This window comes from Verrucomicrobium sp. (assembly GCA_028283855.1).
GTDB lineage: Bacteria > Verrucomicrobiota > Verrucomicrobiia > Methylacidiphilales > GAS474 > GAS474.
This window is the reverse complement of sequence record JAPWJX010000003.1, coordinates 111,681-335,939: the sequence shown is the minus strand read 5'-3', so window position 1 is coordinate 335,939 and position 224,259 is coordinate 111,681. Positions and strand designations below refer to the sequence as shown.

198 protein-coding genes, 5 tRNA genes, 1 other RNA gene, 3 pseudogenes and 1 riboswitch (2 of these 208 running past the window's edge) are annotated in these 224,259 nt (G+C 68.2%); of the genes and pseudogenes, 101 read left to right on the top strand and 106 right to left on the bottom strand.

Annotation, left to right across the window (positions count from 1 at the left end; translation table 11 throughout):
- Positions 1 to 164: the end of a twin-arginine translocase subunit TatC gene (gene tatC / locus PW734_02930; protein MDE1170154.1), read on the top strand. 598 nt of this gene lie to the left of the window's left edge; only the last 164 of its 762 coding nucleotides appear in the window; the start codon falls outside the window, past its left edge; its stop codon occupies positions 162 to 164.
- On the opposite strand, the gene PW734_02925 is transcribed toward tatC, so the two are convergent.
- Entirely contained in the window at positions 161 to 544 is a 384-nt protein-coding gene (locus tag PW734_02925; GenBank protein ID MDE1170153.1) for a hypothetical protein, read from the bottom strand. The genes tatC and PW734_02925 overlap by 4 nt on opposite strands.
- Positions 545 to 561: 17 nt before the next feature.
- Positions 562 to 1,524: a cytidine deaminase gene (locus PW734_02920; GenBank protein MDE1170152.1), complete on the bottom strand. Its 963-nt coding sequence runs from the start codon at positions 1,522 to 1,524 to the stop codon at positions 562 to 564.
- An 83-nt stretch (positions 1,525 to 1,607) separates the two neighbouring features.
- On the opposite strand from PW734_02920, the gene xseB reads away from it, so the two are divergent.
- The 5 genes from xseB (at position 1,608) to PW734_02895 (ending at position 6,911) form a co-directional block, all read left to right on the top strand.
- Entirely contained in the window at positions 1,608 to 1,820 is a 213-nt protein-coding gene (gene xseB / locus PW734_02915; protein MDE1170151.1) for an exodeoxyribonuclease VII small subunit, read from the top strand.
- A 103-nt stretch (positions 1,821 to 1,923) separates the two neighbouring features.
- The gene (gene dxs / locus PW734_02910; protein MDE1170150.1) at positions 1,924 to 3,816 is read left to right on the top strand and encodes a 1-deoxy-D-xylulose-5-phosphate synthase; all 1,893 of its coding nucleotides are present in this window, start codon (positions 1,924 to 1,926) and stop codon (positions 3,814 to 3,816) included.
- A gap of 16 nt (positions 3,817 to 3,832) precedes the next feature.
- Entirely contained in the window at positions 3,833 to 4,663 is an 831-nt protein-coding gene (locus tag PW734_02905; protein MDE1170149.1) for a hypothetical protein, read from the top strand.
- Positions 4,660 to 5,862 (top strand): argininosuccinate synthase, encoded by a 1,203-nt coding sequence (locus PW734_02900; GenBank protein MDE1170148.1) that lies wholly within the window; start codon positions 4,660 to 4,662, stop codon positions 5,860 to 5,862. The genes PW734_02905 and PW734_02900 overlap by 4 nt, the downstream gene beginning before the upstream one ends.
- Positions 5,859 to 6,911: a M20/M25/M40 family metallo-hydrolase gene (locus tag PW734_02895; protein ID MDE1170147.1), complete on the top strand. Its 1,053-nt coding sequence runs from the start codon at positions 5,859 to 5,861 to the stop codon at positions 6,909 to 6,911. Before PW734_02900 ends, PW734_02895 begins: the two co-directional genes overlap by 4 nt.
- Here the strand turns inward: PW734_02895 and PW734_02890 are convergent.
- Genes PW734_02890 through PW734_02880 form a run of 3 tightly spaced genes read right to left on the bottom strand, consistent with a single transcriptional unit; the run spans position 6,903 to position 11,614 of the window.
- A complete protein-coding gene (locus PW734_02890) occupies positions 6,903 to 9,527 on the bottom strand; it encodes a tetratricopeptide repeat protein (protein ID MDE1170146.1) in 2,625 nt (874 codons plus the stop codon). The genes PW734_02895 and PW734_02890 overlap by 9 nt on opposite strands.
- Complete coding sequence (locus PW734_02885; protein MDE1170145.1) at positions 9,524 to 10,498, bottom strand: biotin--[acetyl-CoA-carboxylase] ligase; 975 nt, start codon at positions 10,496 to 10,498, stop codon at positions 9,524 to 9,526. Before PW734_02885 ends, PW734_02890 begins: the two co-directional genes overlap by 4 nt.
- Positions 10,499 to 10,507: 9 nt before the next feature.
- A complete protein-coding gene (locus PW734_02880) occupies positions 10,508 to 11,614 on the bottom strand; it encodes a hypothetical protein (protein MDE1170144.1) in 1,107 nt (368 codons plus the stop codon).
- A 65-nt stretch (positions 11,615 to 11,679) separates the two neighbouring features.
- Between PW734_02880 and PW734_02875 the strand changes: the two genes are divergently transcribed.
- Positions 11,680 to 12,360: a haloacid dehalogenase-like hydrolase gene (locus PW734_02875; GenBank protein MDE1170143.1), complete on the top strand. Its 681-nt coding sequence runs from the start codon at positions 11,680 to 11,682 to the stop codon at positions 12,358 to 12,360.
- Here the strand turns inward: PW734_02875 and PW734_02870 are convergent.
- Both PW734_02870 and rnpB read right to left on the bottom strand, forming a co-directional pair.
- Positions 12,357 to 13,139 carry a hypothetical protein gene (locus PW734_02870; GenBank protein MDE1170142.1) on the bottom strand — a complete coding sequence of 261 codons (783 nt, stop codon included), beginning with the start codon at positions 13,137 to 13,139 and terminating at the stop codon, positions 12,357 to 12,359. The genes PW734_02875 and PW734_02870 overlap by 4 nt on opposite strands.
- 56 nt (positions 13,140 to 13,195) lie before the next feature.
- Positions 13,196 to 13,611, bottom strand: an RNA gene (gene rnpB, locus PW734_02865) — RNase P RNA component class A.
- Between the two features lie 81 nt (positions 13,612 to 13,692).
- Here rnpB and PW734_02860 point away from each other — a divergent pair.
- The 5 genes from PW734_02860 to PW734_02840 all read left to right on the top strand — a co-directional run bounded on the left by PW734_02860 (position 13,693) and on the right by PW734_02840 (position 18,154).
- Complete coding sequence (locus PW734_02860; protein ID MDE1170141.1) at positions 13,693 to 15,582, top strand: O-antigen ligase family protein; 1,890 nt, start codon at positions 13,693 to 13,695, stop codon at positions 15,580 to 15,582.
- Between the two features lie 217 nt (positions 15,583 to 15,799).
- Positions 15,800 to 16,774: a deoxyhypusine synthase family protein gene (locus PW734_02855; protein MDE1170140.1), complete on the top strand. Its 975-nt coding sequence runs from the start codon at positions 15,800 to 15,802 to the stop codon at positions 16,772 to 16,774.
- A 156-nt stretch (positions 16,775 to 16,930) separates the two neighbouring features.
- Positions 16,931 to 17,323 (top strand): fluoride efflux transporter CrcB, encoded by a 393-nt coding sequence (gene crcB / locus PW734_02850; protein ID MDE1170139.1) that lies wholly within the window; start codon positions 16,931 to 16,933, stop codon positions 17,321 to 17,323.
- A gap of 9 nt (positions 17,324 to 17,332) precedes the next feature.
- On the top strand, positions 17,333 to 17,689 hold the full coding sequence (locus PW734_02845) for a DUF190 domain-containing protein (protein MDE1170138.1): 357 nt from the start codon (positions 17,333 to 17,335) through the stop codon (positions 17,687 to 17,689).
- A 309-nt stretch (positions 17,690 to 17,998) separates the two neighbouring features.
- On the top strand, positions 17,999 to 18,154 hold the full coding sequence (locus PW734_02840; GenBank protein ID MDE1170137.1) for a hypothetical protein: 156 nt from the start codon (positions 17,999 to 18,001) through the stop codon (positions 18,152 to 18,154).
- A 51-nt stretch (positions 18,155 to 18,205) separates the two neighbouring features.
- Here the strand turns inward: PW734_02840 and PW734_02835 are convergent, their stop codons facing one another.
- The 7 genes from PW734_02835 to PW734_02805 form a co-directional block, all read right to left on the bottom strand.
- The gene (locus PW734_02835; GenBank protein MDE1170136.1) at positions 18,206 to 19,039 is read right to left on the bottom strand and encodes an aquaporin family protein; all 834 of its coding nucleotides are present in this window, start codon (positions 19,037 to 19,039) and stop codon (positions 18,206 to 18,208) included.
- 71 nt (positions 19,040 to 19,110) lie between these two features.
- Complete coding sequence (locus PW734_02830) at positions 19,111 to 19,320, bottom strand: hypothetical protein (protein MDE1170135.1); 210 nt, start codon at positions 19,318 to 19,320, stop codon at positions 19,111 to 19,113.
- Complete coding sequence (gene eno / locus PW734_02825; GenBank protein ID MDE1170134.1) at positions 19,317 to 20,624, bottom strand: phosphopyruvate hydratase; 1,308 nt, start codon at positions 20,622 to 20,624, stop codon at positions 19,317 to 19,319. Before eno ends, PW734_02830 begins: the two co-directional genes overlap by 4 nt.
- Positions 20,625 to 20,801: 177 nt before the next feature.
- Positions 20,802 to 20,885, bottom strand: a riboswitch (Fluoride riboswitch).
- A 38-nt stretch (positions 20,886 to 20,923) separates the two neighbouring features.
- Positions 20,924 to 21,700 carry a hypothetical protein gene (locus PW734_02820; GenBank protein MDE1170133.1) on the bottom strand — a complete coding sequence of 259 codons (777 nt, stop codon included), beginning with the start codon at positions 21,698 to 21,700 and terminating at the stop codon, positions 20,924 to 20,926.
- Between the two features lie 34 nt (positions 21,701 to 21,734).
- Positions 21,735 to 22,796, bottom strand: a complete 1,062-nt coding sequence (ilvC, locus tag PW734_02815; protein ID MDE1170132.1) for a ketol-acid reductoisomerase — start codon at positions 22,794 to 22,796, stop codon at positions 21,735 to 21,737.
- Between the two features lie 9 nt (positions 22,797 to 22,805).
- Positions 22,806 to 23,282: an acetolactate synthase small subunit gene (gene ilvN, locus PW734_02810; GenBank protein ID MDE1170131.1), complete on the bottom strand. Its 477-nt coding sequence runs from the start codon at positions 23,280 to 23,282 to the stop codon at positions 22,806 to 22,808.
- Between the two features lie 347 nt (positions 23,283 to 23,629).
- Positions 23,630 to 23,971, bottom strand: coding sequence for a hypothetical protein (locus PW734_02805; protein ID MDE1170130.1), 342 nt, complete (start codon positions 23,969 to 23,971; stop codon positions 23,630 to 23,632).
- Here PW734_02805 and PW734_02800 point away from each other — a divergent pair.
- Both PW734_02800 and PW734_02795 read left to right on the top strand, forming a co-directional pair.
- A complete protein-coding gene (locus PW734_02800) occupies positions 23,937 to 44,450 on the top strand; it encodes a hypothetical protein (GenBank protein ID MDE1170129.1) in 20,514 nt (6,837 codons plus the stop codon). The two genes, PW734_02805 and PW734_02800, sit on opposite strands and share 35 nt — an antisense overlap.
- Positions 44,451 to 45,252: 802 nt before the next feature.
- On the top strand, positions 45,253 to 46,134 hold the full coding sequence (locus PW734_02795) for an autotransporter outer membrane beta-barrel domain-containing protein (protein MDE1170128.1): 882 nt from the start codon (positions 45,253 to 45,255) through the stop codon (positions 46,132 to 46,134).
- 7 nt (positions 46,135 to 46,141) lie between these two features.
- On the opposite strand, the gene nirD is transcribed toward PW734_02795, so the two are convergent.
- A complete protein-coding gene (gene nirD / locus PW734_02790; GenBank protein MDE1170127.1) occupies positions 46,142 to 46,444 on the bottom strand; it encodes a nitrite reductase small subunit NirD in 303 nt (100 codons plus the stop codon).
- An 18-nt stretch (positions 46,445 to 46,462) separates the two neighbouring features.
- On the opposite strand from nirD, the gene PW734_02785 reads away from it, so the two are divergent.
- The gene (locus PW734_02785) at positions 46,463 to 47,263 is read left to right on the top strand and encodes an HAD family hydrolase (protein ID MDE1170126.1); all 801 of its coding nucleotides are present in this window, start codon (positions 46,463 to 46,465) and stop codon (positions 47,261 to 47,263) included.
- A gap of 6 nt (positions 47,264 to 47,269) precedes the next feature.
- On the opposite strand, the gene PW734_02780 is transcribed toward PW734_02785, so the two are convergent.
- The 6 genes from PW734_02780 to PW734_02755 all read right to left on the bottom strand — a co-directional run bounded on the left by PW734_02780 (position 47,270) and on the right by PW734_02755 (position 52,189).
- Complete coding sequence (locus PW734_02780) at positions 47,270 to 49,138, bottom strand: 6-phosphogluconolactonase (GenBank protein MDE1170125.1); 1,869 nt, start codon at positions 49,136 to 49,138, stop codon at positions 47,270 to 47,272.
- Between the two features lie 14 nt (positions 49,139 to 49,152).
- Complete coding sequence (gene aat / locus PW734_02775; GenBank protein MDE1170124.1) at positions 49,153 to 49,812, bottom strand: leucyl/phenylalanyl-tRNA--protein transferase; 660 nt, start codon at positions 49,810 to 49,812, stop codon at positions 49,153 to 49,155.
- A 48-nt stretch (positions 49,813 to 49,860) separates the two neighbouring features.
- A complete protein-coding gene (locus PW734_02770) occupies positions 49,861 to 50,127 on the bottom strand; it encodes a hypothetical protein (protein MDE1170123.1) in 267 nt (88 codons plus the stop codon).
- 41 nt (positions 50,128 to 50,168) lie between these two features.
- Complete coding sequence (locus tag PW734_02765) at positions 50,169 to 50,561, bottom strand: hypothetical protein (GenBank protein MDE1170122.1); 393 nt, start codon at positions 50,559 to 50,561, stop codon at positions 50,169 to 50,171.
- 5 nt (positions 50,562 to 50,566) lie between these two features.
- The gene (hpnH, locus tag PW734_02760) at positions 50,567 to 51,553 is read right to left on the bottom strand and encodes an adenosyl-hopene transferase HpnH (GenBank protein ID MDE1170121.1); all 987 of its coding nucleotides are present in this window, start codon (positions 51,551 to 51,553) and stop codon (positions 50,567 to 50,569) included.
- A 90-nt stretch (positions 51,554 to 51,643) separates the two neighbouring features.
- A complete protein-coding gene (locus tag PW734_02755; GenBank protein MDE1170120.1) occupies positions 51,644 to 52,189 on the bottom strand; it encodes a DUF4337 domain-containing protein in 546 nt (181 codons plus the stop codon).
- 103 nt (positions 52,190 to 52,292) lie between these two features.
- On the opposite strand from PW734_02755, the gene PW734_02750 reads away from it, so the two are divergent.
- The 3 genes from PW734_02750 (at position 52,293) to PW734_02740 (ending at position 56,620) form a co-directional block, all read left to right on the top strand.
- Positions 52,293 to 53,648 (top strand): hemolysin family protein, encoded by a 1,356-nt coding sequence (locus PW734_02750; protein MDE1170119.1) that lies wholly within the window; start codon positions 52,293 to 52,295, stop codon positions 53,646 to 53,648.
- Between the two features lie 99 nt (positions 53,649 to 53,747).
- Positions 53,748 to 54,866, top strand: coding sequence for a Gfo/Idh/MocA family oxidoreductase (locus tag PW734_02745; GenBank protein ID MDE1170118.1), 1,119 nt, complete (start codon positions 53,748 to 53,750; stop codon positions 54,864 to 54,866).
- Entirely contained in the window at positions 54,863 to 56,620 is a 1,758-nt protein-coding gene (locus PW734_02740; protein ID MDE1170117.1) for a 4-alpha-glucanotransferase, read from the top strand. Before PW734_02745 ends, PW734_02740 begins: the two co-directional genes overlap by 4 nt.
- 54 nt (positions 56,621 to 56,674) lie before the next feature.
- Here the strand turns inward: PW734_02740 and PW734_02735 are convergent, their stop codons facing one another.
- From PW734_02735 to ligD, 4 genes are all read right to left on the bottom strand, one after another.
- Positions 56,675 to 57,718, bottom strand: coding sequence for an alpha/beta hydrolase (locus PW734_02735; GenBank protein MDE1170116.1), 1,044 nt, complete (start codon positions 57,716 to 57,718; stop codon positions 56,675 to 56,677).
- A 54-nt stretch (positions 57,719 to 57,772) separates the two neighbouring features.
- Entirely contained in the window at positions 57,773 to 58,369 is a 597-nt protein-coding gene (locus tag PW734_02730; protein ID MDE1170115.1) for a ferritin-like domain-containing protein, read from the bottom strand.
- 69 nt (positions 58,370 to 58,438) lie between these two features.
- The gene (locus tag PW734_02725; GenBank protein ID MDE1170114.1) at positions 58,439 to 59,071 is read right to left on the bottom strand and encodes a hypothetical protein; all 633 of its coding nucleotides are present in this window, start codon (positions 59,069 to 59,071) and stop codon (positions 58,439 to 58,441) included.
- A gap of 13 nt (positions 59,072 to 59,084) precedes the next feature.
- Positions 59,085 to 60,689, bottom strand: a complete 1,605-nt coding sequence (gene ligD / locus PW734_02720) for a non-homologous end-joining DNA ligase (GenBank protein ID MDE1170113.1) — start codon at positions 60,687 to 60,689, stop codon at positions 59,085 to 59,087.
- Between the two features lie 91 nt (positions 60,690 to 60,780).
- On the opposite strand from ligD, the gene PW734_02715 reads away from it, so the two are divergent.
- Positions 60,781 to 60,867: transfer RNA gene (locus PW734_02715), tRNA-Ser, on the top strand.
- A 38-nt stretch (positions 60,868 to 60,905) separates the two neighbouring features.
- Here the strand turns inward: PW734_02715 and PW734_02710 are convergent.
- The 3 genes from PW734_02710 to PW734_02700 all read right to left on the bottom strand — a co-directional run bounded on the left by PW734_02710 (position 60,906) and on the right by PW734_02700 (position 64,322).
- On the bottom strand, positions 60,906 to 62,924 hold the full coding sequence (locus tag PW734_02710) for an NAD+ synthetase (GenBank protein ID MDE1170112.1): 2,019 nt from the start codon (positions 62,922 to 62,924) through the stop codon (positions 60,906 to 60,908).
- A gap of 114 nt (positions 62,925 to 63,038) precedes the next feature.
- The gene (locus PW734_02705; protein MDE1170111.1) at positions 63,039 to 63,701 is read right to left on the bottom strand and encodes a rhodanese-like domain-containing protein; all 663 of its coding nucleotides are present in this window, start codon (positions 63,699 to 63,701) and stop codon (positions 63,039 to 63,041) included.
- 54 nt (positions 63,702 to 63,755) lie between these two features.
- Positions 63,756 to 64,322 carry a hypothetical protein gene (locus PW734_02700; protein MDE1170110.1) on the bottom strand — a complete coding sequence of 189 codons (567 nt, stop codon included), beginning with the start codon at positions 64,320 to 64,322 and terminating at the stop codon, positions 63,756 to 63,758.
- A gap of 135 nt (positions 64,323 to 64,457) precedes the next feature.
- On the opposite strand from PW734_02700, the gene PW734_02695 reads away from it, so the two are divergent.
- Positions 64,458 to 65,114, top strand: coding sequence for an SGNH/GDSL hydrolase family protein (locus PW734_02695; GenBank protein ID MDE1170109.1), 657 nt, complete (start codon positions 64,458 to 64,460; stop codon positions 65,112 to 65,114).
- Here the strand turns inward: PW734_02695 and PW734_02690 are convergent.
- On the bottom strand, positions 65,111 to 65,281 hold the full coding sequence (locus PW734_02690) for a hypothetical protein (GenBank protein ID MDE1170108.1): 171 nt from the start codon (positions 65,279 to 65,281) through the stop codon (positions 65,111 to 65,113). The genes PW734_02695 and PW734_02690 overlap by 4 nt on opposite strands.
- A 5-nt stretch (positions 65,282 to 65,286) precedes the next feature.
- Complete coding sequence (locus tag PW734_02685; protein MDE1170107.1) at positions 65,287 to 66,687, bottom strand: alpha-glucosidase/alpha-galactosidase; 1,401 nt, start codon at positions 66,685 to 66,687, stop codon at positions 65,287 to 65,289.
- 81 nt (positions 66,688 to 66,768) lie between these two features.
- Here PW734_02685 and PW734_02680 point away from each other — a divergent pair, with 81 nt between their 5' ends.
- On the top strand, positions 66,769 to 67,626 hold the full coding sequence (locus tag PW734_02680) for an AraC family transcriptional regulator (GenBank protein ID MDE1170106.1): 858 nt from the start codon (positions 66,769 to 66,771) through the stop codon (positions 67,624 to 67,626).
- Here PW734_02680 and PW734_02675 read toward each other — a convergent pair.
- Positions 67,535 to 68,263: a hypothetical protein gene (locus PW734_02675; protein ID MDE1170105.1), complete on the bottom strand. Its 729-nt coding sequence runs from the start codon at positions 68,261 to 68,263 to the stop codon at positions 67,535 to 67,537. The genes PW734_02680 and PW734_02675 overlap by 92 nt on opposite strands.
- Positions 68,264 to 68,340: 77 nt before the next feature.
- Positions 68,341 to 69,393 carry a LacI family DNA-binding transcriptional regulator gene (locus tag PW734_02670; GenBank protein MDE1170104.1) on the bottom strand — a complete coding sequence of 351 codons (1,053 nt, stop codon included), beginning with the start codon at positions 69,391 to 69,393 and terminating at the stop codon, positions 68,341 to 68,343.
- 96 nt (positions 69,394 to 69,489) lie between these two features.
- Between PW734_02670 and PW734_02665 the strand changes: the two genes are divergently transcribed.
- The 3 genes from PW734_02665 (at position 69,490) to PW734_02655 (ending at position 72,569) form a co-directional block, all read left to right on the top strand.
- The gene (locus tag PW734_02665) at positions 69,490 to 70,350 is read left to right on the top strand and encodes an AraC family transcriptional regulator (GenBank protein ID MDE1170103.1); all 861 of its coding nucleotides are present in this window, start codon (positions 69,490 to 69,492) and stop codon (positions 70,348 to 70,350) included.
- Positions 70,351 to 70,473: 123 nt separating this feature from the next.
- Entirely contained in the window at positions 70,474 to 71,277 is an 804-nt protein-coding gene (locus PW734_02660; GenBank protein MDE1170102.1) for a PEP-CTERM sorting domain-containing protein, read from the top strand.
- Positions 71,278 to 71,321: 44 nt separating this feature from the next.
- A complete protein-coding gene (locus PW734_02655) occupies positions 71,322 to 72,569 on the top strand; it encodes a glycosyl hydrolase (protein MDE1170101.1) in 1,248 nt (415 codons plus the stop codon).
- Between the two features lie 13 nt (positions 72,570 to 72,582).
- Here the strand turns inward: PW734_02655 and PW734_02650 are convergent, their stop codons facing one another.
- From PW734_02650 to PW734_02640, 3 genes are read right to left on the bottom strand one after another with little or no spacing between them, the layout of a single operon-like run.
- Positions 72,583 to 73,491, bottom strand: a complete 909-nt coding sequence (locus tag PW734_02650) for a hypothetical protein (GenBank protein ID MDE1170100.1) — start codon at positions 73,489 to 73,491, stop codon at positions 72,583 to 72,585.
- Between the two features lie 15 nt (positions 73,492 to 73,506).
- A complete protein-coding gene (locus PW734_02645) occupies positions 73,507 to 74,883 on the bottom strand; it encodes a GH1 family beta-glucosidase (GenBank protein MDE1170099.1) in 1,377 nt (458 codons plus the stop codon).
- Positions 74,884 to 74,933: 50 nt separating this feature from the next.
- Positions 74,934 to 77,132, bottom strand: a complete 2,199-nt coding sequence (locus PW734_02640; GenBank protein ID MDE1170098.1) for a sugar-binding protein — start codon at positions 77,130 to 77,132, stop codon at positions 74,934 to 74,936.
- A 130-nt stretch (positions 77,133 to 77,262) separates the two neighbouring features.
- On the opposite strand from PW734_02640, the gene vccB reads away from it, so the two are divergent.
- From vccB to PW734_02610, 6 genes are all read left to right on the top strand, one after another.
- A complete protein-coding gene (vccB, locus tag PW734_02635) occupies positions 77,263 to 77,715 on the top strand; it encodes a Verru_Chthon cassette protein B (protein ID MDE1170097.1) in 453 nt (150 codons plus the stop codon).
- A 6-nt stretch (positions 77,716 to 77,721) separates the two neighbouring features.
- Positions 77,722 to 78,726 (top strand): prepilin-type N-terminal cleavage/methylation domain-containing protein, encoded by a 1,005-nt coding sequence (locus PW734_02630; protein ID MDE1170096.1) that lies wholly within the window; start codon positions 77,722 to 77,724, stop codon positions 78,724 to 78,726.
- Positions 78,699 to 82,523 carry a Verru_Chthon cassette protein A gene (gene vccA / locus PW734_02625; GenBank protein ID MDE1170095.1) on the top strand — a complete coding sequence of 1,275 codons (3,825 nt, stop codon included), beginning with the start codon at positions 78,699 to 78,701 and terminating at the stop codon, positions 82,521 to 82,523. Before PW734_02630 ends, vccA begins: the two co-directional genes overlap by 28 nt.
- Positions 82,520 to 83,137 (top strand): Verru_Chthon cassette protein D, encoded by a 618-nt coding sequence (vccD, locus tag PW734_02620; GenBank protein MDE1170094.1) that lies wholly within the window; start codon positions 82,520 to 82,522, stop codon positions 83,135 to 83,137. The genes vccA and vccD overlap by 4 nt, the downstream gene beginning before the upstream one ends.
- A 78-nt stretch (positions 83,138 to 83,215) precedes the next feature.
- Entirely contained in the window at positions 83,216 to 84,586 is a 1,371-nt protein-coding gene (locus PW734_02615) for an FAD-dependent oxidoreductase (GenBank protein ID MDE1170093.1), read from the top strand.
- Complete coding sequence (locus tag PW734_02610; protein ID MDE1170092.1) at positions 84,587 to 86,572, top strand: hypothetical protein; 1,986 nt, start codon at positions 84,587 to 84,589, stop codon at positions 86,570 to 86,572.
- Positions 86,573 to 86,575: 3 nt separating this feature from the next.
- On the opposite strand, the gene PW734_02605 is transcribed toward PW734_02610, so the two are convergent.
- From PW734_02605 to PW734_02595, 3 genes are all read right to left on the bottom strand, one after another.
- Positions 86,576 to 89,041, bottom strand: coding sequence for a hypothetical protein (locus PW734_02605; protein ID MDE1170091.1), 2,466 nt, complete (start codon positions 89,039 to 89,041; stop codon positions 86,576 to 86,578).
- A 63-nt stretch (positions 89,042 to 89,104) separates the two neighbouring features.
- A complete protein-coding gene (locus PW734_02600) occupies positions 89,105 to 89,779 on the bottom strand; it encodes a MarC family protein (protein ID MDE1170090.1) in 675 nt (224 codons plus the stop codon).
- Between the two features lie 48 nt (positions 89,780 to 89,827).
- Positions 89,828 to 91,123 (bottom strand): iron-containing alcohol dehydrogenase, encoded by a 1,296-nt coding sequence (locus tag PW734_02595; GenBank protein MDE1170089.1) that lies wholly within the window; start codon positions 91,121 to 91,123, stop codon positions 89,828 to 89,830.
- Positions 91,124 to 91,169: 46 nt separating this feature from the next.
- Between PW734_02595 and PW734_02590 the strand changes: the two genes are divergently transcribed.
- Positions 91,170 to 91,748: a flavin reductase family protein gene (locus PW734_02590; GenBank protein ID MDE1170088.1), complete on the top strand. Its 579-nt coding sequence runs from the start codon at positions 91,170 to 91,172 to the stop codon at positions 91,746 to 91,748.
- 1 nt (position 91,749) lies between these two features.
- Here PW734_02590 and gpmA read toward each other — a convergent pair whose 3' ends face one another.
- The gene (gene gpmA, locus PW734_02585; GenBank protein ID MDE1170087.1) at positions 91,750 to 92,442 is read right to left on the bottom strand and encodes a 2,3-diphosphoglycerate-dependent phosphoglycerate mutase; all 693 of its coding nucleotides are present in this window, start codon (positions 92,440 to 92,442) and stop codon (positions 91,750 to 91,752) included.
- Positions 92,443 to 92,446: 4 nt separating this feature from the next.
- Complete coding sequence (locus PW734_02580) at positions 92,447 to 92,803, bottom strand: DUF6504 family protein (GenBank protein ID MDE1170086.1); 357 nt, start codon at positions 92,801 to 92,803, stop codon at positions 92,447 to 92,449.
- A gap of 73 nt (positions 92,804 to 92,876) precedes the next feature.
- On the opposite strand from PW734_02580, the gene PW734_02575 reads away from it, so the two are divergent.
- From PW734_02575 to PW734_02565, 3 genes are all read left to right on the top strand, one after another.
- Positions 92,877 to 92,947: transfer RNA gene (locus tag PW734_02575), tRNA-Gly, on the top strand.
- A 260-nt stretch (positions 92,948 to 93,207) separates the two neighbouring features.
- Positions 93,208 to 94,197, top strand: coding sequence for a trypsin-like peptidase domain-containing protein (locus tag PW734_02570; protein ID MDE1170085.1), 990 nt, complete (start codon positions 93,208 to 93,210; stop codon positions 94,195 to 94,197).
- Positions 94,198 to 94,240: 43 nt separating this feature from the next.
- Positions 94,241 to 95,089 (top strand): oxidoreductase, encoded by an 849-nt coding sequence (locus tag PW734_02565; protein ID MDE1170084.1) that lies wholly within the window; start codon positions 94,241 to 94,243, stop codon positions 95,087 to 95,089.
- On the opposite strand, the gene PW734_02560 is transcribed toward PW734_02565, so the two are convergent.
- Entirely contained in the window at positions 95,086 to 95,970 is an 885-nt protein-coding gene (locus tag PW734_02560) for a LysR substrate-binding domain-containing protein (GenBank protein ID MDE1170083.1), read from the bottom strand. The two genes, PW734_02565 and PW734_02560, sit on opposite strands and share 4 nt — an antisense overlap.
- Positions 95,971 to 96,057: 87 nt before the next feature.
- Between PW734_02560 and PW734_02555 the strand changes: the two genes are divergently transcribed.
- From PW734_02555 to PW734_02520, 8 genes are all read left to right on the top strand, one after another.
- Positions 96,058 to 96,753 (top strand): pirin family protein, encoded by a 696-nt coding sequence (locus tag PW734_02555; GenBank protein ID MDE1170082.1) that lies wholly within the window; start codon positions 96,058 to 96,060, stop codon positions 96,751 to 96,753.
- Between the two features lie 20 nt (positions 96,754 to 96,773).
- Positions 96,774 to 97,391 carry an NAD(P)H-dependent oxidoreductase gene (locus PW734_02550; GenBank protein ID MDE1170081.1) on the top strand — a complete coding sequence of 206 codons (618 nt, stop codon included), beginning with the start codon at positions 96,774 to 96,776 and terminating at the stop codon, positions 97,389 to 97,391.
- Positions 97,392 to 97,422: 31 nt separating this feature from the next.
- On the top strand, positions 97,423 to 97,881 hold the full coding sequence (locus tag PW734_02545; GenBank protein ID MDE1170080.1) for a DoxX family protein: 459 nt from the start codon (positions 97,423 to 97,425) through the stop codon (positions 97,879 to 97,881).
- Between the two features lie 49 nt (positions 97,882 to 97,930).
- Positions 97,931 to 98,548, top strand: coding sequence for a TetR/AcrR family transcriptional regulator (locus PW734_02540; GenBank protein MDE1170079.1), 618 nt, complete (start codon positions 97,931 to 97,933; stop codon positions 98,546 to 98,548).
- A gap of 94 nt (positions 98,549 to 98,642) precedes the next feature.
- Entirely contained in the window at positions 98,643 to 98,813 is a 171-nt protein-coding gene (locus PW734_02535) for a hypothetical protein (GenBank protein ID MDE1170078.1), read from the top strand.
- Positions 98,814 to 98,845: 32 nt separating this feature from the next.
- A complete protein-coding gene (locus PW734_02530; protein MDE1170077.1) occupies positions 98,846 to 100,126 on the top strand; it encodes an efflux RND transporter periplasmic adaptor subunit in 1,281 nt (426 codons plus the stop codon).
- Positions 100,126 to 103,314 (top strand): multidrug efflux RND transporter permease subunit, encoded by a 3,189-nt coding sequence (locus PW734_02525; protein MDE1170076.1) that lies wholly within the window; start codon positions 100,126 to 100,128, stop codon positions 103,312 to 103,314. The genes PW734_02530 and PW734_02525 overlap by 1 nt, the downstream gene beginning before the upstream one ends.
- Positions 103,315 to 103,366: 52 nt before the next feature.
- A complete protein-coding gene (locus PW734_02520; GenBank protein ID MDE1170075.1) occupies positions 103,367 to 103,789 on the top strand; it encodes an organic hydroperoxide resistance protein in 423 nt (140 codons plus the stop codon).
- A gap of 10 nt (positions 103,790 to 103,799) precedes the next feature.
- On the opposite strand, the gene PW734_02515 is transcribed toward PW734_02520, so the two are convergent.
- Positions 103,800 to 106,328, bottom strand: coding sequence for an ATP-dependent Clp protease ATP-binding subunit (locus PW734_02515; GenBank protein ID MDE1170074.1), 2,529 nt, complete (start codon positions 106,326 to 106,328; stop codon positions 103,800 to 103,802).
- 186 nt (positions 106,329 to 106,514) lie between these two features.
- On the opposite strand from PW734_02515, the gene PW734_02510 reads away from it, so the two are divergent.
- Positions 106,515 to 107,180: an alpha/beta hydrolase gene (locus tag PW734_02510; protein MDE1170073.1), complete on the top strand. Its 666-nt coding sequence runs from the start codon at positions 106,515 to 106,517 to the stop codon at positions 107,178 to 107,180.
- Positions 107,181 to 107,228: 48 nt separating this feature from the next.
- Here PW734_02510 and PW734_02505 read toward each other — a convergent pair whose 3' ends face one another.
- The gene (locus tag PW734_02505; GenBank protein ID MDE1170072.1) at positions 107,229 to 108,173 is read right to left on the bottom strand and encodes an ROK family protein; all 945 of its coding nucleotides are present in this window, start codon (positions 108,171 to 108,173) and stop codon (positions 107,229 to 107,231) included.
- Between the two features lie 28 nt (positions 108,174 to 108,201).
- On the bottom strand, positions 108,202 to 111,237 hold the full coding sequence (locus PW734_02500) for an autotransporter domain-containing protein (GenBank protein ID MDE1170071.1): 3,036 nt from the start codon (positions 111,235 to 111,237) through the stop codon (positions 108,202 to 108,204).
- 89 nt (positions 111,238 to 111,326) lie between these two features.
- Here PW734_02500 and PW734_02495 point away from each other — a divergent pair, with 89 nt between their 5' ends.
- A complete protein-coding gene (locus PW734_02495; GenBank protein ID MDE1170070.1) occupies positions 111,327 to 112,328 on the top strand; it encodes an aldo/keto reductase in 1,002 nt (333 codons plus the stop codon).
- 5 nt (positions 112,329 to 112,333) lie between these two features.
- Here PW734_02495 and PW734_02490 read toward each other — a convergent pair whose 3' ends face one another.
- From PW734_02490 to PW734_02470, 5 genes are read right to left on the bottom strand one after another with little or no spacing between them, the layout of a single operon-like run.
- Positions 112,334 to 112,501, bottom strand: a complete 168-nt coding sequence (locus PW734_02490) for a hypothetical protein (GenBank protein MDE1170069.1) — start codon at positions 112,499 to 112,501, stop codon at positions 112,334 to 112,336.
- A gap of 43 nt (positions 112,502 to 112,544) precedes the next feature.
- Complete coding sequence (locus PW734_02485) at positions 112,545 to 113,018, bottom strand: DUF4019 domain-containing protein (protein ID MDE1170068.1); 474 nt, start codon at positions 113,016 to 113,018, stop codon at positions 112,545 to 112,547.
- Between the two features lie 30 nt (positions 113,019 to 113,048).
- Positions 113,049 to 113,780, bottom strand: coding sequence for an AIM24 family protein (locus PW734_02480; GenBank protein ID MDE1170067.1), 732 nt, complete (start codon positions 113,778 to 113,780; stop codon positions 113,049 to 113,051).
- A 9-nt stretch (positions 113,781 to 113,789) separates the two neighbouring features.
- Entirely contained in the window at positions 113,790 to 114,959 is a 1,170-nt protein-coding gene (locus PW734_02475; protein ID MDE1170066.1) for a class I SAM-dependent rRNA methyltransferase, read from the bottom strand.
- Positions 114,960 to 114,965: 6 nt separating this feature from the next.
- Positions 114,966 to 116,177 (bottom strand): KamA family radical SAM protein, encoded by a 1,212-nt coding sequence (locus PW734_02470; GenBank protein MDE1170065.1) that lies wholly within the window; start codon positions 116,175 to 116,177, stop codon positions 114,966 to 114,968.
- Between the two features lie 182 nt (positions 116,178 to 116,359).
- Here PW734_02470 and PW734_02465 point away from each other — a divergent pair.
- Together PW734_02465 and PW734_02460 are read left to right on the top strand one after the other, a co-directional pair.
- Positions 116,360 to 116,442, top strand: a tRNA-Tyr gene (locus PW734_02465).
- A gap of 19 nt (positions 116,443 to 116,461) precedes the next feature.
- Positions 116,462 to 117,832 (top strand): DUF4236 domain-containing protein, encoded by a 1,371-nt coding sequence (locus tag PW734_02460; GenBank protein MDE1170064.1) that lies wholly within the window; start codon positions 116,462 to 116,464, stop codon positions 117,830 to 117,832.
- A gap of 17 nt (positions 117,833 to 117,849) precedes the next feature.
- Here the strand turns inward: PW734_02460 and PW734_02455 are convergent, their stop codons facing one another.
- Positions 117,850 to 118,122 carry a helix-turn-helix transcriptional regulator gene (locus PW734_02455; GenBank protein ID MDE1170063.1) on the bottom strand — a complete coding sequence of 91 codons (273 nt, stop codon included), beginning with the start codon at positions 118,120 to 118,122 and terminating at the stop codon, positions 117,850 to 117,852.
- A gap of 91 nt (positions 118,123 to 118,213) precedes the next feature.
- Between PW734_02455 and PW734_02450 the strand changes: the two genes are divergently transcribed.
- The gene (locus tag PW734_02450; GenBank protein MDE1170062.1) at positions 118,214 to 119,371 is read left to right on the top strand and encodes a glycosyltransferase; all 1,158 of its coding nucleotides are present in this window, start codon (positions 118,214 to 118,216) and stop codon (positions 119,369 to 119,371) included.
- 168 nt (positions 119,372 to 119,539) lie between these two features.
- Here the strand turns inward: PW734_02450 and PW734_02445 are convergent, their stop codons facing one another.
- On the bottom strand, positions 119,540 to 120,757 hold the full coding sequence (locus PW734_02445; protein MDE1170061.1) for a hypothetical protein: 1,218 nt from the start codon (positions 120,755 to 120,757) through the stop codon (positions 119,540 to 119,542).
- A 135-nt stretch (positions 120,758 to 120,892) separates the two neighbouring features.
- On the opposite strand from PW734_02445, the gene PW734_02440 reads away from it, so the two are divergent.
- Positions 120,893 to 121,789 (top strand): FkbM family methyltransferase, encoded by an 897-nt coding sequence (locus PW734_02440; GenBank protein ID MDE1170060.1) that lies wholly within the window; start codon positions 120,893 to 120,895, stop codon positions 121,787 to 121,789.
- 185 nt (positions 121,790 to 121,974) lie between these two features.
- On the opposite strand, the gene PW734_02435 is transcribed toward PW734_02440, so the two are convergent.
- Together PW734_02435 and PW734_02430 are read right to left on the bottom strand one after the other, a co-directional pair.
- Positions 121,975 to 122,172 carry a hypothetical protein gene (locus PW734_02435; GenBank protein ID MDE1170059.1) on the bottom strand — a complete coding sequence of 66 codons (198 nt, stop codon included), beginning with the start codon at positions 122,170 to 122,172 and terminating at the stop codon, positions 121,975 to 121,977.
- Positions 122,173 to 122,208: 36 nt separating this feature from the next.
- Positions 122,209 to 123,942, bottom strand: coding sequence for an ATP-binding protein (locus PW734_02430; protein ID MDE1170058.1), 1,734 nt, complete (start codon positions 123,940 to 123,942; stop codon positions 122,209 to 122,211).
- A 234-nt stretch (positions 123,943 to 124,176) separates the two neighbouring features.
- Here PW734_02430 and PW734_02425 point away from each other — a divergent pair, with 234 nt between their 5' ends.
- Entirely contained in the window at positions 124,177 to 124,440 is a 264-nt protein-coding gene (locus tag PW734_02425) for an RNA-binding protein (GenBank protein MDE1170057.1), read from the top strand.
- Positions 124,441 to 124,531: 91 nt separating this feature from the next.
- On the opposite strand, the gene galK is transcribed toward PW734_02425, so the two are convergent.
- The 8 genes from galK to PW734_02385 all read right to left on the bottom strand — a co-directional run bounded on the left by galK (position 124,532) and on the right by PW734_02385 (position 131,357).
- Positions 124,532 to 125,596, bottom strand: a complete 1,065-nt coding sequence (gene galK / locus PW734_02420; GenBank protein ID MDE1170056.1) for a galactokinase — start codon at positions 125,594 to 125,596, stop codon at positions 124,532 to 124,534.
- On the bottom strand, positions 125,593 to 126,606 hold the full coding sequence (locus PW734_02415; GenBank protein MDE1170055.1) for a UDP-glucose--hexose-1-phosphate uridylyltransferase: 1,014 nt from the start codon (positions 126,604 to 126,606) through the stop codon (positions 125,593 to 125,595). The genes galK and PW734_02415 overlap by 4 nt, the downstream gene beginning before the upstream one ends.
- 107 nt (positions 126,607 to 126,713) lie before the next feature.
- Positions 126,714 to 127,109, bottom strand: a complete 396-nt coding sequence (locus PW734_02410; protein ID MDE1170054.1) for a cupin domain-containing protein — start codon at positions 127,107 to 127,109, stop codon at positions 126,714 to 126,716.
- 6 nt (positions 127,110 to 127,115) lie between these two features.
- A complete protein-coding gene (locus PW734_02405) occupies positions 127,116 to 128,195 on the bottom strand; it encodes an NAD(P)-dependent alcohol dehydrogenase (GenBank protein MDE1170053.1) in 1,080 nt (359 codons plus the stop codon).
- A 22-nt stretch (positions 128,196 to 128,217) separates the two neighbouring features.
- Positions 128,218 to 129,201 carry an aldo/keto reductase gene (locus PW734_02400; protein ID MDE1170052.1) on the bottom strand — a complete coding sequence of 328 codons (984 nt, stop codon included), beginning with the start codon at positions 129,199 to 129,201 and terminating at the stop codon, positions 128,218 to 128,220.
- Between the two features lie 29 nt (positions 129,202 to 129,230).
- Positions 129,231 to 130,229 carry an AraC family transcriptional regulator gene (locus PW734_02395; GenBank protein MDE1170051.1) on the bottom strand — a complete coding sequence of 333 codons (999 nt, stop codon included), beginning with the start codon at positions 130,227 to 130,229 and terminating at the stop codon, positions 129,231 to 129,233.
- Between the two features lie 98 nt (positions 130,230 to 130,327).
- Positions 130,328 to 130,807 carry a nuclear transport factor 2 family protein gene (locus PW734_02390; GenBank protein ID MDE1170050.1) on the bottom strand — a complete coding sequence of 160 codons (480 nt, stop codon included), beginning with the start codon at positions 130,805 to 130,807 and terminating at the stop codon, positions 130,328 to 130,330.
- Positions 130,808 to 130,817: 10 nt separating this feature from the next.
- A complete protein-coding gene (locus PW734_02385) occupies positions 130,818 to 131,357 on the bottom strand; it encodes a carboxymuconolactone decarboxylase family protein (protein MDE1170049.1) in 540 nt (179 codons plus the stop codon).
- A gap of 146 nt (positions 131,358 to 131,503) precedes the next feature.
- On the opposite strand from PW734_02385, the gene PW734_02380 reads away from it, so the two are divergent.
- Both PW734_02380 and PW734_02375 read left to right on the top strand, forming a co-directional pair.
- Positions 131,504 to 132,067: a TetR/AcrR family transcriptional regulator gene (locus tag PW734_02380; protein ID MDE1170048.1), complete on the top strand. Its 564-nt coding sequence runs from the start codon at positions 131,504 to 131,506 to the stop codon at positions 132,065 to 132,067.
- A gap of 58 nt (positions 132,068 to 132,125) precedes the next feature.
- Positions 132,126 to 133,760, top strand: a complete 1,635-nt coding sequence (locus PW734_02375; protein ID MDE1170047.1) for an NADP-dependent glyceraldehyde-3-phosphate dehydrogenase — start codon at positions 132,126 to 132,128, stop codon at positions 133,758 to 133,760.
- Between the two features lie 2 nt (positions 133,761 to 133,762).
- Here PW734_02375 and PW734_02370 read toward each other — a convergent pair whose 3' ends face one another.
- Complete coding sequence (locus tag PW734_02370; protein ID MDE1170046.1) at positions 133,763 to 134,680, bottom strand: DUF72 domain-containing protein; 918 nt, start codon at positions 134,678 to 134,680, stop codon at positions 133,763 to 133,765.
- A 92-nt stretch (positions 134,681 to 134,772) separates the two neighbouring features.
- Here PW734_02370 and PW734_02365 point away from each other — a divergent pair, with 92 nt between their 5' ends.
- Positions 134,773 to 135,432 (top strand): nucleoside deaminase, encoded by a 660-nt coding sequence (locus PW734_02365; protein MDE1170045.1) that lies wholly within the window; start codon positions 134,773 to 134,775, stop codon positions 135,430 to 135,432.
- 7 nt (positions 135,433 to 135,439) lie between these two features.
- On the opposite strand, the gene PW734_02360 is transcribed toward PW734_02365, so the two are convergent.
- A complete protein-coding gene (locus PW734_02360) occupies positions 135,440 to 138,082 on the bottom strand; it encodes a response regulator (GenBank protein ID MDE1170044.1) in 2,643 nt (880 codons plus the stop codon).
- Positions 138,083 to 138,191: 109 nt separating this feature from the next.
- Here PW734_02360 and PW734_02355 point away from each other — a divergent pair, with 109 nt between their 5' ends.
- Positions 138,192 to 139,292, top strand: coding sequence for a paraquat-inducible protein A (locus PW734_02355; protein MDE1170043.1), 1,101 nt, complete (start codon positions 138,192 to 138,194; stop codon positions 139,290 to 139,292).
- A 201-nt stretch (positions 139,293 to 139,493) separates the two neighbouring features.
- Here the strand turns inward: PW734_02355 and PW734_02350 are convergent, their stop codons facing one another.
- Positions 139,494 to 140,360 (bottom strand): YihY/virulence factor BrkB family protein, encoded by an 867-nt coding sequence (locus PW734_02350; protein ID MDE1170042.1) that lies wholly within the window; start codon positions 140,358 to 140,360, stop codon positions 139,494 to 139,496.
- A 2-nt stretch (positions 140,361 to 140,362) separates the two neighbouring features.
- On the opposite strand from PW734_02350, the gene PW734_02345 reads away from it, so the two are divergent.
- Complete coding sequence (locus PW734_02345; GenBank protein MDE1170041.1) at positions 140,363 to 141,112, top strand: hypothetical protein; 750 nt, start codon at positions 140,363 to 140,365, stop codon at positions 141,110 to 141,112.
- Here the strand turns inward: PW734_02345 and PW734_02340 are convergent.
- On the bottom strand, positions 141,096 to 142,448 hold the full coding sequence (locus tag PW734_02340) for an AsmA family protein (protein ID MDE1170040.1): 1,353 nt from the start codon (positions 142,446 to 142,448) through the stop codon (positions 141,096 to 141,098). The two genes, PW734_02345 and PW734_02340, sit on opposite strands and share 17 nt — an antisense overlap.
- 20 nt (positions 142,449 to 142,468) lie before the next feature.
- Entirely contained in the window at positions 142,469 to 143,023 is a 555-nt protein-coding gene (locus tag PW734_02335; GenBank protein ID MDE1170039.1) for a YdcF family protein, read from the bottom strand.
- A gap of 72 nt (positions 143,024 to 143,095) precedes the next feature.
- Between PW734_02335 and PW734_02330 the strand changes: the two genes are divergently transcribed.
- Positions 143,096 to 144,250 (top strand): aminotransferase class I/II-fold pyridoxal phosphate-dependent enzyme, encoded by a 1,155-nt coding sequence (locus PW734_02330; protein ID MDE1170038.1) that lies wholly within the window; start codon positions 143,096 to 143,098, stop codon positions 144,248 to 144,250.
- On the opposite strand, the gene PW734_02325 is transcribed toward PW734_02330, so the two are convergent.
- From PW734_02325 to PW734_02290, 8 genes are all read right to left on the bottom strand, one after another.
- Positions 144,240 to 144,842 (bottom strand): hypothetical protein, encoded by a 603-nt coding sequence (locus PW734_02325; protein ID MDE1170037.1) that lies wholly within the window; start codon positions 144,840 to 144,842, stop codon positions 144,240 to 144,242. The two genes, PW734_02330 and PW734_02325, sit on opposite strands and share 11 nt — an antisense overlap.
- Positions 144,843 to 144,882: 40 nt before the next feature.
- Complete coding sequence (locus tag PW734_02320) at positions 144,883 to 145,488, bottom strand: hypothetical protein (GenBank protein MDE1170036.1); 606 nt, start codon at positions 145,486 to 145,488, stop codon at positions 144,883 to 144,885.
- Between the two features lie 25 nt (positions 145,489 to 145,513).
- Positions 145,514 to 146,095, bottom strand: a complete 582-nt coding sequence (locus tag PW734_02315; protein MDE1170035.1) for a MarC family protein — start codon at positions 146,093 to 146,095, stop codon at positions 145,514 to 145,516.
- A gap of 10 nt (positions 146,096 to 146,105) precedes the next feature.
- A complete protein-coding gene (locus PW734_02310) occupies positions 146,106 to 147,077 on the bottom strand; it encodes a CorA family divalent cation transporter (protein ID MDE1170034.1) in 972 nt (323 codons plus the stop codon).
- Complete coding sequence (locus tag PW734_02305; protein ID MDE1170033.1) at positions 147,074 to 147,232, bottom strand: hypothetical protein; 159 nt, start codon at positions 147,230 to 147,232, stop codon at positions 147,074 to 147,076. The genes PW734_02310 and PW734_02305 overlap by 4 nt, the downstream gene beginning before the upstream one ends.
- A 9-nt stretch (positions 147,233 to 147,241) precedes the next feature.
- The gene (locus PW734_02300) at positions 147,242 to 149,179 is read right to left on the bottom strand and encodes an ABC-F family ATP-binding cassette domain-containing protein (GenBank protein ID MDE1170032.1); all 1,938 of its coding nucleotides are present in this window, start codon (positions 149,177 to 149,179) and stop codon (positions 147,242 to 147,244) included.
- A gap of 64 nt (positions 149,180 to 149,243) precedes the next feature.
- Positions 149,244 to 149,897: an outer membrane beta-barrel protein gene (locus PW734_02295; protein ID MDE1170031.1), complete on the bottom strand. Its 654-nt coding sequence runs from the start codon at positions 149,895 to 149,897 to the stop codon at positions 149,244 to 149,246.
- Positions 149,898 to 149,970: 73 nt separating this feature from the next.
- Complete coding sequence (locus PW734_02290; GenBank protein ID MDE1170030.1) at positions 149,971 to 150,183, bottom strand: hypothetical protein; 213 nt, start codon at positions 150,181 to 150,183, stop codon at positions 149,971 to 149,973.
- 105 nt (positions 150,184 to 150,288) lie between these two features.
- Here PW734_02290 and PW734_02285 point away from each other — a divergent pair, with 105 nt between their 5' ends.
- Positions 150,289 to 151,554, top strand: a complete 1,266-nt coding sequence (locus PW734_02285) for a glycosyltransferase family 2 protein (protein MDE1170029.1) — start codon at positions 150,289 to 150,291, stop codon at positions 151,552 to 151,554.
- Here PW734_02285 and PW734_02280 read toward each other — a convergent pair.
- The 6 genes from PW734_02280 to PW734_02255 form a co-directional block, all read right to left on the bottom strand.
- The gene (locus PW734_02280) at positions 151,526 to 152,641 is read right to left on the bottom strand and encodes an ATP-binding protein (GenBank protein MDE1170028.1); all 1,116 of its coding nucleotides are present in this window, start codon (positions 152,639 to 152,641) and stop codon (positions 151,526 to 151,528) included. The two genes, PW734_02285 and PW734_02280, sit on opposite strands and share 29 nt — an antisense overlap.
- Before the next feature lie 98 nt (positions 152,642 to 152,739).
- Complete coding sequence (locus tag PW734_02275; protein MDE1170027.1) at positions 152,740 to 153,189, bottom strand: ferritin-like domain-containing protein; 450 nt, start codon at positions 153,187 to 153,189, stop codon at positions 152,740 to 152,742.
- Between the two features lie 64 nt (positions 153,190 to 153,253).
- Entirely contained in the window at positions 153,254 to 153,544 is a 291-nt protein-coding gene (locus tag PW734_02270) for a hypothetical protein (protein MDE1170026.1), read from the bottom strand.
- Positions 153,545 to 153,647: 103 nt separating this feature from the next.
- Complete coding sequence (ald, locus tag PW734_02265) at positions 153,648 to 154,739, bottom strand: alanine dehydrogenase (GenBank protein MDE1170025.1); 1,092 nt, start codon at positions 154,737 to 154,739, stop codon at positions 153,648 to 153,650.
- A gap of 59 nt (positions 154,740 to 154,798) precedes the next feature.
- Entirely contained in the window at positions 154,799 to 156,574 is a 1,776-nt protein-coding gene (locus tag PW734_02260; GenBank protein MDE1170024.1) for a M3 family oligoendopeptidase, read from the bottom strand.
- 88 nt (positions 156,575 to 156,662) lie between these two features.
- Entirely contained in the window at positions 156,663 to 158,555 is a 1,893-nt protein-coding gene (locus PW734_02255; protein MDE1170023.1) for a M3 family metallopeptidase, read from the bottom strand.
- A 148-nt stretch (positions 158,556 to 158,703) separates the two neighbouring features.
- Here PW734_02255 and PW734_02250 point away from each other — a divergent pair, with 148 nt between their 5' ends.
- Positions 158,704 to 159,258, top strand: a complete 555-nt coding sequence (locus tag PW734_02250; GenBank protein MDE1170022.1) for a hypothetical protein — start codon at positions 158,704 to 158,706, stop codon at positions 159,256 to 159,258.
- A gap of 8 nt (positions 159,259 to 159,266) precedes the next feature.
- Positions 159,267 to 160,151, top strand: coding sequence for a sugar phosphate isomerase/epimerase (locus PW734_02245; protein ID MDE1170021.1), 885 nt, complete (start codon positions 159,267 to 159,269; stop codon positions 160,149 to 160,151).
- 6 nt (positions 160,152 to 160,157) lie between these two features.
- Here the strand turns inward: PW734_02245 and PW734_02240 are convergent, their stop codons facing one another.
- Positions 160,158 to 161,729: an alkaline phosphatase family protein gene (locus tag PW734_02240; protein ID MDE1170020.1), complete on the bottom strand. Its 1,572-nt coding sequence runs from the start codon at positions 161,727 to 161,729 to the stop codon at positions 160,158 to 160,160.
- A gap of 11 nt (positions 161,730 to 161,740) precedes the next feature.
- The gene (locus tag PW734_02235) at positions 161,741 to 162,244 is read right to left on the bottom strand and encodes a 2-oxo-4-hydroxy-4-carboxy-5-ureidoimidazoline decarboxylase (protein ID MDE1170019.1); all 504 of its coding nucleotides are present in this window, start codon (positions 162,242 to 162,244) and stop codon (positions 161,741 to 161,743) included.
- Between the two features lie 89 nt (positions 162,245 to 162,333).
- Here PW734_02235 and clpB point away from each other — a divergent pair, with 89 nt between their 5' ends.
- The 6 genes from clpB to PW734_02205 are packed head-to-tail and all read left to right on the top strand — an operon-like array spanning position 162,334 to position 168,943.
- Positions 162,334 to 164,943: an ATP-dependent chaperone ClpB gene (gene clpB / locus PW734_02230; GenBank protein MDE1170018.1), complete on the top strand. Its 2,610-nt coding sequence runs from the start codon at positions 162,334 to 162,336 to the stop codon at positions 164,941 to 164,943.
- A 45-nt stretch (positions 164,944 to 164,988) separates the two neighbouring features.
- Positions 164,989 to 165,921, top strand: coding sequence for a Ppx/GppA phosphatase family protein (locus tag PW734_02225; GenBank protein ID MDE1170017.1), 933 nt, complete (start codon positions 164,989 to 164,991; stop codon positions 165,919 to 165,921).
- Entirely contained in the window at positions 165,918 to 166,496 is a 579-nt protein-coding gene (locus PW734_02220; protein MDE1170016.1) for an HD domain-containing protein, read from the top strand. The genes PW734_02225 and PW734_02220 overlap by 4 nt, the downstream gene beginning before the upstream one ends.
- Before the next feature lie 39 nt (positions 166,497 to 166,535).
- A complete protein-coding gene (locus tag PW734_02215) occupies positions 166,536 to 167,795 on the top strand; it encodes an alkaline phosphatase (GenBank protein MDE1170015.1) in 1,260 nt (419 codons plus the stop codon).
- The gene (gene rsmA, locus PW734_02210; protein MDE1170014.1) at positions 167,796 to 168,581 is read left to right on the top strand and encodes a 16S rRNA (adenine(1518)-N(6)/adenine(1519)-N(6))-dimethyltransferase RsmA; all 786 of its coding nucleotides are present in this window, start codon (positions 167,796 to 167,798) and stop codon (positions 168,579 to 168,581) included.
- 44 nt (positions 168,582 to 168,625) lie between these two features.
- Positions 168,626 to 168,943, top strand: coding sequence for a hypothetical protein (locus tag PW734_02205; GenBank protein MDE1170013.1), 318 nt, complete (start codon positions 168,626 to 168,628; stop codon positions 168,941 to 168,943).
- 10 nt (positions 168,944 to 168,953) lie between these two features.
- On the opposite strand, the gene PW734_02200 is transcribed toward PW734_02205, so the two are convergent.
- Genes PW734_02200 through PW734_02185 form a run of 4 tightly spaced genes read right to left on the bottom strand, consistent with a single transcriptional unit; the run spans position 168,954 to position 172,642 of the window.
- Positions 168,954 to 170,327 (bottom strand): CHASE2 domain-containing protein, encoded by a 1,374-nt coding sequence (locus PW734_02200; GenBank protein ID MDE1170012.1) that lies wholly within the window; start codon positions 170,325 to 170,327, stop codon positions 168,954 to 168,956.
- Positions 170,328 to 170,365: 38 nt separating this feature from the next.
- A complete protein-coding gene (gene dusB, locus PW734_02195; GenBank protein MDE1170011.1) occupies positions 170,366 to 171,493 on the bottom strand; it encodes a tRNA dihydrouridine synthase DusB in 1,128 nt (375 codons plus the stop codon).
- A gap of 21 nt (positions 171,494 to 171,514) precedes the next feature.
- Positions 171,515 to 171,703 (bottom strand): DUF2934 domain-containing protein, encoded by a 189-nt coding sequence (locus PW734_02190; protein ID MDE1170010.1) that lies wholly within the window; start codon positions 171,701 to 171,703, stop codon positions 171,515 to 171,517.
- Between the two features lie 51 nt (positions 171,704 to 171,754).
- Positions 171,755 to 172,642, bottom strand: coding sequence for a polysaccharide deacetylase family protein (locus PW734_02185; protein MDE1170009.1), 888 nt, complete (start codon positions 172,640 to 172,642; stop codon positions 171,755 to 171,757).
- Between the two features lie 46 nt (positions 172,643 to 172,688).
- On the opposite strand from PW734_02185, the gene PW734_02180 reads away from it, so the two are divergent.
- The 8 genes from PW734_02180 to PW734_02145 all read left to right on the top strand — a co-directional run bounded on the left by PW734_02180 (position 172,689) and on the right by PW734_02145 (position 179,105).
- Positions 172,689 to 172,964 carry an acylphosphatase gene (locus PW734_02180; protein ID MDE1170008.1) on the top strand — a complete coding sequence of 92 codons (276 nt, stop codon included), beginning with the start codon at positions 172,689 to 172,691 and terminating at the stop codon, positions 172,962 to 172,964.
- A 4-nt stretch (positions 172,965 to 172,968) separates the two neighbouring features.
- Positions 172,969 to 173,808 carry an ABC transporter ATP-binding protein gene (locus PW734_02175; protein MDE1170007.1) on the top strand — a complete coding sequence of 280 codons (840 nt, stop codon included), beginning with the start codon at positions 172,969 to 172,971 and terminating at the stop codon, positions 173,806 to 173,808.
- The gene (locus PW734_02170) at positions 173,805 to 174,644 is read left to right on the top strand and encodes an ABC transporter permease subunit (protein MDE1170006.1); all 840 of its coding nucleotides are present in this window, start codon (positions 173,805 to 173,807) and stop codon (positions 174,642 to 174,644) included. The genes PW734_02175 and PW734_02170 overlap by 4 nt, the downstream gene beginning before the upstream one ends.
- The gene (locus PW734_02165) at positions 174,641 to 175,426 is read left to right on the top strand and encodes a hypothetical protein (GenBank protein MDE1170005.1); all 786 of its coding nucleotides are present in this window, start codon (positions 174,641 to 174,643) and stop codon (positions 175,424 to 175,426) included. The genes PW734_02170 and PW734_02165 overlap by 4 nt, the downstream gene beginning before the upstream one ends.
- Complete coding sequence (locus PW734_02160) at positions 175,423 to 176,151, top strand: metallophosphoesterase family protein (GenBank protein MDE1170004.1); 729 nt, start codon at positions 175,423 to 175,425, stop codon at positions 176,149 to 176,151. The genes PW734_02165 and PW734_02160 overlap by 4 nt, the downstream gene beginning before the upstream one ends.
- A gap of 22 nt (positions 176,152 to 176,173) precedes the next feature.
- Complete coding sequence (locus PW734_02155; GenBank protein ID MDE1170003.1) at positions 176,174 to 177,073, top strand: hypothetical protein; 900 nt, start codon at positions 176,174 to 176,176, stop codon at positions 177,071 to 177,073.
- Between the two features lie 50 nt (positions 177,074 to 177,123).
- Positions 177,124 to 178,128 carry a glycosyltransferase family 9 protein gene (locus tag PW734_02150; GenBank protein MDE1170002.1) on the top strand — a complete coding sequence of 335 codons (1,005 nt, stop codon included), beginning with the start codon at positions 177,124 to 177,126 and terminating at the stop codon, positions 178,126 to 178,128.
- A gap of 188 nt (positions 178,129 to 178,316) precedes the next feature.
- Positions 178,317 to 179,105 (top strand): hypothetical protein, encoded by a 789-nt coding sequence (locus PW734_02145; protein MDE1170001.1) that lies wholly within the window; start codon positions 178,317 to 178,319, stop codon positions 179,103 to 179,105.
- Positions 179,106 to 179,176: 71 nt separating this feature from the next.
- Here PW734_02145 and PW734_02140 read toward each other — a convergent pair whose 3' ends face one another.
- The 4 genes and pseudogenes from PW734_02140 to PW734_02125 form a co-directional block, all read right to left on the bottom strand.
- Positions 179,177 to 179,677, bottom strand: coding sequence for a hypothetical protein (locus PW734_02140; protein MDE1170000.1), 501 nt, complete (start codon positions 179,675 to 179,677; stop codon positions 179,177 to 179,179).
- A 150-nt stretch (positions 179,678 to 179,827) separates the two neighbouring features.
- Positions 179,828 to 179,899, bottom strand: a tRNA-Val gene (locus tag PW734_02135).
- A gap of 31 nt (positions 179,900 to 179,930) precedes the next feature.
- Complete coding sequence (locus PW734_02130) at positions 179,931 to 180,383, bottom strand: aminotransferase class III-fold pyridoxal phosphate-dependent enzyme (protein ID MDE1169999.1); 453 nt, start codon at positions 180,381 to 180,383, stop codon at positions 179,931 to 179,933.
- 106 nt (positions 180,384 to 180,489) lie between these two features.
- Positions 180,490 to 181,209: pseudogene (locus PW734_02125) on the bottom strand (aminotransferase class III-fold pyridoxal phosphate-dependent enzyme).
- Between the two features lie 193 nt (positions 181,210 to 181,402).
- Between PW734_02125 and PW734_02120 the strand changes: the two are divergent.
- The 6 genes from PW734_02120 to PW734_02095 all read left to right on the top strand — a co-directional run bounded on the left by PW734_02120 (position 181,403) and on the right by PW734_02095 (position 184,590).
- Positions 181,403 to 181,927 carry a DUF4142 domain-containing protein gene (locus PW734_02120; protein MDE1169998.1) on the top strand — a complete coding sequence of 175 codons (525 nt, stop codon included), beginning with the start codon at positions 181,403 to 181,405 and terminating at the stop codon, positions 181,925 to 181,927.
- Positions 181,928 to 182,020: 93 nt separating this feature from the next.
- On the top strand, positions 182,021 to 182,554 hold the full coding sequence (locus PW734_02115; protein ID MDE1169997.1) for a DUF4142 domain-containing protein: 534 nt from the start codon (positions 182,021 to 182,023) through the stop codon (positions 182,552 to 182,554).
- Between the two features lie 23 nt (positions 182,555 to 182,577).
- Entirely contained in the window at positions 182,578 to 182,967 is a 390-nt protein-coding gene (locus PW734_02110; GenBank protein ID MDE1169996.1) for a hypothetical protein, read from the top strand.
- A gap of 50 nt (positions 182,968 to 183,017) precedes the next feature.
- Positions 183,018 to 183,734 (top strand): MotA/TolQ/ExbB proton channel family protein, encoded by a 717-nt coding sequence (locus PW734_02105; GenBank protein ID MDE1169995.1) that lies wholly within the window; start codon positions 183,018 to 183,020, stop codon positions 183,732 to 183,734.
- On the top strand, positions 183,731 to 184,174 hold the full coding sequence (locus tag PW734_02100) for a biopolymer transporter ExbD (protein ID MDE1169994.1): 444 nt from the start codon (positions 183,731 to 183,733) through the stop codon (positions 184,172 to 184,174). Before PW734_02105 ends, PW734_02100 begins: the two co-directional genes overlap by 4 nt.
- Complete coding sequence (locus tag PW734_02095; protein ID MDE1169993.1) at positions 184,171 to 184,590, top strand: biopolymer transporter ExbD; 420 nt, start codon at positions 184,171 to 184,173, stop codon at positions 184,588 to 184,590. Before PW734_02100 ends, PW734_02095 begins: the two co-directional genes overlap by 4 nt.
- Before the next feature lie 379 nt (positions 184,591 to 184,969).
- Here the strand turns inward: PW734_02095 and gyrB are convergent, their stop codons facing one another.
- Positions 184,970 to 187,474, bottom strand: coding sequence for a DNA topoisomerase (ATP-hydrolyzing) subunit B (gene gyrB, locus PW734_02090; GenBank protein MDE1169992.1), 2,505 nt, complete (start codon positions 187,472 to 187,474; stop codon positions 184,970 to 184,972).
- A gap of 131 nt (positions 187,475 to 187,605) precedes the next feature.
- Here gyrB and PW734_02085 point away from each other — a divergent pair, with 131 nt between their 5' ends.
- Genes PW734_02085 through PW734_02075 form a run of 3 tightly spaced genes read left to right on the top strand, consistent with a single transcriptional unit; the run spans position 187,606 to position 189,984 of the window.
- On the top strand, positions 187,606 to 188,325 hold the full coding sequence (locus PW734_02085; protein ID MDE1169991.1) for a response regulator transcription factor: 720 nt from the start codon (positions 187,606 to 187,608) through the stop codon (positions 188,323 to 188,325).
- A 16-nt stretch (positions 188,326 to 188,341) separates the two neighbouring features.
- A complete protein-coding gene (locus tag PW734_02080; GenBank protein ID MDE1169990.1) occupies positions 188,342 to 189,652 on the top strand; it encodes an ATP-binding protein in 1,311 nt (436 codons plus the stop codon).
- A gap of 23 nt (positions 189,653 to 189,675) precedes the next feature.
- Positions 189,676 to 189,984, top strand: coding sequence for a hypothetical protein (locus tag PW734_02075; GenBank protein MDE1169989.1), 309 nt, complete (start codon positions 189,676 to 189,678; stop codon positions 189,982 to 189,984).
- Here the strand turns inward: PW734_02075 and PW734_02070 are convergent.
- Positions 189,974 to 190,504 (bottom strand): DUF5069 domain-containing protein, encoded by a 531-nt coding sequence (locus tag PW734_02070; protein MDE1169988.1) that lies wholly within the window; start codon positions 190,502 to 190,504, stop codon positions 189,974 to 189,976. The two genes, PW734_02075 and PW734_02070, sit on opposite strands and share 11 nt — an antisense overlap.
- 29 nt (positions 190,505 to 190,533) lie before the next feature.
- Here PW734_02070 and PW734_02065 point away from each other — a divergent pair, with 29 nt between their 5' ends.
- From PW734_02065 to PW734_02055, 3 genes are read left to right on the top strand one after another with little or no spacing between them, the layout of a single operon-like run.
- Complete coding sequence (locus PW734_02065) at positions 190,534 to 191,280, top strand: 4'-phosphopantetheinyl transferase superfamily protein (GenBank protein ID MDE1169987.1); 747 nt, start codon at positions 190,534 to 190,536, stop codon at positions 191,278 to 191,280.
- A 47-nt stretch (positions 191,281 to 191,327) separates the two neighbouring features.
- Positions 191,328 to 191,987, top strand: coding sequence for a hypothetical protein (locus tag PW734_02060; GenBank protein ID MDE1169986.1), 660 nt, complete (start codon positions 191,328 to 191,330; stop codon positions 191,985 to 191,987).
- A 27-nt stretch (positions 191,988 to 192,014) separates the two neighbouring features.
- Complete coding sequence (locus tag PW734_02055) at positions 192,015 to 192,422, top strand: hypothetical protein (protein ID MDE1169985.1); 408 nt, start codon at positions 192,015 to 192,017, stop codon at positions 192,420 to 192,422.
- Between the two features lie 13 nt (positions 192,423 to 192,435).
- Here PW734_02055 and carB read toward each other — a convergent pair whose 3' ends face one another.
- The 10 genes from carB to PW734_02005 all read right to left on the bottom strand — a co-directional run bounded on the left by carB (position 192,436) and on the right by PW734_02005 (position 206,541).
- Positions 192,436 to 195,663 carry a carbamoyl-phosphate synthase large subunit gene (gene carB, locus PW734_02050; protein MDE1169984.1) on the bottom strand — a complete coding sequence of 1,076 codons (3,228 nt, stop codon included), beginning with the start codon at positions 195,661 to 195,663 and terminating at the stop codon, positions 192,436 to 192,438.
- An 83-nt stretch (positions 195,664 to 195,746) separates the two neighbouring features.
- A complete protein-coding gene (locus tag PW734_02045; GenBank protein ID MDE1169983.1) occupies positions 195,747 to 196,616 on the bottom strand; it encodes a hypothetical protein in 870 nt (289 codons plus the stop codon).
- Between the two features lie 27 nt (positions 196,617 to 196,643).
- Positions 196,644 to 197,558: an EamA family transporter gene (locus tag PW734_02040; protein MDE1169982.1), complete on the bottom strand. Its 915-nt coding sequence runs from the start codon at positions 197,556 to 197,558 to the stop codon at positions 196,644 to 196,646.
- Positions 197,555 to 198,646 (bottom strand): dehypoxanthine futalosine cyclase, encoded by a 1,092-nt coding sequence (gene mqnC, locus PW734_02035; GenBank protein ID MDE1169981.1) that lies wholly within the window; start codon positions 198,644 to 198,646, stop codon positions 197,555 to 197,557. The genes PW734_02040 and mqnC overlap by 4 nt, the downstream gene beginning before the upstream one ends.
- On the bottom strand, positions 198,643 to 199,383 hold the full coding sequence (locus PW734_02030; protein ID MDE1169980.1) for a menaquinone biosynthesis protein: 741 nt from the start codon (positions 199,381 to 199,383) through the stop codon (positions 198,643 to 198,645). The genes mqnC and PW734_02030 overlap by 4 nt, the downstream gene beginning before the upstream one ends.
- Positions 199,380 to 201,101, bottom strand: coding sequence for a single-stranded-DNA-specific exonuclease RecJ (recJ, locus tag PW734_02025; protein ID MDE1169979.1), 1,722 nt, complete (start codon positions 201,099 to 201,101; stop codon positions 199,380 to 199,382). The genes PW734_02030 and recJ overlap by 4 nt, the downstream gene beginning before the upstream one ends.
- Positions 201,102 to 201,108: 7 nt before the next feature.
- A complete protein-coding gene (secD, locus tag PW734_02020) occupies positions 201,109 to 203,454 on the bottom strand; it encodes a protein translocase subunit SecD (protein ID MDE1169978.1) in 2,346 nt (781 codons plus the stop codon).
- A 25-nt stretch (positions 203,455 to 203,479) separates the two neighbouring features.
- Positions 203,480 to 203,839, bottom strand: coding sequence for a preprotein translocase subunit YajC (gene yajC / locus PW734_02015; protein ID MDE1169977.1), 360 nt, complete (start codon positions 203,837 to 203,839; stop codon positions 203,480 to 203,482).
- The gene (tgt, locus tag PW734_02010) at positions 203,836 to 205,008 is read right to left on the bottom strand and encodes a tRNA guanosine(34) transglycosylase Tgt (GenBank protein ID MDE1169976.1); all 1,173 of its coding nucleotides are present in this window, start codon (positions 205,006 to 205,008) and stop codon (positions 203,836 to 203,838) included. The genes yajC and tgt overlap by 4 nt, the downstream gene beginning before the upstream one ends.
- Before the next feature lie 6 nt (positions 205,009 to 205,014).
- Entirely contained in the window at positions 205,015 to 206,541 is a 1,527-nt protein-coding gene (locus PW734_02005) for a glycosyltransferase family 39 protein (protein MDE1169975.1), read from the bottom strand.
- Between the two features lie 53 nt (positions 206,542 to 206,594).
- Here PW734_02005 and PW734_02000 point away from each other — a divergent pair, with 53 nt between their 5' ends.
- The 8 genes and pseudogenes from PW734_02000 to PW734_01965 all read left to right on the top strand — a co-directional run bounded on the left by PW734_02000 (position 206,595) and on the right by PW734_01965 (position 214,186).
- Positions 206,595 to 207,326: an outer membrane lipoprotein-sorting protein gene (locus tag PW734_02000; GenBank protein ID MDE1169974.1), complete on the top strand. Its 732-nt coding sequence runs from the start codon at positions 206,595 to 206,597 to the stop codon at positions 207,324 to 207,326.
- Between the two features lie 9 nt (positions 207,327 to 207,335).
- The gene (locus tag PW734_01995) at positions 207,336 to 208,652 is read left to right on the top strand and encodes a hypothetical protein (GenBank protein ID MDE1169973.1); all 1,317 of its coding nucleotides are present in this window, start codon (positions 207,336 to 207,338) and stop codon (positions 208,650 to 208,652) included.
- 48 nt (positions 208,653 to 208,700) lie between these two features.
- Positions 208,701 to 209,645, top strand: coding sequence for a hypothetical protein (locus tag PW734_01990; GenBank protein ID MDE1169972.1), 945 nt, complete (start codon positions 208,701 to 208,703; stop codon positions 209,643 to 209,645).
- Positions 209,642 to 210,826, top strand: coding sequence for a tetraacyldisaccharide 4'-kinase (gene lpxK, locus PW734_01985; protein ID MDE1169971.1), 1,185 nt, complete (start codon positions 209,642 to 209,644; stop codon positions 210,824 to 210,826). Before PW734_01990 ends, lpxK begins: the two co-directional genes overlap by 4 nt.
- Positions 210,823 to 211,788, top strand: a complete 966-nt coding sequence (gene waaF, locus PW734_01980) for a lipopolysaccharide heptosyltransferase II (protein ID MDE1169970.1) — start codon at positions 210,823 to 210,825, stop codon at positions 211,786 to 211,788. Before lpxK ends, waaF begins: the two co-directional genes overlap by 4 nt.
- A gap of 107 nt (positions 211,789 to 211,895) precedes the next feature.
- A pseudogene (locus tag PW734_01975) lies at positions 211,896 to 212,267 on the top strand (lipid II flippase MurJ).
- 202 nt (positions 212,268 to 212,469) lie between these two features.
- Complete coding sequence (locus PW734_01970) at positions 212,470 to 213,408, top strand: lipid II flippase MurJ (protein ID MDE1169969.1); 939 nt, start codon at positions 212,470 to 212,472, stop codon at positions 213,406 to 213,408.
- Between the two features lie 13 nt (positions 213,409 to 213,421).
- Complete coding sequence (locus PW734_01965) at positions 213,422 to 214,186, top strand: hypothetical protein (GenBank protein ID MDE1169968.1); 765 nt, start codon at positions 213,422 to 213,424, stop codon at positions 214,184 to 214,186.
- On the opposite strand, the gene PW734_01960 is transcribed toward PW734_01965, so the two are convergent.
- Positions 214,155 to 214,775 carry a thioredoxin family protein gene (locus tag PW734_01960; GenBank protein MDE1169967.1) on the bottom strand — a complete coding sequence of 207 codons (621 nt, stop codon included), beginning with the start codon at positions 214,773 to 214,775 and terminating at the stop codon, positions 214,155 to 214,157. The genes PW734_01965 and PW734_01960 overlap by 32 nt on opposite strands.
- An 81-nt stretch (positions 214,776 to 214,856) precedes the next feature.
- Here PW734_01960 and PW734_01955 point away from each other — a divergent pair, with 81 nt between their 5' ends.
- From PW734_01955 to PW734_01940, 4 genes are all read left to right on the top strand, one after another.
- Entirely contained in the window at positions 214,857 to 215,702 is an 846-nt protein-coding gene (locus PW734_01955) for a hypothetical protein (GenBank protein ID MDE1169966.1), read from the top strand.
- Complete coding sequence (locus PW734_01950) at positions 215,699 to 216,439, top strand: hypothetical protein (GenBank protein MDE1169965.1); 741 nt, start codon at positions 215,699 to 215,701, stop codon at positions 216,437 to 216,439. The genes PW734_01955 and PW734_01950 overlap by 4 nt, the downstream gene beginning before the upstream one ends.
- Positions 216,436 to 217,293, top strand: a complete 858-nt coding sequence (locus PW734_01945) for a hypothetical protein (protein MDE1169964.1) — start codon at positions 216,436 to 216,438, stop codon at positions 217,291 to 217,293. The genes PW734_01950 and PW734_01945 overlap by 4 nt, the downstream gene beginning before the upstream one ends.
- 49 nt (positions 217,294 to 217,342) lie before the next feature.
- Positions 217,343 to 217,416 (top strand) — tRNA-Arg (locus PW734_01940).
- A gap of 5 nt (positions 217,417 to 217,421) precedes the next feature.
- Here the strand turns inward: PW734_01940 and PW734_01935 are convergent.
- Positions 217,422 to 218,360 (bottom strand): oxidoreductase, encoded by a 939-nt coding sequence (locus PW734_01935; GenBank protein MDE1169963.1) that lies wholly within the window; start codon positions 218,358 to 218,360, stop codon positions 217,422 to 217,424.
- Positions 218,361 to 218,438: 78 nt separating this feature from the next.
- Here PW734_01935 and PW734_01930 point away from each other — a divergent pair, with 78 nt between their 5' ends.
- From PW734_01930 to PW734_01910, 5 genes and pseudogenes are all read left to right on the top strand, one after another.
- Positions 218,439 to 218,861, top strand: a complete 423-nt coding sequence (locus PW734_01930) for a helix-turn-helix domain-containing protein (GenBank protein MDE1169962.1) — start codon at positions 218,439 to 218,441, stop codon at positions 218,859 to 218,861.
- A gap of 47 nt (positions 218,862 to 218,908) precedes the next feature.
- Positions 218,909 to 220,330, top strand: coding sequence for an NAD(P)/FAD-dependent oxidoreductase (locus PW734_01925; protein MDE1169961.1), 1,422 nt, complete (start codon positions 218,909 to 218,911; stop codon positions 220,328 to 220,330).
- A gap of 13 nt (positions 220,331 to 220,343) precedes the next feature.
- Positions 220,344 to 221,870, top strand: a pseudogene (ppk1, locus tag PW734_01920) (polyphosphate kinase 1).
- Between the two features lie 97 nt (positions 221,871 to 221,967).
- A complete protein-coding gene (locus tag PW734_01915) occupies positions 221,968 to 222,501 on the top strand; it encodes a hypothetical protein (protein MDE1169960.1) in 534 nt (177 codons plus the stop codon).
- Positions 222,502 to 222,808: 307 nt separating this feature from the next.
- Entirely contained in the window at positions 222,809 to 223,267 is a 459-nt protein-coding gene (locus tag PW734_01910) for a hypothetical protein (protein ID MDE1169959.1), read from the top strand.
- Positions 223,268 to 223,269: 2 nt separating this feature from the next.
- Here the strand turns inward: PW734_01910 and PW734_01905 are convergent, their stop codons facing one another.
- A complete protein-coding gene (locus PW734_01905; protein MDE1169958.1) occupies positions 223,270 to 224,058 on the bottom strand; it encodes a TIGR00282 family metallophosphoesterase in 789 nt (262 codons plus the stop codon).
- Between the two features lie 60 nt (positions 224,059 to 224,118).
- Positions 224,119 to 224,259, bottom strand: partial view of an antibiotic biosynthesis monooxygenase gene (locus tag PW734_01900; GenBank protein ID MDE1169957.1) — the final stretch only. The gene runs 222 nt beyond the window's last position; the window shows 141 of its 363 coding nt (coding positions 223-363); its start codon lies beyond the right edge, outside the window — the gene reads right to left on this strand; it ends in the stop codon at positions 224,119 to 224,121.

Genomic DNA, 224,259 nt, shown 5'->3' with positions numbered 1-224,259 from the left:
CCCTGGTGGGCCTGGTCGTCTTCGCCTCCTGCGTCGTCCCCGCCACCGACCCCTTCTCCCTGGGCACGCTTATCCTGCCGATGTACTGCCTCTACGAGGCGACGATCTGGATCACCCGCATGCTGGAAAAGGGCCGGGAGCGGGATTCCCTCGACAGTTACTAAACTGCGCCCCGGAGGGACTTGATCAGCCAGCGGATCGGCTCTCCCCCCTCGGCCATGCTGACGACGACCGCTTCCGGGCCCGCCGCCGCGATCGCCTGGCGGCAGGCCCCGCAGGGGACGGCCGGTTCTGGACCGTCGGTGAAGAGGGCCAGCGCCGCCAGCGTCCGGTCCTCCGGCGTCGCCCCTTCCGCGAGCAGCTGGGCGAGGGTGACCTGTTCCGCGCACGCGTCGAGGGCGGGGTTCGCGTTTTCGATCGTCGCGCCGTGGACGACCTTTTGGCTGGCGGTCAACGCCGCCGCCCCGACGCCCCGAGCGGAGCGGACGAGGTGGGCGCGGGCCAGCGCCCGGCGGGCGTTTTCCAGGAGCAGCCGCTCCGTCACGGGGTCGAGGTTGGAATTTATGGGAGTGGGATCTCGAGGGTCGGCACCAGGGGGGACGGCGTTTCGGCGGCCGGGCCGGCCTTCTTGAACGGGGCCTGGAGCTGGTCGCCCTTCGGGCGCCGGGCGGCGTAGTGCGCGGGCAGGAGCTGGGCCATGGTCCAGGCTTCCGCCAGCGCCGCGTCCCGGCAGTGGCTTTCCAGCCGCATCTCCGGCCCGGCGAATTCCCGGAGGATTTCCAGGGAGCTGCCGGACGTCACGCCGGGGCGGGGGCCGTCCGTGTAGAGGGCGACGGCGACGATCCGCTTGTCCCCCTCGTCCTCGGCGTGGGAGATCGCCTTGAAAACCGCCACGTCCTCCGCGTGCCGCGCGGTGAAGGCGTTTCCCTCCACCTCGCCGCTGGCGAAGACCTTGCCGCTGGCCGTCAGGACCGCCGCGCCGCGCGGCGGGCTGCCCGCGCGGAGGTAGGCGTGCCCGGCGGCTTCCTGGGCGGCCTGGAGCAGGCGCCCGGCGTCGGCGGACTCCACGCGGAGGCCGGCCTGGGGCGCCACGGGGATCGAGCCCTTGCGGGTGAAGGCCTCGGGCAGCAGCTCCCCCATCGTCCACGACCGGGTTTTCGCCTCGTCCGCGCAGGTACTGACCACCGGCGTGTCGGCTTCGCAGAGGCCGGCCAGCGTCTGCCGGCAGGCGCCGCAGCAGGTGATCGGCTCGGGGGTTTCGGAGTAGATGGCGACCGCCCGGATCCGGCGCCCCTCCGGGGCCGCCGCCTCGGAGAGGGCGTTGTAGGCGGCCACCCGTTCCGAGCAGATGTTGAGGTGGGGGTCGGCCAGGTTCTGGATGTTGGCGCCCTGGTGGATCTTCCCGTCCTCCGTGAGGACCGCCGCCCCGACGCCGAACGGCACCACGGAGGTGTGGGCGTGGCGGTGCGCGTCGCGGGCTTGGGCCTTCAGCTCTTCGAGCAGGGCGGGGGCGAGGGGCTCCATGGCCTTTGAATCAGCATGAACGATGCCCGCGGCCCGTAAAAATTGGCTTTTTCCAACCTCTTGGGCCGCTCTAGGATAAGCCGATGCCCGCCCCCAAGACCCCCAAGTTCGAGGCCGCCCTCGAGTCCCTGGAGACGATCGTCGCCGACATGGAGAACGGGGACCTGCCCCTGGACGAGCTGATCGCCCGCTACGAGGAGGGAATCCGCCTGGTGAAGGTCTGCCAGGAAAAGCTGGCCGAGGCCGAGCAGAAGATCGACGTGGTGACGCAGGAAGCGGCGAAACCGTCTCTTTAGCCCCTTAACTTTTTAGCTTAAGCGGCACCGGAAGAAACCGCTTTCCTTTGCCCGGCCTCCGGTCCTAACCTGAACGACTCAAAACTTCCAGAGAGGTATATCCATGGCCCTTATCCTGAACACGATTAACAGCCCCGCCGACGTCAAAAAGCTCACCCAGGAGCAGCTCGTTACCCTTGCGGAGGAAATCCGGCAGGAACTGATCACCAGCCTGGCCAAGACCGGCGGCCACCTCGGGCCGAACCTCGGCGTGGTCGAGTTGACCCTGGCCATGCACTACGTCTTCGACACCCCGAACGACCACTTCGTCTTCGACGTCAGCCACCAGGCCTACGTCCACAAGCTGCTCACCGGCCGCCGGGACCGCTTCCACACCATCCGCCAGCCGGGCGGCCTCAACGGCTTCATGCTGCGCGAGGAGAGCGAGCACGATTCCTTCGGCGCGGGCCACGCCGGCACCGCCCTCTCCGCCGCCCTGGGCATGGCCACCGCGCGCGACCTGCGCGGGGGCAAGGAGCACGTCGTCGCCCTCTGTGGCGACGCGGCCTTCACCTGCGGCGTCACCTACGAGGCCCTGAACAACGCCCAGGCCCACACCAAGCGCCTCATCGCCGTCCTTAACGACAACGAGTGGTCGATCGACAAGAACGTCGGCGCCATCGCCAACTACTTCAACAAGATCGTCACCAGCGAGCGCTACGCCCACCTGCACGAGAAGGCGGAGAAGTTCATCCAGCGCCTCGGCGGCGAGAAGGCCCTCCACCTGGCCCGCAAGGCGGAAGAGGCCGTGAAGAGCCTGCTCCTGCCCAGCGTCATCTTCGAGGAGCTCGGCCTCCATTACTACGGCCCCATCGACGGCCACGACCTGCCGACCCTCATCAAGACCTTCGAGTTCCTCAAGCAGCAGGAAGGCCCCGTCCTCCTGCACGTGCTGACGAAGAAGGGCAAGGGCTTCGCCCCCGCCATGGAAAAGCAGAAGAAGTTCCACGGCCTCGGCGCCTACCATCCGGAAACCGGCGAGACCGCCGCCAACGCCCAGCGCACCTACTCCGAGGTCTTTGCCGACACCCTCTCCCACCTGGCCGACATCGACAAGAACGTCGTCGGCATCACCGCGGCGATGCCCAACGGGACCTGCCTGGACCGCTTCCAGCCGAAGCACCCGGACCGCTACTTCGACGTCGGCATCGCGGAGGAGCACGCCGTCCTCTTCGCCGCCGGACTGGCCACCAAGGGCTTCAAGCCCTTCTGCGCCATCTACTCCACCTTCCTGCAGCGCGCGTTCGACCAGATCGTCCATGACGTCTGCCTGCAGAACCTCAGCGTCACGTTCTGCATGGACCGCGGCAGCCTCTCCGGCGACGACGGCCCGACCCACCACGGCCTCTTCGACATCTCCTACCTGCGCGGCATCCCCAACATCGTCCTGCTCCACCCCTCCAACGAGGACGAGCTGGCCGACATGATGAAGACCGCCCAGGAACACAACGGCCCCATCGCCATCCGCTACCCGCGCGGCCTCGGCCCCGGCACGAAGGTGAAGGACAAGCCCGTCGCCCTCCCGATCGGCAAGGCCGAGGTGGTCCAGAAGGGCCGCGACGTCGTCCTCCTCTCCCTTGGCGCCATGCTGCCCACCGCCCAGGCCGCGGCCAAGGAACTGGAACGCCAAGGCCACTCCGTCGCCGTCATCAACGCCCGCTGCGTCAAGCCGCTCGACATCGAGACCATCGAGTCCTTCGCGCGCGGCGCGGAAGCCGTCGTCACCCTGGAAGACCACGTCCTGGCGGGCGGCTTCGGCTCCGCCGTCCTGGAAGCCTTCGCCGAGCGGGGCATCGACACCCCCGTCGTCCGCGTCGGCTGGCCCGACCAGTTCATCGAGCACGGCAAGGTCGACGCCCTCAAGGCCAAGTACGGCCTGACCGTCGAGGGGACCCTGGCCAAGGTGCAGCCCCTTCTCAAGGCCAAGGCCGGCTCCGGCGCGCCCGCGCTGGTCTAGCCTTGCGCGGTCCGCGATGAAGGAAACTCCGGCCTGGCTCGCTTCGCTGCGCCAGGCCGGCTTCCTTCCCTACGTCGCCACCTCCCGCCACCTGCTTCCCTCCCTGGAGCTGGAGCCCGGCGGCGTCCCCGCCCGCGTCTTCCTCCTGGAGGAGGAGGCCGACCAGCCGTTCCACGAGGCCTACCTCCTCTCCAACTCGCTCAGCTTCCACTCCCCCGACATCAAGATGCCCAACTGGGTCTTGATCGACTGCGCCCTCATGCAGACCGCCGTCGTCGGCTTCATGAAGGCCAGGGTGGAATTGCCCGAAGAATTCCTGGCCGCCTACCGCGCCGATCCGCGCGTCGACCTCGACCGGCTCGACTACCTCCCCATCTCCGGCCAGATCGCCTCGCCGGGGATCGACGGGAAGAGCCTCGTCGGCTTCTCCCTCTTCAGCCTGGCCCGGCAGGTCGGCGCGGCCGCCGCCAACCTGGGCCTCTACACGAAGGCCCTGGCCCTGGAAGTCTACCGCGCCGCACGGTTCGAGTGGTTCTACGGCATCACCCAATACGACAATCCCGCCCTGAAAATCCACGGCCGCTTCGGTGCGGAAATGGAGATCGCCAAGCCGATCCTGCCGCTCCACCCCCGCCGGGAAATGGCCTTCGTCTACCGGATGCGCCCCGCGCCCCTGGCGGAAAATCCTCCCGCCCGCGAGCCCTCCTTCTGGCTGGCGGCGGACGACGCCGCCGCCAAGCGCGCCATGCAGGACGGCATCGCCGCCGGAAAGCGCTACGTCATCCTCCCTCCCTTCGCCGTCGCGCGCGGGGGACGGACCGAACTCCCCATCCTGGAAATCCCATGAGCACCGCCCTGATCGCCTTCTCCGGAGGCCTCGACACCTCCTTCCTCGTCCCCTACTGCCGCGAAGCCTACGGCGTCACCCGCGTGGTGACCTGCACGGTGAATACCGGCGGCTTCAGCGCGGAGGAGGCGGAGAAGATCGCCGCCCGCAGCCGGGAGTTGGGGGCCGACCAGCACCTCTACCGGGACGCGGCGGAACTCTACTACCGCGACGTGCTCCGCTACATGGTCTACGGCAACGTCAGCCGGGACGGCTACCCCCTCTGCGTCGGCTCGGAGCGCCAGATCATCGCCCGGGAAGCCCTCAAGGCCTGCGCCGAGGTGGGGGCCGACTCCTTCGTCCACGGCTCCACCGGCGCGGGCAACGACCAATACCGCTTTGACGTCGCCGCGCAGGTCATCGGCCAGGGGAAGGTCGTCTGCCGCGCGCCGATCCGGGAATTCGGCATCACCCGCCCCGTCGCCGCGGAGACGCTGCGCCGCCACGGCTTCGAGGTGCCGGAAAAGACCGCCTCCTACTCCTACAACCCCGGCCTTTGGGGCGTCTCCATCGGCGGCAAGGAAACCCTCGTCGCCGACGGCCTCCTGCCGGACGACGCCTGGTACAGCCGGCCCGATCCCGCCGCGCGGGAAACGGCCCTCACCCTCGTCTTCGAAAAGGGGGAGGCCGTCTCCCTGGAAGAGGGCGGGGAAAAGACGACCGGCCCCGTGGCGATCCTCCGCCGCCTGGCGGAGATCGGCAGCCGCTTCGGCATCGGCCGCCACTACCACGTCGGCACCTCGATCCCGGGCAAGAAGGGGCGCCTGGCCTACGAGTCGCCCGCCGCCGACATCCTTTACGAGGCCCACCGCACGCTGGAAAAGAGCGTCCTGACCCAGGCGCAGATCACCGGCAAGAAGCCGGTCGCGGAGGCCTTCGCCCAGCTCGTCCACGAGGCGAAGAACTTCGACCCTTACCTCGACGACCTCAAGGCCTTCCTGGAAAGCACCCAGCGCCGCGTCACCGGCACCTGCCGCGTCCACCTCATTCCCGGCCGGATCAAGGCGGTCACCGTGCAGAGCCCCTACGACCTTCTGGGCATCCGGGGCAGCACCTACGGGGAAGCCTCCACCGCCTACACCGGCGCCGACGCGGCGGGCAGCGCCCTCCTCCATGGCTACGAGCAGCGGCTCTACCACTCCCTCGACTCCGCCGCATGAGCGCCTCCCCGGCCCTGGAGGCCGCCGCGCTTCTGGAGCGGCTCGTCGCCATTCCCTCCCTCTCCGGGGAGGAAGGCCCCGCCGCCGATTTCCTCCAATCCCGGCTGGAGGCGTGGTTCCCAGGCCAGGTCCGCCGGATGGGGCACAACCTTCTCGTCGATCTGTCCGGGCCCCAGCCCGGCCCCGCGCTGCTGCTGTGCAGCCACATCGACACCGTCTCCCCCGCCGCCGGGTGGACGCGCCCGCCTTACGCCGCCACCGTGGAGGGAGAGCGGATCTACGGCCTGGGAGCGAACGACGCGGGCGCCTCGGTCGTCAGCATGATCCTGGCCGCGCGGGAGTACGGCGCGCCCGCCGCCGGACGTCTCCTCGTCTGCCTGGCCGCGGAAGAGGAGGCGGGCAGCGGCGGCTTCCGCAAGGTGGAGCCGGAGCTGCCCCGCTACGACGCGGCGGTCTTCGGCGAGCCGACCGACCTGGGCGTCGCCGCCTCCATGCGCGGGGCGATGCAGGCGGTCCTGCGCTCGCGCGGCGTCGCCTGCCACGCCTCCCGCCCGTGGGAGGGGCGCAACGCGTTCGACAAGCTGGCCACCGACTTGGCCGCCCTCCGCTCCCTCGACCTGGCCGACGATTCCCCCTGGCGCGGCGCGACGGTGGAGCCGACCGTCGTCCGTGGCGGGGAAAGCGCCAACCAGATCCCGGCCCTCATCGAGACCAAGCTCGACATCCGCACCACGCCGCAAAAAGACAACGCGTGGATCCGCGCCGAGTTCGCGCGGCTGGGGCTGGAGGCGGAGATCACCGCCGACTGGCGCCGCCCGATGCACAATCCGCCCGGCGCGCCGCTCCCGGCGGCGATCCGCGCGGAAGGCGCGCCGGAAGCCGTCTTCAACGGAACGTGCGACATGGCCTTCGCCACCGCGCCCTCCGTCGTCTGGGGGCCGGGCCGCTCGGAACGCTCCCACGCCGCCGACGAGTTCGTCGAGCGGGGCGAGATCGCGCGCGCCGTCGCCGCCTACGGCGCGGTCCTGCGCCGCTATTTTTCAGCTTAAAGGCGCCAGCTCCTTGAGCCGCTGCCGGGCCAGGGCGGTTTCCGTGAAGGAGGCCAGGTCGCTCCGGCCGGCGAGTTCCTTGTACGTGGCCACCGCCTCCGGTTTCCGGTCGAGCTTCTCGAAGGCTTGGCCGCTTTCCCAGTAGGCGCGGGCCACGTAATCGGGCCAGCGGCCATACATGACGTAGATGCGCTGGTAGCAGGGGATCGCCTTTTCCGGATGGCCGGAGGCTAGATAAAGATCGCCCAGGTGGTTGAGGGCGGCCACCGCCGTCGCGGCGGGCAGTCCGGGGAGGGCCAGCAGCCGTTCCCAATCGCTCCGCGCCGCCTCGGCCCGGCCCGCCTTTTCGTCCAGCTCCGCCCAGGCTTTCCAGGCCGGGGCCAGCGCGGCGTCGGGCGCGCCCTGGGCCGCCGCTTGGAATTCGGTCCGGGCCCCTTCCGGGTCGGCGGGGAGGCGCAGAAGGCCCAGGCCCGCGTGGCCCCGGGCGGCCTGCGCCGTGGGCAGGAGCGCCTCGTAGGCGGCGCGGGCTTCCTCTTTCCTTCCGGCCTCGCGCAGGGCGTCGGCGAAGTCGGCGCGGAGGGCCGGGCCGACGTGCGGCGCGTCGAGCGCGGCGCCGCGCAGAAGGGCCGGCTTCGGATCGTTCGCCAGGCGGCTTTGGGTCCAGCAGGCGCGCGCGGCCAGGGACGGGCGGGCGGCGTCCCCGCTCCAGCCGTCGAGGGCCTTGTCCAGGCCGGGCCGCAGCGCGGGAATCCGGCCTAGCGCGGCGAGCTGGAGAAAAAGAGGGTCGGCGTTCGGCCCGTCGCCGGATTGTTCCGCCGCGCCGAGGAGAAGGGAGAGGGCGTCGGCTTCCCGCCCGGAGCGGAGGTCGATCCGCGCGGCGCGGGCCAAGAGCTCCGGGGCGGAGGGACTCTCCGGGACCGCCTTGAGGAAGGCGGCGTAGCCCGCCGCCGCGTCCGCCTCCCGGCCCAGGGCTTCCCGCGCCGCGCCCAGGCGGAGCGCCGCGTAGCCGGAGAGGGAGGTGCCGGAGGGCGTGGCCTGTTCCAGGAGGGCGATCCCTTCCGCGTAGCGGCCCACGGCCAGGCGGCAATCGGCCAGCAGGACGGCGGCCTCGTCCTTTTCCGGGCCGTCGGGAAACTCTTTGCGGAAGGCCTCCACGGCCTCTGCCGCGCCCGCGTAGTCCTTTGCCGCGCACCGCGCGCGGGCTTCCCAATAGAGGCACTCGGCACGGAGGGAGCCCGCGGGAAAGGCGGCGCGGCCTTGCTCCCATGCGGCGCGGGCCTCCTTGTATTTCCCCTCGTCGTAAAGGGAGCGGCCGGTCCAATAGACGGCGGCTTCGCGGAAGGAGGTCTTTGGATAATCGCGCAGGAGGGCGGCGAAGGCGGCCTCCGCCTCGGCCGGGCGTCCGGCTTGGAGCAGCGCGCGGCCCAGGAGGAATCCGGCCCGCTCGTTTTCCGGGGAGGGAGGCCCGGCGCGGAGCGCCTGGAGGGTGGCGATCGCCGCCGCCGGCTCGCCCAGATTCTGTTGCGCCTGGGCGCGGAGGAGGCGCAGGGCGGGCGTGGGCTCTCCCGCCGCGTCGACGGCGCGGAGCGTTTCCGGCCAGCGTTCCAGCGCGGCGTAGGCGGCGGCCAGCTGCGTCGCTGCGGCGGCCTTGGAGGAGGCGGGCCAGGACGGCAGCGCGTCGGCCAGGAGGAGCGCGGCCTCCCGCTGGCGGCCCGTCCGGGCGTAGGCGGAGGCGGCGCGCAGCCGCCAGGCGGCGTCGTAGTCGGGCACGGCGTCCAGGGAGGCGAGGTCCTTCGCCAGGGCGTCCTGGAGCGCGCCCAATTCGGCGGCCTCTTCGGGATGGGAAAGGGATTCCTCCTTCAGCGCGCTCCGGCGTTCCTGCTGCGCGGAGTCCAGCGCCGCGCGGGGCCGCAGAAAGCGGAGGAGGGAAAGCGCGCTTTCCGCGTCCCCGGCGTCCAGGAAGCCGGAGCCGAGCCGCAGCGCGCCCATCTCCAGCGCGGCGGGCTGGTCGCACGCGCCGTCGGCGGCCAGCGCGGGGAAGGCGGCGGCGGCTTCCGCCCGCAGGACGGGATCGGCCGCTTCCGCGCGGGCCAGGAAGGCGAGGAGCCGGGCCTCGGCCGCGCGGTGGGGCCGGTCGGCGGAGTCGGCGGCCAGGCGGTCGAAGAGTTTGGCCGCCTCGGCGGCTTTTCCTTCCCGCCGTTCCAGGAGGCCCAGGGTGCGGCGGGCCTCGAAGGCGCGCGGGCCCTGCGGATGGAGCTTAAGAAAGGCGCGCAGCTCGTCCTCCGCCTTGGGGTCCTTCATCCGGTAGGCGCAGAAGGCGCGCCAGAATGCCAGCTCCTCGGCGGAGGGGCCGTCCGGCGCCGCGGCCAGATAGCGGGCGATGATTTCCCGGGCCCCGGCGTCGTCGCCGCGGGCGGCCAGGGCTTCCGCCTGCGCGGCCAGGGCCTCCGGATCGGGAGCGGTCGGGGCGGCGCTTTGCAGGTAATCGTCGCCGTGATGGAGGTCGAAGGGGGAGGGGGCCGCGGCGGGCGCGGCCTTGGCGGAACGGGAGGGGGGCGCCGCGTGGGCGGAGGCCAGGCAGGCCAGGGAGAGCAGGAGCGCGCCCGCCCGCCTCATGCGATGTCGCCCGCGGTGATCGCCTCCACGCGGCCGTTCTCCCCGCGCAGGAGGAGGGCGCCGTTTTCGTCGAGGCCCAGGGCCTGGCCCTGGCGCGGGCCGGAGGCGGTCTCGACGGAGACGAGGCGGCCCAGGGAGAGGCAGCGGCGGGCCCAGGCCTCGCGCGCCTCCTCGAAGGGGGCGGCGATCCAGGCGTCGAGCCGGGTGAGGATGGCCAGGAGGAGGTCGGCGCGGCGGACGGAGCCGCCCGCGAGCTGGCACAGGGAGGTGGCCTTGGCGCGCAGTTCCTCCGGGAAGTCGGAAGGGAGCTGGCGGCAGTTGACGCCGAAGCCGACGACGGCGGCGCCGATGGTCTCCGCGTCGGCGGAGATCTCCGTGAGGATGCCGCCCAGCTTGCGCCCGTCGTGGAAGAGGTCGTTCGGCCACTTGATGTCGATCCGCGCGGGGACGAGCGACTCGGCCGCCTCCGCGATGGCCAGGCTGGCGACGATGGTGAGCCGCGCCACCTGGGTCAGCGGCCAGCCGGGCCGCAGGAGGACGGAGGCCAGCAGGCTGTCTCCCGCGCGGGCGTGCCAGGAGCGGCCCCGGCGGCCCCGTCCCTTGGTCTGGCGGTCGGCGGCGATGCAGAGGCCTTGCGGGTGGCCGATGTGGGCCTCGCGGTTCGCCAGGTCGTTGGTCGACTGGGTTTCGGCGAAGACGACGGGCCGCCACGGGATGCGGGTGGCGGGCAGGCGGGCGATGATCTCGTCCGCGCAGAGGATGTCGGGCAGGGCCTCGTCCAGCCGGTAGCCGGAGTGGGGCTGGGAGAGGATCGGGTAGCCGATTTCCTGGAGCGATTCCATCCGCTTCCAGACGGCGGCGCGGGTGACGCCGAGCTGCTCGGCCAGCGCGCTGCCGGAGACGTAGCTGTCCCGCGCGGCGAAGAGGGCGCGGAGGATGGCGGCGTCCGGGGGAAGCGCGGGGGCGTGCACCCCGCCTTTCTACCCCGCCCGGTCCGGCAGTTCCAGGATGAAGCGGGCGCTGTCCAGGGCGCTGCGGGGGCGGCTGATGGCGGCGATGTTCCGCCGCCAGAGGGACCAGAGCCGCCCCTCCTGGGCGAAGAGCCGGTCGAGCCAAGCGGCGATGTCGGCGGGCCGGGAGGCCAGGACTCCGGCCTGGTTGCGGCGGAGCAGCTCGTAGTTGCCCTCCTCCTGGCCGGGGACGACCTGGTTGACGATCATCGGGCAGCGGGCGGCGACCGCCTCCTGGACGGTGGCCCCGCCCGCCTTGGAGAGGAGGACGTGGTGGCTGAGGAGAAGCTGGGGCATCTCCTTCGTCCAGCCCAGGACGCGGACGCGGCCTTCCGCACCCGCCGCGGCGACTTGGGCGGAGATCCGCCGGTGGAGCGCCTCGTCCCGGCCCACGGTGACGGTCAGGTCCCACCCCGCGCGCTCCAGGAGGCGGGCGATGAGGAGAGGGGCCTTTTGCTTGCCGGAATTGATGACGTAGAGGATGCGGGGGCGTCCTCCGGCGGAGAGGTCGGGCAGGGGCGGGGCTTCCTCCGGACGGGCGAAGGCGGGCTGCACCGGGAAGCCGAAGACGCGGAGCTTTTCCGCCGGAACGCCCGCCTCCCGCAGGACGGCGGCGGTCTCCTCGTTGGGGACCAGGTACCAATCGCTCGGCACGCGGTACCAGAGGGAATTGATGCTGATCGAGTCGGTCACCACCGTGACGCGGCGGAACGCGCCGGGCAGCCCGCGCAGGAGGAAGGCGTAGACGGGGTAGACGGAGACGACGGCGTCGGGCCGGAAGGCGGCGATCTTTTCCGCCAGGGCCCGGCGGGCCTTGGCCAGGAAGGGAAGGTGCCATTCCATGAGCGGCGTCTTGTCCAAGAGGAAGTAGATCCCCTGCCAGGCCAGCGGCAGGCGGTTGATCGCCGTCAGGTAGGCGCGGCGGGACCATTCGTTGACCCGGCCATAGACCTGGAAGAGGTCGACGGTTTCCACTTCCGCGGCTCCTTCCAGGCGGAGGGCGGCTTCCAGGTTCCGCGCGGCGGTGTTGTGCCCCTCGCCGAAGCTGGCGGTGAGGATGAGGATGCGCTTGCTCACGCTGGGCGGAGGGTGGCCAAGCGTTTGCGGTGGTACAAGCCGTTTTTCTGGGTTACTTGTTTCCCATGAAGCTGATCCTCTGGGACATCGACGGCACGCTGCTGGACACCGGCCGGGCCGGGCAGAGCGCCTTTTACCGCGCCTGGAAGGAGATCACCGGCATCGACAGCCCGCCGGGCGTCGTCGATTTCCGGGGGCGGACCGACACCTTCATCGCCCGGCAGCTCCACGCCCATTTCAATGTCCCCTGGAGCGAGGAAAGCGTCCGCGTCCTCCATGAGCGCTATCTGGAAAACCTGGCCGCCGAGCTGCCCCGCGCGACCGGCACGCTCCACCCGGGCATCCTGGAAATCCTGGAGGCGGTCCGCCTCCGGTCCGACCTGGCCCAGGGCCTCCTCACCGGAAACCTCCAGCGCGGCGCGCGGCTGAAGCTGGAGCATTACAAGGTGTGGCACTACTTCGAGTTCGGCGCCTTTGCCGACGACAGCGCGGTGCGGAACGAGCTGGGCCCCTTCGCCCTTTCCCGGGCGCGGGACCGGCACGGCCGGGATTTCAAGCCGGAGGAGGTTTTCATCGTCGGTGACACGCCGCACGACGTGGCCTGCGCGCAGGCGATCGGGGCCCGGTCGATCGGCGTCGGCACGGGCCACTTTCCGGCGGCGGAGCTGGCCGCCTGCGGGGCCACCGCCGTCCTGGATGACCTCTCCGATCCGGCGGCGTTCTTCGCCGTGGTCGACAGAGTCTAGCGGACGCGCTGGCGGGGCAGGCTGCGGCGGGGCTTGGCCGCGCCGCTGCGCTCCATCGCCTCGTAGGCGTCGTAGTCGGGCAGCTGCGGGCGCTCGACGTGGCCCTTGGCCATTTCCACGCCGACGACGCTGCGGCCCGGCTTCAGGTCGGTGTCGACCAGGAGCGCCTCGCGGACGAGGGACTTCTTCCCCACCACGGAGTTGGCGACGACGGAGTTGTCGATCTCCGCGCCGGTCACGGACGAGTCGCTGATGTTCAGGGCGTCCACGCCGTGCGCGTGCGTGCCGGTCAGCGTGCTGTTTTGCACCCGCCCCTGGCGGACGCGGCTTTCGACGAGGGAGCTGTTTTGGACGAATGCGTAGGACACCTCGCTGCCGATCAGGTCGATCCCCTTGAGCCGGGCGCCGCCCAGGCCGGGCGTCTTCGTTTCCTCGGCGGTGACCAGGGAGCTGTCGATGCGGGTCTTGCCCGTCGCCCTCACCCCGGCGCCGACGACCGCGCGGCCTTCCACCTTCGTGTTCGGGCCCAGGGAGGTGCGCGGCCCGTGGACGGCGGACTGGGGGCCTAGGAACGCGCCGGCATCGACGCGGGCGTCGTCCCGGACCCAGCCGCCGCCGTTCTCGTGGCGGTGCCAGCGGGCCTTTTCCTTGGCCAGGAGGACGCCGGCCTGGCCGTAGGCTTCCTCCAGCACCTGCCGCAGCGGCAGCGGGACGTTCCGTTCCGCCTCCACCTGGCGGTGCACCGTTTCCAAGAGAGCGTCGACTTCCTTTTTCTTCATCGTTTCCTTTCTCAAATTGGAGCCGGGCCGTCCCGGTTTCCCGGAGCGGCCCGGCGTTTTATGGGCCTAAGCCGAATTCTGTTCCCGCCGCCTTACAACGGCGGGGGTCGCCATTACTCTACCTTCCCCCTCGCGGGGGATGGTCCCGGCCCTGCGGCCGTGGTGCGGCCTTACCCGAGGACGGCCCTTCTTCCGAAGGGCCGGGTCAGGCAACCCATCTCCTCTGTTTGGCCTTGCACCGCATGGGGTTTGTCCTGTCCCCGGCCGTCGCCGGCCGGGCGGTGGGCTCTTACCCCGCCTTTTCACCCTTGCCGGACGCGGTCACCCGCATCCGGCGGTTTCGTTTTCTGTGACACTTTCCATACCGCGCCGCTTACGCGGACGCGGCTCCGCCGTCTTCCAGCGGCATGCTGCCTGATGGTGTTCGGACTTTCCTCCCGGACGGCAAGCCGCCCGGGCGGCGACCGCCCATGGGGCAAAGCGTAGCCGGATCGCGGTCGCCCGCAAGGCCGCTCTTGCGCCCGGGCGGGGAGCCCGGGATAATCGGCCCCTCATGGAACGGGGGCTCCTCGCGCGCGTCGTCTCGGCCGTCAACGCCTTCCTTCTCTTTCTCCTCATCGCCTGGCCCGCCGTGGCCATGGGCGGGGCCCGCGTCTGGGTCCAGGCTCCCTTCTTCGTCGTGGCGGCTTTCCTGCTCCTCCTTCAGGTCCCCGTGGTGTGGAAGGAGCGCCGCGCGCCGCTGCGCCCGCCCGATTGGATCGACGGATTCGCCGCCGCCTTCCTCCTCTACGCCATCGCCCGCTATTTCACCGCGCCCGTCGAATACCTGGCGCGGCTGGAGGTGATGCAGGTGGCCTCCTACGCGGCGATTTTCTGGGTGGCCCGCTACCGGATCCTGCGCGCGTTCGACGGGGTGTGGGTGGTGGGCGGCCTTGTCGCCACGGCGCTGGGCGTCGTCCTTTTCTCCTTCTGGCTGCGCTGGCATCCGGGGTTCCTGCCGTGGGGAGAATCGGTCGCCCTCCACTATTTCCCGCGGCTGACCGGCACATTCGGCTGCCCGAACCATTACGGCGCGTTCCTCTACATGGCCGTGGCGGCCGCCCTTTCCCTGGCCCTTTTCGTTCCGGAGCGGCCCCTCCTGCGGCTGGCCTGCGCGGGCGCGGCCACGCTCTTCATGGCCGGCATCGCGCTTTCCCTTTCCCGGGGAAGCTGGGTCGGGCTTCTCTTCGTCCTTCTGACCGTCACCTTCTTCGCCCTGCGCCACGCGCGCATTCCGGCCTACTACCCGATCGGCTTCTTCGCCGCCGCGCTGGCCGTCGGCATGGCCGCCCTGACCGCCTCCCACGCGGCCCAGGACCGGCTGGCGGAGGTGAACTACCAGCTCCACCACGACGGGGCGCGCCACTACGTCCGCATCCAGATCGCGGCGGACGCGGTGCGGATCATCGGCGACTATTTCTGGTTCGGCAGCGGGCCCGCCACCTTCGTCCACATCCACCCGCGCTACCATGACGCGACGTACGACACGCTGGCCACCTACGCGCACGACGATTACCTCAATCTCTGGTGCGACTACGGCGCGGCCGGCTTCGCGCTGGGGCTCGGCTTCGTCGTGACGGCCACCGTGGGCCTGGCGCGGCGGCGCGCTTCCGGCGGCGTGCCGTGGACGCGGCGCGTCCTGGTCTGCGCGGGCCTGGGCGCCTGGGCGGGGATGGCCGTCCATTCCTTCCTCGACTTCGCCATGCATTTGCCCGCCTGTGCCGCGACGCTCTTTACCCTGGCCGGGCTGGGGCTGCGCCGCCGCCCCCTGGCGCTGGACGCCGCGCCGCCCCTGACGCGGCGGGGCCGTTTCCTCAAGCGGCTGATGGCGGCGGCGGCGGTCGTCGTGCCGGTCCTCTTGGCCGCCGGGCTTCTTTTCGGGGCGTGGCGGACGGCGCGGGGCTACTACCCGTGGCAGCAGGTGGAGGAGCGGCTCTCCTCGATCCCCTTCCGTCCCGCCGTGGCGCTGCTCAAGCAGGCGGCCCAGGGCGACCCGCTCTTTTCCGAGGCCCCCGCGCGCCTGGGCGATTTTTACCGCGCGGAGGCCTCCCTCCACGCCGATCCGGCGGAGCGCGACGTGCTGGGCCGTGAGGCGATCGAGTGGTACCAGCGGGCCCTGGATGCCGACCCGCTCGACGACGGCCTCTACCTGCGCCTGGGCATGGCGTACGAGCTGCTGGGCCGGAGCGGGGAGGCCTACCTCTGCTATGCGCGGATCGCGGGGCTCCAGCCGCACAACGGCTATTTCCAGGGCGCGCTGGCCCGCTACTACGCGCGGCGCGGGATGGCGCGGCAGGCGATCGAGGCTTACCGCCGCGCGGCGGCCTGCCCTTTCGGCGCGCCGCCGGAGGCCGCGGCGATGATCGAAAGGCTGGAGCAAAAAGAAAAGGCGCCGACCCCCTGAGGGATCGACGCCTTTTCGGGAACGCGTTCCCGCTTACTTGTCGCCCAGGGAGGAGGACGACTTGTGGCAACACTTGTCAGAAGCGCAGCCGATCAGGCCGAGGCCCAGGACGAGGGTGGCAGCGAGGCACAGCAGACGGATGGAGTTTTTCATTAGCCCGTACGCTAATCGCGCGCGAAGGATTGGCAAGCGGCGTAATTGGTCCTAAACCGGCTTCATGTCCGCCCCGATCACCGCCTTTATCGACCATCATTACCGCCATTTCAACGCCGCCGCCCTGCGGGACGCCGCGATCGGCTACCGGAAGCACCTGGACCAGGGCGGCCTGATGATGGTGACCCTGGCGGGAGCCATGAGCACGGCGGAGCTGGGCCTTTCCCTGGCGGAAATGATCCGGCAGGGGAAGGTGGGGGCGATCACCTGCACCGGGGCCAACCTGGAGGAGGACGTCTTCAACCTGGTGGCCCACGACCATTACGAGCGGGTGCCCAATTACCGGGACCTGACCCCCGCCGACGAGCAGGCCCTCCTGGAACGCCATATGAACCGGGTGACCGACACCTGCATCCCGGAGATGGAGGCGATGCGCCGGATCGAGGGCGCGATCCTGGAGGAGTGGATGGCCGCGGACAAGGCGGGCCAGCGCTTCTTCCCGCACGAGTTTTTCTGGAAGATCCTCCGCTCCGGCGCGCTGGAAAAGCACTACCAGATCGACCCCAAGAACAGCTGGCTCCTGGCCGCGGCGGAAAAGAACATCCCCATGATCGTGCCGGGCTGGGAGGACTCCACCCTGGGCAACATGTACGCCGGCCACGTCATCTCCGGCGACGTGAAGAACGTCCACACCGTCCGCAGCGGCATCGAATACATGACCTTCCTGGCCGATTGGTACGCGAAAACGGCGGCCCAGCAGTCGATCGGCTTTTTCCAGATCGGCGGCGGCATCGCGGGGGACTTCCCCATCTGCGTCGTGCCGATGCTCCACCAGGACCTGCAGCGGGACGACGTGCCGCTCTGGGGCTACTTCTGCCAGATCAGCGACTCGACGACGAGCTACGGCTCCTACTCCGGCGCCGTGCCGAACGAGAAGATCACCTGGGGCAAACTGGGCATCGACACGCCCAAATACATCGTCGAGTCGGACGCCTCCATCGTCGCCCCGCTCATCTTCGCCTACGTCCTGGGCTGGTAGCGCGCGCCTTGCTTCCGGGGGCGATTGCCCTTAAAGTAAGGGAGGCAATGGTGTCTGCCCTCCCGCCCGACGGGAAAACCGCCTGAACCGGCTTCAGCGCTGATGACTCCTACCGGCCGCGCCTCCCAAAAAGGGGGCGCGCCGATAGGAGTTGCTATGGCACTGAATTATCTGTGGGTCGCGCTGGGAGGGGCCTTGGGGACCCTTGGCCGCTTTTGGCTTTCCGGTTTTGTCGCGGAGCGGTTCGGGCCCTCCTTCCCGCTGGGGACGCTCGTCATCAACGTCACGGGCTCGTACGTCATCGGCCTCTTCGCGGCGCTCACCGCCGCCGACGGCCCCTACCTGGTCAGCCCGGCCTTCCGCACGTTCTTCATGATCGGCATTTGCGGGGGCTACACGACGTTCTCCTCCTTCAGCCTGCAGACGCTGAACCTGGCCCAGGACGGCGAGTGGTTCTACGCCGGGTTGAACTGCGTCCTTTCCCTCGTCCTTTGCCTCGCCGCGGTCTGGCTGGGCCATGTATCCGCCTCCCTCCTTAACCCCAAATAAAAGGAACCCATGGAAATCCCCGAAAACGCCCTCCTCCTCCGCGCCTTCATCGGCGAGGAGGACAAATGGCAGCACACCCCCCTTTACGAAGCGATCGTACTCAAGGCCCGCGAGGCGGGCCTGGCCGGGGCGACCATCCTCCGGGGCCCCATGGGCTTCGGCGCCAGCAGCCACATCCACACCGCCAAGATCCTGCGCCTTTCCATGGACCTCCCGCTGGTGGTGGAGATTGTCGACGCGGAGGAGAAGATCGAGGCGTTCCTGCCTCTCCTCAAGCCGATGATGGACGGCGGCCTCCTCACCCTGGAGAAGGTCCGCGTCCTCCACTACCGGCCGAAGGGCGGGGCGGAGGGCCGGACGTCATGACTGCGGACATTCCCGGCTTCGGGCCCCTGCGGCTGGATTATCTGGTCCTCGATTTCAACGGCACCCTGGCCGTGGGCGGAAAACTGCGCTTCGGCGTCCGGCGGCGGCTCAAGTCCCTCCGCCGTCTTTTCACCATCCACGTGGTGACGGGGGACACCCACGGGACGGCCGCAGCGCAGCTGCGGGGCTTGGGCGTTCTTCTGCACATCCTGCCCTCCGCCAACCCAGGCGGAGGCCAAGGCCGCCTACGTCGACCGCCTCGGCGCGGCGCGCTGCGCCTGCGTCGGCAACGGCCGGAACGACCGCCTGATGCTGGGCCGGGCGGCGCTGGGCGTCGCCGTCGTGGAGGGGGAGGGCGCCGCCGCGGAAAGCCTGGCGGCGGCCAAGGTCGTCTGCCCGGACATCTTCGCCGCGCTGGCGCTGGTCGGCGATCCCCGGAGGCTCACCGCCACCTTGCGCGCCTAAAAAAAAGGCCCCGGGGGGTTACCCCGGGGCCTTTGGAAGCGTCAGGCGGAATTAGCCCCGGTGAGAGGGGTCTTCGCCGTCGGCGCGCAGCCCGGGGGCGGCGCTGATCTTGTTCGCCTTGGCCAGGGCGCAGCCGATGGTCAGGTCATAGACAAAGGCGCCCAGGAGGCCGCCGACGATCGGGCCGAGGACGGGAACGAGCCAAACGCCGCTGCCGTCGGTCAGGCCGTTGTTCGTGAAGCCGGCCACCACGGCGAAGAGGCGGGGCCCCAGGTCGCGGGCGGGGTTGATCGCGTACCCGTGCATGCCGCCGAAGGCGATGCCGATGGCCACGACGATCAGGCCGATGACCAGCGGCGCCATGTTGGAGCCGGGGAGGGCGTTCCACTTGTCGACGACGGCCAGGATCAGGCCGACCAGCAGGGCGGTGCCCACGACCTGGTCAAAGAAGCCGGGCCAGAAGCCGGGGACCGCGGGGAAGGTGCAGAAAACGCCGGTGGTGTGGTCGAGGCTCGGGTCGACCTGGAGCCACTTGGCATGGTAGACGGCGAAGACGAGGCCCGCCGCCAGGAAGGCGCCGATGAATTGGCCCAGAATGTAGTGGAAGGCCTTCGACCACGGGAACCGCTTGGTGGCGGCCATGGCGATGGTCACCGCCGGATTGAGGTGGGCGCCGCTGATCGTGCCCGCGATGTAGACGCCAAAGGTCACCGCCAGACCCCAGCCCAGGACGATGTTGGTGTAGCCGCCTTTGACGACCTCGCCGGGAATCGGCGGGTTGCTGCCAAAAAGGACGACCATGGCAACGGAACCGACGCCGAAAAGAATCAGCACCAAGGTTCCCAATAACTCTGCAAGGAATTCCTGACCGGGGGTGAATTTCATAGAAATAAAAGGATAAGAGAGCGAAGCCAGGTGTCAAATGAGCTTAAACTACGAATAGTTATAACAATAACTTATCCGCCCCGTTGAAGCAGCCAGGCGCCGAGGCGCACGAGGAGCAGCAGGCAGTAGCCCGGAAAGGCGTAGCGGATCAGGAACCAAAAGAAGCGCTGGGAGAAGGGCTGGCACTGCGGCTGGAAATGGGGCAGCAGCGCCAGCGCCATCGCCGCGGCCAGCGGCACGAAGAGGCCTCTGAGGAAGGCCGTGGACCATTCCGGGCTCATGACGATCTCCCCAGGGTGGAGCGCCCGGCAAAGAGAGCCTGTTCGCCCAGTTCCCGCTCGATGGCCAGGAGCCGGTTGTATTTGGCGATCCGCTCGGAGCGGCTCAGGGAGCCGGTCTTGATCTGGCCCACGCCGGTCGCCACGGCCAGGTCGGCGATGAAGGTGTCCTCCGTCTCGCCGGAGCGGTGGGAGATCACCGCCGCGTAGCCCGCCTTCCGGGCCAGGGCCACCGTCTCCAGCGTCTCGCTGACGGTGCCGATTTGGTTGAGCTTGATCAGGATGGCGTTGGCGATGCCCTTGCGGATGCCTTCCTCGAAAATGGCGGGGTTGGTGACGAAGTTGTCGTCGCCCACCAACTGCAATTTCCGCCCCAGCCTCTGGGTGATTTCCAGCCAGCCGGGCTCGTCGTCTTCCGCCATGCCGTCTTCCAGGGAGAGGATGGGATGCCGGAGCAGCAGCTCCCGGTAGAACTCGAAGAGCGCCTGGGAGGTGAGATGGTCGCCGCCCGATTTTCCCAGGACGTATTGTCCCCGGACGTAGAACTCGCTGGCCGCCGGATCGAGGGCGAAGGCGATGTCCTGGCCGGGCTGGTATCCGGCGTGCGCGACCGCCTCGGCCATGAGGTCGAGGGCTTCGCCGTTCCCCCGTAGCTCGGGGGCGAAGCCGCCCTCGTCCCCCACGGCGGTGCCCAGGCCCCTTTTGTGCAGGAGTTCCTTGAGCGCGTGGAAGGTCTCCGCGCCGTAGCGGAGCGCCTCGGAAAAACGGGGCGCCCCCACGGGGAAGAGCATGTATTCCTGGAAGTCGATCGTGTTCTGCGCGTGGCGCCCGCCGTTGAGGACGTTCATCATCGGCGTGGGCAGCAGGTAGGGGGCGTCCTCCGGGCCGCCCGCCAGGCGGCGCAGGTGGGCGTAGAGGGGAAGGCCGGCCGCCGCCGCGGCCGCCCGCGCCGCCGCCATGGAGACGCCCAGGATCGCGTTGGCGCCCAGGCGGCCCTTGTTGGGCGTGCCGTCCAGCTCTCGCATTCGGGCGTCGAGCCGGGCCTGGTCGGCGGGATCGAATCCCCGCAGCGCCGGGGCCAGGGTCTCCCGCACGTGGCCGAGGGCGTGGAGGACGCCCTTGCCGCCGTAGCGCCGGGGATCGCCGTCCCGCAGTTCCAGCGCTTCCCGCTTGCCCGTGGAGGCGCCGGAGGGGACCGCCGCCGTGCCGGATGCCCCGTTTTGGAGCCGGACGGTGACGGAGAGGGTGGGGTTGCCCCGGGAGTCGAGGATTTCCAGGGCGTCGATCGATTGGATGGTGGCACTCATGGGTGGATGGGGTTGGGGTTGCGGCACGGAGTTTCCGGCTCGGGCCGGAAATCGAAAAAGGCATGGCGCGGCCCTTTGGGGACGAGAGAAAGAGGCCACGATCCCGCGTGGGAGATGGGGCGCGGCGGCAGGCTTTGCCGCCGGAGCTGATGTGTGTCAGGATGCATGACTCCTCCGTTTCCGGTAGGAGTCATCAGCCGGCGCAAAGCCGGCAGTTCGACCCGCGTAGCGGGTCAGGCAGATTCCATTGCCTGGGAAGCAAGGTAACCGACCCGCTTCAAAGAGTCAATGGGACGGCCTTACTGCAGGATCTTGTCCATCGCCCAGGTGCGGAAGTCGACGTAGGCGGGCGGGGCGGTGAGACGGCGGTAGAGGCTGAACTGTTTGATCGCGCCGCCTTCGATCACGTTCTCGCCGAAGAGGTAGGTCCGGGTGTCGGGATTGTAGGCCAGCAGGACGTCCCGCATGGGGTGGCCCTCCGCGTCCCGCTGCACGGCTTCCCAGACGATGTAGGGGTCCTGCGCGGGCTCGAAGAACTCGTCGATTTCCACGCGGCTTTGGAAGAAGCGCTCGCGCGGGTAGGCCTTCGCGTCGGTCAGGCCGTGGATGGTTTTGCCGCCGTTGCGGAGGGAGAGGAGGTCCTTGCGCGCGGCCTCGACGGACTCGGCGCGGCCCAGGGCCTGGTTGGCCTGGATGGTGAGGACGACGGGCTGGTAGGCCGCCGGGTCGAGTTTGCGCATCCGCGCCAGGTAGGGCAGCGCTTTCTCCGGCCGGCCCAGCTCCAGGTTGAGGAAGCCGGACCAGTAGAGGGAGCCTTTGGCCTTCGGCTCATCGGCCAGGATGGAGCGGAAGATGGCCAGGGCCTCTTCGCGCTGGCCCGCCTCGGCCAGTTTCACGGCTTCTTCATACCGCTGGTGGAGGGCGCCGCCCACGGGAGGGGCCGCGGCGTCGGCCGTTTGGGAGAAGCCGTCGGTGATCCAGGTGATGAGGGCCAGCATGGCCAGCAAGACCAGGAGGAACCCGATGGCCTGGAAGAGGACGCTGCGGAAGACCGATCCTGAGTTGCCGTAGCCCATGATCTGTTTCTCCGCAGCGTCCGCGTTTCCCGCCTTAGTAGGCGGCCTGGGCGCCGCGGGTGTTGCGGCGGCCCATCCACGGCATGAGGCCGCGGAGGCGGGTGCCGGTCACCTCGATCGGGTGCTCGGCGCCTTCGCGCAGGAGGCGGTTGTAATTCTTCCGGCCGGTCTTGGCTTCCTTGATCCAGGCCTTGGCGAAGGTGCCGTTCTGGATGTCCTTGAGGACCTGCTTCATCTCCTTCTTCACCGCCGTGTTGACGATGCGGGGGCCGACGGTGACGTCGCCGTACTTGGCCGTTTCCGAGATGGAGAAGCGCATGCCGCTGATGCCGGCCTCATGGATGAGGTCGACGAGGAGCTTCAGCTCGTGCAGGCACTCGAAGTAGGCCATCTCCGGCTGGTAGCCGGCGGCGACGAGGGTCTCGTAGCCCGCTTGGATGAGGGCGGCGGTGCCCCCGCAGAGGACGGCCTGCTCGCCGAAGAGGTCGGTCTCCGTCTCTTCCTTGAAGGTGGTTTCGATGACGCCGGCGCGGGTGCCGCCGATGCCCTGGGCCCAGGCCAGCGCGGTCTGCTTGGCCTTGCCGCTCTTGTTCTGGTAGACGGCGATGAGGGAGGGGACGCCCTTGCCCTCGACGTACTGGCGGCGGACCAGGTGGCCGGGCCCCTTCGGGGCGACCATGATCACGTCGACGTCCTTCGGGGGGACGATGGTCTTGAAGTGGATGGCGAAGCCGTGGCAGAAGACGAGGGTCTTGCCCTTGGCCAGGTGCGGGAGGACGTCCTTCGCGTAGACCTGGGGAATGGTCATGTCCGGCACGGCCAGCATGATGACGTCGGCCTTCTTCACCGCCTCGGCGACGGGCAGGACCTCGAAGCCGTGCTTCTGGGCGACGGCGATTGACTTGCTCCCCTTGTAGAGGCCGATGACGACCTTCACGCCGCTTTCCTTCAGGTTGAGGGCGTGGGCGTGGCCCTGGGAGCCGAAGCCGATGACCGCGGCGGTCTTGCCGCGGAGGTGGCGGAGGTCGGCGTCCTTGTCCTTGTAAACGCGGGCGGGGGCGGTCTTCTTCTTGGAGGTCTTGGTCTTGGTGGGCATGAGGGGGTCTTATTGTTTGCGCGGCAGGGCGATCTTCCCCGTGCGGGAAAGGCTCAGCACGCCGAAGTTGTTCATGAGGCCGATGAATTTGGTGATCTTGCTCTCGTTGCCGGTCAGCTCGATGGTGAGGTTGCGCGGCTGCACGTCGACGATCTTGGCCCGGAAGATGTCGCAGATCTGCATGATCTCGGCGCGGGATTGGGAGTCGACCTTCACCTTGACCATGATCAGCTCGCGGTCGATGTATTCGCCGTCGCGGAAGTCCTGGACCTCGATGACCTCCACCAGCTTGTTGAGCTGCTTGGTGACCTGGTCCAGGGTCTTGTCGTCGCCCTTGACCACCAGGGTCATGCGGGAGGTGGCTTCGTCGTGGGTCGGGCCGACGTTGAGGGTGTCGATGTTGTACCCCCGGCCGCTGAACATGCTGGTGATGCGGGTGAGGACGCCGAACTTGTTCTCGACCAACACGCTGATGGTGTGACGCATGGGGAGGGGGAGCCTATTCCCGCCCTTTCCCTAAAAAAAGCAAAAAAAAGGCGCCCCGGTCCACCCATCCGGGGCGGCCAGGGCGCCTTTTCAACCAACGAACCAAGGAGAATCAGGCTACCGGGGAATTGGACCCCCCGGCGGGAGGAAACGTTCAAAAGAATCGGTGCCGCCCCACCCGGGGCGGCACCTTCTTCTTCTTAACCAACCACAAACAACGAACAAACATGTAACGGTCCACACCAGGATCGTTACATAGGTTAGACCCCCGCCTTCTCCTTTCGTTCAAAGAGGCTCTATTAGATGGGGTGATCTGATTGGCCCCACTCCTGCTCTTTATGGAGGCCTTAAATGGAAAAAACGGAAATAAAATCAGTATACTCATTGTAATCATTGACTTGCGCTAGATGGAGCTGGCTCTCTCCGCCTTGGATCCGTGGCGGAATCGGGAAAGTTTGTACGCGGAAAATAGCACTATTTTCCTGCGTGGGGGTATTTTTTGCCTTTTTAGGTCTAACTCCTTCGTTTGCAGCGGATTGGCTCAATGCGGGCGGAACGAATCCTGAAACCGTCACGAATAACAACGGCATCACGACCAATACGACGGCTTCCGGGGTTATCGATGCTGTCCGGGGCGCCACCAACGGCAGCACGGTGACGATCTCCCTGGTGGGGACCGCCACGATCACCGCCACGCCCGCGTCCCCCTACAACGCGGGCATCTTCAACGCCAGCGATCTGAATACCACCATCACCACGGCGGCGGGGACGACGATCGACATGAGTGGCGCGGAGAGCGGCATCATCGCCACCGGCCTGACTTACGGCACGGGGAACATCGCCATTTCCAATGCGGGCACCATTTTTATTACGAACGGGACGGCCTCCGTCTTCGGCGTCGAGGGGACGACCCTCAACACCAACGGCGCTTACGGCGCGGGCGTGGTCACCCTTTCCAACACAGGATCGATCTACGTGGCGACCGCTGCGGGAACGGCCGTCGGCATGAGCGCCCGGGGCGGCGCGGGGACGCTCAATCTGGTCAACGGCGGGGCGATCGGCAGCCTCGGGCAAACGATCTCCGGCAACGGCTCGACCGGCATCGAGGCGATCGGCGCCGGGGCGATCAACATCAGCACCCTGGCGGGTTCCTCCGTCTATGTCCGGAACCGCACCGGGGCGACGAACGCCGCCTACGGCATCCACGCCGTCACGGCGGAAAGCGCGGCGGGCAGCGCCGTCCAGATCACCAACAACGGCATCGTCTCCGTGGTCGACAGCACCCCGGGCGGAACCGCCACCGCCATCTCCGTCCAGAACACGAACACGGCAGGCACCGGCGCGGTCACCATCGTCAATAACGGTGCGCTCCTTTCCCTGAGCACGACGCGCTACGCCTATGGCGTCGACGTACAGAGCAGCGGCACCGGCGCCCTCACCGTGCGCAACGGGGGCTCCATCGGGACGCTGGCCAATCCGATCCAGGGAGTGGGGGAGACGGCCATCAACCTCAGCGGCCACGGCGCGCTCACGGTGGAAAACCAGGCCGCCGGCAGCATTGTAGTCAGTAACGGCAGCAGCAGCACCGTCGCGTACGGCATCCAGGCGGTGACGACCGACACCTTGGGCGGCAGCGCCGTGCAGATTACCAACGCGGGGGCGCTTTCCGTCACCGGCACGGGCGCCGGCTACCAGGCCATCCGCGCGGTGAACAGCCACAGCGGCACCACCGGGCTCCTCTCCGTGACCAACGCGGGCACCATCACCGCCCTCGACACGAACAGCAACGGCAACGCCGGGATCGGCATCTACGGCGAAAATGACGGGAACGGCGGCGTCCGCCTCTTGAACACCGGCTCCCTCACCCTGACCGCCAGCCTGGCGGGCGCCACCGGCCTCTACGGCGTGGCGACGGGAGGCGGCGCGCTTCTGCTTTCCAATGCCGGCACCCTTTCCGTCACGGACACCAGCGGCTTTGGGACGGCCGTGGTCTACGGCCTGCGTGCGGTGCAGGGGGGGACTGGGACGCTGACGGCCTCCAACACCGGCAGCGTGACGGTGGTCGGCACCGCGGCCACCGGCATCTTGGCGCAGGACACCAACACCTCTTCCGGCACCCAGGTTCTGGCGGTCAACGGCGGCAGCCTTGTCGTGACGGCTTCCGGCGGCCAGGCGGCAGGCATCGCCGGTCAGGTTTCCGGAAACAATCCGCTCCTTCTTATCAACTCCAACTCGATCACCGCGCAAGCCGCCGGAGCGGGGAACATGGCGATCGGCGTCAAGGGGACCTCCACCGGCGTGACGGTCAGCGCGGGCACGGTGACGCTCTCCAACGTCGGCACCATCGCCGCCTATTCCACCAACGGCGCGGCCATCGGCCTCAACGCCATCAGCAGCGCGGGGAACATCCTCGTCACCAACGCGGGCGCGCTTGGCACCGCCACCAACGCGATCACGGGCACGAATAGTTACGGCATCCTGGCCACCGGGCCTTCCGCGATGACCATCGTCAACCGCGCCGCCGGCTCCATCTACGCGCAGAACCGCGCCGGCAGCAGTGGCACCGCCTACGGCATTTCCGCCGTGACCGCGGACACCTTGGTGGCGGGGCCGCTGCAGGTTTCCAACGCCGGGACGATCAGCGCCATCGGCCTGCAGGCCTACGGCATCTCCGCCCTGAACACGAACGCGGCGGGGGGCGACGCGGTCCTCCTTACCAATACCGGCACCGTATCCGCCACCGGCACCAACCAGGTGGAAGGCCTCCAGGCGGAAGTTTACGGCACCGGCACCGTCACTCTTTCCAACCGGGGCGCCGTTGCCGCCACGAGCAGCGCGGGCGCCGCCCTGGGCGTCGACGCCCAGGGATTGGGCAACGGGGCCGTCGTGCTCCTGAACACCAGCGGCGTGACGGTTTCCGGCGTGCAGGCGACGGGCCTCAAGGCCTATTCCGCCGCCAGCCTCAGCACGAACGCGGTTTCCGTCACCAACTCGGGCGCGATTGCCAGCACGGGCGGCACGGCCACCGGCATCCAGGCGGACAATGCCGGGGCGGGCGCGACGAGCGTGAGTAACTCCGGGACGATCACCGTCACCGGCACGCAATCCGGCACAGGCATCGGGGCGACGGCCACGACCGGCTCCGTCCAGGTCAGCAACACCGGATCGATCGCCGCCACGGGCGCCGGCAACGGGGCCTTCGGCATCACCGCCTCGGAATCGGGGGCGACGGGCTCGGTCCTCGTCACCAACGGCGGCTCGATCGAGGCCGTCGACGCGTCCGGCGGCCAGGCGATCGGCGTCGTGGCCACCAACCTGGCCAATGACATCGTGACGGTCATCAACGGCGGCCAGATCGGCACCTCCAGCAACGCCATTTCCGGCACGCGCAGCCTCGGCGTCCTGGCCTCCGGCCGGGTCGGCGTCACCGTCACCAACTTGGCGGGCGGCTCAATCAATGTTTCCAGCCAGTCCGGCGACACCAACACAACCTATGGCGTCCTGGCCCTGACCGCCGACGCGGCGACCGGCGGCGCCTCCCGCATTACCAACCAGGGCTCGGTCACCGTCCAGGGGGCCGCCTCCTCCAGCGCGGGCGCGGCGGGCCTTGTCGCCGCGAACACGAACGCCGCGGGGGCCGACGGGATCATCATCCTGAACACCGGCTCGGTGAACGGAAGCACCGCCGGCAGCGGCGCCACCCTGGGCATCGGCGGTTCCACCCTCGGCTCCGGCCTGGTCGACATCACCAACTCCGGCCAGGTCACCAACAGCGGCGCCGACGCCACGGTCGGCATCGCCGCCTACAATCTTTCCACCAACTCCGGCCCCGCCGCGTATCTGGCCACGGTGAGCAACTCCGGCTCGGTCTTCGTCACCGCCGTCACGAGCGGTTCCTCTTCCAATACGTGGGGCGGCCAAAGCACGGCGGCGGCGGCCATCGACGCGGAGACGCTGGCCCAGGGCGGCGTGCGGGTTCTCAACACCAACGGGGCCGCCCTGACGGTGAACGCCTCCGGCACGGGAATGGCGGCGGGCGTCGTGGCCCAGAGCGGCAACGCGTTGGGGCAGGTTTTTGTGACCAACTTCGGCACCATCGACGTGACCGGCAGCGGCAGCCGATTGACCGGCGTCGCCGCCTCCTCTTCCGGCGGCGCCTTGGTCGCCGTGCTCAATACGAACGCGATTTCCGTCACCAATTCGGCCAACGGCGGCGGCGCCGTCGGCGTCCTGGCGACCAATTCGGGCGGCACGACCAACGGGGTGACGGTGAGCAACCAGGGAACCATTAACGCGATCGAGACCGGCAGCGGTCCGGCCACGGGCATAGAGGGCGCTGGCGACGGCAGCGGGGATCTGGCCCTGAAGAACTTCAGCACCGTCACGGCCGCCTCGGCGGGCGGGCTGGCCACGGGCATTTCCGGTTTCCAGTCGGGGGCGGGAAACCTGATCGTCACCAACTTCGGGACGGTCAGCGCCGCGGGCACCTCCGGCGGCACCGCCCTGGGCATCTCCGCCGTTTCCGCGGGCACGGGCAACGTGACGGTGCAGTCTTACGGCACGGTCAACGCCAGCGGGACTGACGTGACCGGCATCCTGGCGGCGGTGACCAACGCGGCCTCGGCGGGGACGGTTATCCTGAGCAACGGAGCCACCTTGAATGTGAGCGGCAGCGGCGCCGTCGTCGGGGTCGCCGCGGAGACCGACGGCCTGGGCGCCATCTCCCTGCAAAACACCGGCGGCGGCACCATCCAGGGGGCCACGGCGACGGGCGCCTTGGCCACCATTTCCAATGCCAGCTCCACCAACGGCATCAACATGGGCTGGGGCGGCCTCAACGTGGTGGCCACCAGCGGCCGGGCGGTGATCTACGATGTGGAGAACGCGGGCCTCGGCAGCGTCACCCTCCAATTCACCAACGCGATGTCCGTCACCGGCGGCGACGGCACGCGCGGCGTCTTGATCAACAACACCTCCACCTCCACCGCCACCAACATGGGTGCGATCACCTACTCGGACAACAACGCGTTGACCGTCAACGCCGCGGGCGCCTCCGCCGTGGGGGTGGAGATCCAAAACGCCAGCAGCGGGTCGGTCAGCCTCATCACGACGAACGTGGTCACCGTCAACGCCCAGGACGGCGGCGGCATCCTCATCAACAGCCAGGGAAACATCTCCCTCATCAACCAGAACACCGGCTTTATCAACGTGCAGCTTTCCGGAACGGGAACGGAGACGGGGTACGGCATCGCCGTCTACTCCCCCAACGGCAACATCAGCGTGCAGGACGCGGGCCGGACCACCGTCGTCGGCGCCGGGGCCGGGGCCATCGGCATCCAGGCCTGGAACACCAACGCGGCGAGCACCAACACGGTCACCGTGACGCTCGGCACGGGCGCGCTGAACGTTTCCGACACCCACGGGGGCGACGCCGTCGGCATCGACGTCCAGTCCTGGGGCACGGGCGACGCCGCGGGCGGCGGCGGCGCCACCAGCATCACCGTCACGGGCGCCAACGCCACGGGCATCAACACGATCATCCACAACGCGCTCTCCACCGCCGTCGCCAGCATCACCAACGCGGACAGCTTCAACGTGACCGCGCTGAGCGGCGTGGCCTACGGCGTCAACCTGGAGACGGACGGCCTGGGCGCCCTCAACGGCAAGCTCTACGCGGGAATGAACGTCCAGGGCGGCGGCGGCGGTGCCTATGACATCCATCTGCTGGAAAACAACGCCGCCTCCTCCGCCGACATCGACCTGATCAACGCCTCCGGCCTGACCGCGCGGGACACCAACGGTGGCGCCGCCGCGGCCATCTGGGCGGAAAACCTCGGCTCGGGGGCGGTGAACGTGAACAACAGCGGCGGCGTCACGGTGGTGGGCAGCGGCTCGGGGAACAACTACGGCATCTACGCGGTGGGCAACTCGGACATCAGCATCACCTCCATCGCCCACGTCGGCGGCATGAGCATTTCCGGCGGGTCGGGCCAGAACTATGGCATCTACGCCAGCACGCCGACCGGCTCCATCACGATCAACGTCAGCGGGGACATCAACGTGGGCGGCAGCGGCTACGCCATCTACGTCGGCGGTTCTTCCAGCCTGGCGATCTCCGTCACGGTGGGCGGCTCCTCCCCGACGATCGGCGGGATGATCAACGGCAACTACTCCGCCGTGAACCCGGACGACTCCCATCTTTACCTGCGCCTCCTGGGCCTGAGCTACGCGGACACCGTCGCCGCGCAGGCCTACCTGGCCGCCAATCCGAACAACGGCAGCCTCATCGTCAACGGCAAGACCTACAACTACGAGAACTTCACCGACGCCAAGCTCCTCCAGCTCGACACCAACCAATGGTCGAACGCCGTCGGCTACGACCCGGAAATCGTCACCAACGGCGCGGGCGTGACGACCAACATCACCAATACCGGGGAGATCGACGCCGTGCGCGGCGCCGCCGACGGCAGCACGACCAACTTCGCCCTCGTCGGCACGGCCACCGTCGTCGAGGCGCCGCAGGGGACCGATTCCGGCGCGATCGCCAACGCGAGCGACCACAACACGACGATCACCGTGGCGGCCACGGCGGGCATCAACATCGACAACGCCAACGCGGACGGCATCCGGGCCTTCGGCCTTTCCACCGGCAACGGCGACATCTCCATCTCCAACGCGGGCACGATCAGCGCCCTCAACCAGGGCGCAGGGAAGAGCGCCATCCACGCATCGACCCTCTCGACCAACGGCACCTACGGCAGCGGCAACATCACGATCACCAACACGGGCTCCCTCTTCATCGACAGCCGCGTCGGCACCGCCTACGGCATCGGGGCGGAGGCCGGGACCGGTGCCATTTCCGTGGTCAACGCGGGCGTCATCGGAAGCAGCAACTCCGCCATCCAGGGGCAGGGAACCGGGGCCATCGTCGTCTCCGGCCAGGGCGCGGTCACCGTGGAGAACCAGGCGGCGGGCTCGATCTACGTCAGCCAGGACTTCGGCACCACGCTTACCAGCTATGGCATCTCCGCGACGACGGGCGACCTTTCCGGAACGGGCGACGTGCTCGTCCGCAACGACGGCCAGCTTTACGTCCGCGGCAACGGCGCCGGCGCCATCGGCCTGGCGGCCTACAACACGAACAACGCGAGCACGGCGACGGTGACGATCTCCAACAGCGCGAACTTCACCGCCACGGACAACCAGCAGGGCGGCCTCGCTTACGGCATCTACGCGGCCAGCGCGGCCACCGGCCTCATCACCATCCAAAACAGCGGCGCAATCACCGCGACCAACAGCGTCTCCGGCGGGACCAACGCGAATTATGACGCCGTGGCCCTGCGCGCCTACCATACCGACACCAATGGCGCCGGCGCGATCGACGTGGAAAACGGCGGTGCCCTGGTGGCGACCGCCACCGGCGTCTCCGGCCTGGGCACGCCGCTGACGGCCTTCGGCATCGACGCCAACGGGGCGGGCGAGGATTCCGTCCTCGTTCGCAACTCCGGCGGCATCACCGCGAGCGGCAATGCGGCCTCGGCGCAGGCCGTCGGCATCCGGGCGATTGTTTCCGGGACGAACACGAGCGGCGACGTCGCCGTCACCAATGCCGGCGTCGTTCTGGCTACGACGCTTGGCAACGCCTACGGAATCATCGCGGAGAACGACGGAACCGGCGGGGTCTCCATTTCCAATACGGCCTCCGTTTCGGCCAGGTCGTCCCAGGGCTCGGCGATCGTCCTCCAGGCAATCAACGCCAACACCAACGGGACGGGGGCGGTCACGGTCACCAATACCGGCGTGCTCGGCACCTCTTCCAGCCTGGGCGGCTTCTTTGCCGGCATCAACGCCACCAATCAAGGAGGGGGAGGAATCATCGTCCGCAATTCGAATACCATGAACATCGCCGGTCCCAACGGCGGCACCGCCACCGGCATCGTGGCCATCGAGGCGGGAACCAACGGCCTGGCTTCCGTCGACGTGGGCAACACCGGCGCGCTCAACGTGAGCGGCGGGAAAGGCGCGGCCGTCCTGGGCATCGACGCCCAGAATGACGGCTTGGGCGGCGTGAGCGTCGACACGACCGCCCCGATCACCCTGACCTCCGGCGGGACCGACGGCGGCATCGGCGGTTCCTCCATCGGCCTGAATCTGGCCCTCAACAACACGAACAACGCCAACGACCTGACCCTGACCAACCAGGGCGCGTTGACGATGAACCTCACCAACGCCTTCGCCGACAACTACGGCCTGCGCCTGAACAACCAGGGCACCGGCGCCATCGCGGTCGTCAACGGCGGGACGATCAACATCTCCGACGTGCTGGCCAGCGGCTCGGTCGGCACCGTCTACGGCATTTTTGCCTCCAACGGGGCAAACAGCGGCGGGGTGACGATCAGCAACACCGGCTCAATCGTCGCCACCTTGAACGGCACGGCCTATTTCAACACGCCGGGCGAGGCCCTGGGCCTGGGCGCTTCGAACAACGGCGTGGGCGACCTCCTCATCCAAAACAGCGGCACGGTGGAGACGCTGGTGGTGGGACCCGGGGCGGGCAGCTGGAATTACGAGACCGTCGGCATCCTGGCGGTGAACAGCTCCCAAACGGCCTCCAACTCGATCAGTGTGACCAACGGCGCGCAGCTGACCATCAGCGGCGGCGGCGTCGCCACCGGCATCCTGGCGGAGAACAACGGCCTGGGCGGGATCTCCATCCTCAATTCGGGCGCCATCACCAACACCGGCACCACCAACTCCTTCGGCATCTACTCCGGCGTCTGGGCCTTCGGCATCGACGCGGTGAACCGGAACACCAACGCCGTGGGCGCGGTCAGCGTGACCAATGACGGCGCCATCACGCTGGACGTCGCGGGCCTCGGCCTCGTCGCCAATCCGGCGGGCGGCAGCAATCCGGCCTCCACCGCGGGCATCGACGCGGAGAACGCCGGCTCCGGCGGCGTCACCGTCCTTAACCAGGCCGGACGGGACATCACGCTCACCGCCAGCGGCGGCACCTTCGATTACGGCACCAACCAGCTGGTCGGCATCTACGCGTTCAACGGCGGCACGGGCGCCATCGCCATCACCAACGGCGGCGCGATCACGATCAACGACAGCGCGGGCTTCGCCCAGGGCATCGATGCCGAGCAAAGCGGTAACGGCGGCATCACGGTGAGCAACGGCCCCCTGGCCAACATCGCGATCGCCGGGTCCGGCGGCGGCAGCAACATCGGCATCAAGGCCTACATCTCCTCCGCCACCAGCACCGGAGCCCTGAACATCACCAACGAAGGGAGCATCAGCGTCACCGACACCAACAGCGGCGCGGTCATCGGCATCGACGCGCGGCACGACGGCCTCGGCTCCCTGGGCCTGGCCTTCACGGGTCCCATTAACGTCACGGCCACCGTGAGCAACGCCACCAACAGCACTCCCGGGGCGATCGGCATCCGGGCCATCCTGAGCAATCCCTCCAACACCGGCACGCTCACCCTGACCACGGACGGCAGCATCACTCTGCTGGAGACCAACGGCACCACCGCCAGCTACGGCATCGAGGCCCTCAACGCGGGCGGAGCGGGCGTCTCCCTCACCAACACCGGATCGATCGACGCGACCAACGTCTCCTCCATCCTGAGCACCAACGGCTCCCTGGCCGGCCTCTACGCGACGAACGGCGCCGGGGCGGGCGGCGTCTCCGTCAGCAACACGGGCTCGGTCGTCGTCGCCGACCTGGCCACCACGAATAACCTGATCGGCGCGGGCTACGGCATCGACGCGGAGAATTCCGGCCTCGGCGGCGTGAGCGTCTGGAACAACGGCCTCATCGCCGTGAAGGGCCAGGGCGCCGTCGGCCTGCGGGCGCTCCTCCTCAACGCCAACTCGTCCGCGTTGGTCGACGTCACCAACTACGGCACCGTCACCGTCGACGATCCCGGCCTGGCCGCCTACGGCATCGACGCGGAGAACGCGGGCACCGGCGGCGTCGACGTCCTGAACACGAACGGAATCAGCGTCATGGGGGGCGGCGGCGGCGGCTTCGGCATCCTGGCCTTGGCCACCAACACAAACGGCACCGGTCCCGTCACCGTCACCAATAGCGGCAGCATCGTCGCGGGCGACACCAACGGCGGCGCGGCCTACGGCATCGACGCGGAGAACGCGGGCACCGGCCTCACCGCCGTCCTCAACACCAGCTCCATCAGCGTGGTCAGCGCCCCCACCCTCACCAACGACATCGCCCTGGGGGCCACGGGCGTCCGGATCGTGCAGAGCAACACGAACAATCTCAACCAGCTCACCTTCACCAATGGCAACTCCGTTGCCGTGATGGAGACCAATTCCGTCGGCCGCAGCTACGGCATCACGGCTGAGAATGGGGGATCCGCGGGCATTTCCCTCTCCAACAACGGCACCATTACCCTGACAAACTATCTGGAAATACCGGTCCCGAACACGGTCTCTCCCAGCAACAGCCTCATCGGCTTGGCGGCGACGAACAGCGGCGCCGCCGGCAACGTGCTGGTGGAGAACACGGGAGCCATCACCGTGGTCACCATCCCGGACCTTTATTTCTCCGGCACCATCGCCACGAACGTCGGCGTCGACGTGAAAAACGCGGGCACCGGCGCCGTCACGGTGAACAACACCGGCTCCATCGCCGTCTACGGATCGGGCGCCACCGAGTCCGACTGGAGCATCACCACCACCGCCATCCGGGCCATCAGCGCCGCGACGGGGGCGACCGGCCTCGTCCAGGTCAGCAACACGGGATCCATTCTGATCGGGGGCCACGCCCAGGGCTTGGCCGTCGGCATCGACGCGGAAAACGCCGGCACCGGCGGCGTGACGGTGGTCAATCTCAACTCGATCACCACCACCAACGGCACGCCGCAGTGGGCCATCGGCATCGAGGCGGTAAATACCGGCGCGGGTGCCACCGGCCTCGTCCTGGTCACCAACGGGGGGAACATCACCCTGACCGCCGGCGCCTCCTCCGACGCGAGCCAGCCCAATCCCAACCTCGATCCGGCCAACACTACCGGCATCGACGCGGAAAATTACGGCGACGGAGGCATCACCGTCGTCAACCTGGCGGGCCAGTCCATTCAGGTCTCTGGCATCACCAACTTCGGCGGCGCCTCCTCCCTCAACGGCATCTACGCAAACAGCCAGGGAGACGGAGCGGTGACGGTCTTTAACGCCGGCACGGTCAGCGTCCGCCACACCGCGGGCGGCGCGGTGGCGGCCATCGACGTGACGAACGCCGGCACGGGCGACATCAACGTGGTGAACAGCGCCACCGGCTCTATTATCGCCAGCGGTTCCGGCGGCGGCGCGGTCGGCATGCGGGCGCTGGGCGACGGAGCCGTGGGCGTCACCAACTACGGCACCCTTCAGGTCAAGGACACCAATGGCGGCGTGGCGGTGGGCATCGACGCCCAGACCACCGGCCTCGGCGCCGTCACCGTGGTCAATACCAACCCGCTTACCGTCACCAGCACGGCGGCGGGCGCGGGCAGCGTCGGCGGGGCCATCGGCATCCGGCTGGCGGAGAACAACGCGGCCAACACCAACAGCCTGAGCTTCACCAACAACAACCCGATCACCCTGATCCTGACCAATGCGATTTCCACCAGCTACGGCATCTCCGCCAGCACCCTGGGCAGCGGCAGCGTTTCGCTGGTGAACAACAGCGGCATCGTGGTCACCAACGTCCTTAACCAGCAGCAAAACGCGGGCGGCACGCTCTACGGCATCCACGCCCAGGGCGGCGGCGCCGGGGCGGTGGAGGTGCAGAACAACGACATCATCACCGTCACCAGCCAGGAGACGGCCTCCACCAACATCGCCGGGGCCGTCGGCATCGACGCGCAGAACACCGGCGCCGGGGCCGTGACGGTCACCAGCTCCACCACCATCACCGTGGCGGGCGTCGGCGCGTCCGGCTCCAGCGAGGTGGTTTCCGGCATCCGCGCCTATAACACGGACACCGCCGGCGTCGGCATGGTCGGCGTCAGCAATACCGGGACCATCACCGCCACCATAACCGCCCCCGTCGGCGCGGGCGGCACCACGGCCAATATCGACGCCCAGAACGCCGGCACCGGCGGCGTGAGCGTCTACAACACCGGCGCGCTGACCGCCACGCAGGGCGACACCAGCGTCAACATCCGGGCGTACGACACCGGCACGGGAACCACCGGCCTGGTCAGCGTGACGAACACCGGCGTCATCACCGGCAACCTGGGGAACACCACCCGCATCGGCATCGACGCCCGCAACGCGGGAACCGGCGGTGTCGCCGTCCTGAACCAAAACACGATCACCAACACGGCGGTGAACCACTTCGGCACCGGCATCCAGGCCTTCGACACCGGCACGGGCGCGACCGGCCTGGTCGACCTGACCAACACCGGAAACGTGGGCGGCTACAGCACCTCGCTAGACGCGGAAAACTCCGGCACCGGCGGCGTGAACGTCTACAACATCGGCGCTCTTTCCAGCGGCGCTTCCGGCGACGACCGCGGCGCGGCGGGCATCGTGGCCAAGAGCCAGGGCACCGGCGGCATCGTCGTCTACAACACCGGGGCCATCAGCGCGGTGGCCAGCGGGGGATCGGCCGTCGGCTCCCTGGGCATCCAGGCCATCCTCTACGGCAACGCCAGCACGAACGACGTCGTCGTCTCCAACACGGGCTCGATTCTCGCCAGCCACCTCAATGGGGGCTTGGCCATCGGCATCGACGCGGAGAACAACGGCCTGGGCCGGGTCGTGCTGGCCAACAGCAACAACGTCACCGCGGTGAGCAGCTCCAGCAGCTCCGGCGGCGCGCAAGGAGCCGTCGGCATCCGCCTCATCCAGGGAAACACAGCCAACGCCAACCTTCTCTCCCTCACCAACGGCTACGTGGTCACCGTCCTGGAGACCAACGCCGTCGGCACCGGCTACGGCCTCCAGCTGGAGAACGACGGGACGGGCGGCGTCAGCCTGGCCAACAACAACTCCGTCACAGCCACCAATACGGAGACCCTGCTTGCTTCCAGCGCGGGCTTGAACGGCATCTCCGTCCTCAGCGGCGGGGCGATCACCTTGGTCAACAACAGCACCGTCAGCGCCCTCAACCAAACCACGACCGGCATCACCGGCTACGCCATCGGCCTGGACGCCACCGGCACGGGGACCAGCGGCCTGATTGCCGTCACCAACGGGGTGGGCACTACGGTCACCGTCGTGGCGGGCGGCGGCGGGGCCACCGGCATCCGGGCGCGGCAAACCGCCGCGGCTTCCACCGGCAACGTGGTGGTGACCAACCTGGGCACCGTGAACGTGACGGAGACCCAGGGCGGCGCCGCCGTCGGCTACGACCTGGAGACGGCGGGCACCGGCAGCCTCTTCCTCTACCGGGATCCGGCCAGCGCCTTCTCCGTCACCTCCATCGGCGGCGGCGCCACCGGCATCAAGCTTGTCCAGTCGAACGCCGCCAACGCCAACGCCCTGGCCTACACGAATACCTTGGCCTATTCCGTCCTGGAAACCAACGCGACCCTGGCGGGCTACGGCCTCTATCTCTCCAACGCGGGCACGGGCGGCACGTCGGTCGTCAACGGCTCCACCATCGCCGCGACCAATGTCCAAACGGCCAACACCACCGGCACCAACGCCCTCACCGGCATCGCCGTTACCAACGGCGGGGGCTCCGCGGGCCTCTTCGTCAGCAATGGTGGGACGATCGACGTGCGGCAGCTTTCCCAGGCCGGCGTGACGACCAACTACGAGACGGCGTACGGCATCAGCGCCGCCGACTCCGGGCTCGGCGCCGTCTCCATCAGCAACACCGGCGTCATCAACGCCTGGGCCTTGGCTTCCGCCCAGGGAGCGGGCGGCTTCGGCATCTATCTTACGGAATCGAACACGAACAACGCCGCCGCGCTTTCAATCTACAATAGCGGCTCGATCAGCAATACCGGCATCTACTCCCTATCCATCACCGCCACCTCGGCAGGCACCGGCTCCCTCACCGTGCGGAATGACGGCACGCTTGCCGTCGCGGGCGGCGGCGGCGGCGAGGGGGCCATCCGCGCCTACAACACCAACACGAACGCCACGGGATTGGTCAGCGTCACCAACTACGGGACCATTTCCGTCCTCGGCGGCAATATCGCCTCGCCGGACATCGACGCGCAAAACGCCGGCAGCGGCGGGGTCGTGGTGCTCAATACCAATACCATTCAAACGATCGGGAGCCCCTACAGCACCATGGGTATCCGGGCCCTGGACACCCTGGCGGGGACCACGGGACTAGTGACGGTCACCAACCTGGGGGCCATCACGCTAAACCATGCCAACGGGGCGGGCACCACCTACGGCATCGACGCGGAGAATTATGGCAGCGGCGGCGTCTTGGTCACCAATGCGGCGGCCATCACCAGCGGCGTCGCCACCAGCGCTGGCAACGTCTTCGGCGTCTACGCCTCCAACCGCGGGGCGGGCGCGGAGAACGTCTTCAATGACGGCGGCATCACGGTGAGCGGCTCCCTGGCCTACGGCATCGACGCCGTCAGCCTGGGCTTGGGCGCCGTGACGGTGACGAACACCGCCGCGATCACCGCCGCCGGCAGCGGCGGGGGAGCGTGGGCCATCGCCGCCGTGCAGAGCAACACGATGGCCACGAGCGCCGTGACGATCCAAAACACCGGGGCCCTCTCCGCCCGCGACACCAACGGCGGCGCTGCCTACGGCATCTACGCCGCAAACCTCGGCACCGGCGCGATCAACATCACCAACAGCGGCGCCCTGGGCTCCGCCACCAACGCCATCGCGGGCAACGGCGGCGCGGCCATCTACGCCAGCGGCAACGGGGCGATCACCACGACCAACCTGGCGGACATCTACGTCCAGAACACCTCCACCGGCACGGCCATCGCCTACGGCATCTCCCTCACCACCGCGGACACCGCCGGCGGCGGCGCCATCTTCCTGACAAACGGGGCGAATATCAGCGCGAGCAGCACCGGCACTGCGGGAGCCGCCGGTATCCTGGCCCGCAACTCCAACACCAGCAGCACCGCCAGCATCACCGTCAGCAACAGCGGCGACATCACCGCGACGGCTTCCGGCACCGGCACGGCCGCGGGCATCACCGTCACCAATCTGGGCAGCGGCACCGTCACCATCCAGAACAGCGGGCACATCGTCGATACCGGCGTCAACGCCCGCGGCATCGCCGCTTACGTCAACGGCACCGTGGTCATCAGCAACACCGGAGACATCGACTCCACCGGCAACGGCGCCTACGGCATCTACGTCGCCAGCCCGCAGAGCGCCAACATCTACTCCACCGGGGATCTGACCATCAACGGCACGAACACCTATGGCATCTACGTGTCGGGGGTCAATCCGGTCACCGTCACCAATACCGGCGTCATCGTGGCCAAGGACCCCGGAGGCGTCGCCATGGGCATCGCCGCCACGACGACCGGCAACGGTCCCGTCAACGTCTACAACACCAACAGCATCACCGCCGAAGGCAGCGGCGGAGGCGCTTACGGCATCCTGGCCCAGAACGGATCGACGGCCGCGACCGGCGCCGCCGTCCTGACCAACTACGGCACGATCCTCTCCTACGACACCAACGGCGGCTACGCCTACGGCCTCGACGTGGAGAACAACGGCCTGGGCGGCGCCACCCTTATGAATTCCGCCGACGTTACCGTGCAGAGCCTCTCGGCTTCCGCGATCAGCACCAATGCGGCCACGGGCATCCGCATCGCCCTCAACAACGCGGCGAATACCAATTCGATCTCCTTCTCCAACACGAACAACGTTTCCATCCTGGAAACCAATTCCAGCGTGGGGGCCTACGGCATCGCCCTGGTCAATCTGGGGTCGGGCGGCGTGGCCATGACCAATACCGGCGCGGTCACCCTGACGAACGTCTCCACCCTGGCGGCCAATGGCGGCATGACAGGCATCTATGCGACGAATCGCGCAGGCGCGGGCGCCATCTCCATCAGCAACGGCGGGACGGTCAGCGTGATGAGCCAGAACACCGCGTTCACGAATGCGGAGTATGGCATCCAGGCGCTCAATAGCGGCACCGGCGGCGTTTCCGTGACCAACGCCGGCTCGGTGGCGGTCGGCTACCTGGCGGGCTACTCCGGATCGGGCTCCATCGGCATCGACGCGGAGACCGGATCCGGCCCCATCTCGGTTCTCAATTCCGGGACCCTGACGGTGAGCGCCACGAGCGATTACGGCATTTTGGCGCGCAGCACGGGCGGCACGTCCCTTCTCACCGTTTCCAACACCGGCACCATCACCGTGGGGGACAGCTACGGAATTTACGCGAACAACGGCGGAGGCGGCGGAGTCGTTCTCTATAACGGGAACACCATCAACCTCGTTCCCTTCGCCGGTGGCGGCGGATTCGGCATCGTCGGTGTCAACGGAGCCGGAACGGGATCGCTGCTCTTTACCAATGACGGGACGGTCTCCGTCACCTCGGGCGCGGCCGATGTCGTGAACCTGACCAACAACGCCTCAGGCGGCCTGGTGGTCCTTAACAACGGCTCGCTCATCGGCTCGGCGCAAAACACCAGCGTCTCCTACGGAATCCAGGCGATCAACTACGGCGCCGGGGCGGAAACCGTCACCAACCTCGGCTCGATTTCCGTCACCAACAACGCCGCCCAGACCTACGGCATCAACGCCCGCAGCGCCTCTTCCCTGGCCGTTCTGGGCGGGGGCGCTTCCAGCATCACCGCGCGCGGCCAATCGGCCACCGGCCTCCTGGCCCAGCTGGGGGCGGCGGGCGCCACCACCCTGACCGTCAGCAATCCCGGCTCCCTCACCGTCAGCGCCGCCAACGGCACGGCCATCGGCATCGACGCTTCCAGCCTGGGCACCGGCCTCATGAGCGTGACGACGACGAACATCTCCGTCTCCAGCAGCAACACGGCGTCGACCAACGCCAGCAGCGCCAGCGCGGTGCGCCTGGCGCAGACCAACGCGGCCAACGCCAATCAGCTGGCTTTCACCAATACCGCCGCGCTGAACGCCCTGGAGGTGAACGGGACGGCGGCGGGCTACGGCCTTTACGCGACCAACTCGGGCACGGGCGGCTCCTCCATCCTGAACACGGGCAGCATCAACGTCACCAACCAGAACGCGATCACCCCCACGGGGACCAACACGGGAGCCGTCTTCGGCATCTACCTGGAAGGGACCAACGCCGCGGGCGCCACCGGCGCGATCACGGTGAGCAACGCCGGAACCGTCTTCGCCCAGAGCACGGCGGCCGCCGGAGCCTCGGCCGTCGACGATGCGGCGATCGGAATTATCCACTCCGGCGGCGGCGCGATCACGGTGAGCAACACCGGCGCCATCACGCTGACGATAACCGGATCGAGCCCGGTCGGCACGCTCGGCATGGACGGCATCGGCATCCTTAATAACGGCACCGGCGCGATTTCCGTCTATAACGGGGCCTCCGGCACCATCCTCGCGGACGCGCAATACTCCCGCGGTATTTCGGCGGTCAATCTCTACAACGCGAACGGCGCTGGCCTCATTTCCGTAACCAACGCGGGCAGCGTCACCTCCCGTGACGGATGGGGCATGTATGCGAGCAACGCCAGCGACGGCGGCGTGACCCTTCTCAATAGCGGCAACCTCCTCACCAGCAATTTCGGCAGCGGCCAGGCCTCCGGCATGGTGGCCATCAATGCGCGCGGGACGGGCGCCGTCCAGGTGACCAACACGGGGACCAACACCGTCGCCTCGGCGGGGAGCGGCGTCGGCATCCAGGCGCTTAACGGGGGAACGGGCGGCGTGACCGTCTCCAACGGCGGCGTGCTTTCCGTCTACGGTTCCTACGGCATCCAGGCGGCGGAGCAGAACGGCGCGGCCACCGCCGACGTTTCCGTCAGCAACACCGGCACCATCCTGGCGGGGGTGACGAATCTGCCCAATATCGACTCGACCCAATACATGACCGCCCTCTCCGCCCAGCAAAGCGGCCTGGGCCGGGTCCTGGTGGCGAACACCCAGAACATCTCCATCCAGGCGATCGGCAGCGGCACCAACACCATCGGCGGCGGCACCGACATTCTCCTGGCTCTGAACAACGCCCTCAACACGAACCAGATTTCCTTCACCAACACGCAGACCCTGGGGGTCGACTCCGTCAACGCCGTCAGCCAAAGCTACGGCGTGAAGGCCGTCACGGCCGGAACGGGCGGGGTCCTTCTGACCAATCTGGGCACGATTTCCCTGACCAACAACGTCTCCGCCGTCACCGGCGGCGCGGGCGTCACAGGCCTTTATGCCACCAACAGCGGCGGCACCGACCTCATCAGCCTAAGCAATGCGGGCACGATCACGGCCGATGCCGGATTCCTTTCCGGCGCCATCGCCGCTTCTTACGGCATGCAGGCGATCAATAACGGCACCGGCGGAGTCTTCCTGACCAATGCCGGGACGGTGGTCGTCTCCAAGACCGCCGGCCTCTACGGCGGGAACTCCATCGGCCTCGACGCCGAGGGGACCGGCGCGGGCGCCGTGACGGTTGTCAATCGCGGGGCCCTCACCGCCAATGGCTACAGCGTCACCGGCATCAAGGCGCACAACAACAGCACTTCCGGCACCGGGCTGGTAAGCGTGACCAATGCGACCGGGGCCACGATCGACGTCGGCGATTATTTGGGCATCGACGCGGTCAACTCGGGCGGCGGCGGCGTCGACGTCGAGAACGGCGGCGCGCTAAGCGTGACCAACATCGGCCTGGGCGGCGGTGGCGGATTCGGCATCCAGGCCTTCAACGTCGGCGGCGCCGGCATGGTGGTGGTGAGCAATCGCGGCTCCATCAACATCAGCGGCGGTTACGGGCAGGCCATCAACGCCCAGAACAGCGGCAGCGGCGGCGTCGCGGTCTTCAACGGGGGGACCATCCAGGCCGTCTCCACCGGCGCCACCACCAACTTCGGCATCTTCGCCTACAACAACGGGGCGGGCGGCGATACCGTGACGAATACCGGCACCATCGGCGTGACAAACACCGGCGGCGGCACCTCCTCCGGCATCAACGCCTTCAACGCCGACACCTCCGGCGTGACGGTGAGCAACGCCGGGGCGGTCACCGCCATCGCCTCCGGCCAGGGCGCCTACGCCATCCAGGCCGTGGAGGCCAACGGAACCTCGACCGCCGCGGTCGTCGTCACGAACACGGCCACCTTGATCGCCCGGGACACCGGCGGCGGCGCCGCTTACGGCATCTACGCCGTCAATGCCGGCAGCGGCGAGATCGACATTCTCAACACCGGCTCCCTCGGCACCGCCGCCAGCGCCATCAGCGGCAACGGCGCCAACGGCATCTACGCCAGCGGCAACGGGGCGATCAACCTGACCAACAGCGGCGCCATGTATCTGGCGGGCACGGCGGGCGGCACCAATATCTCCCACGGCATCCTGGTCTCCACCTCCGACTTGTTCGGCGGGAGCAACCTGGCCGTGAGCAACTCCGGCAGCATCAACCTGACCGACAACGGCTCCGGCGGCGCCATCGGCATCCAGATCCAGAACACCAACGCCTCCAGCACGGCCAACATCGTCGTGACCAACAGCGGAAACATCAGCGCGGTGGAGAGCGGTTCCGGCACCGCCGCGGGCATCAGCGTCACGAACATGGGCGCGGGCGACGTGGCCATCGTCAACAGCGGCAACATCACCGACAGCGGCGCGGGCGCCGTCGGCATCGCGGCCTACGCCAACGGCGTCGTCACCCTGACCAACAGCGGCACCATCAACTCCACCGGCGACGGCGCCTACGGCATCTACGTGGCCAGCCCGGAAGACGCCCAGGTCCAGTCCAGCGGCTCCATCACCATCAACGGGACGAACACCTACGGCATCTATATCTCCGGCGTAAACCCTGTCGACGTGACGAACACCGGCGTCATCGTGGCCAACAACAGCAGCGGCAAGGCTATGGGCATCGACTCCGAAACGGCGGGGACGGGCATCCTCAACATCTTTAACACGAACAGCGTGACCGCCAACGGCGGCGGCGGCGGCGCCACCGGCATCCTGGCCGCGGTGACCAACGCGGCCAACACCAACACCGTCACCCTGACCAATTACGGGGCCGTCCGGGCCGTCGACGCGGCGGGCACCGCCACCGGCATCGACGCCAGCACCACCGGCACCGGCGGGGTGGTCGTCCTCAATACCAATTCCATCACCGTGGCGGGAGGCGGCGGGGGCAGCGCGGGCATCCGCGCCGTGGAGGCCAACGCCTCTTCTACGGCCGACGTCTCCGTCACCAACACCGCCAGCATCACCGTTTCCGACACCTTGGGCGCCAGCGTCGGCCTTTGGGTGGAGAACGACGGCACCGGCCTGCAGAACATCGTCAACTCCGGGACCGTCTCCGTCACCGGGACCAACGGCATCGGCATCCGCGACGTCCAGGCCAACACGAACAACCTGAACGTCCTGACCCTCACCAATGCCGGCGCGGTCTCCGCCGGGGGCCTCAACGGCATCGGCCTCGACGTGGAAAACGCCGGGGCGTCGGGCGTCGGGGTGACGAACCTCGCGGCGGTTTCCGGCGGCGGCACCGCCATCCGCGCCTACGAGCTGCGACGCCGCTTCCACCGCCGCCGTCACGGTGAGCAACACCGGCGCGCTCAGCTCCCTTTCCGGCACGAACACGGCCGTGCTCGACGCGGTCAACTCCGGCCAGGGCGGCGTCACGGTGAGCAACGCGGGCTCGGTGACCGGCATCGGTTCCTCCAACGCCTTCGGCATCCACGCGGTGGAAGGCAGCGCCTCCAGCGCCAGCGCGGCCTTCGTCTACAACACCGGCCAGGTGAACGTCCAAAGCACCGGCGCCCGGGCCACCGGCGTCGATGCGGAGAACGCCGGCACGGGCGGAGTGACCGTGACCAATCAGGGTTCCGTGACCGCCACCGGCGGCGGCGGGGGGGCGGCGGCCATCCGGACCTACCAGAGCCTGGGCAGCGCCCTGGTCAGCGTGGTCAACGCGGGCGACCTTTCCGCCGACGACACCAGCGCGGCCGCCGTTTCCCTCTACGGCCTCGACGCGCAGACCGCGGGTTCCGGGGACATCTCCGTGTCGAACGCGGGAGACGTCGCCGTGGGCCATAGCGGCGCTTCCGGCGGGGGCTCCGCCGTCGGCCTTTCCGCCCGGACGGTGGCGGGCAACATCGACCTGATCAACCAGGCGAACATCACCGTGGCCAGCCGCGGCTCATCCGCCTACGGCATCTACGCCTCCTCCTCCAGCGGCGGGTCGATCAGCATCAATAATTCCGGAAATATCGACGTCTCCGGCAGCGGCAGCCTCTACGGCATTTACGCCTCCTCCACCGGCTCGGTCACCATCACGAACAGCGGCAACATCAACGCCCCGGGCGGCATCGCCATCGGCGCGGGCGGCTCCAGCACCACGGTGGTGAACATCACCCTGAGCGGCTTCCCCACCATCAACGGCATCATCGACGGCAATACCTCCCTTGCTGTGGGCGAGACGGCGCAATATTCCTACCTGCACCTCAACCTAAGCATCTCCGCTTATGACGCCGCGGCGGCCAATGCCTACCTGGAAGCCCATCCGAACAGCGGCACCCTGGTCATTAACGGCGTCTCCTACACCTACGAGAACTTCAACGGCGCGGGCGGCGACTTCAACGCCGTTCCCTCTTCCGGAAACCTGGGGAACAATTCCCAGATCCAGACGATGGTCAACACCATCAACCATCAGGTCCTCAGCGACTTGGTCTTCGAGGGGGTCCTCCTCGACAACCGCCTGGAGGCGATCCGCAGCGGCCTGACCGGCGGCATGGACTGGAGCGGCATGAGCCTGGTCGACGCGGACAACCCCGGCCTCTCCCAGCTCTCCGGCCAGCTCTACGCCTTCAATCCCGCCATGCAATCCGACACGGCGACCATGACCGACACGCCCGACCAGGTGGGCGGGGACGACCCGCTCCTGCGCCGCTGGGGCACCTTCGTCACCGGCAACGCCATCCTGGCCAGCCAGTCGGCCACCGCCACCCAGAACGCGGTCGACACCACCACGGTCGACTTCACCGTGGGCACCGACTACCGCCTGAGCAAGGAATGGACGATCGGCTTCCTGGGCGGTTACGGCCGGACCACGGCCGATCTCGACTCCCTGGGCAGCCGCCTGGCGATGAACAACTACCGTTTCGGCCCCTACGGCAGCTACACCCGGGGCGATTGGTACATCAACGGCCGGGGCTACTACGGCTTCAACGTCGGTACCGTCACCCGCGCCGTGCCCATCACCAACGCCGTGGCCCAGGGCAAGCCGGACGGCGACCAATACGGTGTTGCCTTCGATACCGGCTACAAGTTCCACGCGGGCAACCTGACCTACGGCCCGGTCCTGGGCGGCCAATACACCCACATCAACATCGGCTCCTATATGGAAACCGGCGCCGGGGCCAGCAACCTCCTCATCGGCACCCAAAGCGTCGATTCCTTCGTCGCCAACCTGGGCGGCCGCGTCAGCTACGATTTCCACACCACCTGGCGCCGCCTGACCATCCGCCCGCAGCTCGACGCCTCCTGGCAGCACGAGTGCCTCGACACCTCCCACACCATCGGCGAGGCCTTCGTCGTCCCCGGCACGGGCGCCTTCACCGTCAACGCCAGCGGCCTGCCGCGCGACGCGGCGGTGCTCGGCGGCGGCGTCAGCATGATTCTCAACAGCGGCTCCCTGGTCTTCGTGCGCTACGACGCGCAGATCGGCCAGGAAAACTACTCCGCCCAGAGCATCACGGGCGGCATCCGCATCGTCTACTGATCGGAGCCTAAACCCCGATCCAGAGCGTCCCGTCCCGTTCCTCCACGGGGAAGGTGCGGACCTTCTGTCCCGGGATGTTCGTGCAGTGGCCGTCTTCCAGGCGGAAAACCCACTGGTGCCAGGGACAGGCCACCGTATCCCCCGTCAGCCAGCCCTGGTGGAGCGGCCCGCTGCGGTGGGGGCAAAAGTCGTCGATGGCGTAGACCCCGGTCGCGGTGCGGAAAAGGGCGATCCGCCCTCCCTCCGCCTCCACGCAGCGGGGCTGGCCGGCGGCCAGCTCGGACGCCTTGCACGCCTCGAGCCATTTCATGATAGGATCCTCTTCCGCATGGCCCCTTCTACCGCGCCCGCCCGTCCTTGGCGACTCCTGAGCACCGACCTGGACGGGACCTTGATCGACTTCGAGAAGGGCGTCCCCGCCAATCCCCTTTTCTTCCAGCGCCTGGCCGAATACCGGAAGAAGGGGGAGTTCATCTGGGTTCTCAACACCGGCCGCTGGTGGGACAGCCTGGCCCTGGCCATGGTCGAGCGCGGGTTCCCTTTCTCGCCCGACTGGCTGATTTTAACCGAGCGGGAGGTCTACAAAATCCATGACCACCGCCCCATCGGCGACTACGGCTGGAACCGCCGAGCCACCGCCGTCCACGCGGCGCTCTTCGAGCGGGTCGCCCCGTTCTGGGACCGCCTGCGGGAATTCGTGCGGAGCGAGACCGGTGCGGAGCTTCTGGCCGACGCCTGGTCCCCCGTGGCCATCCGCGCCCGGCACGACCGGGAGATCGAGCGGATCGCCGCCTTCATCGAGGAGGAGATCGCCCGCTGGCCGGAGCTGGCCGTCGTCCGCAACGGGCCTTACTTCCGCTTCTCCCACGTCGATTTCCATAAGGGGGGCTGCCTTGGCTACCTGCAGGGGATCCTCGGCGTCACGCCGGAGGAGACGATCGCCGCGGGCGACCATCACAACGACTTGCCGATGCTGGAGACGCGCTACGCCCACGGCCTCATTTGCCCGGGCAACGCCATCGGCGAAGTGCAGCGGAAGGTCCGCGCCCAGGGCGGCTACGCGGCCAAGGCCTTTTACGGCGCGGGGGTGATCGAGGGGCTCGACGCGCTCGTCGGCGCGGCGAAATAGGCTATTTCAAGGCCGCCAGCGGGCGAAAGTCTCGATCGCCTCATACTCGGCCAAACCCAGCCGGTCATAGAGCCGGGCCACGTCCCGGGCGGAATCCTCCGGCGGCGCTTCCAGGTGGAGCATCCGTTCCCGCTGGGTTTCGTGGAGGAAGAGGGCCGTCCGCTTATGGAGCAGCTCGCCGGGGCTTAGGGGCACGGCCAGGTCGATCTCGTGCGCCTCCCAGACCCGCCCGGAACCGCCGTAGAGCCAGAGGGCGGCCTTTTCCATCCAGGCCTCCCCGCGCACCCGTTCCCAGGCGCGGCGCAGCGCCTCGAAGGAGAGGCGGCAGGTGCCGTGGGGATCGGCCAGGCCGCCGGAGAGGTAGACCTGATGAGGCTGGAGTTGGGAGAGGAGCGCGGCCAGGGGGGCCACGTCGGCCTCGCCCAGGGGCTGCTTGTTCACCGTGCCCGTCTCATAGAAAGGAAGGTTGAGGAAGTGGAGCCGGTCCTCCGGGAGGCCGGTGAAACGGGCTTCCGCGCGGGCCTCGCCCCGGCGGAGCAGGGCCTTGAGAGCCAGCACCTGCGGGGAATCGGTCTCGTCTTTCTTCCCGTCCAAGGCTTGGCGGAAGGCGTCCCAGGCCGGGCCGGGAGCGGCCTCCTGCGCGGTGTCGACGAAGCGGCGGGCCGCCGTGTCGCTCACCCCCAGGCTGCCGCTGGTCTGGTAGGCGATGTGGACCTCGTGCCCCTGGGTGACCAGCCGGGAAAGGGTGCCACCCATCGCGGCCGCCGCGTCGTCCGGCCGGGGAGAAAAGACCAGGACCCGCTTGGGGAAGACCTCGTTCTCCCGGTTCGGCTTGCCGCCGGGCCAGCCGGTGATCGTCCGCTGCTGCGCGCGGAAGACGTGGAGGTTGATCTCGTAGGCGGAGCCGTGTTCGGCCAAAAGCTCCTGCAGGCCGCCCTCGTTGTAGTCCTCGTCCGTCAGCTTGAGGATCGGCTTCTTCCGCTGCCCGGCCAGCCAAAGGACGGCGCGGCGCAGGGTGGGGAAATCCCAGGAAAGGCCCAGATCGGCCAGGGCCCCGGCCAGCCACGGCGTCTTCACGCGGGAAAGCTCCGCCGCCGCCTCCGTGTCCAGGACGGCCACGGCATTCTCATGCTCCTGGAGGAAGGAGGCGGGCAGGGCGGGGGAGACGTCCCCCTCCACCGCGGCGCGGACCACCGCCGCCTTGTGCGTGCCGAAGGCCAAAAGGAGGATCCGCCGCGCGCCCAGGATGGTGCGCAGCCCCATGGTGATGGCGCGGCGCGGCACCGCCTGTTCCCCGGCGAAGGCCGGGGCCGCGTCCCGCCGCGTGACGGGGTCCAGGGTGATGAGGCGCGTCACGCTCCGGCGCAGGGAGCCCGGCTCGTTGAAGCCGACGTGGCCGGTCCGGCCGATGCCCAGGAGCTGGAGGTCGATGCCGCCCGCCTCGGCGATCGCCCGCTCGTAGGCGGCACAGTGGGCGGCCACGTCGCCCCCGGCCAGGGTGCCGTCCGGCACGTGGGTTTGCGCGCGGGGGATGTCGATGCGGGAGAAGAGGTGCTCCTCCATGAACCGCCGGTAGCTCTGCACCGCCTGCGGGGCCATGGGATAATACTCGTCCAGGTTGAAGGTGGTGACGTGGCGGAAGGAAAGGCCCTCTTCCTTGTGCAGGCGGACCAGCTCCCGGTAGACGCCGATCGGCGTGGAGCCGGTGGCCAGCCCCAGCACGGTGCGCTCCCCCGCGGCCTCCCGGCGGCGGATGAGGGCGGCGATCTCGGCGGCGGCGGCGCGGGCGGCGGCTTCCGGATCGGGGAAGAGGACGGTGGGGATCTTTTCCCAGCGGCTGCCCGCGGGATCGCCTTTGAGGAGGGGGTCGGTCATGTGAGGAAGGGTTCTTAAAAAACGGCGGGGAGCTGGAGGGCGTCGTGGAGGCGGCGCAGGTAGTCGTCCCGGGCGATCTCGACCGCGCCGAGCGAGCGGGTGAGCGGCGTGGCCACCTGGGTGTCGAAGAGGGCGAAGCCCCGGGATCGCAGGTGCTCCATGAGGAAGGCCAGGGCGATTTTCGAGGCGTCGGTCACCCGGTGGAACATCGATTCCCCGGCGAAGAACCCGCCCAGGGCGACGCCATAGAGGCCGCCTGCCAGGGCGTCCCCCTCCCACACCTCCACGCTGTGGGCCACGCCCTGGCGGTGCAGCTCCTTATAGGCCAGGACGAAACGCGGGGAGATCCAGGTCTCCTCCCGGCCCGGGGCGGGTGCGGCGCACCCGGCGATGACGGCGGCGAAGGCACGGTCCCGCGTGATGTGGAAGCGGTTCTGGCGCATCTTCTGCGCCAGGCGGCGGGGGGGCTGGAAGGTTTTCAGCTCGAAAATCGCGCGCGGGTGAGGGGACCACCAGGTGACGGGGTTGTCCGTCCAGGGGAAGATGCCGCGCCGGTAGGCGTCGACGAGGCGTTCGGGGGAAAGGTCGCCCCCCACGGCCAGGAGGCCGTCGGGGCGGGCCTGGCCGGGATCGGGAAATCCGCCCCGGACCGCATCGAGGAGGGTGACCGCCACCCTGGTACTATGGGGCGGTTTTGGGGGAGGGCAAGGGGGTAGGAAAACCTAGGCTTTTGCCCGCCGCTCAAACTCGGCCATCATCCGGCGACCTTCCTCCAGCTCATGGAGGGTGGCGCGGCTGCGTTGGTAGTAGCGCTCCAGGGTGGAGAGGAACTCCTCCATGTCGGCCCGGTCGGGCTTGCGGTCGTAGTCCCAGCGCTCGGCGCCCTGTTCTTTAAACTGGAATTTGAACTTCTTGCCGAAGTAGACGACGCGCACCTCGTAGCGGGTGCCGTCTTCCCGCCGCGTCTTCCAGTTGAGGTCGCGGCGCATGGGCCGGGGGGAGAAAGGAAAAAGGAAGGAAAAGCCCGGGCTTAGAGGTAGCCCTGGGCCTCCATTTCCTTCTTCACCGCTTCGGCCTCGGCCTGGCGCTCGCCGTGCTTCTTTTCTTTCCAGGTCTGGTAGGACTTGCCGTCGGCGGTGTCCCGGCCGGAGAAGGTGATGCCGGCGATGTCGACGTAGGGGAGGTTCTGGGGAACCTCCTGCCCCTTCACCAGCATCTGCACGGTGGGGGGCTTCCCGTCCGCGTTGCGGTTGAAGAGGTAGCCTTCCATCGTGGCGCCGCTCTGCAGGTGCAGGGTGATGTCGCCCCGGTAGTCGAAGGCGGCGTCGATGACCTGGCGGCGCTCGGCGTCGTTGGCGAAGGTGAAGGCCGAGCCCGGGACGGGCTGGATCGGTGCGGGAATGGAGTCGACGGCGTTCGGCATAGGTTTTAGCGGGTGGGGGCCAGGGTGGCGCGCACCGTCCGGGCGAAGCCGGCCAGCGAGCTGAAGGTGTCGTCCACGGAGGAGGCCTCGTAGCCGCAGTGCACCATGCAGTCGGCGCACTTCGCGTTGCCGCTCTTGTGGCCGTAGTTTTCCCAGGCGGTGTCCTCGATCAGCTCCTTGAAGGTGCTGACGTAGCCTTCCTGGAGGAGGTAGCAGGGCTTCTGCCAGCCGAAGATGTTGTACGTCGGGTTGCCCCACGGGGTGCACTCGTAGTCGATGTGGCCCTGGAGGAATTCCAGGAAGAGCGGGGAGAGGTTGAAGCGCCAGCTCTTCTTGCGGTCCTTGAGGATCTCGCGGAAGAGCTTCTGGGTCTTCTCCCGGTGGAGGAAGTGCTCCTGGTCCGGCGCCTTCTGGTAGCTGTAGCCGGGGGAGAGCATCATGCCTTCGACGTTGAGCTTCATCATCTCGTCGAAAAACTTGCGGACGCGCTCGGGGTTGGCCCCGTCGAAAAGGGTGGTGTTGGTGGTCACGCGGAAGCCGCGCTTGACCGCCTCCTTGATGCCTTCCAGGGCGGTCTCGTAGACGCCGTCGCGGCACACGGCCTCGTCGTGGTCTTCCTTGCCGCCGTCCATGTGGACGCTGAAGGTCAGGTATTTGCTGGGCGTGAAGAGATCGAGCTTCTTCTTGAGGAGAAGGGCGTTCGTGCAGAGGTAGATGTACTTCTTGCGCTCCACGAGGCCGGCCACGATCTGGTCGATCTCATTGTGGATCAAGGGCTCGCCGCCCGGGATGCTGACCATGGGGGCGCCGCATTCGTCGGCCGCCGCCCAGCACTGCTCGGGGGTCAGGCGCTTGTTGAGGAATGTGGTCGGGATATTGGATCTTGCCGCAGCCGGCGCAGGCCAGATTGCAACGAAAGAGGGGCTCCAGCATGAGCACCAGCGGATACCGCTTATTGCCGGAAAGTTTCTGCTTGAGGACGTAGCTGGCAACCGTCCAAGCCTGAGAAATAGGAACCATAGTGGGGGTCGATGGTATCGACCCCCGTTCTTTTGTCAACGCCGCGTACGAGCGGGGTTTACCTAGAAGGCGTGGAGGAAGCCGTAAAGCAGGAAGGCGGCGCCCCCCGCTCCAAATACCAGGGCCACAATAAGATAGCGCCGCCTTTTGGTCAGGACGGAAATCGCCGCGATAGAGATGGCCACCTGGAGGAAGGTGACCGCTTTGGCGTACGTTTCATGCCGGGCGAAGGAGGCGCGGGACTCTTTTTCATGTTCCTCCCCCTCCTTTTTGATTTCCGCCTGCTCTTCCTTGTACTGCTCGATTTTCTTTTCCAGAGCCTCGTCCGGCTGCTTTCCGGCGGCGACTAGGAGGTCGCTGCGGGTTTGGGCGATGGCCGACTTGATCCCCTTGGCCTGGTAGTAGCCCCATTGGTCGGAGGCATGGAGCTGTTCCAGCATCGCCTCGTTGGCGCTGCCGCCGGAGAGCAGGGCGGCGACTGCGGCGCAGGCTGAAAGAATGGCCGTCATCAAGGCGACCCAGGAAACCCATCCCGGTCCCCCGCCGTGCTGGGCGTGGTGGTGGATATGCTCTTGCGTCTGCTCGGTCAGGCCTTCGATCTCTTCCATATATAAAGGAGCCGGAATATGTACCGGCCGGAGGCGGGAAGAAAAGAGGAAAAAGGGACCTTTCTTGACCCGAAAGGGAAACAAACTATGCTCACGCCCTTTCATGAACGCCCCCGTCACCGACCCTCATCTGGTACGGGATATTGCCCTTCTTTTCGTCCTGGTGGCGGCCAACGCCTACTTCGTCGCCACGGAATTCGCCATCGTCCGCGTCCGGGCCACCCAGCTCCGTCCCCTGGCCAAGAAGGGGAATTGGCGCGCCCGCATCGCGTATCGGGTGACCCAAAACTTGGACCGCTTCATCTCCGCCGGGCAGCTGGGGGTCACCTTCACCAGCCTGGGCCTGGGATGGGTCGGGGAGGGGATGGCCGAGCCCCTGGTCGACGCCTATTTCCCCCATCTGGGGCCGGGCCATGAGAAGCTCCTGGCCTTTATCTCCTTCCTGGTGGCCTTCGGCATCACGGCGGCCCTTCACATTGTCCTGGGAGAACTGGTGCCGAAGCGGATCGCCCTGCAGCGGCCCCGGACGGTCATTCTTTGGTTCACCCCGCCGCTGGTCCTTTTCTATTACGTCTTCATGCCGTTCATCTGGGTCCTGCGGACCTCGGCCAACTTGATCCTTCGCATTTTGGGCACGACTCCCTCCCGGGACGAGCACGGCTTCACCCCGGAAGAGCTGCGGGACGTGCTCCTGACCTCCACCCACGAGCACCCCTCCGACGTCCTCATCAACCAGATCATGATCAAGGCGCTCCGGCTCAAGGAGACGACCGCCGCGCAGATCATGGTCCCGCGGGACCACGTGATCACCCTGCGGGCGGACGCCACCTTCCAGGAGAACCTGGCGGTCGTGCAGCGCAGCGGCTACAGCCGCTTCCCCGTCTGCGCGGCGGACGGCGTCCACGTCGTCGGCGTCGTCCTGGTCGCCGAGCTGCTGTGGCAATACCAGGCCCTGGGAACCCAGACGATCCTCGACCCCCTGGTCCGCCCCGTCCTGACCTTCCTGCCCAAGACGAAGCTGCCGACGATGCTCGAGCTCTTCCGCAAGTCCCGCAGCCACCTGGCCGTCGTGGTCGACGGGGAGGACCGCCTGGTCGGCCTGGTCAGCTTCGAGGACGTGTTGGAGGAGCTGGTCGGCGACATTCGCGACGAGTTCGACATCGAGAAAGGCCCCTTCTACGAGCTGAGCGAAAACGCCGTCCTGGTCGATGCCGGCATCCCCATCCGTGACCTGGCCAACGAGACCGGCTGGACCGCCTTGCCGACGGAGAGCGCCCAAACCGTCCGGGAATGGGCCATCGACCGCTACGGACGCCCCCCGGCCAAGCGCGAGCAGGTCGATGTCGACGGCCTGCGCCTCATCGCGGAAGACGTGGGGGGCCAGGGCCTGCGCCGCCTCCGCCTCCTGCGGCTGGAGGGCGGGCAGGGGGCCGCCCCCGACGAGGCGGGAATGATCTAAAGTTCGCGGCCCCTCCCATTTGACAAGGGCGCTTTCCCGAGGATGTTAAGGGATCGAGCGCGGTTCTCCCCCCGCCTGCGCGCGGAAGGAGAGCCCGCCATGATCCAGCCCCGGTCCCGCAGAAAAATCCGCTACGCCGTCGTCGGCGTGGGAAACATCGCCCAGGTGGCGGTGCTGCCCGCCTTCGCCCAGGCGCGGGAAAACTCCGAGCTGGCCACCTTCTTCCACGGGGATCCGGCCCACCGCGACCCTCTCCTCAAGAAATACCGCCTGAAGGCGGCCTACGCGTACGGGGACTTTGAAAAGGGGCTGGAAGAGCAGCAGGTCGATGCCGTCTACATCGCCCTGCCGAACCATCTCCACTGCGAATACGCCGTGCGGGCGGCCCGAGCGGGCGCCCACGTCCTGTGCGAGAAGCCGCTCTCCGTCACCCGCGCCGAGGCCAGGAAGATCATCGACGCGGCGCACCGCTACGGCGTGAAGCTGATGACGGCCTATCGTCTCCACTTCGAGCGGGCCAACCTCTCCGCCGTCGAGCTGGTCCGCTCCGGAAAACTGGGCGACCCCCGCCTCTTCAGCTCCGTCTTCACCATGCAGGTCCGGGAAGGGGACATCCGCACCAAGCGCGCGATGGGCGGCGGCACCGTCTACGACATCGGCGTCTACTGCATCAACGCCGCCCGCTCCTTTTTCCAGGCGGAGCCGGTCGAGGCCTTCGCCTTTACCGCCCGCCGCGGAGGGGACCGCCGCTTCCGGGAAATCGACGAGATGACCGGCGCCCTCCTGCGCTTCCCCGGAGAGCGGCTGGCCGCCTTCACCACCAGCTTCGGCGCGGCCGACGAGTCGTGCTACGAGGTCGTCGGCACGGAGGGAAAACTCGTCGTCGAGAACGGCTACGATTACACCGCCCCGCCCCGCCACGCCCTGACCGTCGGCGGGAAAACCCGGGTGAAAACCTTCGCCCGCCGCGACCAGTTCGCCCCGGAGCTGCTCTATTTCTCCCGCTGCATCCTGGAGGACCTGGAGCCGGAGCCCTCCGGCATGGAGGGGCTCATCGACGTTGAGATCGTCGAGGCGCTCTACCGCTCCGCGCGGGAAGGGCGGCCCATCCCCCTGCGCCTGCCCAAGAAACGGCTGCGCCCGCGCGGCCATCTGCGCATCGACCGGCCCCGCATCCGCCCGCCGCGCCTGGTCGCCGCGCCGCCTCCTTCCCGATGAGAATCGATCCGGAGCGGAAATGGGCCGGACTCCTGGTCCCGGCCTTCGCCCTGCGGCGGAAGGGGGATGCGGGCATCGGCGACACCCTGGCTGTGCGGGAGGCGGTCGACTTCTGCGCGGAGATGGGATTTGCCTTCCTGCAGATCCTTCCCATCCATGAGACGATCGGCGACCACAGCCCCTACAACCCCGTCAGCTCCGCCGCCCTCTCCCCGGCCCTCCTGGCCCTGACGGAGGAGGAGGTGCCGGGCCTCATCCCGCGCGAGCGGCTGGAGCGGGCCGCTCCGGCGGCCTGGCTGGAGCGGCTCCGCCAGGGGCGCGTGAAGTACAACTCGGTCCTGCCGCTGAAGATCCACGTCCTGCTGGCCAGCTACCGCCACTTTCTCAACACCCAACCGGCGGAGAGCCCGCCGGCCCGGGAGTTCGCCCGTTTCCAAAAGGAAAACGCCTCCTGGCTGCCCGCCTACACGCTTTTCCGCCTCCTGGCCTGGGAGTATGAGGGCAACGCCAACTGGACCGAATGGCGCCCCGAGCACCAAAAGCCGGCCACGGCGGAGAACTGGCTGAGCCAGGCGCCGGAGCGCGCCATCCTCCAGGAGACGCGGGACGGCCTGGCCTACATCCAATGGGTCGCCGCCCGCCAGTGGGGGGCCACGCGCGCCTACGCGGAGAAGCGGGGCGTCCTCCTCATGGGGGAGATGTCCTTCGGCGTCAGCCGCGCCAGCGTCGACGCGTGGAGCCGCCCGGAACTCTTCGACCTGGAGTGGAACATGGGCTCGCCGCCCCTGGGCTCCTTCGACACCAGCGCCGATTCCGAACGCTGGGGGCAGAACTGGGGCTTTCCGCCCTTCCGCTGGGAGAACCACCGCTCGGAAGGCTTCCAATGGCTCAAGGCGCGCCTGGCGCTGGAGCGGCGCTATTTCCACCTCTGCCGCCTGGACCACCTGCGCGGCTACTTCCGCGCCTACATGCTGCCGTGGGCGGGCGGCGCGCAGCACACGGAATTCTCCCGCCTTACCGTGGAGGAGATCCTGGCCCGCACCGGCGGGAAGATGCCCCGCTTCGTCCCCGGGTCCGACGCGGAACCCCACACGGCGCAGATGAACGCGCTGCAGGGGCGGGAGATCCTCTCCGCCCTCCAGGAGGCGGCGGGGGACATGGGCCTGGTGGGAGAGCTGATGGAGGACATGACCGGCTACATGCGGCAGACCGTCGAGGAACTGGCCATGCCGACGCTCTCCTTCATCGAGTTCGACCGGCTGCCGGACAATTCCCTGCGGCCGCTGGCCGCCCGCCGCGTTTTGAGCATGGCCGCCTACGGCACGCACGACCACGCGCCGCTGGCCGCCTACTACAAGCACCTGGCGGAGGGAGCCCGCACCCCCGGCAGCTTCGCCGCGGGCGATTTGAAAAACCTCCTTTCCCTGGTGGGCTGGAATCCGGAGACGCCCGCGCCGGAGGCGCTCGACACCCCGTTGCTCGAGGCTTTCCACCGCGCCCTGCTGGAATCCCCGTGCGCGCTGGCGGCGCTCCTATCCAGCGACATGCTGGGAAACCTCCAGCGCTTCAACCTGCCCGGCAGCTACGGCTCCGGCACCTGGGCGGAGCGGCTGGAGATGCCGCTGGAGGACTACCGGCGGCACGAGGTCTACGGTCCCCGGCTGGAGGCCCTGCGCCGACTGCTGGCGGCCAGCGGCCGCGCCCCGCGGAAAGAAATTTCGCGGCCGGAGCCGGCCTTGGCCCGCGCCGCCTAAAAAGCGAAAGGGCCCAGGCTGAATCGCCGTTCAGAAAGGGGAGCGGAAAGCGTTTTATTCGACGTCGAGGTCGGCCAGCGCCCGCGAGGCCTCGTCGAAGGCCTGGCGCAGTTCCTTGGACGCCAGGGCGACGGCGTCGGTCGCCTCATGGATCAGGCCCGCCATGCCGAAGAACTCGTGCGTCACCCCCTCGTAAATCTTGAGAGTCACGGGGACGTCGGCCTCGGCCATCTTCACGGCGTAGGCCTCCCCGTCGCTTCGCAAGGGGTCGATCTGGGCCAGGATGACGGTGGCGGGCGGCAGCCCCGCCGTCTCGCCGTAAAGGGGGGAGATATAGGGATGGCTGCGGTCTTCCCGCTCCGGCACGTAATGGCCGTAGAACCAGCGGAGCATGGCGCGGTTGAGGGGGCGGGCCTCCGCGTTCTCCTCCGCGGAGGGGCTTTCGATCCCGTGGAGCAGGTCGGTGACGGGATAGATGAGGAGCTGATGGAGCGGCAGCTGCGCCTCCTTGTCCCGCGCGATCTGGGAGACGACGGCGGCCAGATTGCCCCCCGCGCTCTCCCCCGCCACGGCGATCCGGTTCGGGTCGGCGTCGAGGCCCGGGGCATGGGCCGCCGCCCACTCGAAGGCGGCGTAGGCGTCCTTCATCGCGGCGGGCCAGGGATGCTCCGGAGCCTGCCGGTAGTGGACGGCCAGGACCATGGCCTCCGCGCCGTTGCAGAGCGCGCGGCAGGAGGCGTCGTAGGTGTCTAGGTTGGCCAGGACCCAGCCGCCGCCGTGGAAGTAGACGACAAGCGGCCAGCCTTCCTCCGGGGCTTCCCCCTTCGGCGTGTAAAGGCGGGCCACGAGGCGGCCCTCCGCCGTGGGAATGAGGAGGTGGCGCGTCTCCCCCACCGGCAGCGGCAGCGGAGCCAGCGCCTTCTTGGTGAAATGCTGGCCGTAATAGGCGATCGCGGCGCGGTCCGGCAGCGGGATCAGGCGGGCCTGCTCCGGGGTGAGCGTCTCGATGGGCAGAGGCCCCATCGCCGTGTGCGCGTCCAGGATGGCCTGCATGGCGGCGTTCGGCTTGGCGGGCTGTATGGAGGAGGAGGCATTCATGGAAAAAGAAAAGAGGGACGGCATCGTGAAATGCCGTCCCCCTTGGGTTGAGGTTTAGGAGATGGGAATCATGACGTTGAGCTTCTCGGAGGCGGCGGTCAGCTTTTTGTCGGTCGCGCCTTCCTCGTCGAGGGTCTGCTGGAGCATTTTCTGCGCGACGCCGTCGCCCAAAAGGCCCGCGTAGGTGCGGACGGTTCCGTAGCCGGCGATCTCATAATGCTCCACGCGCTGCGCGGCGGCGATGAGGGCGGCGTCCTTCACCTCGGGGGTGGCGTTTTCGGAAATCGCCTCGCCGCCTTCCTTGATGAGGCCTTCCATCGCCTTGCAGGTCTTGCCCTTGGCGCTCTTCCCCATGCGGGAAAGGATCTGTTCCAAGCGGCGGGCGTGGCCCTTTGTCTCCTCCCAGTGGACTTGGAAGCCGCGGCGCAATTCGATATTGTTTGCCGCCTCGGCCATCTTCGGCAGGGCTTCGATCAGCTGCGTTTCGGCGGAGTAAAGGTCCTGCAGCTGCTCCACAAAGAGATCTTCCAGCGTGGTGACCTTATCCTGGCCGGTCATTTTCTCGTAGAGAGCCGTGGCCTTCTCTTTGATCTTTTCGCCTGCGCCAACGTTCTGATTGCGGCGCATGGCATAGTTGGTGTGCGTGCTCATCCCTCCCAGGGGGCATCCTCTGTTCCAGGGAGCCAAAAATATCCGTAACCCATTGGCCCCCAGTAAATTTTAAATAGCTCGGCGGAGGCGCCTGCCTCCTCGTACGGCTGCATTCTGCACAGGGACGGCGCGGGGTGCCGGCGCTTTTGCCTGGGGAGGCAGGGCTGCGATCGAGGCGTATTCCAGCTCTTCCGAAAGAGCCGCCTGCCGGAGGAGCAGCGCGCCCCGGCTCATGTCGCCCCGGCCCAGGAAAGCGGGGGGAAAGAGAAGCCGCGCGCCTAGGGCCGCGCGCAGGATTCCCGTGTATTTGTCCGTAGCCAGGCTCCCCAGGAGGACAAAGGAGGTTTCCGTCCCCGCCTGGGCCGCGGCGGCCGCGAGGCTAGCCTCCAGCGGCCCGCGGTAGCGCGGGTCGGCGGGATCGATCGGCACGCGGGAAAAGCGGGAAAGCTCCCCCAGCCCGACCGGCTCCTGGGCGGGAAGCAGGCCCCGGTTGGAGGTGATGACCAGCGCGGTGCCGAAGTGGGCGGCATACGCGTATTTCCCGCGAAAATAGAGGCCGCTGAGAAAGCTGAAGACCTCCCCCAACGGGACCTTTCCCGCCCGCAACCGCTGGGCCAAAGGGAAATCGGCCTGGGGGTGGAAAAGAAGGGCCGCCCGCCTTCCGTCGAGCCGCGCGGGAGAGAGGAGGAAGGTCGTCGGCATCGGCTCCCCCCATTTATCTCCGCTGCGCCAGCAGCGCGCGGATCTTGCCGCGGAAGGGGCCTTTCGCCGCGCCGCCGCCCCGGTTGCTTTGCCAGACGGATCGGGATTTCGCCCCGATCTCCTGCATCGAGCGGCCGCTGAGCGCGGAGGCGGCGTCGGCCTTCGCGCCGATCGCGCGCGCGGCGGCGCCGCTTTTGAGGAGGAGCCAGGCGGGCTTTTCCCCCTCCCGCCGCATGCGGACCAGAGACCACTCTCCCCGCAGTTTCTTTCCCGCGAGGGCGAAGCGGAGCTTCCCCTGCCGCAATCCGCCGTCCAAGAGCCGCCAGGTGCCGATGTCCCACACCATCACCGTGCCGCCGCCGTATTGGCCCCGGGGGATCGTCCCCTCGAAGCGGGCGTAGTCCATGGGGTGGTCCTCCACCTCCATCGCCAGGCGCTGGACGCCCTTTTGCGTCGGGGGCCCTTTCGGCACCGCCCACGATTTGAGGACGCCGTCCATCTCCAGCCGGAAATCGTAGTGGAGGTGGGAGGCCGCGTGTTTCTGGATGACGAAGAGCGGGTCCTTCCCGCGCGGGCTCGGCGCGCCGCTTTCCGGCTCCTCCGTCCGGGCGAAGTCCCGCTTCTTCCGGTAGGCCTTCAGCGCGGGCTTCTTTCGCTTCGGGGCCGGGGCCTCCTCGGCCGGCGCGGCCAGCTTCTTCTCCCAGCCGCGCGGCAGCTTCTGTTTGAGCGTGAGGACGGGGGCGAAGAGGTCGCCCAGCTTCGACACCCGCTTCAGCGCGGCATCGGCCTCGAAGAAGAGCGGGGCCTTTTTCCCCGTCCGCGCGCAGGTCTCCAGCTCCTTCCACGTCACGGGCAGGGAGACGTAGGGGCGGTCCTTCGCGCGGAGGGAATAGACGGAGACCGTCGTCTTGTGGGCCGAGTTCTGGCTCCAGTCGACCAGCACCTTCCCCTTGCGCAGGTCCTTCCGCATGTTGGAGACGACCTTTTCCGGCGTCTCCCGCACCAGCGCCTCGGCCAGCGCGCGGGCGAAGGGCGCGGTCGTTTCATACGCCGCCGGCGTGTTGAGCGGGATGGAAACCTGGATGCCCTTTGACCCGGAGACTTTGGCGAAGCACTCCAGTCCCAGGGCGGCGCAGCGGGCGCGCAGCCGCAGGGCCACGGCGGCGCAGTCGACCAGGTCGGCGGGCGCGCCCGGGTCGAGGTCGAAGACGACCTGCGTGGGCCGTTCCACGTCGCGGCAGGTGGCCAGGAAGGTGTGCAGCTCCAAGTCGCCGAGATTCGCGGCCCAGAGGAGGGTGGGCAGGTTGTTGGCCAGGCAGTAATGGACCTCTCCCGCCTTCTTGCGGCGCTTCACCGCGCAGGTGCCGACCCAGGAGGGGCGGGGGGAGGGGCACTCCTTTTCGTAGAAGAAGGGGGCGGCCACGCCGTTCGGATACCGCTTGAGCGTCAGGGGCCGGTTGCGGAGATGGGGCAGGAGAACCGGCGCGATGCGGACGTAATAGTCGAGGACCTGGCCCTTCGTGAATCCGGTTTCGGGGTAGAAGATCTTGCCGAGGTTGGAGACCGGCACATTCCGGTTGTCGACGCGCAGGATGCTTTGGCGGCGCGGCTCCTTCATGGGCCAATGTAGCGCAGAAGCGGCGCGGCGGCCACTTTTTGCCCTCGTTTTGGGGCAAAGGAGGTGGCAGGGTGAGTGGCATTCCCGCCAGGGGCAGGTGGCAGAGTGGTTGAATGCGGCGGTCTTGAAAACCGCTTTGGCCGCAAGGCCAACGGGGGTTCGAATCCCTCCCTGCCCGCAGGGAAAGCCAAAAAGCGCGGGGCGCGCAATCTTTCTCTAGAGCAGGGCCAATTCGGCTTGCTGGGATTGGACTGTCTTCCGCAATTCCTCCAGCTCCTCCTCGAACCCTCCGCAGAGGATCGGGAAACGGCACCAGGTTTTGGGGTCGAGGTTTTCGTCGTCGAGGTGGAGCGACGGGGCGTAGCGCTCCCGCTTCCATTGGTTTCGGCACCAAAGGCGGAAGAATCGATCCACCCAGGCCGCCGTTTCCCCGGCGGAACGGGCCGGAAACTCCCGCCGGAGGCGGTGGTAGCATTCCACGGGAGCCAGCTTGTCCCGGATCGCGGCCTTTTCGATCGAGTCGAGCACCGGGTAGGGCATCAGGTCGTCCTCGTCGGCTTGGCTGTCTTCGGCGGGGCGCAGCTCGGCGGCGGGTGGCTGCCGGTTGACGGCCGCCAGCGCGGGCAGGGGGCCGATTCCGCGCGGGCCTTCCGTTTCCACCCACCGCAGCCATTGCCGCAGGAACGCCTTGTCGATGCCGGCGATGGGGCTCAAGCCGCCGCTAGTGTCGCCGTCCACCGTGGCGTGGCCCACCGCCGCCTCCGAGCGGTTGCTGGAGGAAAGAAGGATCGCCCGCCGCAGGTCCGCGACTAGCCAGATGCCCGGGGAGCGGACGCGGGATTGGATTTTTTGCAGCGCGGGTCCGTCGTCCTCCCAGGACAGGGATTGTCCCAGGCCCGCCGAGACGAGGCGCGTGTAGGAGTCGACCAGCGGGGCGATGTCCAGCTCGAGATGCGTCGCCCCTGCCTCCCCGGCGATCGCCTGGGCCGCGGCCCGCGTCTCTTCCGAGCTGTGCTCCGTTGCCTGATAGGCGGTGGCCAGCAGCAGGCGCGTCAGGCTCCGGGCGTTGGAGGCCCCGGCAATTCCCGGGATGTAGGCGAGTTTTTCCCGCAGCCCGTCGAGGCCGATGTCGAGGATCGCCAGGTCGACCATCTGCCGCACGAGGCAGACGATGGCCGAGGAGTCGCCGCCGCCGCTCAGGGAGACGACGAATCCGTTCAGCCGGCTCTTGCGCAGGTAGTCGAAGAGGCCCAGGGCCACGGCCCGGGTAAACTCTTCCTCCTTGAGCCGGGGCGAGTCCTCCCAGGCCTCCGCCTTGAACGGGGACGTCGCGGGGGAGGAGGGAGGCGCGGGCCAGGCGAAGCCGATCCGCACCGCATCATCCTCCCCGGGCTCGATGTGGGGCCGGTAGCTGGCGGTGCGGGCTTGGCTCATCCGCGTCGCGTCGATGTCGAGGGTCGCCGTGGTGACGACGACGTCCCGGTAGGAAAGGCGCGGCCCCCGGGCCACCAGGCTGCCGCCGCTGGCGATGAGGCTGCCGCCGTCGTAGATCGCCCGGCCCGACTCGTTGCCCGTCAGGTTGGAATAGACATAGCTGGCGTTGAACGCCCGGCTGCCCTCCAGGACGAACCGCTCGCGGATGCGCAGTTTGCCGAAGGCGAAGTGGCTCGCGCTCGGGTTAAGGATCAGGTCGATGCCGCGCAGGGCCAGCCGGGCCCCGGGCCGGGCCGCCACCCAGGCGTCCTCGCAGATTTCAAAACCGATGCGGACGCCGCCGATTTCGAAGAGGAGATCCCCCAGGGGAACCTCATGCCCGGCAAGGGAGACGCCCTTGCGCACCCCTTCCGGCCACGGCTTGAACCACCGGGGCTCGTAGTGGATGCCGTCGCCGGCCAGGAAGCGCTTGGCGACGAGGCCCGCGGGGATGCCGTCAACGACCAGGCAGACCGTATTGAACAAGGCCCCTTTGTAAAGCAGGGGAAGGCCCAGGCTGACGACAAGGCCTTTCGTGTCGGGCAGCAGCTCCTCCAGGAGGCGGAGCGCCGCTTCGTGGGTGCCGCGCGCGTGGAAGGCGTCCTCGCAGCCGTAGCCGGTGAGGGAGAGCTCCGGCAGGCAGACCACGGAGGCGCCCGCCTGCCGCGCCTCGCGCAGGGCTTGGCGGATGCGGTTCCGGTTTCCGCTCCAATCGAGAGGCGTTTGGTTGAGGGAGACGGCGGCGACGGTGATTGGCTTCATGGCGTGGAATGGCGACGAAGAGCGGGCGACGGAGGCTGTCCGCGCCTGGGAAGAGAGGGGAGGTGTGGGTGGGAAAAAAGGCGGCGGCGGAGCGGCCGCCGCCCGCGCCTTGCCTTAGAGAGTCCGCGCCGCGGAAAGGCCGCCGGGAAGGGCGGTTTCCTTCGGAATGCGTTCTCCGGAAAACCCGTCGTGGAGCGCCGCCAGCCGTTCGGGACGGGATTTCACGCCCTTCCCGTTCGTGTGCCAGCCTTCGTTGTCCGGGAGGTCGTGATGGACGACTTCGGCGGGCTTGGGCTGCGGATGGGCTTCCCGCCAGGCTTCCTGGGCGGCCCGCAGGGCGACCCAGTTTTCCTTTTTTAGGGATTCGGGATAAAGGAGGTAGGCGGGCGGGCGCGTCCGGGGCACGGGAGCCGCGGCGGTCGCGGGAGCCGGGGCGGAATTGTGCGCCGCGGCCGGGGAGGAGCCGGTTTCCAGGGAAACCCCGGCCTTTTTAAAGGCCTCGGTCCCTCCGTCGAGGCTGTACACCCTCTTCAAGCCCGCCCGTTCCAGGATGTTCGCCGCCTGTTCCGAGCGGCTCCCGCTTTGGCAGACGAAGTGGATGGGCTGGTCGCCGAAGCGGGCGCGGATCGATTCGGCGCGCACTTCCTTGAGGGGGACGTTCACGGCTTCCGGCACGTGGCCGGAGGCGTATTCGCCCGGGGTGCGGACATCGATGAGGACGCCTTTTTCCTGTGCGGAGGCGTTTTGAAAATCTTGGACGGTGAGGAAGGTGGCCATAAGAAGAAGGGTTTTTGGTTCGGTTGAAAAGGTGGGATGGAGGGGGGCGCGCCGTCAGCGGTTTATTCCGCCTAGACAAAGGTCTTGCCTGGGCTGGGCCGTGGCCTGGATCGCGCCCAAAAGGCCGGAACGCGAGGCCGCTTCCTGGGTTTCCCGGGCGTGGGCCCGTTCCCCCGCCTGCTTCACCCCGGCGACGATGCCGGAAACCAGCGGCAGGTTTTTCTCATCCCCGGCAAAGTGCGTGGCGACGGCGTTCTCGACGCCTTTCCAGGCTCCTTGCCACCTCGGCAGGAGCCGTCCGCTGTAGCTGTGGAACTGCGTCAGGCTCGAGGCGACGTTTTCCGCCGCCGTCCGGGCCGTTTTTTGCAGGCTCTTCAGGTCCCCCAGGACGCGGACGGGAAGGTCGCCCTTGAGCAAGCCGCCCAGGCGGACGGCCTGGATCAAGGCGGCGGCGAGAACCGCTTCATGGTCGCGCTCGCTCCCCGCCAGCTGGCCGGCATGGGCCAGCGCCGAAAGCCCGCCGCAGGCCCGGAGCGACTCGCTGAGGTCCCGGATGCCCTGCGTCCCGTATGTGTGGGATTTTGGCAGGGTGGCGTATTGGTTGAGGGCGACGGAAGCCATAATGGGGGTTAGCCTATTCCAATATTCTATTAAGTCAATAGAGTATATATTCTTATGTTTTGGGTAGGGGTTCCGCGTGCGTGGTTTCCCTTCGAGAGCGATTGATTTTTCGAGCCGGAGGGATAAGAAACGCGGATGCCCTTGCTGATTCCCCCGAGCGCCAAGCTTCTCATGATCGGCGATTCCATCACCGACGCGGGCCGGGAGAAGCCGGTGGCGGAGGGGCTTTTCGATCCTCTGGGGCGCGGCTACGTGACGATGGTGGAGGCGGTCTTGGGCGCTTTCCGGCCCCGGAACCAAATTCGAATCGTCAACATGGGGACGAGCGGCGACACGGTGCGCGACCTGAAGGCGCGCTGGAAGACCGATGTCCTGGACCTCAAGCCGACGTGGCTCTCTGTGATGATCGGGATCAACGATGTCTGGCGGCAGTTCGATTCGCCGAAGCGGGCGGAGATCCAGGTGCTGCCCGCGGAGTATGAGAAGACGCTCGACGCGCTTTTGCGGAAGACGAAGCCGCTCCTGGACGGGCTGGTGTTGATGACGCCCTTTTACCTGGAGCCCAGTCTTAAAGACCCGATGCGGCGGCGCATGGACGAATATGGCGCGATCGTGAAGAAGCTGGCTGCCCGGCACGGGGCGGTTTTCGTCGACACGCAGGCAGCCTTTGACCGCGCCTTGGAAGGGGGGCATTCCGCCGCGCTGGCGTGGGACCGGGTCCACCCGAACCAGGCGGGCCACATGATTTTGGCCCGGGCCTTCCTGGAGGCGGTGGGGTTCGACTGGACCTAGCCGGTCCGCTTTTTCGCCGTCCGGCGGCGTGCCCGGAGCGCGGCGGGGGCGGTGGCGGCCAGTTGGAAGAGATGGTCAAGCTTCCGGTAGAGGGGGCTCTTTGCCAGGGTGGCGGCTTCTTTCGCGCGCGCGGCGTCGGTCCGGGGCGTGGGAGAGAGGGGGCGCATGGCGATTAGGCGAGGACGGGTGTCCGGCGCTTGGCTTTTGCGGCGGTCTTGGCCTTCGCCGCGGGTTTGGCGCGGCGGGCGGCGGCTCCCCGGACGCTTTCGGTGAACTGGCCCAGCAGGCCGTGCTTCTGGTGCGCGGCGATGAGGTCGTCGCACATGGCCCAGATCTTGTCCAGGGGGAGGACGGCGGAGGTGTGGGGATCGAGCATGACGGCGTGGTAGATGTGTTCCCGCTTCTTGGTGAGGGCGGCCTCCACGGTCAGCTCCTGGACGTTGATGTTCGTCTGGCAGATGGCGGCGAGCTGCGGCGGCAGCGGGCCGACGTGGGTGGGCTGGATGCCCTGGGCGTCGACCAAGCAGGGGACCTCGACGCAGGCGCCCGCCGGGAGGTTGTCGATGAGGCCGCGGTTGGGAACGTTGCCGTAGATGACGCGGGGGGTGTTCGTCTCGCAGGAGTGGATGATGTAGGAGCCGTATTCGAAGGTCTGGGGCTGGATGGGGATGCCCTTGTCGTCGCCCAGCAGTTCCTTTTCCGTCTGTTTCCAGCTGCTGATGGCCCACTGGCAGCGGCGGAGGTATTCGTCGATGGGGATGTCGAAGGAGTCGATGACCTTCTTGCCGTGGTGGATGAAGTAGGGGGTGTATTCGCTCTGGTGCTCGCTCGACTCGGTGACGAAGTAGCCGAGGCGGCGCATCATTTCGAAGCGGACCTTTTCCTTGTCGAAGCCGCGCTTGTTCAGCAGGGCGAAGAGGTCCGGGTAGAGGTCGCGGCCCTTGTGCTCGAATTTGAGGAAGAAGGCCATGTGGTTGATGCCGGCCACCAGGTAGGTGGTTTCCTCCCAGGGCACGCCCAGGAATTTGGAGAGGTCCTGGGAGGTGTGCTGGACGGAGTGGCAGAGGCCGACGTGGGGGATGCCCACCGCGCGGTCGACGGCGCGGCAGTTCATGGCCATGGGGTTGGTGTAGTTGAGCAGGATGCAGCCCGGCGCGCCGACTTCCTTGATGTCCTGGGCGAGGCGGTTGATGACCGGGATGGTGCGCAGGGCGCGGAAGACGCCGCCCACGCCCAGGGTGTCCCCGATGGTCTGGAGGAGGCCGTATTTGCGCGGGATTTCGAAGTCGAGGACGGTGCCCGGCTTGTAGCCGCCCACCTGCACGGTGCAGATGACGTAGCGGGCGCCGCGGACGGCCTCCCGCTGGCTTAAGGTGGCGACGACCTTCGCCTTCACCTTGAGCGTGGCGATCATCCGCTTGGTCATCAGCTCCGCGATTTTCAGCCGCTGGGGGTCGATGTCCATGAGGCAGAGGGTGGAGTCGGCCAGCTCGGGGAACTGGAGGATGTCTCCGATCAGGTTCTTGGAGAAAATGACCGATCCCGCCCCGATGAGGGTGATTTTCGCGCTCATGGTCCGATGATGAGCGCGCGGGGAGCGCGGGCCCATTCATTAATTGTGATATATTTATCCGTTTTGTGATATGATGCCGGGGTGACCAACGAAGAGAACTTTCTCATCTCCTCCTTTGGAGAGTCGAAAGAAATTCAAAAATCGCCCCGCTACCAGTGGGACAACCGGCGGCGTGAAAATGATTCATTTGTGATTTTTCAATACACGCATTCGGGGGAGGGGAGGATGGCCTTCGGCGGCCGGGAATACGCCGTTCCCCGCGGGCACGCCTTCATCGCCCTGGTGCCGGAGGCCAGCCGCTACGGCTACCCCGCCTCCGGGCGCGAGCCGTGGGTCTTTTCCTGGCTGAATTTCTACGGCGGGCTGGCCCTGCGGCTTTGGGGCGCGCTGCGGGAGCAGAGCGGGCCGGTGGTGGCCTTGGCCCCCGCCACGGTGCGGGAAATGGAGGCGCTGATCGCCAAGGGCCGCCGCCGCGGCTGGAGCCATCCTTATGAGGCGAGCGTGGCGGCCTACCGGTTTCACCTGGAGGTGGTGCGCCGGCTGCGGGCGCCGGAGCCCGCGCAGCCGCTGGCCCGGGCGGCCGCCTACCTGCGCGCCCACTACCAGGAGCCGCTGCGGGTGAAGGAGCTGGCCGCCCTGGCGCAGATGAGCCGGGAACATTTCAGCCGGCTCTTTTTCAAGCAGATGGGGGAAAGCCCCGCCGCGTTCCTGCGGGGCCTGCGGATGGAGGCGGCGGCGCGGCTCCTGCGCTCGACGCGGCTGCCGGTGGCGGAGGTGGCTTTCCAGTGCGGCTTTTCTTCGGCGACGAAGCTGGGCCTCTTTTTCCGCCGCCGCTACGGCAGCACGCCTATGGCGTACCGGCGGGCGGCGCAGCGGCCTCCGGAGCCTTCTCCGCGGCCGGGGCGGGGGCGGCCGCAGGCGCGGAAGCGGGGGCGCTGAGGGGCAGGAAACGGAGGGTGAAGGAGCCTTTCTCCGGGTTGTCCTTGAAGAGGTAGGAGAAGGTCAGGGAGAAGGCGTTCCAGCCGGGCCGGAAATCGTTGAAGCCGAAACTTTCCGACGGGGCCTCGATCCGCACGCCGCCGCCCGCGGGGCTGACGAGGAGGAAGGGCGAGGCCTGGTTTTCCAGCACGTGGCGGTTGCCCGGGGTGGCGGGGAAGGGCTTGAGCGCGTCGGCGCCGCCGAAGCCGTATTGGCCGCCGGTGGAAAAGGCCCCGGGGAGGACCATGGAGAACCAGAGGGACTTGAATCCGGCGGGGATGCCGGAGTAGGTGCAGAGGATGGAGTGGTCGGCCTCGATCTTGTAGGTGAACTTCGCGCCGTTGGAGTAGGGGACGGTGGCGGTGGTGTCGTCGCACTCCAGCTTGCCCAGGCTGGGCCGGATCCAGTCACCCTGGCCGGAGGGAATGAGCTGCGGCATTTCCAGCGTCAGATTGCCCAGGTTGGGCACGTTGACGTGCAGGCCCACGGCGATGTGGTCGGTCTGTCCGGGGCTGGTGGTGGCGGCGGAGAAGGTGATCTCGTCCGCGTGCAGCAGGGCGGGAACGGCCAGGAGGAGGGTGAGCAGAAGGGAGCGCATGAGAATACGCTAAGGAATCATGTATTGCAATGGCACCCCCTTTTCAGCGTGACAGTCAAGCCCGGGCGGGCTCTCTCTTATTTAGGGGTGGCCAAAGCGGCGGCGGTGCGCGCCCGCAGCGTCTTGCCGTCCCGCCAGCAGCCGTCGAGCTGGACGATCTTGGGCTGGTGCGGGACGCCGAATTCGTTGCTCTGCAGCTGGGTGATGACGAGGTCGACGGCCGCCGCCGCGACGAGGCGCGGCAGCTGGTCGATGCCCGCGATGCCCGCATCCTGCGCGGCGGGGAGGTCCAGGCACGCGTAGCCGATGTCGTCCGGCACGGCATGCCCGCAGGCTTGGAGGAGGTGGAGCGGCTGGAGCTGGTTGCTCACCACCACGTCCGGCCGGTGGTGGCGGACCCATTCCCTGAACGCCTTTTCTTCCCAGGTCGGAAGGAAAAGGGGCGGGATCCGCTGGGCCGCGGGCAGGGAGTGGTGATGGACGTAATAGAATGCTTCCCAGGCGTGGCCGACCAGGCGCTCGTGCTCCTGCAGATTCGCCAAGCCGATGCGCTGGTAGCCCATTTCCTTGAGGCGCTGGAGCATCATCTTCATCCCGTTGCCGTGGGAGTGGGTGGTGCGGTGGAGGTGGGGCTCGATGATCGTCTCGCTGATCGCCGCGGCGGCGAAGTGGGGCCACTCCAGCGCGATGTGCTGGTGGGGGCGCGGGAGCGGGGCGATGATCACGCCGCGGATGCCGCGCGTGTAGAGGATCTTGCTAAGGCGCCTGCCGGTGAGGCCCGGCTCCTGGCTCCAAATGTGCTCCACGTCGTAGCCCAGGCGGGCGGCGGCGATCTGGGCCCCCTCGTGGAAGGCGGCGTCGTTCGGCGAGGCGCGCCAGGCGTCCCGCTCGTTCCAGGAGGTGAGGTAGACCAGCTTTTCCTGTGTGCGGCGCCGGCGGGCGATCCGCAGCTGCGTCATCAGCGTGGCGACGAGGGGGTCGATTTGGTAGCCCTCCTGCTGCGCCAGCTTTTGGATGCGCTCCCGCGTGGCGGCGGGAATGCTGGGGTGATTGCGCAGGCTCAGCGACACCGTCGTGCGGGAGACGCCGGCCAGAAGGGCGAGCTGGCGGATGGTGGGCGTGGGGCGCATGGGGCTTCTCTGCGTGGCGAGGATAGGGCCTCCCGCGGCGGTTTAAAGAAAATCTCCGCATTGAAACGGACGGCGGAAAAAGTTAAGGAGCAGCGCATGAGTCGGGGCTTTCATCATTTGCGCCTGGAGGATTGGGCCCGCCTGCGGGTGGAGCTGGCCTGGATTTACGAGGGGCCCGTCGAGAACGCCTACCTGGAGGAAACTTCCCCCCACTTCGGCCAGTCGATCTTCCTCATCCGGCAGGGGGGGGTGAAGATCGTCACCGACGAAGGGAGCGCCCAGGCCGGGCCGGGCGATTGGGTGCTGCCGCGCCAGGGCGCCCGCCGCCAGAAGTTCCTGGCGGACACCCGGCTGCTTTCCGTCCACCTGCACCTCCACTGGCCCGGCGGCAAGCCGCTCTTCGACTGGCCCGTGGCGCTCGTCTTTCCCTCCGCCCGCTTTCCCCGCTTTGAGGTGAAGACGCGCCGCCTGGAGCGCTTCGTCCAAAAGGAGTTTCCCGGCGCGGGCCACGACCTGCGGGAAAAGACCGCCTCCCTCCAGACCGACTGCCGCCTGCGGAACTACTTCAGCGCCTGGCTCGAGGCCTTTACGGGCATTCTGGAGGAACTCCATTTGGAGCCGTCCCACATGGAATCGATCGACGCGCGCGCCCTGGCCGTCGCCGAATACCTCGACCATATTTCCTTCTCGGAACCGTGCCGGGAGGAGATCCTGGGCGCGCGGGTGGGCCTGAGCGTCAGCCAGCTCAACCGCCTGTTTCTCCGCCACTTCGGCCTGACGCCGCGCCGTTATTTTGAAAGGCGCCGGCTGGAAAACGCGCTCGTCCAAGTGCGCCGGAGCCGCCCCTTGAAGGAAATCGCTTACGACCTGGGTTTCAAATCGTTGCCGCACTTTTCGTACTGGTTTCGTCAAAAGACCGGGCATTCCCCCAGCAGCGTCCGTACTAAGCCGAAATGACCAAAACTCGACATAAATTGATGAAATAACATAAGCGTCGGGGGTGGTGTCGGTGCGCTTGTTGATTAAATTAGTGCAATGAAAACGCGGTGCCGTTCCTTAGGACTCCTCACGCTGGGAGCCGTGGCCACTTTCCTCGCGCTGGCGCTCCCCGCCCACGCCGTGCTGCTGGAATACTGGGATTTCAACAATGAGATGGCCGTTTTCGGCAGTGGGTACGTGGGCAAGTTCACGACCAATGGCGCGACGGCGGTGACCTCCGGCAGCAATAACGGGGAAATTTTCAATCCCACCACCCGCACCCTTTCCAGCAATTCCACGATGGGCGCGGTCTTCACCAACGGCTTGCTCGACCTTTCCGGCGTGAATGGCAGCGGCAGCGGCGGCAGCGGCGTCAACGGCGGCGCGACGGCCAGCCCGCCGGTCTGGGGCGCTTACAGCGATTCGACGGTCAACCGCCTGGCGGGAGACACGACGACCGGCGGTTCTTTCATCATGCTCAATTCCGGGGTCATGAGCAACGCGCTGACCTTTACCCTGAGCAGCACCGGCTACACGAGCCTGACGTTCTCCTCCGCGATCCGCTTCAGCACCAGCACGACGACGGCTCTGGCGACCATCACCTGGGCCTACAGCACGGACGGCACGACGTGGGTGACCTTGACGCCCAGCAGCGGCACGCCCGGCATCAACAGCGCGTTCGGCACGGTGACCCTGACCCTGCCGACGGCCGTCGACAACCTCGCGACGTTTTATATCAAGGAAACCTACGACTTCACCTCGACCAGCGGCAGCGTCGCCATCGACAACGTCCAGCTCAACGGCACCGCCATCGCCGTGCCGGAGCCTTCCTCCGTCGCCCTCGTCATCGCGGGCGGGACGGTGCTGATCTGGCGTCTGCGCCGCCGCTCCGTCTTCCTGTCCTAAAAGAAGACCCGGGCGCGTTCCGGCGCGCGCCCCTTTGCCACTTCATGATTAAGCTCCCCCTCCGCCTGGCCGTGCTGGCCCTGGCTTTTGTTGGAACGGCCCTGGCCCAGGATGCTCCCGCGCCCGCCGCGGACACGGCGGCGGCGGCCCCCTCGGGGGAGGCGCTGCTGCCCATCAACGACAATACCGCCGCGCCGTACTTCTGCGTCTACCGCTGGGGGCAGGGCGGCGTCGTCAAGGGACTCTATGACGCCTACGGCCCGTGGCTGAACCGCAAGGTCATGTGGGCGGAAGATTTCATGCCGATCGAATCCTGGTCGAAGATCGAGGGCGAGGAATGGCAGCTCGGCACCTGGAAGGGCTGGATCCTTAAGGGGCCGCCGGGCCGCCGCCTGGTCTTGAGCGTGCCGCTTCTGCCCGGTCCGTGGAACCTGACCGGCCCCAAGACGGGCGACGACGCGGGCAACCCCGTCTCCCTGGCCGAAGGGGCCAAGGGCGCCTACAACATCCATTTCCAGCGCCTGGCGGAGAACCTCGTCAAGGCGGGGCTGGGCAACACCGTCCTGCGCCTCGGCTGGGAATTCAACGGCGGCTGGTATAACTACCGCGCCCAGAAGGAAGAGTCCGCCGTCGCCTACGCGGCCTACTTCAAGCAGATCGTCACCACCATGCGGGCGGTGCCCGGCACGGAGAACCTCAAGTTCTGCTGGAATCCCGCCATGGAGCCCTGGTGGCCCTACTCCCCGGAGAAGGCCTATCCCGGCGACGACGTGGTCGACCTGATCGGCGTCGACGTCTACGACCAGTCCTGGCAGCCGAACACCTATCCCCTGCCGGAGAACGGCGACGAGGCGGCGATCGCCGCCCGCCACGAAAACACGTGGAAGACGGTGACCAGCTCCAAGGAAAAGATGGGCCTGGCCTACTGGGTCGACTTCTCCCAGCGCCACCATAAGCCGCTGACCATCCCGGAGTGGGGCGTCTGCCTGCGCAAGGACAAGCACGGCGGCCTGGACAACCCCTACTACATCGAGCAGATGTACCGCTTCATCCAGAACCCGGCGAACAACGTCTACTTCGCCTGCTACTTCGACGTCGGCGCGCCGGACGGCGACCACCAGCTCTGCCCGAACCCGAACAACAACCGCCAGACGCAGTTCCCCAAGGCGGCGGCGAAGTACAAGGAACTCTTCACGTTGTCCGACGCGACCGCCCCGGCGCCCTCCGCCCCGGCCCCGGAGGCTGCCTCCGCGCCCGTATCGGAAGCGACTCCGGCGCCTTCCGCCCCTTGATGCCGGGGGCGCGCTAAGGCGCGAGGATTTGCAGGCTTGAGATAGCGGCGCTCGGGAGGCGGGATGGATCGAGCCCGGGTGAGGGCGAGGCGCCGTCGATATCCAGCGTCCAGTCCTCGACGCCGCGGATTTCGCGGAGCGGGCCATTCTGTTGGCCCAGGCCGGTCATGATGCGGACCGGTTTCCCCACTAGCGAGGCGTCGACCGAGATGGGGGGAACGAAGGCGAGGGCGATCCAGGAATCGGGGGCGGCCACGCCGCCGTCCGCGATCCGGACCGACGCGTCGGCGGTGAAGGGGGGGTAAGTATAGACCTGGCTGGAATAGAATTGCACAACCCAGCCCAGGCCGTCCGCCGAGGCGGCGGTATGTTCGGGAATCGGGCGGCCGGCGGGCCAATGGGCCGCCACATAAGCCCGGGCGATCTCGACGGCTCTCTCCAGCGTGACCGGCTTTGCATCATCGGCCACCCCGGGGGCCAAGGCCTGGACGGCGCTCCCGTCGTCGAACTCCCCGGCCAAAGCGCCGACGTAGCCGTCGCCGTCCGGCGCGGGATTGAGGTAGAAGCGGTAACGCTTCCCCTTTTCCAAGAAAATCTCCCGGGGGCCGTTCATGATCATGCGGGCTTTCTCCATATCGGTCGCGTTGTAGCGGACGGCGATGGCGGCGGCTGGCTGGCCTTGGAAAGCGGCCAGGATTTTGACTTGGGCGCGGAACGCCTGCTGCGGGACAGGCGTGTTGGAAAGGAGTCTTTTCGGCGGGGCCGGGCCGTCGGGGGAGACATTGAGAACCAGGCCGTTGGCGACGACGGCGCTGCGCGCGGCCAGTTCGTCGATGGTCCACATTTTCACCGGACGGGCGGCGGCGATCGCCGCCCCCAGCAGGAAAGCCGCGGCGATGGGGAGGAGGTATCGCCGCGGCATGGATCGGCTGTTGGGTTAGATCCCCGCGCCGTGGGTGCGGATGACGTCCCGGTACCAGTGGGCCGATTCTTTCAGCGTCCGCTTCTGGGTCTGGTAGTTGACGTGGACGAGGCCGAAGCGGTCCTTGTAGCCCTCCGCCCACTCGAAGTTGTCGAAGGCCGACCAGTAGAAGTAGCCGCCCAGGGGCAGCCCTTCCGCCGCCGCCCGCTTGAGGCCGCGCAGGTAGCGCTGCATGTAGTCGATCCGCTGCGGATCGGAAACCTTCCCGTCCAGGCCGACCCAGTCGAGGTTGCAAAGGCCGTTCTCCGTGATGACCATGGGGATCTTCCGCGCGCCGCTGTAGCGTTCCAGCTGGAAGCGGGTCTTCCAGTAGAGGGATTCCTGGTTCACCTGGAGCCAGTCCAGGCTGCCCATGGCGCTGCCTTCCACGAAGGGGATCTCGCTGGAGGTGCCGTCCTCGTTCACCCGGACGTAGCTGCCGCTGTAGCAGTTGCTGCCCAGGAAATCGACCGGCTGGGCGATGGTCTTCAGGTCGTCGCTGTCGAGGCCCGGCCACGCCGCGCCGTAGACTTCGGCGACGCCGTCCGGCTCGCGGCCCAGGTAGAGCGGGTCGGTCCAGGCGACCTGGCCCCAGTAGGCCCCGGGGATGAGGGAGAAGTAGTTCTTCCGCGCCGCCTCGATGTTTTCCGGCGTCTCCTTTTCCGGGATGCGGGCGTTGCCCTGGAGGGCCAGGCCGACCTGGACCGGGCGCAGGATGTTGGTGCGGACGGCCTGCACGCCCAGGCCGTGGGCCAGGAGGATGTTTTTGTAGGCGACGCCCAGCTTGGGCAGCGTGTAGCGCTCCCCGGGGGCGTGGGTGGCGTGGGCGTAGCCCAGGTTGAGGAAGCACTGGGGCTCGTTGAGCGTCATCCAGTGGCTGACGCGGTCGCCCAGCTTGCGGGCGACGAAGCCGGCGTAGTCGGCGAACCAGCGGGGGCTCTCGGGATTGGTCCAGGCGCCTTTCCGGTCCAGGGCCAGCGGGTAGTCCCAGTGGAAGAGGGTGACCCACGGCTCGATGCCCGCTTCCAGCAGGCCGTCGATGAGGCGGCTGTAGAAGTCGAGGCCCTTCTGGTTCACCGCGCCGGTGCCGTCCGGGAAGATGCGGGTCCAGCTGACGGAGAGGCGGTAGGCCTGGAGGCCGATCTGCTTCATCAGGCCGATGTCCTCCTGCCAGCGGTGGTAGTGGTCGCAGGCCACGTCGCCGGTGTGCTTGTGGTAGGTCTTTCCCTGGTGGCAGAACTCGTCCCAGACGGAGGGGCCCCGGCCGTCTTCGTTCCAGGCGCCTTCGATCTGGTAGGCGGCGGCGGCGGCGCCCCATTTGAAGGTGGAGGGGAAGGGAGAGGTCGTGCTCATGCGGAGGAGGTCAGGGTATCAGGGTTGAGGTTGGGGGGAAAGAGTTGGGGTCAGGGGAGAAGGGTGGCGTGGCCCCAGTGGGTGCGGTCGCCGGGGTTCTTGTCGGTGCCGCTCCACATCAGCTGGGCGCGGCGGTCGTTGCCGTCGGCGCTGTCGTCGATGCCGACGTCGAAGAGGATCTCCAAGCCGGTCCGGGGGGTCGCGCCCAGGTCCTTCCACGGGATGGCGATTTCCACGGAGTAGCCGTCCGCCGCGGGGAGTACGGCGCCCTGCGCGGGCCCGTCCGACTTGCCGGTGGCGCTTTCCAGGATGACGGGCGCGCCCGGCTGCTTGGCGCCGACGACGTAGTGGCGGTCGGTGAAGCGGAGGGGACCGCCGTGATCGGGCTCCTCTGTGCCGACGAAGACCTCGACCGCGTCGCCCATCCAGAACCAGCGGGCGGTGTGGCGGTTCTGCAGCGGCGTCGGGTCGGTGACGTGGACCAGGACGTAGAGGTTCGCGTCGTCCCAGCACGCCTTGTAGGTGGCGGAAAGGCCGGAGGCGTCGGCGCCGACGACGAGGCGGCCGCTCTCGATCCGCTCCGGCGGGACGCCGGGCCAATGAGCGCCGGAGCCGTCCAGGGCGATGGGGCCGGTGGCGCGCGGGATGGAGGTGGTCCGCTGCGCCGCCAGGACGGAGGTGAAGCGGGGCAGGTCGAGGACGAAGGGCTTTTCCTTCCCCAGCCAGACGTCGTAGATGCGGGCATGGGTTTGCGTGATTTCGTCCAGGGTTTCCTTCCACGGCCGGTCGGCGACGCTCAGGAGGCCGCAGTTGGCCCGCTCGCCGCCCTTGCCCTCGTACCAGCGGCCGTCGGCGGCTTCGTCGATCAGCTGGAACCACTCGATGCCGACGACGAATCCCAGGGCCGCGCTTTGCTCCACGTAGTTGCGGTAGGCCAGGCCGCGCTCCTTCTGGCTGGCGGCGGCGCGCCCGCCGGAGAGGCCGGAGTCGCCCTTGGAGGCCCAGTAGAATTCGCTGAGGATCATCGGCAGGCCGCCGGTCCACTCGTGGATGCGGCGGAGGAAGTCGGCGTCGAGGGCGTCGGTGTAGTAGTTGAACGACATCACGTCGAGGTGCCGCCCGGCGGCGCGGCAGAGGGCCTCGTCGTTGATCGTCCCGGGCTGGAGGCGGTTGCCGATGAGGAGGTGGCGGGAATCGTGGCGGCGGTAGACGGCGGCGACGGTGGCGAAGTAGCGCTCGTAGAACGCGGCGTTGAAGGCGCGCAGGTCGTCGACGGCGGCGCGGGTGGCGGGGAGCAGCTTGGCGTCGCCCAGCTCGTCGAAGGAGGAGAAGGCGGCGTTCCAGGCCGCGTTGAAGGCGGCGACGTCGGCGTATTTCTTCCGCAGCTCGGCGACGAGCTCCCGCTTGCAGGCGTGGTCGGCCTTCAGGCCGGGGACGACGCGCGGGATGTCCTCGTAGAGGGGTTCGTTGGCCAGGAACCAGCCGATGAGGAGCGGGTCGGCGGCGCGCTTGTCGACGACGCGGGCGAAGGCGCGGTCGATCTTTTCCTCGCACCCGGCCTCGAAGGGGTCCCAGGTGCCGACCATGCCGGGGAGCGTCGGCAGGCCCATGGAGGGGTCCAGGGGCAGATGGGAGACGTAGGGCATGCCCGCCTTCTGCACCGCCGGGGGCAGGGGAGAGAAGGCGCCGATCGAGTTGAAGCCCCACTGGCGGAGCCGCTCGATCATCCGGGTGGAGAAGGCGTCGGCGTCGTAGGGCGCGCCGTATTTGCGGATGGTGTTGGCCAGGTAGAAGGAAAAGACGCCGGCGGGGCCGCCGCCGCGGTAGGCGGTCTGGAAGGGGCCGTCCTGGGGCGGAAGCCAGGCGAAGTCGCCCGCGCGCCCCTCCGTCACGGTGTAGGTGTCCCCCGGCCCGACGCCGCAGACGCCGAGGTGGAAGAACGCGTTTCCGGCGGGATCGACGAGGAAGGAGCGCCCGTCCTTGTTTTCCACGTGGAAAAATCCGGTGGCTTCCAGGCCCAGCTCCTTGCCGCTGCCGGGCAGGCCGCCGAAGGCGTCGCGCGCGCGGGGGCGGAGGGAGTCATAATAGGCGGCGTCGGCGGCCACGTCGGCCCGCAGCGCCGCCTCGTCCTCCACCTTGCCCGGCCAGACGCCCTCCCGGGGCTGTCCGAAGCGGTCGAGGAGCGTGGCGTGGGCGAGGGAAGCGGCTAGACTGCTGGCAACGCAGAGAGAAACGAGCCGGGCCTTCACGATTCAACTATGTTGCAGTTTTTTCAATGTTTGGCAAAACGGGGTCATTTGACAGTCATATTATCTTCAATTGACTGTCAAATTATGAATCATTGGTTGTTACAGTAGAAACGAAGAAAGATAGTAAGAGATGAGACACGGTCGCCTCCGTCGCTGCCCTCGCCAAGGGTTTAGCCTTATCGAGGTGACTTTGGCATTGGGCATCGTCAGCTTTGCCATGGTGACGCTCCTGGGGCTGATCCCTGTGGGTCTCAAATCCTTTCAAAGCGCGATGCGCGTGACGGTGGAGTCCCAGATCGTGCAAGCCATCGTGACCGACATCAGCTTGCAGGACTACAGCAGCCTGGACGGCACCCAGTATTTTTTCGACGTGGACGGGATGCCGCTTTCCAGCACGAATTCGGCCCGGCCGCTGGCCGGCGCGCGGCCGGTCTACACGGCGTCCCTTTCCTTTCAAAACGGGCTGGAGGGCGTGGACTTAAACGAGAACTCCGCGCGCGTCGCCACCATCGACATCTCCAGCACCGTCAACCCCAAGCGGGTCAGCCACTACTCGGTCCTCGTTGCCAATAACGGGCGGTAGCGTTCCATGAGCCGCCCGCCGCGCCAGCCCCGGCCCGCCTTACCGCGGGCCTTCACTCTCCTGGAAATGCTGGTCGGCATGGCGATCCTCACCGTCATCCTGCTGGTCCTCCTGGCCATCATCAACACCACCGGGCGCGCCTGGACCAGCGCCGTGGCGCGCAGCGAGTCGTTCCAGAACGCGCGCGCGATCTTCGAGGTCCTCACCCGCCGCCTGGGCGCCGCCACCCTGAACACCTACTACCAGGTGAACTACGAGGGGGGGCAGCCCACCTCCTACCAGCGCGCCTCCGACCTGCGCTTCATCTCCGGCACCGCCTCCGTCACCGGGCTGCCCAGCCAGGTCGGCCACGCCGTCTTCTTCCAAGCCCCTCTGGGCTACACGACGAACACCGCCTACGCGCCGCTCGACAGCCTGCTCAACGTCTGCGGCTTCTACGTCGACTACTCCCGCAGCACCCTGCGGCCCGCCTTCCTCGACATGTTGCTGGGGGCCAATTCCAATCCCTACCGCTTCCGCCTTCACCAGGTCCTCCAGCCGACCGACGCGATGATGGTCTATAAAAACGGCGCCAGCAGCACGAGCTGGATCAACGACGCCGTCTCCAACTCCGCGCGGGACTTCGCCGTCAACATCGTCACCCTGGTCCTGGTGCCGGAAAACCCCTCCCTCACCAATCCGCTGCCCTCCGGCTACGACTACGACTCCCACGACGCCGCCAACCCCAGCTACTACAACCAGCTGCCGCCCGTGCTGGAAGTCTTCATGGCCGCCATCGACGAGGTCTCCGCGCGGAAAGTCTGCGCCACGTCCGCCGCGCCGCACCTGGGCCAGGACACCCTCTTCAAGGACCCCGGCCAGCTGGAGGCGGACATCGCCTCCCTCGACTCCATCCTCAGCGCCGCGCCGGGCAACGCCGCCGGCAACCGCGTCCCGCTGACGCACCGTTTTTTCCGTGCTAAGATCATCATCCAAGGAGCCCCATGGAGCAGCAGCAACGGCAGCAGTTAACCCGATTCCGCCGCGCGGGCCGTGGCCGCCGGGGCGCCGCGCTCCTCCTCGTCCTGGCCAGCCTGGTCATCTCCGCCTCGCTGATCCTCGCCTTCCTGGCCGGCGGCGCCTCGGAGGTGAAAAACTCCGCCGTCTACGCGGAGGGGAGCCACGTCTCCCTCCTGGCCGACACGGCGGTCAACCTCGTCGAGGCGGAGATCTTCGACGCCACCCAGGGCCGCGCCGGCGGCGCCGGGGCCGACGTGGCCTGGGCCTCCCAGCCCGGCATGATCCGGACCTACGACACCCAGGGCAACCTGGTGAAGTTCTACAAGCTCTACTCCGCCCCCGACATGGTCGGCAACGGGCCGCCGATGACCAGCGTCAGCGCCGACCTGGTCACGAACTGGTACCAGGACACCGCCTACTACACCGACTTGAACGAGCCGGCCACCATAGGCGGCGTGCGCCACTACCCCATCCTCGACGGTGACCTGGTCGCCGGCGCGGGCGGCAACTACGTCTTCCCCAGCGGCGGCTCCAATCTGGCGCCGGAAGGCTTCGCCGTCACCAACCCGCCGGTCAAGCCCGCCTCCGGCTCCGACACGCCCAGCCAGGCGCCCTTTCCCGTCCAGTGGCTCTACGTTCTGCAGGACGGCACGGTCGCCCCGCCGGAGGCGGGCAGCGGCACGGCCGCCACCGTGGCCGGGGCCACGACGGCCAACCCGATCGTCGGCCGCATCGCCTTCTGGGCCGACGACGAGACGGGCAAGGTCAACCTGAACACGGCGGGAGAAGGCGTCTTCACCGACACGCCCCGGGTGGCCTCCACATACGATGTGTCCCTGGCGACAAAGCCGCCCGTGCAGAACGAGTTTCAGCGCTACCCGGGCCATCCGGCGACCACCAGCCTCAGCGCGGTGTTCGGATCCCTGCTGCCGGTGCCCACGCAGTTGGGAACGAACATCACCTCCGGCAATCAGACCCTATACACTCCTTACTACAATCTGACGCCGAATCTGGTATCGGGCGGCTCCCAGTCGGGGACGGTGACCGCAACCGCTGCGCTGACGCCCCGGACCGACCGTCTTTATGCGTCGTCCGACGAACTGCTCTTCCAGCCGAACCGCACCGTACAGCCCTCCTTCAATCCAACGGCCGTGGAGCAGGCCCGGTTCTTCGTCACCGCGAACAGCCGTTCGCCGGACGTGAATCTCTTCAACCAGCCACGCGTCTGCATCTGGCCGGAGAACGTCGCCTCTTCCAAGCGAACCACCCTGGATCAGCTCATCGCCTTCTGTTCCACCATCAACAAGATTCCCTACTACTTCCAACGCAGCGATTGGACCTCCCAGAACGAGCTGAATCTGGGCAACAACCAGAACTTAAAAAGCTATCTACGCGCCCTCTGCGCGAAGTCGATTCCGGGATTCGGCGGCAGCTTCGGCGCCAAATACAACACCCCTACCGGCAAGGGTGGCGGTACGGAGCTGGATCAGATCCTAGTGGAAATTTTCGATTACATTCGCTGCACGAATATTTATGATTCTTCCACCGGTGCCACGCCCTTCACGCCGAAGGCAGCCAATGCGAATAACACCACCACGCCGGGCGGGATGGTGTTGCCGACTTATGACACGCTGACCGACACCAAGGGATTTGGCCGTTTCCCCACCATCTCGAAGGTGGGCATCCTCTTCGTCCGGCATAAGGCAGCCGGGGCGGTGGGCACCACTGTTGCTACCGCCACCACGCCTGACTCAAGCCACATTCGTTTGCAAGCGGCTCTGGTATTCGAATTGTTCGACCCTTCGGAAGGCTACCCGGGCATTTATCCCAGCAATATTACGCTCAGCGTGCGCAATCCCACCATGAGCTGGCTCATCAATGACACGAGCCGCGTTATGTTCCGGGCGGGCACCCTCGGAACCAATGGGGGAAACACCCAGGTGATGCGGCATTGGGGGGGGACGTTGGGTTTCCGTCTTTTTCGGCCTTACACCGGAACCACGACGGCTCCGCATGCTTTCATCACGCAGTCGGACACCGCTCCCAACTTCGCCGATTTTCCCGATCCGGCTGTCACTAACAATCCGCAAACCTTTACCTTTAATGGGGGCGAGTGCGACGTGGACGTCATGTACAGCGGTACCGTGGTGCAGACCATTCACCTCGTGTTCCCGGCGGGCAACTTTGCGTTTCCCGCCATGGTGAGCCCGACCGCCATTGGAACGATGGACGCCAGGGATTTGACCTCCCGCTTTCAGGCGTGGGGGGGCTCCGATTATCGGAAGGACCCTTATTCCATCAGTCAGTATGATATCTTGCAAAGCATCCAAAGCGTCAGCGGGGATTATCGCCTCATCGCGGGCCGCCATCAAATCGACGCGACGGAAACGGCCCGGCAATACGGAAAGCATGCTTACTATGGAATGACGGCGGCACCGTCGGGGACAACCGTCCCGGCCGGTATGGCGCATAGCTTTGTCGAGCCGGACGGCAGCAACTATTATGGGGGTTCCGTTGGCTCGTTGGCCGCAGTGCCTTATGGGTATTGGATTAGCGGCAATTATGTCTTTGGCACGGCTGTGCCCCCTTGGCCGCCGAAAGGAAATCAGTGGTCCGCAAGCGCCATGACTGGAAGCTCAACGACCACGACCCCCGACGGCATCTGCGCCACGAATAATGGCGTGGTTTCCGGCAGCACCAATTCATGGAGTACGGGAAATCCTCCGGGCGATTGGGATAACGGCACCGCTAATGCAATGGATGGGGCCTATATCAACAAGGCTGACGAAGGAACTACCGGCAACCCCGCCTATTATGACAACTCCGCCGACTACACTGCGATCAAGTCGGTCTATTTCTCTCCCAGTCGTCAGATTCCCTCGGCAGTGATGTTCGGCTCGTTGCCGACAGGTGTCATTGCTAGCGCTAAAAGCGCCGTTTCCCAGCCCTGGCAGACCTTGCTCTTCCATCCGGATTCCACGCATAGGCACAAGGGGAACGGCACCCCCACGAGTGGGCTGCCTTTTACCACGCCGCCGGACTACCTTTTACTCGATCTCTTTACGATGCCCGTGGTGGAGCCCTACGCCATCAGTGAGCCCCTCTCTACCGCTGGCCGGATCAATATGAATTACCAAATTGTTCCGTTTACTTACATTAACCGGGATACGGGTGTCCGCGCCGTTCTGAAAAGTGAACGGATTCTGGCAATCGCCAACAGGTATGCCAATGCCCATGCCGTGAGTGCGGCGGCTTGCTATAAACAACTCAATCCGCAGGGCGCCAGCGGCTACAATAATTACCAGACGAGGGACTTCCGCTACGACCTGAACGTCGCGGAGACGATCAAGGGTTTCCAGGCCCGCTTTGCCAAGGACGACATCTTCCGTTCTCCGGCCGAGATCTGCTCCCTCGACCTCGTTCCGAACGACACGAGCGACTCCAATGCCCGCTATAGCGCCGACGGCAGCTCGATGCGCCAGTATTGGGAAAGCCACCTCCTGACAGGCGACAACAGCAAGGAGCGCCCCTACGCGGACATCTATCCTCGCCTGACCACCAAATCGAATTCCTTCACCATCCATTACCGCGTGCAGACGCTCAAGAAATTGGGCGGCGCGCCCAACCAATGGCGGGAGGGGATCGATCTGGTCACCGCGGAAGCGCGCGGCTCCCGCCTGATCGAGCGCTATATCGACCCGAACAATACCCAGATTCCCAATTATTCGACGGCCGGGGGCTCGCCTTCCTCGCCCCTGGGGCAGTATTACCGCTTCCGCGTCGTCTCCTCGAAACAGTTCCCGCCGTGAAGCCGCTCCTTCCTTCCGCTCCGCGCGGCTTCACCCTGGTGGAGCTTCTCATCGTCATGGCGATCATGACGATCCTGGTCGGCATCGGCGCCGCCTCCTTCCATTCGATTTCCTCCGCCTCCAGCCTCTCCTCCGCGCGGGAGGCGGCTTTGGCCGAGTTCACCCAGGCGCGGCAGCTGGCGCTGGCCCGGCGCCTGCCGGTGGAGGTGCGCCTTTATCAGCTGCCTTCCTACGAGGCCCACGACACGGGCTCCCCCACCGTTTTCCGGGCGATGCAGACCTTCCTCCTGGATCCCGATGCGGGGACGAACGCGGTGGACAAGGTGGTCTATTTCCCGAAGCCGGTGATCGTCAGCACGAACGCGGCCGCCTCTCCCCTCCTGCAGCAGCAGACGCAGACGGGCTCCTTTCTCCTGCCGGTGATCCGCGCCAATTACCGCTACATCCCGATCCTTTTCAACATCGACGGCCTGCCCGCCTCCCTGACCGCCACGAATTCCTTCTTCACGCTGGTGTTGGCCCACGCCGCGATCAAGGCGGGGAACCTGCCCGCCAACTTCGTCACCCTCCAGCTCGACCCGCTCACGGGCCGCATCTTCCATTACGCGCCATGAGCAAAATCTGTAAGCTTTTGAGTAAAACCGAACCGACCTTTTCCTCGCTCCGCCGGGGCAAAGGATTAATGTAATTCCATGGCTTCCACCTACACGTTTTCTTCCGCGCCGCTTCCTCTCGACGACTCCTGGGACGTCATCGTGGCGGGGGGCGGCCCCGCCGGCTGCGCCGCCGCGGCCGCGGCCGCGCGGGACGGCGCGCGCACGCTTCTCCTGGAGGCCACGGGCAGCCTGGGCGGCATGGGCACGTCCGCCCTGGTCCCTGCCTGGACCCCCTTTGGCGACGGGGAGAAGATCATTTACCGGGGCATCGCCGAGCGCGTCTTCGAGGCGAGCAAGGTCGGCCTGCCCTATTCGAAGCAGGAGGATGTGAACTGGGTCCCCATCGATTCCGAGCGGCTCAAGCGGATCTACGACGACCTGGTCGTCGGCGCGGGGGTGACCGTGCGCTTCAACACGTTCCTGGCCGCCGTCCAGCGGAAGGAGGACCGGATCGACACCCTGATCGTGGCGAACAAGGGGGGCATGGCCGCCCTGCGGGCGAAGGTCTACGTCGATGCCACGGGCGACGCCGACGTTGCCGCGTGGGCGGGCGTCCCCTTCCACAAGGGGGATGAAAAAGGGGAGAAGCTGATGCCCTCCACCCATTGTTTCACCCTGGCCAGTGTGAACATCGAGGCGCTGCAAAAGGGGGAGCCTCTCCACGCCTCCAACCCGAAGAGTGCGATCTTCGACATCCTCAAGTCGGGCCGCTACCCGCTCATCCCGGACGCGCACATCTGCGTGGCCCTCATCGGGCCGGACACGGTGGGCTTCAACGCGGGGCACCTTTGGGACGTCGACGCGACGAGGCCGGAGACCGTCTCCGCCGCGCTGGTGCACGGCCGGAAGATGGCCCAGCAGTTCCGCGACGCGCTGGCGGAGTTTTTCCCCGCCGCCTTCGGCAACGCCTTCCTGGCCAGCACCGGCTCCCTCATGGGAATCCGGGAGAGCCGCCGGATCGTGGGCGATTACGAGCTGACGCTTTCCGACTACATCGCGCGCAGGTCCTTCCCGGACGAGATCTGCCGCAATTCCTACTTCATCGATGTCCACTGGGCGAAGGACGCCATCGCCAGCCTGCCGGAGCACCATGAGGAGTGGGAGCAGGCCTCCCTCCGTTACGGCAAGGGGGAGTCCCACGGCATTCCCTACCGCTGCCTCCTGCCGCAGGGCGTGGAGAACCTGCTGGTGGCGGGCCGTTCCATCTCCTGCGAGCAGATCGTCCAGGGCAGCGTCCGCGTGATGTCGGTCTGCCTGGCCATGGGCGAGGCGGCGGGCGCGGCCGCGGCCGTCGCGGCCAAGCGCCATGCGGGCCGCCCGCGCGACGTCGACGTCGCCGCGCTGCGGGAGCGGCTGACCCGCGCGGGCGCTTACCTTCCCCCCATGCCTGCCGAGGCGGTTCACTAAATGGACTGGCTCGACTGGGCCTTCGTCGTCCTGCCGCTCTTGACGGTCGCCGCCGTCGGGCTTTACGCGCGGCGCTATGTCCGCAGCGTGGCCGACTTCATGTCGGCCAGCCGTTCGGCGGGCCGCTACCTCCTCTGCGTGGCGGGCGGCGAGCTACAGGCCGGGGCGATCGTCTTCGTCGCCGCCTTCGAGCTGTTTTTCCAGAGCGGCTTCGCCTTCAACTGGTGGCTGGCGGCCAGCGTCCCCATCGGCATCCTGCTGAAGATCTCCGGCTTCGTCACCTACCGCTACCGGGAGACGCGGGCGATGACCCTGGCCCAGTTTTTCGAGATCCGGTACAACAAGTCGTTCCGCCTCTTCACCGGCCTCATCGCCTTCCTGGCGGGCATCCTCAACTTCGGCATCGGCCCGGCCATCGGCGCGCGCATCCTGACCTACTTTTTGGGCATTCCGCAGCATCTCCATGTCTTTTCCCTTTCCATCCCCTCCTACATCCCGCTGATGGCGCTCTTCCTGGGGATCACGCTCTTCATCTCCCTTTCCGGCGGCGTGGTGACCGTCATGGTCATCAACACGCTGGAGGGGATCTTCTCCCAGATCTTCTATTTGGTCATCATCTTCACCCTGTTCTCCCTCTTTTCCTGGCACCAGATGCACGACGTGCTGCTGAATCAGCCGCCGCGGCATTCCCTGGTCAATCCGTTTGACGGTTTCGGCGTGAAGGATTTCAACATCTGGTACTTCTTCATGGCCCTCTTCCTGGCCGTCTACGGGACGATGGCGTGGCAGAACTCCGGCGCCTACAATGGCGCGGCCCTGACGCCGCACGAGGGGCGGATGGGGAACGTCCTCACCGCCTGGCGGGAAATGGGGAAGGCCGCCGTGATCGCCCTCCTGGCCCTTTGCGCGCTCACCTACCTGAATCACCCCGACTTCGCCGCCGGGGCGGCGCAGGTCCATGAGCGGGCCGACCAGATCGCCAATCCCCAGACGCGCAAGCAGATGGCCGCGCCGCTGGCCATGGCCCAGTTCCTTCCCGCCGGGGTAAAGGGGATCTTCTGCGCGATCCTCCTCATGGGCATCTTCGGCGGCGACGCGACCCACCTTCACTCCTGGGGGAGCATCTTCGTCCAGGACCTCATCGTGCCGCTGCGCCGGAAGCCCTTTGGCCCGAAGGCGCACCTCCTGGTCCTGCGCTGTTCCATCCTGGGCGTCGCCGCCTTCGCCTTTTTCTTCGGGTGTTTCTTTCACCTGGCCGACTACGTGAACATGTGGTGGAGCGTCACGCAGGCCATCTTCGTCGGCGGCGCGGGCGCGGCGATCATCGGCGGCCTTTATTGGAGGAAGGGGACCGCCGCCGGGGCGTGGTGCGCCTTTGTCGTCGGCTCGGCGCTTTCCTTCGGCGGCATCGTCTGCCAGCAGGTCGCCGCGGCGCACGGCCACCACTTTTTCCTTAACGGCATCCAGATCGCCTTCTTTTCCTCCCTCATCGCCATCGGATGCTACGTCGGCGTTTCCCTCCTGACCTGCCGGCAGGACTTCAACCTGGAGCGGATGCTCCATCGCGGGCCCTACGCCGCACTTAAGCCGGAGCTGGGGGAGGCGCCCACGCCGCGGCGGAAGGAGAGCCACCTGGGGAAGCTGATCGGCATGGACGAGAACTTCACCCGGGGAGACCGCTGGATCGCCGGGGGCCTCTTCAGCTGGAGCCTCTTTTGGTTCACCGTCTTCGTCGTGGGGACGGTTTGGAACGTCGTGGCGCCGTGGAGGAACGAGACCTGGGCGGCTTATTACCACGTCGTCGGCCTGGGGCTGCCGGTCTTCTTCGCCTGCGTCACCGGCGTCTGGTTCACCTGGGGCGGCCTGCGGGATATGCGGGCCCTCTTTCGCCACCTGAAGGCGGAGCACGTCAATCCGCTGGACGACGGCACCGTCCACGCCCATCGGAATCTGGACGAGGCGGCGCTGAAGAAGAAAGACGCCTAGGCTTTAGGCATACGTGTCCCGCAGGTGCCGCAGGGTGAGCGCCTTGCGGAACGCGGCCAGCGTCACGGCCTTCGCCCCCTTCGTCCGGAAGCGGAGCACGCGCGTCTCGCCCGGCAGGAGGGTGATCGCGTTGTCGTCGAAGTGGCCGGGGAGCGCCTGCGGGTCGAGGGTCACGAAGAAGGCGGGCTTGTCCGCCTTGAGGGAGACGGCGAAGCCGCCCTTTTCCGCCCGCACCGCCAGGGCGATGCGGGGCTTCTCCAGCGCGCACCGCTTGTAGGGCGCCAGGAAAAGCTCGTTGCGGGTGGTCTTCCCGCCCGCGGCGATTTCCACGGCCAGGAAGGCCGCCTCGTCCGCCGCCGTGCCCAGGAGGGCGGCGCGGGTGAAGGAGCGCAGCCGCGCGCTCGCCCCCGCCTTGAGCCGCGCGCGGAAGCGGACGGTCTTCAGCGCTTTGCCGGAAAACCCAATCGCCCGGACGCGGACGGCGGCGGGGAGGGCCTCGGCGGTGTCGTTATCGGCCCAGATCTCGATCGCGCCGTTCGCCGCGGCCACGGCGGTGGGCAGGACGGGGGCGAAGAAGCGCTTGGCCGCGTAGTGGAGGAGCTTCCACTTGCCGCCGTATTCGAGCGACGACCAGGAGGCGACGGGCCAGAGGTCGTTGAGCTGCCAGTAGAGCGCGCCCATGCAGACGGGCCGCAGGCGGCGGAAGTGCTCCACGGCGGTGCGGATGGCCAGTGCCTGCTGCACCTGGCTGAGGTAGAGGAAATTCTCGAACCCTTCCGGCAGGCGGAAGTAGCGGGTCATGTTCTCCGTGATCCGCGTGTTCCCGGCGGCGTTGCGCTGGTGGTGCTCCATCACCGGGGAGGTGACGTTCCACTGGTCGCGCGGCGCGTAGGCGGCGATGCCGGACGGGGAGGGGAAGGATTGGTAGCCGAACTCGGAGCAGAAGCGGGGCCGGATATCCAGATAGGCCTCGAAGGGCTTCCCCTCGTGCCAGACGCTCCAGAAGTGCATGTCGCCCCGGGTATCGTCGTGCCAGCAGTCGGAGTAGTCGCCCGGGCCGCCGCACGGGCTGCTGGGCCAGAAGAGGCGCTCGGGGTCGAGTTCCCGCACGGCGGCGCCCAGGACCCCCTCGTTCAGCCGGTCGTAGTCGACGAGGTAGCGGTCCCGATTCTCCCGGCTTTCCGGGTACCAGGTGAGGGCGCCGAGGTCCTCGTTGTTCCCGCACCAGAGGGCCAGGCAGGCGCGGTTGCGCAGGCGGCGGACCTGCCAGCGGGCCTCTTCCCGGACGTTCTCCAGGAAGGCGGGGGTGCCCGGGTAGGTGGCGCAGGAGAACATGAAGTCCTGCCAGACCAGCAGGCCCTTCTCGTCGCAGAGGTCGTAGAAGGCGTCGTCCTCGTAGCGGCCGCCGCCCCAGACGCGGATCATGTTCATGTGCGCCTCGGCGGCGCTGGAGAGGCAGTCTTCCCACGCGGCGCGGGTTTCCCGCTGGGGCAGCGCGTCGGCGGGGATCCAGTTGGCCCCCTTGGCGAAGAGGGGCCGCCCGTTGACGACGAAGGTGAGGGAGAGGCCGTTCTTGTCCTCGCGGTTCTCGACGCGGAGGGTCCGCAGGCCGATGCGCTCCCGCGCCTCGTCCGCGCCGACGCGGACGACGAGCGGGTAGAGCGGCTGCGCGCCGTGGCCGTTGGGCCACCAGAGGCGCGGCTTTTCCACGCGCAGGCGGCGGGTGACGAGGTTCCGCCCGGCTTTCAGAACGGCGCGGCCGGTTTCTTTCCGCGTGCCGAGAGCGAAGGAGACGTCCGCCGTGTGGGCCCGGTGGGCGAAGACCTCCGCCTCCACGGTGACGACGACCGGCCCGCCCGCGCGGCCGTGCCGCTGAGTGACGCGGAGCCCCTCGATCCGCGCGCCGGTGGAGGCGCGCAGCCGCATCCCGCCGATGCCGGAGACCATGAGGCAGGGGCCCCAATCCCAGCCGCCGTGGCACTGGGGCTTGCGCAGGAGGTTGCGGTGGGGGGACTGGATCGGCGCGCTGGTGTGGGGAACCGGGTAGGGGAGGCGGGCGGCCTCCGCGCGGGCGGCCTTTTCCGGCGAGGCGATCTCGACGCGCAGGGTGTTCTTCCCCGGGCGGAGGAGGCGCTTGGCCTCGATTTGGTGGCGCAGGAAGGCGTTGGCCGTGCGGGCCAGGGGGCGCCCGTTGAGGAAAATGCGGGCGACGGTGTCGAGGCCGTCGGCTTCCAGGAGGATCGAGTCCTCCTCCAGCCAGGAGGGGGGCAGGGTGAAGGTCCGCTCGTAGATCCAGTCCTCCTGGTGGAGGGGCTGGACGGCCAGCTCGTTCAGGCCCTGGAACGGGTCGGGAATCTTCCCCGCGGCCAGGAGGGCGCTGTGGGTGTCGCCGGGGACCCGGGCGGGCGCGGACCATGCACCGGAGCGGCTGCGAAGGTTCCAGCGGCCGTCGAGGGAGAGCGTCTTCATGGGCCCTCCAGACTGGCGGCAGCCGGGGGCCGACTCAAGGCGGATTGCTCGCCCGGGGCGGGTTTAGAAATGCTTGGCCTGCTCGATCAGCTCGGCGGCGCCGGCCCACATGATCTGCGCGCCGATGCACAGGAGGACGAAGGCGAAGAGGCGGACCAGCACGTTGGTGCCGTTGGGCCCCAGGACGCGCTCCAGCCGGTCGGCGAAGCGGTAGGAGAAGTAGATGGTGGCGGCGACGGCGGCGAGGGCCCCGATGGCGGCCACCGCCTCCAGGACGAAGGATTGGAGCCCGGCGTGGGCCAGCGGCTTCTGGCTGCCCAGCGCGATGGCGGTGGCGATGGAGCCGGGGCCGACGGTCAGCGGCATGGTCAGCGGGTAAAAGACCTGGCGGGCCACCTTGGCGTCGTCCAGCCGCCGGGGAGCGCCCGCGTCGGCGTCATCCGGGCTGGGGCCTTGGTTGAGCAGGCTCCAGCCGACGGTGGCCACGACGAGGCCGCCCGCGACGCGGACGACCGGCAGCGTGATGCCGAAGAATTCCAGCACGTGCGAGCCCAGGAAGAGGGAGGCCAGCAGGAGGAGGAAGCTGCCCAGGGTGACGCGCCAGGCCAGCTTGTAGCGCAGGGCCGGGGAGCAGTGGCGCGTCACTTCCAGGAAGATGGGGGCGTTCCCCAGCGGGTTGACGATGGGAAAGAGGGCGGCGTAGACGACGAGGAAGTTTTTCAACAGCAGGCTGCTCATGGGAAAAGGGGGGAAGGACGATGAGCCAAGAACGCCCGCCGCGCCACCTTATTCGGTTTCCGCGATGAAGGATTCCAGAAGGCCGCTCTCCGCCGCGAGGTCCAGGAAGGAATAGCGGTCGCGGATGAAGCGGCTGAAACGGACGGCGTCCCGGTAGAACTCCGGCTTGAGCCCCAGGTCGGCGGCGGAGAGGGGGCACCCGGCGGCCTTCATCGCGGCGTGGAGTTCCGGGTAGGGGACCAGGACGCCGCGGAGCCGGGCGCGGAACTCCGGCCACTTTTCCCGCAGGAGGGTGTTGGCGGCCTCGGTCTGGGCTGCGGCGGCGTGGGCTTTCTTGGCGGCTTCCGCGATCATCGTCTCCGCGGTGGGGCCGAAGCGGCGGCGCAGCTCCGCTTCCGGGACGGCGGCGGGCCGCAGGACGGGGGGCGCCTCGCTCTCCAGCATCCGGTTCTGCAGGCGGGAGAGGGTGAGGGAGGCGACGGCCACCTGCTCCCCGTGGGAGCTGCCGGGGTGGTCTTTTCCGGCGAACATGTCGATGTAGTGGGAGATGAGGTGCTCCCCCATCGAGCTGGGGTGCGTGGTGCCGGCGATGGAGGTGCCGACGCCGACGGCCGCGCAGGCGCGCGCCAGGGCGGCCAGCGTCTCCGCGTCGGCGGCCAGGCGGCCCGCGTTGGCCATGAGGAGCGGCTCGTCGGCGGAGAGCAGGTCGTAGGGAGCCTCCAGGTAGGGCGTGCCCAGGAGGAGGTGGGAGAGGAGCCAGTCGACCTGGGAGACGGTGCGGGAGGCGGGCGCGTCGGCAAAGGCGGCGGCGACCAGCCGGCGCGGGCACCGGGCCAGCACGGCCAGGTCGACGAAGACCCCGCGCGCCGCGCGGCAGGAGAGCGACTTTTTGAACCCGTCGAAGGAGACGGAGGCGGTCGGCGCCGTGTAGGCGTTCATCGGGGAGGTGGCGAAGACGGAGTAGTCCCGCTTTGTCAGGAAGGCGCCGTATTTGACGCTGTCGCCGATCGTCCCGGAACCGACGGCGACGAGTGCCTCCGCGTCGGCCACGGCGGCCATCAGCTCCTCCACCCCCTCGCCCGTGCAGCGGGGGTTCCGCCAGACGAATTCCTTGGCCCCCAGGGCGCGGGCCACGCGGGCGCCGAGCGCCTCGTGCGTGTGGGGGCCGCTGACGACGGTGATCCTTTTCCCCGCGTGGAGCGGGAGGACCAGGGCGGCCTCCTCTCCCTCCAGGCTGTCGGCGATGGCGACTTTCTCCACGGGGATCGTCCAGGCCTTGCCGGTGGCGTCGCGCCAGCGGCCGGCGGCCAGCTCGCCGATCACGCCGTTGAAATAGCGGGGCATCCCTCTATCCAAGCAAATTGCGCCCGGCGGTGCTATCTTTCCTCCTATGCCCCGCCTGAAAGCCTACGCGAAGAAGGACTTCCCCACCCACAAGATCCGCCGCTACCTGGAGCCCGGGCCGGTCGTCCTGGTGACCTCCGCCTGGAAAGGGCGGCGCAACGTGATGACGATGGGCTGGCACACGATGATGGAGTTTTCCCCCGCGCTCGTCGGCTGCGTCATCGCCGGGGGCAACGTCAGCTTCGACATGATCCGCCGCAGCCGGGAGTGCGTGATCAACGTGCCCACCGCCGCCATGGTCGACCAGGTCGTCGGCATCGGCAACTGCGACGGGGACGAGGTCGACAAGTTCGAGCGCTTCGGCCTCACGCCGGAAAAGGCCGCCCGCGTCGGCGCGCCGCTCATCCGGGAGTGCGTCGCCAGCTTCGAGTGCCGCGTGGCCGACGCGCGGCTGGTGGCGAAGTATAACTTCTTCATCTTCGAGGTGGTGAAGGCCCACGCCGCCCCCGCGCCGAAGTATCCGCCCACCCTCCATTACTGCGGGGAGGGGATCTTCCTCACCAACGGAAAGACCGTCGACCGCGCCCGCAAGTTCACCAAGTGGCGCGGCAGCTCCACCTTTTGAGCTATTCCCGCAGGTAGCGCCGCCCTTGGGATTCCAGGCGCTCGTTCAGCTCGTAGACCAGCGGCACGCCATTCGGCAGCTCCAGGGCGGAGATGTCCTGGTCGGAAACGTGGTCCAGGTGCTTGATGAGGGCGCGCATCGAGTTGTTGTGCCCGGCGATCACCACCCGCTTCCCCTCCCGCAGAGCGGGGGCGATGCGCTCCTCCCAGCAGGGCAGGACGCGGGCGACCGTGTCTTCCAGGGACTCCGTCAGGGGGATCCGCTCCCGGGGCACGTCCCGGTAGCGCGGGTCGGTGTAGCTGGCGCGGGGATCGTCCGGGGAGAGGGCGGGCGGCCGGTCCGCGTAGCCGCGCCGCCAGCGGTGGACCTGCTCCGCGCCGTGGCGTTCCGCCGTCTCCGCCTTGTTCAGGCCGGTCAGGGCGCCGTAATGGCGCTCGTTCAGCCGCCAATCGTAAACGGCGGGAATCCATACCTGGTCCATCTTGTCCAGCACCTCCCAGAGTGTGTGGATGCCGCGCTTGAGGACCGAGCTGAAGGCCAGGTCGAAGGAGAATCCCTCCCGATGCAGGATGCGGCCGGCCTGGCGGGCCTCTTCCAGGCCTTTTTCCGTCAGGTCCACGTCGGTCCAGCCGGTGAAGCGGTTTTCCTTATTCCAAGTCGATTCGCCGTGGCGGATGAGGACGAGCTGGGGCATGGGTCTAATATAGCCCCTTGGGTTCCGGGGGCGAGGCCTTCTCCTTTTCCTCGATCCAGCGCAGCCACCAGCGGGCCTTTCCCTGGAAGCGGGAGCGGCCGAAGCTGCGCTGGAAGTAAATTTCCGCCAGGGCCCCGTCCGTCGTTCGCACCCGCCAGCTGTGGCGGCGCAGGTAGCGCTCCCCGCTGCCGTGGGTGCAGTCCCCGTAGGCGCGGCCGCGTTCCAGCACCTCGGCGATCGTCAGCGTCCGCTCTTCCCAGAGGAAGGAAAGGGGCAGGCCGGGTTCCCCGCGGGCCATCGCCCCCGCGTCGAAGCCGGGTGAGGCGGGCTGCAAGGGAGCGCTGACGAACCTGCGGGCCATGGCTTCATTCTAGCACATTTTTTCGTGCTGGATTGCGGCGGGGGGGCGGGTAAGGTCATTCGGTCCAAAGCGCGCGGGTGTGGTTCAATGGTAGAATGCGGGCTTCCCAAGCCTGAGACGAGGGTTCGATTCCCTTCACCCGCTGTTCGAAGAACAGCGCAAATTTCCTCCCTCGAACCCGAGGGACGAGACTGCCCTTTGCGCGGCAGCGCAAAAATCTCAAGAAAGGGAAAAGTAACCGCAGGGGCGGGAGCCCAATTCGATTCCCTTCACCCGCTGTTCGAAGAACAGCGCAAATCCCCCCTTTTTTAACCCCAGGAAAGACGGCTGCGCCTTCAGCGCCGCTATTTGTTCGTAAGTAACGATCTATTGGACAAATCGGCGAACGGTGCTTTGTTTGTACCATGAGCATCCAACCCGCCAGCGACCGGTCCGGGGAGGACCGGCCCCATCCCGCGCAGGCCCTGCCCGACGGGGCGCTGCTGGACGCCTATTCCCGCGCGGTGGTCCAGACCGTGCGGCAGGCCGGCCCTGCCGTGGTCCACATCCAGGCCCATGCCGCCCGGGGGCAGGGCGGCAGCGGTTCGGGCTTCCTCATTTCCCCGGACGGGCTGGCGGTGACGAACAGCCATGTGGTTCACGGAGCGGAGCGGCTCCGCGTGCAGCTTTCCGACGGGCGGGTTTCCCGCGCGGAGGTGGTGGGGGACGATCCCGACACCGACCTGGCCGTCCTGCGCGTCGACCCTCCTGAGCTGCCCTACATCGCCTTCGCCGACTCGGAGGAGGTGCGGGTGGGCCAGATCGCCATCGCCATCGGCAATCCCCTGGGCTTTGACAACACGGTGACGGCGGGCATCGTCAGCGCCCTGGGGCGGACTTTTCCCGCCCGCACCGGGCGCCTGATCGACAACGTGATCCAGACCGACGCGGCGCTCAACCCCGGCAATTCCGGCGGCCCTCTCCTGGACGCGCGGGGGCGGGTGATCGGCGTGAACACGGCGATCATCGCCGCGGCGCAGGGCATCTGCTTCGCCATCGGAAGCAAGACGGCGGAGTTCATCGTCAGCTGGCTGATCAAGGAGGGGCGCATCCGGCGCGGCCGCATCGGCGTGGCCGGGCAGGACGTCCCCATCCATGAGAAGGTGGCCCGCTTCCATAAGATCCGGCAGCGGACGGGCATCCTGGTCTACGGGGTGGCTCCCGGCTCCGCCGCGGTTGCCGCCGGGGTGGAGACGAACGATGTGCTGGTCTGGCTGGACCACGAGGAGCTGACCAGCGTCCACGAGCTGCACCGGCTGCTGGTCCTGCGTGAGCCGGAGAAGGTGTCCCGGCTGACCGTGCTGCGCGGGCACCGGCTGGTCCATCTCTGGATCACGCCCCGGACCGACGCGTGAAACGCAGGTGTGTAAACGGCCCCGATCGTCTATAGTGGACGGCATGTCTTCCCCTCAAAAAGTTTGGTTCGTCACGGGCACTTCCCAGGGCTTCGGCCTGGAGCTGGTGCGGGCCGCCCTGGACCGCGGCGACGCGGTCGTGGCCACCTCCCGCAAGCCGGCGGAAGTCGCCGCGGCTTTCCCCCAGGCGGCGGACCGCCTTCTGGCCGTGTCCCTGGACCTGCGCGATCCGGCCTCCATCGCCGGGACGGTGCGGGCGGCGCTGGAGCGCTTCGGCCGGATCGATGTCCTGGTCAACAACGCCGGGTACGGCATCTACGGCGCGGTGGAGGAGGTTTCCGACGAGGAGGCCCAGGCCGTGTTTGAAATCAACGTCTTCGGCCTTCTGCGGCTCACGCGGGCGGTCCTTCCCTCCATGCGGCAGCGGAAGGCGGGCCATATCGTGAATCTTTCCTCCTTCGGCGGCTTGGTCGGCGTGCCGGGGGCGGGCATTTACTGCGCGACGAAATTCGCCCTGGAGGGGCTTTCCGACTCGCTGGCGGCGGAGGCGGCGCCGCTGGGCGTCGGCGTCACCCTGGTGGAGCCGGGCCCGTTCCGCACCAACTTCCTGGGCGATTCCCTGGTCCGGGCCAAGGAGGTCATCGCCGACTACGCGGAGACGGCGGGCAAGGCGCGCGCCGCCCTGGACACGCGCCACGGCAACCAGGCGGGCGATCCGGTCCGCGCCGCCCTGGCCATCGTCCAGGCGGTGACGGCTCCGAAGCCGCCCCGCCGCCTGCTGCTGGGCCGCTTCGCCTACGAGAAGGTCCAGGAAAAGTTCGCCCAGATGCAGGAGGAGTTCTCCGCCTGGCGGGAGGTGACGGTGGGCGCCGATTATCCGGAGGCGGGCTAGCCCGCCTTGCCGGACAGGGCCTTGAGAAAATCCCGGACGAGGGGCGGGGGATTTTCCCGATAGACCGCGCCGACGAGGATCGGGTCGGCCTTCGGCGTCAGGGGGAGGATCTTCACCCGCTTTCCCGCCAGGGCGCGGACGCCGCCGGAGACGATGGCGACGCCCCGCCCCGCCTCCACGGCGGTGAGCAGGCCGCTGACGCCGTCCTGCTCCTCTCCCAGGAGCGGGGTGAAGCCGTTTTCCCGGCAGAGCCGCAGCAGGTGCTCCAGGTATTCGGGGTAATCCTCCCGCGCGTAGATGATGAGGCGCTCTTTTTCCAGCAGCCGCCAGGGGAGGGAGCGCCGCGCCGCCAGCGGATGGCGCAGGGAGAGGGCGCAGCAGGTCTCGTGGCGCGCCAGCTCCTCGAAGCGGAAGCCCTTGAGCGCGCCCCTCGGCGGGCGGACGGTGAGGGCCAGGTCTACTTTCCCGGCGGCCAACTTCTGGCGGCACTCTTCGCTGGTGAGGTCCAGCAGGGTCATGCAGACGCGGGGGTGGGTTTCCTCGAACCGGCGCAAGGCCTGCGGCAGCAGGTCGACGGTGAGGGAGGGGGCGTAGCCGATCCGCAGCGCGCCCTGGCTGTTCCGCGCGGCGGCGCGGGCCGCCTCCATGGCCTTGTCCGCCTGGAAAAGGACGGAGCGGGCCTCCGCCAGGAAGACCTTCCCGGCCTCCGTGAGGGAGACGGACTTGGCCGTCCGATGGAAAAGCGGGACGCCCAGCTCCTCCTCCAGGTCCCGGATCTGGCGGCTGAGCGGGGGCTGGGAGACGTGCAGCCGCGCGGCGGCGCGGGTGACGTTCTGCTCCTCCGCGACGACGACGAAGTAGCGCAGGTGGCGCAGTTCCATGGCTGGGACCGAGCATACCCAAAAGGCATCGTTAGCCAAGCAACATGGTCTTTGGGGATTTTCCCGCGGCGGACTATGGATATTTCCATGATCACGATCCGCAAGTCCGGGGAGCGCGGCCACGCCGACCACGGCTGGCTCGACTCCCGCCACACCTTCAGCTTTGCCGACTACTTCGACCCGGAGCACGCCGGCTTCCGCGCCTTACGCGTCATCAACGAGGACCGCGTGGCGCCGGCGCGGGGCTTCGGCACCCATCCGCACCGGGACATGGAGATCATCAGCTACGTCGTCGACGGCGCGCTGCGCCACCGGGACTCGATGGGGAACACCGCCGTCATGCGCCGGGGAGAGGTGCAGCGCATCAGCGCGGGCAAGGGCATCTCCCACAGCGAGCTGAACGATTCCGCGGCCGAGCCGGTCCACTTCCTCCAGATCTGGATCGTGCCGGACAAGAAGGGCGTCGCTCCCGCCTACGGGGAAAAGTCCTTCGCCCAGGCCCCGGCGGGACGGCTCCACCTGGCCGCCTCCAAGGAGGGCCGGGAGGGTTCCCTTTCCCTCCACCAGGATGTCGACCTCTACGTGGGCCGGTTGGAGGCGGGCGGGCGGCTGCGCCAGCCCCTGGCCGCGGGCCGCCATGGCTGGGTCCAGCTCATCGAAGGGGGCCTGGAGGTCAACGGCGTCCACCTGGAGCCGGGCGACGCCGCCGCCCTGAGCGGGGAGGCGGCTGCCGAACTGGCCGCTTCCGGTCCCGCCCACTTCCTTTTCTTCGACCTCAACTAAACCAAAACCGGAAAACTCATATGTCCAAGATCCTCCATATCGTCGCCTCGCCGCGCGGGGCGCGTTCCGCCTCCCGCGCCGTCGCGGAGAAGTTCCTCGAAGCCCGCCTGGCCGCCCGGCCCGGCGCCACCGTCGAGACCCTCGACCTCTGGCAGGCCAACCTGCCCGAGTTCGACGGACCCGCCCTGGAAGGCAAATACGCCATCCTCCACGGCCAGCCGCACACGCCGGAGCAGGCGCGGGCCTGGGCCGCCGTCACCGCCCTGGCCGACCAGCTGAAGGCCGCCGACCAATATGTCTTTTCCCTGCCAATGTGGAACTTCGGCATCCCCTACAAGCTCAAGCAGTGGATCGACATCGTCGTCCAGCCGGGCCTGACCTTTTCCTATTCCCCGGAAACCGGCTACACCGGCCTGGTGACCGGGAAGAAGGCCCTGGCCGTCTACGCCCGCGGCGGCGCCTACGGTCCCGGCACCGGCGCGGAGGGTTACGACGCGCAGAGCGCCTACCTCAAGCAGGTCCTCGGCTTCATCGGCGTCACCGACGTGCAGGACTTCTTCGTCGAGCCGACCCTCGGCGGTCCGGAGGCCCTCGCCGCCGCGACGCAAAAGGCTGGCGCTTTGGCCGCCGCGTTCTAAATCCTAAAGACTCCTTCTAACCACCCCTCTCATGAAAAAACTCCTCCACACCCTCACCGCCACTCCCGCCCTCACCGCGCCGCTCTTCCTGCGGCTCTCCCTGGCCGTCGTCTTCTTCCCCCACGGGGCGCAGAAGGTCCTCGGCTGGTACGGCGGCTTCGGCTTCCACAACACCGTCGGCTTCTTCACGACGCAGATGGGCCTGCCCTACGCGCTGGCCGTCCTGCCGATCCTGACCGAGTTCCTGGCTCCCTTCGCCCTCCTCTTCGGGTTCTTCACCCGCCTGGCGGCGCTGGCCCTTTTCGTGAACATGTTCGTCGCCATGACCCTGGTGCACTGGCAGAACGGCTTCTTCATGAACTGGATGAACGCCCAGAAGGGGGAGGGGATCGAATACTTCCTCCTCGTCTTCGGCCTCACCCTGGCCCTGGTGATCCAGGGGGCCGGCCGCTTCTCCCTCGACAAGGTGATCGGCGAGAAAACGGCCTAACCGCAACTTTCCAGTTGCAATAGACCGCTCGGTCTAGTATGGTGACCTCATGAAGCGCGAGAACGAGACCAAGCATAAGCTTCTTGAGGTCGCCATGCGGCTGATCTGGGAGCAGAGCTATGGCTCGGTGGGCGTCGACGAGATCTGCAAGCAGGCCGGCGTCACCAAGGGCAGCTTCTACTTCGCCTTCCCCTCCAAGGCGGCCCTGGCCGCAGCCTGCTTTGACGCCGCTTGGGAGCATAAGAAGCCCCTCTTGGACGGCATCTTCTCCGCCCGCTTTAGCGCCCGGGAGCAGCTCGAGAAATACTGCGTCTTCCTGGCGGAGGACCAGCGGGAGAAATTCCGCACCTTCGGCAAGATGTGCGGCTGTCCCTTTGCCTCCGTCGGCTCCGAGGTGAGCACCCAGGACGACATGATCCGCCACAAGGCGGGCCAGATGGCGGAAGGGGTCGTCCGCTACTTCGCCGGGATGATCCGTACGGCGCAGGCGGAAGGCCTCGTCGCCAAGGAAGAAGACCCCGCCCTCCTGGGCCGCCAGCTCTTCGACTTCGTCGACGGCGTCATCCTGCATGCCAAGATAGAGAACAACCCCAGCGCTCTCGACCGCGTCCGCCCCGGCATGTTCCGCCTTTTGGGCCTGCGGGAAGAGGAGCCGGCCGCGGCCTAATCCGCTTAAATTTTTTTTGTAGCGATACTGTACCGACCGGTCTACCCACTCCCTCCAAGCAATGAAACGCAAACCCTCCATTCGGAGAAAACTCATGAAGAAACTCTATTCGAAATTCGTCGAGTCCCGCGTTCGCGAATACATCTCCTCCCACGAGCCCGCCGCGCCCCGCGCGCTGAGCGTGGTCCGTCCGGAGCACGTGCTGTGGCAGCCCATCGTCGTTCGGTCGGCCGCCGCCGCGCACCCCAGCCTCTGGGTCGAATGAAACCCCATCCCCACCTCAACGGAGTCCCACCCATGATCCCTCCCGTCCGCGACCTGCACGCCCCCCGCGCCCACGCTCACGCCCATACTTCGGCGGCCGAGCCCGCCCGCCCCGCCTCTTCCGCCCGCGCGGGATGGATCGGGGCCGCCGTCCTTCTCCTGGCAGGCGGCGCCTATTGGTTCCACGGCCATGAGGCCGCCCCCGCGCCCGCCGCGCCGCCGCCGACCCCCGTCGTCGTCCAGACCATGGCGGAAAAGAACCTGCGCATCTGGAGCCAGTTCTCCGGCCGCCTCCACGCCGTCGATTACGCCGAGATCCGGCCCGAGGTCAGCGGCCGCATCACGGAGGTCCGCTTCGAGGACGGCCAGAGCGTGAAGGCGGGGGACATCCTCTTCGTCATCGATCCCGGCCCCTATGAGGCCGCCGCCTCCCGTGCCGAGGCGCGCGTCGCCACCGCGCAGGCCAACCTGGCCTTCGCCAAGGCCGATCAGGAGCGCGCCGCCACCCTGGTCCACACGGAGGCGATCTCCCAGCGGGAGTACGACCAGGCCGACAGCGCCCGCAAGTCCGGCAGCGCGGAATTGGAAGCCGCCGAGGCGGAGCTGAAGAACGCCCGCATCGACCTGGACCACGCCTACGTGAAGGCGCCCATCTCCGGCCGCGTCAGCCGCGCGGAGCTGACGGTGGGCAACCTGGTGGAGCGCGGCCCCGCCGCGCCGGTGCTCACCTCCGTCGCCTCCAAGGACGGCATCTACGCCGACTTCGAGGTCGACGAGCAGACCTACCTCGACTCGATCCGCGCCGCCGCGCGCGGCAACGCTCAGGAGCAGAAGATTCCCGTCCAGCTGGTCCTTCAGGGCAGCGGCCGCGTCTACGACGGCTTCATCCAGAGCTTCGACAACCGCCTGGACACCGCCTCCGGCACCATCCGCGCCCGGGCCCGGTTTGAGAACGAGGACGGCACGCTGCTGCCCGGCATGTTCGTCTCCGTCCGCCTGGCCGGGGCGCGGGAGCTTTCCGCCATCCTGGTGCCGGAGCGGGCCGTCTCCTCCGACCAGAGCCACAAGTTCGTCTACGTCGTCGACGCCTCCAACAAGGTCGTCTATCGGGAAGTCGTCCTGGGCAAGAAGGCCGGGGACCGCCGCGTGGTGGAGAAGGGCCTGCAGGCCGGCGACCGCGTGATCGTCGACGGCATCCAGCGCGTCCGTCCCGGCGCCGCCGTGGCGCCGCAGGAGCAGCCCGCGCCCGCCGGGGAGAAGAAGGAAGAGGACCTCCTGGCCGCCCACCGCCAACCCGCCATCTCCGTCGAATAATGAATCTCTCCCGCTTCTTCATCGACCGGCCGATCTTTGCGGGAGTCATCTCCTTCATCATCTTCCTGGCCGGTCTCCTGGCCCTCTTCCAGCTGCCCATCTCCGAGTATCCGGAGGTGGTGCCCGCCACCGTCGTCGTCACGGCGCAGTTCCCCGGGGCCAACCCGAAGACGATCGCGGAGACGGTCGCCACGCCGCTGGAGGAGCAGATCAACGGCGTGGAGGACATGCTCTACATGTTCTCCCAGGCGGCCAGCGACGGCACCCTGACCCTCACCATCACCTTCAAGCTGGGAACCGATGCGAACCTGGCCCAGCAGCTGGTGCAGAACCGCGTCAACCAGGCCCTCCCCCGCCTGCCGGAGGTGACCCAGCGCATCGGCGTCGTCACGGTGAAGAGCTCCCCGGACCTCACCATGGTGGTCCACCTTTCCTCCCCCAGCGGCCGCTACGACATGCTCTACCTGCGCAACTACGCGGTGCTGAACGTGAAGGACCAGCTTTCCAAAATCCAGGGCGTCGGCCGCGTCCAGCTCTTTGGCTCCGGCGACTACGCCATGCGCGTCTGGCTCAACCCGGAAAAGGTGGCGGAGCGCGGACTGACCGCCGGCGAGGTCGTCGCCGCCATCCGCAACCAGAACGTCCAGGCCTCCGCCGGCGTCATCGGCGGCCCGCCGTACCGGAAGGGAACGGAGCTGCAGATCCCCGTCAATGTGGAGGGGCGCCTCCAGGACCCCGAGCAGTTCGGCGAAATGGTTATCAAGCGCAGCCCGGACGGCGTGGTGACGCGCCTGCGGGACGTGGCCCGCATCGAGATCGACGCCGCCGAATACGGCCTGCGCTCCCTCCTGGACAACAAGGACGCCGTGGCCGTGCCCATCTTCCAGCTGCCCGGCTCCAACGCCATCAACATCTCCAACCAGGTCCGCGCCACCATGGAGGAGCTGAAGAAGAGTTTCCCCGAGGGCGTCGAATACTCGATCGTCTACGATCCCACCGTCTTCGTCCGCGACTCGATCAAGGCGGTCCTTCACACCCTGGTGGAGGCCCTGGTCATGGTCGTCCTGGTCGTGATCCTCTTCCTTCAGACGTGGCGCGCCTCCGTCATTCCGCTCCTGGCCGTGCCGGTCTCCATCATCGGCACCGCGGCGGTGATGCTGGCCTTCCACGGATCGATCAACGCCCTCTCCCTCTTCGGCCTGGTGCTGGCCATCGGCATCGTCGTCGACGACGCGATCGTCGTCGTCGAAAACGTGGAGCGGAATATCCACGAGGGCCTCTCCCCGCACGACGCCACCGTCAAGGCGATGGGGGAGGTGACCAGTCCCATCATCGCCATCACGCTGGTCCTTTGCGCGGTCTTCGTTCCCATCGCCTTCATCACCGGGCTGACGGGGCAGTTCTACCGGCAGTTTGCCCTCACCATCGCGTTTTCCACCGTCATTTCCGCCTTCAACTCCCTGACCTTGAGCCCGGCCCTGGCCGCCATCCTTCTCAAGGGCGCGCACGAGCCGAAGGACCGTTTCACCGTGTTTTTGGACCGGATCTTCGGCCCCTTCTTCCGCCGGTTCAACGGCCTCTTCGAGCGCAGCTCCGTCCGCTACGGGCGCGGGGTGGGCGGCATCGCGGGGCGGAAGGCGGCGGCCCTGGCCGTCTACGCCGTCCTCCTCGGCTCCACCTACTTCGCCTTCCAGGCCGTGCCGCCGGGCTTCGTCCCCATGCAGGACAAGGCCTATCTGGTCTGCTTCGCCCAGCTGCCGGACGGGGCCAACCTGGAGCGTACGGAAAAGGTCATCCGGGAGATGGGGGACATCGCGCTCAAGGAGCCGGGCGTCCGCAACGCCATCCAGTTCCCCGGCCTTTCCATCAACGGCTTTATCAACAGTTCCAGCGCGGGCATCGCCTTCATCGGCCTCCAGCCTTTCGAGGAGCGGATGGATCCCTCCCTTTCCGGCGCGGCCATCGCGCAGAAATTGCAGGCGAAGTTCAACGGCATCAAGAACGCCTTCGTCGTCATCTTCCCGCCCCCGCCCGTGCAGGGCCTGGGCACCATCGGCGGCTTCAAGCTGCAGGTGGAGGACCGCGGCGATCTGGGCTACGAGGCGCTCGACGGGGCGATGAAGCAGGTCGTCGACAAGGCGCGGCAGGCGCCGGAGCTGGCGGGCATCTTCACCAGCTACCAGATCAACACCCCGCAGCTCTACGCCGACGTGGACCGGATCAAGGCGGAGCAGTTGGGCGTGGGCGTGCAGGACGTCTTCGACACCATGCAGATCTACCTGGGCTCCTATTACATCAACGACTTCAACAAATTCGGCCGCACCTACCAGGTGATCGCCCAGGCGGACAAGGACTACCGCTCCCAGCCGGACGACATTTTGCGGCTGAAGACCCGCAACGCGCGCGGGGAAATGGTCCCCCTGGGGGCGCTTCTCCATACCAGCGACTCGACCGGGCCGGAGAGCGCCATGCGCTATAACGCCTACCGCTCCGCCGACCTGAACGGCGGCCCCGCCCCCGGCTACTCCACCGGCCAGGCGCAGGCGGCCATCACCCGCATTCTCAAGGAGACCCTGCCGAAGGGGATGGACTTTGAGTGGACGGAGCTGACCTACCAGCAGATCCTGGCGGGGAACACCGCCCTCATCGTCTTCCCCATCTGCGTGCTCCTGGTCTTCCTGGTGCTGGCGGCGAAGTATGAGAGCTTCTTCCTGCCGCTGGCCGTCATCCTCATCGTCCCGCTTTGCCTGCTCTCCGCCATCGTCGGCGTCTGGCTCTCCCGCGGGGACAACAACATCTTCACCCAGATCGGCCTCTTCGTTCTGGCGGGCCTGGCGTGTAAGAACGCCATCCTCATCGTCGAGTTCGCCCGGGAGCTGGAGCACCACGGACGGGAGACGGTGGAGGCGGCCGTCGAGGCGGCGCGCCTGCGCCTGCGCCCCATCCTCATGACCTCCTTCGCCTTCATCATGGGCGTCGTGCCGCTGGTCATCTCGGAAGGGGCGGGGGCGGAGATGCGGCACGCCATGGGCGTGGCGGTCTTTTCCGGCATGCTGGGCGTCACCCTCTTCGGCCTCTTCCTGACGCCGGTCTTTTATATCCTCTTGCGCGGCTTGGAGAAGCGCCTGACGGGCCGGGGACGGCATGTTCCCGTGCCGTCTTTGGAGTCCCCCGCGGCGCATGTTTAAGCCTGTCTAGGCTGGACGCCTTTCCCAAAACCTCCCCATCATCCCCCTTACCATGAACGTCCTCTATTCCACCCAGGCGACCTCCACCGGCGGCCGCGAAGGCAAGTCCGAAACCGTCGACGGCCATCTCTCCGTCACTCTTTCCACCCCGCGCGAGCTGGGCGGCGCGGGCGGTTCCGGCACCAATCCGGAACAGCTTTTCGCGGCGGGCTATTCCGCTTGTTTCCTCGGCGCGCTGAAGTTCGTCGGCGGCAAGGCGGGGGTAAAGATCCCGGCGGAGACGACGGTGACCGGCAAGGTCGGCATCGGCGAGCGGGACGACAAGCAGGGCTTCGGCATCGAGGTGGAGCTGACCATCGCCGTCCCCGGCGTGGAGCGCGCCACGGTGGAAGACCTGGTGGCCAAGGCCCACGTGGTCTGCCCCTACTCCCACGCCACCCGGAACAACATTCCGGTGACGCTGACGATCGCCTAAGCGGGCGGTCCTAGTTCCGGTCCGACTTGGTCCGGTCCTGGTTCTGCGGCTCGGCCGCCGTTTTTTCGGCGGAGGCCGTGGGCAGGACCGGATTGGGTCCGGCGACGCGCGCGGCGCCGGGCAGGCCGGAGGCCAGCAGCTCGCCCACGGGCGGACGCCAGGCCAGGGCCGGCGCCTGCTGCGCCGGACCGGCGGGGGTCTTTTCCGCGCCGGTGTCGAAGGTGAGGCGGCCTTCGTTGAGGCCCACCTGGATGGTCAGCGGGCCGCGCAGCTTTCCGTCGATGATCTGGTCGGCCAGGGGGTCTTCCAGATACTTCTTCATGACGCGCTTGAGCGGGCGGGCGTTGTATTCCTTGTCGTAGCCCTTGTCGGCCAGGAATTGCGAGGCTTCGGGGGAAAGCTCCACCTTCAGGCCTTTTGCCTCCAGCAGCTGGTTTAACTTGGCCAGGCGCAGGGGGACGATCTGCTGGATCGCGTCCTTGGACAGGGAGTTGAAGACGACGGTTTCGGTGCGGTTGAGGAATTCCGGCGGGAAGACCCCGCTCTTTTTCAGGTTTTCGAGGAAGGTTTCCTTCTTCTTTTCGTAATCGGCGGCCTGGACCTCGGGGGACTTGGCCTGGGCGGCCTGTTCTTTTCGGAAGCCCAGGGGCTCCTTCGCCGCGTCCCTCGTTTTGACCCCCGCGTTGGTGGTCATGATGATGACGGTGTTGCTGAAGTCGGCCGTGCCGAGGTTGTCGGTCAGCCGCCCGTCTTCCAGGACCTGGAGCAGGAGGTTGTAGACGGAGGGGTGGGCTTTCTCGATCTCGTCCAGGAGGACGACGCTGTAGGGCTTGCGCCGGACGGCCTGCGTCAGGCGGCCTCCCTGATCCGCGCCCTGGTAGCCGATGGGCGAGCCGATGAGGTTCGTGGCGGCGTGGTCGGTCATGTACTCGCTCATGTCGAAGCGGACGACGGCCTTTTCGTCGCCGAAGAGTTCCAGGGCCAGCGCGCGGGCCGCTTCCGTCTTTCCGGCGCCGGTGGGCCCCGGGAAGAGGAAGGAGCCGATGGGTTCCTTCGGGTCCTTCAGCCCCGCTCGGGCGCGCCGGATGGCGCTGGCCAGGGCGTGGGTGGCTTCCCCCTGCTCGATGATGCGGGTGTTGAGATTCCCTTCCAGGTGCTGGAGGCGGGCCAGGTCGTCGGGGTTGATCCTCTCCGGCGGGACGCCGGTCCAATCGGAAAGGGTGGCCTGGATGTCGTTGCCGTCGACGTGGCTCTTTCCGCTGCCGTCTTCGGCGGCGCGGGCCACGCGGCTGCAGGTCTCGTCGACCAGGTCGATGGCGGAGTCGGGCAGGAAGCGCTCGCGCACGTGGTTCTTGGCGTCGCGCGCGGCGGTGCGGAGGGCATCGTCGGTCAGCTGGACGCCGTGGTGGGCCTCCAGCTTGGCGCGGCGGGTTTGCAGGGCTTCGACGGTGTCGGCCTCGCTCAGGGGCTTGAGGTCCTGGACCTGGAAGAGGCGGGAGATGGCCTTCTCGCTCTGGAAGCGCTTGTAGTCCTCCTGGCTGATGGTGGCCAGGAAGGGGGAGCTGTGCTCGCCGAAGGCTTTTTCGAGGAGGTGGGTGACGTGCAGGGAGTTGCCCGCGGGCAGGAGGCCGCCCAGGTTGTCGAAGACCAGGAGGGCGTTCTTCTTCTGGGCCTCTTCCGCCAGGCTCTTCATGCGGAGCTGGAGGGTGGCCACGTCATTGTCCCCGGCCAGGAAGCGGACGGGGTCGATGAGGATGACTTCCCGGTTTTTCAAGGAGGCGGGCACGTCGCCGGCGGCGATTTTCTGGGCGAGGCCCTCGACCAGGGCGGTCTTGCCGACGCCGGGAGCGCCGACCAGGAGGGGGTTGCTCTTTCCCGTCCGCCGCAGCGTGTCGAGGATGTGGTTCATCTCCTCCCGGCGGCCGACGAAGGGGGGCAGCTCCCCGGCCTGGGCTTTTTTGGAGAGGTTGGTGCCGAAGACTTCCAGCAGGGAGTTGTCCTTCCGCAGGCCGCCCGCTTCCGGCTGGGCGGCTTCCTGCGGGATGAGCGACGAGGCGTCGGGAGCGTTTTGGGCCAGTTCCACGAGCAGGTCGGCCAGGTAGGGGTCCGGGTCGACGCCGACGTTTTCCAGCGTCTGCTGGATGACGGGGAAGGGGGCGCTGAGGGTGCCCAGGAAGAGGTGGCGCGCGGTGACCGTGCCGTTTTCCGGGTTTTCGATGGGGAGGGCGCTGATGATGCTGAACGCTTCCGGGGTGAGGAAGAACTGTTCGTTGGAGACGTTGAGCTGGGCCAGCTGTTCCGGGACTTCCAGGGGGTTCTGCGCGAGCTGATCGACGACCGCGGCGTGGAACTTGTCATAGCCGCCGGCCGCTTCCAGGAACCGCTGGGCGACGGACGGGGCCTGCCCTTCCGGCGCCTCATGCTGGATGACGGAAAGAAGGAGCGCCTCCGGATGGATGGAGAAGGTGTCGAAGGCGGCGTTGGCAATCATCCGGGCGCGGGCCAGGACTTCGACGGCGGAGGTGCTCAGGACTTTCATAGAAAGGGGGCAGGTTTAAGCAGGAATGATGCTCAAGGGCGGGTTTGTTTCAAAAAAAACGGCGGCGTTCGTGTTTTGCAAGGCGGGGAGAGTTTCGCGGAAGGAGCCTCTATCTTTAATTATTGATTATCAATCGGTTGTTTCAAATGGGAGGGCCTGGCACGCCTCTTGCGGCCTTTCATGCTTATGAGTGTTCTGTCCATCCACCCGGTTTCCTTTGACGTGGCCGACACGCGCATCGAGGGAGAGATCGCCGTGCCGGAGGGGGCGGCTGGCCTCGTTATTTTCGCCCATGGGGCGGGGAGCACCCGCCAAAGCCCGGGCAACCGCTTCCTGGCGGAGACGCTGGAGGAGGCGGGCCTGGCGGTCCTGCTTTTCGACCTGCTCACGCCCGAAGAGCGGGCGGAGGAGGCGGAGACGCATCAATACCGGTTCGACATCCCGCTCCTCACGGCCCGGCTGCGGGGAGCCCTGGGTTGGCTCGACGGGCAGGAAGAGTGGAATGGCCTGCGGCTGCCTCTGCCCATTGGCCTTTTCGGCGCCAGCACCGGAGGCACGGCGGCCCTCTGGGCGGCGGCGGAGCGTCCGGGACGCGTCCGCGCGGTCGTCGGCCGCAGCGCCCGTACCGACCTGGCCCTGCCCATCCTGCACCAGGTGAAGGCGCCCGTGCTGCTTTTGGCCGGGGCTTGGGACCAGCCCCTCGTGCAGATGAACCGGGAGGCGGTGGAGCGGCTGCCGGAGGCGCGGCTGGAGACGGTCGAGGGGGCGACCCACCTCTTCCCCGAGCCCGGCGCGCTGGAGCAAGTCGCCGCCAAGGCCCGGGACTGGTTCCTGCAATGCCTGACCCGGTAAGACCATTTAAATGATTCGGCTATTCCGGGCCGAAGTACCCCGGAAAAATCAGCGGGAGGGAAAGAGCGTCCCCAGGCCGGAGGCGTAGAGCGCGGCGGCGATCGCGCCGTGGCTGCCGATGGTCTCCCCCAGCTCGGCGGGCACCAGGACGCAGGCCTGCAGGGCCGTCTGGAGCGCTTCCTTTTCCAGGACGGGCCGGACGTGGGGCATCAGGAGGTCGCCGCAGCGGGGAAAGAGGCCGCCCAGGACGATCCGCTCCGGGTTGAGGATGTCGATGAGGAAGGCCAGGGCCTGGCCCAGGCGGCGGCCCGATTCGGCCAGGACCTGCCCGGCCAGGGCGTCGCCCCGCGCGGCGGCCTCCGTCACGTCCTTGGCGGAAAGCTCGTCGATGGGGATGGCCCAGTCCGGCAGCACCGTCTCTTCCGCCAGGCGCATCCGGGCCAGGCGGGCGATGCCGCCGCCGCTGCAAAAGCCCTCGAAGGAGCCCGCCTTGCCGAAGCCGACGGGGCCGTCGTCCGCCAGCCGGAGGTGGCCCACCTCGCCCGCGTCGCCGCTGGCCCCTTCGTAAAGGCGGCCGTCCAGGATGAGCCCGGCGCCCATGCCGGTCCCGGCGGTCAGGAAGATCATGTTGCGGCAGCCGCGCCCGGCGCCGAACTGCCATTCCGCCAGTGCGCAGGCGTTGGCGTCGTTCAGGAGGAAGGCCCGCCCGCCGAAGCGGCGCGTCAGCTCGTCGCAGATGGCCACGCGGTCCCAGCCGGGCAGGTTGGGCGGGGAGAGGATGAGGCCCTTGCGGGAGTCGAGCGGGCCGCCGCAGGAAATGCCGATGAGGGGCGCGCTGCCGGGCCGGAGGAGCTCCAGCTCCTCGTAGATGCGGGAGAGGGTCTGGGCGCGGGTGGTGGTGGGGAAGCGGGCCGCTTCCTCCACGCGGCCGTCTTCCCGCAGGCGGCTGACGGCGCACTTGGTCCCGCCGATGTCGATGCCCAGGATATTCATGGCGCCCGTAACCTACCCCGGACTTTGTTTAAAACAAGACCCGCAGCGCCGCGCTGAGGGTGTGGTCCTGGAAGCGGTTTCCCGCCTCTCCGGCGTAGGAAAGCTGGCCGGAAAGGGATTCCGTGAAGGTGGCGCTGATCCCCGCGCCAAAGGAGGCGCTTTCCTGGCCCAAGCTGTTGGCGGTGACGGTGAAGGGCGCGCCCGCTCCGGAGGCCAGATGGGCGGTGAGGGCCTGTCCGGTGTCGAGGAACTCGTGCTCCCAGCCCGCCCGGACGTAGGGCCGCAGCCGGACGCCCCGGACCAGGAACTCCCGCTGCACGGTCCAGCCCAGCTCGCTCCGGCAGGAGGAGGCGCTCTCCTCCCGGATGGAGAGGGGGGCCAGGGAGCCGCTTTCGTCGTAGGCGCCGAAGTTCAGGCTGGCGTAGGTGAGGGCGGCGGTGGGCGTGATCGTCCAGGGGCCGCAGGGGAAGTCGTGGCCGTAGCGCAGGGAGCCGTTCAGTTCCGTGCCGCCCGTCTGGCCGGAGGCGGTGCCGCCGTAGGCGGCGCGGGAGGTGTCGAGCCAGTGGTAGGCGCCGCCGAAGGAGGCGCCCAGCCAGTCCCCCCCGGCGTCCTTCCAGCTTCCGTAGGCGCCGAAGCGCGCCGCGTCGTCGTCCGCGCCGCTGCCGCCGCCCAGTTTCGCGTCGGTCCCGTCGTAGCCCGCATAGAGGCCGGCCACCGTCTCCCGGCTCAGGCGGTAATCGGCCCCCGCGGTGAAGCGGCCGCCGGAGAAGGTGGAGCGGGCCGCCTCGCCGCCCGGCTCCATTTGGCCGAAGTCTCCCCCGCCGGAGAGGAAGAAGCTCCAGGGATTGTCCGGCGTGGGGCGGAAGGCCTTCACGCCGGAGGGCGGCAGCGCGTCGCTCCCGGCGATGAGGGCGTTGAGCGGGATCTGCCCGTCGAAGAAGTTGAGCTGGGAGAGGGAGAGCCCCGTGACGCCCGCGCGCAGGTCGGAGAGGTGCTGGTCGATGTCGCCCAGGGCGGCGCGCGTGTTGCCGAAGAGGATCTGCGGCACGGCCAGGAGCGGCTGCGGGGAAATTTGGTCGAAGGCGGCGGGCAGCTGGTTGTCGGCAACGCCGTCGAGGCTGCTGACGAGGGACTGCGCCCGGGAATCGTCCAGGACGGTGTCGAGCGCGGCGGCGACGGCCTTTTGGTTGGGCGTCAGCGCGTAGGGGACGAAGGAGGTGCGGAAGCCCAGGATGGTCAGGACGCCGTCGGCAAAACTGTAGCGCAGGGAAAGGGAGGGATCGATCGTGCCGAAGGCGCCGCTGTAGGCGGAGGCGTCGAAGAGGGTGAAGCTCTGCCCCACCGTGGGGACGAAGCCGAAGTCGAGGTCGAGCGTGCCGCCGAAGGCCGCCGTGCCGCCGACGCGGATCTGGTCGTAGCCGGTGCCGGCGGAGGTGCCGTTGAGGCGCAGGGTGGTGGTGCTGCCGGAAGCCAGGGAAAGGTTTCCGTTCACCGTCAGGACGCCGGTGGCGGCGGCGGTGCCCGCGGCCAGCGTGCCGCCGGCGTAGACGGAAACGGCCCCCCCCACGGTGCCGGTCCCGCGCAGGGTGCCTGCCAGCACGTCGACCGCGCCGCTGCCCGTGCCGCTGCCCGACGTGTTGGCGACGACGAGCGTGCCGCCGGAGACGGAGGTGCCCCCGGAGTAGGTGTTCGCCCCGGTGAGGATCAGAATGCCGCCGTGGCTTCCGTCGCCCACCTGCAGGGCGCCGTCGGAAAGGACGCCGCTCATCTCGGCCGCGTCGCCGCCCGCGCCCGCCGTGACCAGGACGGTCCGCGCGGCGCCGCCCAGGTCGACGTCGTTCTCAAAGCGGACCAGGGAATCGGCCTGGGCGGAGCCGAAGAGGAGGGCGCTCCCGGCGGGGACGAAGCCGCCGCTCCCCCAGGTGACCTGGCCGGTGCCGCCGCCCAGCGCCACGTCCAGCGTGCCGCCGCGCGCGGAGAAGCCGCCGCCGTCCGCCCCCCAGCTTACCTCCCCGGCGTTGGTGCCCACGGCGCGGGAGAAGGTGCCGGAGCCTTGGTAGACGCCGCCGTCCAGGACCAGGTTGCTGGCGGCGGAGAGGCCGACGCCGTCGACCCCTTCCAGCGCGCCGCCCCGCACCAGCGTGTCGCCGGAATAGACGTTGGTGGTTCCGGCGGAGGGGGCCAGGACCAGCGTGCCGCCGTTGGTCTTCACGATGGTCACGGCGTCGGCGACCAGGCCGATGGTGTTCGTCTCCACCTGCGTGCCGCTGGCGGCGGAGTAGGTGTTCGTCATGTTCTGGTAGACGGCCAGGCCGCCGTTGGCGGTGTCTCCCACCAGGACGGAGCCCGCGGGCAGGGAGCCGTTGCCGCCGTTGGTCGGCTGCGGATGGGAGCCGGAGACGGAGGTGAGCTGGAGGACCGTGTTCCCGCCGTCCTGCACGCCGATCAGCTCATAGGGATAGTAGCCGGAAACCGTGACGGTGATGACGCTGTCGATCACCCCGCCCTGGTTGTTCCCGTAGGCGGCGGAGCGGGGCGCGTCGTATTCGGTGACCACGGTGGCCCCGCCGCCGACGATCAGGCGGTTGGCGTCGTCCGATTTGACGGTGAGGGTCCAGGTCCCCGCCGGGATGTAGAGGAAGCCCTTGGCCTGGATGACGACGTTGTCGTCCTCCGTCAGGCCGGGATTGAAGGTGCCGCTGGTGGGCGCGCCCGCCGCGCCGGTCGTCTTTACCATCGTCAGCGTGTCGGAACCGATCGCCCGCGCGGTGGAGGCGAAGTCGCTGACGCCCGCCGCGTCGATGTAGTTGATGGAGGCGGCGCCGTTGTCCGTCGCCAGGGCGATGATCCGGGCGTCGCTGGGGGAGAGGGCGATGAGGGCTTCCGCGGCGGTGATCTGGTTGCCGGTCAGGGCGGTCTGGGATTTCCAGAAGGTGATGGTGCTGCCGGGATCGGAGACGGTGACCGAGTCGGCGGAGGAGACGACCGGGGTGGGATTGGTCACCGCGGGAAGGGAGGCCGCGGAAAGGAGAAAAACGGTCAGAAAGGTGAGTGCTCCACGCATGCCGTTTTTCCCCAGGGAGGAGAGGGTTGTAGCACCGCCGCGTCCGATTGCCCAGATGACAAATGGCCGGAAGGAGGTAGCCTGGTTTTATGAGTTTTTCCCCTGCCAGACGCCGCCTCGGTCCCTTTGAAGTCTACCCCCTCGGCCTCGGCTGCATGGGGATGTCGGAGTTCTACGGGGAGCGGGACGAGGCGGAGGCCCTGGCCACCCTGGCGGAGGCCTTCGCGCAGGGGGTCGACTTCATCGACACCGCCGACATGTACGGCCTGGGCCACAACGAGGAGCTGGTGGGCAAGGCCCTGAAGGCCTGGGGCAAGCGGGACCGCGTCGTCCTGGCGACGAAGTTCGGCATCGTCCGCGATCCGGCCCGGCCCGAGTGGCGCGCCATTTCCGGCCGTCCGGAATACGTCCGCCAGGCCTGCGACGCCTCCCTCAAGCGGCTGGGCGTCGACCACATCGACCTTTACTACCAGCACCGCGTCGATCCGGAGACGCCGATCGAGGAGACCGTGGGCGCGATGGCGGAGCTGGTGCAGGCGGGCAAGGTCCGCCTCCTGGGCCTTTCGGAAGCCGCGCCGGAAACGATCCGCCGCGCCCATGCCGTCCACCCCATCTCTGCCCTGCAGACGGAATACTCCCTTTGGAGCCGGGATCCGGAGGAGCACGTCCTGCCCCTGTGCCGGGAGCTGGGGATCAAGTTCGTCCCCTACAGCCCGCTGGGCCGCGGCTTTCTGACGGGCCAGATCCGCAAGCCGGAAGACTTTGCCGCAGACGACCGCCGCAAGGACATGCCCCGCTTCCAGGGGGAGAATTTCCGCAAGAACCTCGACCTGGTCGAGCACCTCGGCCGGATCGCGCAGGAAAAGGGGTGCACGCCCGCGCAGCTGGCGCTGGCCTGGGTGCTGGCCCAGGGAGAGGATCTCCTGCCCATCCCGGGCACGAAGCGCCGGAAGTACCTGGCGGAAAACCTGGGCGCGCTTCAGTTGACTCTCAGCCCCACGGAGCTGGAACGGATCGACGCCATCGCCGCGCCCGCCGCCGTGGCGGGGACCCGCTACTCGGCGTCAGGGATGCAGGTTGTCCACCGCTAGGCGGCTTACTTGGAGCGCCCGCCGTCCTTTTCCGGGGCGGGCTTCATCACCAGGTGCCAGCGCATCCGCTCCAATGTGGAGGGGAACCGGCCGGGAAGGGTCAGGTGCTCGCTCCGATCGGGCCGGGACGGCACGGTGCGGGCGGGCTGGGGGGCGGGGGTGGAATCGGCCATACCCCTTTATTCGGCTATTTTCCGAAGAAAGGGGAGCCCCAAATTAGGGTTGGGCGTCCGGATCGGACTTCGGCTGCACCGTGTAGGAGACGGCGCGCCAGACCCCTTCCGGATCCTTCGTGAAGGTGACCGTCTCCAGGGCGTATTTGACGTTCTCGAACGAGGAGTCGTACTGCGCCACCACCGTCTCTCCCGTCACCTGGGTCAGGGCGGTGCCGGGCACCGGCGCCGTGGCGGCTTTCAGGAGGGTGGAGGCCAGATTGCGGTTCAGGCTTTTCCCCAACGGCTCGCGCAGCGCCTGGATGGAGGCGATCCAGGTCTCCTTGTTGGCGTCTTTCTTCAGTTGGGCGGAACTCTCCTCCCACGCCTGGGCGTAGGCCCCCTGGTCCACCTCCTGCAGCCAGGGGGTCATGGCGTCGTTGGCCGCCCTTTTCTCAATGGTGTCCCCGGCGATTTGCGCGGGAAGGGGCAGCGCGGCGGCCAGGAAAAGAAGGGCCAGGAACGGCAGCGGTCTCATTCCCCAAGGTAACCCAAAACGGGCTTCCCGCTACCGGGACTTTTCCGCGGTGTTGGCGGGCGGCGGCGGGGGCGGCTCCGGGGAGGGCGGCGGCATCGTCTGGATCGCCACGCAGCCCGGGCCGGTGAAGCGGTTCATCATCATGCTGGTCCCGGCGACGAAGCCGACCATCAGCTTCTGCAGGTTGGTGCTCATCTCCGTCTCCGGGCTCTTGTAAAGCCAGGCCCCCGGCTCCACGTCGATCGACTCGCCCGCCGCCAGGCTCTTCTCGAAGACGTTGCCGTAGCCGTGCAGCCAGAGGATCCCGTCGCCCGAGCGGGCGCGGAACTTGTCGACGAAGAAGCCGCTCTTGCCGAAGAGGATGTTGGAAAGGCCCGTCACCCACTCGAACGTGTATTCGATGTTCTCCGTGGCGGCGACGAACTGGTGCTCCCGCACGTGGATCTCCTCCCCCTCCTTCAGGTGCAGGGCAAAGAGCTGCCCCGGGCCGTCGCGGGAAAGGGCCACCTGCCCCTTGCCGTAGGCCTCCGTGACGAAGACCTGCATCCCGGCGAACATCCGCTGCAGCGCCCCCTTCATCGGCTTGATGGAGATCTTCACGTCCTGGTGCTTCCAGAGCAGGATGTGATGCTCGAAGTAGACGGACCGCTCCCCGTCCAAAAGGATCGTCAGCGCGGGGACGAGGTTCCCGTCCAAATGGTACGTGATCCCGGCGAAAGTCTCGCTCTGGGCGGAGGTGGGCAAAAGGACCGGCAGCTCCATGGAGCCGTACTACCGCTTCTCCACCAAAAAGCCCTTCAAATATTCGGTCTCCGGCACGTGCAGGAGGACCGGGTGGTCCCGCCCCTGCCCCAGCGCCGAAACCAGACGCAGAGAGCAGCCCACGTCCTGGGCCGCCTCCGTCAGCATCTCCCGCCACATCTCCCGCCCCATGTGGTGGGAGCAGGCGTAGCTGGCCAGCAGGCCTCCGCGCGGCAGCATCCGCAGCGCGCGGACGTGCAGCTCATGGTAGCCCCGGCGGGCGGCCGCCAGCTGGTCCTTCCCGCGGGCAAAAGGGGGCGGGTCCAGGACGATGAGATCGTATTGCTTCCCGGCGCGCTCCGCCTCCCGCAGCCAGTCGAAGGCGTTCGCCTCGATCCAGCCGACGGAGAGGGCCGCCTTCTCCGCCGCCTTCCGGCCGCGGCCGATCTCCTCCGCCGACTGGTCCAGCGCGTCGCACAGGGAAGCCCCCGCCCGCCGCGCCGCCAGGGCAAAGAGCCCCTGGTTGCAAAAACAGTCCAAAATCCGGCGGCCCGGCGCATGGGCCAGCACCGCCGCGTGATTCTCCAGCTGGTCCAGGTAGAGGCCCGTCTTCTGCCCCGCCAAAAGGTCGATCTCCAGGTCGACGCCCAGGATCGAAAGCGGCGTCGGCGGCTCGTAATGGCCGGAAAGAACCTTCTTCTCCTGCGGCAGCCCTTCCAGCGCGCGGACGTGGACGTCATTCCGCGCCACCACCGCGCGCGCGCCCGTCTTCTCCACCGCCAGCTCCACGATCAGCGGCTCCAGCCGCGCCGTCGCCGCCGTCAGCGTCTGCAGCACCAGCGCGTCCCCGTACCGGTCCAGGATCAGCCCCGGCAGCCCGTCCGATTCCGACCAAAAAAGCCGCTGCGCGGGAAAGGGGCTGCCCAGCGCCGCGCGGTAGGCCAGCGCCTCGTCCAACAGGCGGGAAATAAAGCCCCGGTCCAGCTCCTGCGTCCCCGTGCTGTAGCGGCGGACCGTGATCTGCGACTTGCTGTTGTACAGGCCGGAGCCCAGCGGCTTCCCCTTCGCGTCCCGGATTAGCACCGTGCCGCCGTCGGGGGGACTCCCCTCCACGCGGCCGATCTCGTTGCGGAAAACCCAGGGATGCCCCTCCCGGATGCGGTGGCGCGATCCCGCGCCCAAATGAACCGTGCCGTCCACCGTTTCCTAAGACGCGTCGGCGGCGACCAAATCGTGCCGGATCGGCGGGGTGATCGTCCGGGAGGCGGAGGGGTTCCCCTCCGTGTACTCGTAAATCTCCCCCTTGAAATTGCGCAGCAGCACACTCTCCCCCGTGCGGGCGATGATATACTGGGGATTGAGCGGGATCTTCCCGCCGCCGCCCGGCCCGTCCACCACGTACTGCGGCACGGAAAAGCCCGTCGTGTGGCCGCGCAGCTGCTCCATCAGCTCCAGCCCCTTGGACACCGGCACCCGCAGATGCTGGCTGCCCTGGATCAGGTCGCACTGGTAAAGGTAATAAGGGCGCACCCGGCAGCGGATCAGCTTTTGGGAAAGAATCCGCAGCACATCCGCGTCATCGTTCACATCCTTCAGCAGCACCGCCTGGTTCCCCATCGGCACCCCCGCGTCGGAAAGGCGGCCCAGCGCGTCGCGCACCTCCGTCGTCAGCTCGCGCGGATGGTTCGTGTGGACGTTGATCCACAGCGGGTGGAACTCCCGCAGCATCGCGCACAGCTCCGGCGTGATCCGCTGCGGCAGGAAAATGGGAACCCGGGAGCCGATGCGGACGATCTCGATGTGCGGAATCTCCCGCAGCTTGGACAGGAGCCCGCGCAGCTTCCCGTCGGACAGGAGCAGCGGATCGCCGCCGGAAAGCAGCACGTCCCGCACCTCCGTGTGGGCGCGCAGATAGGCCAGCGCCTCCTCGAAATCGACCTCCAGCTCCTGCTCCCCCACCCCGCTCACCAGCCGGGAGCGCGTGCAGTAGCGGCAATAGGCCGCGCAGCGGTCCGTCACCAGGAAGAGCACCCGGTCCGGATAACGGTGCACCAGCCCCGGGGCCACCATGTCGTGATTCTCCCCGCAGGGATCGGACATCTCGTGCGCGTGGTAATCCAGCTCCTCCTTCCGGGGAATGACCTGGCGGCGGATCGGGCAATTCGGGTCCTCCCGGTCGATCAGGGAGAAAAAGTGGGGCGTCACCGCCACCGCCAGCTTCCGGACGGAAGCCTGGACGATCCCCTCCCGCTCCGATTCGGTCAGGGGGAGCCGCTCCTCAATCTGGCGGAGCGTCGTCAGGCGGTTGCGGAGCTGCCAGCTCCAGTCATTCCAATCGGCGTCGGAAACGTGCTCCCAGCCCTGGCGGGGGGCGGGAGAAAAATCGCGGCGCGGATCGCGGGGTGCGGTCGTATTCACGGGCGGATGGGTTAACGTAAAGGAGGCCGGGGCCTTGTCAAGGAAGGGGCCGGGCGGAAAAAGCCCCTTCTCTGATGGAATAGTTCATGTTTTACGTAATTCGGCTATTTCCCGACCCGCCGTCCGACCCAAAAGAGCATTGACCCCCCGGCCAAAGGCGATAGGGTGTGCGGTTCCAATACGGGTAGGTACCGAAGTGGCCAACCGGGGCGGACTGTAAATCCGCTGGCTTACGCCTTCACAGGTTCGAATCCTGTCCTGCCCAATTTCTCCTTGGTAGCGGGATGGGATTCACTTTTCGTAAATCGGTTCGGGTTGGGCCCTTTAGATTTAATCTATCCACTTCAGGATCAGGGTTTTCGACGGGAATCAAGGGTTTGCGGGTCGGCACGGGCCCTCGCGGAACTTACATTTCCATGGGGGCCGAAGGCTTCCAGTACCGCACGTATCTTCCTTCTTCCACAAGGCCAAATCGCATCGCCGTCGATCCTTCCCGAAAGACCCCTTCCGATTACGCAGGTTCATATTCGCACGCTCTCCAAATGGCGGAAGCGAGGCGGGTGGACATGGCTGCTTTGCAGGATGCCTCGTCGATACAGCTTTTAAACGAGCTCAATGAGCGGGCGAGGCGGATAAGCTGGGTAAAGACGCTTTGGTTATGGGTGGCCCTGATTCTCGGAGGAGCAGGGATAACCGCCATTTTTTATCCTGAGTCTTCAGTTCCCAAACCATTAGTGACAGCGATTCTCTGGATGTTTATTCCTGCCTGGATTGGGGCCTATTATGTGGATTTGAGCCGGTTAGAGGCGGTTTTGATGTTTGATTTGAGTGATCAGGCTGCGGCGAATTATCACGCACTTCGCCAAGCTCTGGAAACCGTAAGTCGCTGCAAAGAGTTTCAATATATCCGGGCTAGGGGCCGGATCGATATGCCGGAGCGCAAGTATCATGCGGGAGCTTCGGCGGAGCTTGATACGAGAAGCGTTTCTTTCGGCTTTTCCTTGCCGCCGCGAATTAAAGCTAATGTAACTCCGTATCGCCTTTCTACGGAGCAGATTGACTATTATTTTTTCCCAGACCGCATTTTGATCAGATCAAATGAGACGTATGGGGCGGTCTTATTTGATTCCTTGGAATTAGAGGCGGATTTGCGGCGGATTATAGTGAGGCGGGCACCCGCTGATGGAAAGATTGTTGATAGGACTTGGCGCTATGTGAACAAAGGCGGAGGTCCTGATAGGCGTTTTAGCTATAATCCTGAGTTGCCTGTTGTGGAATATTCCACTCTTCATATCACTAGCGGTTATGGCTTGGATGAGACATTGTGCTTTTCTCAATTCATTGCTGCTGGCTACCTGAAGCAGGCTTTGGACACCTTTAAGCAGGCGCTTCAAGTCTTAAGGGAAAACGAGCGGAAGCGTGTAGCTCGGCTTGCTGAGCAAGAAGCGCAGACAATCGAAGCAAAATCGCAGGTACAAAGAATGGTAGCCAATGCCGATCCAGGAGTTTATTTGGGATTCGGCCAGGCGAGCTATGGGCCTTATGAGAAGCCAGTTATTGCGGAGTGGGTGCGACTGAATCAGCTTCAAGAAGGAACGCTATTTTGGGACTCTGCCAATCAGCAGTGGCGCCCTATCGCTGAATTCAACTCCTAAGTGAGACTAAGAGCTCGCTATCTTTTGCGGCGGCGAGAGGTGGGTGAATCTTCCCGCAAGCTTTGGGGGCGGGGGTGGAGGTCGATCTGGAACAAAAGCTCGTTCCAGGAGGCGTGGAGGGCTTTGCCGATCTTGTAGAGGACTTGGAAAGAGGGGTTCATCCGCCCCGTTTCGATGCGCTGGAGGTAGGAGCGGTCGATCTCGGCGGCTTCGCATAGCTCTTCCTGGGTCATGTCGGCGAGGTGGCGGAGGCGCGCCACGTTGAGGCCGAGCTGTTTGCGGGGATCCACATTGCAAGACTGCCACCCTTCTTTTTAGGTGGAGCCGCATATATGCGGCTTTTGTCTTGCCTTATGGGTCGGGGCGTATTGAATGGCGCGCATGAGAATCCGGCTCATCTCCACCTATGGGATCGCGTGCGGGGTGGCGACGTATGCGGAGAATCTCTCCCGGAGCCTCGTCGCGGCGGGGGCGGCGGTGGAGGTGGAGCCGATCGACTTGGCCTCGGTGCGGGGGCGGTCGGCGGAGGCGGTGGGGCGCTATTATGAATCCCTCGCGGAGCGGTGCGCTGGGGCCGATGTGGTCCACGTGCAGCATGAGCACGCGTTCTTCGGCTCGAACCGGAATATTGCGGTGTTGGGGTGGCTGGTCCGGCGGCTTTCGCGGCAGCGGGTGGCGGTGACGTTTCACACGGTGGAGCAGGCGGGGCGCTCGCCGTGGCATAAGTTTTACCTGCCGCGCCACCAGGCCAATTTCGGCTGGCAGCGGCTGGCGCGGCAACTGAACCGCCGGGGGCCGATGGCAGCGGCGGTGGTGGCGCATACGGCGGAGGGGTGCGCGCGGTTGGGGGATTTGGGGTTTGCGCCCGGGCGGATTTTTCACGTGGAGCATGCGTTGGGGGATTTCCGGCCCGGGACCGCTGCGGCGGCGGCCGTGCCGGAGGGGAGGAAGCGGGAGGGCATCGAACTCTGCTGCTTCGGCTTTCTGAAGGAAACGAAGGGGATTTTGGAGGTGATTGAGGCGCTGGCGCTTTTGCCGCCGCGGTTCCGGCTTACGGTGGCGGGCGGGCTCCATCCGGAGGACGCGCAGCCGATCCTGGACCGAATGGCGCGGAAGGTGGCGCGGCTGGCCCCGGGGGCGCCGGACCTGATTGACCGGATTACGGTGACGGGGTTTCTCTCCCAGGAGGAGAAGGAGGCGGCCTTTGCCCGGGCCGATATTTTTGTGAATGATTATCACGGGGAGTTTTTTTCGATGTCGGGGGCGCTTTCCAACGTGATCGGGCGGGGGAGGCCGGTGGTTTGCTCGGCGATTCCGTCGTTCCTGGAGTTCCAGGCGCGGCACGGGGGGCTGACGCTGGTGCCGCCGCGCTCGCCGATGGCGCTGGCGCTGAAGCTGCTGGAGCTGGAGGGGCAGCTGGCGCACGGGGAGCCGGCGCTCGCCCGCCTGCTGGCGGAGCAGGCGGCGACGTGCCGGGCGCTGGCCTGGGATACGATTGCCCGCCGCCACTTGGAGGAGGTTTACCGGTGCCGCCGTTAGATTATGGGCGGGCGGTGGCGGGGCTGTTCCGCCAAAGGGCGCGGCTGGGGGGCGGCGGGCCGGTGCCGCCGATGGCCCGTCCGGAGTTGCCGGTGGGCGCGCCGCGGCCGGAGCAGGTGCGGTATCTGCTGCGCGCCCGCGCCGCTTTTTTTGAGGGGGGGCGAATAATTAAGCCGGCGGCTGGGTCAGGAGGCCGGCGGCGGCGTGCAGCATCTGGGCCGCCTCCGCATTGTCCGGAAAGCGCGCCAATTCTGCCTTGAGGGATTCGAGGCCCGGCTGCCACCGGTTGAAGGAGAAGTAGCAGACGGCGCGCAGCCGTTCCAAGTCGCGGACCGGCTGTCCCCAGGCGCTGGCCCGTGTGAGGAGGTAAAAGGCGTTGGAAACGTCCTGCCGGCGCAGGAGGGCCTCTGCCCGCGCCACGAGGCCTGCGGGGGTGTCCGCTTCTCGTTCGGGCATCATGCCGGCAATGCCGGATCGGCCGGTCCGGTAGCGTTCCCGGCGCAGGATGGCTTGCTCGGGCATCCAGCCGTCCGGCAGGAAGGTCCAGCTTGCCGCTTCGAAGTCGGGCATCATGTAGGGCGGATGCCGCAGGGGGAATTCCATCGGCCTGGTGGGGATGTCGGCGTGGATATGGTGGGCGTGGCGGGTGTGGGTCGCCTCGGCGCCGAAGCCGATGTTGCAGGTGAGGTTCACTTCCGGCGTGATGGTCAGCTGGCTGTGCTGCCAGCAGCTCAAGAGGAGCTGGATGTCCCAGGTGTCGATCCGCCCTTCGTATCCCCGGTCGAATTCTTTCACCCAGTGGGCGGTGGCGGCTTCGTCCTGCAGGAGGTCGAGGAGGAGGCCGCTGGCGCGAATCTCGGGCCAGAGTTTCATGTCGACGTCGTAGCGCTTCCAGACGCGCCGCCAGGTGGCCCAGCCCCAGATGTGGGGGAAAATGGAGAAGTAGTAGCTGTAGGGACCGCGTTTGCGCCGGTTCTGGAAGTTGCAGCCGGTGATGGTGCCGATGCGCTCGTCATCCCGGTAGCGGGCCAGCATTTCCCGGCAGAATTCGAAGAAGGAGGGCTCGGCCAGGATGTCGTCCTCTATCAGGATGGCTTCCTCCACTTGGCGGAAGACCCAGTCGATGCCGGAGGAGACGCGCCGCTTGCAGCCCAGGTTGGTGTCGGAGAATTCCCGTTGCACCTCGCAGTCCCAGGGCAGGGAGTCGAAGAGGGCGCGGGTGCGGGCGGTCTTTTCGGCGTCGTCGGGTTTTGCCGGGTTGGGGCCGTCGGCCACCACCAGGAGGCGCCGGGGCTGGACCTGGGAGAGCCGTTCCAGGATGCGCGCCGTCTTGTCAGGGCGGTTGTAGATGAGGACGGCGACGGGTGTCTCGAAGGAATCGGGCATGATTGGTGCGCCCATCGCCAGGGTTTCGCAGGTTCTCCCTGCCTCCCGGGCAAGACAAGGACAAAATGGGCGAAGCCTGGGTTGTCTTGCCTGGGGAAGTTGAGGGGGTTAGGTTTTCCGTATCAAGCCCCCCGCATGAGCCTAGCCTCCCTTCCTCCCCAGCATCCCCTAGCTCTCCTGGCCGACGCGCTTGGCGCGAATGACGGGGGGGCGAAGCTGCGAGGCCTTTTGGACCGGGAATGGGCTGAGCGTTTCGGCAGGCCCGATTTGATCGGGTTCAACCGCCTGTTGGTCGACCTCGGCATGCGCGGCTTGGGCATTCTCAATTACCAGGATGACGCGATCAACGGCCTGGAGTGGTTTCTGAAGGCCTGGGCGGTGAACGCCGGCGCGCCGGCCCCGACGGTTGTCGACGTGGGGGGCAACGAGGGGGATTTCGTCCAGGTTGTCCTGCGGGCCCGTCCCGACGCGCGCCTGTTCAGCTATGAGCCCGCTCCGCGCAGCTTTGCCAAGCTGCAGGAGGTTGCCGCCGGGCGGCAGAATGTCACGATCCGCAACATCGCCCTGGGGGATCAGCCGGGTCGCCTGCCCCTTTACGATTACGACCCGTCGTGCAACGAGAAGTCGACCGCGCACGCCTCTCTTTTTCCGGAGGTCTTTTCCGTGCACTGGAAAAAGCCCGTCACTGCCGTGGAGGTGGAGATCCGGACCCTCGACACGGTGTGCGCCGAGGAGGGCATCGAGCATATCGATCTGCTGAAGATCGACACGGAGGGCGCCGAGCTCAAGGTTTTGCAGGGCGCGGCGCGTTTGATAGCGGAGAACCGCATCAAGGTGGTTCACTTCGAGTTCAACCGGATGAATGTGATTGCCCGTTCTTTCTTCCAGGATTTCGCCGCCCTTCTCCCGCGCCATTCCTTTGGGCGTCTTTTGCCGCAGGGCATCCTGGCCCTCGATCCGGGCGATCTTTTCTCCACGAATTTCTTCGAGTTCCAGAATTTGGTGGCCTTGCCAAAGGAGCCGGCGGCCTAAAAGCGCGGCTTGCCGCGCTCCCCTTTCGCCCTTTCCGGGTCGGGGGCTCGACTTTTACCAGACCGATGCCGCCGCTTTTGGCGCGGGCCTCCAGGCCATGCCGACCGCGACCGTCACGGCGACTATCGGCTACAGCGGCCAGGCGAACGGCGATTTCTTGAACAACTCCTTCCCAACAGGCGCCCTTAGCAAAGCCCTTTTACCAAGATATAAATGTGCCGGGCGTCTTCGCCGGTGAGAATTTGCCCGCCGGTCAGGTAAATGGTGCAGGCGTCCGCGGCGTGGGCGTAGGAGGTGGTCGGCTCAATCAGGATGATATGGTCCAGATTGAGGATTTTCCCGGATTGGGGGAGGCTTTGGAAGGGATAGGCGTTTGTCTTCATCCTCAAGGATATCACGTTTCCGGCGGGGAGAACCGCTTACCCGGCTTGCAGGGCGGCCAGCTTGGCCCGCAGGGCGCTGGGGTCGAAGGGCTTGGAGAGATAGTCGTCCATGCCCGCCGCCAGGCAGCGTTCCCGGTCTCCGGCAAAGGCGTGGGCGGTGACGCCGATGATGTGCGCGTGGGGCTTGCCCGCCTCCCGCTCGTGCGCCCGGATGAGGCGGGTGGCTTCGAAGCCGTTCCAACCCGCCATTTGCACGTCCATAAGGATGACGAGGTAACTTTCCTGGGTGGCGCGCCGCACGGCGTCCTTGCCGTTGTCGACCACGGTGCAGGCGAATCCCCAGGTGTCCAAATACATGGACTCGATGTAGGCGGCCGGGGCGTAATCCTCGACGAGGAGGATTTGCGGGCGCTGCCCGGCGGAGAAGGCGATGGGGGTGGAGAGGGAGGGGTGGGGAGCTTCCTTTTGCGTGGAGTTTTCCAGCACCGCCAGGGGCAGGCGGACCGTGAAGGCGGAGCCGCTGCCCGGGGTGCTTTCCACCCGGATGGTGCCGCCCATGATTTCCGTCAGCATGCGGGTGATCGCCAGGCCCAGGCCGCTGCCGCCGAAGCGGCGGGTGATGGAGGAGTTGGCCTGGGTGAATTTCTCGAAGATCTTTTCGATTTCGGCGGGTTCGATGCCGATGCCCGTGTCGACGACGGAGATGACGACGATCTCCTGCCCGGCTTTTTCTGCGGGTTCCTGGCTGAAGCGGATGTCGATCCGCCCCCGCTCGGTGAATTTTACCGCGTTGCTGCAAAGGTTGAGGACGATCTGGCGGATGCGGTGTGGATCCCCCTGGAAGCTTTTTTCCGCGACGCCGTCGTAATCGACGGCCAGTTCCAGTCCCTTTTCCTTGGTCCGCACCTGCATGATGCTGATGATCTGCGGGATCAGGGCCGTGAATTGAAAGGGGATGCTCTCGATCTGGATGGCGCGGGATTCGATCTTGGAGATGTCCAGCAGGTCGTTGACCAGGACGAGGAGGGCGCCGGCGCTGATCTGGAGGGTGCCGGACAGCTGCCGTGCCTTTTCCGGGGTGGGATTTTCCGCGAGCAGCGCGGCCAGTCCCACGATCGCGTTGATCGGGGTGCGCAGCTCGTGGCTCATGTTCGCCAGGAAGTCGGACTTGGCCAGATTGGCGTTTTCCGCGATGCCGCGGGCGGTGTTGGCGCTGCTCACCAGCGATTGGTTGTCGGTGATTTCCCTCTGCGTCCGCGCGTCCTGAAGGGTATGGGCGCGCAGCTTGATCTCCGTGGCGATGGAGGCGGCCAGGTCCCTCATGATCCCGATCTCCTCCGACGTCCATGAACGGGGACGGCTGTCGATCACGCAGAAGGAGCCCAGGACCTGGTCGCCCGCGCCGTAAAGGGGAAAGCCGAGGTAGGCGACGGAGTCAAATTCGGCGATGGCAGGATCGTCTTTCACCAGGGGATGGACGCGGGCGTCTCCGACGATGAGAGGCTCTCCGGTATGGATCACGTAACGGCAAAATGTCTGGGAAAGCGGGGCTTCCCGCCGTTCCGCGTAGGGCGCGGGCAGCCCCTTCTGGCTCTTGAAAAAGATCCGGCCGGAGTCGAGGAAACCGATCAGGGAGACGGGCGCTTGCAGCAGCTTCGCCGCCAGGCGGGTATGGCGGTCGAACGCTTCCTCCACGGGGCTATCCATCAGGGCGGACTCCCGCAGGGCGGCCAGGCGCGGGGGGGTGCGGATCGATTCGGAGACGGTCATGGGGGCGGGATGGGGGGTATTATCGCCCTGTTCCCGGCGGTTGTCTATGAGGGGAGCCGGAAGTAAGCCTTTACATTGTCCGCAACCCGGGCGAGGCTGGAGGGCATCGATCCATCGCTTCCTTCTGAAGCCCGATAGTTGCTCCAGGGTTTCCTGTCCGCTCCCCAAGGTTCTTGCGCCGCACGGCGCTCTTCATTCGTCGGCGAGGTCGTCAAACCTCAACCAAACAAGAAAATGAAATTATACGTCGGAAATATCTCCTACCAGACCACGGAAAGCGACCTGCGCGACCTCTTCGCCCCCTACGGCAATGTCAACGAAGTCGCCGTGGTGATGGACCGGGACACGATGCGCCCCCGCGGCTTCGCTTTTGTCACCATGGGCAACGCCGAGGCCGGCCAGGCCGCGGTGACGGCTCTGAACGGCAAGGCCGTCGGCGGCCGCAACCTGACCGTGAACGAGGCCCGGCCGATGGAGTCCCGCTCGCGCCGGTTCTAAGCTTCCAAGCTTTTACTTCCGCAGTGCGTCAACCGCCGCAGGCCTTGCCTGTCGGCGGTTTTTGCTTTGGCGGAGGGCGATTGCCCGGGCCTTAGGCCGCGCCTTCCGCCGCGGCGGTCACCAGGCAGCGGGTGCCGGGGACGGCTTTTTCCAGGGCGGCGATGAGGGCTTCTTCCCGGCCGGCCTGGATCAGGTTGATGGTGGCGCCGCCGAAGCCGCCGCCGCTCAGGCGGGCGCCGAGGCAGCCGGGGACGGCCCGCGCGGCCTCGACGAGGAGGTCGAGTTCCGGGCAGGAGTTTTCGAAGTCGTCGCGGGAGCTGAGGTGGGAGGCGAACATGAGGGCGCCGAAGCCTTCCGCGTCGCCCCGGCGGAGGAGGCCGACGGCGGCGGCGACGCGCTCGTTTTCCGTCACGACGTGGCGGGCGCGGCGCAGGGTGAGGGGGTCGAGGCCGCCCGCGGCCAGCCGGGCGGAGGAGACGTCGCGCAGGGCGCGGACGCCCAGGGCCTTGGCCGCGGCCTCGCACGATTCGCGCCGCGTGTTGTATTCGCTGGAGACGAGGGCGTGCTTCACGCCGGAGTTGGCGACGACGAAGCGAAAGCCCTCCGGCAGGGGGATGTTTTCCACTTCCAGGGTGCGGCAGTCGATGAAGGTGGCGTGGCCCGCTTTGCCGAAGCCGGAGGAGATCTGGTCGAGGAGGCCGCAGCGGACGCCGACGAAGGCGTGCTCCGCCTGCTGGCCGATGCGGGCGAGGTCGAGGCGGCCGAGGCGCCGCTCCGGGTCGAAGGCTTTTTGAAGGAAGAGGGCGGTGGCGGTTTCCAGGGCGGCGCTGCTGCTGAGGCCCGCGCCCATGGGCAGGGTGCTGCCGATGGAAAGCTCGACGCCCCGCAGGGGGATGCCTTTTTCGGCGAAGCCGGCGAGGACGCCCAGGGAGTAGTTGGCCCACGGTTCCTCGGCGGTGGGGGCCAGGGCGGCCAGGCGGGTCTGGAAGGCGCGGTCGAGGTCCTCGGCGCGGAGGAGGACGGCGTCGTCTTCCCGGACGGTGCCGCGCACCTGCACGCCGCGGTCGACGGCGATGGCGAGGACGAGGCCCTCGTTGTAGTCGGTGTGGTTGCCCAGCAGTTCGGCGCGGCCGGGGGCGTAGGCTTGGAGGGTCATCGGAGTTTGTAGTGGATTTCCGGCAGCTCCCGCAGGCGGCGGGCGGCTTCCTCCGGCGTCAGGTCGCGCTGGCTTTCCGCCAGCAGCTCGTAGCCGACCATGAACTTTTTCACGGAGGCGGAGCGGAGGAGCGGCGGGTAGAAGTGGGCGTGGAGCTGCCAGTGGGGGGCGGGCTCCGTTCCCGGCGCGCCGTGCCAGCCCATGGAGTAGGGGAAGGAGGTTTCGAAGAGGTTGTCGTAGCGGACGAGGAGGCGCTTGAGGATTTCGGCCAGGTTCCGCTTTTCGGCGGCGGCCAGCTCTGTCAGGCGGGAGACCTGGCGGCGGGGGAGGAGGAGGATCTCGAACGGCCAGACGGCCCAATAGGGGACGACGGCGAGCCAGTCGGCGTTTTCCACGACGACGCGCTCGCCCAGGGCGGTTTCCCGCGCGGCGTAGTCGAGGAGGAGGGGGGCGCCGTTGTCTTCCAGGTAGCGGAGCTGGCGGCGCTCTTCCTTCGCGGCCTCGTTGGGCAGGAAGTCGCTGGCCCAGATCTGGCCGTGGGGGTGAGGGTTGGAGCAGCCCATGACTTCGCCCTTGTTCTCGAAGACTTGGACCCAGCGGTAGCGGGCGCCCAGCTCGGCGGTCTGGGCGGCCCAGACGTCGACCACGGCGGCGATGGCGTCGACTTCCATCTCCGGCAGGGTCAGGTCGTGGCGGGGGGAGAAGCAGACGACGCGGCAGGCGCCCGCCGCCGGCTCGCTGCGGAAGAGGTCGTCGCTCTGGGGCTCGCCCGCGGCCTGGGGCAGGAGGGCGGCGAAGTCGTTGTCGAAGACGAAGGGGGCCTCGTAGGCCGGGTTCTGATGGCCGCCGGCGCGGGTGTTGCCTGGGCAGAGGTAGCAGCCGGGGTCGTAGGGGGGGCGGGGAGCGGGGAGGCTTTCCTGCTTGCCCTGCCAGGGGCGCTGGGTCCGGTGGGGGGAGACGAGGACCCAGTCTCCGGTGAGCGGGTTGAAGCGGCGGTGGGGGGCGTTCATGGGAGCGGGTAAGGCGGGGGGCGCTACCGGCTCAGAGTAGGAAGCGTGGCCGCCGCGTCAAGGGAGGGGTGGGGCCGCGCCCCATCCCCCCCTCAAGGCCGCGCCGCTTACCGCGGATACTGCGTGTCGCTCACCGGCTCGAGCCAGTCGACGACTTTCCCGTCGAGCTGCTCTTGGATGGCGATGTGGGTCATCGCCGTGGCGGGGGATGCGCCGTGCCAGTGCTTTTCGCCGGGGGCGAAGCGAACGACGTCTCCCGGCCGGATTTCCTCCACGGGGCCGCCCCAGCGCTGGGCCAGGCCGCGGCCCGCGGTGACGATCAGCGTCTGGCCCAGCGGATGGGTGTGCCAGACGGTGCGGGCGCCGGGTTCGAAGGTGACGCTGTTCCCCGCGGTCCGGGCGGGCTCCTGCGCGGGAAAGAGCGGGTCGATGCGGACGGTGCCGGTGAACCAATCGGCGGGGCCTTGCGTGGAGGGCGGGGTGCCGCTGCGTTGGATGTCCATATGGGATTACTCCGCCTTCAAGGAGGCCATGTCGATGGAAAAACGGTATTTCACGTCTCCTTTGAGCAGCCGCTCGTAGGCTTCGTTGATTTTTTGGATGGGGATCACTTCCACGTCGGCCGTGATGCCGTGCTCGCTGCAGAAGTCGAGCATCTCCTGGGTTTCCCGGATGCTGCCGATGGGGGAGCCGGAAAGGCTTTTCCGTCCCATGAGGAGGGAGAACGCGGCCACGGGGAGCGGCTTCTCCGGCGCGCCGACCAGGGTGAGGTTCCCTTCCGGCTTGAGGAGGTTGAGGTAGGCGTTGATGTCGTGCTCGGCGGAGACGCAATCCAGGATGAAGTCGAAGGTGCCGGCGTGCTTGGCCATTTCCGCGGCGTCCTTGGAGACGACGACTTCATGGGCGCCGAGGCGGACGGCGTCGTCCTTTTTCCCGGGGGAGGTGGTGAAGACGACGACGTGCGCGCCGAAGGCCCGCGCGAATTTCACGCCCATGTGCCCCAGGCCGCCGATGCCGACGACGCCGACTTTCTTGCCGGGGCCGACTTTCCAGTGCCGCAGCGGGGAGTAGGTGGTGATGCCGGCGCAAAGCAGCGGGGCGACGGCGGCCAGCTCCAGGTTGCCGGGAATGCGCAGGACGAAGTGTTCCGTCACCACGATGCTTTCCGAGTAGCCGCCGTAGGTGGGGAGCCCCAGCTGCCGGTCGTCCGGCGAGCCGTAGGTCATGAGCTGGGTGGGGGAATACTGCTCGTTGCCGGCGCGGCAGTGGGGACAGGCCGCCATGTCGGCGTCCACCATGCAGCCCACGCCCGCCAGGTCGCCCGCTTTGAACTTGGTGACCTTCGGCCCCACCTTGGCCACGCGGCCCACGATTTCGTGGCCGGGCACGCAGGGGTAGGAGGTGGGGAGGAATTCGCTCCACTCGTTGCGCGCGTAGTGGAGGTCGGAGTGGCAGACGCCGCAGAAGAGGATTTCGATCTGCACGTCGAAATCGCCCGGCTCGCGGCGGGGAATTTGGCTGGAGGCCAGCGGGGATTTGGAGTCGGCGGCGGAGTAGGCCTTGGCGGAATAGGTGCGGGGATGGGACATGATGGGGGTGGGGGGGGACGGGTTAGCGGTTGACCAGCGACTGGAAGTGGGCGGGATATCGCTCGCCCTGCACCTGGACTTGGGTCAGGGATTCCTCGATGGCCCGGAGGTCGGCGGCGGCCAGCTCGACGCGGACGGCGCCCAGGTTTTCCTTCAGCCGGTGGGGCTTGGTGGTGCCGGGGATGGGGACGATCCACGGCTTTTGCGCCAGCAGCCAGGCCAGGGCGATCTGCGCCGGGGTGGCGTTCTTGCTGCCCGCGATGGCGTAGATCCGGTCGACGAGCGCCTGGTTGGCCTTGCGGGCCTCCACGCTGAAGCGGGGGACGACGTTGCGGAAATCCTTGCTGTCGAACTGGGTGTTCTCGTCGATGGCGCCGGTCAGGAAGCCCTTGCCCAGCGGGCTGAAGGGGACGAAGCCGATGCCCAGCTCCTCCAGCGTGGGGAGGATTTCCTTTTCCGGTTCCCGCCACCAGAGGGAATACTCGCTCTGAAGGGCGGCGACGGGCTGGACGGCGTGGGCGCGGCGGATCGTCTGGGCGCCCGCTTCCGAGAGGCCGAAGTGCTTCACCTTGCCTTCCCGGATCAGCTCCTTAACGGTGCCGGCCACGTCCTCGATGGGGACGGCGGGGTCGACGCGGTGCTGGTAGAAGAGGTCGATGCGGTCGGTCTTCAGGCGCCGGAGGGATTCCTCCGCCACCCGGCGGATCCGTTCCGGGCGGCTGTCCGTACCGGTGGTGGGGACGCCGTCCTTGAAGCCGAATTTGGTGGCGATTACCACTTTGTCCCGCACGGCGGCCAGGGCTTCGCCCAGCAGCTCCTCGTTGGCGCCGGGGCCGTAGGCCTCCGCCGTGTCGAAGAAGGTGACGCCTTGTTCGAAGGCCGATTGGATGAGCCGGACGGCTTCCTGCTTTTCCGTGGCGGGGCCGAGGCCGAAGCTAAGGCCCATGCAGCCCAGGCCGAGGGCGGAGACTTCCAGGCCGCTGTTTCCGAGTTTGCGCGTTTGCATGTGAGGGTTCCTTTGTTGGGGTTTGAAAATCAGGCCGCCAGGCGGCGGGCGCGCCAGGCGCCGGGGGAAGTGCCCTCCCATTCCTGGAAGGCGCGAAAAAACGAATTGGCGTCCTCGTAGCCCAGGAGGAAGGCCGCCTCCTTCAGCTCGATGGTGCGCTGGCTAAGGTACTGCCGGGCCAGCTCCCGGCGGGTCGCCTCCACCAGCTGCTGGAAGGTGACTTCCGCGTCCGTCAGGCGGCGTTGCAGGGTCCGGGCGCTCATGCCCAGTTCCCGGGCAATGTCCTGGAGGGTCGGCCGCTTGCCCGCCAGGGAGCGTTTCAGGCTGTGCTTGATCTGCTCTCCCAGGTCCAGCGTGCCGCCGCGTGTCTTCAGCTCCGATTCCAGCTGGGCGCCGATGGCGGCGAGCAATTCCTCGTTATAGGTGAGGAAAGGGAGGTCGAGGTCGGCGTCGCGGAAGACCAGGGCGTTGCGCCGGGCCTGGAAGCGGACGGGGCAGCCGAAGTGGGCCTCCAGCCGCCGGGCGTGCGCTTCCGGGCGGACCAACTCCAGGCGCAGGGGAACGATCCTGCCCTGGGTGCCCCGGTCGCCGATGCCCTTGATCCAGGAGAGCACCAGGTCGACGAGCACGTCCGGTTCCGCTTCCTCCGCCCGCGTGTAGGCGGCCTCCACCGACGCTTCCTGGCGGCTGGTGCGGACGCGGATTTCCTCCGGGCAGGTCAGCCGCTTGTAGCGGGCGATCCGCTGCAGCGCGTCCCGGAAGGAGCGGCTGCACACCGCGGCGATCGCGGTGGGCTGGTAGCGTTCGAAGCGGGGCTCGTACCCGAGTTTCAGCCCGATCTCCGGATCGGGGCTCAGCGTGCCGATCGCCCGCCAGAGGGAGAAGAGTTCCGCGGTGGTGACGTAGGGGATGTCTTCCTGAAAGAGGCTGTCCGGCAGGCCCGCCTGGCGCAGCACCGCCCGGGCCGAGAGGCCGTGCTCCCGCAGGCGCTCCGGCATGATTTTGGAAACACGGAATTGGTCGCTCACGCATCCATACCATACCCCCGTCCAAGGGGGCCGTCATTGGCGGAACGCGCCAAATCGCTTGCAAAACGCGCCAGGGGGCGGCGGGCCGCCTGGGGGGCTTACAGCCCCATTGCGGAGAGGCCGGGGTGCCCGTCCGGGCGGCGGCCCAAGGGCCAGTGGAATTTCCGTTCCGCGGCGGCGATGGGATGGTCGTTGATGCTGGCCAGGCGGCGGGCCATTTGGCCGTTGGGGGCGAATTCCCACAGCTCGTTGCCGTGGGAGCGGAACCAGTTGCCCGCGTCGTCCCGCCATTCGTAGGAGAAACGGACGGCCATGCGGTTTTCGCGGAAACCCCACAGTTCCTTGATCAGGCGGTAGTCCAGTTCCCGCGCCCACTTCCGTTTGAGGAAGCGGACGATCTCTTCCCGGCCCGTCAGGAACTCGGCGCGGTTGCGCCAGGTGCTGTCCGGCGTGTAGGCCAGGGAAACCCGCACGGGGTCGCGGCTGTTCCATGCGTCCTCGGCCAGGCGGACCTTCTCCGCCGCCGTTTCCAGGGTAAAGGGCGGCAGGGGAGGCCGCCCGGCTTCGGTCGGATTCATGGCGTCCCGGTTAGGCGTGGGTGAGGGCGGGGGCGGCGGGGAAGTCGATCGCCGTGCCGTTCAGGTTGTTGAAGTAGTTCGTGAAGAGGTTCTCCACGACGGCAAGGAGCACTTCCGGCACCTGGGCTTCCGTGTAGCCCGCGTCGAGGTAGGCCTGGTAAGCCTCGTCGGAGACGCGGCCTTTTCGATCGACGATCTCGCGAGCCATCCGGATGAGGGCGTTGCGCTTCGGATCGGTGGCGCCGCCCTGGCGGATCACCAGGGTTTCTTCCGTGGAGAGGCCGTGCTTCCGGCCCAGGAAGGTGTGGGCGGCCAGGCAGTAGTCGCAGCCGTTTTCTTCCGCCACGATAAGGGCCAGCGCTTCCTTGTCCGCGCCGGAGAGGGTGGTTAGGCCTGAGTGAAGGTTCAGGAAGGCGGCCAGGGCCTGCGGATGGGCGCCGAGGGCTTGGAAGATATTCGGGACTCCGCCGAGCTGCTTTTGGATGGAGCCGTAGATCTGGGCCGTCTGGCCGGTGGCTTGTTCGGGGGTGATTTGGGCGATGCGGGACATGATGTTTTTCCTTTCGGGGTTGCGGCCGTCTTTCGGGCGGCCGGGGTTATGGGTTCAAGGTAGACTAACCTGTCTACCTTGGCAACGAAAAAGTAGACAGAGTTGTCTACGTGGGTTAGATTTCCTTCGTAATCAGCAGGATATTTATGGAAAAACTTTCTCCCCGGGAACGGATCCGGGCCGCCGCCCGGCGGCTTTTCAACGCGGGCGGCCCGCATGTGGGGGTCGACCAGATCATCGCCGAATCGGGCGTTGCCAAGCGCACTTTCTATCACCATTTCCCCTCGAAGACGGCGCTCCTGGCCGAGTTTTTCCGCGAAAGGGACGAGGTGTGGATTGCGCGGCTGGAGCGCCATGCGTCCGCCCCTGGAAAATCGCCGCTGGAGCGCGTCCTGGGGCTGTTTGACGGGCTTAAGGAGTGGTTTGCCGAGCCCGATTTTTTCGGCTGCTGCTTTATCCGGGGCCTTTCCGACTTCGGCCCGGAGGGGGCCGCCGATCCCGTATTGGCCGGGTGCGTGCGGGAGCATTTTCAGCGGACGGAAAAGCTGGTGGTCGGCTTGCTTAAGCCGCTTCGGCCCAAGGATTACAAGGCCTTTGTCCCCCGCATCGCCAGCCTCATGGTGGGGGCCACCGTGATGGCCCACGCCACGGGGGATGTGCGGGTGGCCGACGTGAACAAGGAAATGGCGCGAATCATCCTGGCTGATTAGGGCGGAAAAAGAGGGGGACGGCTATTGCCCCGGGGGCGGCAGGGCTTTTAATGGGAGCATGACCACGGACCCGATCGCCGCAGACTTGGCCGCCCTGTTCCCCGCCCGGGAAGCGATTCCCGCCGAGCACCGGCCGCAGGCGGCGGCCTATGAGCGGCTCTACCTCCTGGACGGACGGGTGCGGGCCTGGGAGGGGCCGCTGGCGGAGGTTCCGGCCGCTTTTTCCGTGCGGGAGGGGGACGCCCTGGTGCGGCCCGTGGTGGGCCGCGTGCCCGCGATGGACGAGGCGGCGGTGCTGGCGGCGCTGGAATCCTGCCGCCGCGCCTGGGACGAGGGCCGTGGCGATTGGCCCACGCGCTCCGTGGCGGAGCGCATCGCGGCGGTGGAAAAATTCACGGCCCGGATGCGGGAGGCCCGGGAGGAAGTGGTCCGCCTTCTCATGTGGGAAATCGGCAAGACGCTGGAAGACAGCCGCAAGGAATTCGACCGCACGGTCGAGTACATCGGCCGGACGGTGGAGGCGCTCAAGGCGATGGACCGGGACTACTCCCGCTTCGCCGTCGACGGCGGGGTGGTGGCCCAGGTGCGCCGCGCGCCGCTGGGGGTGGTGCTTTCCATGGGGCCTTTCAATTACCCGTTGAACGAGACGTACACCACGCTCCTGCCCGCCCTCATCATGGGAAACGTGGTGCTGGTGAAGCCGCCGCGCCTGGGCTCCCTCATCCACCAGCCGCTGCTCCAGGCCTTTGCGGAGAGCTTTCCGCCCGGCGTGGTCAATTTCATCTACGGCAGCGGGCCGGAGATCACCCCGCCGCTTATGCAGTCCGGGGCGGTCGACGTCCTGGCCTTCATCGGCTCCAGCAAGGCGGCCACGACGCTCAAGAAGCAGCATCCCCGCCCCCATCGGCTGCGGGGCGTCCTGGGCCTCGACGCGAAGAACCCGGCCCTGGTGATGGCGGACGCCGACCTGGACGTGGCGGTGCGGGAGTGCGTCTCCGGCGCGCTGAGTTACAACGGCCAGCGGTGCACCGCGCTGAAGATCCTCTTCGTGCACGAGTCGGTCGCCGGGCCGTTCCTGGAGAAATTCTCCGCCGCGGTCGCCGCGCTGCCTTTGGGCATGCCGTGGGAGCCCGGCGCGCGCATCACGCCCCTGCCGGGCCATGGCAAGGCGGAGGCGATGGCCGCCTACGTCCGGGACGCCGTGGAGCGCGGCGCCCGGGTGGTCAATCCCGGCGGCGGGCAGGCGGCGGCCTCCCTCTTCCGTCCGGCGGTGCTCTATCCCGTGGCTCCCGGGATGAAGGTCTATGACGTGGAGCAATTCGGCCCGGTGGTGCCGGTCTGCCCTTACAAGGACGAGGAGGAGTTCCTGGCCTACGTGACGGCCTCCTCCTCCGGCCAGCAGGTGAGCCTCTTCGGGCGCGATGCGGAGAAGATCGCGGGCCTGATCGATCTTTTGGCCAACCAGGTCTGCCGGATCAATCTCAACGCCCAGTGCCAGCGCGGGCCGGACACGCTCCCCTTCGCGGGGAGGAAGGATTCGGCGGAGGGGACCCTCTCCATCAGCGCGGCCCTGCGCAGCTTTTCCATCCGCTCCCTGGTCGCTGGGAAGGATGATCCGGAGGGCCGCGGGCTGCTCCAGCAGATCGTCGCGGGCCGCCTCTCCCGCTATCTGCGCGCCGATTACCTGGGCTGACTTTAAAGCAGCGCGCCCTGGCGGGGGCGGCGCGGCGGGAGGCCCAGCTTTTGCCGCAGCGCCAGGGCGGCGCGCGGGGCGTAGTCCTTGCAGTTGTTGTTCGCGGCGACGCGGACTTTCTTCGCCCGCTTGGCCAGGGCGGCGATCCGCGCGGTCAGGCCGTCCAGCTCCGCCTCCTCGTAGCGCCAGTTGAAGCGCTCCGCCACCGTCTTCCCCTCCACGAAGCCGGTCCGGTTCCGCCCGTGGAGGCGTAGGTAGGCCAGCTCCGGCTGGGTCACGTGGTCGTCCGGGGGCAGGGCTGTGTCGTGATCGATCGGGGGCGTGTCGACGCTGACCAGGGTGATTCCCCGCGCGGCCAGAAAGGAGAGGGTGTGCTCCCGCCGTCCCGGGGCCAGCCATCCCCGGTGGCGGACCTCGACGGCCAGCGGCAGGGGGGAGAGGTCCTCGATCAGGCCGTCTAGCTCCTCCAGCCGGTTCCATTGCGGGGTGAAGTGGGGCGCCAATTGCAGCAGGAACGCGCCGAGGCGGCCTGCCTCCGTCAGCGGCTCGAACTGTTCCCGCGTCCACTGCGCCAAGTCCCGTTCCAGCGCGCGGTCTAGCCGGATGGGCGTCTCCGCGTCGCCGCGCGCGGGGCGCAGGGCGGGCGGCAGGGAGCCGGCGGGGGTGATGTGGCGGGAAAGGGCGCGGTGGAGCTTGGCGTCGAAGAGGAAGTCGGCGGGTGTCTGCCGGGCCCATTTGGCCGCCGTCGTTTTCTCCGGCACGGCGTAGAAGGAGCTGTTCACCTCCACGTAGTCGAAGTGGTCCGCGTACCAGGCCAGGCGTTCGTCTGCCTTCACCTCCCGCGGATACCAATGGACGATGAATTCCGGGTCGAGCCAGGAGGAGCAGCCGATGCGGAGGTCCGGGAGCGGGGCGGTCATGCGGGCGGGGGGCCCATTAAAGCCGGAAAGGGCGCGCCTGGGAATGGCGGCTTTGGCGTTGCCCCGCGCGGAGGGCTTGGCAGCATGGGCTTATGCCCACGCCCATCCCCTTTTTCGTGACGCAGGCCACGCCCGTGGAAGACGCGGTGCTCAACGCGATCGCCCACCTTCCCACCGAATATTTGCCGAAGCTGGTCGCCCCCGCCTTCTTCCGCAAGCTGGAGGAGAAGGACTTCATGCGCATCGGCACGCTGCTGGCGCGGAAGTCCTACCAGGAGGGGGGCTGCCCGATCGGCGGCGTCATCATCGACGCCGACCGCCAGATCGTCGGCAAGGGGCACAATACCCTGGGCCAGGAGAACGACTCGACGACCCACGGGGAGACGATGGCCCTGCGCGACGCGGGCCGGGTGGCGAGGCTCCTGGGCCGCGGCCCCGTCGACTTCCGCCCGCTGACCATGTTCACTACGCTGACGCCGTGCGAGGTCTGCTGCGCGCAGATCAAGCACCGCTGCAACTTCACCCGCGTGGTCATCGGCGACGTGACGAACGCGCCGAGCACGGAGCCGATCCTCCGCTCCGGGGAAAACGGCATCCGCGACGTGGCGATCTTGGAAGACCCGATGGCGGTGGCCCTTTACCGGGAATACGCCTCCGCCCGGCCCGATCTGAACCTGATCGACTGGCGCGGGCACAAGGAGCTGGACCGGGCGATCCGCGCCGGGGAGGTTCCCGCCTCCTTCGCCCGATAGGGCCGGTTTACGGCGCGTTCGCGTAGAGCGCCTGGTGGCAGCGTTCCAGGACCTCGGCCAGCTGCTTTCCGTGGAAGGGCTTGCCGATGTAGTCGTCCATGCCCGCCTCCGCGCATTCGCGGATTTCCTCCGCCAGGGCGTTGGCGGTCATCGCCACGACGCGCAGGGGCAGCCCCGCGCGGTCGCGGCGCAGCCGCCGCGTCGTCTCCAGGCCGTCCAGGCCCGGCATCTGCACGTCCATGAGGATGACGTCGTAGGGTTTCCGCGCCGTCGCTTCCAGGACGGCGACTCCGTGGGCGACCACGTCCGGCTGGTAGCCCAGGCCGTTGAGCATGCCGCAGACCACCCGCTGGTTCACCTGGTTGTCCTCCGCGACGAGGATGCGCAGCGGATGGCGCAGGGCCGTGGAGGCGTCCAGCGTGGACGGGGTGGAGGGCGGCGGCGGCACCGGCGCTGCCAAAGCCTGGGCGATGGCCTGGTAAAGGGCTTCCTGGCGGACGGGCTTCCACAGCACCGCCTGGACGGTGGGCGGGCGGCCGGGATCGGGGCGGCCGGTGGGAGCGGCCGAGCTGAGGATGAGGACCGGCATTTGCGGGGCCTCTTCCCGCAGGGAGGCGGCCAATTCGTTGCCGTTCATTTCCGGCATGTAGAAGTCGACCAGGGCCACGTCGAACCGCTCTCCCTCCCGCAGCCGCCGGAGAGCTTCCGCCGGGGTGGCGCAGGCGGTGGAGGAGACGTGCCAGCCCCGCAGCTGCTGGATGAGGATGGCGCGATTGGCCGCGCTGTCGTCGACAAGGAGGGCGGAGCGCCCGCGCAGCGCCTGCCTGTCCGGCTGCGCGGCGGCCTTTTCCGCCCCGCGCGGGAAGGTGACGGTGAAGGAAAACGTGGAGCCGGCGCCGGGCTGGCTTTCCGCCGTGATGAGGCCGCCCATCCTTTCCACGATTTTCTGGCTGATGACCAGTCCCAGGCCGGTGCCGCCGTGCAGGCGGTTGGGGGCCGGGTCAAGCTGGCTGAAGGCCTTGAAGAGTTTCTCCATCCGCTCCGGCGGGATTCCGTTTCCGGTGTCCCGCACGCTGAAGCGGATGGCGGCCTTTTCCTCCGTCACGCCGGCCTCGCGCACGGAAACCTCCACCTCTCCGCGGTCGGTGAACTTCACGGCGTTGCCCGCCAGGTTCAGGAGCACCTGGCGCAGGCGGTGCGGGTCCCCGATGAGGTTGAGGGGCGTGGCGGGGTCGATGTGGCACAGCAGGTCGACTTTCTTTTCCGCCGCCGCGGGGGCCAGGCTCTCCAGCGCCCGCTCCACGCAGTCCCGCAGGTCGAAGGGCTGGGGCTCCAGCTGGAACTGCCCGGCCTCCAGCTTGGAGAAGTCGAGGATGTCGTTGATGACGGAGAGGAGGGCCGTGCCGCTGCGCTCGATCGTCTCCACCTGCTCCCGCTGTTCCGGGTTCAGGGCGGTGTTGCGGAGCAGTTCCGTCATGCCGATGACGCCGTTCATCGGCGTGCGGATCTCGTGGCTCATGTTGGCCAGGAACTCCGCCTTGGTCCGGGCGGTCTCCTCCGCCGCGTCGCGGGCGGTGGTGGCGGCCAGGATGGCCCGGCCCCGCAGGGCGTCCCGGTAAAGGAGCCAGAGTCCCCCGGCCATCGCCGCCAGGATCAGCAGGTTGAGCAGGGACTGGTCGCGCAGGGCCAGGTAGGCCCGGTCGTGCCATTCCTCCGTGCGGCGGGCGGCGTCCCGCTCCAGCTCCTGGGCTAGGGCGTCCATCTGCCGGTCGACGGCGCGCAGCTCATCCTCCCCGATCAGCCAGCTGGAAAGGGGCGGGGTCCCGGCGGGGGCTTTCTCCACCTGGCTGAGGGTGTGGGCGATCTCCTGCCGCCAGGCCCGCAGGGTGGAGGCGATTTCCCGCACGGCCTCCTGCATGTCGCCGCGCGCGGTCCGCAGATGGGCCAGGGAGCCGTCCATTTCGCCGTCGAGCTGCCGGAGGTTGGCCAGGAACGCGGGATTGCGGGTCAACAGGTAGCCACGGTAGTCGCTGTTCGCTTCGAACATCTCGGAAGAGAGGCGGGCCAGCGCGTGCGCCAGGGCGCGGTCGGCCAGTAATGCCTTGCCGGAATCGCCACCCAGGGAGAAGGATCCGGCGTGGGTCTGGGTTTCTTTTTCCAGCCGCGCGGACAGGGCGTCGATCGCCCGGTCGACGCGGCGCAGCTCGGTTTCCAGCGCGGGATGGGTCGCCCCCGGCGGTGAGGTTTCCTCCGCGCGCTCGATGTTCTGCGCCATCACCGTCTGCCAGCGCTGGTAGCTTTCCTCCAGCGGAACGATGTGCTCGGTGTCAAGGCCTGCGTCCTTCAGGTCGGCCAGGAGCCGCTCCATGTCGGCCCGCAGAATGTCGATCTCCCCCAGGTAGGCGGGGGTCCCCGTCAGCAGGAAGCCGCGGTAATTGCTGTTCTCCTCGAACACGTCGGAGGAAAATTGCGCCAGGGCGTGGGCGTGATTGCGGACGGCGATGGCTTCCTTGCCCGCCTCGATGAGGCCGTGAAAGCGGCGGATGGAGAGGAAGATGGCCGCGCCGAAAAGAAGGATGACCAGGAAGCCCGCGAGGATCCGCGTGGAGATCCCCCGCGATGCGGAGGCGGGCGTTTGGGCGGCCATCATAGGAAACAAATGTTAACCAAAACATAATACTTTTTTGCGCGGCGGCGACTAAAAAGCGGCGCTTTCCGTTATCTTTTCCTCCGGGGTGGGTTATTTTCTAGGCGCTCCTGTGAAAGAAAAGCCCGCCGCCCTCCTTCCCAGCCGCCTGAGCCTTTCCCTGCTCTTCCTTCTGTATCTGTTGGGAGCCGTGCCCTCCGCCTGGAAGGCGACGGCCGAGACGCAGGGGGCCACGGGCGCGTTCATCCAGATCCTTCAGCGGTACAGCCTGCAGAACGAGGGGGCGCAGGCCCTCCACCGCTACCGGGAAAAACATCCCATCCTGGGCATGCTGGTGGGCTCCCCGCTCCGGCAAGGGCTGCGGCTGCCCGATTACGAAGAGGCGGACCAGGCCCTCCATGCGGAGGTCAACGGCCTGCTCAAGCAGGTCCGTCGCCACCTGGCCGCGGCGGCGTGGTGGTCCTGTTTCCTGCTGAACTGGAGCGCGTGCTACGTCGCCGGCGTCATGCTTTGGACGCGCCGCTTCACCGCCCGCTCCGTCCTCTTCGCGCTCACCGGCGTCTCCGTCATCTTCTTCGTGGTCGGCATCGTCGCCCCGGCCATGGTGATCTGGACGGCGCCGAGCCTGCCGATGGACACGGGGACGTTCAGCTTCGTCCTGCAATATGAGGTGCGCGGGATCGTCGCCGTCATCTGGGAGCTGATCACCACGGGCCACTGGATCATCGGCGGCCTTCTCTTCCTCTTCAGCGTGGTGACGCCGCTGACGAAAGCCTCGCTCACCTGCGCCGCCGTGGCCTCCGATTCTCGGGAGCGGAACCGGAAGATAGGCCGCTTTCTCCATTCCATCGGGAAGTGGTCGATGGCCGACGTCTTCGTGGCGGGCGTTTTCCTGGCCCTCTACGCGCTGCGCTCCCGGCAGGCGACCAACTCGATCGCCTGCCTGGGCATCTACTACTTCATCGGCTACTGCCTCCTGAGCATGACGACGACCGAGCTGCTGAACCATTCCGGCGCCGTTTCCGGCGGCGCGCGCGCCGACCGGCGGATGGGGCGCCGGGGCGCGGCCCTCCTCGGCGCCGCGCTGGCCTGCGTCATCGCCGGGACGACTCTCTACACCTACGAGCAATATACCGTGAAGGGCCGCCAAAAGCTGAGCGCCCCCAGCACCCCCGCCAAGCTGGGCAAGGAGCACCTGCCCGTCCCGCGCTAGAAAACGTGCTTGGCACCCCGCCGAAAAGCGGGTGTTGTAGACCCCCTATGGGACACGCCAAAGGTCGGAATAATGTTCATAAGCGCGCCGCTCGCCGCAAGAAGACGGAGCGCCTGGCCGCCGCCAAGGCCGCTGCCCGCCAAGCCGGCGAAAGCCAAGGCGTAGTCTCTCCCCCTCCCTTTTTGTTTTTCCGGCGGCCCGCTAGCGCGCGGCCGCGCGCTTCCCCGCGCCCCGGTGGCGGGCCCAGGTGCGGGTAAATTCCGCGCCGAAGTAGAGGATCTGGGCCGAGTAGAAGACCCAGAAAAGGATCACGACGAACGATCCGGCCGCCCCGTAGCTGCTCGAAAAGGAGCTGTGGGCCACGTACCACCCCAGGAGGAACTTCCCCACGATGAAGAGGAAGGCGGCCAGGAGCGCCCCGGGTAGGACGTCCCGCCAGGCCAGCCGGACGGCGGGCAGCGTCCGGTAGAGGGTGGCGAAGAGGGCGGTGATGACCGCCAGGGAAACCAGGTTGTTGAGCGCCTCCGCGCCCACGATGGAGACGTGCTTGGCCAGCGTCCGGCTTGCCGCGGCGACGAAGGTGGAGACGAGGAGGGAGGTGAGCATGAAGAAGCCGAGGACGAAGACCATGGAGAAGGAAAGGAGCCTCTCCTTCACCAGGGCGCGCCAGCCGGCGTGCTTTTCCGGGGGGACTTCCCAGATCAGGTTGAGCGACTCCTGCAGCTCGCCGAAGGCGCCGGAGGCGCTCACCAAGAGGAGCAGGAGGCTGACCGCCGTGCCCCAGGAAAGGGCGTGGATCGTCCCCGCGTGGCGGAGGATCTCCTGCACCACTTCTCCCCCCGACGCGCCGACGAGGTTGCTGATCTGTTCCACCATCCCGCGCGCCGCCACGTCCCGCTTCACGGCGATGGAGGCCAGGGAGAGGACCAGGGTGATGAGGGGGGCCAGGGAAAAGGCGGTGTAGTAGGCCAGCGCGGCGCCCATCTTCGGCGCGTGGTGGGCGTTCCAGGAGGCGGCGCTCTCCTTGAGGAGGGCGATCCAGCCGGGGAAGGCGCGCGCGGTTTTCATGGGTGCAATCTCAACCCAACCGCCGGTTTGTCAACGGCGCTTCCGGCAGCCAACCTTTTCTTCCCATGCTGGCGGAGTTCATCCATTTCCTGGCCACGCCCTGCCCGCGCGGCCATCGCCGCCATCTGGCGGCGGCGGTTTCCCTGTGGTCGCGGGAGCGCCGCTGCCGCGCCGCGTGGGAGCCCCATTACGCGCGCAGCCGGGAGGCGTGCGCCGCCTCCTGGCGGGATGCGGCGCGGCGGGAGCGGGCGGTGGTCCTGGGCTCCGGCCTGGCGCGGGACGTCGACCTGCCCGCCCTCTCCGCCGCGTTCCGGGAGGTCGTCTTGGTCGATATCGTCCACCTGTGGCCGGTCCGTCTCCGCGCGCGGCGGCTGGGCAACGTCCGCCTGGCGACGGCCGATCTCTCCCGCCCCGGCGCCTTGGAGCCCTGGAGGGAGACGGCCGATTGGATCGTCTCCGCCAATGTCCTTTCCCAGCTGCCGCTTTTCCCCGGCGGGCAGGGGGCGGTCCTGCGGCATTTGGAGGCGCTGCGCGGCTGCCGGGGCCGCGTCTGCCTGATTGCTGACACGGAGCGGCTGCGCCGCGCGTGGGACGGGCGGGAGGCGGCCCGGCTGGATTTGTTGGAGGGCGCGGCCCTGCCTCCCGCGCCCCTGGCGTGGGAGTGGGCCGTCGCCCCCTTTGGCGAGGCGGAGCGGGGCCACGCGTGGGTTCACCGCGTGGCGGCGTATCCCGACTTTAGAACAGCTTCTTGAGCGCGCCGCCGAGTTTCTTCTGCACCGCTTCTCCGGCGGCTTTCTTCAGGAGCTGCTGGAGCAGGTCGGTCTGCATGGCGCCGGGCTTTCCGTAGACGCGGAAGGAGGGCGTCTGGAAGGTGCCGTCGCTGTTGGAGGTGAGGGCGCCCTGGCTTTCCTTGGGCAGCTTTTCCACGGCCTTGGGGTCGAGGACGAGGACCAGCGTCAGGTCGTAATTCTGGTCGAAGGTGATCTTGCCGCCGCCGGTGATCTTCACCAGCGGGCCTTGGAGCATCAGGTTGGAGAGGGTGACGGCCCGGCCGCCCAGGGCGAAGTCGGAGGAGGCCAGCTGGAAGCTGCCGCCGGCCAGCTCCGGCAGGTTCAGCGCGGTGCCCAGGAGCTGGAAGACGGGGTTGGAGGGCAGCTTGACGTCGGTGATCTCCGTGTGGCCTTTGCCCGTCAGCGTCATGGGGTCGGAGAGCGGCACGACGGTGGCGATCTGCGCCTGCACCTTGCCGGAGACGGGAAGGGAGCGGCCCGTGGCGCCTTCCGCCAGCTTTTGCAGGTCCAGGTCCTTCCCCTTCAGGTTGAGCGTGAAGGGAAGGGTGGCGGCCTGGTTCAGGTCGAGCGCGCCGTCGCCGTCCAGGCTGCCGCCCGCGCAGCCGCCCTGGATATGGGAAAGGGTGAAGTGCTTGTCCTTGAGCGTGAAGGGGGAACGGAGGTCGTCGATCACGATCAGGCCCGGGAGGGTGATCGTCTTCACGGAGAAAGAGCCGTCGAGGGCCGCGTCGGTCCCCACCAGGCTCAGGCTGGACTCGAGGTCCGCGTCTTTCACGAGGGCGGTGGCGGAGCCGTCCGCCTTGTAGACCTCGGCGCTGCCGTCGGTGACGGAAAGCTTGTCGATGTGGACGGCCAGGGGGAGGCCGGTCGAGGGGGCTTCCTGGGAGGCGGCGGGCTTGGTCTCCGCCTTGGACGCCGTGGCGTTGGAGCTGCCGTCGGCGGCCTGGTGCAGGGAGAGGGCGGGGGTGGCCAGGACCACCTTCGTGATCTCCACCTTTCCGGCCAGCAGGGCGGCGGGGCTATAGCGGAATTCGAAGCTCTTCGCCGCGAAGAGCGGCTGGCCGGGGAACTGCGCCGGGGCGGGGACGGTGACGCCTTTCATCACGAAGCCCTGGAAGAGGGAGAAGTGGAAGTCCTCCACCTTCACCGGAGTGCCGAGCGTCTCGCCCGTCTTCGCCTCCATCCAGCCGCGGAAGCTGGCGGAATTCAGGTAGGCGTTGAGGGCGAAGGAGGCGGCGACGAGGCCGAGGACGAGAACGACGAGGAGGATCCCGACGATGCGCAAAAGTTTTCCCATGCGGGAAATCTAACACGCCTTTAGGGGGTGCGAAAGCGGTAGTCGATCCATGCCGCCACTTCCCGCGCCAGGAGGGGGGCGTCGTGCCACTCAATCCGGTGGGCATGAAGGGAATAGACCGGGGAGACGCCCATCCGTTCCAGCGCCATCCGCGCGCGGGGAATGTGAAAGTATTGGGTGATCACGGTGGCGCCGCGCAGTCCGCGGGCCTGGAGGAAGGCGGCGGTGAAGCGGGCGGAGGCCCACGTCGTCTCCCCGTGGTGGTCCAGGATCAGCCGCGCGGCGGGGACGCCCCGGCGCTCCAGGTAGGCGGCCATCACCTCCGCCTCGTCCGGGCCTGGGGAGGCGGAGCGCCCGCTGACGATGAGGAAGCGGAAGGGGCGGGCGCGGTCGGCCTCCGCCGCGCGGTCCAGGCGGGCGCGGAGCCGCTCGGACGGCGTGCCGTCCGGCCGGATGCCGCCGGTGCCCAGGACCAGGGCCGTCTCCGCCGGGCCGGGCCGGTCGGTCAGGCCATCCACGGCGATGGCCGCCATGGCGGCCAGGCAGAGGAGAACGCCGCGCCAAATCCATTTCATGCTCCCGGGAGGCTACCACACCGGGCCAGCTTTTTGCTGGAGGCTTCCGCGCGGCGTGGGAACGTGGAGGCTATGCCCGTTCCCGCCCGCCGCCTGGAGCAGTTCACCGAATCGGTTATCCGGGAGATGACCCGGCTGGCGCAGCGCCACGACGCCGTCAACCTGGCGCAGGGCTTCCCCGATTTCGACCCGCCGGCGGAGCTATTGGAGGCGTTGGAGCGCGCCGGGCGCGGGCCGTTCCACCAGTATTCGATCACCTGGGGTTCCGCCCGCTTCCGGGCGGCGCTGGCGCGGAAGATGGCGCGCTTTACCGGCCTCGACGTCGACCCGGAGCGCCACCTGGTGGTCACCTGCGGCGGCACGGAGGCGATGATGGTGGCCATGATGACCGCCTGCAATCCGGGGGACAAGGTGGTGGTCTTCTCCCCTTTTTACGAGAATTACGCCGCCGACGCGATCCTCTGCGGGGCGGAGCCGATCTACGTCCCGCTGCGGCCGCCCGGCTTCGGCTTCGACCCGGAGGAGCTGGCCCGCGCCTTCGCCCAAGGGGCCAAGGCGATCGTCGTCTGCAATCCGTCCAATCCCACGGGGAAGGTCTTCACGCGGGAGGAGCTGCTCCAGATCGCGGAGCTGGCGGCGCGGCACGACGCCTACGTCATCCTGGACGAAGTCTACGAGCACATCGTCTACGCCCCGCACGAGCACACCTACTTCGCCGCGCTGCCGGGAATGTTCGAGCGGGCGATCACCTGCGGCTCCCTTTCCAAGACCTACTCCATCACCGGCTGGCGGCTGGGCTACGTCATGGCGCATGAGAAGGTCATCGCCGCCGCGCGGAAGGTGCACGACTTCCTCACCGTCGGCGCGGCCGCGCCGCTTCAGGAGGCGGCGGTCACCGCCCTCGAATTCGGCGACGGCTATTACCAAAAGCTGCGGGAGGATTACGCGGCCAAGCGGGCCCTCTTCCTGGACCTCCTGCGGGGCGCGGGCCTTTCCGTGGCCGAGCCGCAGGGGGCCTACTACGTCCTGCTGGACATCGGCGCGCTGGGATTTTCCGACGACGTGACCGCTTCCCGCGTCCTGACGGAAAAGGCGGGCGTGGCGGGGGTGCCGGGGTCGAGCTTCTTCCGGGAGCCGGTCCATCACCTCCTGCGCCTCCACTTCGCCAAGAAGGAGGAGACGTTGCGGGAGGCGGGGCGGCGGCTGGCCGCCTATTTCAAAGCCTGACCTGAGGCACCAGGGCCTGGCCGCCCTGCGGGACGAAGGGCGCGTCGTAGCCCCGCTGCAATTCGGCGAAGGTCTGGGAGTGGGCCAGGATGGCGCGGACTTCCTCATGCCGCATCTCCTCCAGCTCCCAGCCGTTCCGGCCGTCCGGCACGGCGCGGGAAAAGGCGCAGCCCAGCTTCAGGCCGAAGAAGACCTCCAGGCAGGCCCCGCTCGAGTCCTCCCAGGAGCGCAGGTGGGGCTTTTCCAGGGTGGAGTGGGCGGTATGGGCGGGCGGCAGAAAAACGATGCGGGTGACGCCCACGTGGATCATCGCGTAGAGGTCTTTCTTGAGGCAGGCCTGCCAAAGGCGGGTCGGGTCGGCCTGGGCCTCGGGATCGTCCCGCAGGCAGGCCTCGATCCGGGCGGGGTTCAGGACCCGGTGGCCGCGCGCCGTGAAGTGGGCTTCCATCGCGTTGAACATGGCGAAGTTCTGGTCGATCTCCGTCATGTGCGCCTCGCTCTTGCAGTGGCTCATGGGGCCGCTGAGGTAGAGGACCTCCCGCTTGGGGACGATGTCCAGGGCGCGGCGGTTGATCTCGGCGTAGTCGATCATCCTTCCCTTCTTCGCCGATCGGTCGCCGGGATGCGACCTTTTATTGCGGCGGCGGCACCTTGTAGACCGTGACGTTCCGGGCGGAACTCAAAGGGGAACCCGCCGCCTGGGTGAGAAGGCGCCCCGGCCCCTTGGAGACGTCCTCTCCCCAATAGAGGTCGATCTGCCGCGCGCCGACGCCGCCGCCCCGGTCGTCCACCCGCCAGGCGTGGCCCTGGACGGAGGCGGGGAGGGAGGGGGAGCGCAGGACGATCCAGTCTCCCGATTTCAGGCCGCTGCCCGCGCCCACCGCGCAGGAGACGCGCGGCACCAGCCGCCGCCCGGAGATTCCCACCGGCGCGGAGGCCAGCTGCCAGGAGCCGTCGGAGCGGAGGTAGCCCTTCCCCTTGGCCGGGCGGCTCAGGCGGCCGCAGCCTTCCATTTCCACGGCGTGAATGAAGTCCGGGGAGAGGCGGCGGCCCACGGCGTTGATCCGCATGGAGGGGTAGCGGAAGCCGGCCGCCTCCGTGTAGCCCGATTCCAGCGGGGTGAAGTAGACGGTCAGCGCGTAGCCGTCCCCGGCGCGCGTGGCTCCGGCGGGAAGGGAGGCGGCCTCCGCCGCGGCGCAGGCCAAAAGGAGTCCCAGGAGAAAGAAAGCCGTTCTCATGGGGCAAGGTAATCCCAGTCCTGGCTTACGTCCATCCGTGGCGGATCATGCTCACCGCGATGGCGGCCAGGAGCAGGGAGATGATCTTGGAGACGGCGCGCATGCCGGTGCCGCCGATCCACTGCTCCAGCGTGCGGCAGTAGGCGAAGGCCAGCGCCACCACGCCGAGGTTGAGCACCAGGGCGATGAGGGTCATGAGGAGCCCCTCCACCTGCGCCAGCAGGAGCAGGGTGGCGATGAGGGCGGGCCCGGCGATGAGCGGCATGCCCAAGGGGACCACGCCGAAGTCTTCCGCCACCTCCGCCGGCTTTTCCGCGGCGGGTCGGACCATGTCCCGCGCGGCGAGCATGAAGAGGATGAGCCCGCCGGCGATCTGGAAGTCCCCGACCGTGACGCCGACGAAGGAGAAGATGCTCCGCCCCAGGAAAAGGAAGAGGAGGGCGACGCCCCCGCCCGTCCAGGTGGCCTGGGTGGCAATGAGGCGGCGGCGCTTCTCCGTGGTCCCCTGGCTCATGGCCAGGAAGACGGCGGCCAGGCCGATCGAGTCGATGGCGACGAAGATGGGGATGAACGTGCGGGTGAAGTGCTCGAACAAGGCCAGGTGCATGGGGGGAGGTTTAGCGAAGCCAGCCGCGCCGCTTGATGTAGACCAGGGGCAGCACGGCGGAGACGAACATGAAGAGGATGGAATAGAGGAAGCCCCCGTTCCAGCCCAGCTCCGGCATGTGGACCCAGTTCATGCCGTAGATGGAGGCGATGAGCGTGGGTGGCATGAAGATGGCGGAGAGGATGGTGAAGATCTTCACGATCTGGTTCTGCTTCACGTTGAGGGAGGCGTTGAGGGCCTCCTGGAGGTAGTAGACGCGGTTGTGCTCGTGCGCGGCGTGCTGCTGCACTCCCTCGATGTCGGAGATCAGCTCGGAGGCCAGGCGGGCCAGGACGGGTTCCCGCTCGTCGTCGATCGCCCCCTCCAGCCGCCGCGCGGCGCGGGCCAGGAAAAGCTGCCGCTCCAGGCATTGGGAGACGAGCTCCTCCTTGGCGTTGAGGCGCATGATGAGGTCGGTCAGGTCGGCGACGCCGACTTCTTTCCCGTGCCGCTGGAGGGTGCCGGAAAGGGCGGTGATGGCCGCGCTGTCATGGGTCAGCCCGGCGCTGATCTTGTCGATGAGCTGCTCGCCCGACTCGTTGAGCGCCTGGAGGATGAGGCGGAAGAGCGCGCGGGGATTCTCGCCCAGGCTCGGCTTGTGCTGCAGGCGCTGAAGCGCCTTGTCGAAGGCGGCGGAGCCGGGACCCTCGTCGAGGGTGGCGACGATCCGCTCCCCCAGGAGGAAGCGGACGCGCCGCAAGACGGGGCGCGCCCCCTCCGCGACGGTGAGAAGCCGGGCGGGGATGTGGATGATGTCGGCGTCCTCGCGGATGCCCTCGATGGGGTGGGTGACGTCCAGGCCGTAGGCGTGGCGGAGGGATTCCAGCTCCTCCTTGGAGGGGGTGACGGCGTGGATCCAGACGGTGGAGGCGGCCTGGTCGTCGGGGGCCAGCCCCTCGCGGACGTCGACCTGGCCGCCGCGGACGAAGACGGTTTTGATCATGGCTGGGCGGACGGGTGCGGGGCCGGATCAGGCGCCTGGGGAGCGGGCTTCCGGAAGTGGACGTAGAGGAGGACGGCCGTCATCGCCATATAGAAGAGAAAGACGGCCAGGATGACCTCGTTCTCCAGGCCGAACCGCAGCTTGGGCTTCGCCATGGCGCTAAGCTAATCGTTCTCCGCGGGCCCGGCAAGGGCCTCCAGGGCTTCCGTGGCTGCTTCCCAGGCGCGGATGGCGCGGCTGGCCGCCTGGGCGGCTTCCGCCAGCTCGCGGCCCACGGCGGCGGGGTCCTGGCCGGGCTCGGCCAGGCGGGCGGCCAGCTCGGCCTGGAGGGTTTCCAGCCGGGCGATTTCGGCCTCCAGCGCGGCGACTTCCTTTTTCCGCTGGGAGCGGAGCTGGCGGGCCTCCGCCTCCGCGCGCTTTTGCTCCTTGGTCTTGTAAGCGGGCTTGGCCGCGGGGGCGGCGGCCTTGGCCTGGCTTTGGCCCGGCGCGGCCATCTTTTCCCCGGCGACGAGGGCGGCCTTTTCCGAGGAGGCCTTCGACTTGTCCAAGTAATACTGGTAGTCGCCGGCGTAGGGCGTCGGCTTTCCGGCGGAGATGTGGAGGACGGAGGTGGCCAGGGCGCGGATGAAGTAGACGTCGTGGCTGATGAAGACGAGGGTCCCCTCAAACTGCTTGAGGGCGTGGATGAGCGCGTCGATGCTGGCCATGTCCAGGTGGGTCGTCGGCTCGTCCATGAGGAGGAGGTTGGGCGGGTCCAGGAGGAGCTTCACCAGCGCCAGGCGGCTTTTTTCCCCGCCGGAGAGGACGCCCACGCGCTTGTACGCGTCATCCCCGCGGAAGAGGAAGGCGCCCAGGACGGTGCGGGCGGTCTGTTCCGGCACGGGCCGGTCGCAGGCCAGGACCTCGTCCAGCACGGTCCGCTTGGGGTCGAGCATCTCGACGCGGTTTTGCGAGTAGTAGCCGACCTTCGCGTTGTGGCCCAGGTCCCGCTCCCCTTTCTGGATCGGCAGGGCGGCGGCCAGGAGTTTGAGGAGGGTCGACTTGCCCGCGCCGTTCGGCCCGACGAGGACGGTGCGGTCCCCGCGCTGCGCCTCGAAATGGAGCCCCCGGTAGACGACGAGTTCCCCGTAGGCGTGGTCGACGTCCTTCAGGGTGATGACCCGCTGGCCGCTGCGCGGCGGCTGGGGAAAGGAGAAGCGGATTTTCTTCTCGTCGCCCAGGGGGGCCTCGACCTTTTCCATGCGCTCGATCTGCTTGAGTTTGGCCTGGGCCTGGGAGGCCTTGCTGGCCTTGGCGCGGAAGCGGTCGGCGAAGGTCTGGAGCCGCTCGATCTCTTTCTGCTGGTTCTTGTAGGCGGCCAGGAGGCGTTCCTCGTCGGCGGCCTTTTGTTCCAGGTAGGACTCGTAGTTGCCCCGGTAGCGGCGCAGGCGGCCGTGGGCGATGTCGACGATGGTGCCGACGAGGTGGTTCAGGAAGTCCCGGTCGTGGGAGATCATGAGGATCGCGCCCGGATAGTCCTGCAGGTAGTCCCGGAACCAGCCGAGCGATTCGAGGTCGAGGTGGTTGGTCGGCTCGTCGAGGATGAGGAGGTCGGGCTCCGCCACGAGGAGCCGCGCCAGATGGGCGCGCATGACCCAGCCGCCGCTCATCGTCCGCGCGGGGCGGTGGAAGTCGCTTTCCCGGAAGGCCAGGCCGCCCAGGATCGTCTTGGCCTTCGGCTCCAGGAGATGGCCGCCCAGCTCGGCGAAGCGGTCGAGGGCCTCATGGTAGACGTCCTCGTTCCCGCCGTGGGCCTCGTGGTGGCGGATCGCTTCCTGAAGGGAGGCCATCTCCGGGGTGACGGCGGTGGCCAGCTGGAGGATTGTCTCTTCCCCGGCGGGGGCGGTTTCCTGCGGCAGGAAGCCGACGGTGCGCCCCCGCTCCAGGGCCACGGAGCCCTCATCCGGCTCATTCTGGCCCAGGATGAGGGAGAGGAGGGTCGACTTGCCCGCCCCGTTCGGGCCGACCAGGCCGATGCGCTCCCCCAGGTTGACCTGAAGGGAGACGTCTTCGAAAAGGGTGCGGGCGCCGTACGACTTGCTGACCTGGGAGAGCGTGAGCATGGAAAAAAGAAGCCCCAGGCTGCCGCAAAGGGCAGTCTGGGGCTAGCTCGATTCGGGGATCGGCTTAGAAGAAGTAGCTCACGCCGGCCGTGGCGAGCTGGTCGTGGCCGGTGTGGGTGTTGATCGTGGCGCCGGTGGAGGACGAGTAGCTCTTGTCGTCGCTGAAGAGATACTTGTACTCGCCGTAGACCTGCCAGTGGGCGTCGATATTGTAGCGCAGACCGGCCAGGGGGCCGTAGGCCAGGGAGATGTCGGAGGAGTTGCCGAAGCCGCCGCCGCTCACCCAGGTGTTGATGAAGCCGACGGAACCGCCGACGTAGGGCTCAAACTTGCCGATCTGGTAGCCGACCGACTGGTTGATGAGGACGATGGCGTTGTTCTGGCTGAAGCCCGTGGCGCCCAGGGCGCGGTGGTCGCCGCTCCAGTCGGCTTCCAGTTCGATGCGGTTGGTGAAGTTCTTCCAGTTGAGGATGGGGAGACGGTTCCAGACGTAGCCGCCCTTGATACCGCCCAGGGCCAGGGTGTTGCTGCTGATGTCGGCACCGGTGCTGGTGTGGATGTCGCCGGAGAAGTCGGCGCCGCCCTGGACGCCGGCAAAGAAGCCGTCCATCCGCTCGTTGGAGGTCTGGGTGGCCAGAACCTTGGAATCGTCGCCCGCGTGGGCGCTCAGAATGAGGCCGGCGGCGAGAGCCAGGGCCAGGTAGAAAGACTTACGCATCCGGTCAACCTAGCCGCTTTGCGGCGTTGCGCAACCTAATCCGCTCCTTTTTTAAAGGAGAGGGCCCGCTTTTTTAAGCGGCGCGCTGGGCGGCGTGGGCGGGGCGGAGTTGGCTGCCGCGGCCGGCGAATTCGACCGCCACCCCGAGCGTCACCAGGATGCCGAGCAGCTGCGGCTGTTCCGGCACGTCGGAGAAGAGGCTCTCCAGGAGGCCCTGGAATTCCTCCCACATTCCCAGGTCGCGGTATCCTTCGATTTCCCAATAAAGGCGAGTTAAAGCATCCATGCTACTAAAGACATCGACGTCCCGGGCCGCGCACCTTAGCTCTATTTTCTCGGGACTTCTCTATTTGCGCTTAAGGCGCTTAAGGCGGTAGATTTTCTCCCCAGCGTGCCGGAGCCAAAGGTCAACATCGGGGTGGTCACCTATAACCGGCTCGACTTCACCCGCCAGTGCCTGGAGGCCCTCCGGGTGGTCACGCGCCACCCCTTCGTCCTGACCGTCGTGGATAACGCCAGCTCTGACGGCACGCCCGAATACCTCCTTTCCCTGAAGGAGCAGGGCCTCGTCGACGAGCTGCTCCTCCTGCCGGAGAATGTCGGCGTCGCCCGGGCGGCGAACCTGGCCTGGCAGGCCGTGCCGGACGCCGCCTTCTACGTGAAGCTGGACAACGACATCGTCCTCCAGAAGCCGGAATGGCTCGGGGACCTGGTTGCCGCCTCCCTGGCTTTCCCCGCCGTGCCGATGTGGGGCTACAACTTCGAGGCCGACACGGGGATCTTCCCTGTGACCCGGGAACAGGGCCACGCCTACCGCACCCTGCCGGAGGGGCGGCTCCATCTGGGCGGCGCCTGCGTCCTTGTTCCCGCCGGCGCGGCGGAGACCTTCGGCATGTGGTGCGAGGACTACGGCCTCTACGGGGAGGAAGACACCGACTTCGGCTGGCGCATCCGCTGCGCGGGCTTGCAATCCTACTACCTGGAAGACGAGTTTGTCGGCCTCCATCTGCCCGCCGGACGCGGCCCGCGCATCGACCCGGTGACGAACGCCGCCACCGACGGGATGGAGGAGGTGCACGCCGCCGGATACCGCGCGGCCAAGGACGCCTCCCGGCAGCGGAACCTGGGCATGGGGGGCCTCTTTTCCCGCAACCGCTTCGGCTATGAGAACCGCTTCATCCCCCTCTACACCCCGTCCCGCGTCCGGGCCGTCCCCGCGCCGGGCCCCGGCCGCCGCGCGGTGCGGGAGCTGGACGCCGCCGCGCGGCGCGCCCTCTTCACGGAGCGCCTGGCCTCCTATGAGGAGAGGGGGCGGGACCACTGGAACATGCACCACCTTTTGGAATGGGCCGCCCTCCTGCGCGTCCTGGACCGGCGGGGGGAGGCCGTCGCCTTCCTCTTGGAGCTGATGCGGGAGGCGGGGGAGACCCTCCTCCTCCAGCGGTGCCTGGCGCTTCACTACATCGAGCTGGGGGAGGCGATGCCCGCCATCGCCCTGGCCAAGACCCTCCTGCGCCTCGACCCGCTGGACATGGTGGCCCGCATGGTGGTGGAGGCCTTCCGGGAATCCCGCGAGCCCGGCCCGCAGGACTATTACGAGATTCTCAAGCGGACCGCCGTGATCCTGGCTACGCCTCCTCCTGCTTCGGCAGGGTGAAGTAGAACGCCGCGCCCTGCCCCGGGACTCCCTCCGCGCGGACCTGCCCGCCGTGCCGTTCCACGATGCGGCGCACGTTGGCCAGGCCGACGCCGGTCCCTTCGAAGGCGATTCCTTCCGGCAGCCGCTCGAAAATCTGGAAAAGGCGCCCGGCGTGGCCCATGTCGAAGCCGACCCCGTTGTCCCGCACGCAGAACTCGTGGAAGCGGTCCTGCTCCACGCAGCTCACCTCGACGCGGGCGGGGTTCCGGTCCCCGGTGTATTTGACGGCGTTTCCCAAAAGATTGATCCAGACCTGCCGCAGCAGCGCCGGGTCCGCCGTCACGCGGGGCAGGGAGGCGATGCGCCATTCCAGGTTGCGGCCCTCCCCCTCCCGCTCGGCGATTTCGGCGGCCACCTCGCGGGCCAGGGCGTCGCAGTCGACCGGCACGCGGTGCAGCTCCGCCGCGCCCATGCGGGAGAAGGCCAGGAGGTCGTCGATCAGCACGCTCATCCGCTGGCTGGAGGAAATGATGCGGCCCAGGTAGGCGCGGGAACTCTCCGGCAGCGCCGCGCCCGACTCTTGCTGAAGGATTTCCGCGAAGCCGTGGATGTTCCGCAGCGGGGCGCGCAGGTCGTGGGAGACGGAGTAGCTGAAGGCCTCCAGCTCCCGGTTCGTCCGCTCCAGGAGGTGGGCCTGCCGCCGGAGCTGGCGGTTGGCCTGGTGGAGCTGGCCCGGGCTGGGGATGGCCAGGGCGCTGGGGATCAGGCGGACCAGGAGATAGGCGGTGACCAGGGAGGCCAGGGCGGTGACCGCCTTGATGCCGCCCGCCAGCCAGTAGACGGGGTGCCAGACGTTGACGATCTCCATCACGTGCGTCGTGCCGCAGGCCACGATGAACACGGCGAAGCAGAGATAGATCCAGCCAAAGGCCAGGTCCTTCCGCCGCCGGACAAAGAAGATGAGCGTGAGCGGGATCGAGTAGTAGGCCAGCGCGATGAGCGCGTCGGAGATGACGTGGATCCAGATGACCGCCGCGTCCCAGCGGTAGCAGCACCCGTGGGGCATGAATCCCCGCGTGGAGAAGAGCGAGTGGAGCCAGCTCATGCCTAACAGGCTCTAGGGCCAACGCCGGCTAAGAGAAAGGGGAAAAGCTTGGGCCTTGGAGAGAGCGGGGGGATTTCTCCGCTCTCTCCAAAGCGGGGTCAGTCTTCCAGCCGGGGCGGATCGATGCCCAAGGCGTCGGCCAGGTCGGTCAGGTGCTCCTGCTCCTGGGCGATGATGGTGCGCAGCACCTCGCTCAGGGCGAATTCCCCGAGCGCCTCCGCCTGCCGGATGCGCTGGCGGTAGTTGAGGATGGTTTCCTTCTCGTTCTCCAGGTCGAAGCGGAGCATGTCCTCCGCCTTGTCGGAGATCTTCACTTCCTTCGGCTCCGTGACGGGGGTGCCGCCCAGGTAGTCGACCTGCTTGGCGATGAGCAGGGCGTGGTTGAGTTCCTCGGAAGCGTGGACTTTCAATTCGTTGGCAATGGCGGTGTAGGCCGCGCCCTTCATCGTCTGCGCATAGACGATGTAGGCGATGATGGCCTGGTACTCGCGTGCCAGGTCCTCGTTGAGGAGTTTGATTAGTTTTTCGCGGGTGACTTTGTCGCTCATAAGGGGGGGAGGGTGGGGGGTGGAGAGGGGCCGCCCGGCGGAGGCGGCCCCTTATCCAAAGGGCCTAGTTGCTGAAGGAGCCTTCCTTGCCCTTCACCTGGTCGTTCTTGAAGATGATCTTCGCCTCCGACTTGTCGTTGCGGTAGACGTAGGTGGTCTGCGTGCCGCCGACGACGGGGATCGGCTCGCTCTTGGAGTCGGTCGGGCTGCCCAGGATCGCCTTCACCTCGGCGGGGGTCATGTCGTCGTGGATTTTGTCCAGGTTGGCCTGGGTGAGGGTCAGGGGAGAGCCGCCGCCGCAGGCGACGAGGGCTACGGTGACGAGGGCGCAGAGCGCGGCTTTGAGGGTCTTCATGGCAGTTCCTTTCGTGGTGGTTGTCGTTGGCGGCGCCCTCAAGCGGGCCCCGTGTGTCAATAACGCACAGGACCGTGCGTTCCGCAACCGGACTGCCGATAAATCAGGCCGCGGAAGCGCAAGGAAGCCCGTGAGCCTCCGCCACCGCGCGGTGGGTGACCCGCCCGTCCTTCACGTTCACGCCGGTCTGGAGCGCGGGGCGGCGGGCAAAGGCCTCCGCCAGCGGCAGGTCGGCCAGCGTCTCCAGGTAGGGGAAGGTGGCGTTGGTCAGGGCCTGGGTGGCGGTGCGGGCGTAAGCGCCCGGCATGTTCGCCACGCAGTAGTGAAGGACGCCCTCTTCCGTGTAGACGGGATCGGTGTGCGTGGTGGGGCGGGAAGTCTCCGCGCAGCCGCCCTGGTCGATGGCGATGTCGACGAAGACGCTGCCCGGCTTCATGAGGCGGAGCATCTGCCGGGTGACCAGCTTCGGCGCCTTGGCGCCGGGCACCAGGACGGCGCCGATGAGCAGGTCGGTGTGGGGGAGGAGTTCCAGCAGGTTGGCCTCGCTCGAATAAAGGGTGGAGGCGTTCATGGTGATGTCCAAAAAGCGCATCCGTTCCAGGTCGACTTCCAGGATCGTCACATCGGCGCCCAGGCCGGTGGCCATGCGCGCGGCGTTGACGCCCGCCGTGCCGCCGCCGACGACCACAATGCGCCCGGGCAGCACGCCCGGCACGCCGCCCAGCAGCACGCCCTGGCCGCCCTGGTGCTTGGCCAGGAAGTAGCCGCCGACCAGGATCGACATCCGCCCGGCGATCTCGCTCATCGGCTCCAGGAGGGGCAGGCGGCGGTTGACCTCCACCGACTCGTAGGCGATGGCGGTGACCCCCGCGGCCATGAGCGCCTCCGTCAGCGGCTTGCTGGCGGCCAGGTGAAGGTAGGTGAAGAGGATCTGCCCCTTGCGCAGGAGCGGCGTCTCGGAGGCCAGGGGCTCCTTGACCTTGGCGATCAGGTCGGCGCGGGCGAAGATCTCCTCGTGCTTTTCCACGATTTCCGCGCCGGCGCGGCGGTAATCGTCGTCGGAGCAGCCGATGCCGGCCCCTGCTCCCTTTTCCACCAGCACGGTGTGGCGCTTGGCCAGGGCGTAGGCCCCGGAGGGGAGGAGGGCGACGCGGTGTTCCTGATCTTTAATTTCCTTGGGGATGCCGACGATCATGGACGCGCATCATTCCCGGCGGCGCGGCGGCTGGCCAGCCCGGAGTTTGCGGAGCGGGATCAAGCCGCCTGGGGCAGGCAGGGGTGGGAAAGGGCGGCGGGGTTGCCGGCGGCCTCGGCGGGCGCGTCGGCCAGCCGGTCCAGCTCCGCGGCCGCCTCCGCGACGAGGGGCGCCAGCGCCTCCTCCCCGAAGCTAAGGCGCAGGCCCGCGGTCTCGAAAAGGCCGGGCAGGGGGACGGAGCCGCCCAGCTCCAGGGCGGCCAGGAGATCGTCGATCGCGGCCTCCGGTTCCCGGCGGGCGCGGCTCCAGACCTGGAGCGCGCCGAGGCGGGCGACGGCGTATTCGATGTAGTAGAGCGGCGCGTCGAAGAAGTGGGAGATCTGGTGCCAGGAGGCGTCCCGGAAGCTTTCCAGCCCGCTCCAATCGACCCCGGGGTTGAAGCGGGCGCAGAGCGCGCCCCACTGCGCGTCCCGCTCGGCGGGCGCGGCGTCCGGGTGGGCGTAGGCCCAGTGTTGGAAGGCGTCGACCGCGGCGATGGCGGGGAGGGAGGCCAGGGCGTCCTCCAACAGCTGCCGGGCGGCGCGGCGCGCGTCGGCCTCCCCGTAGAACCGGCCGTATTGCGCCGCGCCCAGGTGTTCCATGGCGGCGGAGGCCACCTCGCAGAATTCCAGGGGGATGTTGGCCCGGTAATCGTAGAGCCGCTGCTCGCGGCAGGCCAGGGTGTGGAAGGCGTGCCCGGCCTCGTGCTGAAGGACGACCACGTCGTAGTGGCTGCCGCCGACGTTGGCGAAGCTGTAGGGCAGGCGCGCCTCCGCCAGGTCGGCGCTGTAGCCGCCGGGGGCCTTTTCCGCGCGCGTTTCCAGGTCGAGCAGCTCCAGGTCCCGCAGCTTGCGGAACTGCGCGCCGAGCTGCGGGTGGAGCGCGGCGAAGGAGGCCTCCGTCTTGTCCAAAAGCTCCGCGACGGTGCGGAAAGGCCGCAGCGGCGGGCGGCTAAAGGGATCGGCCGCCAGGTCCCAGGGCCGCAGCGTCTCCACGCCCAGGGCGCGGCGGCGCGCCTCGTTGAGGCGGCGCAGCAGGGGGACGACCTGCCGCTCCACCGCCCCGTGCAGCCGCAGGCAGTCCTCCGGCCCGTAGGCGCGGCCCATGGCGGCGAAGAAGTAGCCCCGGTAGTCGTCGAAGTCCGCCTCCCGCGCGATCTGGTGGCGCAGGGCGACCTGCCGGGAATAGAGCGCGTGGAGCGTCTCCGCCTGGCCGGCGAAGAGCGCCTGCGCCGTCCGCCAGGCCTTTTCCCGCCGGGCGCGGTCGGGGTTTTCCAGGAAGGCCTCGATCTCCGGCGCCGTCCGCTCCCGCCCTTCGAAGGGGGCGGAAAGGCCGGAGTAAAGGACGTCGTATTCGTTCCGCAGGTGCTCCTCCTCCACCAGGCGGCGGAGGTTGGCGGGGCGGAAGAGGGCAGTGTCGGCGCGGATGCTCCGGCGGTAGGCCTCGTAGTAATCCGGCAGGGCGGCGAAGGCGGGGTGGGCCTCCAGGAGCCGCTCCAGCTCCACGTCGCGCGGCTCGCACCAGGGGGCGACGACCTCCGCGAAGTGGTCGTAAGCGCTTTGGAGGTCGACGTCGTCCTTTTGCAGCGAGTGGGCGATGTAGCGCCGCTCCCGCTCCTGGCTCAGGGCGGCCAAAAGCTCGCCGTAGTCGTCGAGCCACTTCTCCAGCGCGGGCGCGTCCGGCGCCGCGCGGAGGCCGGCGCGCAGGCGGCGGTAGAGGTCGTCCAGGACCATGAGGTCGGCAAGGTCGGCCTTTTCCGGCAAAAAGGCGCGGCGGCGATAGGGCGACGTCTTCATGGTCTGACGGAACAAGGATAAGCCAAAGACGTGCCCAAACAACGGCGATTCGCTGTTGCGAACCCCGTATAATTACGGAGGCGGGCGGCTACCGGGAGCGGCTTCTTTGCCGGGGCAGGGAAAGGGAGGGGATGGGGACGGGGCGGACCAGGCCGCCGAGGTCCCGGGCGGGCTGCTCCTTTTCGTGCTCCAGCGCCGTCTCCTTCATGCGGAGGCGGGTGTAGAATTTTTCCATCTCCGCCATGGAATCGGCCAGGGTCTTCCCCTTGGGATCGTAGCGGATGCCGGCCAGGTGGTAGAGCTTGTCGGGGGTGCGGGAGCCGCCCGCCTCGGTGAAGCGGATGAAGCGGTCGACGGTGCCGGTGGGGTCCTGAAGGTAGTGGCTCCACATTTGCAGCGCGCCGACTGCCGCGGGCAGGTATTCGGCGTAGAGGGGCATGTTGAAGAGGTGGGCTTTCCGCTGCCACCAGCCCTGGCGGGTTTCCTCATGGCCCTGCCAGTTCTCGATGCCGCCAAAGCGGTCCATCTGTTCCAGCCACGCGGCGTCCTGCTCTTCCTGGCTGCTTTGGGGGTGGCGGTAGACCCAGTGCTGGAAGGCGTCGGTGGCGGCCGTCTCCACGACGTAGCCGAAGAAGCCCTCGATCATGTGCCGCTGGGCGCGGCATTGGTCCACGGGGTCCCGGTAGACGACGTCCATGTGCTGCGTGGCCATCAGCTCCATGCTCATGGAGGCCAGCTCGGCGACTTCCATGCCGCCGGGGTTGCGGTAGGGGCCGAAGCGCTGCTTTTGGTTGAAAAAGTGGGCGTGGCTGCCGTGTCCCAGGATCTCGTGGACGGCGGTGCCCAGGCCTTCCTGGGAGAGGGTGTTGTTGACGCAGGCGAAGTAAAGGCGGGAAAGGGGGAGGACTTGGCAGAAGCCGTAACAGGCGGTCTTCCCCTTGCGGTCGCCGATGTCGAGGCGGCCGTCGAGGATCGCCTCGGTCACCGGCGGGGTCAGCCGGGGGTCGATGGCGTGGGCCAGGGCCACGAGCTTCTTGTTGAAATCGCGCTCGTCCAGGAAGGGCTGCAGCGGGGTCCGTGTGCCCGGCTCGGCCGTCATGTCCCAGGGGCGCATTTTCTCGCGGGGGCGCAGCTGCCCGTCGGCGACGAGCCGCTTGCGCCGGTCTTCCTGGTAGGACCGGACGAAGGGGACCATGTAGTCCGCGATGGCCTGGTGGAGCGTCTCGATGTCCTCCGGCGTGTAGCGGGCCTCTTTCTCCGAAAAGTTGAAGCGGAGGTAGTCTCCCGCCTTGCGGCCGTCTTCCTGGTGGAAGGTGAAGCGGGCGTTCTGCGCCTGCTGTTGGCGCAGATCGACCTGGCGGCGGAAAATCTCGTCGAACTGTCCGCGATGGGCCAGGCGGATCGCCTGTTCCTTTTCCCAGGCTTCCTGGCGCTTCCGGCGGTCGGACCCTTCCAGCAGATGCCGCAGGCGGTGGGGGGTGACCTTTTCCCCGTCGACGGAGACGGTCAGCTGGGTCACCACGTCGTCGTATTCCCCGGCCAGGCGGGTTTCCTTGCCCTGCAGGGCGGAGTTTTTCGCCGTGGAGCCCCGCAGCATGGAGTAGATGGTCTGGCGGAAGAGGTTGTATTCCTTGGGCAGCTCTTTGAAGGCCGTCTTCCGGCTCAGGCGGACCAGGATGGGGTAGTAGGCTTCCTCCCACACCGGGTCGACTTTGGAAATCTGATGGTTGTAGGCGTCCTTGACCGCCTTGTTCTTTGTGTCGGCGGTGTGCTCGATCTCCAGTTCGATCGACTGCTCCCACGCCGCGTCCTGGACCTCGTCATGCAGCTGGAGCCAGGACACCAGGTCCTCCCGGGTTTTGACCTTCTTAAGCCGGGCGTGCAGGTCCCCCAGGATTTTTTTGACCGTGCGGGGCTTGCTGAAATCGGCGCCTTCCAGCAACTCGTAGGTAAGCGGTTGGAAGGGGGGAAAGTGTTGCATGCCCTGGGTGCCCGTGGGTGTGTTTTAGAAAAGAGGCCGTCTTTGGAAAAGGAAAGAGGCCGTAAGCAATAAATATGCCAGCGGGCCGATGGAAATGATCGCTCCGGAGGGTGCGGTTGGCCTGTCTTTTGCTCTATTTGGGGCAGCCATGGCGAAGCCCGATTCTCAGACTCGGATCGACCTTTCCGGCGTCCTTCAGGAGGCGGCGGCCAAGGCCAGCCCGGCCCCGGAGACCGACCGGCCCAGCCTCAGCTCCATCGCCACCATGGCGCGCATCCACCAGGAAAAGCAGCAGCGCCACCCCTCGCCGGAAGGCCCTCTCTACGATGATCTTAAGACGGGGGCGATCGTCTTCCGCTCCAGCCTGGCCCATTTGGAGAACCAGCGGCGGCGCCTGGCCCAGGAGGGCCGCCTGGACACTCCGGCCGCCCGCGCCGCGGCGGAGGAGCGGAAGGAAAACCTAAGCCGCACCGCCCTGGACACCCTGCTGCGGCGGGGGATCCCCTCCACCCTTTTTCTCAACGCCCTGCGGGAGACGGGGGCCGACGTGGCCACCCTCCACCATTTCAACGAGGGCATCAGGAAGCACGAGCCGGCGATCCTCCGCCGCATCCAGCTGGAGCCGGTCCGGGACGCCGGGCGCGCCGCCCCGGCGATGGAAAACGGCCACAAGGCCATTGAGAGGAACGGCCGCCTGCACTAACGTGCGCCATGGCGCACAACCCGCAGCTCGACATCCGCATCGGCACCCTCGTTTCCGGGGCGAAGGACCCCGCCGGCTACATCCGGCAGATCCTGCCGCACGGCTTTGAAAGTTTCTCCCTGACGTTTTCCGACCGGATCGAGGCCGACCTCGAAAAGACGGCGAAGGAAGTCCGCGCCGTCCTGGGCGACCGGGCGGTGATCAGCTCCGTCGGCCTCTACGGCAATCCGCTGGAGAGGGAGGAGACGGCGCGGGACTTCGCGCGGCTCCTGGACAATCTCCATCACTTCGGCTGCGACGTGGCCGTCGGCTTTACCGGAGCGGTGGAGGGGAAGCCCGTGCCGGAGTCGATCCCCCGCTTCAAGGAGGTCTGGACCGACCTGGCCAAGCGGGCGGAGGACCGCGGCGCGCGCATCGCCTTCGAGAATTGCGACATGGGCGGCTGGTGGCACGGGCCGAAGCTGAACATCGCCCACGCCCCCTCCGCCTGGGAAATGATGTTCGACGCGGTGCCCAGCGCCGCCCTGGGCCTCCAGTGGGAGCCCTGCCACCAGATGGTTTCCCTGATCGATCCGCTCCCGCAGCTGCGGAGGTGGGTGGGGAAGGTCCATCACGTCCACGGGAAGGACGCGACGATCGCCTGGGACGTCGTGCGCGCCTACGGCATCCGGGGCGGCAAGCCCTACGTCTGGCACCGCACGCCGGGCTTCGGCGACACGAACTGGAGCGACGTCATCACCATCCTGCGCCAGGCCGGCTTCCGCGGCAGCATCGACATCGAGGGCTGGCACGATCCCGTTTACAAGGACGAGCTGGAGATGACCGGCCAGGTCCACGGCCTCCGCTACCTGCAGCGGTGCCGCGGCGGGGAATACGTGCCAAATCCTGTCTAACCCCGCCTAGCGGCTCTCGCCGTTGCCCTCGTCGAGGTAGATGCTCGTCCCCGCCTTTTTCAGGACCAGGTATTGGCTCCAGATGCCCCGGCCCATCGGCGCGGAGGCGGTGAGCTTGGACTGCTCCAGCTTCGGCACGGGCACGTCGGCCGGGGGCACGGCCAGCGCCTCCGCCAGCACGCGGCCGTCCATGGGCGGCGCCTGCCGCAGGCGGAAGAGGGAGGCCAGCGTCGGCGCCAGGTCGATGTTGCCGGTGGGCAGCGTGTCGACGTAGCGCGGCTTGAAGTCCGGCCCGCGCGCGATGAGGGTGTTGTGGAGGTCGAAGCGGCTCAGGGAGGAGTGGCTCCCCTCCGCGACGTTGCGGCCCGTGTCGGCCACCAGCAGGCCGGGGATTTCCGAGCGGTTCAGGTCGGCCGACCAGCGGAAGGAGACGACCACGTCGGGCAGGTCGGCGTTGCCGGGGGAGTTGAGGCGGACGGTTTCCAGCGGAAAGGTGCCGGGCAGCCCGGCGCGGGTGAAGAGGACTCCGGTGAAGTCGGACTTTTGCAGGAATGTCACCAGCCGCTGGATGAGGGCCGCGTCGTGCCCCACGACGTAGAGGAAGGCGCTCCCCCCCAGGCTGTCGACGAGGATCTGCCCCTTGCGCGGCGCGGCGGCGAATTCCCGCACCGCCTCGAAGCCGCTCCCGTTCAGCGCGCCGCTGAGGTCGACGGTGCGGTTCACCGTGGAGAAGCCATGGTCGGAGACGACGATCACGTCGGTCTGCTCCGCCACGCCCTGTTTCTGCAGGGCGTCCAGGACGCGGCCCAGGCAGTCGTCGTCGCTGCGCAGGGCGTGCTCCGCCACGCTGGAGCCCGGCCAGGATTGGTGCTGGCTGTAGTCGGGCTCGGAGAGCCAGAGGAGGGAGAAGTCCGGCACGCCGCTCTTCCACAGCCCCTCGGTGAGGACGCGGGTGGTCCAGGCGTCCTGCGCCGCGTTCGGGTGGGCGATCTGGGCGGGAAAGGCGCCGAAGGCGGCGACGATGTGGGGCAGGAGGGCTTCCGGCAGCGTCGCCCCCTGGAAGAGGACGGGGAAGGGGGAGGCGGCGTCGCGCCCGGCGCGGTCGGCCAGGAGCGCCACGGGCTTCGTCGCCGCCACGGCGGTGGTGTAGCCCTCCCGCTGAAGCAGCTCCGGCAGCGTCGGCGCGCCCAGGTAGCGGTTGCCGGTCGCCTCGTCCCCGTGGCGGACGGTGGAGAGGGCCTCCGTCCGCACGGGCATCGCCGCGTTGAGGGAGGCGCGGTATTCCTTGTTGGCCAGGATGCCGGTGTGGTCCGGCTCGTCGCCGGTGAAGAGGGCCGCGCCGTTCACCTCCGTGGAGGTGGGGTAGACCGCGTGGTGGTCGGGGAAGACGGCGCCCTCCATGGCCAGCTTGTGGAGGCGGGGCGTGGTCCCTTCCGTGACCAGGTCGGGCCGCAGGCCGTCCCAGACGATGACGACGACGTGGCGGGGCGCGGACGCCGGGGCGGGCGCGGGCTTGGTCTCCGCGGCGGCCAGGGCCGGGAGCGCGGCGGAGAGGAGAAGGAAAAGGGCGCGCTTCATGAGGCTTGCGGCTAGGCCGCCGTCACCTTTTCCGTCACGCGGAGGCGGACCAGGCGGTTCATCTCGTCCAGGGAGTTGGTCACCTCCTGCTCGGGAGTGTTTTCCAGCCGCGCGGAGGCGGCCTCCCAATCCTCCGGCCCCCGCCCGTCGAGGGCCAGGACCAGCGGGAAGCCGAATTTCTTGGCGTAGGCCAGCTGCAGCTTGGTCAGCGTGCGGATTTCCTCCCGCGTCAGCTTGGCGGTCGCGCGGCGCTCGGCGGCGGGGCGCCGGGGGGAGTCCTTCAGGAAATCGGGTTGGAGGCCGAGCAGCTCTTCCTTCGCCCGGGGGTGGGCGGTGGCGGCGATTTCGCCCAGGGTCTGCACGAGGTCCTCGACGCTCATGAAGGGCCTATGCTCAAAGGCCATGACCGGCACCCACAACGCGCTGCCGTAGAGGGAGCCGAAGAATTCCAGAAAATCGTCCAGCGGGAGGGAGTTCACCGCGGCCAGCGGTAAGACCTGCGGCATCAGGGTCATGCCCCTATAGGAAAAGCCGGGAAAGGCCGGAAGTCAATGCCGCCCCGGTTGCGGCGCGCGGCGGTCGGTCGTATAATGAGTGACCCCCCATGGATCCGAACAAGTTTACCGAGAAGGCCCAAAGCGCCCTGGCCGAGGCGCAATCCCTGGCCTCCCGTTACCAGCACGCGTCGGTCGACGTCGAACACCTCCTGGCTTCCCTTTTGGCGCAGGAAGGAGGCCTGGCCCCCCGCCTCTTCGAGCGGGCGGGCGTCCCCGCCGCCGAGCTGGCCTCCCGGCTCGACGAGGAATTGCGGAAGCTCCCCGCCGTCACCGGCGCCGGCCAGACGAGCGGCGGCTACGTCACCCAGCGGCTCAACCAGCTTTTGGTCAAATCCCAGGACGAGGCCAAGCGCCTGAAGGACGACTTTACCAGCGTCGAGCACCTCCTGCTGCCCATGTTCGAGGAGCCGGAGACGACCGGCGTGGGCCGCCTCTTCCGCCGCCTGGCGCTCAAGAAGGACGCCTTCCTCAAGGCGATGACCGACGTGCGCGGCAACCAGCGCGTCACCAGCCCCACCCCGGAGGCCACCTACGAGGCCCTGGAAAAATACGGGCGCGACCTGACCCGCCTGGCGGAGCAGGGGAAGCTCGACCCCGTCATCGGGCGGGACGTGGAGATCCGCCGCGCCATCCAGGTTCTCTCCCGCCGGACGAAGAACAACCCCGTCCTCATCGGCGAGCCGGGCGTCGGCAAGACAGCCATCGTCGAGGGGCTGGCCCAGCGCATCGTGGCGCGGGACGTTCCGGAGAGCCTGAAGGAAAAGAAGATCATCGCCCTGGACCTGGGCGCCCTCATCGCGGGGGCCAAGTTTCGCGGCGAGTTCGAGGAGCGGCTGAAGGCCGTCCTGCAGGAGGTGACGAAGGCGGAGGGCCGCGTCATCCTCTTCATCGACGAGATCCACACCATGGTCGGCGCGGGCAAGGCGGAGGGCGCCATGGACGCCGGCAACATGCTCAAGCCCATGCTGGCGCGCGGGGAGCTGCACTGCATCGGCGCCACCACCCTGGACGAATACCGCCAGCACATCGAGAAGGACGCCGCCTTGGAGCGGCGCTTCCAGCCCGTCTTCGTCGCCGAGCCCAGCGTGGAGGACACCATCTCCATCCTGCGCGGCCTGGCCAAGCGGTATGAGGTCCACCACGGCGTCCGCATCCAGGACGGGGCCCTCGTCTCCGCCGCCGTCCTCTCCCACCGCTACATCTCCGACCGCTTCCTGCCGGACAAGGCCATCGACCTGATCGACGAGGCCGCCGCCAAGCTCAAGACGGAGATCGAGAGCATGCCGGAGGAATTGGAAACCCTGGAGCGGCGCGTCCTCCAATTGGAGATCGAGCAGCAGGCCCTGGCCAAGGAAAAGGACGCCGCGTCCAAGGCCCGCCTGGCCACCCTCAAGCAGGAGCTGGGCGACCTAAAGGCCGACCGCGACGCCCTGAAGGCCCAGTGGCAGGACGAGAAGAAGAGCGTCACCGGCCTGCAGGAGCTGCGGGCGGAGCACGCCCGCGTCCTTCAGCAGGTGGAACAGGCGGAGCGCGGCCACGATCTGAGCCGCGTGGCGGAGCTGCGCTACGGCACCCTGCCCAACCTGGAAAAGAAAATCGCGGAGGAGGAGGAACGCTTCGCCAAGGCGGAGGACAGCCGCCGTCTCATCCGGGAGGAGGTGACGGAGCACGAGATCGCCGAGGTCGTCGCCCGCTGGACGGGCGTCCCCGTCACCCGCCTCCTGGAAGGGGAGCGGGAGAAGCTCCTGCGCCTGGACGAGATCCTCCACGAGCGCGTCATCGGCCAGGACGAGGCCGTCTCCGCCGTGGCCGACGCCGTCATCCGCGCCCGCTCCGGCCTGAAGGACCCCAAGCGGCCCATCGGCTCCTTCCTCTTCCTGGGCCCCACCGGCGTGGGCAAGACGGAGCTGGCCCGCGCGCTGGCGGAAACCCTCTTCGACAGCGAGGAGAGCATCGTCCGCATCGACATGAGCGAGTACATGGAGAAGCACACCGTGGCCCGCCTCATCGGCGCGCCTCCCGGCTACGTCGGCTACGACGAGGGCGGCCAGCTCACGGAGGCCGTCCGCCGCCGTCCCTACACCGTCATCCTCTTCGACGAGGTGGAGAAGGCCCACCACGACGTCTTCAACGTCCTCCTCCAGGTGCTCGACGACGGGCGGCTGACCGACAGCCAGGGCCGCACCGTCGACTTCAAGAACACCCTCATCATCCTCACCTCCAACATCGGCAGCCCCCACCTCATCGAGGGCGTCGGCAAGGGGGGCGAGATTTCCGAGAAGGCCCGGGAAAAGGTCATGGGCGAGCTGCGCGCCCACTTCCGGCCGGAGTTCCTCAACCGCGTCGACGAGATCGTCCTCTTCAAGCCTCTCACCCTGGCGGAGATTACCCGCATCGTGGAGCTGCAGCTGGGCCTCCTGCGCCGCCGGTTGGAGGAGCGCTCCATCCGCATCGAGCTGACCCCCGCCGCCAAGGAGCATTTGGCGAAGGAAGGCTACGACCCCGTCTACGGCGCCCGCCCGCTCAAGCGGCTCATCCAGCGGGAGCTGGAGACGGCCCTTTCCCGCAAGCTCCTCTCCGGCGAGGTCACGGACGGCTCCCACGTCCTGGTCGACGCGAAGGACGGCAAGCTGGCCTTTACGGTGAAGAAGGCCTAGCTCTTGCGTCCGGCGCGGGGGTCCACTACGTTGGACCCGTCCTCCATGCGCTGCGCCGTCTACGACATCGGGAGCAACTCGGTCAAATTCCTCGTCGCCGAGGTGAGGCCCGGCCGCCCCCCGGAGATCCTGGCGGAAAAGAGCAAGACCACCCGGCTGGCGGAAGACCTCATTGTCCGCGGCGAGCTGAAGGAGGAAGCCATCGAGCGGACGCTCGAGGCCCTGGCCAAGCTGCGGGGCAAGGCCGACAAGCTCGGCGCCGCGCCGGAGAACTCCCGCGCGGTGGCCACCAGCGCCGTCCGCGACAGCGGCAACCGCAAGCGTTTCCTGAAAGCCGCCGCCGAGGTGCTGGGTCATCCCATTCTCCTTCTCTCCGGGGAGGAAGAGGCCGACGGCATCTACCGCGGCATCTGCTCCGACCCGAATCTGCCCAGCCGCCGCCTGATGGGCATCGACGTCGGCGGGGGCAGCGCGGAGTGGGTCCTGGGCGGCGATTCCGGCGTCCTGCGCCGCACCAGCCTGCCCTTGGGAACCGTCCGCCTGCGCGAGCGCTTTTTGCCCGAATATCCCGTGCCCCGGCAGGGCCTCCAGCTTATGCGGCAGACCCTCCTTCAACAGCTGGAGCCGGTGCTGGCCAAATACGCCCTGGAGGGGCGCGAAGTCGTCGGCACCGGCGGCACGCTGAACGTCGCGGCGGCGCTCGACCTGGGCCTGAAGGAATACGACGCCTCCCGCATCCACGGCCACCGCCTGACACGCGAGAGGCTGGAGGCCCTCGTCGACTTCCTGGCCGCGCGGGACCTGGAGACCCTCCAGGCGCTTCCCGCCATGCCCCAGGGCCGCGCCGACATCGTCCTGCCCGGCGCGGCGGTTTTCGCCGCCAGCCTGCGGCTGCTCGGCGCGCCGCATGTCACCGTCAGCACGCGGGGGTTGCGCTACGGCGTCCTCGAGCAGCTGCGGGAGGACCTCGGCACATGACGGACGCGGAGCGGATGGCGGGCTACCTCGTCGCCGAATACGAGCGCGAGCCGGAGCACGTCACCCAGGTCGCCGCCCTGGCCGAACAGCTTTTTTCCTCCCTCCTCTCCTGGCACGGCTACGGGGACCGGGAGCGGCTCCTCCTCCGCCTGGCCGCGCTCTTGCACGACAGCGGGAAATCCCAGCCCGGCGGCCGGGGCCACCACCTGGAATCGGCCCGCCTCATCGCCGCGCGGAGCTGGCCCGGCCTGACGGCGGACGAGGTGGCCGTCGTCGCCCAGATCGCCCGCTATCACCGCAAGGAGCTGCCTGCCCCGGAGCATGAGGCTTATATGGCCCTGCCCCCGGCGGCGCGGACCAAGGTCGACCGCTTGGGCGGCCTCCTGCGCGTGGCCGACGCCCTCGACCGGACGCACGAGGGGCGCGTGGCCTGGGTCTCCGCCGTCCTGGAGCCCGGGGCGCTGCGGGTGCGCGTCGTCGCCGGATCGTGGAAGGAAGAGCGGCAGGGCGCGGAGAGGAAGAAAGACCTCCTGGAGCGCGCGGCGGGGCGGCCCGTCCTCATCGAAGAGGGCTGACTTGTCTAATCCCCCGGCGGCTCTACGCTGGTCCCTCCTATGAAATGGTGGGTCGGTCTCCTGGCGCTCCTCGTCCTGGTCGTCTTTTCGGCGCTCGGCATGTTTTACGTGCGCACCTTCGTCGCCCAGCGACCGCACGGGATCATCCTCTTCGTCGCCAACGGCCTCGACCTCTCCCTGCTGGACCAGGCCCGGCGGGAGGCCGCCGCGCGCGGCCAGCCGCTCGACTTGGACAACTTGAACCAGCTCTGCGTCGTCGACGTGCAGGGCGTCGGCCAGCCGATCCCGGACGAGGCCGCCGCCGCCACCGCGCTGGCCTCCGGCCGCCGCGTGCGCAACGGCCTCGTCGGCCTCACGGCGGAGCAGACCCGGCTCAACACCCTCATCTACGCCGCGCAGCGGGCGGGCCGCGCCACCGGCCTGGTCACCACCCGCCAGCTGACCGATCCCACCCCGCTGGCCTTCTACGGGCGCAACGCCGGCCAGGCCGGCACGGAGCAGCACAACGCCGCCGAATTGATCGACACCTCCGGCATCGACGTGATCCTGGGCGGCGGCAGCCAGTATTTCCGCCGGGCCAACGTCCTCAACCCCCGGGGCCGCACCGACGAGCGCGACCTGGAGGCTGACGCCGCCCGCGCGGGCTTCACCGTCGTTCACGAGGCGGGGGAGCTCAACCACCTGCCCAGCTGGCGGACGCGGCAGCTCCTGGGCCTTTTCGCGCCGGGCTCCCTCTGCTTCCCGGCCCTCATCCAGGGGGCCCATCTCCAGCCCACTTTGACCGACATGACCCGCATGGCCATCAAGTGCCTGCAATACAGCATCGGCGGCTACTTTCTGGTCGTCGACCAGGGGATGATCGAGGCGGCGGCGCGCCACAACTGGACCGACCTGGCCTTGGGCGAGGTCGCCGCGCTCGACTCCGCCGTGGGCGCCGCCCGCGCCTACGCCGGGACCGGCTCCCTCGTCGTGGTGGTGAGCAACTACAGCCTGGGCGCCCTGGACACCGCCCGCTCCGCGCTGGCCTCCGGCCCGCTTTCCGCCGAATGGCTTTCCGGCCCGGGCGGCCCGCCCGCCTCCGCGGCGGACCGCGCCTGGCTGGCCGCGCAGGAAAAGGAAGGCGTCCTCTGCTCCAAGGCGGGCAGCCCGCTCCAGCCCGGTCCCGCCGTCCGCTTCTCCCGCGCGGCGGAGATCACCCCCGCCCCGGCGTGGCTCGGCGCGGGCGGCTTCCTCTCCGACCGCTTCGGCGGCTTCATCGGGAACGACCAGGTCTTCGGGCTCCTTCAGCCTTTGTTTTAAATGACGCTCACGGAGATCAAGCGGGAGCTGGCCGCGCGCGGCATGCGCCCGCTGGCCCGCTTCGGCCAGAACTTCCTGCACGACCAGAACGCCGCCCGCGCCGTGGTGGCGGACGCGCTGGCGGGCCAGCCCGCCGGCTCCACCGTGCTGGAGGTCGGTCCCGGCCTCGGCGCGCTCACCGGCCTCCTCCTGGAGGCGGGCTGCCCCGTCACCGCGCTGGAGATCGACCGCGGCTTGGCCGCCTTCCTGCGGGAGCGTTTCGCCGCCGCGCCCGGCTTCACCTTGCGGGAGGGGGACGCCCTGCGTCTCCTGCCGGAGACCGCCGCGCCGCAGCTCGTCGCCGGCAACCTGCCTTACTATATCTCCGGCCCGCTTTTGGCCGGATTCCTGGCCTTCTCTCCGCCGCCCCGGCGGATGGTCCTGACCCTGCAAAAGGAAGTCGCGGAGCGCCTGGCCGCCAAGCCGGGGACGGAGGCTTACGGCGCCCTCACCGTCCAGGTGCAGAGCGCCTACGCGGCCCGGCTGTCCCGCGTCCTGCCGCCCTCCGTTTTCTATCCCCAGCCGGAGGTCGATTCCGCCGTCGTCGTCCTGGACCTCCTGCCCGCCCCCCACCTGCCGGAGGGGGAACGGGCCGCTTTCCTGGCCTTCGTGAAGAAGGGTTTTTCCCAGCGCCGCAAAAAGCTTTCGAACACCCTGGGCGTGCCGGAAGATCGCCGTCCCGACGCCCTTTCCGTCGCGGAATGGGTGGCGCTTTGGCGGCGGTTCGGCGCGGCAGCCGGTTCTTGACACCCCCCCGCCTCCGGCCACACTCGGGCCCTCTCTTCACCCCTATGGTCCACCATCTCTCCCTCCTCCATACCAAGCCCGGCGTCGACGGCCCGGGGCTCGAGTCGATGATGGTGGAAACCCGCATCCGCCTCCTGAAAATCCCGGAGATCACGAACCTCCACGTCGGCAAGCGGATCGACAAGGAGAACCCGGCGACCCTCTTCTTCTCCTTCGACGTCGACAACATGGAGAAGCTCCGCCTGGTGAAGGACAGCGCCATCTTCATCCAGTTCCAGCGCCAGGTGCTGGAGCCCAACGTCGACCGGGCCGACGGCCGGGACTACGAGATGGAGCCGGGCAAGGACGTCACCTACTCCTAGGCCTTCGGCCCTAGGCGTCCGACGGCGCGTTTTCCTCTTCCAGCGCGGCGATTTCCACCGGCCGGTGGTGCGGCGGATCGACCTCCCAGAGCCGCGCCGCGCGGCTTCCCACGAAGGTGCCGCAGAGCAGCACGCCCAGCGCCCCCAACGGCAGGCAGAGGCCGCTGAGCCAGAACGCTCCCAGCCCCAGCGCGCCCAAGAGCGCCGCCAGCCCCAGCACCATCGTCAGCGCGCGGGAGGGGGCCAGCAGCTCCATCGCGTAGGCCAGCAGCGTGCCGGTGGCCAGAAAAAGGAAGATGGCCGCCCACCTGGGCAGCGGCAGGAGAAAGTCCCCCCGCTCGATCTGTCCGGCGGCCGCCAGGCCCGCGGCGGCGGCGGGCAGATCGCCCACGGCGGTGCGGCGCAGCGGGGAGACGGCGGGATCGGCCAGGCCGATCCAGACCTGCCGCCGGGCCAGCCGCCGGAGGTCGACGCGGGCGGGCACGCCGCGCTCCATCTGGTCGGCGTAGAGGAGGAAATCGTCATAGGCGACGCGCAGGGGCGGCACCCCGGGGCGGCGCCAGCGCAGGAGAAGCCGTCCCTCGCTATCGACCGGGATACGGCGCAGCTTCCGCCCCGCCTTGTCCCGCAGCACCACGGCGCGGCCGGGGACCAGCTCGCTCTGGGAAAGGTCGGCGTCGAGCCGGGCGGCCGCGGCGCTCAGAACCAGGGAGGGGAGGACCTGGACATCCTTCCCCTTTTCCTTTTCCACGGCGAAGACCAGCGGCAGCCGCCGCAGCGTCTCGTCCGGCGCGCAGGAAAAGTTGGCGATGCCCACCGCGCTCCGGTCGGAGAAGGCCTCCACCGGGCCCCAGGCGGCGGAAAAAAGCGGCAGGCGCGGCGCCGCCCCGCCCCGGACGCGGAGGGCGGGACCGGGCAGGGTGCCGCCCTGCGGCGCGCCCGCCTCGGCCTGGATGGCGGAGGCGGCGAAGACGATCCGCTGCGGCTCGAAACGGCCCACCTGCCGGGCGAAGCTCTGGTCGAACGCGTCGGTGCGCGGGCTGCGGTCGTGCATCGGGATCTCGAAGACGACGCTCTGCGGCGAAACGGGCACCAGGGCGCGCAGGAGGAGGGCGTATTCCAGCCGGGCCCAGGGCCAGGGACGGTCGGTCGGCACGCGGTCGATGGAGACGAAGGCGAAGTCGTCGCTCCCCGCGCGGGAGGGGAGGACTGTTTGCTCCCAGTCCCGCACCTTGTCTTCCAGCCCGTCGAAGAGGCCGCAGGCGTAGAGCAGGGCGACGAGGACGGCCCAAACCAGGCCCAGGACCCCGGCCAGACGGTCCCGCTTCAGGGCGAAGCGCCGGGGCAGGGGCGGCGGCAGATGCTCGGCGGGCGTGTCTTCCACCCCGTAGGTTTAGCGCCGGGCCGCCGCCGGGGCAAGGCTCACCACCACTCCTGCGGGCCGGAAGGGACGGGGATCTTCTCCCGCGCGGCGGAGGCGGGGACGCCCTCCTCCCGGGAGAAATTCTCCCGCAGCGCGGCGGGGGCGTAGCGGTCCTGCACCGTGCCGTCGGGGTTGAGGAACTGGCCCCGCCAGGCCAGGTATTCGGCCAGGATCGCGTCGTACTCCGCGCGGGAGGAAAGCTGCACCACCCGCTTGTTGAAGGGCGCGGCGGGGCCGAAGCGCTTCGCGTACCACGGGGCCACCTTGCGGAAGAGGCGGCAGCCGTGCGCCTCGCCGAAGAACTCCACCATCAGGTCCAGATGGCGCGTCATGACCGCCACCCGCTCCGCGAAGGAAGGCTCCGGCAGCGCCTCCCCGGTCTCCACATAATGGACGATGTGGCGGAAGATCCAGGGATTGTAAAACGCGCCGCGGCCGATGGAGAGGCCCGCGCAGCCGGTCTCCCGCAGCATGGCGGCGGCGCTTTGCGGCGTCGTCACGTCCCCGTTGCCGAAGACAGGGACCTTCACCGCCGCCACGACCTTGGCGATGCCGGGGAGGGAGACCGCCCCCTCGAAGCCCTGGGCGCGCGTCCGTCCGTGGACGGTGAGCGCGGCGGCGCCCGCCTGCTCCAGCGCGCGGGCCAGCTCCGGGGCGGTGAGATTCTCCTCATCCCAGCCCAGGCGCATCTTGCAGGTGAGGGGGACATGCGCGGGCAGCGCGGCGCGCATGGCGGCGACGAGCGCGGCCGTCCGTTCCACGTCGGCCATCATGGCGGAGCCGCCGCCCACCTTGCAGACCTTCTTCACCGGGCAGCCCATGTTCACGTCCACGAGGGCCGCGCCCTGCTCCGCCACGAAGGCGGCGGCCTCCGCCATCTCCTGCGGCACGGAGCCGAAGAGCTGGACGCCCATCGGCGTGTCGGAAGGGTGGGTGGCGATGAGCTGAAGCGCCTTTTGGTTGCGTTCCAAGAGGGAGCGGGCGTTGACCAGGTCGGTCACGCAAAGGCCCACCCCGCCGATTTCCCGGATGACCCGGCGGAACGGCAGGTTGGTGTACCCGGCCAGCGGGGCCAGGACCAGATTGGTCTCCAGCCGCAGCGGGCCGATGTCGAGGGGGCGCGCCATGACCGCCCCAGGATAGCCGATTTAGTTGTAGAGGGAAACGTCGGCGTGACGGGGCAGCGGGGTCCGGCGCGGGTGGTCCTGGTCGAATTCGCGGCTTTCGAGGTCTTCCTCGGCCTTCAGCCAGAACTCCTGCGCCCGGCCCGGGGGGCTGCCGGCCTCGACCCACAGCTCGTACGCCCGCTCGGCGATGGCTTCTTTGGAGGGGATCATGCCCTAATTTACACCCGATTTGATCCGGGTGCAAAAGGACCGGGGCCGGCTTTAGGCCGCCTTGTGAAGGGCCGGGTCGTGGATGTGCGGCTCTCCCGGCGGGGGGAGGGCGCCGGGGGCCAGGGGCGGGGCCGGGACGACGCCCGGCGGCACGGCGTGGGGGACGCCGTAGGGGGCCCCCATGAAGCCGGAGATGGTGCAGAACTCGAAGCCCCGTTCCAGGAGCCCGTCGAGGATGCCGGGGAGGGCGTCGGCGGTTTGGGGGTGGAGGTCGTGGCAGAGGATGATGGAGCCGGGGCGGGTCTCCGTCAGGATGGTGTGGGTGATCTTGTCGGCGCCCGGCTGGGACCAGTCGCGCGGGTCGACGGACCAGAGCATGACGCCCAGGCCGCGGGAGGAGGCCAGCTCCCCCTGCGTCCGCTTGAAGGCGCCGTAGGGCGGGCGGAACCAGACGGGGCTGACGTTCGTCGCGTCGAGGATCAGTTCCTGGGTCTTGGCCAGCTCGTAGGCGACGCGGGCGTCGGAGAGCTTGCTGAGCTGCGGGTGGGTCAGGGAGTGGTTGCCGATCTCGTGGCCCGCCTCGTGGACGGCCTCCGCCCATTCGCCGGCGGCGGCGACGCGCTGGCCGATCATGAAGAAGGTGGCCAGGAGGCCGCGCTCCTTGAGGGCGGCCAGGACGCGCTCCGTCACCTTGGGGTTGGGCCCGTCGTCGAAGGTGAGGGCGATGCGGCGGCCGAAGCCGGGGCCATGGTTGACGAAGATGGCGCCGCCGTGGGCGACTTCCGAGGCCTGCTCGACGGGCACGGCGCGGCGGACTTCCTCGCCGTCGATGATCTCGGTCTTTTCGCTCTCGGCGGCCCAGCCGGGCATGCCGCCGAGCATGGCCGCGCCGGCCCCGAGGCCGAGGGCGCGGAGAAAGGTTTTCCGTGAAATTTTCAAGCGAAGCGATACGGTAAAAGCCGCCGTTTCCCTTGCCCAGTTTTTTATGAAAAAACGTCTCACTGTCTATTTCGAAGGGCACGTCCAGGGCGTCGGCTTCCGTTACGAGACGCAGAAGCTGGCCGCCGGCTACGACGTGGCCGGGACGGTGGAGAACCTCGACGACGGCCGGGTCCTGTTGGTCGGCGAGGGGGAGGAGGAGGAGCTGCGGATCTTTCTGGCCGACCTCATGAAAAGCCATTTGGGCCCCCACGTCCGCCGTTATGAGGAAGGCTGGGACGAGGCCCGGGGCGGCTTGGCGGGCTTCCGCATCGCGCGATAGTCCTATGGAACCGGTCCTTTCCCTGCGCGGCCTGGCGAAGACCTACCGGCTGCCGTGGGGCAAGGGGACGTGGCGCGCGCTGGCGGGCCTCGACCTGGAGGTGGGGCGGGGCGAGGTCGTCGGCCTCCTGGGGCCGAACGGCTCGGGCAAGAGTACCACGTTTAAGTTGATCCTCGGCTTTATCCGTCCCACGGCGGGGGAGATCCGTCTCTTCGGCGCGCCCGCCGGGCGTCCGGAGGCACGGCGGCGGCTGGCCTTCGTGCCGGAGAACCCGGCTTTCCCGCGCCACCTGCGCGGGGAGGAGGCGCTGCGGCTCTACGGCCGCCTGAGCGGGCTTTCCGGCCCGGAGCTTTCCCGCCGCATCGGCGCGGCGCTGGAGCGGACCGGCCTTTCCGGCGCGGGGCGGCGGCCGGTCCACGGCTACTCGCGCGGCATGCTCCAGCGGCTCGCGTTGGCCCAGGCCCTCCTGCACGATCCCGACCTCCTCCTCCTGGACGAGCCGACGGCGGGCATCGACCCCGCGGGGGCGCGGGCCGTCCGCGCCCTGCTGGCGGAATTGAAGGCGGAGGGAAAGACCCTCCTCTTTTCCTCCCATTTGCTGGAGGAGGTGGAGGCGGTGGCCGACCGCGTCGTCCTCCTGGACCGGGGGCGGAAGGCGGCGGAGGGCCCGCTGGCCGACCTGCTGGCCGTGCCGGGCGCGGACGAGATCGAGGTCCGCGGCCTGCCGCCCGCCGCGCGGGAGCGGGTCGCCGCCTTCCTGCGGGAAGAGGGAGCGGCGGAGGTCGCCTTCCGTCCGGCGCGCCGCTCGCTGGAGTCGTTTTTCCTGGAGGAGACGGGGCGATGAGTTCCCTCCGCCGCGTCGCCGCGATCGCCGCCGCTTCCTTTTTGGAAGCGGCCCGGCAGCGGGTCTTCCTCCTGCTTCTTCTCTGCGCGCTGCTGGCCATCGGCGGGGCGCGGGCGCTGGGCGGCATCGCTTTCGAGGAGGAGTTCAAGTTTCTGAAGGACTTCGGCCTCGGCGCGATGGCGGTCTTCGGCGCGGTCTTCGCCGTCGTCGGCGCGGCCCAGGCGGTGCAGGCGGAGATCGAGCAGCGGACGCTCGCCCTCGTCCTGGCCCGGCCGGTCGGGCGAGGGGAATTCCTCTGGGGCAAGTTCCTGGGCCTGGCCGCGGTCCTCCTGGCCTCGCTGGCGCTCATGGGCGCGGCGCTGGCCGCCGTCCTCTTCCTCCGCAGCCGGGAGCTGGCCGCCCTGCCCGGCACCGATCCCGACGCGGCGCGGGAGATCCTGCGCCAGGGCTGCGACCCCGCGCTCCTCCAGGCGTGGCTCCTCGTCGCGGGGAAGGTCTGCCTCACCGCGGGCGTCGCCCTGGCGGTGGCGGCCTGCGCCACCTCGGTCTTCTACACCGTCGCCGTCACCTTCCTCATCTACCTGGCCGGACACCTGGAAGGGGTGGCGCGGGAGGCGTGGCTGGGCGGCGGCGGGGCGACGCTGGCGCAAAAGCTCTTCCTCGGCGCGGTGGCGGTCCTCCTGCCGGACTTCGGCGCCTTCGGCCTGGTCGACGACCTGGCGGCGGGCGGCACGGCCCCCTGGAAAGAAATCGCGAGCCTTTTGGGCTACACGGCGGTTTATCTGGTCGTGATCCTGACGGCGGCCCAATTGCTTTTCCAACGGAGGGAGTGGTGAGGGCCCTTTCCTTTCAACCCTGGCTGCCGGTCGTTTTGATTCTCCTCGTCTGGGGCGGCGCCAAGACGGTGTGGGAGGCCTCCCTGGCCCGGCAGGCCGCCGCGGCCCGCTACGGAACGGCCGCGCTCCCCGCGCTGGCGCCCGGCTTGGGCGACCGGATCGGGCAGGGGACATTGTTGGCCCTCCTGGGCGGCACCCGCGCCCTGGCGGCCAATTACTATTGGCTCCAGGTCACCGACGCGTGGGAGAAAAAGGAGTGGTTCCGCGTGGCGGAGCGGGTCGACCTGGTCACCGCCCTCCAGCCGCGCTCCGTCTATTTCTGGCAGATGGGGGCGTGGCAGCTGGCCTGGAACGCCAGCGCCGACGCCCTGCATCGGTTGGGGGAGAAAAGCGCGGCGCGGCGGGAGCTTCAGGCGCGGGAGTGGGTCCACGCGGGAAAGCGGCTCCTGGACCGCGGCATCGCCTCCGTGCCGGAGCGCTATGACCTTTGGTTCCAGCGCGGCTTCCTGGAGGAGCAGAAGCTCCGCGATCCCCTGGCCGCCGCGCGCGATTATGAGGAGGCCCTTCGCCGCCCGGGCGCACCCGCCTATTTGGAGCGCTTCGTCGGCTACGCGCTGGAACGGGGCGGCGACCTGCCCGGCGCCTACGCCTGGTGGCGGCGGCTCTGGCTGTCCACGCCGGACCATGCCGACCGGGTCCGCGCCTGGGACAAGGTGGCGGCCCACCTGCGGGACCTGGAGCGGCGCCTCCGCGTCCCCGCCGGGGAGAGGGTGCTGCCGTGAGATACGGGGTCTTCAGCGACGTCCACGCCAACCTCGAGGCGCTGGAGGCGGTGGTGAACGACATGTACGCCCAGGGCGTCGAGGTGCCGGTCTGCCTGGGGGACATCGTCGGCTACAACGCCGATCCGGGCGCGTGCCTCGACCGCATCCGCGCGCTGGACGGCCCCGTCGTCCGGGGCAATCACGACCAGGAGGCCGTCGGCGGCCATCCGGCGACCCATTTCAACGCGTTGGCGGAGGCGGGCGTCGCCTACAGCCGGAAGCAGCTCTCCCTCTCGCAGAAGTTCTACCTGGTGGAGCTGCCGCTCCAGCTGCGGCTAAGCGGCTTTAGCCTAGTCCACGCCAGCCAACGGGACCCGGAGGGGTGGGAATACGTCACCCACGCGGAGGCGGCCGCCGCCAACCTGGCCGTGCAGGAGACGCCGCTCTGCTTCTTTGGCCATACGCACGTGCCCCATCTCTTCGCCCAGGAGCCGGGCGGCCGGGTGGCCGAATACTTCTACCAAAAGGCGGAGCTCGATCCCCTCAAGCGCTACTTCGTCAACGTCGGCAGCGTCGGCCAGCCCCGGGACGGCGATTGGCGGGCCTCCTACGCCATTTATGACAGCACCGCGCAGACCCTGGAGCTGCGGCGCATCCCCTACGCCATCGAGCGGGCCCAGGCGAAGATCGTCGCCGCAGGCCTTCCCCCGGAACTGGCGGAGCGCCTCCGCCGGGCGCGCTGAAAATAGCCGAATATATAGGGATATGACCCAAGATCCGACCCTGCCCCTCGACTGGCCCCGCTGGAGCCGGCACGCCAACCCCGACGGCACCGCCGGCGGCTGGGTGCGCGACGACGCGAAGGTGGCCCCGCGCGCCTTCGTCGCTCCCGGCGCGCATGTCTTCGGTCCTGGGACGAAGCTGGGCCCGGAGACGAAGGTCTTGGGCGATTCCCGGGTCGGCCCCCACGTCCGCACGCGCGGCGCGGTGACGATCGACGGCTCCGCCGTTACCGGAAGGGCCGGGCTGCGCGGTTATCTACCCGGCGGCCGGACCGTGTTGGAACGGTGCGCGATTTCCGACGGGGCCCAGGTCCACGCCTCCCGCGTGGCCGACGCCCAGGTCCGTGGCGCGGTCCTTTCCCATAGCGCGCTGGCCGATCACGCCCAGGCCGTCGGTAACCGGACCGTGCTGGAAAACGCCCGGGTCTCCGGCGGCGGCACGGTGATCGACAAGCCCGGCACCTTTTCCGGAAAGATCGCCGACGGGCGGCACTCCGTCCTTGGATCGCTTTCCCACCGCTACGTCACCGAGCACCGCGACGGCACGGTGTCCCCCTCCGTTCTCCATCCGGCGGCCTTCCCCGACCCGGAGCTGAAAGGCGTCACCCTCGTCTGGTACAATCCCGTCCACCAGCCGGGCACGCCGATCCGGGACGAGTTTCAGAGCTACGTGGAGAACCTGCCCGATCGGCAGGGCGGCGTCTTCCGGCCCGCCCGGGAATTGCCTGCTGCCCGGCCCGGAAAGCCCTTCCGCTGCATTTTCGACGACCCGGAGGCTCTCCGCGCCCTGGAGGAATCCGATTACGGGCATCCCCACGGCCCCCACGGGCATGACCACGGCCACGGCTTCGGTCACGGTCACGGGCATCATCACCATCACTAGCCGCGGTTGCGCTGCGGGCCGCTTTGGGGCAAGGTGCACGCCCTCGCGCCGTGAAGATCCTCATCGTCAAGCCCAGCTCCTTCGGGGACGTCATCCAGTCCCTGCCGGTCGCCACCGGCCTCCGCCGCCATTGGCCGGACGCCCGGATTCATTGGCTCGTCTTCACCCCTTACGAGCCGCTTCTGCGCGGCCATCCCGCCATCGACCAGGTGGTTTCCCTTCCTCCCGCGCTCCTGCGCCCGGGAAAATGGCTTTCCCTTTGGAAGTGGCTAGGCGCGCTCCGCGCGGAGAATTACGACATGGTCCTAGATCTCCAGGGCCTCCTGCGCAGCGGCCTCCTTACCTGGCTCACCCGGGCCCCCGTCCGCCTGGGCTTGGCCACGGCGCGGGAGGGTTCCACCCTCTTTTATACGGAGACGATTCTGGAACCCCCGCCGCCCGCGCAGGAAAAATACCTCGAGTTCCTGCGCCACCTCGGCATCCGGCCCGATCCCTTCGCCTTCGGCCTTCAGCCGCCCCCGCTCGCCCAGCCGGGCCTGGAGCCGAGGCGCTACGTCGTCCTTCATCCCTACACCCGCTGGCAGACGAAGCTCTGGCCCTGGCGCTACTACCAGGAGGTCGTCAACGCCCTGCCGGAAGTTCCCTTCGTCGTCGTCGGCCAGGGGCCGTGGTTTCCCCTGGAAGGGGCCAACGTCACCGACCTGCGGGACCGGCTGACCCTGCCGAAGCTCATGTCGGTCCTGAGCGAGGCCGCCGCCGTCGTCAGCCCGGACTCCGGCCCCAGCCACCTGGCCGCCGCCCTGGGCGTACCCACCCTGGCCCTCTTCGGCGCGACCGATTGGCGCAAGACCCGCCCCATCGGTCCCCGGGTGGCCATTGAGCGGTACCCCGTTCCGTGCTCCCCGTGCCTGAAGCGGGTCTGCCCGCAAAAGATCCCCATGGTCTGCATGTCGGAGATCACGCCGATCCACGTCGTCCGCTATCTTTCCCACCTGCTCGGCTTGACTGTCCGGTTTCCGGGCCCGGCGGAATCGGTCCAAGTCATCCGCAATTAAGAAAACCGCCTCTTTTTCGGGCCGGTTACCCTAGCGGTTATTACTCATAACGCCTTTCTGGCGTGAGAGTTGCTTTGATTGTGACCAAAGCGATCCCGCCGCCTTGGAATTGTAACATTTTACGTTTTGACCAATTAGAAGCGATTTATTTTATTGGTACAGAAGAAAACCATAACCCCAAATCACCCATGAGTGAGATCCAAAACGAATCCCCCCGCAACCTGAGCTGGACCGAAGAGACGGTCATCCAGCAGATCGCCGCTTGGCGCGCCGCGGGCAAGCCCCTCTACTCCCACCACATGCGCCAGGAGTTCCAGGAGCTGCTGGCCGCCGGCATCCGGTATTTCGGCAGCTGGCGCAAGGCCGTGGAGGCCGCCGGCATCCCCTACGAGGAAGTCCGAAAATACCGCGCCTGGTCCAAGGAGCGCATCATCCAGACCGTCCAGAAGCTCCATGCCGAGGGGGCCGACCTCTCCTTCCGCGGCATGATGCTCAGCCGCTACGCGCCGATGGTCTACGCCGCCATCCGGCCCAACCACTTCGGCTCCTGGAAGGATGCCCTGACCGCCGCCGGCCTGGCCGCGGAGGAAATCTACCGCTACAAGAGCTGGGAGGACGACAACATCCTGGACGAGATCCGCAAGCTGGCCGACCGGGGCGCCGACCTCTCCTCCAAGAAGATGGACGAGACGGAGAACTCCCTCATCGCCACCGCCCGCCGCCGCTTCGGCAGCTGGGGGGAGGCGGTCCGCCGCGCGGGCCTTGACTACGACCAGATCCGCCGCCGCAAGCGCTGGACCTCGGAGGGCATCGCCCGCGAGATCCGCGCCCTGCAGGACGAGGGCGTGGCCATGACCAGCACCGAAGTCCGCCGCCGCAATCCGGCGCTCTTCGCCGCCGCGTGCAAGACCCGCTTCTTCGGCAGCTGGCTCTCCGCGGTGAAGGCCGCGCAGGACCTGCCCGCCGGCGTCAACTAACGCCTTCCCGGAAAAAGAAAAGGCGGCCTTCCCCGCGGGGGAGGCCGCCTTTTTCTTTGCCCGCGCGGGATTTAGGAAGTCTCGCGGCCCTTCTTCTGGCGGACGGCGGAGGCCAGGCGGGTCTTGTCGGCGGTGCGCCCGGCCAGTTTCTTGTTGGTGAAGTCGGCCAGGACGACCAGCTGCTGCATGTCGTTGTCCCGTTCCCAGGAGCGGACCCATTCCTGCGGCGTGGCCCCGCAGAGCCAGCGGGGCTTCTCGCTGCGGTTGTCCACGCCCCAGTAGTGGCCGTCGACGCCCCGGTAGACCAGGAAGGCGTGCCGGTTGTGGAAGTGGTGGGAGTCGGTCCAGTCGTAGATCACCAGGTGGCTCTCCCCGCCTGCCATTTCAAAGTATTCCTGCAGGCTCCGCGCGTAGACGTAGCAGGTGGTCCATCCCCCCTTGCCCGGGATGCCCTGCTGGAGGGCCAGCTCCCAGCCGTCGTCGCGGATCGTTTCGGCGGTGCCGTGGGAAACCCAGGCGGCCAGGAAAACCGCCGCCAGACCGAACCGCATCTTTTGCCAGGGGGTGCTCATTTTTATGAATTTTCCAGAAAACAAACACGTTCCGGGCCAACCCGGACGTTTCCCCCGTTCTCTTCTTAAAATAACTCCCTGCCGGGTGAAAAATGCGAATGGTACCGCCCCTCAAGTGGTCAGGAAGCAACCGGCGGGCTGGTCAGGGATTGGGCAGTGAGGGGTTCGAACCCCCGACCCTCTCGGTGTAAACGAGACGCTCTACCGCTGAGCTAACTGCCCGGTGGAGGCTTTTTTCTAGCGCGTTCCCGGCCTAATTCAACACCTCGCGCGCGGAGGCCAGGAGCGCCGCGACCATCCGCCGCAGTTCCTCCTCCGTTGAGCAGTAGGGCGGGATGAGAAAGAGCGTCGCGCCCAGGCCGCGGGCCAGGAGGCCCTTGGCGCGGGCCCGTTCGTTGATCCGGTGCGCCAGCCGGTCCTGGGACGGGAAAGGTTCCCGGGTGGCGCGGTCGCGCACCAGCTCCACGGCCAGCACCATGCCCTCCTGCCGTACGTCGCCGGTCTGCGGCAGCTCCCAGAAGGCCTGGCTGGCTTCTTTTAGAATCGCCGCGCCGCGCGCCACCTTGGAAAGGGTTTGCTCCTCCTCAAAGAGGTCCAGGTTGGCCAGCGCCGCCGCGCAGCCCAGCTGGTTGCCCGAGTAGCTGTGGCCGTGGAAGAACGTCCGCTCCAGGCCGCCGCGAAAACCGTCGAAGAGCGGCTCGCGCACCAGCGTCGCCCCCATGGGAAGGAGGCCCGCCGTCAGCCCCTTGGGAAAGGGCCATCAGGTCCGGCGCCACCCCCTCCGCCTGGGAGGCCAGGAAGGCGCCCGTCCGGCCGAAGCCGGTGAAGACCTCGTCGACGATGAGGAGGGCGCCCGTTTCCTTCACCAGCGGGGCGACCTTGGCGAGGTAGCCCTCCGGCTGGAAGACCATGCCCGCCGCGCCCTGGATCTTCGGCTCGGCGATGAGGGCGGCCGTCTCCGCGCCGGTCTTTTCCAGCGCGCGCGCGGCGTCGTCCACGCACTCCCAGCCGCACTTCCGGTACGAGCGCGCGTCGGCCCGTTCCGGCCGGGCGCGGTTGTGGGGGCAGCGGTAGCAGCCGGCCATGGGAGCCGCCTCCGTGGGGAAAAGCAGGGGCCGGTACGCCCCGTGGAAGGCCGCGCTGCGGCCGATGCTCATCGCGCCCACCGTGTCGCCGTGGTAGCCGCCGCCCAGCGTCACGAATTTTTGCCGCGCGGGCTGGCCGTTTTGCGCGAAGTATTGGAAGGCGATCTTGAGGGCCACCTCCATGGCGGTCGAGCCGTCGTCGCTTAAAAAAGCGCGGCCCGGATCGAAGCCCGCCGCCCGGCAGAGGCGCGCGGCCAACAGGCTGCCGGGGCCGTGGCCCAGGCCCAGGTAAGAGGAGTGGGAAATTTTCCCGAGCTGCGCCGCCACCGCGCCCGTCAGGCGGGGATGATTGTGGCCGTGGAGGTTGGTCCAGATGGAAGAGTTGCCGTCCAGATAGGCGCGCCCGCGCGTGTCGGTCAGCGTCGCCCCCAGGCCGGACTCGATCATCACCGGCTCGTAGGCGGGATCGAGCCACTCGTCGATCGGCGTGAAGGGATGCCACGCGTGGCGGCGGTCCAGGCTCAAGGGATCTTCCATTTCCTCCATCCAAACAGAAACGGGAGAGGAAGGAAAAGGCAACTCGACCGTATCCAAAAAAGGATATTTTTTGCGAACAATTGGAGCGGTGCTACGTTCTCCCATGAACAAACTTAATCTGCTTCATGCGGCGATCGTTTCGGCATCCCTGTTCCTTGGCGCGGGCGCGGCCCTGGCGGTCACGCCACTCTCCCCCGCGGACCAGGCATTCCTAAAAAACGCCTACCAAACCGGCCTTTTCGAAATCAAAAGCGGCACCTATGCCGGGGACAACGCGGAGAACAGTTCCGTGCGCGACTTGGGCAAGGACATCGCCTCCGACCACACCTCCCTCAACAAAAAGCTGGCCGACTTTGCCCAGGACCACGGCTACGCCCTTCCCACCGACCTCACTTCGACGACGGTGAAGAAGGTGTCCGCCTTTTCCGCCCTTTCCGGCACCGCCCTGGACAAGGCCTACCTGAAATCGGTGAGCGGCAAGCATGAGGAGGCGATCCTGGCCTACAAGAAGGAGTCGGCGACGACGAGCAACGCCGACCTGCGCGAGCTGATCAACGGCGCCCTTCCCACCCTGAAGGACCACGCCGAAAAAGCGGAGCTGCTCAACACCAAGCTGGCCGCCCGCTAGCGTAAAGGGCGGGGACGCGGAAGCACCCTTCCGCGTCCCCGCAGGCGAGCGCCCGATTTTTTGCGCCCGGACAAATCGATGCTACGGTTCCCTATGATCAAGCTTAACCACCTCCACATCGCAGTCCTTTCCGCATCCCTCCTTTTTGGCGGCGCGGCTTCCGCGCTGGCCGATTCCACCCCGCTGTCCTCCACGGACAAGGCATTCCTCAAGTCCGCCGTCCAGGGCGGCCTCTTTGAGATCAAGACCGGCGACTACGCCGCCGAAAACGCCAAATACGACGACGTGCAGGACCTGGGCAAGACCCTGGCTTCCGACCACGCCTCCCTTAACAAAAAGCTGATCAGCTTTGCCGAGGACCACGGCTACTCCGTGCCGGCCGACGCCTCCGCCGTGACCAAGACAAAGGTGGGCGCGCTCACCGTCCTTTCCGGCGGCGCCTTTGACGCCGCCTACCTCAAGGCCCTGAAGAGCGCCCACAAGACGGACATCAAGGCCTTCAAGGAAGAGGCCGCGAACGGCAACAACAGCGACCTGCGCAGCCTGGCGAAGGACGCCCTCCCCACCCTGAAGCACCACTACAAGGAAGTGCGCACCGTCGAGGAGAAGCTGGACAGCAAGGACTAACCCTTAACCCGAGGAATTTCCCTATGAACGCTCCCCACCGCACTTTGAACGGCCGCGTGGGCGAGCGTTCGTCGGGATTAGGCGACATCTCCCCGGCGCTCGTCGAGGCGCGCGCCGAGGAGATCGCCGTCAGCGACGGCCGCCGCGCCGAGGAGGCGACGGAGGCCGACTACCGGCAGGCCGAACGCGAGCTCCTGGCCTCCGTGCCCACGGAGCGGCAGACGCCGGAGCCGCCGCGCGCCGTCCGCCTGCCGGAGCAGGCCATGGCCACGCCGGGCGTCCAGGCCCCCAACCCCTACCGCGACGAGGACGGGCAGATCGGCGCCGAGCTGGTGGAGGAAGGAGTCCAGGAGGCCGTCCACGACGACTTTGTCGAGGGCGGCAAGAAAACCCTCGCCGACGGGGCCGAATAAGCTTTACGGCGGGGGCGGGGCCGAAAAAAATCGGCCCCGCCTCCGTCGTCATGCGCCGCGCCCTTTTCATTTCCCTTTCCGCCGCGTTCCTTCCGTCCCCGGCCTTCGCGCAGGACGGAAGCGCCGCGCTGGCCGGCGGCGCCACCCTGGGCGATTTCCTGGGCCACGCGGGGCCGGTCTTCTGGATCTGCGTCCTCCTGGCCGCCGTCGTCACCGCGCTGGCGGTGGAGGGCTTTCTCAAATGGCGCTTCCGCGCCCTGGTGCCCGCGGAAGAGCAGGCGCAGCTGGCCGCCTTCCTGGCCGCCGGGGCCTACATGGAGGCGTGGGAGTATTGCCGCGCCCGGCGCTCCTTCTTCTCCGCCGTCGCCGCCGCGGGGCTGGAGCGGATGGGCCGGGGGCGCGATGCCGTCGAGTTCGCCCTGGAGGACGCGGCGATCGAGCAGGCGGTCCTCCTGCGCACGCCGCTCCACTATCTTTCCGCCATCGGCGTCGTCGCGCCCATGATCGGCCTGGCCGGGACGGTCCTGGGCATGATCCGCGCCTTGGCCGCGATGGCCCAGTCCGGAACGGGAGACTATGCCGCGCTTTCCGGGGCGATCGGGCAGGTCCTTGTCTCCACGGAGGCGGGGCTGGCCGTCGCCATTCCCGCCTTCGGCTTCTACTACTTCTTCAAGGCGCGCGCGCAGGTGGCCGTGCTGCAGGCGGAGCGGGTCCTCTTCGCCCTCTTTGACCAGGTTCCCTACGAGAGCCTGGGCTCCTCCCAATGAGGGTGCGCAGGCGCCGCCGGGGCGGCTCGGCCGCCGTCTTCGAGCGGGACGCCGAGTTCGAGTTCCAGGTCGCGCCGATGGCGGACCTCCTCTTCGTCCTCCTGGTTTTCTTCATGAGCGTGAGCAGCGTGGACGCGCTGCGGCGGCAGAAGCCGGTGGTCTTGCCCGCCGCGGCGCAGCAGGCGGCGCGGGCGGGCGCCGCGCATGAGGCGGTGGTGACGCTCGACGCGCGGGGCAACTGCACCGGCGAAGGCCGCGCGCTGGCCGGCGCGGACGACGTGCGCGCCTGGCTGCGCGCGCGGCGGGAGGGGGACGCGGCTCTGCGCGTCGTCCTGCGCGCGGACAAGGCCTGTCCCTACAAGGCCGTTGCGGAGGTGATGAAGCTCTGCGCGGCCGCGCGCATTCCGGAGGTCACCTTCGCGGTGAGGGCGGGAAAATGAGGCGCCGCCACGCGTGGGAGGAAGAGGAGCGCGACTTCGGTTTGCAGATCGCGCCGCTCCTTGACCTGCTCTTCGTGATGCTCCTTTTTTTCATGGTCACGGCGGGCTCGCACCGCGCGGAGAAGGAGCTGCCGCTCGACCTGTCCGCTGAAAAAAAACCGGCGGCGGGCGGAAGCGCCGCGCCGGAAAAAACGGTGCGCGTGGAGATCGCGGCGAACGGAAAGATCGCGGTCGACGGAAGGCAGGTGCCCGCGGAAGCCCTGTCCATGCGGCTTCGAGAGCTTCATGCGGCGGCGGGCGGCGTGCTCGTCGCGCCGGATGCGCGCGCGCGGCAGGAACATGTCGTCGCCGCGCTGGAGGCGTGCGCGGCGGCGGGCGTCGCGCGCGTGGCCCTGGCGGAGCCGTCGGGAGTGTGAACAACCATCGCGGGCGCTGAATGGCCGACGCGCAAAAATTGATTAGTTTGCGCGATAGAATTGATTCCCAAAAACTTCGAAACCTAAAATAAATTCTTGCGCGTTTTGCGTAGAATCTCTTATATCCGATTCATGGCTACCAAAAAACCCGCTAAGAAGGCTGTGAAGAAAGTTGCTGCTAAGAAGAAACCCGCTGCGAAGAAACCCGCCGCGAAGAAGAAGACTGTCGCCAAGAAGAAGAAATAACTTTTTAAAAAACCAAACCAAAAGGCGCCTCGGATTCCGAGGCGCCTTTTTCTTGCCCCGATGCGGGCACGAAAAACCCGGAAGGCGGTTGCCTTCCGGGTTTTCCTTTTGAGCGGGAGGGGGGCGCGTTCCTCTACACGTCCAGGTTGCGGACGTTCAGCGCGTTGTCCTCGATGAAGCGGCGGCGCGGCTCGACTTCGTCGCCCATCAGCTTGGTGAAGATGTCCTCCGCCTCGATGGCGTCGGAGACCTCCACTTTCATCAGCTTGCGGCGGGTCGGGTCCATCGTCGTCTCGAAGAGCTGCTTCGGGTTCATTTCGCCGAGGCCCTTGAATCGCTTGATCTCCAGGCCGCTGCGGCCGATTTCCTTGATGCGGGTCAGGATGTCGGCGGTGGAGAAGAGGGGGTGGCGCTTCTCGCTGTTGCCCTCGCCTTCGATCAGCTCGAAGAGGGGGGCGTCTTGGGCGGAGTAGTGCTCCACCTCCAGCCCCTTCTGGGCCAGCTTCTGCAGGATCTCGGCCACGGCCTTGCTCTCGTGCAGTTCCACGTGGAGGACGCGGCGCTTGGAGGCGGCGCCGTTCTTGTCCGCCTTGGCGGCGGGGGCGGCGGCGGCTTCCTCGCCTTCGGCGGGCTCCGCGGCGGAGCCGAAGAGGGAGAGGTCGGCGTTCTGCTCGGCGAATTTGGCCAGCTCCGATTCCGTGGGGAAGTAGTGGACGGCCTCCGTGTTCCCCTCGCGGATCTTCACGAGGTGGCGGGGGAGGTCGCCGCCCTTGCGCGCGTCGATGTAGGCGTCGAAGTCGCCGCCGTGGCGCTCGATGGCCTGCTTGAACTTGTCGAGGGCTTCCAGGAGGTCGAGGACTTCGGTGAGCTGCTTGGGGGTCAGCTCCTTCTTGCGGGCCAGGTCGACGACGCGGACGTCGGCCGCGCCCAGCTCGATGAGGATGCGGTTGAGCTCCTGGTCGCTGTCGATGTATTGCTCCTTCTTGCGGCGGGTGACCAGGTAGAGCGGCGGCTGGGCGATGTAGACGTAGCCCTGGCGGACCAGCTCCGGCATCTGGCGGAAGAAGAAGGTGAGGAGGAGGGTGCGGATGTGGGAGCCGTCGACGTCGGCATCGGTCATGATGATGACCTTGTGGTAGCGCAGGCGGGCCAGGTTGAAGGCGCCCTCTCCCTCTCCAATGCCGATGCCGGTGCCCACGGCGGTGATCATGGTGCGGATTTCCTCGTTCTGGAGGACTTTGTCCAGGCGGGCCTTCTCCACGTTGATGAGCTTGCCGCGGATGGGGAGGATGGCCTGGTATTGGCGGTTGCGGCCCTGCTTGGCGGAGCCGCCCGCGGAGTCGCCCTCGACGATGAACAGCTCGGAGTCTTCCGGGTTGCGGCTGGAGCAGTCCGCCAGCTTGCCGGGAAGGCCGCCGCCGGTCATGGCGGTCTTGCGCACGGCCTCGCGGGCCTTGCGGGCGGCCTCGCGGGCGCGGGCGGCGGTCAGGCCCTTTTCCACGACGCGCTTGGCCACGCCGGGGTTGGAGTCGAAGAAGGACATGAGCCCCTCGTAGACGCAGGAGGAGACGACGCCCTCGGCGTCCGGGTTGACCAGCTTCACCTTCGTCTGGGACTCGAAGCTGGGGTGGGGGTGCTTCAGGGAAAGGACGCAGACGAGGCCCTCGCGCACGTCGTCGCCGGTGATGGCGGGGTCCTTGTCCTTCAGCAGGTTGTTGGACTTGGCGTATTGGTTGATGGAGCGGGTCAGCGCGGTGCGGAAGCCGGAGAGGTGGGTGCCGCCGTCCGGGTTGGGGATGCCGTTGGTGTAGCAGAGGATCTGCTCGTTGAAGCCGTCGTTGTACTGAAGGACGGTGTCGAGGATGATCTCGTCCTTTTGCTTGGCCAGGACGATGGGCTTCGGGTGGAGGGGCTGGCGGTTCTGGGCGAACTGCTTCACGAATTCCTCGATGCCGTTCTTGAAGAGGAACTTTTCCGAGCGGATCTCGGCGCCCTCCTCGGCGCGCTCGTCGGAGAGGACGATCTCCAGGCCGGGGTTGAGGAAGGCCAGCTCGCGCAAGCGGTTGGCCAGGAGCTCGAACTTGAACTCGGTGGTGATGGTGAAGATCTCGGCGTCCGGCTTGAAGGTGATCTGGGTGCCGGTGGAGCGGCTCTTGCCGATGACTTCGAGCTTCTTGATCGTCTTCCCCTGCTCGAAGCTCATGAAGTAGACCTTGCTGTCGCGGGAGATCTCGACCTCGAACCACTCGGAGAGGGCGTTGACGCACTTGGCGCCGACGCCGTGGAGGCCGCCGGAGTATTTATAGGCGCCCTGGCCGAATTTGCCGCCGGCGTGGAGGTTGGTCAGCACCAGCTCCACGGCGGGGATCTTGAACTTCGGGTGGATGTCGACGGGGATGCCGCGCCCGTCGTCCTTGATGGTGATGGAGCCGTCGACGTGGACGGTCACCTCGATGCGCTGGCAATGGCCGGCCAGATGCTCGTCGATGGAGTTGTCCAGGACTTCGAAGACGCAGTGGTGCAGGCCGCGCTCGTCCGTGTGGCCGATGTACATGCCGGGCCGCTTGCGGACTGCCTCCAACCCTTCGAGTTTGTCGATTTTTGAGGCGTCGTAGACTTCTAGGTTCGCGGTGGCCATAATGGAAAGGGGGCATGGTGCCGAAAAAACGGCCCGCCAGCAACCCAAAAGAGCCCGAAAATTCATTGCCTAAACCATTGATGGAAAAAACCTTGCATAAAAGGTGGAACCGGGGGAGATAAGGGGCGCGCATGAGTTCTTCCCTGTCCAAAAAGGTCCTCGTCGTCGACGACGAGGCCGACGTCCTCGACGTCGTCTGCATGAACCTGAAGACGGCCGGCTTTTCCGTGGCCACGGCGGAAAACGGCACCTTCGCCCTGGCCAAGGCCCGGTCCGAGGTCCCCGACCTCATCATCCTGGACCTCATGCTGCCGGGAATGAGCGGCCTGGATCTGTGCCGCCTCTTTAAGAAGGAGGAGGCGACCGCCGCCATCCCCATCATCATGCTCACCGCCAAGGCGGAGGAGGTGGACCGGGTCGTCGGCCTGGAGCTGGGCGCGGACGACTATGTGGCCAAGCCCTTTTCCCCCCGGGAGCTGGTCCTGCGTGTCCAGTCGGTCCTGCGGCGCGGGACGACCGGCGGGGGCGGCGCGGCGGCCAAAAGCGGGCCGGAGGAGCGTTACGCCCTGGGGCCCCTGGTCCTGGACCGCGCCCGGCACGAGGTGACCATCGAAGGGGAGCGGGTCGACCTGACCGCCACCGAGTTTAAGCTTTTGGCCGTCCTCCTGGAGCGGCGGGGCCGCGTGCAGGGCCGGGAACGGCTCCTGAACGACGTCTGGGGCTATGAGAGCGTCATCGACACCCGCACCGTCGACACCCACGTCCGCCGCCTGCGGGAAAAGATGGGCCAGGCCGCCGAGTGGCTGGAGACCGTCCGCGGCGTCGGCTACCGGATCGTCGACCGTCTCTAGTCCCTGGGCTTTGCCTGTGAACGGCCTGCTCCACAATCCCCTCTTCTGGAACTACGCCGTCGTCGCGGCCTTTATCCTGGCGGCGCTTTTGGCCGTCTTTCAGCAGCGGTGGATCACGCCGGTCCGGCGGCTCCAGTCCATCGCCCGCTCCCTGGCGGCGGAGCAGCGGCCCCGTACCTTCCAGCTGGCCGGCGCGGCGGTCTTCGGCGCCATCGCGCAGGACCTGGAGAGGGTCTTCGCCCGGCAAAAGCGCCTGGCGGAGGAGCTGGCCCGGGAGAACGTTTCCGTCCAGACCCTCCTGCGCGGCATGGCGGAGGGGATGGCCGTCCTCGACGCCCAGGGCGCCATCCGGGAGGCCAACGACGCCTTCCTGCGCCTCTTCTCCTCCCAGGCCAGCCCGTTGGGACTCCCCATCGGCCAGGCGGTGCCCGCGCCGGAGCTGGAGGAGATGCTAAGGGAGACCGTTTCCGGGGGCCGCCCCCAGGCGCGGGAAATCTCCCTGCCGGACGCCAACGGGGAGGCCGCTCCGCGCCACTTCGACGTGAACGCCATCCCTCTGGGAGCGGGCTCTGTCGTCGTCTTCCACGACATTTCCCGCCTCCGCCAGCTGGAGGACGTGCGCCGGGAGTTCGTCGCCAACGTCTCCCATGAATTGCGCACCCCGCTTTCCATCTTCAGCGGCTACGTGGAGACTCTCCTGGACCAGCCGGACGTGCCGCCGCAGGAGCTGCGCCGCATCCTCATCACCATGCGGCGCCATTCCCTGCGGCTCAACGCCCTGGTGGACGATCTCCTGACCCTGGCCCGGCTGGAGGCCCGCCGCCTGCCGTTGGAGCGCGTCTCCCTGCGCGTGGAGCCCTTCCTGCGGCAGATCGCCGCCGACATCGCCTTCAAGCTGGAGGGGAAGCACATCGCGCTGGTGCTCGACGTCGCCCCCGACCTGCCGCCGCTGGAGGCCGACCCCTTCCGCCTGGAACAGGTCATCTACAACCTGCTGGACAATTCCATCAAATATTCGGAGGCGGGCAGCGCCCTGACCTTGCGGGCATGGCGGGAAGGGGAGGCGATCCACCTCCAGGTCCGCGACCAGGGCAGCGGCATCCCCCCGGCCGACCTGCCCCACATCTTCGAGCGGTTCTACCGCGTCGACAAGGCGCGCAGCCGCGAGGGGACGGGCGGCACCGGCCTGGGCCTCTCCATCGTGAAGCACATCGTGCAGGCGCACGGCGGCACCGTGGTGGCGGAGAGCCGGGTGGGGCAGGGCACCGCCATCACCGCCTCCTTCCCCGTCGGCGGGGAGGAAAGTTGGCTGAAACCCGGCCGATAGCCGAATTATAAGAAACAACCTTTATGAATACCTCCGGCAAGAAGATCCTCAACGCGGCGGCCAACACCCTGGGCATCCTGGGCGGTGTGGCCGTGATCGGCCACCAGATCCACGTCATCCATCAGAAAGAGGCGGCCTGGCAGGAAAGCCACCCCGCCCCGGCGGCGCCCCGTCCCCTGGCCACGATTTATCTTCCCTGTCCCGCCCTGCCCGGCGGGACCGCCGGCGGCCTGTGCGCCGCGTCGGTGACGGCCGAGACGGCCGACGCCCTGCGCCGCAGCGGCGGCGCGACTGCCTCCGCGCCGGAGGCCGGGCGCACCGTCACGCGCTGACCAGCCGCCGGTGCTCCACGTAGGCGACGATCTTCTGGGCGTCCTCACCGGCGCTCCAGACGTAGCGGAGGAAATCGGCGGGATGCAGGTCGTGCTCCTTCAGGAAGCGGCGGTCGCCGCCGCAGCCATACATCAAGTCCTTCGGCATCTCCCCGCGCAGCTTCGCCCGCGCCTTCTCAATCAGGCGTGGCAGCCAGGCGATGCCGTGGATCGCCGCCTCCTTGGCCGGGAAATCCTCCATCGTGCGGAGTTCCTGGGCCGGGCGCCCCTGCTGGACAAAGAGGAAGTAGTCGCGCCGGGCCGCCGCGATGAGGGCCGCGGTGGCAAAGTCCGGCTCCCCGTATTTCACCGCGTCCTCGGCAAAGTCGTAGACCTCCTGCGCCGTGTGGCCGATCGAGGCCAGGAACGCCTTGTCCTTTTCGTCGAAAATCGCCTCGGCCTCGCGCGCGCCCTCGCGGTAGGCGGCAATCGCTTTCTCGTACACGCTGCGGAAATCTTCGGTCCATTGGTAGGCGCTCATCCGGTCAGTCTACGCCCCGCGCGCGGGGGATGCAAATGAACCTCCCGGAAAGCCCCGGATCTCTCTGGAAAGAGCCCGCCTCCTTCCCGCCCCTGGGGGAAGGGGAGGTCCACCTTTGGCGGATCGATCTGCGCCGCCCGCCGGAAGACGGCCTCCTGGACGCGGCGGAGCGGGAGCGCGCCGCCGGTTACGCCGCGCCGGACGCCCGCCGCCGCTTCGTCGCCACCCGCGCCGCGCTGCGGCGGCTGCTGGGCGGCTATGCGGAACGGCCCGCCGCCGCGCTCGCCTTCGGGGAAGGCCCCCACCGCAAACCCTTCCTGAAGGCGGGCGGCGGCCTTGAGTTCAACGCCTCCCACACCGCGGAGACGGCGCTGCTGGCCTTCGCGCGCGGTCGGCGCGTCGGGATTGACCTGGAGCGGCTCGACCGCCCCGGCCTGGACCTGGCCGGAATCTCCGGCCGCTTCTTTTCCCCGGCGGAAGCCGCCTGCTGGAAGGCGGCCGGCGCCGACCGGCCTTCCTTCTTCCGCATCTGGGCGCGGAAGGAGGCCGTCCTCAAGGCGGAGGGGGGCGGCTGGACGGCAGGCGGCCGCCGCTTTTCCGTCGCCGCTTTTTGGCCGGGCGGCCAGGGCGAGAAGGAGACCCTTTTTTGGCCCCCGGCGGTGGCGTGGGAGCGGGGGCGCTTCGCCCTGTACGACGTCGCCGTGGGGGAGGGTTTTTCCGCCGCCCTGGCCGTCGCGGACCGCCCCCCGGAACGGGTCCTCTACTTCAGGGAGTAGGCATTTTTTCCGCTCTTCCTGCGGAAAAAATAGCCGAATTACGTACTATGGACCTCACTCCTTTCGGGAAGCCCGCCGCCAAGTCCGTTCCGCTCCCTGCCCGTTTTTGGGAAGAGCTGGACCAGGCCGCCGGGGTTAACCTGGCCCGCGCGCAGGGTAATCTGAGCGTTCCCGCCTATCTGGCCACCGCGCCGGAACGGGGCGTCCTGGCGGCGGTTCCGGCGGAGCAGGGGCAGGCCCTCGTCGGCCAGGCCCGCGCCTTCGTCAAAAGCGATTTTTCCTACGGTTCCGCCCGGGGAGAGCAGGTGGCCAAAATCCTCGACGCCCTGCCGGGCGGTCCCGCTGCCGACGCGGCGGAGCGGAAGGCCGCCGCCTTCCTGGAAAACTTCGACCAGGCCGTCCAGGTCCGCGCCCAGCGCCAGCAGGGCAACTTCGCCATCCCCGCTTTCAAGGGCGCCCAGGCGGAAACCACGCTTCAGGGCGTCCCCTCCGCCGAGGCGGCGGGCCTGCTCAATCATTTCCAGGCTTTCCTCGACTCCCCGCACGGCGCGTCGGACGCGGGCGACCGCACCCTCCTGGCCGACCTGCAGAAGGAGACCGGCGCGCGGACCGCGCGGGAATCCCTCCAGGCGATTCAGGTGCGCCCGGCCATCGCCGACCGTTCCAAGGAAGGTTCCTACAGCCTGACGCCGGAACGGGAATTTTAACGCGCTTTCCATCCCCCCAAGCCCCCCATGCAAATCGACCTCAAGAGCCGTCCCACCCTCAAGCAAATCGCCGCCGCCGACGAAGTCCTCGGCACGCCCGATCAGATCAAGAGCAGCTTCCTCACCGCCGTCCAGTTCGCCACCAAGGCGAAGGGGCCCGTGCACGAGCAGGCGGAGCAGGCGGCGCTCAAGCTCCTGCAGGGGCTCTCTCCCGCCCGCGCCCTGGTGGTGAGCGAGAAGAGCGTGGCCGAGCTGCAGAAGGCCGGCTTCGTCGCCACGCCGGCCACGGTCGACCTCCTCAACCTCTGCAAGCGCGATTCCCTGGAGCGGTGGAAGGAGCTGAAAGCCCACAGCGCCTCCATGCAGCGTGCGCCGCAGGGGCTGACGAACTTCGGCGAGAAGCTTTCCCAGGCGATTTCCGCCCGGCAGGTTTAAGGCCCGCGCGGCCTTAGCTGCGGGCCGCGTGGTATTCCTGGAGCGACTTCACGCTCACCCCGTCGGCCCGCTTTTTCAGCGCGCCCATCGCCTCCACGGCCGCCTGCGCGCCCGCCAGGGTGGTGATGATCGGCACCCGCTGGGAGAGCGCGGTGGCGCGGATGTGGACGCCGTCGGCGCGGGCCGACTGGCCGGAGGGGGTGTTGATGACCAGGGCGATTTCCCCGTTCTTCAGCATGTCGACCACGTTGGGCCGCCCTTCCGAGATTTTCAGGAGGCGGCGGCAGGGCACCCCGGCGGCGACGAGGGCGTCGGCCGTGCGGGCGGTGCTGTAGACGGTGAAGCCCAGGCGGTCCAGGCCGCGCGCCACCTCGACGGCGCCGGGCTTGTCCCGGTCGCAGACGGAGAGGAAGACGTTCCCGCCGGCGGGCAGGGCGGAGGAGGAGGCCATCTGCGTCTTGGCGAACGCCAGGCCGAAGTCGTCGTCGATGCCCATCACCTCGCCGGTCGATTTCATCTCCGGTCCCAGGAGGATGTCGACGCCCGGGAAACGGTTGAAGGGGAGGACGGCCTCTTTCACGGAGAAGTGCTTGGGGACGATCTCCTGGGTGAAGCCCAGCTCGGCCAGGGTCTTGCCCGCCATGATCTGCGCGGCCAGCTTGGCCAGGGGGACGCCGATCGCCTTGCTGACGAAGGGGACGGTGCGGCTGGCGCGGGGGTTGACCTCCAGGACGTAGACCAGCCCGTCCTTCACGGCGAACTGGACGTTCATCAGGCCGCGCACGCCCAGCTCCCTGGCCATGGCCAGGGTGGCGCGGCGGATTTCCGCCTGCACTGCCGGGGAGAGGTTGCGCGCGGGGATGGCGCAGGCGCTGTCGCCGGAGTGGACGCCCGCCTGCTCGATGTGCTCCATGATGGCGCCGATGACGGCGTCCTTCCCGTCGGCGATGCAGTCGACGTCGACCTCCACGGCGTCGTCCAGGAAGCGGTCGATGAGGACGGGCCGTTCCGGGGAGGCCTCCACGGCGTGCCGCATGTAGTGGGAAAGCTCGGCGTCGTCGTAGACGATCTTCATCGCGCGGCCGCCCAGGACGAAGGAGGGGCGCATCAGCACGGGGTAGCCGACGGCCGCGGCGGCGGCCAGGGCCCCGGCCTCGTCGCTGGCGGTGGCGCCGGGGGTCTGGCGCAGGCCCAGCTTTTCCAGCATCTCGGCGAAGAGCTGGCGGTCTTCCGCCCGCTCGATGGCGGCCACGGAGGTGCCCAGGATGGGGACGCCCGCCTTTTCCAGGCCGGCGGCCAGGTTCAGCGGCGTCTGCCCGCCGAACTGGACGATGGCGCCCCAGACTTTCTCCCGCTCGTAGATGTTCAGGACGTCTTCCAGCGTGAGGGGCTCGAAGAAGAGCTTGTCGGAGGTGTCGTAGTCGGTGGAGACGGTTTCCGGGTTGGAGTTGACCATCAGCGTCTCGAAGCCGAGCTCCTTCAGCGCGAAGGCGGCGTGGACGCAGCAGTAGTCGAACTCGATCCCCTGGCCGATGCGGTTGGGGCCGCCGCCCAGGATCATGACCTTGCGCTTGCCGCCTTCCGGGCGGCTTTCGTCGTCGGCCCGGTCGTAGGTGGAGTAGAAGTAAGGGGTGTAGGCCTCGAACTCGGCGGCGCAGGTGTCGACCAGCCGGTAGCTGGGAACCAGGCCCGCCTCCTTGCGGCGGGCGCGGACGTCGGCCTCGCCGGTCTTCCAGGCGCGGGCGATCTGCCGGTCGGAGAAGCCGTTTTCCTTGGCCCGGGCCAGCGCCTCGGCGCCGGTGTCGTCGGCCAGGGCGGCTTCCTCTACCACCAGCAGGCGGAGGTGTTCCAGGAACCAGGGGTCGATCTTGGTGGCGGCGTGGACCCGTTCCAGCGTCCACCCGGCGCGGAAGGCCTGGCGAATCATGAGGAGGCGGTCCGGCGTGGGGGTGAGGAGCTTTTGCTGGATCTCCTCCTCCGCGGGGATCTCGTCCCCGCCGCCCTTGCCGCCGCCGAAGCCCCAGGCCCCCGTCTCCAGGGAGCGGAGGGCCTTCTGCAGGGACTCGCGGAAGGTGCGGCCGATGGCCATGGCCTCTCCCACGCTCTTCATGGCGGTGGTGAGGGTGGTGTCGGCGCCGGGGAATTTCTCGAAGGCGAAGCGGGGGATCTTCGTGACGACGTAGTCGATGGTCGGCTCGAAGCTGGCGGGGGTCTCCCGCGTGATGTCGTTCTTCAGCTCGTCCAGGCGGTAGCCGACGGCCAGCTTCGCCGCGATCTTGGCGATGGGGAAGCCGGTGGCCTTGGAGGCCAGGGCGGAGGAGCGGGAGACGCGCGGGTTCATCTCGATGACGACCATGCGGCCCGTCTCCGGGTCGACGCCGAACTGGATGTTCGAGCCGCCCGTCTCCACGCCGATCTCCCGGATGACGGCGAAGGAGGCGTCCCGCATGATCTGGTATTCCTTGTCCGTGAGGGTCTGCGCGGGGGCCACGGTGATGCTGTCCCCGGTGTGGACGCCCATGGGGTCGAAGTTCTCGATGGAGCAGATGATGACGCACTGGTCGGCCTTGTCCCGCATCACCTCCATCTCGTACTCCTTCCAGCCGAGGAGCGACTCCTCGATGAGGATCTCGGAGACGGGGGAAAGGGAGATGCCGCGGCCGGCGATCTCCTCGAACTCCTCCTTGTTGTAGGCGACGCCGCCGCCCGTGCCGCCCATGGTGAAGGCGGGGCGGATGATGAGGGGGTAGCGGCCGATCTGGCGCGCCACCTCGCGGGCCTCGTCGAGGGAGTGGGCGACGCCGGAGACGGGCACGTCCAGGCCGATGCGGAGCATCGCCTCCTTGAAGAGGAGGCGGTCCTCCCCCTTCTTGATGGCCTGCGCGTCGGCGCCGATCATTTCCACGCCGTGCCGCTCCAGCACGCCGGAGCCGTGCAGGGCCATGGCGGCGTTGAGCGCGGTCTGGCCGCCCAGGGTGGGGAGGAGCGCGTCGGGCTTTTCCCGGGCGATGATCTTTTCCAGGATCTCGGGGGTGATCGGCTCGATGTAGGTCCGGTCGGCGAACTCCGGGTCGGTCATGATGGTGGCCGGGTTGGAGTTGACCAGGATGACCCGGTAGCCCTCCTCCTTCAGCGCCTTGCAGGCCTGGACGCCGGAATAGTCGAATTCGCAGGCCTGGCCGATGATGATGGGGCCGGAGCCGATGAGGAGGATGGAGCGGAGATCGGTGCGCTTGGGCATGGGGTCCCGGAACTATGGGGACCCGCCGAAACGGGGCAAGGAAGTTTGCGCGGAAAGCTTGCCGCGCAGGGGCTTAGGCCGTGTTAACGAACCCGTTCCTGCTGCGCGCCGCCGCCGGGAATGCGGCGGAAGGGGCGCTGAAAGGGGGTGTCTAGGAACTGGCGGACGCCGCCCTGGACGCCGATGCCGCTGATGTTGTTCTCCGCCACCACTTCGCCGCTGATGTAGGTGCCGTTCCGGCTGACGCCGCCCAGGAGCTGGCTGCCGTTCTTGACCACGATCCAGATGCCGGTGGTGTGCGGGCCGTCGACCACGCCGCCGTTCTCCGCCTTCGAGTGCATGAGGTGGGCGCCGCCGGTGACCTTGGCGCCGCTGAGAACCTCGCTGCGCTTGTGAACGTGGGTGCCTTGCCCGCTGACCAGGGCGTCTTCCACCCGGCTGCGGTTGACGAGGGCGCCGTCGGAAACCTCGGCGTTTTTCAGGCGGGAGCCGAAGACGCGGCCTCCGGCGATCCGGGAGTTTTCCGCCACGGTGCGGTTGGGCCAGAAGTGGTCGCCCTCGGAATGGTCGCCGTGGACGATGGAGCCGTTGGTGACCGAGGTGCCGGGCTTGAGGAGGGTGTTGGGGCCGACGAGGGAGTCGGCGACGAGGACGTCCTTGTCCAGGAAGGTCCTGCGGCCGCAGACGATGGCGCCGGGGCGGACGGTGGCGCCGGGCTCGACGTGGGAGTCGTCGCGAACCCAGCCGCCCCAGGTCTTGTCCGGGTTAAAGTGGCGGGACCAGGACTGGCCGTCCGGGGAGATGGCGTGGATGGCGGTGTCCAGGGAACCCAGGGGCTTGCTGGCGGAGTAGCCGGTCACCTGCCACGCCCCTTCGGGGACCTTTTCCCCCAGTTCCCGGTTGAGGATCTGGGTGATAAGGGCGAATTCCTTCTGCATGGCGGCGGTGTTCATCGGTATGGGTAATTCGGCTATTGCGGGTTATTTTTCCTCATCTTTTGACTGAAAAGTGGAAAAGAAGAGGATCAGGGCCACTGCCGCCAGGATCAGGGCGGCGCCTCCGCCGGTGCGGGGGGAGAAGGCCTCGCCGCCCAGGGTAATCCCCGCCAGCAGGGCGACGAGCGGGCACATGAAGGCGTAGGTGCTGACCGGCAGGGGCGGGCAGGTCCGCAGGAGCCAGAGATAGAGGGGAAAGCCCAGCAGGCAGTCGCCGACGAAGAGATACCCGTAGCCGGTCCAGGCGCGCGCGTCGATTCGGGCCGGGAGGGTCTCCCCCGCGGCGGCGCTGAAGGCCAGCAGCGCGCCGCCCCCGCAGACCATCTGGAGCGCGGCGAGCCGGAGCGGGGAGGGGGGCTCCCACTTCTTCTCCTCCTGCTTGAGGTAGAGGGAGGCCAGCGTCCAGACGAAGGAAAGCCCCAGCATGACCGCCACGCCCAGCCGGTAATGGGCGGCGGGCGTGACGGGATCGACGAGGAGGGCGATGCCGCCGAACCCGAGGGCCAGCGCCAGCCAGACGGGCGGGCGCGGCCGGGGCCCGAGCCCCCAGGCCCACACGCCCAGGGCCATCCAGAGCGGGATGGTGGCGACGAGGAGGGCGGCCAGGCTTGAGTCGATGTATTGCTCGGCGAAGGCGATGCCGCCGTCCCCGCAAAAGACGAAGGCCCCGCCGCCGACGGCGGCCAGGCCCCATTCCTTTCTTCCCGCGCGGGGCGGCGCGGCGCGGCGCAGCCGGGCGGCGGCGGCCAGGGCGGCCCAAAGGAGGAGCCCGGCGGCCAGGTAGCGGGACCCGGCCATGAAGAAGGGGGGCAGGGCGGCGACGGCCCAGCGGACGGCCAGGTAATTCACCCCCCACAGGAGGTAGAGGGCCAGGAGCCCCAGGACGGCGCGGCCGGTCAAGCGAGGAGCTGGTACCAGTTGTCCCGCTGGCGCGCCTCGTAGCCGGCCTCCCGGATGAGGCGGGTCATCTCGTCGACGGTCAGACGGAAGGAGGTCCCCGCCGCCGAGACGACGTTTTCCTCCATCATGACGCTGCCGTAGTCGTTCGCCCCGAATTGGAGGGCCACCTGGCCGATCTTCGGCCCCTGGGTGACCCAGCTGGACTGGACGTTCTCGAAATTGTCCAAAAAGATGCGGCCCAGGGCCTGCATGCGCAGGTATTCGTGGCTGCCGGCGGGCGGGGCCTTCAGCACGGTGCCCTCCGCCTGGAAGGTCCAGCAGATGAAGGCGGTGAAGCCGCCGGTCTCGTCCTGCAGGTCGCGCAGGCGGAGGAGGTGCTCCAGGCGGTCGTCGAGCGTCTCGACGTGGCCGAACATCATGGTGGCGCTGGAGGAGAGGCCGTGCCGGTGGGCGATGCGCATCACTTCCAGCCACTGGTCGGCGTTGCACTTGAGGGGGGAGATCCGGTTGCGGACCTTGTCGACGAGGATCTCGCCGCCGCCGCCGGGGATGGAGCCGAGGCCCGCCTCCTTGAAGCGGACGATGACTTCCTCCAAGGACATGCCGAAGACCCCGGCGAAGTGGTTGAACTCCGGCGGGGAGAAGCCGTGGATGTTGATCGTGGGGTGCTTTGCCCGGATGTGGCGGAGGAGGTCGAGGTAGTAGTCGATCGTCAGCTTCGGGTGGTGGCCGCCCTGCATGAGGATCTGCGTGCCGCCGATGGCCTCCAGCTCCGTGATCTTTTGGGAGATCTGCTCCGGGGTCAGGACGTAGTGGTCGTCGTCCTTTTCCGTGCGGTAGAAGGCGCAGAACTTGCAGTAGACGTTGCAGACGTTGGTGTAATTGATGTTCCGGTCGACGATGTAGGTGACGACGCGGTTGCCCTGGCCGTCGTAGGCGGCGCTCTTCTTCTGTTGGCGGCGGGCGTCGGCCAGGAGGGCCAGCTCCGCCAGGGGGGCGTGGTAGAGGGAGCGGGCTTCCTCGACGGAGACGCGTTCTCCATTGAGGACCTTTTCCTTGGCGGCGGAATCGACGAGCGGGGCGATCATATCCAGTGGATCTCGGGCACCCGGGAAAGGACGCCCAGTTCCTTAAGATACTCCGCGAAGCGCAAAAGGCCCGCTTTTTCCTCCGCCCCCAGGTCGTAGCGGATGTAGCGGGTGAAGTATTCCCTTTCGAAGGCGTCGCGGGCGATCGCGTCGCGGGCGGCCAGGCCCTTTTCCTTCGTCTCTCTTAGGAAGCGGCCCAGCTCCGGCGTGGCCGCTCCCCGGCGGACGACCCAGGCGGCGAAGACGAAGGGGAGCCCGGTCCACGCGTGCCAGAGTTCCCCCAGGTCCAGGACGGGGGTTTCCGGGTGGGCGGCGCGGAAGGCGATGGCGGGATCGCCGATGAGGAGGCGGGCGTCGGCGGGGGCGTCGGGCAGGACGTAATCGACCTTCCGGCCGTGGCCGATTTCCAAAAGGACCCGCGCCAGGAGGACGGAGGTGCGGGAGGAGGGGTCGAGGGCGACGCGGGAGATTTCCCCCAGGGCCTTCTTCCCCTCCGGGATGAGGATGACGCTGTAGACCGCCCCCCGGGCGGCGACGGCCGCGCCGTCGACCACGGCGTAGTCCTCCGCGCGCTGGAGCAGCTCGGCGACGGGGACCAGGGCGGCGTCGAACTCGCCCGCGCGGAGCGCGTCGGCCAGCCGGGCGGGGACCAGGCCGCGCGGCTCGGGCTCGAGGCCGTGGATGAGGGGGGCGACGTTCCGGTAGGGGACCGAGCCGAGGCGGGGCAGGGGTGTCATGGCTCCCGCTTCCAGTCGATCATGCGGACCTGGACCCGCCCGCGGTAGTCGTCCCAGGAAAGGGAACCGGCGATGGAGAGGGGGCCGCCGGGATAGGCCCGGTCGGCGAAGCCGAAGCCGATCGCCTCCCGCTCCCCGTCCAGGAAGAGTTTGATGTGGCGCTTCACCGCCTGCGGGGGACGCCGCAGGGCCACGCGCCGCAGGGCGAAGACCGGCTGCGGGTTCTCCCGGCCGAAGGGGGCGAGCCGGTCGAGGCTGTGGTAGAGGTTTTCCGAAATCTCCGCCGGATCGAGCGCGGCGTCGACGCGCAGGCGCGGGACCAGGTCCTCCGGGCGGACGGCCTTCCGCAGCCAGCCGTTGAAGCGGTCCTGGAAGGTGGGGAGGTGCTCCTCCCGGATGGAGAGCCCGGCGGCCATCTCATGCCCGCCGAAGCGCAGGAGCAGGGGCGCGGCCTCCTGCAGGCCCAGGACCAGGGAGCAGCCTTCCACGCTGCGGCCGCTGCCCTTGCCCTCGCCGTTCTCGTCGATGCCGATGACGATGGCGGGCCGTCCGTAGCGTTTCTGCAGCCGGGAGGCGACGATGCCGATGACGCCGACGTGCCAGCCGCGCCGCCCCAGGATGAGGGCCCCCTCCGGCAGCGCGCCGCCCAAAAGGGACAGGGCCTCGTCGTAGGTCTGCTGCTCCAGGGTCTGCCGCTCCCGGTTCTGCCCGTCGAGGGCCTCGGCCAGGCGGGCCGCCTCGGCGGGATCGTCGGTCAACAGAAGGCGCAGGGAGGCGGCGGCGTCGTCCAGCCGCCCGCTGGCGTTGATCCGGGGGGCGATGCGGAAGCCGATGTCGTCCGCGGTGACGGGGCGGCGGACGCCCGCCACGGCGATGAGGGCTTGGAGGCCGGGATTGCCTCCCTGGTCCAAACGGGCCAGCCCGTGGCGGACCAGGATGCGGTTCTCGTTGCGCAGCGGCACCAGGTCGGCGACGGTGCCGACGGCGACCAGGTCGAGGTGGTCGCGCAGGTCGATCCGCTCCCGCCAGGCGGGCTCCAGTTTCAGGAGGCCGTGGCAAAGCTTGAAGACGAGGCCTACGGAGGCGAGCTGCCGCGCGCTGGCGGCGGCGGGCTGGGCGGGGTCGTCCCGGTGCGGGTTGACGAAGGCGCGGCAGGCGGGAAGCGTCTCCGGCAACTCGTGGTGGTCGACGACGACGGCTTCCACCCCCTGTTCTTTGAGCCAGGCGATCTCCGCGTGAGAGGAGGTGCCGCAGTCGACGGCGACCAGGAGCTTCGGCCGCAGCGTTTCCAGGCAGCGGGCGGCGGCGGCGCGCGTCAGGCCGTAGCCTTCCTCCCGCCGCAGGGGGAGGAAGGGCTCCGCGTTGCCGCCCAGGGCGCGCAGGAAGCGGCAGAGGAGGGCGCTGGAGGTGATGCCGTCGGCGTCGTAGTCGCCGAAGACGGCGATCGGCTCCCGCCGCGCCACGGCCCCGGCGATGGTGATGGCGGCCTCCTTCAGGTCGGTGAGGAGGAAGGGGTCGAAGAGGTCGCCCAGGCGCGGGGTGAGGAAGTGCTGGGCCGCCTCCGGCGTGGGGAAGCCGCGCCGGACCAGGAGCGCGGCGACGAGGGGTTCCACCCCCAGCGCGCGGGAGAGTTCCGCGGCGGCGGCCTCCTCCCCCGCCGCGGCGGCGCCCAAAACCCAGAGGGGCGGGACCGGCGGCGGGGCGGAGGACTCGGGCATCGCCTTTCTAGACGCCGGCGCCGTTCAGGGTCGGGGCCGCGCCGCTGCCGTTGCGGGCCGCGCGGCGGGGGCGGCGGGAGGCCATGCCGTGGAACCACTCCAGGAGCCAGGGGGTCAGGAAGTGGGAGGAGAAGATCCCCGCCACGATGCCGATGAGCATGGCCAGGGCGAAGTCGGCGATGACCGGCCCGCCGAAGCAGAGCAGGGAGAGCACCGCCAGCAGGATGGTGCCGCCGGTGATGAGGGTGCGGGCCAGGGTCAGGTTCAGGCCGCGGTTGACGATGTCGTAGAAGCTCTTCAACTCCCCGGCGCGCCACGACTCGCGGATGCGGTCGCTGATGACGATCTTGTCGTTGATCGAGTAGCCCAGGATGGTCAGGAAGGCGCCGATCAAGGTCATGTTGAATTCCCGGTGCAGGAGGGCCATGACGCCGATGGCGATGAGCACGTCGTGGATCTGGCCCAGGGTTGCGGCCAGGGAGAACGACCACTCATAGCGGAAGGCGACGTAGATCATGATGCCCAAAAGGCCGATGCCCAGGGTGAGGAGCGCGCGCTCCCCCAGCTCCTTGCCGATGACGGGGCCGACGCGGTCTAGGCCCGCCTGCGCGAAGCCCGCGCCGGGAAAGGCGGAGGCCAGGGCGGGGGCGACGCGCTCGCCCTCGCCGTAGCGGGCCTGGACCAGGAGCTGCGGGCGCTGGCCGGTCTGCATGCCGGCGGCGTACTGGATGGTGCCGGTGTGGAGCCCCGCGCGGTCCAGGGCGGCGCGCACGGCGCCGATGGCGGGCGGGACCACTTCCGTGCTGGTGACGGTGACGGAGTCGCCCCCGGCGAAGTCGACGCCCAGCAGGGTGTGCCGATGGGCGGCGAAGGTGCAGATGCCCCAGACGAGGAGGGCCAGGGAGAAGACGGAGGCGACGCGGCCGATCTTGATGAAGTCCAGGCGCGGGTTGCGCACGGCCTGGAGCATGGCCAGCTTTTCCAGCCCGCGGATGGAGAGGAGCCACTCGAAGGCGTTCTTCGTCACCACCAGGGCGGCGAAGAGGTTGGCCACGATGCCCAGGGTGAGGGTGACGGCGAAGCCCTGCAGCGGGCCGCTGCCCAGGACCAGGAGGATGATGGCCGGGATGATGGCGGTGACGTGGGCGTCGAAGATGGCGGAAAACGCGCGGGAGAAGCCCGCCGCCACGGCGGCGCGCAGGTTCTTGCCCAGGGCCAGCTCGTCGCGGATGCGCTCGTAGATGAGGACGTTGGCGTCCACCGCCATGCCGATGGTCAGGACGATGCCCGCGATGCCCGGCAGGGTCAGGGTGAAGTGGAACTGGGCCAGCATGCCCAGGAGCATGAAGATGTTCAGCACCATGCCGACGGAGGCGATGACGCCCGCCCAGCGGTAGTAGAGGATCATGAAGCCCATGACCAAAAGGACGGCCACGATGCTGGCGTTGCGGCCGGAGACGATGGAGTCACGTCCCAGGGAGGGGTCGACGCCGCGCTCTTCCAGGAGCTTCACGGGCGTTTCCAGGGGGTTTTCCAGGACGCTGGAGAGGTCGTCGGCCTCCTTGGGCGTCATGTTGCCGCCGGAGATGACGGCGTTGTTGAAGATGGCGGTCTTGATCTCCGGGGCGCTCTGCACCTCCCGGTCCAGGACGATGGCCATCTGCTGGCCGATGCAGTTGGAGGTGATGCGGCCGAAGGCCTGCTGCCCTTCCGGGGTGAAGTCGATCACCACCGTGGCGCGGCCCACGTCGTCGAAGCTGCGGAAGGCGCGCTGGACGTATTTGCCGGACATTTCCGGGCGGCGCTTGACCACGATTTCCGTGTGCAGCTCCTGCCCCTGCAGGTCGTGCTGGAGGTAGGGCAGGATCTCGTAGTCGATCGGGATGGCGGCGGGGTCGCCGGAGTGGAAGGCGTTGAGCAGCTCGCGGCTGCGGGGGTGGACGAGGCGGAATTCCAGCTTGGCCACCTTGGCCAGCTGCTGGCGGGCCTCCGCCTTCTGCTGCTCGGAGAGGCCGGGGATCTGGACGCTGATGCGGTTGGCGCCGACGGGCTGGATGATGGGTTCCGAGAGGCCGAATTGGTCGACGCGCTTGCGGATGACCTGCATGGCCTTTTCCCGCGCGCTGGAGGAGGGCTGCCCGTCCAGGGCGATGAGGAAGGCGGTGCCGCCCTTGAGGTCGAGGCCCAGCTTGATCTTCTCCGAGACGGGGAAGAGGGAGAGGGCGCTGGCGGCGGCGATGGCCAGGATGGAGCACAGGCCGACGCGGCGGCGGACCACCGGATCCTCCGCCAGGATGTACCAGGCGAGGAATCCGACGAAGGCCAGCGCGCAGAGGAAGATGAGGAAGAGCATGGGGCCCGGGGGAAGGTTGGCGGGGTTAGGCGGCGGCCTCGGCCTTTTCCTTCTCCCGCTTGGAGACGGAGGTGACGGCCGACTTGAGCATCTCCACCTTCACGTTCTCCGCGATGCGGACGACGAAGGTCTTTTCCTTCACGTTGGCGATGGTGCCGTAGATGCCGCTCTGGGTGATGACCTCGTCGCCGCTCTTCAGCTCGGAGATCATCTTGTCCTGCTCCTTGCGGGCCTTCATCTGCGGGCGCAGGAAGAGGAAGTACATGAAGAGGATGAGGAGCCCCGGCATGACCAGGGAGACCCAGAAGGGCTGCGGCGGCTGGCCGTCGGCGGCGGGAGGCTGCGGGGCCATGGCGAGAAATTCGGCGAGGGGGAGGTGGATCATGATTGGGGGGTGGTTCCTGCGTTGGTGGCTAAGCCTTTGACACGATAAGTTTCCCGGAAGCTGCGGCGGAAGGCCTCGAACGTGCCGTCCAGGATGGCTGCCCGCGCCTCCCGCAGCAGCTCCAGGTAGAAATGGGAATTATGCAAGGAGACCAGCATGAGGCCAAGGATTTCTTGGCCGCGCAGCAGGTGGCGGATGTAGGCGCGGGTGAAGTGGGTGCAGGCGTAGCAGGCGCACCCCGCCTCCAGCGGGCCCTGGTCCATCCGGTAGGCGGAGTTCTTCAGGTGGAGCTGGCCGCCCCGCGTGTAGGCGGTGCCGTGGCGGGCCATGCGGGTGGGCAGCACGCAGTCGAACATGTCGACGCCGCGCGCCACCATCTCGATCATCTGGTGGGGCTGGCCCAGACCCATGGCGTAGCGGGGCTTGTCGGCGGGGAGGAAGGGCTCGGCGTACTCGACGGCGGCCATCATCTCGTCCTCCGGCTCGCCCACGCTCACGCCGCCGATGGCGTAGCCGTCGAAGCCGATCTCCACCAGCCGCTCCGCGCATTCCCGGCGCAAGGCCTCGTGGGAGCCGCCCTGCACGATGCCGAAGAGGTTCTGCCGCTTGGTGGGGCGGTCCGGGGTCGATTCCATGAGCGCGGCGTGGTGGCCCTTGCAGTCGCGCGCCCAGCGGACGGTCCGCTCCACGGCGTCGCGCACGGCGCCGGCCTCGCACGGCCAGGGCGGGCACTCGTCCAGGACCATCATCACGTCGCTGCCCATCGTCACCTGCATGGCGATGGCCTCCCGCGTCCCCAGGAAGTGGGGCGCGCCGCTGACGTGGCAGCGGAAGTGGACGCCGTCCTCCGCCAGGCGGCGGAGCTTGGCCAGGGAGAAGACCTGGAAGCCGCCGGAGTCGGTCAGGATGGGGCGCGGCCAGTTCATGAACTTGTGCAGGCCGCCGAATTCGCGCATCGCCTCCAGCCCGGGGCGGAGGAAGAGGTGGTAGGTGTTTCCCAGGAGGATGCGGGTGTCCATCTCCAAAAGGTCGCGCTGGGAGACGGCCTTCACGCTCCCCTGCGTGCCCACGGGCATGAAGACGGGCGTGGGGATGTCCCCGTGCTCCGTGCGGAGGATTCCCGCCCGCGCGCGGCTGGAGGGGTCGGTCTTGAGCAGCTCGAAGGGCATGGGCTGCTAGGGCTGCGTCCCGGCCCGGCCGGTGCCGGAGGCCAGGCGGTCGCAGAGGAAGAAGTCCCACGCCTCCGCCTCCGGGATGGGGATGCCGGGCAGGGGGCGGACGGTCTGGAACTGCCGGGGAACGACGGCGGGCGGCTGGGCGTCCCGCGTCATGAGCAGCGCGCTGGAAACCTCGAAATCGAGGTAGCCCGGCCAGAGGTCGAACTGGCTGTGGATCTTGTCGTGGGAGGGGACGTAGACGGAGGGCTGGAGCGGCAGGTAGAAGGAAAGGAGGCTGGCCCAGAGCGGCTCGCTGACGATGACGAAGGAGGCCCCGGCGTCCCGCTGGAGGCGGGCCACTTCCGTGGCGATCGCGCGGGGGCGCTCCCGGCGGTTCGGCGCGTAGCCGTGCCAGAACTTGGCCCCGAAGGCGAAGAGCCCGCTGACCGTTTCCAGCCCCGCCACGATGAGGACGGCCAGCCCCAGGAAGCTGAGGAGCCGGGCGCGGCCCCAGAAGCCGGGGCGCGGCCCCGCCGCGGGGTCCAGGAGGCGGGCGGCGACGCTCCCCGCCAGGGCGACGAGCGGCAGGTAGAGCGCGGCCATCACGTCGGGATTGCCCTCATGGAAAAAGCTGAGGAGGAACTGGAGGGCCAGCCCCGGCAGCGCCACGCAGAGGAGCAGGAGGTGGCCCCGCTGCAGGAGGGGGAAGTCCCGCGCGCGCAGGATGAGGACGGCCAAGGCCAGGAGGCCCGCGAAACCGAGCCAGACGAACTGGTCTTTCAGAAAGCCCAGGACGTGCGCCGGGCTGGCGTAGAGCTTCGGCCCCAGCCAGTGGCTGGCGCTTTCCGCCAGGATGCTGGCGGCGCTGGGCGGCGCGCCGGTCCCCGTGGCGACGAGGTGGAAGCCCGTCTGCCAGATGACGAAGGGGGCCAGGCCCAGGCCCAGCGTCCCCAGGATGAAAACGAGGGCGTGGCGGGAGAGCCAGGGGCCGGTCCGCTGCGGGTCGAGCAGGCGGAAGAGGAGGAACCCGGCGGGCCAAAGGAGGTTCCACCAGGAGAGGCCGACGGCCAGCGCCGTGACCAGGGTGGCGGCCAGCCAGTCCTCCAGGCGGCCCCGCTCCGCCACTTGGCGGTAGACCAGGAGGGCCAGCGCCATGAGGCCGACGGCCACGGCCGCTTCCGAGAGGAGGAGCATCTGCCAGAAGTAGAGCGGCAGGACCAGGAAGAGGAGGAGGGAGTAAAACCCGGCCCGCGGGCCGAAGCCCTGGCGCGTGCCGTAGAAGAGGAGGAAGCCGGTGGCGGCGTAGAGGACGCCGGCGGGCCAGCGGACGCCCAGCTCCGTCTGGCCGAAGAAGAGGGTGCCCAGGTAGGAGAGGGCGGGAACCAGGGGGCCCCGGTCCCAGAAGCCCCAGTCCAGGTGGCGGCCCTGGAGCCACGCGTAGGCTTCCGGCCCGGTCAGCTCGAAGGTGCGGGACAGCCAGAAGCGGACCAGGAGCAGGACGAAGAGCAGGAAGGTGACCCGCTTGCGGTAGCCGGAGGTGCTCATAAAGGGGCTTGCATGGAGGGAAAGGGGTACGGAGAGTAGCGGCCCCCTCTCCGATGAAACAAGCCAAATACCCGCTCACGGCCCTGGTGCTGGCGGGCCTGCTCGTCTCCCTCCGCGCCGCTCCCGACCCGCAGAAGCCGACCCCGCCGCCCGCCCTCGTGCAGGCCCGCGTCTTCCGCAACTTCACGCTGGAGGACTTCACGCTGGAAGGGGACATCCACACGAAGAAGGACTCCTACCCCATCACCCTGCGGACCCACGACCATGAGATGGTCTACCAGTTCAAGGACCAGCCCCTGCAGGTCCGCGTCCTCCTGGACCCCATGGGCGCGACGGTCTTCCGCCGCAAGGGCGCCAACGACCCCTGGCAGCAGGTGACCGGCCGCGCTCTGGTGGAGAACATCCTGCGCACCGACCTGACCTATGAGGACATCGGCCTCGGCTTCATCTTCTGGGACCGGCTGGTCGGCGTCGGCTCGGACAGCATCAAGACCCTGCCCGCCTGGGCCTTCGAGGCGGAGCCGCCGGAGGGCATCTTAAGCCGCTACGCGAAGGTTCGCTACTGGATCAGCTCCGATTACTACGCCTTCCTGCGCGTCGACGGCTACAACGCCAAGGGCCAGGTGGTGAAGCGCGTGGAGGTCAACGGCGTGCAGAAGATCGGCGAGGCGTACGTCATTAAGGAGATGCAGGTTTCCACCATGATTCCGGGCACGGAGGTCTCCGCCACCCGCACCTACATCGACGTCTCCTCCGGCAAGCCCGGCTCCGGCCTGGGGCAGTAGCGCTTTCCCATGCGGATCCTGGTCACCGGCCTCGTCGGGCAATACCCCTTTGGCGGGGTGATCTGGGACTACGTCCAATATCTCCTCGGCTTCCGCGCGTTGGGGCACGAGGTTTGGTACGTGGAGGACACCGGCTCCTGGCCCTACGACCTGGAGCGGCACACCCTCACGGAGGATTCCACGCGCAACGTCGCCATGCTCGGCGCGCTCATGGAGCAGTTCGGCTTCGGCGGCCGCTGGGTCTACCGCAACGGCGCCACCGGCGCCTTCCACGGCCTGCCGGAAAAGGAGGCGCGGGAACTGGTCCGCACCGCCGACCTCTGCGCCAACGTCTCCGGCGCGGGCCACATGATCGACTACGACTGGGGCCGCTGCCACCGCATGTACCTGGACGGCGACCCGATGTTCACCCAGGTCGCCCTGTGCGACCCGGAGGGGAAGAACCCCGGCGCCGGGGAATTGATCCGCGCCCACCACAGCCACTTCTCCTTCGGCCTGAATATTGGGGGGGAAGGATGCCTCGTCCCCACCGGCGGCCTCTCCTGGAAAAAGACCGTCCAGCCGGTCTCCCTGGAGCATTGGCCCGTCCTGCCGGAGCCGCCCGCCCACGGGCTGACCACCGTCATGAGCTGGGCCAGCTACGCCCCGTGCCGCTGGCAGGGGGCGGACTACGGGCAGAAGGACGTCGAGTTCGCCCGCTTCCTCGACCTGCCCTCCCGCGTCCCCCAGCCCTTCACCCTGGCCATGGGCAAGGGCCTCCACCAGCGCCGCCCCACGGAAATGTTGCGGGAGAAGGGATGGACCATCCTGGAGCCGGAGGAGGTCGTCCCCGACGCGCGCACCTACCGGGAATTCCTCAGCCGCTCCAAGGGGGAGTGGAGCGTCGCCAAGAACGGCTACGTCCGCTCGCGCAGCGGCTGGTTCTCCTGCCGCACCGCCTGCTACCTGGCCGCCGGGCGGCCCGCCATCGTCCAGGAAACCGGCTGGAGCCGCCACCTCCCGGCGGGGGAGGGCCTCTTCGCCTTCGAGGGCGAGGAGGACGTCGCCCGCGCCGCCGCGGCGGTCGACCGGGACTACCCGCGCCAACGCGCCGCCGCGCGCTGCGCCTGGCGGAGGAGCATTTCGAGGCGGGCAAGGTCTGCCGCGACCTGCTGGCCCAGGCCGGGTTGGACTAGGGCCAATCGACAATTAAACCAAGGCGCGCCGGCGGGCCGTTGGCCCGCTCCCCTAGGCGCGCGTTCCCGCGGTGTATTAGAAATACACAAGGGGACGCGCAACGACGGGGGCGGGGCAACGCGCCTTGGTTTAATTATCGATTGGCCCTAGTCTTGTCCAACGGGGGCGCGGCCCCTTAAATGGGACGCCTTGAAACCGATGTCCTTTTCCCTTTTCTCCGCCCTCCTCTTTTGGGCCGTCCTGGGCGGCGGCTGTTCCCGCGCGCAGAAGTCCCCGCCTCCTGCCCCGCCGAAGCCGATGGTCATCCACCTGCCCGCCTCCGCCAGCCCCTTCCGCCTCCTCCTGCCGGAAGGCCAGAACCCGGGCGAGCTGCCCGCGCAGCTGGAAAAGGTCCTCGGCGGGAAGGTCGAGGTCGCCTCCTACGCCGACGACGCCGCGGCGGAAAAGGCCGTGAGCGAGGGCGCGTGCGACCTGGCCGCCCTGTCCGACCGGGCCGCCGCCGCGCTGATCGCCAAGAAGGCCCTCCAGCCCCTGCCGCCCGTCCCGGGCGTCCCCGCGCCCGCGCCGGAGTTCAGCCACCACTACTACGATCCCGCCGGAACCTACACCTGGCCCTACGGCTGGAGCCTGCTGGGCTGGGCCGCCGCGCCGCTGCCGCCGGCGGAGATGCCCCGCGCCTGGCGCGACCTGGCCCGCCCCGGCCTCTCCCTTTCCCTGCCCGCCGATCCCGCCCTGCGCGCCGCACTGTGGGCCCTGGCGGAGGGCAAGCCCCCGGCCGAGGCGGGCGCGCCGCCCCCCTCATGGAAGGAGGCGAAGGAATCGGCCGACGCCGCCGTCCGCGTCGATTTCCTTTGGAAACTGCGCGGCCATTTGAAGGAAAAGGAGCAGGTCTTCCTGCCGCCGGGCGGCTCCCTCATCGCCCTCTACCAGTGGGCCGTCCCCGCCTCCTCCAAGGAAACGGAGCGCGCCGCGGCGGCCCTCCAGTTCCTCGCCGCCCCGGAGAACGCCGCCCGCATCGACCAAGCCTGGGGCGTGGCCGCCACGCAGGCCTCCGCGCACGCCCTCTTTTCCCCGGCCCTCCAGGCCGATCCGCTCCTCTACCCCGGCCTGCCGGAGCGAAACCTCTGCCGCTTCGTTCGGTGAAGGCGTTTTTGGAGGCGTTGGAGCAGTTCGCCGTCGAGGTGATCCTCGACCGGCGCAAGGGACGCCGCGCCGCGTTCCTCAAGGGCTTCCTCTACCTCCTTTCCCTCCTCTACCGGCAGATCGTCGTCCTGCGGCTCCGTTTCTTCGAGTGGCGCTTCGCCCGCGTCCACGCCCTGGGCTGCCTGGTCATCAGCGTGGGGAACCTGACCGTCGGCGGCACGGGAAAGACCCCCATCGTGGAAAAGCTGGCCCGGCGGCTGACCGACTCCGGCCGCCGCGTCGCCATCCTCTCCCGCGGCTACAAGAGCGTCCCCGTCCCCTTCTGGCAGCGGATGCGCGACCGCTTCCGCTCCCGGGAGCACGCCACGCCGCCGCGCGTCGTCTCCGACGGAAAGCGCCTCCTCCTCGACTCGGCCCGCGCCGGGGACGAGCCCTACATGCTGGCGAAGAACCTGAAGGACGTCGTCGTCGTCGTCGACCGGGACCGGGTGAAGGGCGGCCTGCACGCCATCCGCCGCTTCGGCGTCGACACCCTCCTTCTGGACGACGGCTTCCAATACCTGCCGCTCAAGGAGCGGTGCGACGTGCTCCTCGTCGACCGGGAGAGCCCCTTCGGCAACCGGCACCTGCTGCCGCGCGGCATGCTGCGGGAACCGCAGGGCCACCTGAAGCGGGCCGACTTCATCTTCCTGACCAAGTGCGACGGCAGCGACCTCTCCCCGCTCAAGGAGGAGCTGCGCCGCTTCAACCGGCACGCCCCCATCGTCGAGTGCGTCCACCGGCCGCAGTTTTTGGAAAACCTCCACACCGGGGAGCGCCAGCCGCTCGAATTCCTGCGCGGCCTGCGCGTGGGGGCCTTCTCCGGCATCGCCCGGCCGGAGAGCTTTGAGGACGGCCTGCGCCGCCTGGGGGCGGAGATCTGCTACAGCCGCCACTTCGCCGACCACCACCGCTTCGACGGGGAGGAGGTGGCCAACGCCCTTTCCCGCAGCAAGGCGCGCACCGCACGCGCCGTCATCACCACGGAGAAGGACGCCGTCCGCATCCCCCCCATCGCCGAGCCGCCCCTGCCCGTCTACTTCCTGCGCGTCGAGATCGAGGTGCTCCACAACGAGGAGGCGCTGGAAGCCCTCTTCGAAAGCTGGCTGCACAAGAAGGAGGAGGCGCCCGCCGCCGCATGAGCGCGCCGCTCCTCCTGCGCTCCCCCAACTGGCTGGGGGACGCCGTCATGGCGCTGCCCGCCGTCCGCAGCCTGCGCCGGGGCCTGCCCGGCGCGGAGCTGGTCGTCGCCGCGCCCGCCTCCCTGGCCGCCCTCTGGCGGGCCTGCCCGGCGGTCGACCGCGTCGTGCCGCTGCCCCGCCCCCGCAGCTACCGCGCCACCGTGCCGCTTCTCCGCGCGGCGGGGCCGAAGCGGGCGCTCCTTTTTCCCAATTCCTTCCGCAGCGCGCTGGAGATGCGCCTGGCGGGCGTTCACGCGCTGACCGGGCTGGGCCACGCCGGGCGCCGCTTCCTCCTGCCGCGCGCGGGCCGCGTCGCCCCGCGCCCCTTTTCCTGGGCGGCGCTCCACCAGCAGTTTGAATACCTCCACCTGGCCGCCGCCCTGGGCGGCGACGGCGACGCGGGCGGCCCGGAGCCGCTCCTCCGCGCGGGGGAGGGGAGCCGGGAGGGCGTCCTCCTCTGCCCCGGCGCCGCCTACGGCCCGGCCAAGCGGTGGCCCGCCGCCCGCTTTGCCGAAGTGGGCCGCGCCCTGGCGGCGCTGGGCCTGGGGCCGGTCTTTATCCACGGCGCGCCGGGCGACCGGGCCGCCGCGGCGGAGGTGGCCGCGGGCGTCCCCGGCGCGGTGAACCGCGCGGGGGAGACCACGCCGGAGGAATTCCTCGCCGCCGTCGCCGGAGCGCGGCTGGTGGTGACCAATGACAGCGGCGCGATGCACGTGGCCGCCGCCTGCGGCACGCCGGGCGTCGCCGTCTTCGGCTCGACGGAGCCGCGCCGCACGGGCCCCCTGGGGGAGAGCGTGCGCGTCGTCCGGGAACACGTGCCGTGCAGCCCCTGCTTCCTGCGGGAGTGCCCGCTCGACTTCGCCTGCATGGAGCGGGTGACGGTCGGCCGCGTCCTGGCCGCGTGCGAGGAGGCGCTCGCGTGAGCGTTTCGGAGAAGCCGCCCAGCACGCGCCGCGCGGCGGGCGTCGTCGGGATCGCCGTCGTCGCCTCCCGGCTCCTCGGCCTCGTCCGGGAGCAGGTCTTCGCGGCCATGTTCGGCGCGGGGAAGCTCCTGGACGCCTACCTGGCGGCCTTCCAGATTCCCAACCTCCTGCGCGACCTCTTCGCGGAGGGGGCGCTCTCCACCGCCTTCACCACCGTCTTCACCCGCACCTGGGAAAAGGAGGGCCCGCCGCCCGCCTGGGCGCTGGCCAACCTCATCTTCAGCGCGCTGATCTTCGTCCTGGGCGTGATCTGCCTTTTGGGCATCGCGGCGGCGCCGTGGATCGTCGACGTGACCAACCACGGCTACCACGACGTGCCGGGGAAGTTCGCCCTCACCGTCTCCCTCACGCGGCTCCTCTTCCCCTTCATCCTCTTCGTCTCCCTGGCGGCGGTGGCCATGGGGATCCTCAACTCCCGCCACCGCTTCGGCCTGCCCGCCTCGGCCTCCACCGTCTTCAACGTCGTCTCCGTCGTCGCGGGGGTCGCCGGGGCCTACCTGTGCGATCCCGCCGCGCGGGCCGACTGGCTCCATCCCCATTTCACGGAGCGGGCGCTCTTCGGCGTCTGCGGCGGCGTCCTCGCTGGGCGGCCTGGCCCAGCTGGCCATCCAGCTGCCGGAGCTGTGGCGGCAGGGGATGCGCTTCCGCTGGCACCTGGACCTGCGCCACCCGCGCCTGCGGGAGGTCTGGGCCCTCATGTGGCCCAGCGTCATCGCCGGGGCGGCGGTGCAGGTCAACGTGCTGGTGAACGGGGCCTTCGCCTCCTCCATCGACGGCGGGCGCTCCTGGCTGGGCTGCGCCTTCCGGCTCATGCAGTTCCCCATCGGCGTCTTCGGCGTCTCCATCGCCACCGCGCTCCTGCCCGCCGTCTCCCGCCACCACGCGCAGGACGACCGCGCGGGCTTCGGCGTCCGCGTGCGGGAGGGGCTGCGGCTGGCCTGGTTCTTCACCGTCCCCGCGGCTCTGGGGCTGGCCGTCCTGGCGCGGCCGATCATCGCCCTCATCTACCAGCACGGCCGCTTCACCGCGCACGACACGGAGATGACCGCCCTGGCCCTCCAGGCCTATTCCATCGGCCTCTGCGGCTACGCGGCGCTGAAGGTGGTGGTGCCCTGCTTCTACGTCCTGGGGCTGCCGCAGCTGCCGCTGCGGGTCAGCCTCCTGGGCATCGCCGTCAACCTGGGGCTCAACGCCCTGCTCATGGAGGTCCTGGGCCTGGGCCACGCCGGGCTGGCGCTGACCACCTCCTGCATCGCCCTGCTCAACTTCGGCCAGCTCGCCTGGGCGCTGGGGCGGCGGCTCGATTTGGGGCGGGGCGGGGAGTGGGTTTCCTTTGGCGCGCGGCTCTTCCTTTCCTCCGCCCTCATGGGCGGGGCGGCCTGGGGGATCGAGCGGCTGCTGGGGCCCTGGGCGGCGGGTTCCTTCCCGCGCGCGGCGCTCTCCCTGGGCGCGGCGATCGGGGGCGGGGGCGTGGTCTACTTCGCCGCCAGCCTTCTGCTGCGGGTGGAGGAGACGTCCCAGGCCTGGGGAATGATCCGCCGCCGCCTGCTGCGGAAATAGCCGAATTCTTTCTATGGCCCCGGCTCCCGTCGTCCTGTTAGGGGAACATCACGCCGATTTCGCCCACCTCCAGATGGAGGGGGAGACTCTCCGCCGCGCGCAGGCCTTGGGCTACGACACGCTGGCCGTCGAATACCCGTGCGATCTGGAGCCCGCCGTCCACGCTTACCTGGCCTCCCCGCGCGACGCGGCGGCCTACCGCGCCTTCCTGGAAGCCCGGCTCGATACGGAACTGGCCGGGCTGGGGGAGGACGCGCCGGAGGTTTCCCCCGCCCAGCGGCAGGAGTGGATCGAGGAGCTGCGGACCGAGCCGCAGGCCGTTTTGACCAAGCAGCTCTGGGACCGCGCCGCCGAGCTGGGCTACGCCGTCCGCTGTATCGACCTGCCGGTGGCCGCCCTCAACCGGCTGCCGGAGGTGGAGACGAAGGCCGACCTCGCCCTGCGCAACCAATTCATGGCCGATTACCTGGCGGAGATCACGGAAGACCAGGGCCGCCAGGTGATCCTGGTGGCCGGGAGCGCCCATCTGATTTCGGAAGAGGAATGCCCCTCCCTCCAGGAGGAACTGGACCGGCACGAGGTGCCGCACCGCTCCTTCGCCCTGGCCGTCGACGGCCGCTCCCCGGCCCGGGAGATGCGGGTGCCGGAAGAGCGGCTCGCCGCCTCGGTCGACCGGATCGCCTTCGGCGCGCCGGAGATCGAAGCCTTCCTGCGCGCGACGCGTTCGGGCGCGGGCGCGGTCCAGTCTAAGGAACCGGGACGAGAGCCCCGTATTTGACCGAGCAGCCGTAGGGCGTCGTCACCGGGGTCGCCACCGGCTTGCCCGCCAGGAGGGCGTCGAGGGCCTTGGCCACGTAGGGCTCCGCCTTGCGGATGTCGTCCGGGTTCGCGGAGGCGATGCTGTCGATCCCCCCGGTGTAGCGGACCACCCCCTGCTTATCGACGATGAAGAAGTGGGGCGTCGTCTTGGCCCCGTAGAGGCGGCCGATGATCCCGTCCGCGTCGACCAGGTAGTCGGTGCTGGCGGCGTGCCAGGCGGCGCGCGTCGCCTCGATCTCCTGGGTCGGATGGTTGCCTTCCTTCCCCGGCGCGGAGGAGCAGACGGAGAGCCAGACCACGCCCTGGGCGGTGTACTTTTCCTGCAGGACGGGGATGTTCCCGCTGGCGTAGTGCTTCTTCACGAAGGGGCAGTCGACGTTCGTCCATTCCAGGACGACGATTTTCCCGGCGTAATCGGACAGCTGGACGGGCTTCCCCGCCAGGTCGTTCAGGGTGAATCCCGGCGCGGGGCTGCCGACGGCCACGGCCGCCTTGCCGGTGCCAAGGAGAAAGAGGGAAAACGTCAGGAGGAGGAGAGACTTGTGCATAGGGACGTACCGTAACCCAGGAGATCAAAAAATCAACGGACCTGAAGAAAACGGCTGGAGGAAATAGCCGAATTGTACGGCATGGAGTTTAGCGCCGCCTCTCTTTTAAAAGCCTCCCCTGGGGCGGCTTTGCGCGGCGTCGTCTTTACTCTGTGGGACGCCCGGCCGGCCTGGCTCCGGCCTGGCCTGTGGCGGAAGCCCCTGCCCGAACTGGACCGGACGCTCCAGCCCGTCGTTTGCCTGGGAGAATTGCATACTCGGGAAGAGCACGCGCATATCGAGGTGGAGGCGTTGCGGGCCCTTCGCCCTTTGGGTTACGACACGCTGGCGGTGGAGCTGCCGCCGGAGCGGGAACCGGCCGCCCGGCGCTATGCCGCCTCCCGCCGCACGGAGCAGGATTACCGGGATTTTCTCCATGAAGGCAGCGCGGCCCTTTATGGCGACGCTTTTCGCCGCGCCTCCGCCGAGGGGCGGGAAAAGGAAATCGCGCGGCAGATGGAAGAGCCGGGGGAGAGGAATACCCGCATTCTCTTGAACGGCGCGGCGGAGCTGGGTTACCGCCTCCGGTTCGACGATTTGTCCGCGCGGAACCTCGCCGCCATCGAGGAGGGCGGGCGCCTCTACCGGGATTTGGGCCGCCGCAACGCCGCCTCGGCCGCCGTGCTGGCGGAGGAGGCCCGCGCGGGCCACGGCGTGGTGGCCGTCCACGGCGCCGCGCATTTGAGCGAGGTGGTGCCCGGCACGTCCCTCAAGAAAGAGCTGGACCGCCTGGGCGTGCCCAGCCGCAGCTTTGACCTGGCCCTCGACGGGGAGCGGCCCATCGAGCGGGTTTACCGGCGGCTGGGCCGGGCTCCCAGCCCCGTGGACCACGTCGTCTCCGATGGGGCGGAGGTGGGCCGCATCCTGGCCCGGGAGGGCGGGCGATGATCCTGCCCGTCGTCTGCGTGGGGGAGCACCACCACCGCCCGGAGCACTTGACGGCGGAGATCGCCGCCCTGCGGGAACTGCGCGGCCTGGGCTACGACACCCTTTTCCTGGAGCGCCCGTGCGACCTCCAGCCCGACCTCGATGCCTACCTGGCTTCCAGCCGTTCCGACGCGGCCTACCGCCGCTTCACGTCCGCCTCCTTGGACAAGACGCGCGGGGCCGGGGCGCCGCCGCTCCCCCGGGAAAGGCGGGAGGCGCTGCTCGACCAGATGATCGCCGCCGACACGAACCGGGCGCTCCGCCTCCGGCTGGAGCGCGGCGCGGACGAGGGCTTCCGCGTCCGGTTCAACGACCTGCCCGCGGCGGAGCGCAAGCGGATCATCCAGGAGCAGCGGACCGTGGAGACCCTGCCCCAGCGCAACGCCTTCATGGCGGAGCGGATCGCGGAGGCGGGCGGCGGCGCCGTCGCCATCTGCGGCGCCTCCCATTTGACGGAGACGGAGTCCCCCGGCAGCTCGCTGAAGATCGAGCTGGGCCGCCTGGGCCTGCGTTCGGAAAGTTTCGAGCTGGCGATCGACGGCGACCGCCCGGAGATCCATGCGGGCATTCCCGCCGCCCGGCTGAAGCCCGTCGACCACCTGGTCGAGACGGGGAAGGAGATCGCCGCGCTCCTCCGCGCCGAATTCCGCCGGGGCGGCGCGGCCCCTGCTCCCAGCCAGGAAGAGCGCGTCCGATGAATGCCGGCCCCCACCCCGTCCTCCTCGTAGGGGAAAACCACGCCGAAGGCCTGCACGACCTGGCCGAGCGGAAGATCCTCCAGGAAGCCGCCGCGCGCGGCTACGACACCCTCATGCTGGAGAAGCCGAACAATCTCCAGGAACCCCTGCAAGCCTACCTCCGCTCCGCGCGGAAGCCGGAGGACTGGCGCGCCGTCATCGACTTTTACTTGGAGGCCCTTTACCCCGTCCCCGCCGCCTCCGCGCCGCGCGCCGGGTGGCGGGGGCGGCTCGACCGCCGCCGCCAGGAACGCGGGGCGGAGGAGCGCCGCCTGTTCCTCCAGGAGGAGGGGGAGGCGCTGGCCCGCGGGTCGTGGCGCTACCAGCTGCGCGGCCTGGCCGAGGAGGCCGAGCGCCGCGGCCTGCGTACCGTCCTGTGCGACGTCCCCGCCTCCCCCGACTACTTGGCCATGTCCCGGCAGGAAAAGCGGGTGCTGGAAGGAGTCGCCCCCCGCAACGCCTTCATGGCGGAGCGGATCGCCGCCGAGGCGCGGGCGGGCCACGGCGTCCTCATGATCGGCGGCCTCCACCATTTGGACGATGCCCTGACGCCCGGCAGCTCCCTCAAGCTGGAGCTGGAGCGGCGCGGCGTCCCCTCCCTGACCTTCGCCCTGGGCCGTCCCGCCTTCGGAAAATGGGAGGAGAGCCGCCGGGAAAGAAAGCTGCTCGACGAGCTTTACCGCCGCGTCGATTACGTGGAGACGGCCCTGGGCCGCACCGTGGCCCAGGCCCTTCAGGAGCGCGGCATCGGCTTCCGCCGCGCGGGGGAAGCCGGAGGCGCGGCCCCGGGCGGCGGCCCGGCCCGGGAAAAATAGGGGCGTGACCTTCCGCCCCCGGCCCGGCCTATCATGGGGCCAGCTTCACGCGCCCGTAGCTCAGTCGGATAGAGCATCGGATTTCTAATCCGGCGGTCGCTGGTTCGAATCCAGCCGGGCGTGCCCTTTTAGAACGGGCCGAAGCGGACGCCCGTCAGCGTTTCCGATTCCTCCCATAGCCGCCTGGCGTCCCCCTCGCTTTGCGCCGCCGGCGGCAGCGGGGCGGGCGCGGGGTATCCTTTCATCTCGGACAGGCCATCCGGCCCGTAGTAGCCGCCGGGGCGCGCCTCCGGCGCGGTGGCGGCGAAGAGCGTCGGCAGCGCGCCATGGGCGGCGTCCTGGGAGAGGAGCGCGCCGAGGGTCTTCCCCGCGGCGGCGAAGAGCAGGCCCATCATTCCCTTTCCCGGGCCGGAGGTCTGCAGGTTGGTCCGCGCGTAGCCGGGGTGGGCCGCCGTGCTGACGATGGGGGAGCCGGCGGCGGAGAGGCGCCGCTGCAGCTCCACGGCGAAGAGCGTGTTAGCCAGCTTCGACTGGGCGTAGGCCTGGAACATCGGCTTGTAGAGGCGCTCGCTCTGGAGGTTGTCGAATTCGATCCGGGCCTGCTTGTTGGCCATGCTGCAGACGGTCACCACCCGCGTGCCGGGCTGGCGCCGCAGGGCGGGGAAGAGCAGGGCGGTAAGGGCAAAGGGCCCCAGATAGTTGGTGCCGAACTGCCGCTCGAAACCGTCGACGGTCAGCTCCCGGCGCGGCACCGCCATGACGGCCGCGTTGTGGATGAGGAGGTCGAGGGGCTCGCCGGAGAAGGCGGCGGCGAACCGCCGCACGGAGGCCAGGTCGGCCAGGTCGAGCACGCCGGGCAGGAGGCGGGCCTCCGGCACTTCCTGGCGGATGCGGGCGGCGGCGTCTTCCGCCTTCGCCGCGCTGCGGGCGGCCAGGATCACCTCCGCCCCGCGCCGGGCCAATTCCAGGGCGGTGTGCCAGCCGAGGCCGCTGTTGGCGCCGGTGACGAGGGCCCGGCGTCCGGTTTGGAGGGGGATCTGCGCGGCGGTCCAAGGGGTCTTTTTCATGGTCTTACGACGATAGGAGAAAACGGTATATTCTCGCAATTAGGCACCTTTTTGGCTTATACCTACCTTTAGGTAACTATGAAGGCGTCGAAACGGATGGAAGAGGCCAAGCGGCTCTGCGAAAGCCTGAGCGAGGCGGAGGAGGCGATGACCCGGGAGCTGCTGGCGCGGCTTTCCGACAAGTGGTCCCTCTGGGCCCTGGGCGTCCTGGCCGAGGCGGGAGGGCCGATCCGCTTTACCCGCGTCATGGAGCGGGTGGGGGGGATCAGCCAGAAATCGCTCACCAAGGCGCTCCGCCAGCTGGAGCGGGACGGCCTGGCCACCCGGAAACTCTTTCCGGAGGTGCCGCCCCGGGTCGAATACGCCATCACCCCTTTGGGAATGAAGCTGCTGGAGCAGGTCGAGCCGCTGTGGAGCTGGATTGCCGGGCAGGTTCGGACCTTCACGGCGGCCCGGAAGTCCTTCGACGCGCGGCGGGCCCCGGCGCGGGCCGCCCGCTAAAGCGGGATTCGCGCGCGGGGCCGTTCCGTGTAGGCTGGCCTTTCCTTATGACCAAGAAATTCGACCTGGTGGTGATCGGCGGCGGCTCCGGCGGCTACGCGGCGGCCCGCACCGCGGCCTCCCTGGGCCTGCGCGTGGCGGTGATCGACGGGGCGCGGGAACTGGGCGGCCTCTGCATCCTGCGCGGCTGCATGCCGACGAAGGCGCTCCTGGAATCGGCCCACCGCTGGCGCGCCGCCGGGGAGGCCGCCGAGTTCGGCCTCCGCCTCCGCCGCGTGAAGGCCGACCTGCCCGCCATCCTCCGGCGGAAGGATAGGCTGATCGAGGACTTCGCCTCCTACCGCCGCCGCCAGCTGGAGCACGGCCCCTTCACCCTCCTGCGCGGCTGGGCACGCTTCACCGGCCCGAATGCGGTGGAGGTGGAAGTCCCCGGGGCCAAACCCCTGGCGGTGGAGGGGAAGGCCTTCCTCATCGCCACCGGCTCAGAGATCGGCGCGCCGCCGGTCCCCGGCCTGGCGGAGGCGGGCTACCTCACCAGCGACACGGCGCTGACCCGCAAGAAGCTGCCCAAATCGCTCGTCGTCCTGGGCGGCGGCGCGGTGGCGGTCGAGTTCGCCGACTTTTACGCCTCCCTGGGGACGAAGGTCACGATCGTCCAGCGCAGCGGGCGGCTGGCCAAGGAGTTCGATCCCGACGTCTCCGCCGTCCTGGAAAAGGCGTTCCGCCGCCACGGCCTGGACGTCCACACCGGCACGCAGCTCGTCCGCGTCGAAAAGCGCGGGAAGCTCAAGGAGGTCCACTTCCGCGAGGGGCCGCGCCAGCGCCTCGTCCGCGTCGCGGCGGAGGAAGTGCTGCACGCCCTGGGCCGGAAGCCGTCCCTCTCCCGCCTCAACCTGGAAGCGGCGGGCCTCCGCCTGCGGGAGGGGAAGCTCCGCGTCCGCCCCACCCAGCAGACCGACCTGCCCCATATCTACGCCGTCGGCGACGCGGCGGGGCCCTACGAGATCGTCCACCTGGCTATCCTCCAGGGAGAGGCGGCGGCGCGGAACATCGCCGCCGGCCTGAAAGGCGGCCGGGCCAAGCTGGAAAAAATGGACTACCGGCTCAAGGCGATGGTCCTCTTCACCGACCCGGAGGTCGCCTCCGTCGGCCTCACGGAGACGGAGGCCCGGGAAAAGGGCCTCGACGTCATCGCGGCGAAGTACCCCTTCGACGACCACGGCAAGTCGATGATCATGGGGGCCCTGGACGGCTTCGTGAAGCTGGTGGCCGACCGCCGGCGCGGCACCATCCTGGGCGGCCAGATCGCCGGGCCGCACGCCTCCGACCTGATCCACGAGATCCTGGCCGTCATGCGCTACGGAGGGACCGCGCAGGAGCTGGCGGCCATGCCCCATTACCATCCCACCCTGGCGGAGATCGTCACCTACCCGGCGGAAGAACTGGCCGCGCGGGTCGGAAAAAGGTAGGTTTAAAGCCCCCGTGGCCGGCCCCTTCGAAAACCCCGAGTATTTCCTGAACCGCGAGCTGAGCTGGCTCGAGTTCAACCAGCGCGTCCTGGAAGAGGCCCTCGACCCCAGCCAGCCGCTCCTGGAACGGCTCCACTTCCTCTGCATCGTCAGTTCCAACCTGGACGAGTTCTTCGAGATCCGCGTCTCCGGCATCAAGCAGCAGATCGAGAACGAGACGGAGGAGGAGACGATGGACGGCCTGGAGCCCCGCCAGGTCTTCGAGGCGCTGTCCGCCCGCGCCCAGCGCCTGGTGGCCGACCAGCACGCGCTGTGGAACGGCGCCCTGCGCCCCGCCCTCCAGGAGGCGGGCCTGGAGATCGTCGACGGCGGCGCCCTCGACGCGGCGGAGACGGCCTGGGCGGGCCGCCACTTCCGGGAGGAAGTCCTGCCCGTCCTCACCCCGCTGGCCGTCGATTCCAGCCATCCCTTCCCGCAGCTCCTCAACAAGAGCCACAACCTCATCGTCGCCTTGCGCCGTCCAGAGATGGAGGCGGGGGAGGAGCCCTCCTACGCCGTCGTGCAGATGCCGCGCGTCCTGCCCCGGCTGGTGGAGCTGCCCCGCGCGGAGGGGGCGGCCCGGCGGCGCTTTATCCTGCTGCACCAGCTCGTCGCCCGCTTCGTCGGGGAGCTTTTCCACGGCGACTTCCTGGAAGGCGCCTGGCCCTTCAAGATCACCCGCAACAGCGACCTCTACATCGACGAGGAAGAGGCGGAAAACCTCCTGCGCACCGTGGAGGAGGAACTGCGGAAGCGGAACCGGGGCAACGCCGTCCGCCTGGAGGTGGCTTCCGGCTGCCCGGAGCACATCGAGCAGCTCCTCCTGGGCTTCTGCAGGCTCTCCCCGGACGACCTCTACCGCCTGCCCGGCCCGCTCAACTTCCTCCACCTCGCCCCCCTCTGCAAGCTGGAGGAATTCTCCTCCCTGCGCGACCGCCCCTGGACGCCGATCCTCTCCCCCGAGGTGCCGGAAGGGGCCAACCTCTTCGACCTCCTGCGGAAGAAGGACGTCCTCCTCCACCATCCCTACGAGAACTTCGGCACCGTCGTCGACTTCGTCGAGGCGGCGGCCGACGACCCCCACGTCCTGGCCATCAAGATGACCCTCTACCGCACCAGCGGGGACTCCGCCATCGTCGAGGCCCTCATCCGCGCGGCGGGGAAGGGGAAGCAGGTCACCGCCATCGTCGAGATCAAGGCCCGCTTCGACGAGGCCAACAACATCGGCTGGGCGCGGCGGCTGGAGGAGTCCGGCGCGCACGTCGTCTACGGCGTCGTGGGGCTGAAGGTCCACTGCAAGCTCCTCCACGTCGTCCGCCGGGACGAGGACCGCATCCGCTTCTACGCCCACCTGGGCACCGGCAACTACCACCCCAGCACCGCGCGCGTCTACACCGACCTGGGCCTCCTCACCACCCGGCCGGAGCTGACGGCGGAGGTCGCCGCCCTCTTCAACATCCTCACCGGCCTCTGCCGGTTCGAGGGGATCCACCACCTCCTCGTCGCGCCCTTCTCCCTCCTGCCCGGCCTGCGGGACTTGATCCGCCAGGAGACGGAGGCGGGCCCGCGCGGGCCGCGGCGGCCGCATCGTCGCCAAGATGAACGCCCTGGTGGACGAGGAATTGATCGAGGACCTCTACGAGGCCTCCTGCGCGGGCGTGCAGGTCGACCTGATCGTGCGCGGCATCTGCTGCCTGCGCCCCGGCATCCCGGGCGTCTCGGAGAACATCCGCGTCCGCTCCATCGTGGGCCGCTTTTTGGAGCACAGCCGCATCTTCTGCTTCGGGCAGGGGGAAGAGGCCCGCGTCTACCTGGGCAGCGCCGATTGGATGCCGCGCAACCTCCACCGCCGCATCGAGGTCGTCTTCCCGCTGCTGGATCCCGCCCTGCGCGCGCGCGTGGCGGAGGAGATCCTGCCCACCTACCTCAAGGACTGCGTGAAGGCCCGCGTCCTCCAACCGGACGGCACCTACCGCCGCGCGTGCCGGGAGGAGGGAAAAGAGCCCTTCCAGGCCCAGCTGGCCTTCCGCGAGCGGGCGCGCCGGGAGCAGAAGGCCCACCGGGCCGTCCACGCGGAAGAAATGGTGCTGACGCCGCTCACCAGCGTGAAAGAGGCAAAAACCCTCTCTTGATTTGTTTTCGGGGGAGAATTATCGTATGGCCGATGAAAGACCGGGCGAATCTCCCTCCTTTGATCGGTCCCAGTCCGAAGCTTCTCGACACCCGGCGGGTGGCCAACGAACGCCTGCCCGTTACCTACGCGGCAGCCAAGCAGCAGGTCGACCAGATCCGCACCCTGATGAGCACGCCCTCTGCTCCTTTCCCGGCCAGCCTGAAGAGCGGTGCCGCTTACTAAAGCCTAGCTTTTTCCACTCCAAGCCATTGCTCGATGCCCATGGGGCCGAGCATAAAGTCTTTGGGAGCGGCGAAGGAGAAGGCTTGGTCTATAAGCACACTTGGCCGGGGACCTTTGGATTTGTTCCAGTCATTGAAGATGGGGTGTTTTCCGTGGAGCCCGCCACGCAGGAGGGATATCGCTGGCGGAATCACCTGCAGAATCGTGCATTAGGCGATGAAATCATCCTGCAGGGTTTGATTTATCTCCCTTACGAAAAGGGAGTAGTCGATCCACAAGGGGAGATTGGCCCGGCCCTTGTGATTTCTCAGCCTTTCCGTAGCGGACGTCCCGCCACGCCCGAGGCGGTATCCACGTTCATGGAGGAAAATCAATTTCGCCCAGCGCCTCACCGGAATGTCTGGTACCGGGAGGACGGGGTCTTGGTCGCCGACGCGCACTTCGGCAACTTCATCGATATTGACGGCCGCTTATTTCCCATCGACCTGCAGCTTAATCAAGTGCCGCCGGAGTGTTTCCAGGCGGTCGGCTGGCCGCTTTAGCTTTAAGGCGCCGACACCTTGAGCTGGATCCGCTCGATGCGGAGGGCCCGTCCCGTCTCCTCGTCCAGCTCGGCAAAGAAGCCGTCGGCCCGCAGGTCGCCGGTGGCCAGGGGGAACTTCCCCGGCAGCAGGGTCACGTATTTCTGCACCACCGCCGCGATGTCCCGGCCGATGACCGACTCGTGCGCGCCGCAGAATCCCGCGTCCGTCAGGTAGGCGGTGCCGCCCGGCAGGATCGTCTCGTCCGCCGTCTGCACGTGGGTGTGGGTCCCCACCACGATGCTGGCCTGCCCGTCGACGTGGCGGCCGAAGGCGATCTTTTCCGAGGTCGCCTCCGCGTGGAAGTCGACCAGGATGCACGGCGTCTCCCGGCGGATGCCTTCCAGGAGCGGCTTGATGATGAGAAAGGGGTTGTCCACGTCCGGTCCCATGAAGGTGCGGCCCAGGGCGTTGACCACGCCCAGCTTCTTGCCGTTGCCCTGCACCAGGACGAAGCCCGCGCCCGGCGTGCCGGGAGGATAGTTGAGCGGGCGAATGAGGCGCGGCTCCTGGGCAAAGAAGGGGAAAATCTCCTTCTGGTCCCAGGTGTGGTCCCCCAGGGTGACGGCGTCGGCCCCGGCGCGCATCAGCTCGTAGGCCAGCTTCGGCGTGATGCCGTGGCCTCCGGCGGCGTTCTCCCCGTTGACGATGAAGAAATCGGGCGCGTAGCGCTCCTTCAATACGGGAATGGCCAGCCGGACGGCATCCCGCCCGGGCTCCCCGACCACGTCTCCCAGGAAAACGACTTTCATCACGCGCCTAAGAAAAGCGCAACGGCGCGATTTCCCAAAGAAGATTCTCTTCCCGCCTTTTCAGGGGCGGACGCGGTGCAGCCGCTCGTCGAAGGGGGAGCCGAGCATCGGCTGGAGCTTTTCCCGGAAGGCGCGCGCGGCGGCGGAGTAGGCGTGCGTGTCGTAGGTGGCCTGATCGGCCCACGTTTCGACGAGGGTGAA

Excerpts from the sequence above, each read along its gene's own strand:
- PW734_02920 (MDE1170152.1), bottom strand. The coding sequence starts at position 1,524 with ATGGAGCCCCTCGCCCCCGCCCTGCTCGAAGAGCTGAAGGCCCAAGCC.
- xseB (MDE1170151.1), top strand. The coding sequence starts at position 1,608 with ATGCCCGCCCCCAAGACCCCCAAGTTCGAGGCCGCCCTCGAGTCCCTG.
- dxs (MDE1170150.1), top strand. The coding sequence starts at position 1,924 with ATGGCCCTTATCCTGAACACGATTAACAGCCCCGCCGACGTCAAAAAG.
- PW734_02905 (MDE1170149.1), top strand. The coding sequence starts at position 3,833 with ATGAAGGAAACTCCGGCCTGGCTCGCTTCGCTGCGCCAGGCCGGCTTC.
- PW734_02900 (MDE1170148.1), top strand. The coding sequence starts at position 4,660 with ATGAGCACCGCCCTGATCGCCTTCTCCGGAGGCCTCGACACCTCCTTC.
- PW734_02895 (MDE1170147.1), top strand. The coding sequence starts at position 5,859 with ATGAGCGCCTCCCCGGCCCTGGAGGCCGCCGCGCTTCTGGAGCGGCTC.
- PW734_02890 (MDE1170146.1), bottom strand. The coding sequence starts at position 9,527 with ATGAGGCGGGCGGGCGCGCTCCTGCTCTCCCTGGCCTGCCTGGCCTCC.
- PW734_02875 (MDE1170143.1), top strand. The coding sequence starts at position 11,680 with ATGAAGCTGATCCTCTGGGACATCGACGGCACGCTGCTGGACACCGGC.
- PW734_02870 (MDE1170142.1), bottom strand. The coding sequence starts at position 13,139 with ATGAAGAAAAAGGAAGTCGACGCTCTCTTGGAAACGGTGCACCGCCAG.
- PW734_02860 (MDE1170141.1), top strand. The coding sequence starts at position 13,693 with ATGGAACGGGGGCTCCTCGCGCGCGTCGTCTCGGCCGTCAACGCCTTC.
- PW734_02855 (MDE1170140.1), top strand. The coding sequence starts at position 15,800 with ATGTCCGCCCCGATCACCGCCTTTATCGACCATCATTACCGCCATTTC.
- crcB (MDE1170139.1), top strand. The coding sequence starts at position 16,931 with ATGGCACTGAATTATCTGTGGGTCGCGCTGGGAGGGGCCTTGGGGACC.
- PW734_02845 (MDE1170138.1), top strand. The coding sequence starts at position 17,333 with ATGGAAATCCCCGAAAACGCCCTCCTCCTCCGCGCCTTCATCGGCGAG.
- PW734_02840 (MDE1170137.1), top strand. The coding sequence starts at position 17,999 with ATGCTGGGCCGGGCGGCGCTGGGCGTCGCCGTCGTGGAGGGGGAGGGC.
- PW734_02835 (MDE1170136.1), bottom strand. The coding sequence starts at position 19,039 with ATGAAATTCACCCCCGGTCAGGAATTCCTTGCAGAGTTATTGGGAACC.
- PW734_02830 (MDE1170135.1), bottom strand. The coding sequence starts at position 19,320 with ATGAGCCCGGAATGGTCCACGGCCTTCCTCAGAGGCCTCTTCGTGCCG.
- eno (MDE1170134.1), bottom strand. The coding sequence starts at position 20,624 with ATGAGTGCCACCATCCAATCGATCGACGCCCTGGAAATCCTCGACTCC.
- PW734_02820 (MDE1170133.1), bottom strand. The coding sequence starts at position 21,700 with ATGGGCTACGGCAACTCAGGATCGGTCTTCCGCAGCGTCCTCTTCCAG.
- ilvC (MDE1170132.1), bottom strand. The coding sequence starts at position 22,796 with ATGCCCACCAAGACCAAGACCTCCAAGAAGAAGACCGCCCCCGCCCGC.
- ilvN (MDE1170131.1), bottom strand. The coding sequence starts at position 23,282 with ATGCGTCACACCATCAGCGTGTTGGTCGAGAACAAGTTCGGCGTCCTC.
- PW734_02795 (MDE1170128.1), top strand. The coding sequence starts at position 45,253 with ATGACCGACACGCCCGACCAGGTGGGCGGGGACGACCCGCTCCTGCGC.
- nirD (MDE1170127.1), bottom strand. The coding sequence starts at position 46,444 with ATGAAATGGCTCGAGGCGTGCAAGGCGTCCGAGCTGGCCGCCGGCCAG.
- PW734_02785 (MDE1170126.1), top strand. The coding sequence starts at position 46,463 with ATGGCCCCTTCTACCGCGCCCGCCCGTCCTTGGCGACTCCTGAGCACC.
- PW734_02780 (MDE1170125.1), bottom strand. The coding sequence starts at position 49,138 with ATGACCGACCCCCTCCTCAAAGGCGATCCCGCGGGCAGCCGCTGGGAA.
- PW734_02770 (MDE1170123.1), bottom strand. The coding sequence starts at position 50,127 with ATGCGCCGCGACCTCAACTGGAAGACGCGGCGGGAAGACGGCACCCGC.
- PW734_02765 (MDE1170122.1), bottom strand. The coding sequence starts at position 50,561 with ATGCCGAACGCCGTCGACTCCATTCCCGCACCGATCCAGCCCGTCCCG.
- PW734_02755 (MDE1170120.1), bottom strand. The coding sequence starts at position 52,189 with ATGGAAGAGATCGAAGGCCTGACCGAGCAGACGCAAGAGCATATCCAC.
- PW734_02750 (MDE1170119.1), top strand. The coding sequence starts at position 52,293 with ATGAACGCCCCCGTCACCGACCCTCATCTGGTACGGGATATTGCCCTT.
- PW734_02745 (MDE1170118.1), top strand. The coding sequence starts at position 53,748 with ATGATCCAGCCCCGGTCCCGCAGAAAAATCCGCTACGCCGTCGTCGGC.
- PW734_02740 (MDE1170117.1), top strand. The coding sequence starts at position 54,863 with ATGAGAATCGATCCGGAGCGGAAATGGGCCGGACTCCTGGTCCCGGCC.
- PW734_02735 (MDE1170116.1), bottom strand. The coding sequence starts at position 57,718 with ATGAATGCCTCCTCCTCCATACAGCCCGCCAAGCCGAACGCCGCCATG.
- PW734_02730 (MDE1170115.1), bottom strand. The coding sequence starts at position 58,369 with ATGAGCACGCACACCAACTATGCCATGCGCCGCAATCAGAACGTTGGC.
- PW734_02725 (MDE1170114.1), bottom strand. The coding sequence starts at position 59,071 with ATGCCGACGACCTTCCTCCTCTCTCCCGCGCGGCTCGACGGAAGGCGG.
- ligD (MDE1170113.1), bottom strand. The coding sequence starts at position 60,689 with ATGAAGGAGCCGCGCCGCCAAAGCATCCTGCGCGTCGACAACCGGAAT.
- PW734_02710 (MDE1170112.1), bottom strand. The coding sequence starts at position 62,924 with ATGAAGCCAATCACCGTCGCCGCCGTCTCCCTCAACCAAACGCCTCTC.
- PW734_02705 (MDE1170111.1), bottom strand. The coding sequence starts at position 63,701 with ATGGCCACCTTCCTCACCGTCCAAGATTTTCAAAACGCCTCCGCACAG.
- PW734_02700 (MDE1170110.1), bottom strand. The coding sequence starts at position 64,322 with ATGGCTTCCGTCGCCCTCAACCAATACGCCACCCTGCCAAAATCCCAC.
- PW734_02695 (MDE1170109.1), top strand. The coding sequence starts at position 64,458 with ATGCCCTTGCTGATTCCCCCGAGCGCCAAGCTTCTCATGATCGGCGAT.
- PW734_02690 (MDE1170108.1), bottom strand. The coding sequence starts at position 65,281 with ATGCGCCCCCTCTCTCCCACGCCCCGGACCGACGCCGCGCGCGCGAAA.
- PW734_02685 (MDE1170107.1), bottom strand. The coding sequence starts at position 66,687 with ATGAGCGCGAAAATCACCCTCATCGGGGCGGGATCGGTCATTTTCTCC.
- PW734_02675 (MDE1170105.1), bottom strand. The coding sequence starts at position 68,263 with ATGCGCTCCCTTCTGCTCACCCTCCTCCTGGCCGTTCCCGCCCTGCTG.
- PW734_02670 (MDE1170104.1), bottom strand. The coding sequence starts at position 69,393 with ATGCGCCCCACGCCCACCATCCGCCAGCTCGCCCTTCTGGCCGGCGTC.
- PW734_02665 (MDE1170103.1), top strand. The coding sequence starts at position 69,490 with ATGAGTCGGGGCTTTCATCATTTGCGCCTGGAGGATTGGGCCCGCCTG.
- PW734_02655 (MDE1170101.1), top strand. The coding sequence starts at position 71,322 with ATGATTAAGCTCCCCCTCCGCCTGGCCGTGCTGGCCCTGGCTTTTGTT.
- PW734_02650 (MDE1170100.1), bottom strand. The coding sequence starts at position 73,491 with ATGCCGCGGCGATACCTCCTCCCCATCGCCGCGGCTTTCCTGCTGGGG.
- PW734_02645 (MDE1170099.1), bottom strand. The coding sequence starts at position 74,883 with ATGAGCACGACCTCTCCCTTCCCCTCCACCTTCAAATGGGGCGCCGCC.
- vccB (MDE1170097.1), top strand. The coding sequence starts at position 77,263 with ATGAGACACGGTCGCCTCCGTCGCTGCCCTCGCCAAGGGTTTAGCCTT.
- PW734_02630 (MDE1170096.1), top strand. The coding sequence starts at position 77,722 with ATGAGCCGCCCGCCGCGCCAGCCCCGGCCCGCCTTACCGCGGGCCTTC.
- vccA (MDE1170095.1), top strand. The coding sequence starts at position 78,699 with ATGGAGCAGCAGCAACGGCAGCAGTTAACCCGATTCCGCCGCGCGGGC.
- PW734_02615 (MDE1170093.1), top strand. The coding sequence starts at position 83,216 with ATGGCTTCCACCTACACGTTTTCTTCCGCGCCGCTTCCTCTCGACGAC.
- PW734_02610 (MDE1170092.1), top strand. The coding sequence starts at position 84,587 with ATGGACTGGCTCGACTGGGCCTTCGTCGTCCTGCCGCTCTTGACGGTC.
- PW734_02605 (MDE1170091.1), bottom strand. The coding sequence starts at position 89,041 with ATGAAGACGCTCTCCCTCGACGGCCGCTGGAACCTTCGCAGCCGCTCC.
- PW734_02600 (MDE1170090.1), bottom strand. The coding sequence starts at position 89,779 with ATGAGCAGCCTGCTGTTGAAAAACTTCCTCGTCGTCTACGCCGCCCTC.
- PW734_02595 (MDE1170089.1), bottom strand. The coding sequence starts at position 91,123 with ATGCCCCGCTATTTCAACGGCGTGATCGGCGAGCTGGCCGCCGGCCGC.
- PW734_02590 (MDE1170088.1), top strand. The coding sequence starts at position 91,170 with ATGCCCCGCCTGAAAGCCTACGCGAAGAAGGACTTCCCCACCCACAAG.
- gpmA (MDE1170087.1), bottom strand. The coding sequence starts at position 92,442 with ATGCCCCAGCTCGTCCTCATCCGCCACGGCGAATCGACTTGGAATAAG.
- PW734_02580 (MDE1170086.1), bottom strand. The coding sequence starts at position 92,803 with ATGGCCCGCAGGTTCGTCAGCGCTCCCTTGCAGCCCGCCTCACCCGGC.
- PW734_02570 (MDE1170085.1), top strand. The coding sequence starts at position 93,208 with ATGAGCATCCAACCCGCCAGCGACCGGTCCGGGGAGGACCGGCCCCAT.
- PW734_02565 (MDE1170084.1), top strand. The coding sequence starts at position 94,241 with ATGTCTTCCCCTCAAAAAGTTTGGTTCGTCACGGGCACTTCCCAGGGC.
- PW734_02560 (MDE1170083.1), bottom strand. The coding sequence starts at position 95,970 with ATGGAACTGCGCCACCTGCGCTACTTCGTCGTCGTCGCGGAGGAGCAG.
- PW734_02555 (MDE1170082.1), top strand. The coding sequence starts at position 96,058 with ATGATCACGATCCGCAAGTCCGGGGAGCGCGGCCACGCCGACCACGGC.
- PW734_02550 (MDE1170081.1), top strand. The coding sequence starts at position 96,774 with ATGTCCAAGATCCTCCATATCGTCGCCTCGCCGCGCGGGGCGCGTTCC.
- PW734_02545 (MDE1170080.1), top strand. The coding sequence starts at position 97,423 with ATGAAAAAACTCCTCCACACCCTCACCGCCACTCCCGCCCTCACCGCG.
- PW734_02540 (MDE1170079.1), top strand. The coding sequence starts at position 97,931 with ATGAAGCGCGAGAACGAGACCAAGCATAAGCTTCTTGAGGTCGCCATG.
- PW734_02535 (MDE1170078.1), top strand. The coding sequence starts at position 98,643 with ATGAAGAAACTCTATTCGAAATTCGTCGAGTCCCGCGTTCGCGAATAC.
- PW734_02530 (MDE1170077.1), top strand. The coding sequence starts at position 98,846 with ATGATCCCTCCCGTCCGCGACCTGCACGCCCCCCGCGCCCACGCTCAC.
- PW734_02525 (MDE1170076.1), top strand. The coding sequence starts at position 100,126 with ATGAATCTCTCCCGCTTCTTCATCGACCGGCCGATCTTTGCGGGAGTC.
- PW734_02520 (MDE1170075.1), top strand. The coding sequence starts at position 103,367 with ATGAACGTCCTCTATTCCACCCAGGCGACCTCCACCGGCGGCCGCGAA.
- PW734_02515 (MDE1170074.1), bottom strand. The coding sequence starts at position 106,328 with ATGAAAGTCCTGAGCACCTCCGCCGTCGAAGTCCTGGCCCGCGCCCGG.
- PW734_02510 (MDE1170073.1), top strand. The coding sequence starts at position 106,515 with ATGAGTGTTCTGTCCATCCACCCGGTTTCCTTTGACGTGGCCGACACG.
- PW734_02505 (MDE1170072.1), bottom strand. The coding sequence starts at position 108,173 with ATGAATATCCTGGGCATCGACATCGGCGGGACCAAGTGCGCCGTCAGC.
- PW734_02500 (MDE1170071.1), bottom strand. The coding sequence starts at position 111,237 with ATGCGTGGAGCACTCACCTTTCTGACCGTTTTTCTCCTTTCCGCGGCC.
- PW734_02495 (MDE1170070.1), top strand. The coding sequence starts at position 111,327 with ATGAGTTTTTCCCCTGCCAGACGCCGCCTCGGTCCCTTTGAAGTCTAC.
- PW734_02490 (MDE1170069.1), bottom strand. The coding sequence starts at position 112,501 with ATGGCCGATTCCACCCCCGCCCCCCAGCCCGCCCGCACCGTGCCGTCC.
- PW734_02485 (MDE1170068.1), bottom strand. The coding sequence starts at position 113,018 with ATGAGACCGCTGCCGTTCCTGGCCCTTCTTTTCCTGGCCGCCGCGCTG.
- PW734_02480 (MDE1170067.1), bottom strand. The coding sequence starts at position 113,780 with ATGGAGCTGCCGGTCCTTTTGCCCACCTCCGCCCAGAGCGAGACTTTC.
- PW734_02460 (MDE1170064.1), top strand. The coding sequence starts at position 116,462 with ATGGGATTCACTTTTCGTAAATCGGTTCGGGTTGGGCCCTTTAGATTT.
- PW734_02450 (MDE1170062.1), top strand. The coding sequence starts at position 118,214 with ATGAGAATCCGGCTCATCTCCACCTATGGGATCGCGTGCGGGGTGGCG.
- PW734_02445 (MDE1170061.1), bottom strand. The coding sequence starts at position 120,757 with ATGCCCGATTCCTTCGAGACACCCGTCGCCGTCCTCATCTACAACCGC.
- PW734_02440 (MDE1170060.1), top strand. The coding sequence starts at position 120,893 with ATGAGCCTAGCCTCCCTTCCTCCCCAGCATCCCCTAGCTCTCCTGGCC.
- PW734_02435 (MDE1170059.1), bottom strand. The coding sequence starts at position 122,172 with ATGAAGACAAACGCCTATCCCTTCCAAAGCCTCCCCCAATCCGGGAAA.
- PW734_02430 (MDE1170058.1), bottom strand. The coding sequence starts at position 123,942 with ATGACCGTCTCCGAATCGATCCGCACCCCCCCGCGCCTGGCCGCCCTG.
- PW734_02425 (MDE1170057.1), top strand. The coding sequence starts at position 124,177 with ATGAAATTATACGTCGGAAATATCTCCTACCAGACCACGGAAAGCGAC.
- galK (MDE1170056.1), bottom strand. The coding sequence starts at position 125,596 with ATGACCCTCCAAGCCTACGCCCCCGGCCGCGCCGAACTGCTGGGCAAC.
- PW734_02415 (MDE1170055.1), bottom strand. The coding sequence starts at position 126,606 with ATGAACGCCCCCCACCGCCGCTTCAACCCGCTCACCGGAGACTGGGTC.
- PW734_02410 (MDE1170054.1), bottom strand. The coding sequence starts at position 127,109 with ATGGACATCCAACGCAGCGGCACCCCGCCCTCCACGCAAGGCCCCGCC.
- PW734_02405 (MDE1170053.1), bottom strand. The coding sequence starts at position 128,195 with ATGTCCCATCCCCGCACCTATTCCGCCAAGGCCTACTCCGCCGCCGAC.
- PW734_02400 (MDE1170052.1), bottom strand. The coding sequence starts at position 129,201 with ATGCAAACGCGCAAACTCGGAAACAGCGGCCTGGAAGTCTCCGCCCTC.
- PW734_02390 (MDE1170050.1), bottom strand. The coding sequence starts at position 130,807 with ATGAATCCGACCGAAGCCGGGCGGCCTCCCCTGCCGCCCTTTACCCTG.
- PW734_02385 (MDE1170049.1), bottom strand. The coding sequence starts at position 131,357 with ATGTCCCGCATCGCCCAAATCACCCCCGAACAAGCCACCGGCCAGACG.
- PW734_02380 (MDE1170048.1), top strand. The coding sequence starts at position 131,504 with ATGGAAAAACTTTCTCCCCGGGAACGGATCCGGGCCGCCGCCCGGCGG.
- PW734_02375 (MDE1170047.1), top strand. The coding sequence starts at position 132,126 with ATGACCACGGACCCGATCGCCGCAGACTTGGCCGCCCTGTTCCCCGCC.
- PW734_02370 (MDE1170046.1), bottom strand. The coding sequence starts at position 134,680 with ATGACCGCCCCGCTCCCGGACCTCCGCATCGGCTGCTCCTCCTGGCTC.
- PW734_02365 (MDE1170045.1), top strand. The coding sequence starts at position 134,773 with ATGCCCACGCCCATCCCCTTTTTCGTGACGCAGGCCACGCCCGTGGAA.
- PW734_02360 (MDE1170044.1), bottom strand. The coding sequence starts at position 138,082 with ATGATGGCCGCCCAAACGCCCGCCTCCGCATCGCGGGGGATCTCCACG.
- PW734_02350 (MDE1170042.1), bottom strand. The coding sequence starts at position 140,360 with ATGAAAACCGCGCGCGCCTTCCCCGGCTGGATCGCCCTCCTCAAGGAG.
- PW734_02340 (MDE1170040.1), bottom strand. The coding sequence starts at position 142,448 with ATGGGAAAACTTTTGCGCATCGTCGGGATCCTCCTCGTCGTTCTCGTC.
- PW734_02335 (MDE1170039.1), bottom strand. The coding sequence starts at position 143,023 with ATGAAATGGATTTGGCGCGGCGTTCTCCTCTGCCTGGCCGCCATGGCG.
- PW734_02330 (MDE1170038.1), top strand. The coding sequence starts at position 143,096 with ATGCCCGTTCCCGCCCGCCGCCTGGAGCAGTTCACCGAATCGGTTATC.
- PW734_02325 (MDE1170037.1), bottom strand. The coding sequence starts at position 144,842 with ATGATCGACTACGCCGAGATCAACCGCCGCGCCCTGGACATCGTCCCC.
- PW734_02320 (MDE1170036.1), bottom strand. The coding sequence starts at position 145,488 with ATGAGAACGGCTTTCTTTCTCCTGGGACTCCTTTTGGCCTGCGCCGCG.
- PW734_02315 (MDE1170035.1), bottom strand. The coding sequence starts at position 146,095 with ATGCACCTGGCCTTGTTCGAGCACTTCACCCGCACGTTCATCCCCATC.
- PW734_02310 (MDE1170034.1), bottom strand. The coding sequence starts at position 147,077 with ATGATCAAAACCGTCTTCGTCCGCGGCGGCCAGGTCGACGTCCGCGAG.
- PW734_02305 (MDE1170033.1), bottom strand. The coding sequence starts at position 147,232 with ATGGCGAAGCCCAAGCTGCGGTTCGGCCTGGAGAACGAGGTCATCCTG.
- PW734_02300 (MDE1170032.1), bottom strand. The coding sequence starts at position 149,179 with ATGCTCACGCTCTCCCAGGTCAGCAAGTCGTACGGCGCCCGCACCCTT.
- PW734_02295 (MDE1170031.1), bottom strand. The coding sequence starts at position 149,897 with ATGCGTAAGTCTTTCTACCTGGCCCTGGCTCTCGCCGCCGGCCTCATT.
- PW734_02290 (MDE1170030.1), bottom strand. The coding sequence starts at position 150,183 with ATGGATGCTTTAACTCGCCTTTATTGGGAAATCGAAGGATACCGCGAC.
- PW734_02280 (MDE1170028.1), bottom strand. The coding sequence starts at position 152,641 with ATGAGCTGGCTCCACTCGCTCTTCTCCACGCGGGGATTCATGCCCCAC.
- PW734_02275 (MDE1170027.1), bottom strand. The coding sequence starts at position 153,189 with ATGAGCGACAAAGTCACCCGCGAAAAACTAATCAAACTCCTCAACGAG.
- PW734_02270 (MDE1170026.1), bottom strand. The coding sequence starts at position 153,544 with ATGAAGACCCTCAAAGCCGCGCTCTGCGCCCTCGTCACCGTAGCCCTC.
- ald (MDE1170025.1), bottom strand. The coding sequence starts at position 154,739 with ATGATCGTCGGCATCCCCAAGGAAATTAAAGATCAGGAACACCGCGTC.
- PW734_02260 (MDE1170024.1), bottom strand. The coding sequence starts at position 156,574 with ATGAAGACGTCGCCCTATCGCCGCCGCGCCTTTTTGCCGGAAAAGGCC.
- PW734_02255 (MDE1170023.1), bottom strand. The coding sequence starts at position 158,555 with ATGCAACACTTTCCCCCCTTCCAACCGCTTACCTACGAGTTGCTGGAA.
- PW734_02250 (MDE1170022.1), top strand. The coding sequence starts at position 158,704 with ATGGCGAAGCCCGATTCTCAGACTCGGATCGACCTTTCCGGCGTCCTT.
- PW734_02245 (MDE1170021.1), top strand. The coding sequence starts at position 159,267 with ATGGCGCACAACCCGCAGCTCGACATCCGCATCGGCACCCTCGTTTCC.
- PW734_02240 (MDE1170020.1), bottom strand. The coding sequence starts at position 161,729 with ATGAAGCGCGCCCTTTTCCTTCTCCTCTCCGCCGCGCTCCCGGCCCTG.
- PW734_02235 (MDE1170019.1), bottom strand. The coding sequence starts at position 162,244 with ATGACCCTGATGCCGCAGGTCTTACCGCTGGCCGCGGTGAACTCCCTC.
- clpB (MDE1170018.1), top strand. The coding sequence starts at position 162,334 with ATGGATCCGAACAAGTTTACCGAGAAGGCCCAAAGCGCCCTGGCCGAG.
- PW734_02225 (MDE1170017.1), top strand. The coding sequence starts at position 164,989 with ATGCGCTGCGCCGTCTACGACATCGGGAGCAACTCGGTCAAATTCCTC.
- PW734_02220 (MDE1170016.1), top strand. The coding sequence starts at position 165,918 with ATGACGGACGCGGAGCGGATGGCGGGCTACCTCGTCGCCGAATACGAG.
- PW734_02215 (MDE1170015.1), top strand. The coding sequence starts at position 166,536 with ATGAAATGGTGGGTCGGTCTCCTGGCGCTCCTCGTCCTGGTCGTCTTT.
- rsmA (MDE1170014.1), top strand. The coding sequence starts at position 167,796 with ATGACGCTCACGGAGATCAAGCGGGAGCTGGCCGCGCGCGGCATGCGC.
- PW734_02205 (MDE1170013.1), top strand. The coding sequence starts at position 168,626 with ATGGTCCACCATCTCTCCCTCCTCCATACCAAGCCCGGCGTCGACGGC.
- dusB (MDE1170011.1), bottom strand. The coding sequence starts at position 171,493 with ATGGCGCGCCCCCTCGACATCGGCCCGCTGCGGCTGGAGACCAATCTG.
- PW734_02190 (MDE1170010.1), bottom strand. The coding sequence starts at position 171,703 with ATGATCCCCTCCAAAGAAGCCATCGCCGAGCGGGCGTACGAGCTGTGG.
- PW734_02180 (MDE1170008.1), top strand. The coding sequence starts at position 172,689 with ATGAAAAAACGTCTCACTGTCTATTTCGAAGGGCACGTCCAGGGCGTC.
- PW734_02175 (MDE1170007.1), top strand. The coding sequence starts at position 172,969 with ATGGAACCGGTCCTTTCCCTGCGCGGCCTGGCGAAGACCTACCGGCTG.
- PW734_02170 (MDE1170006.1), top strand. The coding sequence starts at position 173,805 with ATGAGTTCCCTCCGCCGCGTCGCCGCGATCGCCGCCGCTTCCTTTTTG.
- PW734_02155 (MDE1170003.1), top strand. The coding sequence starts at position 176,174 with ATGACCCAAGATCCGACCCTGCCCCTCGACTGGCCCCGCTGGAGCCGG.
- PW734_02145 (MDE1170001.1), top strand. The coding sequence starts at position 178,317 with ATGAGTGAGATCCAAAACGAATCCCCCCGCAACCTGAGCTGGACCGAA.
- PW734_02140 (MDE1170000.1), bottom strand. The coding sequence starts at position 179,677 with ATGAGCACCCCCTGGCAAAAGATGCGGTTCGGTCTGGCGGCGGTTTTC.
- PW734_02120 (MDE1169998.1), top strand. The coding sequence starts at position 181,403 with ATGAACAAACTTAATCTGCTTCATGCGGCGATCGTTTCGGCATCCCTG.
- PW734_02115 (MDE1169997.1), top strand. The coding sequence starts at position 182,021 with ATGATCAAGCTTAACCACCTCCACATCGCAGTCCTTTCCGCATCCCTC.
- PW734_02110 (MDE1169996.1), top strand. The coding sequence starts at position 182,578 with ATGAACGCTCCCCACCGCACTTTGAACGGCCGCGTGGGCGAGCGTTCG.
- PW734_02105 (MDE1169995.1), top strand. The coding sequence starts at position 183,018 with ATGCGCCGCGCCCTTTTCATTTCCCTTTCCGCCGCGTTCCTTCCGTCC.
- PW734_02100 (MDE1169994.1), top strand. The coding sequence starts at position 183,731 with ATGAGGGTGCGCAGGCGCCGCCGGGGCGGCTCGGCCGCCGTCTTCGAG.
- PW734_02095 (MDE1169993.1), top strand. The coding sequence starts at position 184,171 with ATGAGGCGCCGCCACGCGTGGGAGGAAGAGGAGCGCGACTTCGGTTTG.
- gyrB (MDE1169992.1), bottom strand. The coding sequence starts at position 187,474 with ATGGCCACCGCGAACCTAGAAGTCTACGACGCCTCAAAAATCGACAAA.
- PW734_02085 (MDE1169991.1), top strand. The coding sequence starts at position 187,606 with ATGAGTTCTTCCCTGTCCAAAAAGGTCCTCGTCGTCGACGACGAGGCC.
- PW734_02075 (MDE1169989.1), top strand. The coding sequence starts at position 189,676 with ATGAATACCTCCGGCAAGAAGATCCTCAACGCGGCGGCCAACACCCTG.
- PW734_02070 (MDE1169988.1), bottom strand. The coding sequence starts at position 190,504 with ATGAGCGCCTACCAATGGACCGAAGATTTCCGCAGCGTGTACGAGAAA.
- PW734_02065 (MDE1169987.1), top strand. The coding sequence starts at position 190,534 with ATGCAAATGAACCTCCCGGAAAGCCCCGGATCTCTCTGGAAAGAGCCC.
- PW734_02060 (MDE1169986.1), top strand. The coding sequence starts at position 191,328 with ATGGACCTCACTCCTTTCGGGAAGCCCGCCGCCAAGTCCGTTCCGCTC.
- PW734_02055 (MDE1169985.1), top strand. The coding sequence starts at position 192,015 with ATGCAAATCGACCTCAAGAGCCGTCCCACCCTCAAGCAAATCGCCGCC.
- carB (MDE1169984.1), bottom strand. The coding sequence starts at position 195,663 with ATGCCCAAGCGCACCGATCTCCGCTCCATCCTCCTCATCGGCTCCGGC.
- PW734_02045 (MDE1169983.1), bottom strand. The coding sequence starts at position 196,616 with ATGAACACCGCCGCCATGCAGAAGGAATTCGCCCTTATCACCCAGATC.
- mqnC (MDE1169981.1), bottom strand. The coding sequence starts at position 198,646 with ATGATCGCCCCGCTCGTCGATTCCGCCGCCAAGGAAAAGGTCCTCAAT.
- PW734_02030 (MDE1169980.1), bottom strand. The coding sequence starts at position 199,383 with ATGACACCCCTGCCCCGCCTCGGCTCGGTCCCCTACCGGAACGTCGCC.
- recJ (MDE1169979.1), bottom strand. The coding sequence starts at position 201,101 with ATGCCCGAGTCCTCCGCCCCGCCGCCGGTCCCGCCCCTCTGGGTTTTG.
- secD (MDE1169978.1), bottom strand. The coding sequence starts at position 203,454 with ATGCTCTTCCTCATCTTCCTCTGCGCGCTGGCCTTCGTCGGATTCCTC.
- yajC (MDE1169977.1), bottom strand. The coding sequence starts at position 203,839 with ATGATCCACCTCCCCCTCGCCGAATTTCTCGCCATGGCCCCGCAGCCT.
- tgt (MDE1169976.1), bottom strand. The coding sequence starts at position 205,008 with ATGCCCTTCGAGCTGCTCAAGACCGACCCCTCCAGCCGCGCGCGGGCG.
- PW734_02005 (MDE1169975.1), bottom strand. The coding sequence starts at position 206,541 with ATGAGCACCTCCGGCTACCGCAAGCGGGTCACCTTCCTGCTCTTCGTC.
- PW734_02000 (MDE1169974.1), top strand. The coding sequence starts at position 206,595 with ATGAAACAAGCCAAATACCCGCTCACGGCCCTGGTGCTGGCGGGCCTG.
- PW734_01995 (MDE1169973.1), top strand. The coding sequence starts at position 207,336 with ATGCGGATCCTGGTCACCGGCCTCGTCGGGCAATACCCCTTTGGCGGG.
- PW734_01990 (MDE1169972.1), top strand. The coding sequence starts at position 208,701 with ATGTCCTTTTCCCTTTTCTCCGCCCTCCTCTTTTGGGCCGTCCTGGGC.
- waaF (MDE1169970.1), top strand. The coding sequence starts at position 210,823 with ATGAGCGCGCCGCTCCTCCTGCGCTCCCCCAACTGGCTGGGGGACGCC.
- PW734_01965 (MDE1169968.1), top strand. The coding sequence starts at position 213,422 with ATGGCCCCGGCTCCCGTCGTCCTGTTAGGGGAACATCACGCCGATTTC.
- PW734_01960 (MDE1169967.1), bottom strand. The coding sequence starts at position 214,775 with ATGCACAAGTCTCTCCTCCTCCTGACGTTTTCCCTCTTTCTCCTTGGC.
- PW734_01955 (MDE1169966.1), top strand. The coding sequence starts at position 214,857 with ATGGAGTTTAGCGCCGCCTCTCTTTTAAAAGCCTCCCCTGGGGCGGCT.
- PW734_01950 (MDE1169965.1), top strand. The coding sequence starts at position 215,699 with ATGATCCTGCCCGTCGTCTGCGTGGGGGAGCACCACCACCGCCCGGAG.
- PW734_01945 (MDE1169964.1), top strand. The coding sequence starts at position 216,436 with ATGAATGCCGGCCCCCACCCCGTCCTCCTCGTAGGGGAAAACCACGCC.
- PW734_01935 (MDE1169963.1), bottom strand. The coding sequence starts at position 218,360 with ATGAAAAAGACCCCTTGGACCGCCGCGCAGATCCCCCTCCAAACCGGA.
- PW734_01930 (MDE1169962.1), top strand. The coding sequence starts at position 218,439 with ATGAAGGCGTCGAAACGGATGGAAGAGGCCAAGCGGCTCTGCGAAAGC.
- PW734_01925 (MDE1169961.1), top strand. The coding sequence starts at position 218,909 with ATGACCAAGAAATTCGACCTGGTGGTGATCGGCGGCGGCTCCGGCGGC.
- PW734_01915 (MDE1169960.1), top strand. The coding sequence starts at position 221,968 with ATGAACGCCCTGGTGGACGAGGAATTGATCGAGGACCTCTACGAGGCC.
- PW734_01905 (MDE1169958.1), bottom strand. The coding sequence starts at position 224,058 with ATGAAAGTCGTTTTCCTGGGAGACGTGGTCGGGGAGCCCGGGCGGGAT.